157 protein-coding genes and 4 pseudogenes are annotated in these 214,280 nt (G+C 70.8%); 76 read left to right on the forward strand and 85 right to left on the reverse strand.

Going from position 1 to position 214,280, the window contains the following annotated elements:
• Window positions 1-105: 105 nt before the first annotated feature.
• On the forward strand, window positions 106-3,132 hold the full coding sequence (locus ABZS61_RS20075; RefSeq protein ID WP_356422645.1) for a carbohydrate binding domain-containing protein: 3,027 nt from the start codon (window positions 106-108) through the stop codon (window positions 3,130-3,132).
• A gap of 43 nt (window positions 3,133-3,175) precedes the next feature.
• Here ABZS61_RS20075 and ABZS61_RS20080 read toward each other — a convergent pair whose 3' ends face one another.
• The 7 genes from ABZS61_RS20080 to ABZS61_RS20110 all read right to left on the reverse strand — a co-directional run bounded on the left by ABZS61_RS20080 (window position 3,176) and on the right by ABZS61_RS20110 (window position 12,402).
• On the reverse strand, window positions 3,176-5,203 hold the full coding sequence (locus ABZS61_RS20080) for a translation factor GTPase family protein (RefSeq protein WP_356422648.1): 2,028 nt from the start codon (window positions 5,201-5,203) through the stop codon (window positions 3,176-3,178).
• 194 nt (window positions 5,204-5,397) lie between these two features.
• Window positions 5,398-6,462, reverse strand: coding sequence for an aldose epimerase family protein (locus ABZS61_RS20085; RefSeq protein WP_356422652.1), 1,065 nt, complete (start codon window positions 6,460-6,462; stop codon window positions 5,398-5,400).
• Window positions 6,462-7,499: a LacI family DNA-binding transcriptional regulator gene (locus tag ABZS61_RS20090; RefSeq protein WP_356422655.1), complete on the reverse strand. Its 1,038-nt coding sequence runs from the start codon at window positions 7,497-7,499 to the stop codon at window positions 6,462-6,464. The genes ABZS61_RS20085 and ABZS61_RS20090 overlap by 1 nt, the downstream gene beginning before the upstream one ends.
• Window positions 7,500-7,555: 56 nt before the next feature.
• Window positions 7,556-8,614, reverse strand: a complete 1,059-nt coding sequence (locus tag ABZS61_RS20095; RefSeq protein WP_356422658.1) for an ABC transporter permease — start codon at window positions 8,612-8,614, stop codon at window positions 7,556-7,558.
• A complete protein-coding gene (locus ABZS61_RS20100; RefSeq protein ID WP_356422662.1) occupies window positions 8,611-9,612 on the reverse strand; it encodes an ABC transporter permease in 1,002 nt (333 codons plus the stop codon). Before ABZS61_RS20100 ends, ABZS61_RS20095 begins: the two co-directional genes overlap by 4 nt.
• Window positions 9,609-11,216, reverse strand: a complete 1,608-nt coding sequence (locus ABZS61_RS20105) for a sugar ABC transporter ATP-binding protein (RefSeq protein ID WP_356422665.1) — start codon at window positions 11,214-11,216, stop codon at window positions 9,609-9,611. The genes ABZS61_RS20100 and ABZS61_RS20105 overlap by 4 nt, the downstream gene beginning before the upstream one ends.
• Window positions 11,217-11,316: 100 nt before the next feature.
• The gene (locus ABZS61_RS20110) at window positions 11,317-12,402 is read right to left on the reverse strand and encodes an ABC transporter substrate-binding protein (RefSeq protein WP_329214163.1); all 1,086 of its coding nucleotides are present in this window, start codon (window positions 12,400-12,402) and stop codon (window positions 11,317-11,319) included.
• Window positions 12,403-12,892: 490 nt separating this feature from the next.
• Between ABZS61_RS20110 and ABZS61_RS20115 the strand changes: the two genes are divergently transcribed.
• Window positions 12,893-15,337 carry an RICIN domain-containing protein gene (locus tag ABZS61_RS20115; RefSeq protein WP_356422670.1) on the forward strand — a complete coding sequence of 815 codons (2,445 nt, stop codon included), beginning with the start codon at window positions 12,893-12,895 and terminating at the stop codon, window positions 15,335-15,337.
• An 83-nt stretch (window positions 15,338-15,420) separates the two neighbouring features.
• Window positions 15,421-17,772: an AbfB domain-containing protein gene (locus tag ABZS61_RS20120; RefSeq protein WP_356422672.1), complete on the forward strand. Its 2,352-nt coding sequence runs from the start codon at window positions 15,421-15,423 to the stop codon at window positions 17,770-17,772.
• Between the two features lie 56 nt (window positions 17,773-17,828).
• On the opposite strand, the gene ABZS61_RS20125 is transcribed toward ABZS61_RS20120, so the two are convergent.
• A complete protein-coding gene (locus ABZS61_RS20125; protein WP_356422675.1) occupies window positions 17,829-18,656 on the reverse strand; it encodes a phytanoyl-CoA dioxygenase family protein in 828 nt (275 codons plus the stop codon).
• Window positions 18,657-18,874: 218 nt separating this feature from the next.
• Here ABZS61_RS20125 and ABZS61_RS20130 point away from each other — a divergent pair, with 218 nt between their 5' ends.
• The gene (locus ABZS61_RS20130; protein ID WP_356422679.1) at window positions 18,875-19,894 is read left to right on the forward strand and encodes a LacI family DNA-binding transcriptional regulator; all 1,020 of its coding nucleotides are present in this window, start codon (window positions 18,875-18,877) and stop codon (window positions 19,892-19,894) included.
• A 243-nt stretch (window positions 19,895-20,137) separates the two neighbouring features.
• Window positions 20,138-20,299 (forward strand): annotated as a pseudogene (locus ABZS61_RS20135) (D-alanyl-D-alanine carboxypeptidase); the annotation flags it as partial.
• Between the two features lie 84 nt (window positions 20,300-20,383).
• Here ABZS61_RS20135 and ABZS61_RS20140 read toward each other — a convergent pair.
• The 3 genes from ABZS61_RS20140 to ABZS61_RS20150 form a co-directional block, all read right to left on the reverse strand.
• Window positions 20,384-20,983 carry a hypothetical protein gene (locus ABZS61_RS20140; RefSeq protein ID WP_356422682.1) on the reverse strand — a complete coding sequence of 200 codons (600 nt, stop codon included), beginning with the start codon at window positions 20,981-20,983 and terminating at the stop codon, window positions 20,384-20,386.
• 377 nt (window positions 20,984-21,360) lie between these two features.
• Complete coding sequence (locus tag ABZS61_RS20145) at window positions 21,361-24,687, reverse strand: LamG-like jellyroll fold domain-containing protein (protein WP_356422685.1); 3,327 nt, start codon at window positions 24,685-24,687, stop codon at window positions 21,361-21,363.
• 183 nt (window positions 24,688-24,870) lie between these two features.
• Window positions 24,871-27,306, reverse strand: a complete 2,436-nt coding sequence (locus ABZS61_RS20150; protein WP_356422688.1) for a GH92 family glycosyl hydrolase — start codon at window positions 27,304-27,306, stop codon at window positions 24,871-24,873.
• Between the two features lie 215 nt (window positions 27,307-27,521).
• On the opposite strand from ABZS61_RS20150, the gene ABZS61_RS20155 reads away from it, so the two are divergent.
• The 3 genes from ABZS61_RS20155 to ABZS61_RS20165 all read left to right on the forward strand — a co-directional run bounded on the left by ABZS61_RS20155 (window position 27,522) and on the right by ABZS61_RS20165 (window position 29,289).
• Window positions 27,522-28,271, forward strand: coding sequence for a VOC family protein (locus ABZS61_RS20155; protein WP_356422691.1), 750 nt, complete (start codon window positions 27,522-27,524; stop codon window positions 28,269-28,271).
• A 20-nt stretch (window positions 28,272-28,291) separates the two neighbouring features.
• On the forward strand, window positions 28,292-28,474 hold the full coding sequence (locus ABZS61_RS20160) for a hypothetical protein (protein WP_356422694.1): 183 nt from the start codon (window positions 28,292-28,294) through the stop codon (window positions 28,472-28,474).
• A 164-nt stretch (window positions 28,475-28,638) separates the two neighbouring features.
• Window positions 28,639-29,289: a PASTA domain-containing protein gene (locus tag ABZS61_RS20165; protein WP_356422697.1), complete on the forward strand. Its 651-nt coding sequence runs from the start codon at window positions 28,639-28,641 to the stop codon at window positions 29,287-29,289.
• A gap of 494 nt (window positions 29,290-29,783) precedes the next feature.
• Here the strand turns inward: ABZS61_RS20165 and ABZS61_RS20170 are convergent, their stop codons facing one another.
• From ABZS61_RS20170 to ABZS61_RS20185, 4 genes are all read right to left on the reverse strand, one after another.
• A complete protein-coding gene (locus tag ABZS61_RS20170) occupies window positions 29,784-30,551 on the reverse strand; it encodes an RNA ligase family protein (RefSeq protein ID WP_356422701.1) in 768 nt (255 codons plus the stop codon).
• Between the two features lie 658 nt (window positions 30,552-31,209).
• Window positions 31,210-33,114, reverse strand: a complete 1,905-nt coding sequence (locus tag ABZS61_RS20175) for a rhamnogalacturonan lyase (protein WP_356422704.1) — start codon at window positions 33,112-33,114, stop codon at window positions 31,210-31,212.
• A 27-nt stretch (window positions 33,115-33,141) separates the two neighbouring features.
• Entirely contained in the window at window positions 33,142-33,483 is a 342-nt protein-coding gene (locus tag ABZS61_RS20180; RefSeq protein ID WP_356422707.1) for a YkvA family protein, read from the reverse strand.
• Window positions 33,484-33,749: 266 nt separating this feature from the next.
• On the reverse strand, window positions 33,750-34,589 hold the full coding sequence (locus ABZS61_RS20185; protein ID WP_356422710.1) for a helix-turn-helix transcriptional regulator: 840 nt from the start codon (window positions 34,587-34,589) through the stop codon (window positions 33,750-33,752).
• Window positions 34,590-34,751: 162 nt separating this feature from the next.
• Here ABZS61_RS20185 and ABZS61_RS20190 point away from each other — a divergent pair, with 162 nt between their 5' ends.
• Complete coding sequence (locus ABZS61_RS20190; RefSeq protein WP_356423107.1) at window positions 34,752-35,273, forward strand: ATP-binding protein; 522 nt, start codon at window positions 34,752-34,754, stop codon at window positions 35,271-35,273.
• Between the two features lie 5 nt (window positions 35,274-35,278).
• On the opposite strand, the gene ABZS61_RS20195 is transcribed toward ABZS61_RS20190, so the two are convergent.
• From ABZS61_RS20195 to ABZS61_RS20230, 8 genes are all read right to left on the reverse strand, one after another.
• Window positions 35,279-35,968 (reverse strand): ribonuclease H, encoded by a 690-nt coding sequence (locus ABZS61_RS20195; RefSeq protein WP_356422713.1) that lies wholly within the window; start codon window positions 35,966-35,968, stop codon window positions 35,279-35,281.
• Window positions 35,969-35,994: 26 nt separating this feature from the next.
• Entirely contained in the window at window positions 35,995-36,789 is a 795-nt protein-coding gene (locus ABZS61_RS20200) for an SDR family oxidoreductase (RefSeq protein WP_356422716.1), read from the reverse strand.
• Between the two features lie 128 nt (window positions 36,790-36,917).
• Window positions 36,918-37,538, reverse strand: coding sequence for a DUF6629 family protein (locus ABZS61_RS20205; protein ID WP_356422719.1), 621 nt, complete (start codon window positions 37,536-37,538; stop codon window positions 36,918-36,920).
• Window positions 37,539-37,701: 163 nt separating this feature from the next.
• Window positions 37,702-38,199 carry a peptidylprolyl isomerase gene (locus ABZS61_RS20210; protein WP_356422722.1) on the reverse strand — a complete coding sequence of 166 codons (498 nt, stop codon included), beginning with the start codon at window positions 38,197-38,199 and terminating at the stop codon, window positions 37,702-37,704.
• 181 nt (window positions 38,200-38,380) lie between these two features.
• Window positions 38,381-38,932, reverse strand: coding sequence for a lamin tail domain-containing protein (locus tag ABZS61_RS20215; protein ID WP_356422725.1), 552 nt, complete (start codon window positions 38,930-38,932; stop codon window positions 38,381-38,383).
• A 701-nt stretch (window positions 38,933-39,633) separates the two neighbouring features.
• Complete coding sequence (locus ABZS61_RS20220) at window positions 39,634-40,059, reverse strand: DUF6221 family protein (protein ID WP_356422728.1); 426 nt, start codon at window positions 40,057-40,059, stop codon at window positions 39,634-39,636.
• Between the two features lie 161 nt (window positions 40,060-40,220).
• The gene (locus tag ABZS61_RS20225; protein ID WP_356422731.1) at window positions 40,221-41,057 is read right to left on the reverse strand and encodes a protein phosphatase 2C domain-containing protein; all 837 of its coding nucleotides are present in this window, start codon (window positions 41,055-41,057) and stop codon (window positions 40,221-40,223) included.
• Between the two features lie 28 nt (window positions 41,058-41,085).
• Complete coding sequence (locus ABZS61_RS20230) at window positions 41,086-43,533, reverse strand: SpoIIE family protein phosphatase (protein ID WP_356422734.1); 2,448 nt, start codon at window positions 43,531-43,533, stop codon at window positions 41,086-41,088.
• A 427-nt stretch (window positions 43,534-43,960) separates the two neighbouring features.
• Between ABZS61_RS20230 and ABZS61_RS20235 the strand changes: the two genes are divergently transcribed.
• The 3 genes from ABZS61_RS20235 to ABZS61_RS20245 all read left to right on the forward strand — a co-directional run bounded on the left by ABZS61_RS20235 (window position 43,961) and on the right by ABZS61_RS20245 (window position 47,248).
• Window positions 43,961-45,658 carry a lysyl oxidase family protein gene (locus ABZS61_RS20235; protein WP_356422737.1) on the forward strand — a complete coding sequence of 566 codons (1,698 nt, stop codon included), beginning with the start codon at window positions 43,961-43,963 and terminating at the stop codon, window positions 45,656-45,658.
• 148 nt (window positions 45,659-45,806) lie between these two features.
• Window positions 45,807-46,592: an SAM-dependent methyltransferase gene (locus ABZS61_RS20240; protein WP_356422739.1), complete on the forward strand. Its 786-nt coding sequence runs from the start codon at window positions 45,807-45,809 to the stop codon at window positions 46,590-46,592.
• A gap of 23 nt (window positions 46,593-46,615) precedes the next feature.
• On the forward strand, window positions 46,616-47,248 hold the full coding sequence (locus tag ABZS61_RS20245) for a class I SAM-dependent methyltransferase (RefSeq protein ID WP_356422742.1): 633 nt from the start codon (window positions 46,616-46,618) through the stop codon (window positions 47,246-47,248).
• 16 nt (window positions 47,249-47,264) lie between these two features.
• On the opposite strand, the gene ABZS61_RS20250 is transcribed toward ABZS61_RS20245, so the two are convergent.
• The 6 genes from ABZS61_RS20250 to ABZS61_RS20275 form a co-directional block, all read right to left on the reverse strand.
• Window positions 47,265-49,961 (reverse strand): SpoIIE family protein phosphatase, encoded by a 2,697-nt coding sequence (locus tag ABZS61_RS20250; RefSeq protein ID WP_356422745.1) that lies wholly within the window; start codon window positions 49,959-49,961, stop codon window positions 47,265-47,267.
• A gap of 83 nt (window positions 49,962-50,044) precedes the next feature.
• Window positions 50,045-52,195 (reverse strand): MMPL family transporter, encoded by a 2,151-nt coding sequence (locus tag ABZS61_RS20255; protein WP_356422748.1) that lies wholly within the window; start codon window positions 52,193-52,195, stop codon window positions 50,045-50,047.
• A 121-nt stretch (window positions 52,196-52,316) separates the two neighbouring features.
• Window positions 52,317-53,009 (reverse strand): DUF2071 domain-containing protein, encoded by a 693-nt coding sequence (locus ABZS61_RS20260; protein ID WP_356422751.1) that lies wholly within the window; start codon window positions 53,007-53,009, stop codon window positions 52,317-52,319.
• A gap of 133 nt (window positions 53,010-53,142) precedes the next feature.
• A complete protein-coding gene (locus ABZS61_RS20265; RefSeq protein WP_356422754.1) occupies window positions 53,143-54,156 on the reverse strand; it encodes an FAD-dependent monooxygenase in 1,014 nt (337 codons plus the stop codon).
• A complete protein-coding gene (locus tag ABZS61_RS20270) occupies window positions 54,153-54,680 on the reverse strand; it encodes an isoprenylcysteine carboxyl methyltransferase family protein (RefSeq protein ID WP_356422757.1) in 528 nt (175 codons plus the stop codon). The genes ABZS61_RS20265 and ABZS61_RS20270 overlap by 4 nt, the downstream gene beginning before the upstream one ends.
• A 13-nt stretch (window positions 54,681-54,693) precedes the next feature.
• Window positions 54,694-55,752, reverse strand: coding sequence for a 3-oxoacyl-[acyl-carrier-protein] synthase III C-terminal domain-containing protein (locus ABZS61_RS20275; RefSeq protein ID WP_356422761.1), 1,059 nt, complete (start codon window positions 55,750-55,752; stop codon window positions 54,694-54,696).
• Between the two features lie 143 nt (window positions 55,753-55,895).
• Here ABZS61_RS20275 and ABZS61_RS20280 point away from each other — a divergent pair, with 143 nt between their 5' ends.
• Window positions 55,896-56,741, forward strand: coding sequence for a UbiA family prenyltransferase (locus tag ABZS61_RS20280; protein ID WP_356423110.1), 846 nt, complete (start codon window positions 55,896-55,898; stop codon window positions 56,739-56,741).
• Window positions 56,742-56,807: 66 nt separating this feature from the next.
• On the opposite strand, the gene ABZS61_RS20285 is transcribed toward ABZS61_RS20280, so the two are convergent.
• The 3 genes from ABZS61_RS20285 to ABZS61_RS20295 are packed head-to-tail and all read right to left on the reverse strand — an operon-like array spanning window position 56,808 to window position 60,003.
• On the reverse strand, window positions 56,808-57,707 hold the full coding sequence (locus tag ABZS61_RS20285; RefSeq protein ID WP_356422764.1) for a carbohydrate ABC transporter permease: 900 nt from the start codon (window positions 57,705-57,707) through the stop codon (window positions 56,808-56,810).
• Window positions 57,704-58,666: a sugar ABC transporter permease gene (locus ABZS61_RS20290; protein WP_356422767.1), complete on the reverse strand. Its 963-nt coding sequence runs from the start codon at window positions 58,664-58,666 to the stop codon at window positions 57,704-57,706. The genes ABZS61_RS20285 and ABZS61_RS20290 overlap by 4 nt, the downstream gene beginning before the upstream one ends.
• Window positions 58,663-60,003 carry an extracellular solute-binding protein gene (locus ABZS61_RS20295; RefSeq protein ID WP_356422770.1) on the reverse strand — a complete coding sequence of 447 codons (1,341 nt, stop codon included), beginning with the start codon at window positions 60,001-60,003 and terminating at the stop codon, window positions 58,663-58,665. The genes ABZS61_RS20290 and ABZS61_RS20295 overlap by 4 nt, the downstream gene beginning before the upstream one ends.
• 356 nt (window positions 60,004-60,359) lie before the next feature.
• Here ABZS61_RS20295 and ABZS61_RS20300 point away from each other — a divergent pair, with 356 nt between their 5' ends.
• The 4 genes from ABZS61_RS20300 (at window position 60,360) to ABZS61_RS20315 (ending at window position 69,864) form a co-directional block, all read left to right on the forward strand.
• Window positions 60,360-60,833, forward strand: a complete 474-nt coding sequence (locus tag ABZS61_RS20300) for a hypothetical protein (RefSeq protein ID WP_356422773.1) — start codon at window positions 60,360-60,362, stop codon at window positions 60,831-60,833.
• An 86-nt stretch (window positions 60,834-60,919) separates the two neighbouring features.
• Window positions 60,920-63,487 (forward strand): S8 family serine peptidase, encoded by a 2,568-nt coding sequence (locus ABZS61_RS20305; RefSeq protein ID WP_356422775.1) that lies wholly within the window; start codon window positions 60,920-60,922, stop codon window positions 63,485-63,487.
• Complete coding sequence (locus ABZS61_RS20310) at window positions 63,487-66,393, forward strand: hypothetical protein (RefSeq protein WP_356422778.1); 2,907 nt, start codon at window positions 63,487-63,489, stop codon at window positions 66,391-66,393. Before ABZS61_RS20305 ends, ABZS61_RS20310 begins: the two co-directional genes overlap by 1 nt.
• A gap of 99 nt (window positions 66,394-66,492) precedes the next feature.
• A complete protein-coding gene (locus ABZS61_RS20315; protein WP_356422781.1) occupies window positions 66,493-69,864 on the forward strand; it encodes an AAA family ATPase in 3,372 nt (1,123 codons plus the stop codon).
• 166 nt (window positions 69,865-70,030) lie between these two features.
• Here the strand turns inward: ABZS61_RS20315 and ABZS61_RS20320 are convergent, their stop codons facing one another.
• Window positions 70,031-70,351, reverse strand: a complete 321-nt coding sequence (locus tag ABZS61_RS20320) for a DUF6191 domain-containing protein (protein WP_356422784.1) — start codon at window positions 70,349-70,351, stop codon at window positions 70,031-70,033.
• Window positions 70,352-70,604: 253 nt separating this feature from the next.
• Here ABZS61_RS20320 and ABZS61_RS20325 point away from each other — a divergent pair, with 253 nt between their 5' ends.
• The 3 genes from ABZS61_RS20325 to ABZS61_RS20335 all read left to right on the forward strand — a co-directional run bounded on the left by ABZS61_RS20325 (window position 70,605) and on the right by ABZS61_RS20335 (window position 74,978).
• Window positions 70,605-71,528 (forward strand): diiron oxygenase, encoded by a 924-nt coding sequence (locus ABZS61_RS20325; RefSeq protein ID WP_356422787.1) that lies wholly within the window; start codon window positions 70,605-70,607, stop codon window positions 71,526-71,528.
• A 27-nt stretch (window positions 71,529-71,555) separates the two neighbouring features.
• On the forward strand, window positions 71,556-73,205 hold the full coding sequence (locus ABZS61_RS20330) for an FAD-dependent oxidoreductase (protein WP_356422790.1): 1,650 nt from the start codon (window positions 71,556-71,558) through the stop codon (window positions 73,203-73,205).
• 807 nt (window positions 73,206-74,012) lie between these two features.
• Window positions 74,013-74,978, forward strand: a complete 966-nt coding sequence (locus tag ABZS61_RS20335; protein WP_356422794.1) for a TauD/TfdA family dioxygenase — start codon at window positions 74,013-74,015, stop codon at window positions 74,976-74,978.
• A gap of 147 nt (window positions 74,979-75,125) precedes the next feature.
• On the opposite strand, the gene ABZS61_RS20340 is transcribed toward ABZS61_RS20335, so the two are convergent.
• A complete protein-coding gene (locus ABZS61_RS20340) occupies window positions 75,126-77,624 on the reverse strand; it encodes an excinuclease ABC subunit UvrA (protein WP_356422797.1) in 2,499 nt (832 codons plus the stop codon).
• 423 nt (window positions 77,625-78,047) lie between these two features.
• Here ABZS61_RS20340 and ABZS61_RS20345 point away from each other — a divergent pair, with 423 nt between their 5' ends.
• Entirely contained in the window at window positions 78,048-79,493 is a 1,446-nt protein-coding gene (locus ABZS61_RS20345) for a glyceraldehyde-3-phosphate dehydrogenase (protein ID WP_356422800.1), read from the forward strand.
• Window positions 79,494-79,588: 95 nt separating this feature from the next.
• Here ABZS61_RS20345 and ABZS61_RS20350 read toward each other — a convergent pair whose 3' ends face one another.
• The gene (locus ABZS61_RS20350) at window positions 79,589-79,855 is read right to left on the reverse strand and encodes a hypothetical protein (RefSeq protein WP_356422804.1); all 267 of its coding nucleotides are present in this window, start codon (window positions 79,853-79,855) and stop codon (window positions 79,589-79,591) included.
• Between the two features lie 264 nt (window positions 79,856-80,119).
• Entirely contained in the window at window positions 80,120-80,302 is a 183-nt protein-coding gene (locus ABZS61_RS20355; RefSeq protein WP_356422807.1) for a hypothetical protein, read from the reverse strand.
• 104 nt (window positions 80,303-80,406) lie between these two features.
• On the opposite strand from ABZS61_RS20355, the gene ABZS61_RS20360 reads away from it, so the two are divergent.
• The gene (locus ABZS61_RS20360) at window positions 80,407-80,982 is read left to right on the forward strand and encodes an AAA family ATPase (RefSeq protein ID WP_356422810.1); all 576 of its coding nucleotides are present in this window, start codon (window positions 80,407-80,409) and stop codon (window positions 80,980-80,982) included.
• Window positions 80,983-81,043: 61 nt separating this feature from the next.
• Here the strand turns inward: ABZS61_RS20360 and manD are convergent, their stop codons facing one another.
• The 3 genes from manD to ABZS61_RS20375 form a co-directional block, all read right to left on the reverse strand.
• Window positions 81,044-82,258 carry a D-mannonate dehydratase ManD gene (manD, locus tag ABZS61_RS20365; protein ID WP_356423113.1) on the reverse strand — a complete coding sequence of 405 codons (1,215 nt, stop codon included), beginning with the start codon at window positions 82,256-82,258 and terminating at the stop codon, window positions 81,044-81,046.
• Window positions 82,259-82,463: 205 nt separating this feature from the next.
• Window positions 82,464-83,909, reverse strand: a complete 1,446-nt coding sequence (argG, locus tag ABZS61_RS20370) for an argininosuccinate synthase (protein WP_356422813.1) — start codon at window positions 83,907-83,909, stop codon at window positions 82,464-82,466.
• A 159-nt stretch (window positions 83,910-84,068) separates the two neighbouring features.
• Window positions 84,069-85,328 carry an MFS transporter gene (locus ABZS61_RS20375; protein ID WP_356422816.1) on the reverse strand — a complete coding sequence of 420 codons (1,260 nt, stop codon included), beginning with the start codon at window positions 85,326-85,328 and terminating at the stop codon, window positions 84,069-84,071.
• Window positions 85,329-85,913: 585 nt separating this feature from the next.
• On the opposite strand from ABZS61_RS20375, the gene ABZS61_RS20380 reads away from it, so the two are divergent.
• Window positions 85,914-86,846, forward strand: coding sequence for an aminoglycoside phosphotransferase family protein (locus ABZS61_RS20380; RefSeq protein WP_356422819.1), 933 nt, complete (start codon window positions 85,914-85,916; stop codon window positions 86,844-86,846).
• 62 nt (window positions 86,847-86,908) lie between these two features.
• Complete coding sequence (locus ABZS61_RS20385; protein WP_356422823.1) at window positions 86,909-87,277, forward strand: VOC family protein; 369 nt, start codon at window positions 86,909-86,911, stop codon at window positions 87,275-87,277.
• Between the two features lie 30 nt (window positions 87,278-87,307).
• Here ABZS61_RS20385 and ABZS61_RS20390 read toward each other — a convergent pair whose 3' ends face one another.
• Complete coding sequence (locus ABZS61_RS20390) at window positions 87,308-88,033, reverse strand: nucleotidyltransferase domain-containing protein (RefSeq protein ID WP_356422826.1); 726 nt, start codon at window positions 88,031-88,033, stop codon at window positions 87,308-87,310.
• A 148-nt stretch (window positions 88,034-88,181) separates the two neighbouring features.
• On the opposite strand from ABZS61_RS20390, the pseudogene ABZS61_RS20395 reads away from it, so the two are divergent.
• Window positions 88,182-88,544, forward strand: a pseudogene (locus ABZS61_RS20395) (5-methyltetrahydropteroyltriglutamate--homocysteine S-methyltransferase); the annotation flags it as partial.
• Between the two features lie 261 nt (window positions 88,545-88,805).
• Window positions 88,806-89,711 carry an acetylglutamate kinase gene (argB, locus tag ABZS61_RS20400; RefSeq protein ID WP_356422829.1) on the forward strand — a complete coding sequence of 302 codons (906 nt, stop codon included), beginning with the start codon at window positions 88,806-88,808 and terminating at the stop codon, window positions 89,709-89,711.
• Between the two features lie 208 nt (window positions 89,712-89,919).
• Here argB and ABZS61_RS20405 read toward each other — a convergent pair whose 3' ends face one another.
• Window positions 89,920-90,438, reverse strand: a complete 519-nt coding sequence (locus ABZS61_RS20405; RefSeq protein ID WP_356422832.1) for a GNAT family N-acetyltransferase — start codon at window positions 90,436-90,438, stop codon at window positions 89,920-89,922.
• A 168-nt stretch (window positions 90,439-90,606) separates the two neighbouring features.
• Window positions 90,607-90,819 (reverse strand): MbtH family protein, encoded by a 213-nt coding sequence (locus tag ABZS61_RS20410; RefSeq protein WP_356422835.1) that lies wholly within the window; start codon window positions 90,817-90,819, stop codon window positions 90,607-90,609.
• Between the two features lie 203 nt (window positions 90,820-91,022).
• Here ABZS61_RS20410 and ABZS61_RS20415 point away from each other — a divergent pair, with 203 nt between their 5' ends.
• The gene (locus ABZS61_RS20415; protein WP_356422837.1) at window positions 91,023-92,129 is read left to right on the forward strand and encodes an alpha/beta hydrolase-fold protein; all 1,107 of its coding nucleotides are present in this window, start codon (window positions 91,023-91,025) and stop codon (window positions 92,127-92,129) included.
• Between the two features lie 151 nt (window positions 92,130-92,280).
• Here the strand turns inward: ABZS61_RS20415 and ABZS61_RS20420 are convergent, their stop codons facing one another.
• The 9 genes from ABZS61_RS20420 to ABZS61_RS20460 all read right to left on the reverse strand — a co-directional run bounded on the left by ABZS61_RS20420 (window position 92,281) and on the right by ABZS61_RS20460 (window position 113,261).
• A complete protein-coding gene (locus tag ABZS61_RS20420) occupies window positions 92,281-92,943 on the reverse strand; it encodes a lysophospholipid acyltransferase family protein (protein ID WP_356422840.1) in 663 nt (220 codons plus the stop codon).
• Between the two features lie 188 nt (window positions 92,944-93,131).
• Window positions 93,132-94,832: an ABC transporter ATP-binding protein gene (locus ABZS61_RS20425; RefSeq protein WP_356422843.1), complete on the reverse strand. Its 1,701-nt coding sequence runs from the start codon at window positions 94,830-94,832 to the stop codon at window positions 93,132-93,134.
• Window positions 94,819-105,750 (reverse strand): amino acid adenylation domain-containing protein, encoded by a 10,932-nt coding sequence (locus ABZS61_RS20430; RefSeq protein ID WP_356422847.1) that lies wholly within the window; start codon window positions 105,748-105,750, stop codon window positions 94,819-94,821. The genes ABZS61_RS20425 and ABZS61_RS20430 overlap by 14 nt, the downstream gene beginning before the upstream one ends.
• A gap of 58 nt (window positions 105,751-105,808) precedes the next feature.
• A complete protein-coding gene (locus ABZS61_RS20435; protein ID WP_356422850.1) occupies window positions 105,809-107,596 on the reverse strand; it encodes an ABC transporter ATP-binding protein in 1,788 nt (595 codons plus the stop codon).
• Between the two features lie 46 nt (window positions 107,597-107,642).
• Window positions 107,643-108,695 (reverse strand): iron-siderophore ABC transporter substrate-binding protein, encoded by a 1,053-nt coding sequence (locus ABZS61_RS20440; RefSeq protein ID WP_356422853.1) that lies wholly within the window; start codon window positions 108,693-108,695, stop codon window positions 107,643-107,645.
• Between the two features lie 116 nt (window positions 108,696-108,811).
• Window positions 108,812-109,651 carry an ABC transporter ATP-binding protein gene (locus tag ABZS61_RS20445; RefSeq protein WP_356422856.1) on the reverse strand — a complete coding sequence of 280 codons (840 nt, stop codon included), beginning with the start codon at window positions 109,649-109,651 and terminating at the stop codon, window positions 108,812-108,814.
• 50 nt (window positions 109,652-109,701) lie between these two features.
• Window positions 109,702-110,763 carry an iron chelate uptake ABC transporter family permease subunit gene (locus ABZS61_RS20450; RefSeq protein WP_356422859.1) on the reverse strand — a complete coding sequence of 354 codons (1,062 nt, stop codon included), beginning with the start codon at window positions 110,761-110,763 and terminating at the stop codon, window positions 109,702-109,704.
• A complete protein-coding gene (locus ABZS61_RS20455) occupies window positions 110,760-111,818 on the reverse strand; it encodes an iron ABC transporter permease (RefSeq protein ID WP_356422862.1) in 1,059 nt (352 codons plus the stop codon). The genes ABZS61_RS20450 and ABZS61_RS20455 overlap by 4 nt, the downstream gene beginning before the upstream one ends.
• A gap of 87 nt (window positions 111,819-111,905) precedes the next feature.
• Complete coding sequence (locus tag ABZS61_RS20460) at window positions 111,906-113,261, reverse strand: lysine N(6)-hydroxylase/L-ornithine N(5)-oxygenase family protein (RefSeq protein ID WP_356422865.1); 1,356 nt, start codon at window positions 113,259-113,261, stop codon at window positions 111,906-111,908.
• 249 nt (window positions 113,262-113,510) lie between these two features.
• Between ABZS61_RS20460 and ABZS61_RS20465 the strand changes: the two genes are divergently transcribed.
• The 4 genes from ABZS61_RS20465 to ABZS61_RS20480 all read left to right on the forward strand — a co-directional run bounded on the left by ABZS61_RS20465 (window position 113,511) and on the right by ABZS61_RS20480 (window position 117,729).
• Window positions 113,511-114,458 carry a methionyl-tRNA formyltransferase gene (locus ABZS61_RS20465; protein ID WP_356422868.1) on the forward strand — a complete coding sequence of 316 codons (948 nt, stop codon included), beginning with the start codon at window positions 113,511-113,513 and terminating at the stop codon, window positions 114,456-114,458.
• A 585-nt stretch (window positions 114,459-115,043) separates the two neighbouring features.
• On the forward strand, window positions 115,044-116,879 hold the full coding sequence (locus ABZS61_RS20470) for a glycoside hydrolase family 15 protein (protein ID WP_356422871.1): 1,836 nt from the start codon (window positions 115,044-115,046) through the stop codon (window positions 116,877-116,879).
• 88 nt (window positions 116,880-116,967) lie between these two features.
• On the forward strand, window positions 116,968-117,177 hold the full coding sequence (locus tag ABZS61_RS20475) for a hypothetical protein (RefSeq protein WP_356422874.1): 210 nt from the start codon (window positions 116,968-116,970) through the stop codon (window positions 117,175-117,177).
• Between the two features lie 225 nt (window positions 117,178-117,402).
• Window positions 117,403-117,729, forward strand: coding sequence for a plasmid stabilization protein (locus ABZS61_RS20480; protein WP_356422877.1), 327 nt, complete (start codon window positions 117,403-117,405; stop codon window positions 117,727-117,729).
• A gap of 143 nt (window positions 117,730-117,872) precedes the next feature.
• Here the strand turns inward: ABZS61_RS20480 and ABZS61_RS20485 are convergent, their stop codons facing one another.
• From ABZS61_RS20485 to ABZS61_RS20500, 4 genes are all read right to left on the reverse strand, one after another.
• On the reverse strand, window positions 117,873-118,838 hold the full coding sequence (locus tag ABZS61_RS20485; RefSeq protein ID WP_356422880.1) for an LLM class F420-dependent oxidoreductase: 966 nt from the start codon (window positions 118,836-118,838) through the stop codon (window positions 117,873-117,875).
• Window positions 118,839-118,966: 128 nt separating this feature from the next.
• The gene (locus tag ABZS61_RS20490; RefSeq protein ID WP_356422883.1) at window positions 118,967-119,743 is read right to left on the reverse strand and encodes a VOC family protein; all 777 of its coding nucleotides are present in this window, start codon (window positions 119,741-119,743) and stop codon (window positions 118,967-118,969) included.
• 198 nt (window positions 119,744-119,941) lie between these two features.
• On the reverse strand, window positions 119,942-120,616 hold the full coding sequence (locus ABZS61_RS20495) for an HAD family hydrolase (protein WP_356422886.1): 675 nt from the start codon (window positions 120,614-120,616) through the stop codon (window positions 119,942-119,944).
• A gap of 56 nt (window positions 120,617-120,672) precedes the next feature.
• Window positions 120,673-121,209 (reverse strand): isochorismatase family cysteine hydrolase, encoded by a 537-nt coding sequence (locus ABZS61_RS20500; RefSeq protein WP_356422889.1) that lies wholly within the window; start codon window positions 121,207-121,209, stop codon window positions 120,673-120,675.
• 296 nt (window positions 121,210-121,505) lie between these two features.
• On the opposite strand from ABZS61_RS20500, the gene ABZS61_RS20505 reads away from it, so the two are divergent.
• Window positions 121,506-122,597: a glutamate--cysteine ligase gene (locus ABZS61_RS20505; protein ID WP_356423116.1), complete on the forward strand. Its 1,092-nt coding sequence runs from the start codon at window positions 121,506-121,508 to the stop codon at window positions 122,595-122,597.
• Window positions 122,598-122,764: 167 nt separating this feature from the next.
• On the opposite strand, the gene ABZS61_RS20510 is transcribed toward ABZS61_RS20505, so the two are convergent.
• Window positions 122,765-124,102, reverse strand: a complete 1,338-nt coding sequence (locus ABZS61_RS20510; protein ID WP_356422892.1) for a BTAD domain-containing putative transcriptional regulator — start codon at window positions 124,100-124,102, stop codon at window positions 122,765-122,767.
• 119 nt (window positions 124,103-124,221) lie between these two features.
• Here ABZS61_RS20510 and ABZS61_RS20515 point away from each other — a divergent pair, with 119 nt between their 5' ends.
• Window positions 124,222-124,749, forward strand: coding sequence for a hypothetical protein (locus ABZS61_RS20515; protein ID WP_356422895.1), 528 nt, complete (start codon window positions 124,222-124,224; stop codon window positions 124,747-124,749).
• A 72-nt stretch (window positions 124,750-124,821) separates the two neighbouring features.
• Here the strand turns inward: ABZS61_RS20515 and ABZS61_RS20520 are convergent, their stop codons facing one another.
• A complete protein-coding gene (locus ABZS61_RS20520; RefSeq protein ID WP_356422898.1) occupies window positions 124,822-125,064 on the reverse strand; it encodes a DUF6411 family protein in 243 nt (80 codons plus the stop codon).
• Window positions 125,065-125,515: 451 nt separating this feature from the next.
• On the opposite strand from ABZS61_RS20520, the gene ABZS61_RS20525 reads away from it, so the two are divergent.
• From ABZS61_RS20525 to ABZS61_RS20535, 3 genes are all read left to right on the forward strand, one after another.
• Entirely contained in the window at window positions 125,516-127,063 is a 1,548-nt protein-coding gene (locus ABZS61_RS20525) for a DUF4331 domain-containing protein (RefSeq protein WP_356422901.1), read from the forward strand.
• Window positions 127,064-127,271: 208 nt separating this feature from the next.
• Window positions 127,272-128,582, forward strand: a complete 1,311-nt coding sequence (locus tag ABZS61_RS20530; RefSeq protein WP_356422904.1) for a tetratricopeptide repeat protein — start codon at window positions 127,272-127,274, stop codon at window positions 128,580-128,582.
• Window positions 128,579-130,252: a nickel transporter gene (locus ABZS61_RS20535; RefSeq protein WP_356422907.1), complete on the forward strand. Its 1,674-nt coding sequence runs from the start codon at window positions 128,579-128,581 to the stop codon at window positions 130,250-130,252. The genes ABZS61_RS20530 and ABZS61_RS20535 overlap by 4 nt, the downstream gene beginning before the upstream one ends.
• 90 nt (window positions 130,253-130,342) lie before the next feature.
• On the opposite strand, the gene ABZS61_RS20540 is transcribed toward ABZS61_RS20535, so the two are convergent.
• A complete protein-coding gene (locus ABZS61_RS20540; protein ID WP_356422910.1) occupies window positions 130,343-131,683 on the reverse strand; it encodes a S1 family peptidase in 1,341 nt (446 codons plus the stop codon).
• Between the two features lie 622 nt (window positions 131,684-132,305).
• Here ABZS61_RS20540 and ABZS61_RS20545 point away from each other — a divergent pair.
• The 9 genes from ABZS61_RS20545 to ABZS61_RS20585 all read left to right on the forward strand — a co-directional run bounded on the left by ABZS61_RS20545 (window position 132,306) and on the right by ABZS61_RS20585 (window position 150,905).
• On the forward strand, window positions 132,306-135,569 hold the full coding sequence (locus tag ABZS61_RS20545) for an amino acid adenylation domain-containing protein (RefSeq protein ID WP_356422913.1): 3,264 nt from the start codon (window positions 132,306-132,308) through the stop codon (window positions 135,567-135,569).
• Window positions 135,566-141,136: an amino acid adenylation domain-containing protein gene (locus ABZS61_RS20550; protein ID WP_356422916.1), complete on the forward strand. Its 5,571-nt coding sequence runs from the start codon at window positions 135,566-135,568 to the stop codon at window positions 141,134-141,136. The genes ABZS61_RS20545 and ABZS61_RS20550 overlap by 4 nt, the downstream gene beginning before the upstream one ends.
• Window positions 141,133-142,632, forward strand: a complete 1,500-nt coding sequence (locus tag ABZS61_RS20555) for a class I adenylate-forming enzyme family protein (protein ID WP_356422919.1) — start codon at window positions 141,133-141,135, stop codon at window positions 142,630-142,632. Before ABZS61_RS20550 ends, ABZS61_RS20555 begins: the two co-directional genes overlap by 4 nt.
• Entirely contained in the window at window positions 142,629-145,643 is a 3,015-nt protein-coding gene (locus ABZS61_RS20560; RefSeq protein ID WP_356422922.1) for an amino acid adenylation domain-containing protein, read from the forward strand. Before ABZS61_RS20555 ends, ABZS61_RS20560 begins: the two co-directional genes overlap by 4 nt.
• Before the next feature lie 5 nt (window positions 145,644-145,648).
• Complete coding sequence (locus ABZS61_RS20565) at window positions 145,649-145,873, forward strand: MbtH family NRPS accessory protein (RefSeq protein WP_329213894.1); 225 nt, start codon at window positions 145,649-145,651, stop codon at window positions 145,871-145,873.
• Window positions 145,870-146,136 (forward strand): acyl carrier protein, encoded by a 267-nt coding sequence (locus tag ABZS61_RS20570; protein WP_356422927.1) that lies wholly within the window; start codon window positions 145,870-145,872, stop codon window positions 146,134-146,136. Before ABZS61_RS20565 ends, ABZS61_RS20570 begins: the two co-directional genes overlap by 4 nt.
• Window positions 146,137-146,198: 62 nt before the next feature.
• Window positions 146,199-147,644, forward strand: a complete 1,446-nt coding sequence (locus ABZS61_RS20575) for a condensation domain-containing protein (protein ID WP_356423119.1) — start codon at window positions 146,199-146,201, stop codon at window positions 147,642-147,644.
• 65 nt (window positions 147,645-147,709) lie between these two features.
• Window positions 147,710-149,539, forward strand: coding sequence for a N,N-dimethylformamidase beta subunit family domain-containing protein (locus tag ABZS61_RS20580; RefSeq protein WP_356423121.1), 1,830 nt, complete (start codon window positions 147,710-147,712; stop codon window positions 149,537-149,539).
• A 202-nt stretch (window positions 149,540-149,741) separates the two neighbouring features.
• Window positions 149,742-150,905 (forward strand): TetR/AcrR family transcriptional regulator, encoded by a 1,164-nt coding sequence (locus ABZS61_RS20585; protein WP_356423124.1) that lies wholly within the window; start codon window positions 149,742-149,744, stop codon window positions 150,903-150,905.
• Between the two features lie 129 nt (window positions 150,906-151,034).
• On the opposite strand, the gene ABZS61_RS20590 is transcribed toward ABZS61_RS20585, so the two are convergent.
• Window positions 151,035-152,237 (reverse strand): oxygenase MpaB family protein, encoded by a 1,203-nt coding sequence (locus ABZS61_RS20590; protein WP_356422930.1) that lies wholly within the window; start codon window positions 152,235-152,237, stop codon window positions 151,035-151,037.
• A 393-nt stretch (window positions 152,238-152,630) separates the two neighbouring features.
• Here ABZS61_RS20590 and ABZS61_RS20595 point away from each other — a divergent pair, with 393 nt between their 5' ends.
• Together ABZS61_RS20595 and ABZS61_RS20600 are read left to right on the forward strand one after the other, a co-directional pair.
• Window positions 152,631-153,176 carry a pyridoxamine 5'-phosphate oxidase family protein gene (locus ABZS61_RS20595; RefSeq protein WP_356422933.1) on the forward strand — a complete coding sequence of 182 codons (546 nt, stop codon included), beginning with the start codon at window positions 152,631-152,633 and terminating at the stop codon, window positions 153,174-153,176.
• A 731-nt stretch (window positions 153,177-153,907) separates the two neighbouring features.
• Window positions 153,908-155,470: a PQQ-dependent sugar dehydrogenase gene (locus ABZS61_RS20600; protein ID WP_356422936.1), complete on the forward strand. Its 1,563-nt coding sequence runs from the start codon at window positions 153,908-153,910 to the stop codon at window positions 155,468-155,470.
• Window positions 155,471-155,633: 163 nt separating this feature from the next.
• Here ABZS61_RS20600 and ABZS61_RS20605 read toward each other — a convergent pair whose 3' ends face one another.
• On the reverse strand, window positions 155,634-156,077 hold the full coding sequence (locus tag ABZS61_RS20605; protein ID WP_356422939.1) for an SRPBCC family protein: 444 nt from the start codon (window positions 156,075-156,077) through the stop codon (window positions 155,634-155,636).
• 169 nt (window positions 156,078-156,246) lie between these two features.
• Between ABZS61_RS20605 and ABZS61_RS20610 the strand changes: the two genes are divergently transcribed.
• Entirely contained in the window at window positions 156,247-156,687 is a 441-nt protein-coding gene (locus ABZS61_RS20610; RefSeq protein ID WP_356422942.1) for an ATP-binding protein, read from the forward strand.
• 120 nt (window positions 156,688-156,807) lie between these two features.
• On the opposite strand, the gene ABZS61_RS20615 is transcribed toward ABZS61_RS20610, so the two are convergent.
• Window positions 156,808-157,527, reverse strand: coding sequence for a type 1 glutamine amidotransferase (locus ABZS61_RS20615; protein ID WP_356422946.1), 720 nt, complete (start codon window positions 157,525-157,527; stop codon window positions 156,808-156,810).
• A 502-nt stretch (window positions 157,528-158,029) separates the two neighbouring features.
• Between ABZS61_RS20615 and ABZS61_RS20620 the strand changes: the two genes are divergently transcribed.
• From ABZS61_RS20620 to ABZS61_RS20630, 3 genes are all read left to right on the forward strand, one after another.
• A complete protein-coding gene (locus ABZS61_RS20620) occupies window positions 158,030-160,123 on the forward strand; it encodes a SpoIIE family protein phosphatase (RefSeq protein WP_356422949.1) in 2,094 nt (697 codons plus the stop codon).
• Between the two features lie 334 nt (window positions 160,124-160,457).
• Window positions 160,458-160,985, forward strand: a complete 528-nt coding sequence (locus ABZS61_RS20625) for a hypothetical protein (RefSeq protein WP_356422952.1) — start codon at window positions 160,458-160,460, stop codon at window positions 160,983-160,985.
• A 170-nt stretch (window positions 160,986-161,155) separates the two neighbouring features.
• On the forward strand, window positions 161,156-162,652 hold the full coding sequence (locus tag ABZS61_RS20630) for a PepSY domain-containing protein (protein WP_356422955.1): 1,497 nt from the start codon (window positions 161,156-161,158) through the stop codon (window positions 162,650-162,652).
• A gap of 64 nt (window positions 162,653-162,716) precedes the next feature.
• On the opposite strand, the gene ABZS61_RS20635 is transcribed toward ABZS61_RS20630, so the two are convergent.
• On the reverse strand, window positions 162,717-164,519 hold the full coding sequence (locus tag ABZS61_RS20635) for a cholesterol oxidase substrate-binding domain-containing protein (RefSeq protein ID WP_356422958.1): 1,803 nt from the start codon (window positions 164,517-164,519) through the stop codon (window positions 162,717-162,719).
• A gap of 219 nt (window positions 164,520-164,738) precedes the next feature.
• On the reverse strand, window positions 164,739-165,104 hold the full coding sequence (locus tag ABZS61_RS20640) for a nuclear transport factor 2 family protein (RefSeq protein WP_356422961.1): 366 nt from the start codon (window positions 165,102-165,104) through the stop codon (window positions 164,739-164,741).
• 96 nt (window positions 165,105-165,200) lie between these two features.
• On the opposite strand from ABZS61_RS20640, the gene ABZS61_RS20645 reads away from it, so the two are divergent.
• Window positions 165,201-166,097, forward strand: coding sequence for a LysR substrate-binding domain-containing protein (locus ABZS61_RS20645; protein ID WP_356422963.1), 897 nt, complete (start codon window positions 165,201-165,203; stop codon window positions 166,095-166,097).
• Window positions 166,098-166,756: 659 nt separating this feature from the next.
• Window positions 166,757-167,860 (forward strand): lytic polysaccharide monooxygenase, encoded by a 1,104-nt coding sequence (locus tag ABZS61_RS20650; RefSeq protein ID WP_356422965.1) that lies wholly within the window; start codon window positions 166,757-166,759, stop codon window positions 167,858-167,860.
• A 251-nt stretch (window positions 167,861-168,111) separates the two neighbouring features.
• Here ABZS61_RS20650 and ABZS61_RS20655 read toward each other — a convergent pair whose 3' ends face one another.
• On the reverse strand, window positions 168,112-169,725 hold the full coding sequence (locus ABZS61_RS20655) for an FAD-binding oxidoreductase (RefSeq protein WP_356422968.1): 1,614 nt from the start codon (window positions 169,723-169,725) through the stop codon (window positions 168,112-168,114).
• Window positions 169,726-169,790: 65 nt separating this feature from the next.
• Here ABZS61_RS20655 and ABZS61_RS20660 point away from each other — a divergent pair, with 65 nt between their 5' ends.
• The 3 genes from ABZS61_RS20660 to ABZS61_RS20670 all read left to right on the forward strand — a co-directional run bounded on the left by ABZS61_RS20660 (window position 169,791) and on the right by ABZS61_RS20670 (window position 173,681).
• Complete coding sequence (locus ABZS61_RS20660; RefSeq protein WP_356422971.1) at window positions 169,791-170,450, forward strand: TetR/AcrR family transcriptional regulator; 660 nt, start codon at window positions 169,791-169,793, stop codon at window positions 170,448-170,450.
• Window positions 170,451-170,773: 323 nt separating this feature from the next.
• Window positions 170,774-172,018, forward strand: a complete 1,245-nt coding sequence (locus ABZS61_RS20665) for a SpoIIE family protein phosphatase (RefSeq protein ID WP_356422974.1) — start codon at window positions 170,774-170,776, stop codon at window positions 172,016-172,018.
• Between the two features lie 268 nt (window positions 172,019-172,286).
• Window positions 172,287-173,681, forward strand: a complete 1,395-nt coding sequence (locus tag ABZS61_RS20670) for an MFS transporter (RefSeq protein WP_356422977.1) — start codon at window positions 172,287-172,289, stop codon at window positions 173,679-173,681.
• A gap of 67 nt (window positions 173,682-173,748) precedes the next feature.
• Here ABZS61_RS20670 and ABZS61_RS20675 read toward each other — a convergent pair whose 3' ends face one another.
• The 4 genes from ABZS61_RS20675 to ABZS61_RS20690 are packed head-to-tail and all read right to left on the reverse strand — an operon-like array spanning window position 173,749 to window position 177,326.
• Window positions 173,749-174,234, reverse strand: a complete 486-nt coding sequence (locus tag ABZS61_RS20675) for an NUDIX domain-containing protein (protein WP_356422980.1) — start codon at window positions 174,232-174,234, stop codon at window positions 173,749-173,751.
• A gap of 9 nt (window positions 174,235-174,243) precedes the next feature.
• A complete protein-coding gene (gene lnt / locus ABZS61_RS20680; RefSeq protein ID WP_356422983.1) occupies window positions 174,244-175,866 on the reverse strand; it encodes an apolipoprotein N-acyltransferase in 1,623 nt (540 codons plus the stop codon).
• A 51-nt stretch (window positions 175,867-175,917) separates the two neighbouring features.
• Window positions 175,918-176,481 carry a hypothetical protein gene (locus ABZS61_RS20685; protein WP_356422986.1) on the reverse strand — a complete coding sequence of 188 codons (564 nt, stop codon included), beginning with the start codon at window positions 176,479-176,481 and terminating at the stop codon, window positions 175,918-175,920.
• 59 nt (window positions 176,482-176,540) lie between these two features.
• Entirely contained in the window at window positions 176,541-177,326 is a 786-nt protein-coding gene (locus tag ABZS61_RS20690) for an aspartate/glutamate racemase family protein (protein ID WP_356422989.1), read from the reverse strand.
• Window positions 177,327-177,384: 58 nt separating this feature from the next.
• Between ABZS61_RS20690 and ABZS61_RS20695 the strand changes: the two genes are divergently transcribed.
• Window positions 177,385-178,566, forward strand: coding sequence for a glycosyltransferase (locus ABZS61_RS20695; protein WP_356422992.1), 1,182 nt, complete (start codon window positions 177,385-177,387; stop codon window positions 178,564-178,566).
• A gap of 36 nt (window positions 178,567-178,602) precedes the next feature.
• On the opposite strand, the gene ABZS61_RS20700 is transcribed toward ABZS61_RS20695, so the two are convergent.
• Window positions 178,603-179,922 carry a TerD family protein gene (locus ABZS61_RS20700; protein ID WP_356422995.1) on the reverse strand — a complete coding sequence of 440 codons (1,320 nt, stop codon included), beginning with the start codon at window positions 179,920-179,922 and terminating at the stop codon, window positions 178,603-178,605.
• Between the two features lie 176 nt (window positions 179,923-180,098).
• Window positions 180,099-180,398 (reverse strand): hypothetical protein, encoded by a 300-nt coding sequence (locus tag ABZS61_RS20705; RefSeq protein WP_356422998.1) that lies wholly within the window; start codon window positions 180,396-180,398, stop codon window positions 180,099-180,101.
• Between ABZS61_RS20705 and ABZS61_RS20710 the strand changes: the two genes are divergently transcribed.
• The 6 genes from ABZS61_RS20710 to ABZS61_RS20735 all read left to right on the forward strand — a co-directional run bounded on the left by ABZS61_RS20710 (window position 180,384) and on the right by ABZS61_RS20735 (window position 190,133).
• Window positions 180,384-181,193 (forward strand): family 20 glycosylhydrolase, encoded by an 810-nt coding sequence (locus ABZS61_RS20710; RefSeq protein ID WP_356423001.1) that lies wholly within the window; start codon window positions 180,384-180,386, stop codon window positions 181,191-181,193. The genes ABZS61_RS20705 and ABZS61_RS20710 overlap by 15 nt on opposite strands.
• Before the next feature lie 460 nt (window positions 181,194-181,653).
• Complete coding sequence (locus tag ABZS61_RS20715; RefSeq protein WP_356423004.1) at window positions 181,654-183,777, forward strand: SpoIIE family protein phosphatase; 2,124 nt, start codon at window positions 181,654-181,656, stop codon at window positions 183,775-183,777.
• A 1,592-nt stretch (window positions 183,778-185,369) separates the two neighbouring features.
• A complete protein-coding gene (locus tag ABZS61_RS20720; protein WP_356423007.1) occupies window positions 185,370-185,840 on the forward strand; it encodes a DUF6643 family protein in 471 nt (156 codons plus the stop codon).
• Between the two features lie 46 nt (window positions 185,841-185,886).
• On the forward strand, window positions 185,887-186,711 hold the full coding sequence (locus tag ABZS61_RS20725; protein WP_356423010.1) for an MOSC N-terminal beta barrel domain-containing protein: 825 nt from the start codon (window positions 185,887-185,889) through the stop codon (window positions 186,709-186,711).
• Window positions 186,712-186,847: 136 nt separating this feature from the next.
• A complete protein-coding gene (locus ABZS61_RS20730; protein WP_356423014.1) occupies window positions 186,848-187,465 on the forward strand; it encodes a hypothetical protein in 618 nt (205 codons plus the stop codon).
• A 232-nt stretch (window positions 187,466-187,697) separates the two neighbouring features.
• Complete coding sequence (locus ABZS61_RS20735; protein ID WP_356423017.1) at window positions 187,698-190,133, forward strand: right-handed parallel beta-helix repeat-containing protein; 2,436 nt, start codon at window positions 187,698-187,700, stop codon at window positions 190,131-190,133.
• Here ABZS61_RS20735 and ABZS61_RS20740 read toward each other — a convergent pair.
• Window positions 190,103-192,505: a hypothetical protein gene (locus ABZS61_RS20740; RefSeq protein ID WP_356423020.1), complete on the reverse strand. Its 2,403-nt coding sequence runs from the start codon at window positions 192,503-192,505 to the stop codon at window positions 190,103-190,105. The genes ABZS61_RS20735 and ABZS61_RS20740 overlap by 31 nt on opposite strands.
• A gap of 237 nt (window positions 192,506-192,742) precedes the next feature.
• Here ABZS61_RS20740 and ABZS61_RS20745 point away from each other — a divergent pair, with 237 nt between their 5' ends.
• Both ABZS61_RS20745 and ABZS61_RS20750 read left to right on the forward strand, forming a co-directional pair.
• Entirely contained in the window at window positions 192,743-193,573 is an 831-nt protein-coding gene (locus ABZS61_RS20745) for a DeoR/GlpR family DNA-binding transcription regulator (RefSeq protein WP_356423023.1), read from the forward strand.
• Window positions 193,574-193,640: 67 nt separating this feature from the next.
• Entirely contained in the window at window positions 193,641-194,078 is a 438-nt protein-coding gene (locus ABZS61_RS20750; protein ID WP_356423027.1) for an SRPBCC family protein, read from the forward strand.
• 2 nt (window positions 194,079-194,080) lie between these two features.
• Here ABZS61_RS20750 and ABZS61_RS20755 read toward each other — a convergent pair whose 3' ends face one another.
• Complete coding sequence (locus ABZS61_RS20755) at window positions 194,081-195,214, reverse strand: PLP-dependent cysteine synthase family protein (RefSeq protein WP_356423030.1); 1,134 nt, start codon at window positions 195,212-195,214, stop codon at window positions 194,081-194,083.
• A gap of 238 nt (window positions 195,215-195,452) precedes the next feature.
• On the opposite strand from ABZS61_RS20755, the gene ABZS61_RS20760 reads away from it, so the two are divergent.
• Together ABZS61_RS20760 and ABZS61_RS20765 are read left to right on the forward strand one after the other, a co-directional pair.
• A complete protein-coding gene (locus tag ABZS61_RS20760) occupies window positions 195,453-195,770 on the forward strand; it encodes a hypothetical protein (RefSeq protein WP_356423032.1) in 318 nt (105 codons plus the stop codon).
• 217 nt (window positions 195,771-195,987) lie between these two features.
• Entirely contained in the window at window positions 195,988-196,509 is a 522-nt protein-coding gene (locus ABZS61_RS20765; RefSeq protein WP_356423035.1) for an ATP-binding protein, read from the forward strand.
• Window positions 196,510-196,558: 49 nt separating this feature from the next.
• Here ABZS61_RS20765 and ABZS61_RS20770 read toward each other — a convergent pair.
• The 3 genes and pseudogenes from ABZS61_RS20770 to ABZS61_RS20780 form a co-directional block, all read right to left on the reverse strand.
• Window positions 196,559-196,908: pseudogene (locus ABZS61_RS20770) on the reverse strand (FtsX-like permease family protein); the annotation flags it as partial.
• Complete coding sequence (locus tag ABZS61_RS20775) at window positions 196,851-197,021, reverse strand: hypothetical protein (RefSeq protein ID WP_356423038.1); 171 nt, start codon at window positions 197,019-197,021, stop codon at window positions 196,851-196,853. The pseudogene ABZS61_RS20770 and the gene ABZS61_RS20775, both read right to left, overlap by 58 nt.
• Window positions 197,018-197,311, reverse strand: a complete 294-nt coding sequence (locus ABZS61_RS20780; RefSeq protein ID WP_356423040.1) for an SHOCT domain-containing protein — start codon at window positions 197,309-197,311, stop codon at window positions 197,018-197,020. The genes ABZS61_RS20775 and ABZS61_RS20780 overlap by 4 nt, the downstream gene beginning before the upstream one ends.
• A gap of 168 nt (window positions 197,312-197,479) precedes the next feature.
• Here ABZS61_RS20780 and ABZS61_RS20785 point away from each other — a divergent pair.
• Window positions 197,480-197,619 (forward strand): annotated as a pseudogene (locus tag ABZS61_RS20785) (DUF4865 family protein); the annotation flags it as partial.
• A gap of 139 nt (window positions 197,620-197,758) precedes the next feature.
• On the opposite strand, the gene ABZS61_RS20790 reads toward ABZS61_RS20785, so the two are convergent.
• Window positions 197,759-198,973: an ROK family protein gene (locus tag ABZS61_RS20790; RefSeq protein WP_356423043.1), complete on the reverse strand. Its 1,215-nt coding sequence runs from the start codon at window positions 198,971-198,973 to the stop codon at window positions 197,759-197,761.
• A 121-nt stretch (window positions 198,974-199,094) separates the two neighbouring features.
• On the opposite strand from ABZS61_RS20790, the gene ABZS61_RS20795 reads away from it, so the two are divergent.
• From ABZS61_RS20795 to ABZS61_RS20805, 3 genes are all read left to right on the forward strand, one after another.
• Complete coding sequence (locus ABZS61_RS20795) at window positions 199,095-200,324, forward strand: MFS transporter (protein ID WP_356423046.1); 1,230 nt, start codon at window positions 199,095-199,097, stop codon at window positions 200,322-200,324.
• 78 nt (window positions 200,325-200,402) lie between these two features.
• Window positions 200,403-200,771, forward strand: coding sequence for a hypothetical protein (locus ABZS61_RS20800; RefSeq protein WP_356423049.1), 369 nt, complete (start codon window positions 200,403-200,405; stop codon window positions 200,769-200,771).
• Between the two features lie 22 nt (window positions 200,772-200,793).
• Window positions 200,794-201,555 carry a maleylpyruvate isomerase family mycothiol-dependent enzyme gene (locus ABZS61_RS20805; protein ID WP_356423053.1) on the forward strand — a complete coding sequence of 254 codons (762 nt, stop codon included), beginning with the start codon at window positions 200,794-200,796 and terminating at the stop codon, window positions 201,553-201,555.
• A gap of 68 nt (window positions 201,556-201,623) precedes the next feature.
• Here ABZS61_RS20805 and ABZS61_RS20810 read toward each other — a convergent pair whose 3' ends face one another.
• Window positions 201,624-202,025: a MarR family transcriptional regulator gene (locus tag ABZS61_RS20810; protein ID WP_356423056.1), complete on the reverse strand. Its 402-nt coding sequence runs from the start codon at window positions 202,023-202,025 to the stop codon at window positions 201,624-201,626.
• 126 nt (window positions 202,026-202,151) lie between these two features.
• On the opposite strand from ABZS61_RS20810, the gene ABZS61_RS20815 reads away from it, so the two are divergent.
• Window positions 202,152-202,448 (forward strand): DUF6332 family protein, encoded by a 297-nt coding sequence (locus tag ABZS61_RS20815; RefSeq protein ID WP_356423059.1) that lies wholly within the window; start codon window positions 202,152-202,154, stop codon window positions 202,446-202,448.
• On the opposite strand, the gene ABZS61_RS20820 is transcribed toward ABZS61_RS20815, so the two are convergent.
• From ABZS61_RS20820 to ABZS61_RS20830, 3 genes are all read right to left on the reverse strand, one after another.
• Complete coding sequence (locus ABZS61_RS20820; RefSeq protein WP_356423062.1) at window positions 202,409-203,074, reverse strand: response regulator transcription factor; 666 nt, start codon at window positions 203,072-203,074, stop codon at window positions 202,409-202,411. The genes ABZS61_RS20815 and ABZS61_RS20820 overlap by 40 nt on opposite strands.
• Complete coding sequence (locus tag ABZS61_RS20825; protein WP_356423065.1) at window positions 203,071-204,339, reverse strand: sensor histidine kinase; 1,269 nt, start codon at window positions 204,337-204,339, stop codon at window positions 203,071-203,073. Before ABZS61_RS20825 ends, ABZS61_RS20820 begins: the two co-directional genes overlap by 4 nt.
• 158 nt (window positions 204,340-204,497) lie before the next feature.
• Window positions 204,498-205,235, reverse strand: coding sequence for a TetR/AcrR family transcriptional regulator (locus ABZS61_RS20830; protein ID WP_356423069.1), 738 nt, complete (start codon window positions 205,233-205,235; stop codon window positions 204,498-204,500).
• Between the two features lie 125 nt (window positions 205,236-205,360).
• On the opposite strand from ABZS61_RS20830, the gene ABZS61_RS20835 reads away from it, so the two are divergent.
• Window positions 205,361-205,810: a nitroreductase family deazaflavin-dependent oxidoreductase gene (locus tag ABZS61_RS20835; protein ID WP_356423071.1), complete on the forward strand. Its 450-nt coding sequence runs from the start codon at window positions 205,361-205,363 to the stop codon at window positions 205,808-205,810.
• 132 nt (window positions 205,811-205,942) lie between these two features.
• Here the strand turns inward: ABZS61_RS20835 and ABZS61_RS20840 are convergent, their stop codons facing one another.
• On the reverse strand, window positions 205,943-207,211 hold the full coding sequence (locus ABZS61_RS20840) for a geranylgeranyl reductase family protein (RefSeq protein ID WP_356423074.1): 1,269 nt from the start codon (window positions 207,209-207,211) through the stop codon (window positions 205,943-205,945).
• Between the two features lie 195 nt (window positions 207,212-207,406).
• Between ABZS61_RS20840 and ABZS61_RS20845 the strand changes: the two genes are divergently transcribed.
• Window positions 207,407-208,771, forward strand: coding sequence for a dipeptidase (locus ABZS61_RS20845; protein WP_356423077.1), 1,365 nt, complete (start codon window positions 207,407-207,409; stop codon window positions 208,769-208,771).
• A 99-nt stretch (window positions 208,772-208,870) separates the two neighbouring features.
• On the opposite strand, the gene ABZS61_RS20850 is transcribed toward ABZS61_RS20845, so the two are convergent.
• The gene (locus tag ABZS61_RS20850; RefSeq protein WP_356423080.1) at window positions 208,871-209,908 is read right to left on the reverse strand and encodes an NUDIX hydrolase; all 1,038 of its coding nucleotides are present in this window, start codon (window positions 209,906-209,908) and stop codon (window positions 208,871-208,873) included.
• 206 nt (window positions 209,909-210,114) lie between these two features.
• On the opposite strand from ABZS61_RS20850, the gene ABZS61_RS20855 reads away from it, so the two are divergent.
• Window positions 210,115-210,291 carry a hypothetical protein gene (locus ABZS61_RS20855; protein WP_356423083.1) on the forward strand — a complete coding sequence of 59 codons (177 nt, stop codon included), beginning with the start codon at window positions 210,115-210,117 and terminating at the stop codon, window positions 210,289-210,291.
• 32 nt (window positions 210,292-210,323) lie between these two features.
• Here the strand turns inward: ABZS61_RS20855 and ABZS61_RS20860 are convergent, their stop codons facing one another.
• Window positions 210,324-211,292, reverse strand: coding sequence for an ROK family protein (locus tag ABZS61_RS20860; protein ID WP_356423086.1), 969 nt, complete (start codon window positions 211,290-211,292; stop codon window positions 210,324-210,326).
• 197 nt (window positions 211,293-211,489) lie between these two features.
• Here ABZS61_RS20860 and ABZS61_RS20865 point away from each other — a divergent pair, with 197 nt between their 5' ends.
• Window positions 211,490-212,518 (forward strand): LacI family DNA-binding transcriptional regulator, encoded by a 1,029-nt coding sequence (locus tag ABZS61_RS20865; protein WP_351181925.1) that lies wholly within the window; start codon window positions 211,490-211,492, stop codon window positions 212,516-212,518.
• Between the two features lie 22 nt (window positions 212,519-212,540).
• Here the strand turns inward: ABZS61_RS20865 and ABZS61_RS20870 are convergent, their stop codons facing one another.
• Together ABZS61_RS20870 and ABZS61_RS20875 are read right to left on the reverse strand one after the other, a co-directional pair.
• On the reverse strand, window positions 212,541-213,839 hold the full coding sequence (locus tag ABZS61_RS20870) for an aldolase (RefSeq protein ID WP_356423090.1): 1,299 nt from the start codon (window positions 213,837-213,839) through the stop codon (window positions 212,541-212,543).
• A gap of 171 nt (window positions 213,840-214,010) precedes the next feature.
• Window positions 214,011-214,280, reverse strand: a 270-nt coding sequence (locus ABZS61_RS20875; RefSeq protein ID WP_356423093.1) for an electron transfer flavoprotein subunit alpha/FixB family protein, incomplete at its 5' end; no start/stop codon positions are given.

The raw sequence follows: 214,280 nt of genomic DNA on the forward strand, positions 1-214,280 counted from the left end.
GCGCGTCCGGGTTCTCCGGCGGGATCCTCGCAGCCGCTCGCGGAGCGGTTGTGCTGTTGGCAGCCATGGTCCACCCGCCCGTGGCACTCCCCTGGAGACACACGAATGAAACGCACCCCCACCCGACTGCTCGGACGCCCTTTGGGAGCGGCCGTCGCAGCCACCGTGATGCTGGGGCTCCTGACCGCGGTGCCGAAGGCCGCAGGCCCCGATTCGGCCGTACCCGCGGCTGTTTCGGAGTCCACCGCGACCGTCTTCTACTACACGAAGACCAAGAACTGGTCCGCCTACAAACTCCACTACGCCCCCGACGGCGGCTCCTGGACCACCCCGCCGGGCGTGGCCATGGAAGCCGCGTGCACGGACTGGGTGAAGCAGACCGTCAGCCTGGGCAGCGCTTCCGGTCTGGCCGCGACGTTCAACAACGGTTCGGGCGTCTGGGACAACAACGGCGGGAAGAACTACGCCCTGGGCACCGGCAGCATCACCGTCAAGGACGGCGTGGTGGCCCACAGCGACCCATGCGCGGACACCGGTACGGACCCGACTCCGACCTCCGGCCCCGAAGAGGCACACACCGCGGCGGTCTACTACTCGACCGCCACGGTCGGCTGGACCACCACCAATCTGCACTACCAGCCGGCGGGCGGCACCTGGACCACCGTGCCCGGCGTGGGCATGGAGGCCGCCTGTACCGGCTGGGTGAAGAAGTCCGTCGACCTCGGCACAGCGACCACGATGCTCGCCACGTTCAACAACGGCAACGGGGTGTGGGACAACAACAACGGCGCCAACTACACGGTCCCGGCCGGGCTCACGACGGTGAAGGACAAGAAGGTCACCGCCGACGCGAAGGACCCCTGCGCCGCGGAGGTCCCGGACACCCAGGCACCGACCCTGCCCACGAAGGTGACCGCCGACGCCGACGGTGTCTCCGTCGTGCTGACCTGGGACCCGTCCACCGATGACCGCGGTGTGACGAAGTACCAGGTCACCCGGACCGGGGGCACGAAGGGCACGATGGTCACCGATGTCGGATCCACGGTGTACTCCGACACCGGGCTGGAGGAGAAGACGGCCTACAGCTACACGGTCAAGGCCGTCGACGCCGCCGGGAACGTGTCGGCCGCCTCGGCAGCCGCCACCGCGACCACCGGCGAGAAGCCCGCAGCACCCACGTCCGGGGAACCGCTGGGCACCGATCCCCGCAAGGACCCCATCTACTTCGTGCTCACCGCCCGCTTCAACGACGGTGACACCTCCAACAACCGGGGTGGGAGCCAGCACACGAAGTCGGGGAACGCGGCCAACAACGACCCCATGTTCCGGGGCGACTTCAAGGGACTGGTCGAGAAGCTCGACTACATCAAGGGCCTCGGTATGTCCGCCGTGTGGATCACCCCGGTGGTGCTGAACCGGTCCGACTACGACTACCACGGCTACCACGGCTACGACTTCTACGAGGTCGACGCCCGGCTGGAGTCCGCCGGTGCGTCCTACCAGGACCTCATCAACGCGGCCCACGCCAAGGGCATGAAGATCTACCAGGACGTCGTCTACAACCACTCCTCGCGCTGGGGCGCCAAGGGCCTGTTCACCCCGAAGGCGTACGGGGTCCGCGACACCCAGTGGAGCTGGTTCTACGACGAGAAGAACGACGGGTTCGAGTACGACGGCCTGACCGTCGAGCCCAAGTCCGGGAAGTCTTACTACAACGGCGATCTGTGGTCCACCGCAGAGCCTTCGGGCAACACCTGCGTCAACTGGGGAACGCCCACCCAGTACACCTCACCCGAGGGGTACCGGATCTACAACTGCCAGTGGCCCAACCCCACTTCGGGCATGTTCCCGAAGGCGTACTACCACAACTGCTGGATCGGGAACTGGGAGGGCGAGGACTCCCGCAGCTGCTGGCTGCACGACGACCTCGCCGACTTCAACACCGAGAGCGCACCGGTGCAGAACTACCTGATCGGCGCCTACAACAAGTACATCGACATGGGGGTCGACGGATTCCGGGTCGACACCGCCGTGCACATCCCCCGCACCACGTGGAACCGCCGCTTCCTCCCGGCCATCCAGGAGCGTGTGACCCAGCAGTTCGGTGCCGAGGCCGCGAAGAACTTCTTCGTGTTCGGTGAGGTCGCGGCGTTCGTCAACGACAAGTGGAACCGCGGCTCGGTCAATCACTCCGCGCAGTTCTACACCTGGAAGGAACGCAAGGAGTACAACGCGGACGACGAGAAGGCCGCGCTGGAGATGTACGACTACGAACAGCAGCAGGGCACCGGCTCCCAGCCGACCTCCACCAACGCCTTCCTGAACGGCAACGCGTACCACGCACCGGACCACAGCAGGTTCTCCGGCATGAACGTCATCGACATGCGCATGCATATGAACTTCGGTGACGCCAACAACGCGTACAACAACGGCAAGGACTCCGACGACAGCTACAACGACGCCACCTACAACGTCGTGTACGTCGACAGCCACGACTACGGGCCCAACAAGAGCAACGAACGGTACGCGGGCGGCACCGACGCCTGGGCCGAGAACATGTCCCTGATGTGGACCTTCCGGGGCATCCCCACGCTCTACTACGGCTCCGAGGTCGAGTTCCAGGCCGGCAAGAAGATCGACTGCGGGCCCACCTGCCCGCTGGCGACGACCGGTCGCGCCTACTTCGGCGGTCAACTCGCGGGCGACGTCAAGGCGTCCGACTTCAGCAAGGTCTCCTCGGCGACCGGTGCCGTCGCCGACACCCTCTCGAAGCCGCTGGTCAAGCACGTGCAGCGGCTCAACCAGATCCGACGGGCCGTGCCGGCCCTGCAGATGGGCCAGTACTCCACCGAGGGCATCACCGGGTCGATGGCGTACAAGCGCCGCTACACCGACGCGGCGAGCGGCACGGACAGCTTCGCGCTGGTGACGGTCACCGGCAGTGCCACGTACACGGGCATCCCCAACGGCACCTACAAGGACGCCGTCACCGGGGACACCCGCGTGGTGACGGGCGGCACGCTCGCCGTCCCGGCGCCGGGCAAGGGCAACCTGCGGGTGTACGTCCTCGACCTCGGCGGGAAGAACGCGGCCCCGGGCATGATCGGGACGGCGGGCTCCTACCTGAAGTGACCTGAGGTGAACCCGGGCGTGACGGGCGCGCGATGCGCGTCCGTCACGCCCGGCCGCCTCGGCCTCCGGCCACCCGCCGCAGGGTGCGCAGCAGGTACTCCTTGCGGTGGAGCGGGTCGTGGTCGGTACGGGGCCGCTGCGGAACGGGTCCCTCGACCGGCCGGTAGTGCGCGAAGCCGGACTCCAGCACCCCCTCGCCGCGCGTCATCTCCGGCAGCAGCTGCTGCAGTTCGTGGATGCGGGCGGCGGGGACCTCACCTTCCAGGGTGCACACGCGGCCCCGCGTCCGCGGAGTCCGGGGAACGGCGCGCAGCCGTGCGAGGACCGGGACGAGCGGGCCGAACGTATCGGCCGGGAGCTCGATGCGGAAGCGGTGCATCGGCTCGTACACCGTCGTCCCGGCCTGTTTCAGCGCGTCCATGAGCACCAGCGGTGTCAGGTTGCGGAAGTCTCCCGCCGTGCTCGACATGCTCTTGTCGAACACGGCATGCGAATGGCTCTGCCGGGGCCAGTATCCGGTATGCGTCAGGGTGACGGTGCAGTCGGTGACCTCCCATCCGTGAATTCCCTGGCCGAGTGTCTCCAGCACGGTGTCCTCCACCGCCCTCATGAGCGAGAAGGGCATGGAGCCGAGTTCCACCTCCCGCCGGAATTCCACCCCGCTGCCGGCCGGTGCGGGATCGACGCGGAGTCCGACCGTGGCGAGGAACGGATTGGGTTCCCGGTCGATGACCTCGACGGCCGCGCCGGTCCCGGCGGGCCGTTCCAGGCAGATGGTCGTCGTTTCCCGGAAGGTGACCTCGATGCCGTACTCGTCCGCCAGGGTCGCCTGGATGACCTCCTTCTGCACCTCGCCGTAGAGCGAGAGCGAGACCTCCTGGCGGATGTCGTCGCGCCGAACGCCGATGAGCGGGTCCTGCTCCGCGAGGTGGCCGAGCGCGGTGTGCAGGGCGCCCCGGTCCTCCCGGTGGCGAGGGGTCACCACCGTCTCCAGCGTCGGCGGTGCGAAGTGGGCCTGTGCCTGTGGCTTCGCGGGCGTCTCACCGATCCTGTCCCCGATCCGTACGGCGCCGAGCCCTCGCAGCCTGCCGATCCGGCCCGCGGTCAGTGCGCAAGCGCTGTCGTCCGTACCGCGGTCGAAGACGGTGATGCCGGAGATCTTTCCCTCGCGCTCGTCGTCCTCGCCGTCCCCCCGGAAGCGGACGCGCTCACGCGTGCGCACCGTTCCGGAGAACATCCGGACGTAGGCGATCTTCTCCCCGGCAGGACCGCGCTCGACCTTGAACACCGTGCCCGAAGCCGGTCCTTCGCCATCCTGGCCGGTGACGGGCAGCAGCTCGGTGATTCCCGCGATCAGGTCTGCCACGCCCGCCCCGGTGGCCGCGGAGCCGAAGTACACCGGGTGCACCAGCGCCTGCCGGGTCTGCGCCGCCAGGCCGGCGCGCAGCCGGTCGTACGGGATGCCCGTCGCGTCGTCGACGCAGGCGGCCAGCAGGTCGTCGTCGTGACCGGTCAGCAGATCGGTCAGCGCGGTGGTGAATCCCCGGTCCGCGGCGGTGAACGGTGCGGTGCGGGCATCGCGGGTCCCCAGGGCTTCGGCCGAACCCATCGCGACGATGTCGCGGGACAGCCGCCCGGCGATGTCCGCGAGGACACCCTCGTACCGGGCGCCGCCGCGGTCGGTCTTGTTCACGAAGACGAGTGTGGGGATCCGCAGCCGCCGCAACGTCCGCATCAGGACGCGGGTCTGTGCCTGAACGCCTTCGACGGCGGACACGACGAGCACCGCGCCGTCGAGCACGCCGAGGACCCGTTCCACCTCGGCGATGAAGTCCGGGTGGCCGGGGGTGTCGATGAGGTTGACCGCGACGTGGTCGATGACGAAGGAGACGACCGCGGACTTGATGGTGATGCCGCGTTGCCGTTCCAGTGCCAGCGAGTCGGTCTGTGTGCTGCCGTCGTCGACGCTGCCGACGGTGTCGATGACTCCGGCGGCGTGGAGAAGCCGCTCGGTCAGGCTTGTCTTACCGGCGTCGACGTGCGCCAGAATTCCCAGGTTCAATGTGTGCACTGAGCTTCATGCCCTCGAGATAGGTGTCAATTCCTGTCTGGGTGGACACAGAAGCTCGGCGCATGAATTTCTCCCGGGTTGTTCGGCTGGTGCCGGAATTACAACAGGCAGCCGCTTCGCGGGGCAATCGAATTAGGGTCTGGGTCGGGATCGGGCCGGACCCCGCGAGCCCGGCATGATCCGGACGGGAGGCCCTACGCCCCCAGGTGCGGGAAGCGCAGTTCGGTACGGCTCCGCGCGGTCTCTCCGGGGCGCAGGACGGTGCTGGGCTGGCCGGGCCGGTTGGGTGAGTCGGGCAGGTGCTGGGTCTCCAGGCAGACCGCGCCGTGGCGTTCGTGGCGGCGGCCGGAGGCGTCGGTGAACGAGCCGTCGAGCTGGTTGGCGGTGTAGACCTGGATGCCCGGCTCGGTGGTCCACACCTCCAGGACGCGGACCGAGTCGGGGGCGGTGAGGCGGGCGGCACGCCGCAGGCCGGCACCGGTCCCGCGCAGCACCCAGCAGTGGTCGTACCCGCCCGCCAGGCGCAGCTGTTCGTCCTCCAGCCCGATGGACTCCCCCAGTACGCGTGGTGCGGTGAGGTCGAACGGTGTGCCTTGTACCCCGGCCGGCGCTCTCAGCGGGATGCCGTCGCCGTCCACCGGCAGATAGGTGTCGGCGTCGACCTCCAGCCGGTGGCCGAGGATGTCGCCACGCCCGGCCAGGTCGAAGTAGGCGTGGTTGGTGAGGTTGACGACCGTGGCGCGGTCGGTGACCGAGGCGTAGTCGATGGCCAGGGTGCCCGCCGTGTCGAGGGTGTACGTGACCGTCGCGTCGAGCGCGCCGGGGAACCCCATGTCACCGTCGGGGCTGTGCAGGGTGAGGCGCAGGGACACGCTGTCGTCGGTGCCGTCCGCGGTGGCGTCCCACACCTTCGTGTGGAAGCCCTCGGGTCCCCCGTGCAGTGCGTGGCCGCGGTCGTTGGCGGGGATGTGGTGCGTGTCCCCGTCCAGGGTGAAGCGGCCGTTCGCGATGCGGTTCGCGTAGCGGCCGACGACGGCGCCGAAGTACGGGTGTTTGCCCGTGTAGTCGTCGACGGTGGCGAGCGAGCGTACGACGGAGGCGGTCGCACCCTCGGTGTCGGGCACGGTGAGGCTGTGCAGGGAGGCGCCGTAGGTGAGTACCTGGGCGACGACTCCCGTACCGGAGTCGAGGGTCCACAGGCCGGTCTCCGTCCCGTGGGCGGAGCCGAACGGTGTGCGGTGCACGGTGGGGCGCGGCATCAGAGGTCCTTGGGAAGAGCGGGGGCACGCCCGGGTGCGGTGGATTCGCGGACGATGAGGCGGTAGCCGGGTCGGGGCCGGCGTGGTTCGGAGACCGGTTCGCCCGAGAGGCGTTCGACGAGGCTGTCGACGGCCAGCCGGGCGATGGCCTCCTTGTCCGGGGCGATGGTGGTGAGCGTGGTGGTGCCGTACCGGCTCTCCTCGATGTCGTCGAAGCCGACGACGGCGATGTCGTCCGGGATGCTCAGCCCGCGTTCGGTGATGGTCCGCATCGCTCCGATGGCGATGAGGTCGTTGTACGCGAACACGGCGTCCGGCCGCTCTCCCCGGTCCAGGAGCGAGGCCATGGCTGTGGCGCCGTCCTCGCGCCCGTATCCGTCGGTGACCACGACGAGGGACTCGTCCGGCTCGAGGCCGGCGGCGGCCAGTTCCTCGCGCCAGCCGCGCAGCCGCAGATGCGCGGGCTGGCGTTCGCGGCCGGTACGTGAACCGAGGAACGCGATCCTGCGGTGGCCGTTGTCGATGAGGTGGCGCACGGCCTCGCGGGACGCGGCGACGTTGTCGATGGCGATGTGGTCGTACGGGGCCTCGTACTCGCGCTCACCGAGCAGCACCAGCGGCGCCGTCTCGGTGCGCGCCATGAGGTCCTCGGTCTCCAGGTGGATGGGGCTGAGGATCAGTCCGTCGATCACATGGGACCGGAATCCCTGGCTGACCAGGAGTTCCTTCTCCCGTAGGCCGGCGGTGTGGTCGACCAGGACGGTGTAGTCGTGCCGGGCGGCCGCGTCGACGACCGCCCCGGCGAGTTCGGCGAAGTACGGGTTGCCGAACTCGGGTACGGCGAGGGCGATGATCCCGGTGCGGCCCTTGCGCAGGTGGCGGGCGGTGAGGTTCGGCCGGTAGCCGAGTTCGTCGATCGCCTTCTGCACCTTGGCGCGCATCGCCGGTGTGACGTGCTGATAGTTGTTCACCACGTTCGACACGGTCTTGATGGACACGCCCGCCCGATGCGCAACGTCCTTGAGGCTGACGCCCACGACACTCCTTGGCTCGACTTGGCTCAGTGGTTCGGCTCGGTACAGCTGGTTCGTCGTCAGGTGCTTCTGCGACTGCGCGCCAGATAGCGCTGGGCCACCACGACAACGATAAGGAAACCGCCGCTGACCACCGACTGGTACGAGGAGTTGAGCGAGCCGATCTGGTTGATCAGGTTCTGGATGACGGCCAGCAGCAGGACGCCCCAGAGGGTTCCGCTGATCGAGCCGGCACCGCCGATGAGCAGCGTGCCGCCGATGACGACTGCGGAGATCGCGTCCAGTTCCATTCCCACGCCGACGATGGTGACGCCGGAGGACAGCCGGGCCGCGTTGAGCGCACCGGCAAGTCCGGCCAGCAGCCCGCTGAGGGTGTAGACCAGGATCTTGGTGCGGGCGACGGGGAGGCCCATCAGGGTGGCGGCGTCGCTGCTGCCGCCGACGGCGAAGAGGGTCTGCCCGAACGAGGTGCGCTGCAGGACCAGTCCGCCCGCCCCGAACAGCACGAGGGCGATCAGGATCGGGTAGCCGAAGCCCCAGACGCTGCCCTGGCCGAGCTCCCCGAAGGCGGAGTCCTTGGGCACCAGGTAGGTGGTGGCGCCCTCGTCGGTGAGGGCGAGCAGCAGACCGCGGGCGGCCAGCAGGGTGGCGAGGGTGACGATGAAGGGCGCCATGTTGCCCCGGGCGATCAGGAGCCCGTTGAGCAGCCCGATCGCACCGCACACCACGAGGGGTACGAGCAGGGCGGCGAGGAAGCCGTACTGCGAGGCCCACGCGGCGAGTACTCCGCCGAGGGCGAATACGGACCCGACGGACAGGTCGATGCCGCCGGTGATGATGACCATGGTCATGCCGAGGGCGACCACGGCGAGGAAGGACGCCTGGATCGTCACGCCGCGCGCGTTGTCCAGGGAGGCGAAGGTCGGGTAGATGAACGAGGCGGCGATCACGACGGTCAGCAGGACCGCGAGGACGCCCTGGCGCTGGAGGAGTTCGGCGACGCGCTGCTTGGTGTCCGGTTCGGGGGCGGCGGGGCGGGGGGCCTTGCCGCCCGCGGGTGCGGCCGGCTTCCGCACGGCCGGGGCCTGGACTGCGGGGGCGGGTGTGGTTTCGTTCATCGGGACCGACGCTCCCGGGCGACGTAGACGGCGGCGATGATGATGGCCGCCTGGGCGATCTGTGCGGTGGAGTCGGGCAGGTCGTGCTTGACGAGCGTGGCGCGCAGGAGCTGCATCAGCAGGGCTCCGGCCACGGTGCCGAGCACCCGGATGGAGCCGCCGTTGAGGGGCGTACCGCCGACGACGACCGCCGTGATGGCGGAGAGTTCCATGAGGGTGCCGAGCGAGGACGGGTCGCTCGCGGTGAGCCTCGCGGTGGCAAGGACGCCGGCGAGGGCCGCGAGCACGCCGCAGAGCACGTACACACCGATGAGGACGCGCTTCACGGGGAGTCCCGCGAGTGCGGCGGCGGACCGGTTGCCGCCGACGGCGACGATCTGCCGCCCGAAGGTGGTGCGCTGCACGAGGAAGGCCACGGCGACGGCGAGGACTCCGGCGATCAGGACGACCAGCGGAATGCCGAGGAAGGACCCGGTTCCCAGCGACAGCAGGTCGGGGTTGACGATCTGCTTGAGCTGGCCGTCGGCCATGACCAGGGCCAGTCCCCGGCCGCCGACGAAGAGGGCGAGCGTGGCCACGATGGGCTGCAGCCCGATGAGGGAGACCAGCGTGCCGTTGACCGCTCCGACGACCGCGCCCGCGAGGAGCGAGACGACGAGCGCGGGCACGAGCCCGTACCCGAGGTAGAGCGGCAGGAACGCGGCGGCGAGCGCCATGGTCGAGCCGACGGAGAGGTCGACGCCCTCGGTCCCGATGACCAGGGCCATGCCCAGGGCGACGATGACGATGGGGGCGACCTGGACGAGCTGGGTGCGGAAGTTGTCCGCGGTCATGAAGTGGTCGGTGAACAGGGCGTTGAAGAGCAGCACCACGGCCACGGCGACGTACACGCCGTATTCCTGGTACCAGGCGGGGTCACGCAGCCGTGCCAGGGGTGTCACACGCTTGACGGGCTGCTTCGCGGGCTCTACGGGTGGGGAGACGGCGGCCTGGGTCATCGGGGGTCCTCCTGAGCGGCCGGGGCCTTGTCTCCCGGCGCCGGTGCATGGTCGGCGAGTACTTCGAGCAGCCGACTCTCGGCCACCTCGTCGCCCGCCAGTTCGCCTGCGACGGCTCCGCCGCGCAGGACGACGATCCGGTCGGCGCCCTCGATGAGCTCCTCGATGTCGGAGGAGATGAGCAGGACGGCCAGGCCCTCGAGGGCGAGGTCGTCGATGAGGCTCTGGACCTCGGCCTTGGCGCCGACGTCGATGCCGCGGGTGGGTTCGTCGAGCAGCAGGACCTTGGGTTCCAGGCAGAGCCAGCGGGCCAGCAGGACCTTCTGCTGGTTGCCGCCGGAGAGTTCGCCGACCTTCTGCTCGGGGCTGGACGCCTTGATCCGCAGGCGCTTCATGAAGATGTCGACGATCCGGTCCTGCTTGGCGCGGGAGACGACACCGGCCCGGGAGAGGCGCGGCATGGCGGCCAGCACGATGTTCTCGCGGACGGAGAGGCCGGGGACGATTCCCTCGGCCTTGCGGTCCTCGGGCAGCAGGCTGATCCCGGCCCTGATGGCGGCGGCCGGGGTGAGGCGGTTCAGCGCGGTGCCGTCGACGGTGAGCTCGCCCGCGTCCAGGGGCAGGGCACCGGACAGGGCCTTCGCCGTCTCGCTGCGGCCCGAGCCGAGGAGGCCGCCGAGGCCGAGCACTTCGCCCGCGTACAGCGACAGGGATATGTCGTGGAGCTGGTGGCGGCTGGTCAGGCCGGTCGCGGTGAGCACCGGGGTGCGGGCCGCTTCGTGTCCCTCGGCGGCGAAGTTGGTGACGCCGGAGCGTCGGACCTCGGCCATGTCGCGGCCGAGCATCATCGAGACGAGCTGCATCCGGTCGAGGTCGGCGAGGTCGCCGGTGTGGATGTGGCGGCCGTCGCGCAGGACGGTCACGCGGTCGCAGATCCGGTAGAGCTCGTCCATGCGGTGGCTGACGTAGAGCACGGCGATGCCTTGGGCGCGCAGGGTCTCGATGACCCGGAAGAGGGTCTCCACCTCACGCGGTTCGAGCGAGGAGGTGGGTTCGTCCATGATGACGACCTGGGCGTTGACCGAGACGGCCCGTGCCAGGGCGACCATCTGCTGGGTGCCGATCCCGAGGGTGTGCAGGGGACGGCGCGGGTCGACGCGTACGCCGAAGCCGTCGAGCAGTTCGGCCGTCTCCCGGTGCATGCGGGCGAAGTCGATGAGGCCGAGGCGGTTCTTGGGTTCGCGGCCGAGGAAGATGTTGCGCGCCACGCTCATCAGCGGGACGAGGTTCACCTCCTGGTAGATCGTGGAGATGCCGGCCTGCTGGGACTCGAACGGCCGGGCGAACCTCACCGGCTGACCGGCCATCCGCAGGTCTCCCCCGTCCGGCCGGTACACGCCGGTCAGGACCTTGATGAGGGTGGACTTGCCCGCGCCGTTCTCGCCGACGAGCGCGTGCGTCTCCCCTGCGCGCAGGGAGAAGGAGACGTCGTCCAGGGCGACGACGCCGGGGAACCGTTTGCTCACCGAGCGGGCTTCGAGCACCGCGGCGGCCGTGGTCACGGCCGCGTCCGGTGCCTGAGGTACTGCTTCGGGTGGTGCCATGGGTGGTCTTGGCCTTCCGCTGTTCCAAGGGTGTGGGCCCGGGAGCCGCCGTGGCCCTCGTCAGAGGGCCACGGCGGCCGGGCCGTCGGGACCGGAGCGGTCAGTAGGCTCCGCCGAGCGATTCCTTGGCGTTCGTGTCGTCGTACTCGCGGTCGCTGATGATGACGTTCTCGGGGATCTCCTCGCCGCCGTAGAACTTCTGGGCGGTCGCGAAGGCCAGCGGGCCGAAGCGCGGGTTGGACTCGATGACGGCGTTGTACTCGCCGTTGACCAGGGCCTGCACGGCGTTGCGGGTGCCGTCGACCGAGACGATCTTGACGTCCTTGCCGGGCTTCTTGCCCGCGGCCTTCAGCGCGGTGACGGCGCCGAGACCCATTTCGTCGTTCTCCGCGTAGACGGCGGTGATGTCGGGCTTGGACTGGATGAGCTGCTCCATGACCTGCTGGCCCTTGTCGCGGGCGAACTCGCCGGTCTGCTGGGCGACGATCTCGATGCCGGGCGCCTTGGCCTTGATCTGGTCGACGAAGCCCTTGGTGCGGTCGGTGGTCACGTTGTTGCCGGAGGCGCCGAGGAGGATGGCGACCTTGGCCTTGCCGCCGGTCGCCTTGATCATCGCGTCGGCGGCGCGCTTGCCCTGCTCGACGAAGTCGGAGCCGAGGAAGGCCACGTAGTCCTTGCAGGCCGTGGAGTTGACCTTGCGGTCGATGGTGAGGACCGGGACCTTCTTCGCCGCGGCGGCCTTGAGCGCCGGCTCGAGGCCGTCGGAGTTGAGCGGGGCGACGATCAGGAACTGGGCGCCCTGGGAGAGCATGTCCTGGATGTCGCTGATCTGCTTGGAGAGCTGCGACTGCGCGTTGGTGACGAGCAGCTTCTTGACGCCGATCTTCGCGGCCTCGTCCTTGATGGACTGGGTCTCGGCGATACGGAAGGGGTTGGCCTCCTTCTCCGACTGGGAGAAGCCGACCACGGCGTTCTTCAGGTCCAGCTCGGGCGCGCCGTAGGTCTTCAGCGAGCAGCCGGCACCGGAACTGGCCTCGGGGGTCTTGGCCGCCTGGGCTCCCTGGCTGCTGTCACCGCCCGCGTTGTCCGAGGTCTCCGACTTCGAGCAGCCGGAAACGGCCAGCGTGGCGGTGGCGGCGAGCAGGCAGGCCGCGGCGAGGGTACGGGATCGACGCTGGGTCATCATGCGCGGGACGCTCCTTGGCGGGATGACGGCACGCCGTTCGGCGTGCGGTCGGGCATGGCGGGACGGTGGATCGGCCGCTCGGCGGCAGATGCCGCCGCATTCCTCACGACCTGCTGCTGAAGAGGGCTCCAGCTGCGCAAACTGTGGTCGTGAGAGCCTGTGCGGCCTCTCGGCGGCTCGGGTTTACAACGTTATATAGGCGGGGCGGCGCAGGCGGCAAGAGAGTTGTCGATGCGTTTCCAAAATGTGTCGCCCCGGGTCGCGACCTCCGGCCCGCTGCCGGCAGGGCGGGACGGCACCAGGTGTTGCGCCACCTATGGACACCGGCTTGACGGCGTGCTGTCATACCGCCGACATCAATTTTCCAACGTTGCAAGTAAGGTGGCGCGCCCGGAACCCCGTACGCGGCAGCCGACTTCGCCATGCGCCGGAGCGGTCCGGGCCGGTCGCACACCTCCCTGTCCTGCAGAGCAGAAGCGGAGCCCCACCGATGCCCCTGAACCGCAGACAACTCATGACCGGCGCGCTGGTCACCGCTGCCGCGACCACCGCAGGCGGCCGCTGGGCCACCACCGCGACCGCCGCCGGCGGCAAGGCACCGGCCGCACGCGGCGGCCACTACTCCCCCAATGCCGCTCCGCTGCATCCGACGGCCTTTCTGAAGCTGCCGCCGGGCCGGGTCACCGCACGCGGCTGGCTCGCCGGCCAGCTCCGGCTCCAGCTGGACGGACTCTGCGGCCGCTACGAGGAGTTCTCCCACTTCCTCGCCTTCAACGCGTCCGGCTGGGTCCGCCCCGACCGGGGAGGCTGGGAGGAGGTCCCGTACTGGCTGCGCGGATACGCCGACCTGGCGATCGTGACCGGTGACGCGGCGGCGCTCGCGGCCACCCGCCGCTGGATCGACGCAATCCTCACGACGCAGCAGTCCGACGGATTCTTCGGCCCGAAGTCCCTGCGGACCTCGCTCAACGGGGGCCCGGACTTCTGGCCCTTCCTGCCGCTGATCCAGGCCCTGCGCTCCTGGCAGGAGTACAGCGACGACAACCGGATCATCCCGTTCCTCAGCAGGTTCTTCCGCTACATGAACGCCCAGGGGCCCGGCGCCTTCAACACCAGCTGGATAGCGCTGCGCTGGGGCGACGGCCTCGACAGCGTCTTCTGGCTCTTCAACCGCACCGGCGACACCTTCCTGCTCGATCTCGCCGACAAGATCCACCGGTACGGTGCCGACTGGGGCGACAACCTGGTCAACCTGCACAACGTCAACATCGCCCAGGGGTTCCGGGAACCCGCCCAGTACGCCCTGCGCAGCGGCTCCCCGCAGGACACCCAGGACACGTACGGGACCTACGGCAAGGCCATGGACCGGTACGGGCAGTTCCCGGGCGGTGGCTTCGCCGGGGACGAGAACGCCCGTCCCGGGCACGGAGACCCCCGGCAGGGATTCGAGACCTGCGGAATCGTCGAGTTCATGGCGAGCCACCAGCTGCTCACCCGGATCACCGGCGACCCGCTGTGGGCTGACCGCTGCGAGGACCTCGCCTTCAATTCGCTGCCCGCCTCGCTGGACCCGTCGGGCAAGGCGGTCCACTACATCACCAGCGCCAACAGCGTCGACCTGGACAACGTCCCCAAGAGCGGCCGGCAGTTCCAGAACGGCTTTGCGATGCAGGCGTACCTGCCGGGCGTCGACCAGTACCGCTGCTGCCCGCACAACTACGGCATGGGCTGGCCGTACTTCGTCGAGGAGCTCTGGCTCGCCACTCCGGACGGCGGGCTGGCCGCGGCGATGTACGCGGCCTGCGAGGTCACCGCGAAGGTCGCGGACGGCACGGAGGTCACCTTCACCGAGGAGACCGACTACCCGTTCACGGACACCGTCTCGCTGTCCCTCACCTCACCGAAGAATCTGCGCTTCCCCTTGGTGCTCCGGGTTCCCGCCTGGTGCACCGAGCCCGACATCAAGGTCAACGGGCGCAGCGTCGCCGCACCGGCGGGGCCCGCCTTCACCCGTATCGACCGCACCTGGCAGAACGGCGACAAGGTCACCCTGCGCTTCCCGCAGCGGACAGCCGTACGCACCTGGGCGGACAACCACGGCTCGGTGAGCGTCGACCACGGGCCCCTGACCTACTCCCTGCGCATCGGGGAGTCGTACGAGCGCATCGGCGGCACCCAGCAGTTCCCGGAGTACGCCGTCCACGCCACCACCCCGTGGAACTACGGCCTCGTCCTGGACAGCGCACGGCCCACGGCCTCGCTGCACCGCCGTTCCACCGGCCGCGCCCCCGGTGACAACCCCTTCACCCTGGAGAACACCCCACTCGTCATGACCGCCCGCGCCCGGCGGATCCCCGAGTGGAGCGCCGACGACGAGCATGTGGTGGCGCCGCTCCGGACGAGCCCCGCGCGCAGCACCGAGCCGGTCGAGGACGTGACGCTCGTCCCGATGGGCGCGGCGCGGCTGCGGATCACGTCGTTCCCGACGGCGAGCCCGGATGCGGCGCCCTGGCTCGCGGACCGCTGGTACCGGATCGCCAACCGCAACTCCGGCAAGGTGCTGGGCGTGGACCTGATGTCCACCGCGAACAGCGCGCACGTCGTCCAGTACGACGACACGGGCACGGCCGACCACCTCTGGCGGCTGGTGGCCAACGGCGACGGCTGGTACCGCATCCGCAACCAGCACTCCGGCAAGGTGCTGGGCGTGGACCTGATGTCCACCGCGAACAGCGCGCATGTCGTCCAGTACGACGACAACGACACGGCGGACCACCTCTGGCAGCTCGTGCCCGACGGCAACGGCTGGTACCGCATCCGCAACCGCAACTCGGACAAGGTCCTGGGCGTGGACCTCATGTCCACCGCCGACAGCGCCCACGTCGTCCAGTACGACGACAACGGCACCGCGGACCACCTCTGGCAGCTGCTCTGAGCAGGGGATCCTGCCCGCCCGCGAACCGCTCCCCGCGCCCGTCCGGCGCGGGGAGTCCGTCCCTCCAGCAAGGAGACCCTGGAATGAAGTCCGCACCCGCATCGCGCCGTCGCACCTGGTGGAGACCCTTAACCACCGGAACCGGCCTGCTGGCACTGCTCGCCACCGCACTCGTCGGGGCCGGCACCGCCCCGGCAGCCGCCGCACCCGCCGCCTGGACTCCGAAGCCGGCCCCCATGACCACGCCCTGGACGAACCAGGTACCCGTCGACAACCCGCTCCCCGAATACCCGCGCCCGCAGCTCACCCGCCCCGACTGGGCCAACCTCAACGGCATCTGGGACTTCGCGGTGACCGGCCGGGACGCCGGCCAGCCCGCGTCCTTCTCCGAACAGATCAGGGTGCCGTTCGTCGCGGAGTCCTCGCTCTCCGGCATCAAGCGGAAGATCACCGAGAACGACAAGCTCTGGTACAAGCGCACCTTCACCGTGCCGTCGAACTGGAACGGCCGCCGGACCGTGCTCAATTTCGGCGCCTCCGACTGGCAGAGCACCGTCTGGGTCAACGGCACCCAGGTCGGGGCCCACAAGGGCGGTTTCGACTCGTTCTCGTACGACATCACGCCGCAGCTCAACGGCGGTACGAACACCGTCGTGGTCTCCGTGTACGACCCGACGCAGACCGGCGGCCAGGCCGTCGGAAAGCAGCGGATCAACGACGTGAACCCCCACCCGGGCGGCGGGATCTTCTACACCGCCGCCTCCGGCATCTGGCAGACCGTCTGGCTGGAGCCCGTCGCCACCTCGCACATCACCCGGCTGGACATGACGCCGAACCTCGGCAACAGCACCCTGCGGGTGAAGGCACAGGCGGCCTCCGCGGGCGGGCGCAGCGCGCGGATCACGGTCTCCAGCGGGGGCACCGTGGTGGGCAGCGCGACCGGAGCCCCCGGCTCGGAGATCTCCGTTCCGGTGCCGAACCCCAGGTTGTGGAGCCCGGACGACCCGTACCTGTACGACGTGCGCGCCGAACTGCTCGACGGCACGACCGTGGTGGACACGGTGGGCAGCTATGCGGGCATGAGGTCGATCGCGGTCGCGAAGGTCGACAACATCCTGCGGCCCGTCCTGAACGGTAAGTTCGTCTTCCAGACCGGCACGCTCGACCAGGGCTACTGGCCCGACGGCATCTACACGGCGCCGACCGACGCCGCCCTCAGGTCGGATCTGCAGGCGCACAAGGACCTCGGGTTCAACATGGTCCGCAAGCACATCAAGGTCGAACCGCAGCGCTGGTTCTACTGGGCCGACAAGCTGGGGCTCCTCGTCTGGCAGGACATGCCGGCGATGGACACCGGCAAGACACCCGACGGCGCCGCCCGCACCCAGTGGGAGGCCGAGTACCACGCGATCATCGACCAGCACCGCAGCTCGCCCTCCGTCGTCATGTGGGTCAACCAGAACGAGGGCTGGGGGCAGTACGACCAGGCCAGGATCGCCAATGAGGTCAAGGCATACGACCCGTCCCGGCTGGTCAACAACATGAGCGGGGTCAACTGCTGCGGTTCCGTGGACGGCGGCAACGGTGACGTGGTCGACAACCACATCTACGTCGGCCCGGGCAACACCTCACCGACCGCCACCAGAGCCGCCGTCCTCGGCGAGTTCGGCGGGCTGGGATGGAAGGTCCCCGGCCACGAGTGGTATCCGGGCGGCGGCTTCAGCTACGAGGACCAGGCCAGTGTCTCCGCCCTGAACAACCGCTTCGTGGGACTGCTCGACGCCATCCGCGTCGGACAGCTGCCGGCCGGGCTCTCTGCCTCCGTATACACCGAGATCACGGATGTCGAGAACGAGGCGAACGGGCTGCTCACCTACGACCGCCAGGTGGTCAAGGTCGACACCGCACGGGTGAAGGCCGCCAACCAGGCCCTCATCCAGGCGTCGAAGACCCCTGCCCCGCCGGTCACCCTGCCCACCGGGCAGTACAAGTCGCTCCGGGTCACCACTCCCGGTCATACGAACAAGTACCTGCGGCACTCCGAAGCGCTCGCCTACACCGCGGTCGTCGACGGCGCGAGCAGCGCGCTGCTGAAGGGCGACGCCACCTGGAAGGTCGTCACCGGTCTGGCGAACAGCAACTGCTACTCGTTGGAGTCCCGCAACTATCCCGGCGAGTACCTGCGTCACCGGGACTTCCGGGTCCGGCGTGACGCGAACGACGGCTCCGCCCTGTTCAAGGCCGACGCCACCTGGTGCGCGCTCGCGGGCAACGGCGGGGTGCGGTTCTCCAGCGCGAACCTGCCCGGCAGCTACATCAGGCACATCGGCTCCGAGGTCTGGCTGGCCACCCCCGGCGGCGGTCACGCGTGGGACAACGCGGCGACCTTCACCGAGGACACCACCTGGGCGGTGGACGGGCCCTGGGCTCCCTGAGGTGAGCGCCCGGGCCCGGCGGCCGTCCCTTCGGACCGGCGCCGGGCCCGGGTGCGTCACGCGTCCCCCATCACCAGGCCCTCGATGGTGTGCTTCTGGACGATGGGAGTCAGCTCCTCCACCACCGGGCAGTGCAGATGGGCCCGGACGCTCCCGGGCAGGGAGGCCCAGTACGCACGGGTCACCGCCATGTCGTGCTGCGCGTCGTTGCCCGCGCCCGGAGCGTCGACACCCAGCACCAGGACCGGCCGGGAGTCGGGCGAGTGGTTGGCCGTGCCCCGGTGGATCGTCAGGGCGGAGCGGGCCGAGATGTCCCCGCGCCGCGGGTACTTGCGCTCGGCGAGCCCGGCGTAGCGCGGATAGGTGTCGCGGGGCGGGAACATCGCGTGGCCGAAGCGGGCGTCGTCGTCCCACTGGGTGCCCGGCGCGATCTCGAACGGACCCATGTCGTCGCGTGTGTCCACGGCCGTGAGGTTGAAGGCGAGAGACGTCAGCCGGCGTCGGTGCCGGGTCGCGTCCGGCATGGGGAAGTCCCGGTGCCAGGGCTGGTTCACGGCCCCGGCGAGCGGGACGTCGAAGCCCAGCTCGACTATGCGGTAGTCGACCCCCAGGACGGCCTCGCACACGCCTCGAACCCAGGGATGGTCCACGAGCTCCACGAAGCCCCGCATCTGCTCGGGGTGGATCTCCACGTAGTACCGGTGGGGCCCCCGCCCCACCGCCCCGCCCTCCCGGCCGCGTGCCTCGGCGAACGCCGTCTCGATGTCCTCGCGCATGACGTCGGCCCACTGCGGGGTGAAGGCGCCCCGGTGAGCGGTGACACCGGCCGCGTAGAGGTCCTGAACGGCCGCGTCGAGGTGCGGGGCATGGGCGGATTCGGGCATGGCGGTGGTCCCTTCATGGACGGAGTCGGGGGCAACAGGCGGGCGAGGGCGGAGTGTTCCTCCCCTTCTGGCCTGCCTGCCCGCCCATATTGCAACGTTGCAAGCAACGTGGCAAGAGGCGGCACGCACCGTCGTACGACAAGGCTGTTACGGTGCACAGCGCAAGGGCAGGGGCCGCCGACCGCCCCCGCGTATCGAGGGACAGGAGCTCACCGACCGTGGCAGCGAGACTCAAGGACGTCGCCGCGCTCGCCGGCGTGTCCGTCCGGACGGTCTCCAATGTCGTGAGCAACGCCGCGGCGGTCGCACCGGTGACACGCGCCCGGGTCATGGCGGCGGTCCAGGAACTGGGCTACCGCCCCAACCTCGCCGCGCGCAACCTCCGGCAGGGGCGCACCGGCCTCATCGGGGTGGTCGTACCCGAGATCCACTCCCCCTACTTCGGTGCGCTGACGGGTCTCCTCATCGACGCGGCGCAGGAGCGCGGATGGACGGTGCTCCTGGAGCGGACCGGGGGGCGGGCGGATCTGGAGCGGCGCCTCCTGGACGGCTCGGAGGGGCACCAGGTCGACGGGATGATCGTCAGCCCGTGGTCGACGTCCCCGTCCGAGCTGGCGTCGCTCGCGGGTGGTCTGCCTCTCGTCGTCCTGGGTGAGCTGGAGCCGGACGGGTCCATCGACCATGTCGCCCTGGACAACGTGGGGGCCGCGCGGGACGCCGCTCGCCATCTGGTCGCGAGGGGCCGCCGGCGCGTCGCAGCGATCGGCCTGCAGTCCGGTCTGGGCCACGGCACGGCGGAACTGCGCGCCGAGGGCTTCCGGCAGGGGCTGCGGGAAGCGGGACTGAGTCCGGTGGCCGAGGTGGAGGTGGCCGATCTGCACCGGACGGAGGGTGCGCGGGCTCTTCGTGAACTGCTGCGGCTGCCCGGTCCTCCCGACGCCGTCTTCTGCTTCAGCGACGAACTCGCCCTCGGAGCACTGCGCGTGGCTGCCGAACAGGGCATCCGGGTGCCGGAGGACCTGGCGTTGATGGGCTTCGACGACATCGAGGACGGCCGGTTCGCAGCCCCGTCCCTGACCACGATCGCCCCGGACCGCGAACAGATCGCCGAACGTGCCGTGCAGTGCCTGACCGAGCGCGTCCTGGGCCGGTTCGAGACCCTGGCCGGCCGCCGGATCGTAGTCCCGCACCGCGTACTGACCCGGGAGAGCACCGGAGCCGCGGTCTCCCCGGTGTGACGACCGGAGTGCTGCCGTCACGCTCGACGGAAACCCAGGACGCAGCCGCGAAGGGGCCGTTAGAGGCTCTGGTACCAGCTGCCCTGCCCGACCTCGCCCAGGCCGGTCGGTCGGTGGCCTCCAGGGTGTCGGAACAGCCTCACGCCGTCACCGAATCTGCGCGGCGAGCGGCTGGGGCCGCCGCCGCTTCGGACGACGTGACTTGCCGAGATCCTCGACACCTGACCACCGTCCCCCGGCAGAGGCACTCTGACGGGGGACACCGCCCTGAGCGGTCTCACCCAGGGCAAGGTCGGCCGCTGGAAGATCTTCTCCTTCATCGAGAACGATTCCACCGCGGACGGCAGTGCGATCGAGGACTCCTTGAACGGCCTCGACGCTACGGTGAACGGCTGTTGGGCCTGACCCCGTCGGGATGTCCTGCCGGCTTCCCCTGAGGACTGCTTCCGGACGGGCTGTCCGGGCTCTGCGCGTCACGGGGAACAGAGCTCACCGGTCGGGGTCGGACCACGTCGCCACAAGGGCTCGCCGATCCGGAAAACGGGGACCGGAGACCATATCGTGAGTGGTCTCTCCGTTGAGCCAGCACACCTGCTCGGGGCCGCCGTCCCCGGTGTCGAACAGGCAGCACACGCCGCCGCTGGCGGCGGTGAGATCGGTGAACACCTTCCTGATGTTGGCCGACCGCGCGAACAAGCGGCTCATCCCCGACGTCGCCGCCCAGCACTCCACCGACGCGTAACCAGGGTGCAGAAAGGACTCGAACCGGATCGTCGCGTAGACGTACCCGATGTGGATGCGCCCGTCCGCCTCGAGTTCGGGGCCGTCCGTCTCCGCGTGCTCGCGCAGTACATCATCGGCGTCGAACATGATGGACGTGTCGAGCTCGAGCGTGCTGCTCGTGGAGCAGTCCACCGGCTCGCTCTTGAAATGGGAGGTGAACGGGAGGACGAGCTGGTCACCGCCGGGCAGTGTGAGCTCGAGCGGCGGGTTGCCATGGGCCGGTGGCGCCAGCTCGGCCAGATTGGCCAGGGCTCTGGCGACGTTCCTGGGACGCAAGTAGATGTCGTAGCCGTATACCAGTCCCATATCTTTCCCCTCCGCTGGGCCGGACCGCACCTTCTCATGACCCGCTTGTGCGACGCCTGCCGATTTCGGAGGGCGCGCCGAGCCGGCCCGCAGCCCCGCGAAGCGTCAGCTGTATCGGCGAATGAGGCGCGCAGGCGGCGCAGCTCCGAGGCCATCCGCCACGCAGCCGTTCGGCGGCGTCCACAGGACGGCCCTCGCCCACCTGCTCCTCGACCCACCTGCGTAAAAGGGACCAGCCCCCGGTCGTCGACGCCGGGCTCCGCGAAGGCGAAGCGCACCACCGCCTGATCACGGCGGCGGCGAGGCCCCGGGACAGCGCGGAGCTCCCGGCAGTGCGTCGCGTGCGCGCACTGCCGGGAGCGGTCCTGCGGGGTGCCCTACGGCTGCTCGCCGTCGTGGAGCGCGGTCACCTCCTGGTCGGTGAGCGCCTTGTCGTACACCTTCACCTGGTCGACGGAGCCGTTCCAGAAGTCGGTGTCGGCACCCGACCACTTGGCGCGGCCCACGGACAGTGCGCCGGTGCTGACATCGGCGGTGCCGGCCGCCGCGGTCGCGGCGAGCTTGCCGTCGACGTACAGCTTGATCTCGTCGCCGCTGCGGACGCCGACCACGTGGTACCACTGGCCGAGCTCGGGCTTCATCTCCAGCCGGGCGCGGTGGGCGCCCGGGGTGGAGAAGGCGAAGCCGCCCTGTCCGTACTGGAGGTAGAACGGGTTCTCCTGGCGCCGGCCGTCCTGGCTGACGAGGGTGGCGTAGTTGCCCGGGAGGGCGTCGAGCGACGCCCAGGCCGACACGGTGTAGTCACCGGTGGTGTCGACGACCGGACCGCTGGTCTCCGCGTACTGGCCCTCGCCGTTGAACTTCAGCGCCGAGCCCTGCACTCCGGGCGCCCAGGACGTGCCCTCGGACAGGGTGAGGTCCTTGTGGTTCGGGCCGCTGTCGGCGGCCTTGGTGCCCTGGTTCTCGTCGAGGGACCAGACGCCACCGCCCTTGACCTCGTCACGCTCACCTGCGGCGGCGCCGGCCGCGATGACCTCCTGGTTGATCTTCCGCACCTTGGCGGGGTCGACCTTGATCTCGCGGCGGTCGTACGTCCACAGCCCGTTGAGCTCGTTCTCGAGGTCGGTCACCTGGGTGTAGATGGAGCCGGAGAGTTCAGCTCCGGCTGCCGCCAGGTAGTGGGTGCGGGTGTTCTCGACGTACTTGGCGGTCAGGGCGTCCTTGTCCGCGACACCGCTGTAGATCGCGGTGGGGGCACCGGGCCACATGTGTCCGGGCATCCGGAGGGTGAAGCCGCCGTGCTCACCGTCCATCGCGGCGCGGGTGTCGTCCGGGAAGGCCGGGTCGGTGTTGTTGTAGTCGTGGTGGTCGATGATGTCGCCCTTGCCGGAGTCACCCTTGGAGTTGCAGCAGTTGACACCGCTGTGGGCGTTCACGACGCGGGAGGGGTCCGCGGCCTGGACCTTCTCGGTGATCTTGCCGGTCTCGGTGCGGTCCCACTCGCCCCAGCCCTCGTTGAAGACGATCCAGGCGCCGATCGAGGGGTAGTTGTGCAGCTGCTGCATCATCTCGGCACCCTGGTCGAGGAAGGCCTTCTGGCCCTTCTCGTTGGTGATGTTGCCGGAGACGAAGTCCTGCCACACCAGGAGACCCATCTGGTCGGCGTGGTAGTACCAGCGGGCGGGCTCGACCTTGATGTGCTTGCGGACGGAGTTGAAGCCGAGGTCCTTCTGCGTCTTCAGGTCGAAGACCAGCGCGGAGTCGGTGGGTGCGGTGTTGAGGCCGTCGGGGTAGAAGCCCTGGTCGAGCTGGGCGAGGGAGAAGAACGGCTTCCCGTTGAGCACCAGCTTCTGGTAGCCGCCGACCTTGGCGACGCCGAAGGAGCGCATACCGAAGTAGCTGTCGACGGTGTCCTTGGAGCGGCCGTCCTTGAGGGTGACCTCCAGGTCGTACAGGTACGGGTCGTCCGGCGTCCACAGGTGCTGCTTGGCGACCGGGAGACTCAGCACGCTGTTGGCCGGGCCGGTGACGGTCCCGACGACCTTGCCCTTCTTGTCACGGGCGACAGCGGTGACACTGGCGGACTTCGAGGCGTCCTCGGAGTTGACCGTCAGGGCGAGGCGGCCCTTGTCGATGTCGGGCGTGGTCGTCAGGGAGTCGACGGCGGCCGGAGCGACGGGCTCCATCCAGACGGTCTGCCAGATACCGGAGGAGGCGGTGTAGAAGATGCCGCTGGGGTTCGCGGACTGCTTGCCCGTGGGCTGGTCGGCACCGGTCGTGTCGGTCACCGCGACCACGATCTCCTGGGGGCCGTTGCCCTTGAGCGCGTCGGTGATGTCGGCGCTGAAGGCGGTGTAGCCACCGGTGTGCTCGGCGACCTGCTTGCCGTTGACCCAGACCTGCGCGTGGTAGTCGACGGCACCGAAGTTGAGCTTCAGGCGGTCGTCGCTGCTCCGCTTGCCGACCGACCAGCTCTTGGGCACCGTGACGAGCTTGCGGTAGAACATGTGGTCTTCGTGGCGCTCGAGTCCGGAGAGCTGGGACTCGACGGGGTAGGGCACGGTGATGCGCTCGTCGAGCGACGTGCCGAAGACCGGCTTCTCACCGGCGGCGGCTCCCGCGAACTCCCACGGTCCGTTGAGGTTCTTCCAGTCGTCGCGCACCTGCTGCGGGCGGGGGTACTCCGGCAGCGGGTTCTTGCGGTCGACCTTCGCGGCAAACGGCGTGGTCAGCCGGTGCGTGGAGAGGTTCTTCGCCCTGCGGCTGATCTCCGGGACGGTCTCGTCGCCGGCCTTCAGGCCGCCCTCACCGTCGTACGCGAACCTGACCTGCTGGTTCTTCTGGACGGCTGCGCCCAGCGTGACGATGAGCGCCTTGGAGCTGCCCTTCGCCCTGGTCACCGACTTCACGGGCATCGGCGTCGTGTCGGCCTCGACGGTGAGGTGGTCCTTGACGCCCTCGATGTCGCTGACAGCGTTGTCGAACGTCGCCTGAAGCTTCTGGCCGTCCTCGGCGACGCTCAGCGCGACGGGGTAGACCTCGAAGTCCGCGGGCGGGGTGAACGCGGACTCGGGCACGATCTGCTTGGCCAGCTTCGCGCTCGACCAGCGCAGGAACATGTTGGCCCCGCCGATGTCCTGGAACATCTCCAGGCGGAAGGTGTGCGGCTCGCCCGCCTTCAGTGAGACCGGAGAGCTGGTCTGCTCCTTGTCCCAGTCCGGCACCCAGTGGTCGATGACGGGCTTGTCGTCGATGAAGAGCCTGAACCCGTTGTCGCCGATGGCGGAGAAGGTGTAGTCACCGGTCTCGGGGGCTTCGATCTGCCCGGTCCAGCGAGCGGTGGTGTGCTCGGTCTTTCCGGTGGCCGACTCGAACGCGCCGGTGAGCCCGGGGAAGTTGATCTCCGGGTCGAGCGCCGTGGCGCCGAGTTCGGCGAAGTCACGTGCGCCCGGGGCGGACATGGAGAAGTACTCGCCCTTGAGGCCGTGGACCTCGGTGGACGGCTCGTCGGCCGTGAACGCGGAGGCGGCGGCTGCGCCTGCGCTGGGTGCCGCGGCGGCGGCGGGGACCAGGACGGCCCCTACGGGGAGCAGCAACGCGGCCGTACAGGCCAGCGTTCTGAAGAGCGTGCGTGGGCGGGCTAGTTGTTGTATCAAGGCGTCGTCCTCGTCGAAGAAGCCGGAGTGCCTCGAACGGCGAGGCACTGCACATAGTCGAACATTGAGCCACAGCCTCAAACACTTAACAACGGTCGCGCACACACAATTTTCAACGATAGAAAATTTGGGTCACCGACCGGCCGCCGCGCGCCCGGCCGTCCGACCCGTCGGTCGGCACACCCCGGGCGCACCCCGATCGTGGTGGATCGGGGTGTGCCCGGGCTGCGGTTACTGCGGCAGACCCGCAGGTCCGGTGGCCCAGCCGGTGTTCGGACGGTCGGCGAGCCGGTAGTTCAGCGAACCGCCCCGGGTGACCAGTCGCGCATCGGTCCACGACCGGTCGCTCGGGCGTCCGTCGACCTCGACGGCGTCGATGTACGGATGTGTCGCATCGGCGGCCGGCGCACTGATGGTGATGTCCTGGCCCTGCGGCCGGCCGATCACCGCAGCCGGGAAGAGCGGGGCACCCAGGAGCATGGTGGCGCTGCCCGGCGTCTGCGGGTAGAGGCCCAGGGCCGAGAAGACGTACCAGGCGGACATGGTGCCCAGATCGTCATTGCCCGGCAGACCGCGCGGACCGGTCCCGTACACCGTGTTCACGATCTCCCGCACGGTCTCCTGGGTCTTCCACGGCTTCCCCAGGGCGTTGTAGAGCCAAGGGGCGTGGATGCCGGGTTCGTTGGTCGGGTCGTAGCGCAGCGCGTCGCCGCCCTTCACCGACCAGGAGCCGTCCGCCTTGTGGAAGAAGGAGTCCAGCCTCGCGGCCGCGGCGTCCCGGCCACCCATCGCCTCGGCCAGCCCCTGCACGTCCTGCGGGACCATCCAGGTGTACGTGGCACTGGTGCCCTGGGCGAAGCCGCGGTCGCTGCCGGGGCTGAACGGGGTCACCCAGGAACCGTCGAGGTTGCGTGCCTGGATGTAGCCGGTCGTCCCCGCGCCGTCGCCGGCCTCGGGGTTGAACACGTTGCGCCACCAACGGCCGCGTGCGTCGAAGGCGTCGGCCTCCTCCTCACGCCCCAGCAGCCGGGCCCAGCGGCCCAGTGCGGCGTCGGCGACCGCGTCCTCCAGCGTCTCGGCGGCGCCGCCCCAGCAGTGGCAGACGTCCTGAGGTGCGTAGTGGGACTCCAGGTACTGGGCGAGGTTGGGCCGCTGGCCGGTGCACTGGCCGGGGCATCCGGCGTCCGAGAGGCCGTCGGGGTGGGGCACGGTGGCCTGTCGGGCCAGGGACTCGAAGGCGCCCTCGTAGTCGAAGTTGCTGACGCCCATCGCGTAGAACGTGGCGAGGGTGGCCGCCGTGGGATCGCCCGTCATCACGTGCGTGGCACCGTTGACGTGCACCCAGCGGTCCCAGACCCCGCCGTTCTGCTGGGCGAAGTTGTACAGGGACTGGGCGAAGTCGCCCGCGATCCTCGGCTTGAGGAGCGCGAGGAGCTGGATCTGGGCGCGGTACTGGTCCCAGCCGGAGAAGTTGCTGTACTGAGCCCCTTGTCCGCGCGTCACACGGTGCGGCTTCCCGTCCATGCCCGGGTAGCGGCCGTCGGTGTCGCTGATCAGGTTGGGCTGCATCAGCGAGTGGTACAGCGCGGTGTAGAACGTGGTGCGCTGCGCGTCGCTCCCGCCGCCCGTGCGTACGGAGCTCAGCTCCTGGTCCCAGGCACGGGATCCTGCCCGGGCGACGTCGTCCACGCCTGCCTTCGGCGCCATCTCCTTGCGGAGGTTGGCCTCCGCTCCGGCCTGGCTGACGTAGGAGATCCCGATCCGCATGCGGACGTCCGTATCGGCGCTGGTGTCGAAGCCGACCCATCCGCCGGAGCCGCGTCCGGCCCGGTCGGCGCCGGTCGCGTACCCCTCGCCGCCGCTCGCGGTGGTCGCGCCGGGTGCGAGGGTGCCGTCCTTCCAGGTGCCTGTGGAGGCGAAGTCCCGGTCGAAGGAGGCGCTGAAGTAGAGCCGGTAGTAGCTCTTGCGGTTGTTGGTGCCACCGTTGGCGCGCCGCCCGCAGAACGCCCCGGTCAGCACCGAGCCGGTCACCTTGCGGTGCGCGGTGTCGATCTCGACCTCGGCGTCCTCGCTGCCGTTGAGGGAGTTGGACACCCGGAAGAGCAGGTTGGCGGGCTTGCCTGCCGGGAAGCTGAAGTCGGCCACGCCCGCGCGCTTGCTCACCGCGAGGTCGGCGGAGGCGCCGGAGTCCAGGCCGAGGGTGTAACGGCCGGGCACGGCGCGCTCGTTGTCGTGGGAGAAGTTCGCCGCGTAGACGGCGTCCTTGGTGTCGGCCGACGGCGATGAGGTGACGTCGCCGACGAACGGCATGATCGGCACATCGCCTGCGGCGCCAGGATTGCACCCGGCACCGTTGACATGGGTGAGGCTCAGTCCGCGCAGGCGGGTGGCCCCGTACTCGTAGCCGTTCGCCGCCCCGGTGCTGGTCTGGTCGCCGGTCGTACTGGTCGGGGACCAGGCGATCATGCCGTACGGGAGGGTGGCGCCGGGGAAGGTGTTGCCGCCGTTCGCACTGCCGATCAGCGGGTCCACGTAAGCGGTGGGGCGGGTGACGAGCGCGTCGGCCTCGGCGGCCGGCGGCATGACGGCAGCGGCCAGCGCGCCGGTGATGACGATCGCGGCGGCTCGCGCACCGAAGCGCCGGGCCGCGGGAGGTCTGGGGGACATGTCGTACCTTCCGCAGGTTGGACAACGTTGTCGGACGTCGCTTTCCGGCGCCTCCCACGTTGATCGTTGCGCCGCCGAGCGTAGATCCCCACTGCGCCGGGGGGAATGCCCCGGGCGGATCCCACCGGTGAACGGGTGGTGAACGAACCAGCGGGACGGGCGCCCCTGGCACGATGGCGGTGCCGGCCATGAACCCGACCCAGCAAAGGAGCGTCGTGATTCGCTGGACGTACGCCCTCATCGACCGCCCGACAGCCGTCGTCGGCCCCGCACGGAAGTTCTGGACCGCGGTCACGGGAACGCACGAGTCCGCCCGGTCCGGCGACCGGGGCGAGTTCACCACGCTGCTCGCCGACGGTGCCGACGCCTGCCTGGCGGTTCAGGCCGTCGGCCGGGCCGGCGGAGCCCATCCGGATCTGGCGGTGGAGGACATCCCGGCGTTCACCGCGCATGCCACCCGGCTGGGCGCCGTGGTGGAGGCACAAGGGCCGGAGCTGAGCGTGCTGCGCTCCCCCGGCGGTCAGCGGTTCTGTGCCGTGCCCTGGCGCGGCCAGAAGGTCCGCCCGCCGGTCTTCGCCGGACCCGGAGGCCCCGGAAGCCCCGAAGGCCCCGAGAGCCGTCTGGACCAGCTCTGTCTCGATGTCGCACCGGCCGCGTTCGACGCGGAGGTCTCCTTCTGGACGGCACTGACCGGCTGGGAGTCGACTCCCGGTGATCACAAGGAGTTCCATGTGCTGCGCCCTCACCTGGACCTGCCGGTGCACCTGCTCCTCCAACGGCTGGACGAGGCTCGTCCCGCCTCGGCGCATCTGGACATCGCGTGCCCCGACCTCGGTGCCGGGCAGGTCTGGCACGAGCGGTGCGGTGCCACGCTCATCCGCAAGGGCCCCGCATGGACGGTGCTGCGGGACCCTGCGGGCGGCGTCTACTGCCTCACGCGGCGCGACCCGGTGACGGGCGACTGACCGCGCGCCGCTGAAGGCGGGTGGGCAAGCTGGACGCCGGCATCGCTCCGGTCATGGTGCCGGCGACCGCGCTGTGCTGGATCCTTCTGATGGTCGGCACGATGGTCACCCACGGCCGCCTCGGCCGGTTCAAGCTCGTGACGGTGAACTCGGTCCATCTCCTGCTCGCAGCCTCCATCGCGTGGGGACACCTCACCGCCTGAGTGATGCCGACGACCTGGAACAACGGTGGTCTGACGACCGGTTGACGGGACATCACCCCCCCACCACTCGGTCACAACTCTGTCACTACCGGAACATCCTGCGCCCCTTGTCGCATACCGCACCGCTACGGTCATGCCTCCATGAACCACCCTTGGGGGACAACGTGAACACCCGCACACTCGCCGCTGTCCTCGCGTGTCTTGCCGCCGCGCCGTTGGTCGGCTGCGACCCGGCCGCCACGGATCCGAAGCCCGCGGCGCCTGCCGTCTCCGAGACCTCCACCGCTGCCCCCGCCCGTACCGCACCGCCGTCCGAGAAGGCCGACGAGCCGGCCGCGTCCGAAGCCGTCCCGAACTTCGTCGGCATGGGCCTGCAGTCGGCGCAGGACACAGCCCAGGCAGAGGGCTTCTCCCTGCTGACGTCCCATGACAGCGCCGGCCGCGACAGGCTGCAGGCACTCGACCGGAACTGGAAGGTCTGCTCCCAGAGCGTCAAGGCGGGGAAGTCGGTTCCTACCGACACCGAGTTGGACTTCGGTGCGGTGAAGCTCGATGAGGCCTGCCCCGCCGCAGACGCCAAGGCTCCTGAGGTGGCGGGCGGAAAGATGCCGAACCTGGTCGGGAAGTCCGTCAAGGCAGCCCGTGGCGCCCTGGACCCGGGTACGTCGATCACAACGACGGACGCGGCGCAGGACCGCATGGTCCTGCTGGAGAGCAACTGGCAGGTGTGCACCCAGTCGCCGGCCCCGGGAGCTGCCCTGAACGGTCAGCCCGTCGAGTTCACCGCGGTGAAGTACGAGGAGAGCTGCCCGTAAGCACTGTCTTCGGCGACCGGCTGACCCCCGGGCCGCGTCGGCGGCGGACACGCGGAGGGGAATCGCAGCGTGGGGTGCCCGAGATCAAATCGGCTGGGGAACAAGGTGCTCTACCACTGAGCTACGGAAGCCCTGAGCCTCCGACGGGATTCGAACCCGCGACCGCCCCATTATGAGTGGAAGTATCCCCTGCCTGCGCACCGGGCACCCCCGACGCTGTGCCTCCCGAGATCAGGACGGCTGCGGGTCTGCGGGGTTCGATCCCCGCCCACCGAAGTGGTTCTACCCAAAGAAGTAACCGCGGCCTGCGCACCGGGAGGTGCTTGAAGTCGTGGCCTCACTCTAGCCGGTAAGGGCGGGACCAGCGCTTCGATTATTCGGCACCGGCATGGATTCGGCGACTGTGAGCAGCACCTTTGCAGCCGCCGCCCCATGAGCGGAGAAGGTACGTTTCTGGGTGATGCAGGTCGGCCACTCGGGTGCGGGCAGAACGGTCAGCGAGTGCGGGCCGTCTGGGTACGGCGTTTGAGGGTCCGCGCGTAATCCTCGAACCGCGCCTTCGCAATCACCGAACGGTCGGCGGTGCGGAGCACCACACCTTCCGCACGGCCCGTCGCCCGGCCGTCCAGCGCTACCTGGGTCTGCAGCCAACTGGCGTTGAGCCAGGCGCTCATCCCGTCGACACTCGTCGGCAGACTTCCCGCCGCGATGACATCGAGGCGGGGGGTGAGCGGGATGCCTTCCAGCTTGGCGGCGACGGTCAGGGCCTCCTCGGTGAGGAACGATTGCCCACCCCCCTCGCGCCATGCGGATATGCGCTCGACCGGCCAGCCCAGAACCTCCAGCGGCACCGTCGCCACGTCGAACAGCCGGTACCCGACCTGCCCGGTCCCGGTGTACTGCTTCGCCGCAGCACCCACCTTCGCCCCGTACACCTCCAAGTAGAGGACGTTGATGCTGTCCCTCGCGGCGAGGCCGTCGGCGACGGTGCGCAGCGCCCCGACGATCCCCAGCGCCGGGTTGGTCACCCGGTCGCCACGGGCGGTAAGGAGCTCCTCGCGGCTTCCGATGAACCAGTCCGCGCCCGGAAGTTGGATGATGCGGGCGTTCGTTCCGTCGACCTTTTCCGTGACGACCACATCGCCGGCGAACGGGGTGGCGTCTTCGGTGAGAGCGCCACGCTCACCGAGCACGTGATAGGTCGGGATGGACGGGTACTTGGTTGCCGAGTTCAAGGCGGCAAGATCGATACTGTCGCTCATGTGGGACTCCTTGGGGGCGGTCGAGTCTGCTTGATCCGGGCGCTGCGCCGGGCAAGGTGCGGGCTTTGATCTGCTCTTCTCCGCGTGCTCCCCTGTGTGCCGGCCGACGGACATCTTCCACTGCCGGGCGTGGGACTGCTCGTCATTTTCGGGCGACGGTGATCTTGACGGGGCGGGCACGCAGGTGGTGCGGCTCATACGTCGTCTGCGACATGGCCGAGCAGATGCGCGACGCCCTCGCCTCCGCCTCGCTCCTCGGCCGGACCGGGGACCGCCACTACGAGGTCGCGGCGACCCACGCGGCAGCACCTCCCTGTACGAGGTGGCCGACATCCTCCGGGAACGAGCCGAGGCCTACGCGGCCAACGGCCGGCATGAGGCTGCCCGCGCTCTCCTTGATGAAGCGGACAGGCTTGCGGAACGTGTGAATTCCGCGACCGCCGCGCGGCCGGCCGAACCCGGTCCCTGCCCAGCGCTGTTGCGTGGTGAAGGTTCCCGGCCGGGGCGAGTAGGGCCCAGACGACAGTGCCGCCAGAATTCTCAACTCCCTCTGGACGTAACCAGATTCTCCCCAGAGGCGTCCAGGCAGTGAAAAGGCGACTGCAAGTGCGTCACTCGCAGTCGCCTCTTCGTGAGGGGCACACCCAGGTTTCCGCAGTTACGGCGTGGTGATCTGCGGCCGCGGTGCGGTGGCCATTCCGCTGCCGATGGCGAAGCTGGGGTGCGGCGGCTGGTTGTACGCGGTGTTCTGCCAGGCCAGCGCGGTGCGGTACATGGTGTCGTGGAGCAGTGTGGTGATCTTGGTGCCGGTCTCGTACGGCGTCGAGTAGATCCGCAGCGCCGTGTTGTTGGTCGTCGGCCAGACGACTTCCTCGCGCCAGTCGCCGAAGATGTCGCCGGAGATCGCCGGCGTGGCCTTGGTGCCGTTGTTGCTGTGGACCGAGGCACCGGTCAGCTGGCGCGTGTCCGCCGAGGTGCCGTACTTGTCGATGTGGGTGCCGTCGAGGAGTTCACGGGTCGTGTCGCCGTCCCACCAGGACAGGAAGTTCGAGCTGGACGGCTTCCGGCTGGTGACCACGGTGCCCTGCGGGTTGCGCACCCCGGAGACGGCGGAGGACCAGGACTCGGCGCCGGCGCTGCCGGACCAGATGTCTGCGGACACCCCGCGGCCGTTGTCGCCGCTGGCAGGGGTGGACCAGAGGATCTTGCCCGTCTTCGCCTCCGCCATCCACGAGGACGGCTTCGAGCTGTCCTCGTCGACCTTGAACTCCTCCAGTCCCGCCCGGGAGGGGTCGAGGTCCCCGACGTGCATGGCGTCGCCGTGGCCGTTCTTCGTCGTCCACAGTCCGCTGCCGTTGTCGTCCACGGCCATGGCCCCGTACACGATTTCGTCCTTGCCGTCGGCGTCGACGTCGGCGACCGACAGCTGGTGGTTGCCCTGACCGTCGTACCCCTTGCCGGAGTTGGTCGAGCTGTTGGTGTCGAAGGTCCAGCGCCGGGTGAAGGCACCGCCCCGCCAGTCCCATGCGGCGATGACGCTGCGCGTGTAGTAGCCGCGCGCCATGATCAGGGAGGGTCTGGCCCCGTCCAGGTAGGCGGTGCCGGCGAGGAATCGGTCGACCCGGTTGCCGTACGAGTCACCCCAGGAGGACACCGTGCCGCGTGCGGGTACGTAGTCGACGGTGCCCATGGCAGCGCCGGTCCGGCCGTTGAACATCGTGAGGAACTCGGGTCCGGACAGGACGTATCCGGAGGAGTTGCGGTAGTCGGCGGAGGAGCTGCCGATCACCTTGCCGGTTCCGTCGACGCTGCCGTCGGCCGTCTTCGTCGCCACTTCGGCCTGGCCGTCGCCGTCGTAGTCGTACACCTGGAACTGGGTGTAGTGAGCGCCGGAGCGGATGTTGCGTCCGAGGTCGACCCGCCAGAGCCGGGTGCCGTCGAGCCGGATCCCGTCGATGATCGTGTTGCCCGTATAGCCGGACTGGGAGTTGTCCTTGGCGTTGGTGGGCTGCCATTTCAGTACGAAGTCGAGGGCTCCGTCGCCGTCCAGGTCACCTACGGACGCGTCGTTGGCCTCGTACGTGTAGGCGACCCCGTCGGGGGTCGTGCCGCCCGCGGGAGGGCTGATGGGAACGTCCTTGTAGCCGGCGCGGAACTGGATGGCGTTGACCGAGTCGCCCTGCTCCGTGCCGTTGACGACTGCCCGCACCGTGTAGTCGGCGGTGGCGGGTGCGCCCGAGTGGAAGTAGTTCGTCGAGGCGGTGACGGGCGAGGCGTTGACCTTCGTGCCGGCCCGGTAGACGTTGAAGGACACGCCGTCGGGGTCGGTGCCCAGCCAGCGCCAGCTGATGAGGTTGCCGCTGTCGGTGTGCACGCTGACGACGCCGCGGTCGAGTGCCTCGGCCTGCCGGGCGGTGGCGGCGTGCGAGGTGGGGCCGAGGGCGACCAGTCCGGCTGCGGCGAGCAGGCCTGCCGTCAGCGAACCGAGCAGTGCCCGGTTACGGGTGATCCGGCGTCGCCTGCGGTGGGAGCGGGGATCGGGGTGGGGGAGCAGAGGGTCCACGGTACGCACCTTCCGGCCGGGGATGGCTTACGTCACGTCAGTTGCTCCCGGACGCCGAAAGGTTGCCGCTTCACGGGCCTGTTTTCCGCTCCGCGTCCCCAGTCCGGCGGCGTTCGCGGCGCTGTGCAGTGAGCGCAGGGCCAGCAGCAGGAAGCCGATGTCGTCGAGGTACACGGGATCCGGCAACAGGTCGACGGGCGACACCGTGTAGATCACCGCGGCCCACATCAGCGCCTTGTTGCGCAGCGGGATTCCCGCATCGAGGAGCAGCTTCCTGGCCCGGAAGACCCGTACCAGGAGTACGGCGGCGACGCCCGCCGCGAGCAGGGCGACGAGCCCGCCGATGACGAGCCAGACGGAGGTGTCCATGGCCTATCGTCCACCCGTCCGAACGCCGGAGCTCCCGGATCCCACGTCCCCGCTCCCGGCCTGAGGGCGCGTGCGGGGGCGGGTGCGTCGTTTCGGGGCGCACTGCTTGCCTGCCCCGTTCATGGGCCATGTGTCCATGAGTCCTTCTCCTCCGTTACGTATCGTCCGAAGAGGTCGTGCCGGACCGCGGCCGGTCCGCACAGCGCGGGTGACCGGCATCGGGCGTCCGAAACCACAGGGGACCCCGCACGTCGGCCCGGCCGCCCTCATCGGGCCGCCGGCAGAGGGGTTCCCGGGTGCGGAGCGGCCGCGCAGGCGGCGTCCAGCCTGATGCGGAGGTCCATCACCGCGCCCGGCTCGTCGACGATGTCGACCCGGCCCCCCGGGGCCTCGAGAATCACCCGGTCGCCGATCTCGGGAGCGGACACCCGCAGGAGGTGCAGCGGTGGGACGGCGGTCATGGGGTGCGGCGGGGAGTCGAGGGGCATCACCTGCACGGTGAGGTGCGGCTGGTGTGCGGCCTCGGCGAGCACCGCCCACTGCTCGGTCATCACCTCGGGACCGCCCACCCGGGTATACAGCGCCGCAGCCGGGAACAGGGCCCACAGGGCCGCGCCGCGGTCCTCCAGACGCCGCTGGCGCTCCTGCAGCAGCTCGAGGCGCCGGGTGAGCTGCGCCTCGGTGTCCGTGGGGCACAGGGTCCGGTCCAGGGCAGCCGCGTAGGCCGGAGTGCGCAGCAGTTCGGGGACGAGCGCGGGATGCCAGGTCCGTACGAGCGAGGCCGAGGACTCGAGGCCGATGACCTCCTGCCGCCACGGCTCCATCGCGTCCCGCCAGCGGTGCCACCATCCGGGCAGGTTCGCGGCCCCCAGGCCGGTGATGATCGGTTCCGCCTCCGCCTCGGGAACCTCGTAGCGGTCCAGCAGGACCCGGACCTGGCGGGCGTCCAGCCCGGTCTCGGCGCGTTCGATGCGGCGCACTGTGGCCGGGTGCGCGTCGAGGGCCCGTGCGGCCGCCTGCAGGCTGACACCCGCGCGTTCCCGCAGAATCCGCAGACGTGCCGCGAGGACACGGTGCTCGACCGTGGGGCCGGATCGGGGCCTCATGCGCCCGCCTTCCTCATGAGAGCTCCGAAACAGAGCAACCCGGACATTCTGTCACTTGCAAAGTATGCACTTTGCGCCGAGAGTACATACATGCCGGAAATAGACACCCGCTCGCGCCTCGCTCCGGAGGACCCGAGCGGGAGGAGCGCACAGAGCTGGTGGATCCCCCGTCTTCCCGAGGGGGTGCCGGAAGCGCGCCACCGTGTCCAGGAGGCGATGCGGGACTGGGGAGAGCCTGACGACCGGGTCGAAACAGCCGCCCTGGTCGTGACCGAGCTGGTCACGAACGCGGTGCAGCACACCTCGGGTCGTAGGGTCCGCTGCAGGCTCCTGCGTTCCTCCGAAGGGGTGCGGATCTGCGTGTGGAACCGCGGCCGGGCCCGTGTTCCGGCTCCGACGCGGCCCATGGACGCGAAGTCGGCCTCGCACGGTTCCCACGGCCCGACGCCGCGCCGCCCCGAGCTGTCGCACTCGCCCGGGGACGGACCTCACGGCCAGGGCGGCCGGGCCGGCGCGAACCACCGGGACCTTGCCGGGGCCGTCGACGGCACCGACTGCCCCGACATCACGGATATCGACTCACTCGCCGAGGACGGCCGGGGGCTGATGCTCGTGGACGCGCTGGCGACGCGATGGGGAACGCGCACCAGCCTCTCCAGTCGGCTGGTGTGGGCCGACATCTGAACCGCTCAGGCGACAGCCGTCCGGCACTCCGGGTGGCCCCAGCCCATCGGGTTCTTCGCGATCATGTCCTTCGCCGCGTACGGCTTTCCGCAGTGGCACCGGCCCGAGAACTTCGCCCGGATCGTCGCGGTGGAGCGTGAGGCGGCTCCGTCGGTGCCCGCACTCGACGCACTCGAGGTCCGGCCCTTCGTCGAGCGGGCGGGAGCCGGCACCGGCAGTCCGGGGGAACCGTGCGCGCTTCCTGCGGCCTGTTGCGAAACGGCCGCCTCGCTCGCGGCCTGATCGGCGATCGCGTTGAGCGGATCACCGTTCACCTGATGCGCGGGCACGTAGCGGAAGCTCACACTCCGGCCGCCGAGCAGCTCATCGATGCCGACCACCAGCTCGCGGTTGGCGACCGGCTTGCCCCCCGAGGTCTTCCAGCCGTTGCGCTTCCAGCCCTGGAGCCACTTGGTCACCGCGTTCATCGCGTACTGGGAGTCCATGCGCACCTCGACCGGCACGGCCGGATCCGTGGACTTCAGCAGCTCCTGCAGTGCGGTGAGTTCCGCGACGTTGTTGGTGGCGGTGCCGAGCGGACCGGCCTCCCACCTCTGCGGGCGGCCCTCGGCATCCGCCACGACCCATGCCCAGGCGGCAGGTCCCGGATTTCCTTTGGATGCCCCGTCACACGCGGCGATGATGCTCTCGTTCATGCCCTTGATCATGCCAGCACAGGGGCTCAGGGCACGATCGAGTCGATGTAGCCGCCGTCCACTCGCACCGCGGCACCCGTGGTGGCCGATGCCTGCGGGGAGCTGAGGTAGACGACCATGTGCGCGATCTCCTCCGGCTCGATCAGCCGCTGCAGCAGGGACTGCGGGCGGTGCAGCCGCATGAACTCGCGCTGCGCCTCGTCCCACGGCAGGTCCCTGTCCACCAGTTCGTAGACGAAGTCCTCGACGCCACCGGTGTGGGTCGGGCCTGCGATCACCGAGTTCACGGTCACCCCGGTACCGGCGGCCTCCTTGGCGAAGCCTCGGGAGACGGCCAGCAGCGCGGTCTTCGTCATGCCGTAATGCATCATCTCGGCGGGGATCACGATGGCGGAATCGCTTGCGATGTTCTGCACCCGCCCCCAGCCCCGCTCGGTCATTCCGGGCAGATAGCTGCGGATCAGCCGTACGGCGCTGAGGACATTGGTGTCGAAGTAGGTGCGCCACTCCTCGTCGGTGATCTCCAGGGGCGGCCTCGCACCGAAGATGCCGAGGTTGTTGACGAGGATGTCGGCAGCCGGCACGGCCTCGTACAGCTCGGCCGCTCCTTGCTCGGTGGTCAGGTCGCAGGCAAGCGTGAGGACGGTCGCGTCCGGCACGGTCCCGCGCAGCACGTCCGCCGCCGTCTCCAGACGGTTCAGGCCACGACCGGTGAGGACGACGCGCGCCCCGGCGTCGGCGAGCCCGGTGGCGATGGCGAGGCCGATGCCCTGCGAGGAGCCGGTGACGACCGCGGTCCTGCCGGCAAGATCGATGCGCACCTTACGCTCCTTCCGTCGCCCGTCCACGGTGTACGGGGGCCGTCTCCACCCTGGCACCCCTCGCACCGGGACGCCTTTCGGGCACGGCGGAGCCGTGTTCAGCCCCCGGCGGCCGGGCGGAGCCGGGTTCAGCCCCCGGCGGCCGGGCGCCGCCGTGCCCAGCCGAGAAGCACGACCGAGCACACCGCCGCGAGGGCGCACCAGGTGGAGATGAATTCCGTGCGCCACAGTGCGACGCAGACGGCCGCGCCCACGGCGACCAGGAGGCCCAGCACCACGAGCCACCGGTCACCCGAGAGCAGCAGGGCCCCGACGGTGGCGAGCAGGTATCCCGCCACGACCGGTTCCGGGAGGGCCAGGTCGAGGACGTAGCCGAGTGTGTGGCCGCGGATGTCGGCCCTTACGGGGCGCGTGGCCAGGCTGTACGACAGAGCCGCGGCGGTCGCGATGCCGGCCGCGAGGGGAACCGCCAGGCGGCGACGGGCCGTGGGCGGCGCCGCGCACAGCACTCCGAGCGGCATCCAGAGTGCCAGCAGGGGGAGCGCGATGACGGCCCAGATGAGGGTGGCGGTCCCGCTGCCGCCTCCGGAGCGCCAGATGACCGCTTCGACGATCTGGTGCGCCCCGAGCAGCAGCGGCAGCGAGGCGAGGGGCAGGTCGCGGGGCCGTGGCGGTCGCGCGACGCAGGCCACCCCGATCGCGATGACTCCCGCGCCCGCGACGAGATCGGCGGTCGCACTCCAGCACATGGCGCCACTCCGGTCCGGAACCGCATGCGTCAGCGGTTGCCCGCGCCACGCTACGGTTCCGCGTGCCCGCGCTCGGGCCGACACGGCGGCCGCACCGTCTTCAACGGGCTGCGTGCGGGGCCCCGGCCTGCGGGAAGCGCGGCCGGGAGCCCCGTTGCGAGTGTCAGAGGACCCCGGACGCGGAGACCGCGATCTGGGACTTGGTCCGGCCGGTCGACGAGCCGTAGGACTCGATCTTGCGGACCAGCTCCATGCTGGGCTCGTCGGCGACCTCACCGAACACGACGTGCTTGCCGTCGAGCCACGGGGTGAGGACGGTGGTGATGAAGAACTGCGAACCGTTGCTGTTCGGGCCCGCGTTGGCCATCGAGAGCAGACCCGGCTTGTTGTGCTTCAGGGTGAAGTTCTCGTCGGCGAACTTCTCGCCGTAGATGCTCTTGCCACCGGTGCCGTCACCCCGGGTGAAGTCGCCACCCTGCAGCATGAAGTCGGGGATGACACGGTGGAACGGCGAACCGGCGTAGCCGTAGCCGTTCTCGCCCGTGGCCAGTGCGCGGAAGTTCTCCGCGGTCTTGGGCGCCACGTCGTCGAAAAGGTTGAACACGATCCGCCCGGCGGGCTCGTTGTCGATGGTGATGTCGAAATACGCCTTGATGGTCATGAGGCCATCCTGACATCACCGGCGACTTCCCGATGCACAGCCCCCGCCCGGCGCGGCTCGCCACCCGCCGGATGCGGGCCGCTCCCCCGTCCGACGCCGCTCGCACCGTGGCTTTCTCAGGCGAACGCACTGCGGCGTACCACGGCCCCGAAGCCGTGGTACGCCGCATCAAGCCGTCGGATCAGCGGTTGCCGCCACCACCGTTGTGGTGGCCTCCGCCGTTGTTGTGACCGCCACCGTTGTGGTTACCGCCGCCGTTGTTGCCGCCGCCGTTGTGACGACCCCAGGACTTGGAGTCGACCTTGTGGCCACGGTTGTCGCGCAGGGTCGCGGTGTCCCTGGCGTCCCACACGTAGTTGCGGCGGTCCTGGTACACGTCGTGCCTCGTGTCCCGGCCCACGCCGGTGTGGACCCGGACGGAGGAGCGGCCGGGCAGGCGGAGGTCGAAGCGGTAGGAGCGGTGGCTCTCGTCCGTGAGCGTCCAGCCACGGAGGTTGACGGCACGGCGTCCGGTATTGGTCACGGTGACCCACTCCGCGTTCAGGCTGCGGTTGGACGCGTTGTCCCGGCCGGGACTGTCGTGCTGGATCTTGCCCAGGACGACAGCCGAGCGCTGGGCCGGCCTGTTGTTGCCGTGGTCCCGGCCATCGGCGCTGGCAGGGAGTGCCGCTGCGGCGAGCAGTGCGCCCGAGGCGAGAACGGTAGCGGTGATCCGTCGTGCGGAACGGGACATGGAAACCCCTCATCATGCAGGCCCGGAACGAAGTGCCGGGCGTTGTTCGGCCCCGGCGTACTGCCGGGAACGCAAACTTTGTCCCGCTTTCGCTGTGGCCGGAAGATGCCCTGGTTCGTGTGACAAAGTACGGACATTTCTGTCACACACGACTGCAATCGACACCGATCCCATCGGTCGTATACCTGTCAACCGTTGATCATTGCACCGACCCTTTCAGTGGGCCGTTTCCCTGGTCGCAGCGCCCCCGCCGCGCCTCGCTCCGCTCCCCGCGCACCCCCGCCCGGCCCGCACACATCGTGTAACGAAAGCGACAGCGCTTTCCTGGACAAAAGTTCCATTACGTCGGGAAAGAAGCTCACGCGTTCGAGCGTTCAGCGCCCAGCCCGCCGGCCCGATGCGGGCACGCTGCCCACCGCTGGTGACCATCGCATTGACGGAGGTCATCGGATCGAGCGCCATCGTCCTGGCCAGCAGCACGCCGGCAGCCAACGGGAGCAGGGTCACGGCCAGGGCCGTACCGGCACTCGTCAGGTTCTGGATGCGGGGGCGCCGCGGCGCGTCGGGGAGCATGGTTCCCATTCGATCAGCGGCGGCCCGCCGCGAGATCGGGCGACGTACTCAGGCCGGCCGCTCCCCCGTACTCATTCGCCGCCGCCCCGAACCGATTCGTCAGTCCCGACCGGTCGCGCCCGGCCCGGTCACGCCCCGGGCGCAGCGGGCGGGCCCCAATGCGAGTACCTGGGCAGCCACTTCACCCGGTAGTCGGGGTGCCCGGCGTGCTCCGCGGCCATCTGTCTGACGACGAACCCGAGCCCCACGGCACGGCCGGAGACGAAGTCCTGGCCCGGACGGTCCGTGTCCATGGACGCGATCTCCTCGTACTCGTCCAGCAGGACCCTGTGCGTCTCGATGCGGCGCAGTGTGCGCGCGGGGTCCTGCAGGGCGATGTGCCGGTCGTAACCACGGTTCCGCACGACGAAGGCGATACCGCTGGTGCGGTCGTGTACCTCACCGGGTGCCTCCGCAGGGCACCGCCAGCCCTCGCCGCCGGCTTCCTGGGCGGTGCGCTCCTCCTCGGAAAGGCGCGCCCGCACGAAGGCCAACAGGTCCGAGTTCTCTGCCATCTTGTTCCAAATCCCTCGCCGTCACAGGCACGTGCCGGCTGCGCACCGGACGTGCGCCCGCCGCTCCGGGCCCGTTCTACCCAACCAGCAGAGGATGCCTCACGAGCACATCCCCGGCGCAGTCCGCCCCGGGCCGCGTCCGTATGAGGGACACGGGCGCGTCAGGTGCCGACGGGAATCAGCAGTGCGGTGACGTTGTCGTGCCCTCCCGCGTCGAGGGCGAAGTCCACCAGGCACCGCGCGTCCTCGATCAGGCCGTCGCCCCGGGCCGACGCCCCCCGCCGCCGGTGGGGCAGCGCCGACCGCAGCGCCTCGGCGTCGGGCAGGTACCGCCACAGCCCGTCGGTGCACAGCAGGAGGCGGCCGGACACCGACGGCCGGTAGCTCCGCACCTGCGGCGCCGGTTCCCCCGCATCCGCTCCCAGCCAGGCCGACAGCGCCTCGTGCTCGCCGGTGTCGTCCTCGGTCAGCGGCATTCCCGGTCCCTCGTCCGGAAGCCAGTACGCGCGGCTGTCGCCGATCCAGGAACTCCAGATGCCCTGCGGACCTGCGATGCCCGCGACATAGGTGCAGGCCGGGGCGGCGTCCTTCGATGCGGCCAGCGCCGCGACCGCGTGCGCCGCGCGGACGGCCGCCTCGTCGAGGGCGGTCTCCGGCAGGACTCCGGCGCTCAGACGCGTCGTCAGCCACCTCGCGCCGACGTCGGCCGCGACCTTCGCGGCACGCTCGGCACGCGGTGACATCGACACACCGTCGCAGACCACGCCGATCGTCCACCGGCCGACCGCGGTCAGCACCATGGCGTCCGCGTTGATCGCGCGGCGTCTGCCGCGGTCGCTGACCGCCGCCGCACCGGTGTCCGCCGCGATCTCCACATGCGAACGGAACGCCGGCTGCGCCGCGCCGCAGTCCCAGCAGTGCCCGTCGGGGGCGACCGTGCCGCCGCACTCGGCACATCCCGGGGGCGTCGCACCCCGCACGGTTCCTGCGCGCTCCATACCCACCGGGCGAACCTACCCGGCCCGGTCAGCCGGGCGACACCCCGCAGGCGGCCAGCAGGAGCGCGATGTCGTCGGGCCGGTGCTCGTCCTGGATCGCCTGCCCGATGACCCGGTCCGCCATCTCGGCGAGGGGCGCGTGGCCCACCTCTCCGAGGGTTCTGCGCAGACGCTCGATCCCTATGTCGATGTCCTCTCCCGACTTCTCCACGAGGCCGTCGGTGAACAGGGCGAGCACGGCGCCCGGGGAGAGCTGCAGTTCGGTCACCGGATACGACGCCTCGGGGTCGACGCCGAGCACGACGCCGCCCGGGAGGTCCAGGACCTCGGTCCGGCCGTCGGGGTGCCGCAGTACGGGCTGGGGGTGCCCGGCCCGTACGGCCTGGGTGAACCCGGTGCCGGGGTCGAGCACGACGTAGCAGCAGCTGGCGAACTGTCCCGGATCGAGGTCGATGAGCAGCCGGTTGGTGGCGCTCATGATCTCCTGGGGGTCGTGCCCGCTGAGGGCGAACGCCCTTACCGCACTGCGCAGTTGTCCCATCGTCGCGGCTGCTGCGACACCGTGCCCCTGCACGTCCCCGATGACCAGGGCCAACCCGCTGCCGGTCTCGATGACGTCGTACCAGTCTCCGCCCACTTCTATGCCCTGGGTGCCGGAGAGGTAGCGCCCGACGGTGTCGACGCCTTCGACCATGGGCAGCCGGTGCGGCAGCAGAGCGTCCTGCAGCCCACGCGCGAGGGCGGCCTCGGTGTCGTAGCGCTGGGCCCGTTGGAGCGCCTGGGCGATGAGTCCGGCCAGGGCGGTGAGCACGGTGCGCTCCTCGGGGCTGAAGCCCCGAGGCTGGTCGAAGCCGAGGATGCACGAGCCGACCGGCCGCCCGGAGGCGATGAGCGGCAGGAAGGCGCGGGCGCCGACGCTCGTGTCCATGGGGATGCCGGGGTAGGAGGCCGCCAGCTTCTCCATGGACTCGAAGAACAGCGGGCGGCCGGTCGTGAGCGTGTCCACTCCGGGGATGTGGGCGTCGAGGCCGACGCCGTCGAAGCGGTCCAGGAAGCCTTTCGGGAATCCCGTCTCCCATGCCAGGTAGAGGCGCCCCTCGTTCTGCAGGTAGATGGCCAGCTGCCTGCCGCCGAACGCGGGCAGCAGTTCCTCCGTGACCACGGCGGACACCTGCCGGGCCGTGACGGCCTCCGTCAGCGCGATGGCCAGGGCGACCGGGCGGTACAGGACGGTCGCGCGGTCGGCGGCGGAACCGAGGCCGACACCCGGTGTGCCGGAATGCGGCGCGTAGTCGGGCTGCGGCGCGGGCGAGACCGTGACCGTGACCCCGTCACGGCCCGGGAACATGGCCACGGACAGCCATTCGGTCGGGGTGCGACCGGCGCGGAAGTGCACGGGGGCGTCGGAGAAGAGGGCCGCCCGGTGGTGGTCCTCGTAGGCGGGCTTCGCGAGCCAGGGCAACGCGTCCCACAGGAGCCGTCCCACCAGCTCCGCCCGTCTGCGCCCCAGGATCTCCTCGCCGAGCCTGTTGACGTAGGTGATCCGTCCGAGCCGGTCGTGGGAGAGCACACCACGCGGGAGCCGGTCGGCGGCCTCCGGGACGACGGGCTCGACACCCGGGTCGAGCAGCACACCGGTCAGATGGTGTGCGGGCCCGGCACCGGGCCCGTGGCCCGAGAGCTCGAGCAGGAGCGACCGGCCGTCGGGGCCGCGCAGCCGCATCCGGCGTACGTGCGGCTGTGCCGACCGTGCGGCCCGGCTGCCCAGGGTCCACAGTCCGCACACGTCCTCCGGCAGCAGCCGGGCGGTCAGAGCGTCCACGGTGTGCGGCGGGAGGTCCGCGGGCTCGGCGCCGAGGATCAGGCACGCCTCGTCGTCCGCGGTGACCGCGCCGGTACGGAGGTCCCAGTCGAAGTGGCCGATCCGCATCGGCTGCGACGTTTCCGCCGGCAGCCGGACGCTCATGGGGTCGCCTTCCCACTCGGCGGGCGGCCCGCTCCTCTCCAGTTCCGCGATGTCGGCGCCGAGATGTTCCGCGATGGCCTGCAGCCTTACGCGGTCCGCCCCGCCGACCGGCTCCCCGCGGGTGGCATAGCGCAGCACGACGAGCACACCGACGATGGTGCGCCCGCTCCTGACAGGTACGTACAGCGAACCGAAGGGGAACGGCAGACCTGCCATGAGCTGCGGAAAGCGCCGCATGGCGTCCTCGGCGTCGCCGAGGTACACGGGCCTGCCCGAGCGGTACGCCTCGGCCACCGGGAAGGGGCGGTTCACGTGCATGCGCCACCAGGGGCGCATGAGGGGGGCGGGAAGACCGGCGAGAACCGCCATCAGCAGCAGCCCTGGTGTGCGGGAGCGCAGGTAGATGCCGCCGGCGTACCCGTCGGCGGCCTCGATCGCACTGACGACAGCCTGGGCGAGCACCAGAGAGGGGCCGCCCGGTGCCCGGCCGCCGTCGGGTCTCCAGGTCACATGACCAGCATGCGCCACCGCCCTGTCACCGGCACCTCAATGCCCCGCGCGGTGGCGGAGTGCCGAGCCCGGTCCGGTATGCGGTCCGCCCGGACGTCGGGGCCGGCCACGAGGAGGGCGTGTGCCCGGCCGCGGCGAGCGCGGTCGCCGTCGCTGCACGAGGCGCACGAGGCGCTCCGTGCCGGCGGGTGTACCCGCATCGTGCCCGACGACCGGCACGAAGATCCCGGGGCCCGGCTCCGCGTAACACACGCCCTGGGCGTTCGGGGCGGAAACGGCAGGACAACGTCTCATTCCACACCGTACGACCGGCTTTCGGCCAACGATCCGTGACTCCTGAGCCGCCGGACAACCTCGGGGGCCCTTCCTCGGCTCTCTGAGGAAAAGATCGTCCACTGCCCACCGGGCACTCGGAAATCGAGGAACGATGACCACCAGAACCCCCCGCAGCCGGCTGTGGCGGCCGGCCGTCGCCGCAGCCGCGGCGATCACCGTAATAGCCGGCGTCGTCGCCGCGGCACCGGACGCCAAGAAGGCACAGCCCGTGCCGGAGCTCGGCCTGATCGCCGCTTCGGCATCGGTGACGCTCGACTCGTGGAAGGAGGAGCCCGGTGTCTACCTGGATCTGGGCACGTACCTCACCGCCACGAAGGCCCCGCTGGAACTGAAGGTGACGCGCGCGTCCTACAAGGACCCGGTCGTCGCCACGCAGATCATCCGCGAGGGGAAGAAGAAGACCCGCACCAAGGTCCTGCCCAAGGGGCTCGTGAAGGACTTCACGGGGCTGTCGGACTTCGTCCGGGTCACCGTCACGAACGCGGCGGGCAAGACCGTGCTCGACAAGACGGAGTCGTTCTGCCCGAACAACGCCTCGGGACGGGTCCGCCCCGACGCTCCGGCCACGTCGAAGTATCCCGAGAGCTGTCCCGTGAATCCCTTCACGCTCGGCTCGGTCTGGGGTGTCGAGAACGGCTGGGCGGCCAACACGTACGCGGGTTACTCCTCGACGCCGGTCGCCCTGCCCGCCGGGAAGTACACCGCGAAGGTGTCGGTGACCAAGACCTATCGCGATCTCTTCGGCATCGCCGACAAGCCGCAGACGGTCAAGGTGACCGTGCGCGAGCGCAGTTGGGAGGAGAACGCGGGCGCCCGGTCCGCCGGCGGCCACGCCTCCCACGCGGCCGGGCACTCGGGCCACGCGGCCGTGCGCACGTCGGCGCCCGCGGCAGCCACCAGCGGCGCGGGCCCCTCGTACAACGTGGGCCACGGTCCTTACGCGCCCGCGCCGGCGGCGCTGCCCTGGGCGGTCAAGCGGGCGGGTTTCCGGTCCGCGCAGGCAGGTGACGGGCCGGGGCGGACGGACGGTTCCCGGCAGGCACCCGCCGCCCGCCCCAACGCGAAGCGGCCGACCGGCCGGGCCGCTGTCCCGAACGTGCCCAAGCCCGACCTCCGTTCGCTGCCCGCCTACGGCATCACCATCGCCGAGGGCGACGCGGACGCCCCGGGCAAGGACTACCTGGCGTTCAGCGCCAATGTGTGGAACGCGGGCCCCGCACAGCTGGTCGTCGACGGTTTCCGGGCTCCCGGCAAGGCGCTGATGGACGCCTACCAGTACTTCTACGACGCCTCGGGCAAGCAGGTCGGCTACACACCGACCGGCACCATGGAATGGGACCCGCGTCCGGGTCATGAACACTGGCACTTCACGGACTTCGCGAGCTACCGGCTGCTCAAGGCCGACAAGAAGGAGACCGTCCGCAGCGGCAAGGAAGCCTTCTGCCTGGCCAACACGGACGCCGTCGACTACACGGTGAAGAACGCCAACTGGCACCCGGACAACACCGATCTGTCCACCGCGTGCGGCCAGGAGAACTCGATCTCCGTACGGGAGGTCCTCGACGTCGGCTCCGGTGACACCTACACGCAGGACCTTCCCGGCCAGTCCTTCGACATCACCGGACTGCCCAACGGCACCTACTACATCCAGGTGCTGGCCAACCCCGAGAAGCGGCTCAAGGAGACGAACCTCGGCAACAACAGCGCACTGCGCAAGGTCGTCCTGGGCGGCCGTGCCGGCGCCCGTACGGTGACCGTGCCGGCGCACGGTCTGGTGAACGCCGGCTGACGGCGGCCATGTGCGAGCCGGCCCCCGGGAGCGCCTCCCGGGGGCCGGTACCCACTCCGGACAGCGTCAACAACTGCTGATCGCGGTGGAGTTGCTGTGGCAGACTTCGCAGGCGGAGCGGTTCACCCCATCTGCAACGGAGCTCGTCATGACGCCTGGGACGCCTCAGCCCCCGATCGACACCAGCAGGCCCCATTCGGCGCGTGTCTACGACGCGCTCCTCGGCGGCAAGGACAACTACCCCGTGGACCAGGCGGTGGCCGAGCACCTGCCGACCGAGGCGAAGACCGGCGCCTTCCAGAACCGCGCGTTCATGAACCGCGCGACGGCCTGGCTGGCCGGCGAGGGTGTCGACCAGTTCCTCGACATCGGTACGGGGATCCCCACGGCGCCGAACCTGCACCAGACAGCCCAGGAGATCAACCCGGCCTCGCGGGTCGTCTACTGCGACAACGACCCGATCGTCCTGAGGCATGCGGAAGCCCTGCTGATCAGCCGCCCGGAGGGGGCGACGGACTACGTGCACGCCGATGTGCGCGCGGCGGGCACGATCATCGAGGCCGCCCGCAAGGTCCTGGACTTCGACCGCCCCGTCGCGCTCTCGCTCCTGGGCCTCCTCCATTTCCTTCCCGACGACGAGGACCCGTACGCCATCGTTCGCACCCTGACGACCTCCTTGGCGCCGGGCAGCTTCGTGGTGCTGTCCCAGGGTGCGTCGGACGTGAACCCGGAGCGCGGCGAGCAGGGTACGCAGGAGTACGGGAAGGGCGGCATCCGGCTCGCACTGCGGACGCGCGCGGAGTTCGGGCGCTTCTTCGAGGGCCTCGACGTGGTCGAGCCCGGCGTGGTGACGGCACCCGAGTGGTATCGGGGGACGCCCGCTCCCCAGCCGGAGGAGAGCGGCCTGTACGTGGCCGTGGCCCTCGTCCCGTAGAACCGGAACGGAAGGGATACGTCGTGAATGGCAGTCACCAACATCCTGCGGCAGAGGTGTTCGATGCCATCGGGGCCGACTACGAGCGTGCGTTCGCCGGTTCGGCCGCGCACCACGACTCGCTGACACGACTCCTCGGACAGCTCGCACCGCACAGCTCCGTCCTGGACGTCGGCAGCGGGACGGGGCTGCCGACCGCCCGGACCCTGGCCGACGCCGGACACCAGGTACTGGGGGTCGATGTGTCGCCGGTCATGGTCGATCTGGCGTCCCGCCAGGTGCCCGAGGCGTCCTTCCGATGCGCCGACATCCGTGAACTGCCTCTGGAGGAGGAGGGTTTCGACGCGATCTGCGTCTACTTCTCGCTCCTGCAGATGTCACGCGAGGAACAGACCGCCCTCGTGCACCGGCTGGCGGGGGCACTGCGGCGCGGCGGCCGCATGGTGCTGGCCACGGTTCCTCTGGACGTGCAGGAGGTGAGCACGGTCTTCATGGGTCAGCAGGTGCGGGTGAGCAGCTTCTCCCCCGAGGCCTTCGCCGCTCTGGCGGCCGGTGCGGGGCTCTCGGCGGAGTGGGAGGACCACACGGTGTTCACGCCGGCCGGCGGCGGGGCGGTACCCGAACCTCATATGTTCCTGCACTGCGTGCGGAGCTGACGTACGCACGGTCCGGTCAGCGTTCCGGCGGCGCGGTGGGCGGCAGCAGCTGCTCCGTCCAGATGACCTTGCCGCCGTCGTCGGTGTAGCGCGTGCCCCAGCGCTCCGCGAGCTGCGCGACGAGGAAGAGCCCGCGTCCGCCCTCGTCCATGGTGGCCGCCTGCCGCAGATGGGGCGAGGTGCTGCTGCGGTCGGAGACCTCGCAGATCAGGGTGCGGTCACGGACCAGCCGGACGCGGATGGGGCCGGTGGCGTAGCGGATGGAGTTGGTGACCAGTTCGCTGAGGATCAGCTCGGTCGTGAACGCCTCCTCAACCAGGTCCCACTCCGCCAGCTTGCGGGACACCTCGGCTCGTACGCGGGACACCGCCGCAGGGTCGGAGGGCACCTCCCAGTCGGCCACGTCCTGCGCGGCGAGGCGGCGTGCGCGGCCGACGAGCAACGCGATGTCGTCACCGGCGCGGGCGGGAACCATGACGCGCAGGACCGCCTCGCAGGTCTCCTCGGGTGTCCGGCCGGCGTAGTCGGCGAGGGTGCCGCGCAGGAGTTCCAGTCCTTCGTCGATGTCCCTGGTCCGGTCCTCGACGAGCCCGTCGGTGTAGAGCACCAGTCGGCTGTTCTCCGGCAGCTGTACGTCCAGTGTCTCGAAGGGAAGGCCGCCGAGGCCCAGCGGCGGACCGCCGGGCACCTCGGCGAACTCGGCGGCGCCGTCCGGGTGGACGATCACCGGCTGGAGGTGGCCGGCCCGTGCCATGGTGCAGCGCCCGGACACCGGATCGTAGATGGCGTAGAGGCAGGTGGCCCCGGTGACTCCCCCGGCGGAGTCGTCGGCCGTCTCGTCCTGGTCGATCCGTGCCACCAGCTCGTCCAGGTGCCAGAGCAGTTCGTCGGGGGGCAGGTCCAGCGTGGAGAAGTTGTGGACCGCGGTGCGCAGCCGTCCCATGGTGGCGGCCGCGTGGAGCCCGTGGCCGACGACGTCGCCGACGACGAGTGCGACCCGGGCGCCGGGCAGCGGAATGATGTCGAACCAGTCCCCGCCCACCCCGCCGAGCCCGCCGACCCCGGCCTGCGCGGGCAGGTACCGGTAGGCCGCGTCGATGGCGGTCTGGTCGGGGAGGCCGCGTGGCAGCAGGCTGCGCTGCAGGGTGACCGCCACGGTGTGCTCACGTGAGTAGCGGCGGGCGTTGTCGATGCTCACGGCGGCGCGGGCGACGAGTTCCTCGGCGACGGACAGGTCCTCGTCCTCGAACCGTTCGGGCCTCTGCGCCCGCCAGAACATGGCCACGCCCAGGATGACGCCCCGGGCCCTCAGCGGAACGGCGATCATCGAGTGGAAACCGCACTCGACGAGGCGTTCGGCCCGTGCGGGATGCTGCTCCTGCCATCCCGACAGGGCCGGCAGGTCCGTATCGATGACCGCCTCACCCCTGAGCAGGCCGGCGCCGATGGCCGTGCTCGGCATGAAGCGGATGACCGACCCGAGCGGGTAGAGGCCCGTGTCGTGCCGGGTGCCGCTGAGCGCCGTGCGCCGCATGTCGGCGACCGTACGTGCCGCCGTCGGCTCCTCGCCACGCAGCACGGTCTCCGCCACGTCGACGGTCGCGTAGTCGGCGAATCTGGCGGTGGCGAAGTCGGCGAGTTCCTCGCACGTCCGCACGACATCGAGGGCTGTGCCGATCTCCGTACCGGCGTCGTACAGCAGTTTCAGCCTTCCCCGCGCCACGTCGGCCTTGCCCGTGAGTGCCTGCAGTTCCGTGGTGTCGCGCAGGGTGGTCACGCTGCCCGGCGGCCCGCCGTCCTGATCCGTGGAGCGCTGACTGACCGCGAGAATCCGGTTGCCCACCGAGAGCACCTCGTCCGTGGCGACGCGCCCCGAGACCAGCAGATCGGTGGTGAGGGGGTCGAGACCCAGATCGGTGACCTCGCGGCCCTCCACCTGCGCCGGCAGGCCGAGCAGCCGCCGTGCCTCGTCGTTGGCCAGCAGGAGCCGGCCGTCCCCACCGACGATGAGCACGCCCTCCCGCACGGCGTGCAGGACGGCGTCGTGGTGTTCGTACATCCGGGTCATCTCGGTCGGGCCGAGGCCATGGGTCTGGCGCCGGAGCCGTCTGCTGACGAGCGCCGTTCCGCCCATAGTGAGGAGCAGGATCCCCGCGGCGGAGCCGAAGAGGAGGGGGAACTGGTTCTCGACGACGCCGCTCACCCGCTCGATGGTGATTCCCGCGGACACCATGCCGATGACTTTGCCGTTCGCGCCGAAGACGGGCACCACGGCCTGCACGAGAGGGCCGATCGTCCCGTTGACCCTCTCGGTGACGATGCGGCCCTCGAGTGCGGGCTTCACGTCGCCCACGAACTTCTTGCCGATCCGGTCGGGCAACGGGTGGGTGTACCGGATCGAGTCGAGGTTAAGGACGACGATGAAATCGACTCCCGAGCCCTTCCGGGCCGCCTCGGCCTTCGGCTGGAGCACCGCGCTGGGGTCCGGGCTCTCCAGGGCCGCTTCCATGCCCGGGGCGTTCGCGAAGGTCTCGGCGACGGCGACGGAGCGGTTGCGGGCTTCCCGTGCGCTGTCGGCGCGGGACTGCAGCACGAGCGCGGCCACGGCGGCAGCGACGAGCAACACCACGATCGCCAACTGCAGGAGAAAGACCTGACCTGCGACGGTCCTCATTCTGAGAAACGAACGCGGGCGGCCGTAGCGTCCGGCCATGGTCCCCTTTTTACACCCTCGGCACGGACCGGGCGAGCCGTGAGCCGCGACGCATCGCGACCGGAAACGCCCCTGGCTGCACCCTACGACTGCGCGGCCGGTGCCTCCGGCTTCCTCGCTGCGCCCCCGTCCTCATGGGCGAGCCGGTGGGGCCACCAGACCCGGGGGCCGATGTCCAGGAAGAGGGAGGTGACCAGCACGGACCGTACGACGAAGGTGTCCAGGAGCACGCCCAGGGCGACCGCGAAGCCGATCTCCGCGAAGGCCACGACCGGCAGGGTCCCGAGGGCGGCGAAGGTGCCCGCCAGGACCAGCCCCGCCGAGGTGATCACGGCTCCGGTGGCGGCGAGGCCCGTCAGCACACCGGCTCTGGTGCCCTGGTGCAGGGCCTCCTCGCGGATCCTTGTGGTCAGGAAGATGTTGTAGTCGATGCCGAGTGCCACCAGGAACACGAACACGAAGAGCGGGAAGTCCGTCGTCTCGCCCGCGTAGTCGAACACGTACCGGAAGACGAGCGCGCTGATACCGAGGGCGGCTGCGAAGGAGAGCACCACGGTCGCGATCAGCAGCAGGGGCGCCACCAGGGCGCGCAGCACCAGCATCAGGACGATCAGCACCACCAGCAGGACAAGGGGAATGATGAGCAGGTTGTCGTGCCTGGTGGCGGCGTCCATGTCGAGCAGCGCCGCTGTGTCCCCACCGACCAGGGCATCCGCGTCCGGCACCTGATGGACCGCGTCACGGACCCGTTCCACGGTCTGCTCGGCCTGCTCGCTGTCGCCGGGGTCGGTCATCGTCGCCTCGAAGATCACCCGGCCCTCGTGCACCGGTCTGGCACCGGGCGGCACGACGAGGGAGCCGGGCACCACACCGGGGGTCGTCTCCACCGCGTTTCGCACCTGGGCGCCCTTGCCGAGCGCCGCGATGACGACCAGCGGGCTGCCGCTGCCTGCCGGGAAGTACTGGTACTGGATCTCCTGGCCCACGATGGAGTCGGGCTTGTCGGGGAAGGAGTCGGCGTTGCTGAGACCGGCGGCGCGCAGCTGGATCAGGCCCAGGGACAGGGCGGCGAGCACGAGGGCGGTGGCCACCCAGACCCTGCGCGGGCGTACGGCGAGCCGCTCCCCCATCCGTGCCCAGAATCCGTGCTCGGTCGGCTCGTCGGTGCCGAAGTGCGGGATGACCGGCCAGAACACCCACCGGCCGAAGATCACCAGCAGGGCGGGCAGGAGCGTGAGCATCGCGATGAGCGCGACGGCCACTCCGATCGCGGCGACCGGACCGAGGCCCCGGGTGGAGTTCATCTCGGCGACCAGCAGGACGAGCATGCTCAGCACCACGGTGCCGCTGCTCGCGAGCACCGCGGGCCCGGCGCGGTGCAGCGCACGTGCCATCGCCTCGTGCCGGTCCTCGTGCCGGCGCAGTTCCTCCCGGTAGCGGGCGACGAGGAGCAGGGCGTAGTCCGTGCCCGCGCCGAAGACGAGGACGGTCAGGATGCCGGCGCTCTGTCCGTTGACCGTGAGGCCGGCATGCGCCGCGAGCAGGTAGATGAGGGCCTGTGCCGTGAGCAGTGCGGCGACGACCGCGAGGACGGGCAGCACGAGCAGGGTCGGGCTGCGGTAGGTGATCAGCAGCATGATGATCACCACGCCCAGCGCGGCGAACAGCAGGGTCGAGTCGATGCCCGAGAAGGCGTCGGCGGAGTCCGCGGCCACGCCGCCGGGTCCGGTGATGTGGACCGCGAGACCTCCCTCGCTGCCGCCCACGACGTCCCGTACGGAATCGACCGCCGGACCGATGCGCTCCCATCCGTCCTCGTCCATGGTGATGGGGACGAAGATCTGGGCGGCCGCGGGTGCGTTCTGGCTGTCGTAGAGCGGTCCGCGTGTCTCCGCACCCCGCACACCGTGCGCGCGCAGCGTCGTGAGCTGCTGTTTGTCCTCGGCGATCCGGGTGCGGTCGGCCCCGGTCAGGCCGGAATCACGGGCGTACACGACGATCGCCGTGATGATCTCGGGCCGGAATCCCTTGGATTCCTCCCAGACCTGGGTGGACTCGGCGCTGCTGGGCAGCCAGGACGTGGCGTCGTTGTCCTGGGCGTCGGTGAGTTTCCCGGCGAGTGGCGCCGCGACGACAAGGACGATCAGCCAGAACGCCACGATCAGCCACTTGGTGCGCCGTCCGCAGACCAGCCGGGCCACTCCCTGCCGTCGACGCTGCTGTACGTCCGGCATGCCACTCCCACCGCGTCGTCCTGTCCGTGGCGGCGACAGTAGAGCGGTGTCCTGCGTGGCGGGCGGGCGACATGCCGTACGGGCGCGGCATGAGCCTCGGTCGGACCACCGCCGAGCGGGTTTACGGGGTGGGGATGCCGCCGGGCCGGGACGGACGGCCGAAGCGCACGGGGACGCCGGGCGAGTACAGGACGCTCGCCGGCTCGCCTGCCGGTGCGGCCAGGCCCGCCGCTGTCACCAGGTTCTCGTCGCACTCGATGAGCCGCGCGTGGTGCAGGGGCCAGCGGGGATGGGTGTTGCGGAGATACGTCTGCCGTCCGAAGAAGGTGTAGTGCATTCCCCAGCGCGCGGTGAGGAAGTGCTCCAGTTCGCTGGGCTCCCCCACCTGGTCCCCGACGCGCAGGACTATCCGGCTGTGCGCGCCCCGCGGGCCCGGCCGGCGCCTGCTGGTGTACGTGAGGGTGTCCGCGTCGCGCCGGATCCTCATCCGCGACCACCTGTACGGGAGTCGGAACGCCGTCCGTGCGACGGCCACCGGGATCAGCCGGGAGGCGTCGAGCGAGCGGAAGACCACGCCCCGCCGTCCCTGGGAGTCCAGGGAGTACAGGCGGACATTGGTCTCCGGGAACGTCCCGAGGTAGGGCACGCCGGGGAGACGGAACCAGCCGACGCGGTGCATCCGGAAGGCGACGAGCCCGATGTAGGTGACACCGTCCAGGGTGTCGGGAACCGTTCCGACCGGCAGGAGCGGCGCCACGTCCAGGGGGTCTGCCGGCCAGTGCACGAAGGCCAGATCCAGCCAGGACTGTGTCATCAGCGGGTTGATGCCCGGGTGGGGCGAGTCTGCCGTGATGGCTTGCGGGGCTCGGGACGAGGGCGTCACCGGGCCAGCATCGCAGAGCGGGGCCTCGGTCCGGAACGGCGGGCGGGGTGGAACCTGGTCGCGCCTACTGGAGTGCGCGCACCACAGCCGAGAACACCCGGGGCATGCGGTGAGCGGCAGGGACGATGAGCCGGGCGATGCGAGGGTTCCCCGCTGCACTCAACAGGCCCTGTGTGAGCATGCGGTGACGCCGTGTCAGCCTTCCCCATCGTGCGGGGTAGTCCTCCGGCCGGTCCGCGACGAGGCAGGCGACCGCCGCCGTTGCGGTCGCCATGGCCAGGGCGATTCCTTCACCCGTAAGTGCGTCGACGTATCCCGCCGCGTCACCGACCAGCAGGACACGTCCGGCCCTCGGACTGCGCGCGTCCTGGCGCAGGGGTCCCGCCCCGCGCACGGGACCCGCCTCCAGGCCCCGGAGCGCGCCGGCCAGGGCGGGGAAAGACGACAGGTGCTGTTCGTAGGACCGCCGGTCGCGGCTGAGTACGGCGACACCGACCAGCCGGTCGCCGAGGGGTGTCACATAGGCTTCGCCCAGGCGGGACCAGTGGACCTCGACGAAGTCCGTCCACGGGGCGACCCGGTAGTGCCGGCGCAGGCCGTAACGGCGCGGGGCGGACCCCGGGCGGTCGAGGCCGAGTTCGCGGCGCAGCGGGGAGTGCAGTCCGTCGGCGGCGATCAGCCAGCGCGCCGTCAGCCCCGCTGTGCTGACGCTGCCGTCGTCCTGCCGGATCGCCCCGGCTTTTCCGGGGACGATGCGTACGCCGAGGTCCACGGCCCGCCGGTGCAGGGCGGCGTGCAGTTCGGTGCGCCGTACGCCGAGCCCCGTGTCGCCGCGGAAAGCCGCCTCCGCGCTGCGGTGACCCTCGACGTACCGGATTCCGCGCAGGTCGTGTCCGGCCACGCCGACGCCCAGCGCCCGCAGGGCCGCCACGCCGCTGGGCATGATTCCCTCGCCGCAGGCCTTGTCCACGGGAGCGGCGCGGGGTTCGACCACGACGACTTCCCGGCCGGCTCCGGCAGCCCGGATCGCCGCCGCCAGACCGGCCGGGCCGCCCCCGGCCACCAGGACGTCGATCACGGGCGCGCGGCCGACGGCCGTACCGAGGCCAGTGCCCGGTCCTCGCACCGGACGCGCACGCCCATGAGCACGGCGTTGAGTGCGGTGAAGAGCACGGCGGTCACCCAGGCGCCGTGGACCAGTGGCAGCGCCAGCCCTTCGGCGGCGACCGCCGCGTAGTTGGGGTGGCGCAGCCACCTGTAGGGCCCGCCGGTCACCAGGGGCAGGTCCGGGACCACGATGACGCGGGTGTTCCACCGAGGTCCGAGGGTGCGGATGCACCACCAGCGCAGCCCCTGCGCCGCGGCCACCACCGCCAGCATGGTCCAGCCGAACCACGGGAGGAACGGGCGCCCGGCCAGCCAGGTCTCGGCGAGGCATCCCGCCAGCAGAGCGGTGTGCAGGGCCACCATCGCCGGGTAGTGTCCGCGCCCGGCTTCGGTGCCGCCGCGGGCCAGGCTCCAGCGCGTGTTGCGCAGTGCCACGACGAGCTCGCCGAGCCGTTCGCCCGCGACGGCCAGCACCAGGGCCGTGTACCAGATCACGCGTTCCTCCCGATTACCAACGCAGCAGCACCAGTTCGCAGCAGAATCCGGGGCCCATGGCCATCAGCAGACCGGGGGTGCCGGGCTCGGGCCGCCTCTGCTGCATCGTGTCCCGCAGGACGTGCAGCACGGAGGCGGACGACAGGTTGCCCACCTCGGCCAGCGAACGCCAGGTGACGTCGAGTGCGCCCTCGGGCAGTTCGAGTACGTCGGAGACGGCTTCCAGGACCTTGGGGCCGCCGGGGTGGCACACCCAGTGGGCGATGTCCTTCGGTTTCAGCCCGTGTTCCTCCAGGAACCCGCGGACGTCGTCGGCGAGATACCGGCGCACGACGTCGGGGACCGCCGGATCGAGGACCACCTTGAAGCCGGAGCTCCGGATGTCCCAGCCCATGACGTGTTCGGTGTCGGGGTACAGCCGGCTGCGGGTGTCGATCACCTCGGGGCCGTCCGCCGGGGCGGGGTGTTCACCGCCGACTGCGACGACGGCCGCCGCGCCGTCGCCGAAGAGCGCGGTGGCCACGAGGTTGGCGGGCGTCGGGTCCGCCCGCTGGAAGGTGAGGGAACAGAGCTCGACCGACAGCAGCACGGCCACCTGGCCGGGCCTGCCGAGCAGGTAGTCGTGCAACCGGGCCACCCCTGCGGCGCCGGCGACGCAGCCCAGGCCGAAGACGGGGAGCCGTTTCACGTCGGGCCGCAGACCGAGGCGGCCGACGAGCCGGGCGTCGACGGAGGGAGCCGCCACTCCTGTGACGGAGGTGAACATCAGCAGGTCCACGTCGGCGGGCCGCAGCCCCGCCGTACGCAGCGCCCCGCGCACCGCCTGGGCACCGAGGTCGACTGCGGCGCCGATGAACACGTCGTTGGCCGCCCCGAAACCGTCCAGTTCGCCGTAGCGCTCCAGAGGCAGAACCATGTTCCGGGTGCGGACGCGGGCGTTCTCGTGGATCCGGTCGAGGACGCGGCGGTCGGCCCCCGCGGGCAGGCAGGTGCGCGCCACCATGTCGGTGACCGCCCGCTGGGTGTGGCGGTGCGGTGGCAGGACCCCGTGAACCGCTGCGATTCGGGTCATCCTGGCCCCTGCTTCGGCGAGGTCATGACTCTCATCCTGCCTACATAACAGGGTGAAACCCTGCAAATCGGACGCGCGGCTGGCGTGTTCGTGAGATCCGGAGTCCTTACGATCCCCTTGTGGACACCACTGACCGGCCGCAGGTGCACGAGTCCGTGACGCGACCGCCCCGCCCCGCGGTGGGGCTGGCGCTCTCCTGCCATCCGGGCCCCGTGGCGGCGGTGACCGTCCTCGTCGTCGCACTGTCCGTCAGCTCCGGGCTCGGGGTCGCCCGCTGCGTCCTGGTCGGCGGGGCCGTCCTGACGGGCCAGCTCTCGGTGGGCTGGTGCAACGACGCCTTCGACTCCAGCCGCGACGCGGCCGCCGGGCGCCGCGGCAAACCGGTGGCCGACGGCGTGGTGTCACGGAGCACCGCATGGCAGGCGGCTTCCACCGCGTTGCTGCTGTGCGTGGCTCTTTCGCTGGCGTGCGGTGCTGCCGCCGGCGCGGTGCACCTCGCCGGGGTCCTGGCGGCGTGGACGTACAACCTGAAGCTCAAGGAGACGGTGCTGTCCTGGCTTCCGTACGTGATCGGATTCGGCGGACTGCCCGCCTTGGTCGCCCTGAACATGCCCGGTCATCCCTGGCCCGCGTGGTGGGCCGTGACAGCCGGGGCCCTGCTGGGTGTCGGGGCCCATCTGGGCGATGCGCTCCCCGATATCGACGGGGATCTGGCGGACGGCAGTCGCGGCCTGCCCCAGCGGCTGGGCGCCGCCCGTACCCGGATACTGCTCCCCGTACCGCTGGTGGCGGCGTCGGCTGTCCTCGTGCTGGGGCCTGCGGGGCCTCCCGGCTGGTGGGGAGCGCTCACGCTGGCGGTGGTGGTGCCGACGGCGTTCGCCGGGTTCGTGCCCCGGCGGACCTGGCGCAAGGCGGCGCTCGCGGGGGCCGTGGCCGCGGCGTCGGCAGACGTGGCGCTGCTGCTGATGCGGGGTACGTCCCTCGCCTGACCGTCCGCCGCACCCGCGGGGCGTACGGCCTCGCGGCCGCCCGGCCGTTCCGCCCCGCGCGGCCGCCTACTGGCCGGCCAGACCGGTGTGCGCGATGCCGCGCACGATCTGCCGCTGGAAGAGCGCGAAGACGATCAGGAGCGGCAGCCCGGCGATCACGAGCGCGGCCATGATCTGTGCGTACCGCACACCGAACGACGACTGGACGTTGACGAGGCCGACGGGCAGGGTCATGCCGTTCGGGTCGGTGGTGACGAGGAACGGCCAGAGGAAGTTGTTCCAGGTGGAGATGAAGGTGAAGATCGCCACGGCGGCCAGCACCGGCCGGGACAGCGGGATCACGATCGTCCAGAACACCCGCCAGCGTCCGGCGCCGTCGACGAAGGCCGCCTCCTCCAGCTCTCTCGGTACGCCTTCGAAGAACTTCACCAGGATGAACACCATGGCGGGCACCGCGACCTGGGGCAGGATCACGCCCCAGTAGGTGTCGACGAGGCCGAGTTGCACCATCTCCTGGAACAGCGGCGCGATGAGTACCTGCGGCGGCACCATGATGCCGGCGAGCACCAGCCCGTAGAGCAGCCTGCGTCCGCGGAATTCGGTGCGGGTGAAGCCGTACGCGGCCATCGCGCAGGTCAGGACGGTCAGCACGGTCGTCATGAGCGAGATGTACGCCGAGTTCATGAGCCAGCGCATCAGTTCGCCGGATTCCCAGACCTTGGAGTACGCGTCGAACGTGATGCGCGAACCGATCCACTCCAGCGGCGTCCCGGTCGTCTCCGCCTCCGGCTTCAGGGAGGTGGCGACGGCCCAGGCGAGCGGGACGAGCCAGGCCACGGCGAGGATCAGGGCCAGGACGAGCAGGGCGAGCCTGCCGGGCGTCCAGCGCCGGCGCCGGCCCTCGGATCCGCCCGGCTGCCGGCTCCGGAGTACGCGGCGGGTTCTGACGGTGACGGAACCGCTCACTGTGCGGCCTCCTCAGCTCGGCGCCGGGACAGCAGCGGCTGCACCAGGGAGACGGTCAGGATCAGGGCGAAGAAGATGTACGAGACGGCCGAGGCGTAGCCGATGCGGTAACCGGTGAAGCCCTGTTGGTAGACGTACTGCAGGATCGGCCGGGTGGATTCGTCGGGGCCGCCGCCGGTCATGAGGTAGATCTGGTCGAAGATCTTCAGCGAGGCGAGTACCTGGAGGACGACGAGAAGTCCGGTGGTCCGGCGGAGCATCGGCATGGTGATGTGCCACAGCTGGTGCCGTCCGCCCGCTCCGTCCAGCTCGGCGGCCTCGTACAGATGGGCCGGGATGGCCTGCAGGGCGGCGAGATACAGCAGGAAGTTGAAGCCGACGGTCCACCAGAGGGTGGTGGCCACGACGGAGAGCATCGCGTAGCGCTCGTCGCTCAGCCATCCGATGCCCGGCTCCAGGCCGACGGAGGCGAGCATCTGGTCGGCGAGGCCGAAGCCGGAGGGAAAGATCATCTGCCCGAAGAGCAGGCAGACGACTCCGGACGGCAGGAGGAACGGGGCGAACCAGCTCAGCCGCCACAGCCACTGAACCACGCGCAGCTGATGGGCGAGCAGCGCGAGCCCCAGCCCCACCAGGACGAGCGGGACGGTGGACAGGACCGTGAACCAGACGGTGTTCCAGAGCGAGGACCACACGTCGGGGTCGCCCAGGGCCTCCGCGTAGTTGTCGAGACCGACGAACTCACCTCCGGAGCCCGTGATGTTGTCACTGGTCAGGCTCATGCCAACACCTGATATCAGCGGCCAGACCAGGAACATGGCGTACACGAGCAGGAACGGGGCGATGAACACCAGGCCGTGCTCGGTCCATTTCCTGTGCACGGAACGGGCCGCGGGGCGGCGGACGGCCTCCGCCGGCTTCGTCACGGGTGGCGGTGCCGCCGCGGTGGTGGAGGTCATGACGCGGCTCCCGGAAGGGGGTTGCGGGTGTCGAGGAGAGTTCTCAGGCGTGCCTTGCACTCGGTGAGCGCACCGCGCGGGGTGCGGGATCCGGTGAGCACCCCGGAGAGCACGGCGCCGAGTTCGATCCACATGCGGGAGGCGGAGCCGGCGAACCAGGCGGGCTCGTCCAGCGCCACCTCGTCGATCACGTCCCGGTACTCGGACTGGGGTTTCAGCTTCAGGTACGCCGGATCGTCGAGCACCGGCAGATAGGCGGGCACATGTCCGCCCTCGGCCCACGCGACGGAATTCTTCAGCATCCAGGCGACGAGGGCGTGGGCCGCCTCGTTGGCCGGTCCGCCGCGATCCCTCTGGTGCGGCAGGACGAACGAGTGGCAGTCGGCCTGCGCGGCGGCACTGCCGAAGAGCGCGGGCACCCGGGTCATGGAGAAGGGGATCCCGGCCGTCCGGAAGGTGGTGATCTCCCATTCGCCGTTGAGGTGGAAGGCGGTCCTCCCGCCGTTGAAGATACCCACGGAGGCGCCGTAGTCGCACCGGCGCACCATCAGCCCCTCCTCGGAGAGGGCCGCCATGTACTCCAGTACGCCCAGGGCCTTGGCGTCGTCCAGCGCAAGGCGTTTGCCGTCCTGCGACAGGACCTTGCCACCGGTCTGCGCATAGAAGGTGGAGAAGAGGCGCCAGGGCGTGATGCAGTCGGGTCCGAGCGTCTCCGTCACCAGGCCCGGCTGTCCGGTCACCTTCTTCGCAGCGCGCAGCGCGTCGGCGAACTCCTCGGCACCGCTGATCGGCTTGAGCCGGCCGCCCGCCATGAGCCCCGCCTTCTCGCACACCTCGGTCTGGTAGTAGAGGACGAAGGGGTGGGTGTCGAACGGCACGGCGTACTGCCGGCCACCGGCTCGGCCGCGGCTCCAGATCTCCGGCGGGAAGTCCTTTTCCCGCACCCCGTGTTCGGCCAGCAGATCGAGGTCGAAGGGGTCCACGAGCTTGCCGGGGGCGAAGCCGGCGAGCCGCGCGAGGTGCAGTACGGCCAGTTCGGGCGCCCTGCCTCCGGCGCCGGCCATGCCGAGCTTCGTGTAGTAAGGCGCACCCCACTGCAGGGTCGCGGCCTCCAGGGCTATGTCGGGGTGTCCGGTGCGGAAGTCGTGCAGCATTCCCGCCATGTTGACGCCGTCGCCACCGCCGAAGAGGTGCCAGAACCGCAGCCGGGTCTGACCCGGCCCGGCGGCGGTGGCGGGCGCGGCGCAGCCGGACAGGGAGCCCAGGGCTCCGGCGGCCGCGAGGGCGCCGATTCCGCCTGCGAGGGCTCGGCGCCGACTGGGGTGGTGTGGGTGCATGGCGGCTCGTCTCTGAGGGGTACGGGTCTGAGGGGTACGGATCGTTCGCCACGGGCGTGCGTTCGATATGTCGAATGCCGCCCGTCACTTCGGACGGGACCGTAGGCGTGGGGCAACCCGGCGTCAATGACCCGCGCTGGAATTGCGAACGATGTTCGACACCCCGGACGACCCGTCCTGATGCCGGACCGAAGACCCCGCACATCGGTCTTCCGCGGCGTCGGAGACCGTGCGGGGCAGCGTCGGTACGGAGGCACGACCGGCCGAACCAGGCGCCTCTCCACTGCGTCCACCCGGTACATGGCGAGCGCGTCGTCAGCGGACGGAAGGCACAACCAGGACGGAAGGGGGAGCAGTTGACGGGGACGGCCGACAGCGCGGCGGAACGGAACACGGCCGGGGCGGCCCGGCGCGAGATTCCGTCCGGCCGGGGCGGCCGTGATCACTGCGGCCGGAAAGCGGCAGTCGTCGGGCCGCCGGGCATGATCGTTTCGTACGGCGATGCTTCCTTCGTCCGCGCCGGCACCGCAGGGACAGGTCGGCTGTTCGGTGCGGAGTTCTGGCTCACCGCCGTGATTTTTGCCGGGCTGCGCCTCCAGAGGTGGACACAGGACGACGGCCGCCGGGTCGCCCTGTTCGTCCAGGGCGCCCTCCTCGTCGGGGCTGTCGCCGGCCCGGTCCTCCTCTTCCACGGTGCGCTTGCCGTTGCGGTGGCCATGGCGGTGCTGGGGTGTCGGCGGCAGTCCTCGCCAGGCCGTTCGGCTTCGACATCGGTGGCCGGGGCACCTGAATTCACGGCCGGTAATGCTCCAGTAACGGCCCCCTCCTAGCTTCCCGGGACAAGCCCTTCCCCGGGCACTCCCCCACGTACGGGGCCGGGGAGGGTCACCCGTACCAGCCCTGGAGGAGCACGCCCATGCACCTGCCCCGAGCCCCCCGGCGCAGAGCCGCCGCGTGGGCCGCCGCCGCCGCGATCACGGCGGCGGCAGTCCTCGCCGGTTCCGCTCCGGCCTTCGCCCAGCCGGACGCCGCTGCCACTGCCGGGTCCGGCAAGAAGACCGCACGGATCGACCCAGCCGTTCTCGACACTGTCGGGAGGGGCATGGAGTCGACCTTCTTCGTCGTGCTGAAGAACCGGGCAGACCTCTCCGCCGCCCGCGGGAAGCGCACCCACGAGGACAAGGCGAAGTCCGCCTTCACCTCGCTCCGCAAGGAGGCGGACCGCAGCCAGACCTCGATCCGGTCCGCTCTGGACAGGGCCAAGGTCGGCTACGAGCCGTACTGGATCGCCAACGCCCTCAAAGTGACCGGTGACGAGGAGCTGGTGAGCCGGCTGGCCGCACGCGATGACGTGGTGAGCATCCGGCAGGAACGCACCTACCACCTGGACAAGCTGGAGGAGACCGCCGTCGCCGGGCCGGCCGTCGAGTCCGCGAGCGACCCCGAGTGGGGGGTCAAGGACATCGGGGCGGACCAGGTCTGGTCGCAGTTCGACGACCGCGGCGAGGGCATCGTGATCGCCAATGTCGACTCGGGCGTGCAGTACGACCACCCGGCGTTGAAGGGCAACTACCGGGGCAACCTGGGCGACGGCACGTTCAGCCACGACTACAACTGGTACGACCCGACGGGCCAGTGCGGCACCTCCGGAACCCCCTGTGACAACAACGGCCACGGCACCCACACCATGGGGACCATGGTCGGCGCCGACGGTGTCGGTGTCGCGCCCGGTGCGAAGTGGATAGCCGCCAAGGGCTGCGAGTCCAGCAGCTGTTCGGACTCCGCGCTGCTGGCGTCCGGTCAGTGGATCCTCGCGCCGACCGACCACGACGGGCTGAACCCGAAGCCCGAACTGGCCCCGGACATCGTCAACAACTCCTGGGGCGGCGGTGACACGACCTTCTATCAGGACATCGTCGAAGCGTGGAACGCGGCCGGGATCTTCGAGGCGTTCGCCGCCGGCAACGACGGTGACGGCACGACCTGTTCGACCACGCACGCCCCGGGCTCGCAGGCCCCCGCGTACGGAGTCGGCGCCTACGACGTGAACGGGAAGATCGCTGACTTCTCCGGCTTCGGCCCGTCCCTGGTCGACGGATCGGCCAAGCCGAACATCTCCGCACCGGGTGTCAGCATCCGCTCGACCTGGCCGGGCAGCACGTACAGGGCCATCAGCGGTACGTCGATGGCGACGCCCCATGTCGCGGGTGCCGCGGCCCTGCTGTGGTCCGCCGCCCCCTCGCTGATCGGCCGGATCGACGAGACCCGGGCCGTCCTGAACGACGGCGCGACCGACGTCGACGACACGCACTGCGGCGGCTCGTCGGACATGAACAACGTCTGGGGCGAGGGCAAGCTCGACATCCTCGCCTCGGTCGACGCGGCCCCGCGCAGCGCGGCCACCGTGACCGGTTCGGTCACCGACGAGGCGACCGGCAAGCCCTTGGCCGGCGCGACGGTGACGGCGCAGACGGGCACGGCCCGGCGTACCGTGACCACCGCGGCCGACGGTGCGTACAAGCTGAACCTGAACGCGGGCACCTACACCCTGGCGGTCAGCGGCTACGGATACGCGGCCGCCGGTGCGGACGGCTTCACGGTCGGCACCGGTGAACAGGTCACCAAGGACTTCGCGCTGGACGCGGTGACGACGCACGCCGTCTCCGGCACAGTGCTCGATGTCACCGGCAAGCCTCTGAAGGGGGCCACCGTCCGCTTCTCGGACGCGCCGCTCGACGCCGTCACCAGCGACTCGGACGGGGCCTTCCGCTTCCCGTCGGTCGCCGAGGGCTCGTTCACCCTGACCGCGACGCCCGCGGCCCCGGTCCTGTGCAACGGCGTCCTGACGACCGCGGTCACCGTGGACGGCGACAAGACGGTGAAGGCCGCGCTGCCGAACCGTACGGACGCGGCCGGCAACAGCTGCGCCCCGGCGGCGTACGCCTGGATCGGCGGCCGGACCACGGTCGCGCTCTCCGGTGACGAGAACGCGAAGACCGTCGCGCTGCCCTTCCCGGTGAAGCTGTACGGCATCCCGTACTCCCAGGCGAGCGTCACCACCAACGGCATGGTGAACTTCCTCCAGCCGCGCCTCGGCGACTACGCCAACACCGCGCTGCCCACCGCCACCCAGCCCAACGGCACCGTCGCCGCCTTCTGGGACGACCTGACGCTGGACAAGAAGTCGAGCGTCCAGACCGCCACCACGGGCGCGACCGGCGCACGGACGTTCGCGATCGTCTGGAACAACGCCGCGTTCGCCGACAACACCTCCGTCCGGGTCACCTTCGAGGCCCTCTTCGACGAGGCCACCGGCGCCATCACCCTGCAGTACAAGGGCATCGGTGCCCACCCCCTTCAGCAGGGCTCCTCGGCGACCATCGGCATGGAGAACCAGGCCGGCACGGACGCCCTTTCGTACTCCTTCAACGAGACCGTCCTCAAGGACGCCTCCGCGATCCGCTTCTCCCCGAAGGCCGCGTGATGAGAACACTCCACCGCCGAGGCCTGCGCCTCGCTTCCGCCCTGGTGGCGGCCGGACTGGCGCTGAGCGCCGCACCGTCCGCAGCCCTCGCCGACGACGACAGCGGTCTGCTGGTCCTCACCGACAGCCAGGCCGAGGAACTCTCGGAGCGCGCGCAGCTCGATCCTTACGGCGACGGCGCGGCCGTCGACCCGCAGCACGCCCAGGACCGTCAGGACACCGTCCCGACGCCCGCCGCCGGCGGCGGGTCGTCGCTCGACGAATCCGGCACCTCCGCGAGCGGCTGGAAGCTCACGACCCGGTCCGCCGTGGAGAGTTACCAGGGCATGGCCGTCACCGCCCCCGTCACGGGCGCCGGCAAGGACTACTTCGCGCTCCACGCCCTCGGCTCGGTGCAGCGCCGCACCACCGACGGCACGCAGGTGTGGTCGCGCAACACCGAGTCCCTGTACGCCGACTGGCAGGTCAGCCCGCTCCGGCCGTACCAGGTGGAGCCCTACCCTGCGCGCATCGTGATGGGCTTCAACGCGGTGAGCCCGTTCACCATGGCCAGCGACAACGGCTACACCACCGGTGACCTGACCGGGGACGGTGTGGACGACGTGGTGTTCACGGCGACCGTCGGCGTCAGCCCGTACCGGCCGTTCAGCTCACCCGGATCGAGCCTGCCGAACGGCACGTTCGTCACCGTGCTGGACGGGAAGACCGGCAGGACGCTGTGGCACAAGCTGTACGCGGGAGCCTTCAACGTCAAGCTGGTCGGGAAGACCCTCGTGGTCGCCGACTCCCCGTACTACAACCTCAACTCGCCCAAGGACTCCAGAGCCACGCTCAACGGCATCCGCTTCTCCTACGCCAAGGGCGCCCTGACACCGGCGAGCACCTGGAGCTACGACGCGGGCAGCTACACCGGAGTCGCCTGGGGAAGCCTGGAGCCGCTGGGCAACGGGCTCGTGGCCGCGTCGTGGAACCAGCGCAAGCTCAGCGCGGACGCCGCGCCCAGCGGCCACACACTGGTCCTGGACACCGCGGACGGCAGCGTCACCTGGTCGCGGACCGACCGGCTGTACTCGCGTCAGCTGCACCTGGACGCCTCGCGCGGCCGTCTGGTCGCCCTGGAACAGTCCGACCCGAACGAGGGCATCCAGTACGAGATCGCTTCCTACGCCCTCGGCGACGGGACACGCACGCCCCTGGACACCCGCGTGAACGCGCTGCCGCTGACGATGGAGGTCGGCGACATCCGGGGAAGCTCCAAGCCCGAGTACACGGTCAGCGAGTCGACCCTCGACAGCAACCTGTTCATCAACGCCAACACCGTCCGGGCCCTCGACGGCACCGACGGCGGCGAACTGTGGTCGCGAACCGTCAAGCGCGACCCCGCCAACGGGCACGACGGCGGCGGCGCCTGGGGCCTGAAGGCCCTGGACGGCACCGTGGTCGCCTCGTACAAGGACGACGCCGGTTACGACACCGCACAGAACCGAGGTGCCTCGCGAGCCGCACGGCTCGCCGTACTGTCCGGCAAGGACGGCACGGTGCGTTGGGAGAAGCGAGGCATCACCGCCTCCCAGATGTGGACCCAGCCCTTCACCGAGCGCGGCTCCACCCGCCTGCGGACCGTCGACACCAACCAGAACGTCCGCGCGTACACCCTGCGCGACGGCAAGCAGGAGGACCTCCTCCCGCTGCCCGGTCCGGTCTGGTCCGCGGTGTCCACGGACGTGAACAAGGACAGGAAGCAGGACCTGATCGTCGGCGGCCAGTCCAATGCCGTCTTCGCCTACGACGGCCCGTCGCTGGTCTCGGGTGCGCCGAAGCGGCTGTGGAGCGCGACGGTGCCCGGCCAGGTCCACGCGATCGTGAAGGCCGACACCGACGGCGACGGGCGGGACGAGCTGGTCGTGGCCGCCGACTCCGCGGCCGTGGTGCTCGACTCCCGTACCGGCAGGGTACTCACGACGATCGACGGCAAGGGCCGGTTCGTGCGCACGGTCACGGCCTCGGACGTCGACGGGGACCGCCGCGCGGAGGTCATCGTCGCCACCGACACGGTGCGCGTGCACCGCGGCAACGGCAAGCTGCTGTGGGAGTACACCGCCCCGGCGAGCGCGGGTGACGTCGTGTTCTCGGACGTGTCGGCCGGCGACGGACGGGTCTACGCCCAGTACGCCACCGCCGGTTCGCTCGGCAGGTCGGAGGTCACGGCCGCCGGCGTCGCGCTGCGCGGCAAGGACGGCAGGACCGCCTGGTCGTTCGCCCCGAAGCCGGGCGAAGGTACGGACGGCTCGGTGCTCGGTGCCCCGCTGCGCGGCGGTACGTTCGCTGCGCCCGGCATCCCTTACGCCGACGGGCACGCGGTCGTGTACACCTTCTTCACGAAGGGGACCGCGCTCTCCAACATCACCACCGCGGTCCAGATCCGCGACGGCCGCACCGGCGAGCTGCTGCACGAGGGACCGGCCGGCGGTCCGTGGACGCTCGGCAACTGGTTCACCGGGCCGAACGGCCTGACACTGGCCGGCACCGCGAGCCTGCGCACCTACGGCCCGGACGGCAAGGACTCCCGGATGTTCACCCTGCCCCAGATGGAGTCGGGCGGCATCGCGACCGGACCGGGCGGGCAGAAGGTCGTGCTGAGCGCCTCGGCGAGCGGCGTCGACACCTACGACCCGGCGCAGCTGGTCGCCGACGACAACTACCCCGACCCGGTCGCCTCGCTGAACGCGGGGGGCTCCCGGGAGGTGTTCGCCGGCGACCTGAACGGTGACGGCGTCGACGAGGTCGTCGCGCTCAACTTCGACGAGCACGGCACCGACCGGACCGCCGAGCTGGCAGGCGGCGGCTACTCGGGCCCGTACACGGCGATGCGCCGGATCGTCACGGCGACGATCGACGCACCGTGACGTACCGTCCCTGACCCACCCGGTCACCGCAGGCCCCCGGACGCTTCGTCCGGGGGCCTGCGGGCGTCCGGGACGTGTGCGATTACAGTGGCTGCCGCTATGACCTGGGCACGCGCCGACGACGAGACCTCCACCGGAACACCCCCTTTGCTTCGTCTGCACCTTTTCGGCGGCTTCCGGGTGGATCGTGACGGCGGCCCGCCCCTCGCCGAGCGATGGCCCCGCCCCAGTGCCCGCGCCCTGGTGAAACTGCTCGCGGTCACACCCGGTCACAGCCTCCACCGCGAGCAGGCCACGGAGCTCTGCTGGCCCGACGCCGACCCGCAGGCCGCCCTCGGCAGCCTCCGGGTGGCCCTGCACGCCGCGCGCCGGGCCGTCGAACCCGAACTGGCCCCCCGCACCGCCTCGTCGTATCTCACCGGCGAGGGCGCCCTGCTGCGGCTCGAACCGGACACCGTGTGGATCGACGCCGACCATGCCGAATCCCTCTCCGAAAGGGCCCTGGAAAGCGGCCTGGCCGGGGATCTTGGCGTGGCGCTCGCCGCATTCACCGGCGAACTGCTACCCGAGGACCGCTACGCCCCCTGGGCCGAGGCCCGGCGCGGGCAGCTGTCCGCTCTCTGCGACCGCGTACGCCTCGCGCTGGCCGAGGCCCACCTCGCGGACGGCGAGACCGAGCTTGCCACCGAGGTGGCACTGCGCGCCCTGGCCGCCGCGCCCGCCGAGGAGCGTGCCCACCGCATTCTGATCGACGCCTATCTGCGCCAGGGGCTGCGGAGACAGGCGGTACGCCAGTACCACCTGTGCCGGGAAGCGCTCGACGCCGAGCTCGGCGTACGCCCTGGGCCCGCCACCGAGCAGCTGCACCTGCTCGCGCTCGACGCCGCCACGGCGGTGCTGCCCGCCGTCTCCGCACCCGTCCTCCCTGCCGCGATCCGCACCGCGCCCGGCCCGCCCCTGCGGGGCAGGGCCGAAGAGCTGGACGTGCTGCTGGCAGCCGGGGGTCCACCGGTGCGACTGGTCGGTGGTGAGGCCGGAGTGGGCAAGACCCGGCTGACCGCGGAGGCTGCCCGGCGAGCGGCCGAGGCCGGGACGACCGTCCTGTGGGGCGCGGGCCACGACGCCGAGGGGCACACCCCGTACGGCGCTTTCGTCGAGGCACTGGATGCCTGGCTCGCCGACCGGCCGTCCGCCGAGCGGGCCAGGATCGGCAGCGAGTACCCCGAACTCGCCTCGCTGCTGCCCTCGTTGGGGCAGATCGGGGCCGGGTCGGAGCGCAGCCCGGAGGAGGAGCGCGACCGGTTGTTCCGGGCTGCGGCGGGGCTGTTGGGCGATCTCGCGGTGACTGCTCCCGTCCTGCTCGTCCTGGATGATCTGCACGCCGCCGACACGGGGTCGTACCAGCTGCTGAGCCACCTGGCCCGGCGTGCGGCGACCACACGGACCGACTGGCGATTCGTGGTGACCTACCGCGCGGAGGAGATCGAGAGCACGGATCCGCGACGCACGTCGCTGGACTCCATGGTGCGCCAGGGGCTGGCCCGTTCCCTGGAATTGGACAGGCTCGGGCGCGCGGAGTGTCTGGCGGTCGCCGAGGACGCGGGCGCCCGGAACGGGCTCGACCGGGTCTGGGAACTGTCGCTCGGCAATCCCCTGTTCGCCCTCGAACTGGCCCGCACCGCCGACGGGGCGACGGAGCCGACCGAGCTCAGCGCCCCCGAAGGCGTACGGCAGTTGGTGGCCGCGCGGCTGTCCCGGCTCGGGCCTGCGGCACGGCGGGTCGTCGAGGCGATTTCGGTGGCGGGCCGGGGCGCCGCACTGTCCGAGGTGATGGATGTCGCCGGGCACGGGCTGCATCCGCGGCTCTCGCCCGCCGAGGCGACAGATGCCGTGGACGAGGCTGTCCAGGCTTCGGTCGTGGAGGAACGGCCGGTGGTGGCCGGCGGGCGACCGCTGCCCGGACTCGCCTTCCGGCATCCACTGGTGCGGCTGACCTGTTACGACGGATTGTCCGCCGCCCGCCGCAGGCAGCTGCACTCCGCGTACGCGGAGGCGGTACTGCGGCGCAGGCCGGACGCGGTCGACACCCTGGCCACACATCTGACGCGCGCCGACGACCCGCGCGCCACGCAGTATCTGCGGCAGGCTGCGGAGCGCGCCGCCGCGCTGTGCGCGAATGACACGGCGGACCGGTACTACATCGAGCTCACCGCCCGTCTCGACGCGTTGGCCGCCGACGCTGCCCAGGCCAGGATCGACAGGGGCGCCGTACTGCGCCGGATGGCCCGGTACCGGGAGGCGGCCGCAGTGCTCCGGGAGGCACTGGACGACATGGTGCGGCGCGGCGACGTGCATGGCCAGGTGCTGGCCGCGGCCCGGCTCACCGAGGTGCTGGCGAAGTACCGCTCCACGGACGAGGGCGAGGAACTGCTCCGCAGGTTCCCGCCCGGCCCCGGCACGTCGGCGCTCACTGCGGCGACCCACCATCTGGCGGCAGCGGTCCTGAATTTCGTCACCGGTCGGTACGAGGAGGCGCATCTGTCCGCCTGTACCGCACAGCGGGCCGCCGACGCGGTGCCGGGCAGCGGTCGGCGCGGGCTGCTGGCCCGGGCGCTGGGCATGCAGGCCACCTCTCTCGGGCTCGCGGGCCGGCTGGCCGAGGCGCGCCCGGCGGCCGATCTGGCGTTGCCGCACGCCGAGGCGTACGGCGATCAGGAGCTCCTGGTCACGGTTCTCTCGGTACAGCGGGAGCACGCCCGCCGCTCCGGTCAGCTCGCCGAGGCCGTCTCCACCGGGCAGCGCGCGCTGCGACTCGCCGAGCGCACGGGGGATCCGACGGCAGTCGCATTCGAGCGCGCCAACCTCGCCGAACTACATCTGCTTCTCAGGCAGTTCGGCGAGGCCGCCGACCATGCCCGGAGCGCGGTGCAGGAGACGGGCGAGCGGTCCGAGTGGTGCACCCCGTACGCCCTGGCAGCCCTGGCCAGGGTCCTGATCAGGACGGGTGAGCCAGGTGCGGCGGATCTGTTGGCCCGCGCCGGTGAGGTGGCCGAGGCGCAGGGAGACCAGCAGGCCGTGCACGAGGTGCGGACCGCGGAGGCCGAGATGCTGGTACGTGACGGCCGCCCTGCCGAGGCGCTCGCACTGTTGGCGCACGGCAGCATCCCGGGAGCAGCCCATCTGCTGGCGTGGGCCGAGCTCGTGTCGGGCCGGCCCGATCACGCGGCCCGGCTCGCGGCCGAGGAGGCGGTGCGCGCGGAGCAGGCGGGCGAACGCCTGTCGGAGACCGATGCCCGTACGGTGCACGCTGCCGCACTCATGTCACTGGGCCTGGAGGGGGAAGCCGAGGAGGAGTTCGACAGGGCGGCGGTGCTGTCCACGGAACTCCCCTACCCCGAAGGAGCGTTCAGGGTGGAGCGATTCCGCGGCGCGAGGACCGGCCGTCCGGGGGAACAGATCACCTCCCCGTGAGGCGCGTGTCTGCGCCCGTCGGGGCCAGAGCCTCTCGTGGTGATCCTGCCGGGCTCTGCGGTCTTGATCATAAGCAGCCGGGACGCCCGGCGCGGTCGCCGCGCGCTCGGTCGGCCGGGCGCGCGATCCGACCGGGCCTGGGGCCTGCCTGCTCCCCGCGCCGCCCCTACCGGCCGGCCTGCGGCATCCGCACGACTGCGATGCCGCCGTCGAGGTCCACCATGGTCCGGTTCGGCGGCGCCCCGTCCTCCTCGTCGTCCCGCATCAGCAGTGCCGACTGCCGCTCCTTCAGTTCGCTCTGCTTCCCCGGTGAGAAGCTCGCGTGCAACTGCTCGAACCCGGTTGCCGATATCTGGCCCTGCCGGGCTCCGTTGCGCCAGGGCAGGACCCCGGCCCGCCCGGCGCGCAGCAGCAGCTGATCGACGAAGGCCAGGACGGTCAGCACGACGACCAGCCCGGGCAGGGTCATGAAGACGGCGAATTCCATCGCCCGAGTATCCCGCACGCAGCCCTCCCCCGGCAGGCACGGTGCGGCGTCTCCATGAAGAGCTCGTGCCGATTTCCTACTCAGGGGTAGGCCTGCCCACCCCTGTTGTTATACCTTCCGTCCAACAGCTTGCTAGACGTCACGTCTAATAAGCGCGTACGGCGCTCGCACCCACCGGCCCCGTCGAACGGGCACGGGACGGGACACGGCCGGGGCGGCGCCGAGTCGATCTCTCGATTCTAGGAGCGGCAGCATGGCAAGCAGCACCGTTCGGCCGGATGACAGGAACGCCCAGGGCCGCCTCGCCGAGCAGGAAGTCGCCCGGCGGCTGCTCGACTCGGCCGCGAAGCTCTCGTACGACCCGGCCACCGAGGTGGACTGGGAGACACCCCTCAACACGGACGACCACGGCGCGAGCCCCGAGTGGAGCACCCTCTTCGGCACCGCGTACTGGCAGGAGCTGACCGATGCGCAGCGCAAGGCACTGACGCGTCAGGAAGCCGCGTCCGTCGCCAGCACCGGGATCTGGTTCGAAATGATCCTGCAGCAGATGGTGTTGCGCGACATGTACGCCAAGGACCCGACCGATCCACGGTTCCAGTGGGCGCTCACCGAGGTCGCCGACGAGTGCCGCCACTCCATCATGTTCGCCCGCGGTGCCGCGAAGCTGGGCGCACCGGCCTACCGCCCCCACCGCATGGTGGTCGAGCTCGGCCGGGCCTTCAAGACGCTCGCCTTCGGCGAGGCCGCCTACGCGGCGATCCTCGTCGCCGAAGAGGTGCTCGACGTGATGCAGCGCGACTGGATGCGGGACGAGCGGGTGGCCCCCTTCGTCCGGACGATCAACAACATCCATGTGGTGGAGGAGTCACGGCACATGAAGTTCGCCCGTGACGAGACCCGCAAGCGGCTGCGCGGCGCGGGCCCGCTGCGGCGGCAGCTCAACTCGCTCGTGGTCGCCATCGCCTCCTACTACATCGTCACCAGCATGGTGAACCGGAAGGTCTACGCGAACGCGGGCCTGGACACCGGGCGGGCCCTGGTCGAGGCCAAGGCCAATGAGCACCACAAGTCGCTCATGCGCTCCAGCTGCTCGGGACTGATGGAGTTCCTGGCCTCGGCCCGCCTCCTGACGAAACCCGCCCTGTTCTTCTACAAGCGCGCCCACCTGATCTGACCCGAGCCGACGACCTGAGCTGACGAGATGACCTACGCCATCACCCAGACCTGCTGCAGCGACGCCACCTGCGTCGCTGTGTGCCCCGTCAACTGCATCCACCCGACCCCCGAGGAACGGGAGTTCGGCAGCACGGAGATGCTCCACGTCGACCCGGCGACCTGTATCGACTGCGGTGCCTGCGCCGATGCCTGCCCGGTCGACGCGATCTTCCCGGTGGACAGCCTCTTCGGGGCGCAGAAGGAGTACGCGGCGGTCAACGCGGCCTACTTCGCGGACAGGCCGGCCGCCCCGGCCCCGGCGGGGCCGAACTTCCACGCCTGGGGCGAGCCCTCGTTCACGCGCGGCGTGCCGTCCGACTTCGCGCCGATCCGGGTGGCGGTGGTCGGCACCGGCCCGGCCGGCATGTACGCCGCCGAGGACCTCCTGCTGCACACCAACGCCGAGGTGACACTGATCGACCGGCTGCCGGTGGCGGGCGGCCTCGTCCGGTACGGTGTCGCGCCCGACCACCCCGCGACCAAAGGGGTGGGCAAGACCTTCGCGCGCCTCCACTCCCATCCCCGCGTCCGCATGCAGCTGGGACTCCAGGTCGGCAAGGACATCACCGCCGGTGAACTGGCGGCGCACCACGACGCGGTGATCTACGCGGTCGGCGCCTCCACCGGCCGCCGGCTCGGCATCCCGGGCGAGGACCTGCCGGGCAGCATCCCGGCCACCTCGTTCGTGTCCTGGTACAACGCCCACCCGGAGGTCGAGCCGGAGGCCGTGCGCCTGTCCACCGAGCGGGTGGTCGTCGCCGGCAACGGAAACGTGGCTCTCGACGTCGCGCGCATCCTCATGGCGGATCCCGCCGCGCTGGCCCGTACCGACATCGCCGACCACGCGCTGGCCGTCCTGCGCGACTCGAAGGTGCGCGAGGTCGTCGTGCTCGGACGGCGCGGTCCCGAGGACATGGCCTGTACGGCCTCCGAGTTGCTCGCCCTCAAGCATCTGCCGGGCGTGGAGCTGATCGTCGACGACCACGATCCGAGGACCGGTGCGCGGATCGACGGTGCGGCGCCCGGCGAGAAGGCCGCTCTGCTGCGCGACGTCGCCCGGGAGAGGACCGACTGGTCGCGCCCCCCGGCCGCGGGCCGGCGCATCGTCTTCCGCTTCCACTCCGCCCCCGTGGAAGTGCTCGGCGAGGGCGGCGTCGCCGCCGTGCGTGTGACGGCTGCGGCGGGCGAGCAGGACATACCGGCCGGTCTGCTCCTGCGGGCGGTCGGCTACCGCGGCGTTCCGGTGCCGGGCCTGCCCTTCGACGACACGACCGGCACCGTGCCGCACGAGGACGGCCGGGTGACGGGCATGCCCGGGACGTACGTGGTCGGCTGGATCAAGCGCGGGCCCTCAGGAGGCATCGGAGCCAACCGCACCTGCGCGGCCGAAACCGTCGGCGCTCTTCTGGCCGACGCCGTCGCGGGCCGGCTCCCCTCGCCCGCGCAGCCGCCCAAGGCCTTCCGCCGCCTCGCCCGGCAGCGCTCCCGCCATGTCGTCGACGCACGAGGGCTGGCCGCCATCGACCGTGCCGAACTGGCACGCGGTCGCGCCCTCGGCCGCCCGCGGGTCAAGTTCGGCACGGTGCCCGCGCTGATCGCGGCGGCGAAGGGCGGACGTGGGCGATCGTCCTCCTGACTCCGTCAGGTGGGCGGCGGGAGGAGGCGGGCCAGTTCGTCGGCGAGCGTCGAGAGCTGTGCCCGCCCTGGGTGTCCGGCGACGCCCGCGATCCGGAGCAGGGTGCCTCCGCCCCGGACGGTCAGCAGCTCGGTGTCGAGGAGACCGCGAACGATCCGGCGGATCGCATCGGTCGCGGCGGGCTCGGCCGGCCGGCAGCTGTCCCGGCACTGGTGCGGAGGTTCAGCGCGCTCCTTCGACGCACTCGCCGGCGCAAGGGCAGGTTCGAGTGACGGGCGGCTGCCACGAAGGGCTTCCTCCGGCCCTGCGACTCGGGACGGTCGCAGCGTTACGGCGGCGTGAAATCGCGGCGGGGACGTTGCCCGGCGCCCCACCAGGGCGCGGGGCGCATGCAGAACGCCAGAGGGAAGGCCTGGTCAGGGACTGTTTGACGATGCTTCGCCGGACAGGCCACCGGCCACGCGCAGGCCCCGTTTCAACCACTGCCACGCCTCGTCCGGGGCGTGGCAGTGTGCTTGACGTACGCCGCGGGCCACTGGAAGTCTCCGAGGCATGTTCGCGACGGCCGTTCCCGCCGCGCGGCCCGCCCACGCCGGTCGCGCCACAGTGCCCCAGGCGTGTCCGGGTCGCTGTACCGCCGTCTGAATCTGCCGATCCGGCCCCACCTCCGGCGGCCACGCCCGGCTCCCCCGCCTTCCGGCACCCGTACCGCATCGCGCGCCCGCCGCAGGGCGCCTCGCTCGGCCCAATTGTTCCCTTTCCAAGATCAATCAATGGATGATCTCGGTCTCCGAAAGGAATCCCGCCATGTCCTCGACAACCACCGCCCCCGCCTCCACCGTCACCGTCCGGAAGATCGGCGGTCGTCTCGGCGCCGTCATCTCCGGGGTGCGCCTCGGCGGCGACCTCGACCCCGCGACCGTCACAGCGGTCCGGGCCGCCCTGCTGGCGAACAAGGTCGTCTTCTTCCGCGGCCAGGACCACCTGGACGAGGACAGCCACGAGGCGTTCGGACAGCTGCTCGGCACCCCGGTCGCCCACCCCACCGTCCCCTCCGCCGACGGCCGCTACTCGCTCGGCATCGACTCCGACCACGGCGGCCGGGCCAACCAGTGGCACACCGACGTCACGTTCGTGCCCGCCTACCCGGCGTTCTCGATCCTGCGCGCCGTCGTCATCCCTCCCTACGGCGGCAACACCCTGTGGTCCAACACCGCTGCGGCCTACGCCGAGTTGCCCGAGCCCCTCCGCGTACTCGCCGACAGCCTGCGCGCGGTCCACTCCAACGACTACGACTACGCTGCCCTGCGTCCCAACGCGCTGCCCGAGGCCCTCGCCCAGTACCGCGAGGTGTTCACGTCCACCAAGTTCCTCACCGAGCACCCGGTGGTGCGCGTCCACCCCGAGACCGGCGAGCGCGTCCTGCTCCTCGGCAACTTCGTCCAGCGCATCAGCGGGCTGACCGGCCGGGACTCCCGGGCGCTGCTCGACCTGTTCCAGTCGCACATCGAACGCCCGGAGAACACCGTGCGCTGGCAGTGGCAGACCGGCGACGTCGCCATCTGGGACAACCGTGCCACCCAGCACTACGGCGTGGACGACTCCGACACCCACGAGCGCAAGCTCCGCCGCGTCACCGTCGACGGCGACATCCCGGTCGGCGTCGACGGCCGCTCGTCCGCGCTGATCAGCCCCGAAGAGGTGCCCGACCCCGCCTTCGGCATCGCCTCAGGAGCCTCGGAGTCCCAGGCGGCGCGGAAGGCCGGCGCGTGACTGTGTCAGGCCCGCACGGCGACGTGCCCACCGGAGCAGACCGTGCCCCGGCCCGTTCGTCCCTGCGGACCGGCCGCTTCCCGGACTCCACGGGCGGGCGGCCCCGCCGGTCAGGGGCCGCCCGGCCGGAGCGGGCCTTGCGCCTGCTCAGTCGCCGAAGCGGCGTGCCAGGTACTCCGCCGTCCGGCTCCCGCCCGCCCGGGCCACGTCCGCCGGCCGTCCGGAGGCGACCACCCGGCCTCCCTCGTCGCCGCCTCCGGGCCCCAGGTCCACGATCCAGTCGGCTCCGGCGACCACTCCCATCTCGTGCTCGACCACGAACACCGAGTGGCCCGCGTCGACGAGCCCGTGCAGCTGCCGCATCAGCAGTGCGACATCGGCCGGATGCAGTCCCGTCGTCGGCTCGTCGAGTACATACACGGTGTGTCCGACACGGCTCCGCTGAAGCTCCGATGCGAGCTTGATGCGCTGTGCCTCACCGCCCGAGAGCTCGGTGGCGGGCTGCCCGAGCCGCAAATATCCCAGGCCCACCTCGCGCAGGGTGCGCAGGCTCCGCGCCGCCTGCGGGACGTCGGCGAAGAACTCCGCGGCCGCGTCCACGGTCATGCCCAGCACGTCCGCGACGTTGCGGCCCCGGTAACGGACCTGCAGGGTCTCCTCGTTGTAGCGGGCGCCGCGGCATCGCGGGCACGGCGCGTAGGTACCGGGCAGGAAGAGCAGCTCGACGGCCACCATTCCCTCGCCCTGGCAGGTCTCGCACCGGCCGCCGGCGACGTTGAACGAGAAGCGGCCCGCGTTGTAGCCGCGCTGCCTCGCGTCGTCGGTGGCCGCGAAGAGCTTGCGCACCGAGTCGAACAGGCCGGTGTAGGTCGCCAGGTTGGAGCGCGGCGTACGGCCGATGGGCTTCTGGTCCACCTGCACCAGACGGTCCACCGCCTCCATCCCCTTGGCCACGAAGTCCGCGCCGGCCCCGGTCCCCCTCTCTCCCGCGTCGCGTTCGTCGCTCACGTCGCCGGGCTTGTCCGGTGGGGCTTCCAGGCCCAGATGCTCGGTGAGGGCTCCGGCGAGTACCTGCGTGATCAGGGTCGACTTCCCCGACCCCGATACGCCGGTGACGGCCGCGAACACCCCCAGAGGCAGGACCACATCGAGGTCGCGCAGGTTGTGCCGGCTGATGCCCCGCAGGTGGAGCCAGTGAGACGGCTCCCGCGGGGTGCGTCCTGCCGCGGGGTCGGGGCCCGAGGCGAACAGGAACCGGCGGGTTGCCGACTCGGCGACGGATGCCAGCCCGGCCACCGGGCCGCTGTGCAGGACCCGGCCGCCGAGCTCGCCCGCGTGCGGCCCGACGTCGACGATCCAGTCCGCCCTGCGGGCCACGTCCATGTCGTGTTCGACGACGTACACCGAGTTGCCGGCCTCTTTCAGGCGCACGAGCACCGTCAGCAGAGCCTCGGTGTCCGCCGGGTGCAGCCCCGCGGACGGCTCGTCCAGGACGTACACCACGCCGAACAGGCCCGATCTCAACTGCGTTGCCAGGCGCAGCCGTTGCAGCTCCCCGGGCGAGAGCGACGGCGTCGTGCGGTCCAGACTCAGATAGCCGAGGCCCAGTTCGGTGATCACCGCGATGCGGCCTACGAGGTCCGTACAGAGCGTTTCGGCGACCTGCCGCCGGGCGCCGTCGGGGAATTCACCCCCCTCGCCCCGGGCGACGGGCCCCAGCACTTCGGCGAGAGCGGCGAGCGGCATCGCGTTGAGCCGGGCGATCGTCCACCCGGCGAAGGTGACGGCCAAGGACTCCGGGCGAAGCCTGCTGCCGGCGCAGGCCGGACAGGCCGAGCTCACCAGATACCGTTCGGCACGGGCGCGCAGCGCCTGGCTCTTGGAGTCGGCGAACGTGTGCATCACATAGCGCCGGGCGCTCTGGAAGGTGCCCTGGTACGAACGCTGGATTCGGCCCGCCTCCCGCACCGGGTCCACGGTCACGACCGGCTGCTCGTCCGTGAACAGGATCCACTCCCGGTCCTCGCGCGGCAGCTCCCGCCAGGGCCGGTCGACGTCGTGTCCGAGCGTCCGAGTGACGTCCCGCAGGTTCTTTCCGTGCCAGGCCCCGGGCCACGCGGCGACAGCACCCTCCGCGATGCTCAGCGACGGGTCGGGGACCAGGAGCTCCTCGGTGGTGCGGTGCACCTTGCCCAGACCGTGGCACTCCGGGCACGCGCCGGCCGCCGTGTTCGGGGAGAAGGCGTCGGAGTCCACCGGCTCGGCGCCCGGAGGATAGGTGCCCGCGCGTGAGAAGAGCATCCGCAGCGTGTTCGACAGCGTCGTCACGGTGCCGACGGAGGAGCGGGACGAAGCCGAACCCCGTCGCTGTTCCAGTGCGACGGCCGGTGGCAGCCCGATGATGTCGTCGACCGCGGGCACTCCCACCTGATGGATCAGCCGACGGGCGTACGGGGCGACGGACTCGAAGTAGCGTCGCTGCGCCTCCGCGTAGATCGTGCCGAACGCCAGCGACGACTTGCCCGACCCCGAGACTCCCGTGAACACGGCCAGGACGTCCCGCGGGATGTCCACGTCGACGTTCCTCAGGTTGTGTTCGCGCGCGCCGCGCACCCGCACGAAGGGGTCATCGGCCGGGCTGGTCATATCTCTCCGGACGGCATCGGGGACGGGCGGGCACGCCGCCGCCCGACGCGTCTCCTTCATCAGTGTGCCCTCGCCGTTACTCATCCGCAGTCCGCGCCCCGCGTCCCCACGCCGTTGTCGGCGCCTCGTTGCGGTCGTACGGCACCTCACCCGGATGGATCGACACGGCAACCGGGCCCGCATCGTACGGCGGGCGCCTCAGCGGAACGCCGCGGTCGCAGCCCCGTCGCCGGGCCTCGGAACGGTTCGGCGGGCGGTGCTGGCCGCGCCCGTGACCCGGTTCCCCGCCAGGACCGGATCACCGACTCCGGCGCACCCGATCACGCCGCCGCAAGCCGTCACCAGGCCTCCGAGGCACCCCCTTCATGATCAAAAGAACGTCGGGTTAGCATATGAGCGCCTCCTAGCTCGAAAGATAAACCTGTGACTGTCAATGACGACTCGTTCACCAACTGGAAGATCCGCGAGGAGATCGCGGAATCGATGATCCCCATCATCGGGAAGCTGCACCGGGAGGGGGACGTCACCGTTCTCCTCCACAGCCGCTCCTTGGTGAACAAGTCGGTGGTCAGCCTCCTCAAGACCCACCGCTTCGCGCGCCAGATCGCCGGTGAGGAGCTCTCGGTCACCGAGACGCTGCCGTTCCTGCGGGCTCTCACCACGCTGGACCTCGGCCCTTCCCAGGTCGACATCGGCATGCTCGCCGCGACGTACAAGGCCGACGACCGCGGCCTCTCGGTGGAGGAGTTCACCGCCGAGGCCGTCTCCGGCGCCACCGGTGCCAACAAGATCGAGCGCCGCGAGCCGCGCGACGTCGTCCTCTACGGGTTCGGCCGCATCGGCCGCCTCGTCGCCCGCCTGCTCATCGAGAAGGCCGGCTCCGGCAACGGCCTGCGGCTGCGCGCCATCGTCGTCCGCCAGGGCGGCGAGCAGGACATCGTCAAGCGCGCCTCGCTGCTGCGTCGCGACTCCATCCACGGCCAGTTCCAGGGCACGATCACGGTCGACGAGGCGAACAGCACCATCGTCGCCAACGGCAACGAGATCAAGGTGATCTACGCCGGCGACCCGTCGGAGGTCGACTACACGGCCTTCGGCATCAACAACGCCATCCTCATCGACAACACCGGCAAGTGGCGCGACCGCGAGGGCCTGTCGAAGCACCTGCGACCCGGCATCGACAAGGTGGTCCTGACCGCGCCGGGCAAGGGCGACGTGCCCAACATCGTGCATGGCGTCAACCACGACACGATCAAGCCCGACGAGCAGATCCTGTCCTGCGCGTCCTGCACCACCAACGCGATCGTCCCGCCGCTGAAGGCGATGGCGGACGAGTACGGCGTGCTGCGCGGCCACGTGGAGACCGTCCACTCGTTCACCAACGACCAGAACCTGCTGGACAACTACCACCCGTCGGACCGCCGCGGCCGCTCGGCGCCGCTCAACATGGTCATCACCGAGACGGGCGCCGCGTCCGCCGTCGCCAAGGCGCTGCCCGACCTCGACGCGCCGATCACCGGCAGCTCCATCCGCGTTCCGGTGCCGGACGTCTCGATCGCGATCCTCAGCCTGAGGCTCGGACGCGAGACCACGCGCGAGGAGGTCCTCGACTACCTCCGCAACGTGTCGTTGACGTCCCCGCTCAAGCGCCAGATCGACTTCACCACCGCCCCCGACGCGGTCTCGAGCGACTTCATCGGCTCGCGGCACGCCTCGATCGTCGACGCCGGTGCCACGAAGGTCGACGGCGACAACGCGATCCTCTACCTCTGGTACGACAACGAGTTCGGCTACTCCTGCCAGGTCATCCGCGTGGTTCAGCACGTGTCCGGGGTGGAGTACCCGACCTACCCGGCCCCGGCGGTCTGATCGCGGCGGACCGCCAGGTCCGCTCCGGTCCGCCGTCCGGCGGAGGGCACTGTGGGAGAGCGACCGATCCGGTTGCTCTCCCACAGCCGTACCCGCTAGGGACTGTCTCCGTGCCAGTGGAACCGGCGCGACTCCGCTGCCCGCGGGGCGTAGAGGGCACGGCCGCCCGGACCGTGGGCGCCGATCTCCGTGGGCAGGGCGACACTTTCGTGGCGTGCCGGGTCGGGCCAGTCGGTGACATCCAGGAGAAGCCCGTCCAGCGGTCCGCCGACCAGCTCCACATACGCGCGGCCCGGAAGCGGTCCGGCATCCTCGTGGTCCGCCCCGTAGACCCTGCCGCGCATGAACTCCAGCTCATCCATGAGGGCAGCATCGCAGTCGGCACTGACACCGGCTGCTCCTGTTCCACCGGTCACGAGGCGGACGTCGGCGGAGTAGTCACCGCGTGTGCCGGTTCGTCGGAACGGGCTGCGGTCTGTTCGCGACGACGCGGGACGTCGAGCTGGTGAGCATGTCGATCACGGGCTGACCGGATGCCCGGCCTTCCGGCCGGAACCCGGCGCACTCCCGGGTCCACAGCTGCCGGTCCTGCCCGGCATCCGGCTGCAGCCGAACCGACGTGACTGTCACCGGTTCGGCGAGAAGCTCTCCTGCTCGCACGGTAGGACGTGCGCCCCCGCGTGCCCAGCCTCCACCCGGTCGCCGACACCGGCTGCGGCGAAGGCGAACGCCGCCTCCTCCGCGCCGATCCCCTCCGCCGCCATGGCCTGGGGAGCCGTGGTGCTCGCTTCCCGGCCGAGGCCGAGCACGAGAGGGATGCTGCTCGACGCGAAAGCCTCCGCTCCTCCCCTTCCTCCAGGAAGAATCTATTCAGGAGGATCCGAGCGCTGCGATGCGGGAGGCAAGGGCGGAAATGACCGGAGCGCGAAATTCCCGGACACCGGGAGCGGACGGAACGCGAGCACCGGTCGTACTGATCACGGGTGTCATGGCGGCGGGGAAGTCCACGGTCGCCCAACTGCTCGCCGAGCGGCTGCCGAAGGCCGCTCATGTACGCGGCGACTTCTTCCGCAGGATGATGGTGTCCGGCCGTGAGGAGCTGATGCCGGAAGAGACCCCCGAAGCTCTTGCGCAGTTGTGGCTGCGCTACCGGCTGTCGGCCGCCACCGCCGACGCGTACGCGGCGCAGGGCTGGACCGCGGTGGTCCAGGACGTCATCCTCGGCAAGGACCTGGCGGACTACGCCGCCCTGGTCAGGACCGAACCGCTCCACATCGTCGTCCTGTCCCCCGAGCCGGACGTCGTCGCGGCACGGGAGGGAAGCCGCACCAAGACCGGTTACGGCGCCTGGACCATTGAGGCTCTCGACGCGTCGCTGCGCGAGGACACTCCCCGCCTGGGCCTGTGGATCGACAATTCCCGCCAGACACCGGAAGACACCGTCCAGACCATTCTCGACCACCTGGACGGCCTCGCGGCAGACCGGTGACGCGGGCCGGGCGCTGACGACTCGACGGCGGCTTCCTGGCTTTCCTGACCGTGACCGATGTTCACCAGTCGTGGACGGTGCCGTCCTGGAGACGGTTGACCGGCAGGTAGGCCGCCTCGTACGGGTGGCCGGCCGCCGCCTGTTCGTCCAGTTCGACGCCGATGCCGGGGGCCTCGCCCGGGTGCAGGTGTCCGTCGGTGAACGTGTAGGCGTGCGGGAAGACCTCCTCGGTGAGCGGTGTATGGCCCGAGTACTCCTGGATGCCGAAGTTGTGGACGGCGAGGTCGAGGTGCACGGCTGCCGCCATGCCGACCGGGGAGATGTCCTGCGGTCCGTGCACGGCGGTCTTGATCTGGTACAGCGCGGCGAAGTCGAAAAGCTTCCGCAGCGGTGTGACACCACCGAAGTGGGTGACGGCGGACCGCACGTAGTCGATCAACTGCTCGGTGATCAGGGTCTGGTAGTCGTGAACGGTGTTGAAGACCTCGCCGACGGCCAGCGGTGTGGTGGTGTGCCGGCGCACCAGGCGAAGGGCCTCCTGGTTCTCCGCGGGAGTGCAGTCCTCCAGCCAGAAGGGCCGGTACGGCTCCAGGTCCTTGCCGAGTCGCGCTGCCTGGACCGGTGTGAGGCGGTGGTGCACGTCGTGGAGCAGAGGCAGTTCACCGCCGAACTCGGCGCGTACGGCGTCGAAGACCGCGGGCACGTGGCGGAGGTAGGCGTCGCTGTCCCAGTCCTCCACCAGTGGCCGGGCCTGCTGGTGAAGGACCGGCGAGCCGTCGTCGGCCGTGCTGTGCACCCCGTACACGGCCTTCAGGCCGGGGATGCCCGACTGGATGCGGACCGCCTGGTAGCCCTCGTCGAGACGGGCCCTTACCGAGTCGAGGAGTTCGGGGATGTCGCCGCCGTTGGCGTGCCCGTAGGTGCGGATGCGCTCTCGGCTCGCGCCTCCGAGGAGCTGGTACAGCGGCAGACCGGCGGCCTTGGCCTTGATGTCCCACAGAGCGACGTCGACGGCGGCGAGTGCGGCCATCGTCACCGGTCCGCGCCGCCAGTACGCACCCCGGTACAGGAACTGCCACGTGTCCTCGATCCGGTGCGGGTCCACACCGATGAGGAGGGGAGCGATGTGGTCGGTGAGGTAGCTGACAACGGCCAGTTCCCTGCCGTTGAGCGTGGCGTCGCCCAGGCCGGTGAGGCCCTCGTCGGTCGTCAGCTTCAGCGTGACGAAGTTCCGGCCGGGGCTGGTGACGACCACGGTCGCGTCGACGATCTTCATGCTGATGCTCATCTCCGGTGTGGTGCGTGTGGCGAACGGGCACGGCCTTCGGCCCACCCGGCGCCAACCCTGCACCACCCGGGGCTGCGCCGGGACGGCGGGGCCGAACGGCGCAGGCCGGCTCTACGCCGTGGGGCGCCGAGCCGGCCTGTCCGGTGGTGCAAACCCCCGTGGGGGTGCCGAGCCTTCGGCTCGACGGAGCCGGTCAGTCCGTGCCGAACTCCATCGCGGCGCGGTCCAGCATCTCGTCGTCGTCGGACACCTCGCCGCGGGAGGCGATGGCCTCGGCGCCGCCCTCCGGCAGGGTGCCGATCAGGCCGGTCGCGGCCGCCTGGGCGGCACCGATGGCCGGGTTGGCGGTGCCGATCAGGCCGAGTCCGGCGTACTGCTCCAGCTTGGCGCGCGAGTCGGCGATGTCGAGGTTGCGCATCGTGAGCTGGCCGATCCGGTCGACCGGGCCGAACGCCGAGTCCTCGGTGCGCTCCATGGACAGCTTGTCCGGGTGGTAGCTGAACGCCGGGCCCGTGGTGTCGAGGAGCGAGTAGTCCTCGCCACGCCGCAGCCGCAGTGTCACCTCGCCGGTGACGGCCGTGCCGACCCAGCGCTGGAGCGACTCGCGCACCATGAGCGCCTGCGGGTCCAGCCAGCGGCCCTCGTACATCAGCCGGCCGAGGCGCCGTCCCTCGTTGTGGTACTGGGCGAGGGTGTCCTCGTTGTGGATGGCGTTGACCAGGCGCTCGTACGCGGCGTGCAGCAGGGCCATGCCCGGTGCCTCGTAGATGCCGCGGCTCTTGGCCTCGATGATCCGGTTCTCGATCTGGTCCGACATGCCCATGCCGTGCCGACCGCCGATGGCGTTCGCCTTCATCACCAGGTCGACGGGGGAGGCGAACTTCTCACCGTTGATCGTCACCGGGCGACCCTGGTCGAAGCCGATCGTCACGTCCTCGGTGGCGATCTCCACGGAAGGGTCCCAGAACCGGACGCCCATGATGGGGTCGACGGTCTCCACACCGGTGTTCAGGTGCTCCAGGGTCTTCGCCTCGTGGGTGGCGCCCCAGATGTTGGCGTCCGTGGAGTAGGCCTTCTCGGTGCTGTCGCGGTAGGGGAGGTCGTGGGCGAGGAGCCACTCCGACATCTCCTTGCGGCCGCCGAGCTCGGTGACGAAGTCCGCGTCGAGCCAGGGCTTGTAGATCCGCAGGTGCGGGTTGGCGAGCAGGCCGTAGCGGTAGAACCGCTCGATGTCGTTGCCCTTGAAGGTCGAGCCGTCGCCCCAGATCTGGACGTCGTCCTCGAGCATCGCGCGGACCAGCAGGGTGCCGGTGACGGCACGGCCCAGGGGCGTCGTGTTGAAGTAGGCGCGCCCGCCCGAGCGGATGTGGAACGCGCCGCACGTGAGTGCGGCCAGGCCCTCCTCGACCAGCGCCGCACGGCAGTCGACCAGGCGCGCGATCTCGGCACCGTAAGCCTTCGCACGGCCGGGCACGGAGCCGATGTCGGGCTCGTCGTACTGGCCGATGTCGGCGGTGTAGGTGCACGGGACGGCGCCCTTGTCGCGCATCCACGCGACCGCGACCGAGGTATCGAGACCGCCCGAGAAGGCGATGCCGACACGCTCGCCGGCGGGAAGGGAGGTGAGGACCTTAGACATAGGAAGATTATGCATCATCTCGTATGTCCATGCAAAATCCCGGATCGCACGCCTCGCTCGGGCAAGCACGGACATCGGGGCCCCGCAGCATGAAGCGCCGGCACGGAGCGGCTGCGAACGCCGAGGAATCCTCGCACTCCGAGTAAACGTACGGCGCACTCAGCTGCCGGTGCCGGAGGCCGGTCCGGAGCGGTCGGCATCGTGGTACGGCTTCTCCTCGACGGGTGCCGGAGCAGCAGGCCCCGGGGGACGCAGGGCGGACGCGCCGAGCACCACGAACAGGATCAGGAGCGCGGGAATGCCCAGGGCCACCGGGAGTCCCGTGACGGTACTGACCCCGCCGATCACCAGTGGACCGATGAGGAAGCCGACGTACCCGAGGCTGACGACGAGGGACAGTGCCGCTCCGGCGCGTGCCGGATCACGTTGCCCCGCGGCCGAGTAGACCTGTGGAGCGATGCAGGACATCCCTGCTCCCAGGCACGCGAACCCGATGACGCCGGCCACCGGGTGGCCGATCAGCAGGGCCGCGGTCATGCCCACCGAGGCCAGGACCCCGCAGCCGCGTACGAGCCGTACGGGCCCGAACCGCTCGGCCAGCCGGTCGCCGCGCAGTCGCCCGATCGTCATGGTGACCGAGAACGCGGCGAACGCGGCCGTGGCGAAGGCCGGCGTGCTGCCGAGGCTCTCGTGCAGGTAGACGGCACTCCAGTCCGCCGCGGTGCCCTCCCCCACCAGCGTGCACATGGCCAGCGCGCCGAGGAAGAGAAGGTAGTACGAGCGCGGGACACCCCCGCCCCCGCCACCGACCCCTGCCGCAGGCACGGGCGGTGCCGACGGGACATCCTGCGGCAGGGCCCACACCGCGGCCCACACCGCGATCAGTACCACGCCGGCACCCACGGCGACGAAGGTGACCTCAGGGCTCACGTCCTGATGGGCGAAGAGCCCGCCGATCGCGGCGCCCAGGAAGCCGCCGATGCTGTAGACGGCGTGGAACGACGACACGATCGGACGGCCCCAGGCCCGCTGGACCTCGATCCCGTTCGCGTTCATCGCGATGTTCAGGGTGCCGTGGACCAGGCCGAAGAGTAAGAGCGCCGCCATGAGGGTGACCGGCGTCGGCATGAATGCCGGAGGCATCAGCAACAGCCCTTCGAGGAGGGCCGTCGGCACCATGACGCGCACGCTTCCCCATCGGTCGACGAGTCTTCCCAGGCCCATCATTCCGGCGATGGCACCCACGGCGAAGGCCAGCAGGGCGAGGCCGAGCAGTCCGTCGCCCAGTCCGAGGTCGCTCTTGATCGCGGGGATGCGACTGGTCCAGCAGCCGAGAGCCGTACCGAACAGCAGGAACAGCAGGGACGTGGCAACGCGCGCGCGCACCAGTGAGCGACGCGCTTCGGGCTTCGGGTTCACGCGAGGCATCTCCATCCGTTGACGCGCCTGTTCTGCTGCTGTCCCGCTTCGGGCATCCGTCGGTGCGTCGTCCTCGCACGGGGATCTACGCAGACGCTCCCCGGGGGTCCAAGGGGTGCACGGGAGTGGCTCGCCAGTCGGCTCGCGTGCGGCATGCGGCCGCACCCCAGGAGCAGGACCGGATCCACAACAGCGGGAGAGAGCGCTCTCCGGCCGCGGCCCCAACCTTAGAAAGTTCAGCCAGGAGTGTCAACGGGGCTCAGATATCGGCGAGTTGAAGCCGATCTGGGCATGGGACCCGATGTATCGCATGGCCGACCACCCCTCCACGTCCCGTGCCGTCCCGTCCCGGCTCGGATCCGGATACAGCTGCAGCACGAGGGCCGGCTCCACGACGCCATGGCGGGCCCCACCCGACGTGAAGCCGGGTTCGGACGGGCGCGCGAGGCGTTCATGTCCGATGTCCCGTGGAATATGGTGCACTGCTGCTGTCCGGAGGCAGAGGCAACGGGCCGTTGCGGCCTGAGTGAAGTGGCTTCCGGATACGCCCATACGCGGTTTCTGCCGGAAGGATCGCACGTGCGCATGCCGAACAGTCCTGTCGCCGCGGTCCTGCGGAAGTTCGGGGTGGTGGCCGAGGAGTCCGATGAGCGACTCGAGTCCCGGTCGGGCGCGGGCATCCACGCGGTGCGCACTGCCGACGGGCAGTCTGCCTACCTCAAATTCACCCCGGCCGCACAAGGGCCGGACGCCTTGGCCGCAGCGCGGCGGGAGTTGCTCTTCTACCGGTGTCTCGCGCCGATCGCCCCGGTGCGCTCGCCGGAGCTTCTCATGTCCGCGGACACCGACGACGGCGTGGCCATGCTCCTCGGGGCGTCCGGTAAGCCGTTACCCGTCACGGCCTGGACGCCTGACATGTGGGCCACTCTGGGCCGCGGACTGGCTTCCCTGCACAACATGCACGTTCCGGCGGAGGCGAACTGGGGCCGGCCCGATGCGCTGCGGCAGGCCATGGCCGAACCCGATCTGCCGACGATCGAGGCCTTCTGGGCACCGTCCCTCCCGCTGTTTGCCGAGATCGTCTCCCGGCGCGCCGAACTGGAGCGGTGGACGGAGGCACTCCCCCGGGTGTTCATCCACGGCGACTGCCACACCGACAACGTCACGCACTCCGGGGAGTCATTGATCCTTCTCGACTGGCAGGAATCCGGCGCCGGCCGCCCCGGGTCCGACCTGGCCTTCCTCAACGTCCGCGCCGTGCCGGCCGGGGTGACCACCCCGCCGGTGCTGCTCGACGCGTACCTCCGCTGCCGTCCCCACGATCGCCGGACGCTGGAGCTCGCTCTCCTGGCCGAAGAGCTCGCCGTCTTCGTCTTCCAGTGGCCGCCGTTCGCCGCGTTCAACAGTCCGACGGGAATCGATCGCGTCCGGCAGAGGACACGTGACCTCTCCGAGCGGTGGGTTCGGCTCTCGGAACGAGGCGCGAGGAACCAATCGACTCGCGCAGCGGGGAACTGACCAATACCGTGTGACACCCCACTGGTTCGGGTCCTCGTCGTCCTGGACGTGACGGAGTTGCCATGCCCCTGGAGATGAAGCTGACGGCGATCACCCTCGACTGCGCCGATCCCGAGGCGATGGCCGCGTTCTATCGGGAGGCCACCGGATGGGAGCTTCACCCCGGATCCGACGCCGCCTTCGCCGGCGTCACCCGCGCGGACGGCCTCTCGATCGGCTTCCAGCGCGTCGATGGCTACCGGGCTCCGCGATGGCCCGGGCAAACCGTTCCGCAGCAGAGCCACTTCGACTTCACGGTCGAGGACCTCGACGAGGCGGAGGCCCTGCTGCTGGAGCTGGGCGCGTCCAAGCCGGAGCACCAGCCGGGCGGAGACAGGTGGCGGGTCTTCACCGACCCGGCCGGGCATCCCTTCTGCCTGACCGGCGCCTGACGCCGGACAACGAACCCCGCGGCTGCTGGATCACATCGGCCAGCGGTGTGCGTAGCCCTCCCTCAGCGGTCCGCCGACCAGGTCGAGAACCTGCTCCACCGCAGCCGCCAACGGCGCGGGGCCGCCGTGTTCGGCGACAGCCTGGTGGCCGTCCAGCAGCGCCTTGCCCCGTACGGGATCCGCGCTCAGCAGTCTGCGGGGCAACCACTTTCCGGTACCGGCCCAAGCGTTGTGGTGGGCAGTGAGCAGATGGGCCGCCTCGCGCAGGGTGAAGTCGGCGAGCGAAAGCTGTTCGTACCGGCAGGCGGGCGGGGCGTCGACCAGGTCGTCCATCAAGCAGGTGAGTCCGTAGCGGCCTTGCTCCCATTCCGCCGGGGTGAGCGGCGGCGGACCGGCCGCGAGTGCCGCGCGGGCCTCTGCGCGTGTACGCGACAGATCTCCGTGCGGGTCCAGCAGGGGCAGGCCCTGGTCGTAGATGAACAGCACCGTGCCGCGGCGCCGGGCTCTGTCCCACGCGAAGAACTTCGGTACGTCCGCGAGGGCGTTCACGAACAGCTCAACCGGACGGCCCTCGTGCCGGATCACCTCACGGCGGCTGGTGTCCGGATCGGGCAGGAGTACGGCCACATCCAGATCACTGGCCGAAGTGGCGCAGCCCTGGGCGGCCGAGCCTCCCAGCACGGCACCCAGGGCGTGCGGGAAGCGGCTGGAGACCAGACGCCGAGCTTGCGCGAACGCGGACTCCTGATCAGTCATGGGCTCTCATCATGCCGGCCCTGCGGAGCTCCTTCCAGGGCCTGCCCTGCGCGGCCCCGTGACGCGGAGGCCGGGACCGGATGCCCGGGGTGCGGCAGCGAGGACGGCGGGCTCGTTCGGGTTCGGCGGCAACGCCGCTGACCGCTCCGACACCCAGATCCACACCCACATGTGCTACGCGGAGTTCGGCGACATCGTCCAGGCCATCGATGACCTCGACGCCGACGTCATCAGCCTGGAGGCCGCCCGCTCCCACATGCAGGTCGCCCGCGAGCTGGCGGCCCACGGCTACCCGCGCGAGGCCGGGCCGGGCATCTACGACATCCACTCCCCTCGGGTGCCGAGTGCCGAGGAGGCAGCCTCACTCCTGCGCACGGCGCTCGAAGCCATCCCGGCGGAGCGGCTGTGGGTCAACCCCGACTGCGGCCTGAAGACCCGCGGCTGGCCCGAGACGCGTGCGTCGCTGAAGAACATGGTCGCGGCCGCCCGCACGGTCCGGGCCGAACTGCCGCGGTCCTGGGGTGAGTCGAGGGCCGGGAGGCGAGGTGCGGAGACACCTGTCTCCCGGCCCTCATGGCCGGATGATCCGGATCAGCCCACTTGCAAGTTAGGTTAGGCTAATCTAAGAAATCGTGGAGTCGCACCCAGTCGTGCACGCGTCATCAGGCAGGGGAACAGCCCATGGGCCCGGCCTTCTGCTGCGTGGCCCCCTCCCGCACCAGGGGCCGAAGAACGCGTGACCACTCGTGAGTTCAAGAAAGCAGGGGCAGCGATGAGACCGGTCGTCACGGAGCGCGCGGACGCGGACCAGTCCGGTGGGCTGCTCCTCCGGCCGGAACGAAAGGGCTCCGCGGTCGTCATCAAGTTCGGCGGCAACGCCATGGTGGACGCGAGTCTGCAGCGGACGTTCGCCCAGGACGTCGTGGAGTTGTGGCGTGCGGGCCTGCGACCGGTCGTCGTGCACGGGGGCGGCCCGCAGATCAGCGCGATGCTCGATCGCCTGGGCCTGGAGACCCGCTTCGAGGCGGGCCTGCGGGTGACCACGCCGGAGACGATGGAGGTGGTCCGCATGGTGCTGACCGGCCGGGTCCAGCGGGAGCTCGTCGGCCACATCAACGACCATGGGCCGTTCGCGGTGGGGATGACCGGCGAGGACGCGCACACGATGACAGCCGTGCGCCGGCCCGCCTGGGTGGACGGCCGGCCGGTGGACATCGGTCTCGTCGGCGACATCGTCGACGTGAACCCGGGCATGGTGCGCACACTCCTCGACCAGGGGCACATCCCGGTGATCTCCCCCGTGGCCCGCGGCGAGGACGGACAGGTCTACAACGTCAACGCCGATCTCGCGGCGTCGGCCCTGGCCGTGGCCCTCGAAGCCGAACGCCTGGTGGTCCTCACCGATGTGGAGGGGCTGTACGCGAACTGGCCCTACAGCACCGAGGTGATCGAGCGCCTGACAGCCGACGCGCTGGACAGGATGCTGCCGGGGCTGGCGAGCGGAATGCTGCCGAAGATGGAGGGCTGCCTGCAAGCCGTGCGCGGCGGGGTGCGGACGGCCCATGTACTCGACGGCCGCGTTCCGCACGCGGTGCTGCGTGGCGTACTCGGCGAGACCGGCCCCGGCACCACCGTGGTCCCTGACGGCAGCCCGGACCACGACGAACAGGCCGGATGACCGCAGCGGGCGACGCACCGCCCCGGCGACGCGGGAGCGGGAGCCGGGCGTCCGCGGCACCTTGGTCCCGGCCCCGAGCCTCGACCCCGGGCGGGATCGGCGCCACCTGAACCGAATCCCTGCGTACGCAGACGGACTTCACCGGCGCGAGCGCACCGGTGAAGTCCGTCGTGGGGGAACCGCCGCGCGCGTGCAGGCCGGCCGATGGTCACAGGACCCTGGCGAGGATCCTTGCGTTGCGCCGGGGGTCCAGCGAGTCCGCCCAAGGCCGGGGTGCCCGGCGCGCGGTCGAGGGCGCGAAGCCGTAGCGGAGGAACAGGGCCCCATCGCCGGTCGTGGCCGTGAACAGGGCACCGAGCGACTGGGCGCGCGCCATGGCCAGCACCGCACGCAGGAGCGCGGCACCCACCCCGTGTCCCTGACTGTGCGCTGCCACGCAGAAGTTGTACAGAACGCCCGCGGATCCGCGGCACTCACCCGGGTCGGCCGGGTGCACGCGCAGGCCCGCGCAGCCGTCGAGGCGACCTCCGGCGTCCATCACGAGGAAGTCGGCCGCGTGGGTGGCGTAGAGCGAGGCGGGCCGCTCCCGCAGCGCCCCCGTGCGCATGAAGGGCCGGGACAGTGAGGCGAGTGCGGCAGCGTCCCCCTCACGGGCGCAACGCACGGAGGGCGTCGGCGCGAGGAGCGCAGGCGGCAGCGGGGCGGGGCGCGGCGTGGCCGTGATCAAGGCTTTCCCTTCCTCGGTTCCGTTTCGAAGAACGGCTCGTCGCCGTGCAGCTCCGACGAAACAAGCAAGGTTAGGTTAGCCTTACCTAAGTCCCGAGTCCAATTCCGCGCCGCACGGCCGTCCGGTCACCGCGGACGGACGGCCCTGCAGCCATTTACCACGAAGCGGTCAGGCATCCATGGACGCCGCGAGGGACTTGGGTCGCAGATCCGTCCAGCGGTCCTCGATGAACTCCAGGCACGCGTCACGACTGTTCTCCTCGAAGGCGATCCCCCACCCTCCCGGTACCTCGGCGAAGGACGGCCAGAGCGAGTGCTGACCCTCATCGTTCACCAGGACCAGGAAGCGGCCTTCGGGGTCGTCAAAGGGGTTGGTGCTCATGTGTCGTTGCCTCCTCGGGGCCGACGGGCCGGTGACAGCCGCGTCGAGAGTGTGAACCAGGTCCGGGCGTGGTGCTCCCGCAACGCGATCACCAGCCGGTTCAGGAGGTGGATCGGGAATGGAAGGGGAGGTCACTATTAGGTTAGGCTCACCTAATCGAGTCGAGCTTAGCCTTTCAATATCCCTCTCACAAGGAGACGTTCATGCGCCCGGTGATCGAACGGGTCCCCGCCGAGGACGCCTTCGCCGCGTACGGACTGCCCGGCCGGCCCGGCAGCGACGAGTTCTGGGCGGCGGCGCGAACACCCGCGTCGGTACCCGCCGGCGACGGCGGTTGGGTGACCTTGTTCCTCCGGCGCGGGTCCGGGGCGAGCATCGGCTTCGAGAGCTGGTCGGACTCGTCACCCCTGAGCCGATGGGGCGACACGGACTGCTGGTACGCCGAGGTCCGCATGCCGGCACGGCTGCGGGTGACCTACCAGTTCCTCGCCGACGATGCGGCGTACGCAGATCCGCTCAACCCGATCGGTGCCGGCGGCGACCGCTCCATCGCCGCGACGCCGGACGCCCCGGCCCAGCCTCACTGGCCCCTGATCGGCGCTGACGACGTCCTGCCCGTTCCCCGCACCCGGCTCCGCTGGGCGAGCGAGCGGCTCGGCGGACGTCGCACGGTGCGGGTCCACCCGGTGGGCGGCGGCGGACCGGTGGTCCTGCTCCTCGACGGCGACGACTGGCTGTATCTGCACCCGGCCATGACCGCGTTCGAAGCGGCCGTCGCCAGTGGTGAGATGCCACCCGTCACACTCGTCTTCCTGCCGGCCAAGGACCGGAGGGCCGAGTTCGGGTGCAGGCCCGAACTGTGGGAGGCGGTCCGGGACGAACTGCTGCCGCTGGTGGCGAAGTCCGGAGTGCCCGCCGACCCCGACCGGCTGGTGGTCGCCGGGCAGAGCCTCGGCGGACTGAGCGCGATGTACGCGGCGCTGGAGTTCCCGGACCTGGTGTCCCGCGTCGCCTGCCAGTCCGGGTCGTTCTGGTGGACACCCGATGCCTTGGACCGGCCGGACCCGTTCGGTGGCCCGGAGGGCGGTGCCATCGCGGCGCGCCTGCGGGAGCGCCCCGACCTGTCCGGCCTGCGGGTCGCGTTCGACGTGGGGGAACACGAGACGCGGATGCTGCCCCACTGCGGGCTCGCCGAGAGCCTGGCCGAACAGGCCGGTGCGACCGTGCGAATCTCCCGGTCGCCGTCGGACCACGACCGGGCGGGCTGGCGGCACGCCCTGCTCAGAGACGTCGCCTGGGCGCTCGCCTAGCGGGACCGCAGGAGCTCGCTGGACCCGACGGCTGCCGGGCGCCACTCCTGGGCCCGTACTGCGCCCCCGGTCGCCCGGGTGCGCACGCGCCGAAGCGCCCACTCGAAGCGGTGGAACGCGCCGGCTCACGTACGGCGTGCTGCCTCGCTGCTCACGCGGCCAGGACGGCCGGTTCGCCGAGGCGTCCGGCGGCCTCCCGCCACGCGTCGGTCACCGCCGCACGGGCATGTTCGGTGCGGTTCGGCAGGTCGCCCGTCAGCATGACCGGCGCCCCGATGTGGACGTGAAGACCCGGCCTGCGCAGCGGAGAGGTGCACAGGCCCGCGAGCTGCTTGAGCGGGCTTCCTGACACGATGCGGCGGGCCCCGGCCTGTCCCAGGGGGATCACGGGGGCTCCCGTTCGGTGGACGAGCCGGGCCAGCCCGCTGCGGAAGGCCTCCGGGGCTGCTTCTCCCGCGTCCGTGCGGTGCGGGATACCGCCCTCGGCATAGATCAGGACGAGGCGTCCCCGGGCAAGGGCTTCGGCGGCGCCGTCGAGGGCGTCGCCGGCGCGGGCGTCGTGCCGGTGGACGGGGATGTACCCCTCGTGGGCGAGCGCACGGCCGAGCGGGGGGATGCGCCAGAGTCCCGCGGCCGCGAGGAAGACGGGCTCGACGCCGAGACGGCGCAGCGCGGCGAGGACCACCGCCGGGTCGGCCAGGGAGCTGTGGTTGGCGGCGATGATGCTGCCCGGGGCGAAGCGGGCGTCGCTGTCGGTGGTGACCGTCAGTCTGCCGACGGCGGGCACCAGGGCGCCGGCGAGGCGACTGAGCATGGGCGGGTCCTCCCGGACTCGGACGATGGTGATCTCCATCGTGGTCCGGAAGCGTGCCGCGGGCCTGAGTACCGGTGCTCAGCCGGCAGGCCGCCGGGTACCCAGTCCCTCAGCGGCGGGGTCCCCCGCCGAACGACGCACAGGCCCCGGCGGCCAGGGTCTCCCGTCCGTACGGGAGGCCCTGGCGGTCAACGCGCCACGGCCAGGCAGTAGTCCTCGTCCGTGGCGAGCAGGTTGCGATGGGTGTCCTCGGCGGTGATGACCCCGTCGTCCAGGACGAGGACACGGTCGGCGGCGTCCAGGAGCGCCGGGCTGCTGGTGAACACGACGGTGGTGCGGCCGCGGCGCATCTTCGCGATGTTGCGTGCGATGAGTTGTTCGGTGACCGCGTCGACGGCTGTCGTCGGATCGTGCAGAACCAGGATGTCGGAGTCGGCGGCCAGGGCGCGGGCCAGGGACAGCCGTTGGCGCTGCCCACCGGAGAGGTTCGCGCCGCGGTCGCGGACGCCGTGGTCGAGTCCTTCGCGGTGGAGGGCGACCACATCGGTCAGCATGGACGCCTCGACCGCCTCGGGGACCATCGGGCTGGTGCCCGACGGGTCGATGTTCGTGCGGAGGGTGCCTGCGAAGATCTCCCCGTCGTACGGGTTCACCAGCATGTGCTCACGGACCGCCTCGACCGACAGGTCCGTGATCTCGTGCCCGCTGACCCGTACCACTCCCTCGTACGCGTGGGGCGGGACGTTCACCGCGAGGATCGACGCGAAGTCGGCCGCCGCGCGCGGCTGGTAGGCGGCGATCGCCACGAACTCGCCCGCGGACACCTGGAATTTCAGCTTGCGCAGCGATCCGTACCGGACGCAGTCGATCTCGAGGTCTCCCCCCGCGGCCGGACGCTCCGGTCCCGGGGTCGCCACCGGCGGGGCGGCCAGTACCAGAGCCATCCGCTCGGCCGAGGCGCGCGCCATCATCACGTACTTCGGCATCTCCGAGAACATCTTGAGCGGTTCCATGATGAACTGCGCCAGCCCCACGGCCATGACGAGTTCACCGATGCTGATCCGGCCTTCGAACGCCAGCCACCCCGACGTCAGGGTCACGGCGGCGGCGAGGACCGCGTTGAGGGCCAGCGCTGTACCGGCGTACGCACCGTTCACCTTGGCGACGGTGATCGCCTGGTGCTTCGCCTCCGTGCTGACCTTCCGGTAGGAGAGGAACGCCGCGTGGTTGCCGCCGAAGCCGTGCAGCGGGCGCAGGCCGGTGATGAGGTCGGCGACCTTCGCCCCCGCCCGCGCGACCCTGGCCTGCTGTTCCTGGGTGCTTGCGCCGATTCGCTTGGACATCACGCTCAGGATCGACAGGATCGCGACGGTTCCCACGATCACGAGCAGGCCGAGCCGTATGTCGGCCAGGCCGAGCGCGAACGCGGCGACCACCACCGCGACCAGCGAGCTGATCAGCAGCGGCACCACCTCGATGATGTCGGCGGTCTGGTCGGCGTCCTCGGTGGCGATGGTGAGTACCTCGCCGGACTTCAGGTCGACGTCCCTGGCCACCGGCTGGAGTCCGCAGGCCGCGACCTGCACCCGCCAGCGGTGCGCCTCCGTCGTGTTGGCCTCCTGCAGGACGCGCATCCCGAACCGCCACGACAGCGACACGGTCGTGATGATCACGGCCAGCGCGGCGATGGACAGGCCGAGCGAGCCGAGGCTCCGTTCCTGCAAGGAGTGTTCGACGATCAGACCGAGCGCGATGGGGAACGCGGTCTCGCCGGCCTGGTACATGCCCATGAGGACGGTGCCCCGGGTCATGGCGCCGACGTTGCGCCGCAGGGCGGTCCGAAGGATGTCGGCCCCCTGCCGGGGCCGCTGTGTGTCAGGAGTTGTCATCAAGGTGGCTGGCAATCGCTTCCGGGGTTCGCAGTTCGAGCAGGTCACGGATCGTGATCACGGGACCGTACTCCCGGCGGAGCAGCCCGATCAGCCGCACCGCCAGCATGGAGTGTCCCCCGAGGGAGACGAAGTCGCTCACCGCGCTCACCTCGTCGTCGTCCAGGTCCAGTGCCTCGGCGAAGAATTCACAGACCACGGTCTCGGTCTCGGTCTCCGGGCCGCGCTCCCCCGCCGTGGTCAGCACGCCCAGGGGCTTGGCCTCCGGCAGTGCCTTGGTGTCGGCCTTCCCGTTCACCGTCAGAGGGATGCTGTCGACCTGGGCGTAGTGCGTCGGGCGAAGGAAGTCCGGCAGTGCGGCGCCCACTTGGGCCGCGACCGTGGCCAGGTCCGATTCGCCGAGCACGAGGTAGGCGGCCAGCCGGTACGCTCCGTCGACCTCCGGGGCGGGCTGGGCGACGGCCGCGGCGAAACGCACCGCAGGGTGCGCCGCGAAAGCGGCCTCGACCTCGCCCAGTTCGACCCGGTGTCCCCGGATCTTGACCTGCTGGTCGGTGCGGCCCAGGTACATAAGGTTCCCGTCGGGCCGCCGGACCACGAGGTCCCCGGTGCGGTACATGCGCTCGCCGGGTTCACCGAACGGGCAGGCGACGAACCGGTGCGCGGTCTGGGCGGGCTGTCCGAGGTAGCCGCGCGCGATGCCGATGCCCGACACGTACAGCTCACCGGGAACTCCGTCCGGCAGGGGCCGCAGCCACGGGTCGAGGACGTACACCTCGGTGTTGTCGATCGCGACGCCGACCACCGGGTCCTGGCATTCGAAGGTGCCGACGCCGAGGGTGTTGATGGTGTACTCGGTGGGACCGTACAGGTTGTAGCCGGCGGTCCCCTCGGTCTCGGCGAGCTTCTGCCACAGCCTCGGCGTGACGGCCTCGCCGCCCAGCAGCACCAGCGCGGGCCGCCTTTCGGGGTTGTCGAGCAGTCCTTCGGCCACCAGCTGCTGTGCGTAGGTCGGGGTCACGTTGATGACGTCGATCCCGTGCTCGAGGCAGTACTCGACCAGACGGGGCGCGTCGCGGCGCAGTTCCTCGTCGCAGATGTGCACCTCGTGTCCGTCGGCGAGCCAGAGCAGTTCCTCCCACGACATGTCGAAGGCGAACGACACGGTGTGGGCGATCCGGAAGACCCTGTTCCCGTGCTCCGCCAGCACCGGTTCGAAGATCCGGCGCTGATGGTTGATCAGCATGTTGGTGAGCCCGGCGTACTCGGTCACGACGCCCTTGGGCTTCCCGGTCGATCCGGAGGTGAAGATCGTGTACGCGGGGTGCCGCAGGCGGTTCGGAGCGTCCGGCGCGAACGTCACGAACGGTTCGGCCTCGGGCAGGGGACGGTCGAGCTCGATCAGGTCGCCGGTCAGCCTGGGCGACACGGCGCTCACGGTGAGGATCACCTTCGGGCCGGCTTCCGCGACGATCGCGGCGATCCGCTCGTCCGGGTGGTCGAGCTCCAGGGGCACGTACGCGGCACCGACGCGCAGTACCGCGAACAGTGCCACGATCGAGTCGAGGGAGCGCGGGACCGCGAGGCCCACGGCCGTCTCCGGGCCGATGCCGCGCCGGGCGAGTACCCCCGCCACTGCACGGCTGCGGTCCTGGAGCTGGGCGAAGGTCATGGTCGAGCCGTGCGAGACGAGGGCGACCCGCTGCGGGTCACGGTCGGCCGCCCGGTCGAACCGGTCGACGACGGTGTCCGTACCGACGTCCGTGCGCTCGGCGGACTCGGGCTCGGGCCCCGGACCGGGCAGTGCGCCGACCGGGCCGGTGGAGCGGGCCAGGTCCTGGAGCATGCGCAGGTAGTCGTCGAGGAGACGACGGGCGTTGTCGGTGTCTCCGTCGCGGTGCTCCAGCTTGACGGTGAGCCGGTCGCCCGGTGTGACGACCCAGGTGAACGGGTAGTGCGTCGAGTCGTCGGCCTGCACCGAGGTGATGCCGTGCCTGGCGTTCATCTCGGCGAACGCGTCCATGTCCAGGAAGTTCTGAAGCACGAACAGGTTGTCGAACAGAGTGTCGTGGCCGCTGGCCCGCTGGATCTCGCCGAGTCCCAGGTGTTCGTGCTCCATCGCCGCGACCCTGGCCGCCTGGACGGCCGACAGATATGCACCGACCGTGTCGTCCGGCCGTGCCCGCGTCCACATGGGCACGGTGTTGAGCAGTACGCCGACGATGTCGGACAGTCCCTCGCCCTCACGGCCGGAGACGGTCACACCGAACGCTGCGTCGCTCCGGCCCGTGTGCGCGGCCAGCAGCAGGCCGAACGCACCGGTCAGCACCGAGTTCAGCGTGACGCCGTGCACCCTGGCCGCCTCACGGAGCAGTTCCGACTGCTCGGCGGACATCGTGTGCACGAGCGCACGCGGCAGGTCGTCCGTGAGGGACGGGTTCGGTCCGGCGAGGAGTGTCGGGCCGGTGAGGCCGGCCAGATGCTCCGCCCAGAAGCGTTCGGATACGGCGGGGTCCCTGGCGTCGAGCGCCCGGGCGTAGTCCTCGAAGCCCGGCGTGACCGGTGTCGCGTCCAGCGGCTCGCCGGAGACGACGGCCTGATAGGCGTCGAACAGGTCCCGCAGCAGGATCTCGCGGGACCAGCCGTCCCACAGCAGCAGGTGGTAGCTGAGCAGCAGGCCGTCCCGGTCGTCGGGCAGCCGGACCACCGTCAGCCGGACCATCGGCGGCTCGTCCGGGTCGAATCCGGTGTCACGGTCGCGGATGCGCAGTGCTTCCACGTCCGCGTCCGTCTCGGGACGGACCGTGCGGACATCGACCCGTCGGCCCGCCTTGAGGACCTGGACCGGGTTTCCGTCGTCGTCGGTGGTGAAGCCGGCGCCCACGACCGGGTGCCGTGCGATCACGTACGCCATCGCCTCGGCCAGCGCTTCGGTGTCCAGGCGCCGGTCGAAGGTGAAGTAGCTCTGCGCGACGTAGTGTCCGGCCTCGCCCGCCATCTGGGCCTGGAAGAACAGGCCCCTCTGGAGCGGGGTGACCGGGGCTGTGCGCTCGGCCGTCGCGGAGGCTTCGGCGATGCGCTGCAGTGCGCCCAGCCAGTGCACGCCGATCTCGTCGGGGATGCCGTCGGCGAGGGTGAACGCCGCGTGCAGGCTGCCGGTGGCGTCGTCGGTCCACGCGTTGACCTCGACGGCGTACGGGCTGCCCTGGTCTCCGCCGGTGATGTGCAGCGCCTGGGACTCGCTGCCCCGCCCGAGGTAGTTGAACAGCACCTGCGGGCGGGCGTTCAGCAGGGGGGCCGTCTGGGGGTTGAGGTACCTGAGCCGGCCGTAGGCGACGTGGCCGTGCTCGTCCGGCTGACGTTCGGCGAGTTCGCGCGCCGCCGCGACGGGGTCGGTGTGCGCCGTGAGGAGTACCGGTGCGATGGAGGTGAACCAGCCGACCGTACGGGTGTAGTCGTGGTGCTCCCGCGCCGGGACCCGGCCGTGCCGCTCCAGTTCGATCGCGAGATCGGTGGGCGAGGGCTGGACGTGTGTCAGCGCGGTCCGAAGCGCGCCGCACAGCAACTCGGTGAGACCGATGCCCAGTACTGAGGGGGCGGTACGCGTCACGCGGTCGCTCACGTCTGGGGCGAGCACGACGGTGGTCTCGTGCAGACCCTGGACGGCGGGCAGCAGCGGCGGGGCCTGGAGCGTGGTGATCCAGTGCCCGAGGTCGTCCGTCGCGTGGGACGACCCGGAGCTCAGCGCTTCGGCGTACTCGGCGTAGGACGTGGTCGGCGGTGCGAGCGGGGCACCGCCCATGGCGGTGGCGAGATCGTCCAGCAGGACGAGCCAGGACACCGAGTCGACGGCCAGGTGGTGCACGGTGATCACCAGGGTCCGGCTCGCCTCGAGCCAGGAGAAGGCGATCACCTCCCCGGCCTCGAGGTCGAGGCGCCCGGCCGCTTCGTTCGCCGCGGCCGTCGCGTCCGTGTCTGTCCGGACCACGGTGACCTCACGGGCGGGTTCGGTGCGCAGTGCCCACACCCCGTGCTCGACGCGCAGCCGCAACCGGAGGGCAGGGTGCGCGGCCACGACCGCGTGCGCGGCCCGCTCGGCGTCGGCGAACCCGGTGCCCTCTGCCGCCACCAGCGCCCTGGCCTGGGCGAACCGGGCCAGTGAGGCGCCCAGTTCCCGCTGGCGCAGGATGATCGGCGTCGGCTGCAGCGGGCCGTCCTCGCGGCGGACGGGCTCGGCGACCGGGGTCTGCGGCGTGCGCGTCCGCAGGTGCTCGGCGAGCGCCCGCGGTGTCTTGAGGAGGAACACGTCGCGCGGCGCGATGGCTAGTCCGAGCGCTCTGGCCCGGTTGATCACGGTGATGGCGACGATGCTGTCGCCTCCGGCCATGAAGAAGTCGGTGTCACCGTCCACGTCCGCGGAACTGGGCAGCGCCTCGGCGAAGATGCCGACCAGTGCGGAGAGGGCGGAATCGCCCATGGCCACCCGGGGGTCGTCCCGCGTGGCGCGTACGGAATCTCCCGCCGCCGCCAGGGTGTCGTCCTGTGCGGCACGCTCGGTCAGGGCCTTGCGGTCCAGCTTGCCGTTGACCGTCAGCGGCAGGACGTCCACCGACAGCACCCGGCCCGGCACCATGTGCACGGGCAGCTTCGCCGAGAGCAGGCCGGTGAGGTCGCCGGGCAACCGGCCCACGACGTGCGCGACGAGGTGGTCGCCGCCGTCCGCCACGGTGACAGCCACGTCGACCACACCGTCGAGTTCCCGGATCGCGGCCTCCACTTCGCCGAGCTCGATGCGGAAACCCTTGAGCTGCACCTGGTCGTCGGCACGGCCGGCGAACTCCAGCTCGCCGTCGAGCGTGCGGAGTGCGAGGTCGCCCGTGTGGTACATGCGGGAGCCGTCACCCGCGAAGGGGTTCGCGACGAACCGGCCCGCGGTGAGTCCGGGCCTGCCCAGGTAACCGAGGGACACCTGGTCGCCGGCGACGTAGATCGCGCCCACCCGGCCCGGCGGCACCGGCCGGAGCCGGTCGTCGAGCAGGTAGATGACCAGGCCGGGAATCGGACCGCCGATCGGGCTGACGTCCTCGCCGAAGTCCTCGTCGGTGAGCACCCGGTGGGTGACGTGGACGGTGGTCTCGGTGATGCCGTACATGTTGACCAGCTCGGGCGAACGGGCGCCGTGCCGGTCGACCCAGCCGCGCAGCCGCACGGGATCCAGCGCTTCGCCGCCGAAGATGATCCGGCGCAGTGCGGTGGCCGGTCCTCCGGCGTGCCGGTCGGCCTCGACGAACCGGTAGAACGCCGACGGGGTCTGGTTGAGCACGGTCACTCCGCGCTCCTGGACCAGCCGGTGGAAGTCGACCGGGGAGCGGGTCAGCGCGTACTCGGGCACCAGCAGCTCCCCGCCGTGCACCAGCGCGCCCCACAGCTCCCATACCGCGAAGTCGAAGGAGTACGAGTGGAACTGGACCCACACGTCGCGGGGGCCGAAGTCCATGTCGGGCCGGGTGTTCGCGAGCAGCGACACCACGCTGGAGTGCGGGACGACGACGCCCTTGGGCCTGCCGGTCGATCCGGACGTGTAGATCACGTACGCCGGGTCGTACCAGCCGGCCGCGGCGGTGTCCCGGGGCGGCTCGTCCGCCTGCTGCGGCTCCTCCCCCTGGACGATCACGCGGGCCGACAGGCCCTCACGGGTCAGGAGTTCGGTGAAGCGGTCCCGCTGCTCACGGTCGACGAGAACGACCTGCGGAGCGGCGTCGGAGAGGATGTACTCCAGCCGCTCGTCCGGGTACGCCAGGTCCAGCGGCACGTACGCGCCGCCCGCGGAGACGATCGCGACGAGGGCGACGACCTGCTCCAGGGAACGCGGGACGGCGACGGCCACGCGCTTGCCCGGGCCGACGCCGGCCGCTCGAAGCGCCGAGGCCAGCTCGTTCTTCGCCGCCTCCAGTTCGCCGTACGTCAGTGACCTGGTGCTGCCGTCGAGAGCGCACTGGGTGACGGCGGTGGCGGCCGGGTCGCGGTTCGCAGCGGCGTCGAAAAGTGCGCCCAGCGTCGTCGGGGTGATGCGTGCGGGGCGTCGGGAGTCGTCGGCTGCCAGGGCGTCGACCGGGGCGTCCGGCCGGGTGAGGAGGCCGGTGAGGGTCCGGGTGAAGGTGCTCAGGACGGCCTGGGCGCTCGTTTCCCGCAGCAGCTCACCGTCGTAGATCAGGTTGAAGCGCGGACGGCCGCCGAGTGCGCGCTCCACCACCAGCGTCAACGGGTAGTGCGGAGCACCCTCGTTCACGATGTCGGCGATGACCAGCTCGTCGTCGGGTCCCCGCAGGGCGTCCACATCGGTCGCGACGTCGAACACCACCAGGGTGTCGAACCGGGCACCGGCGCCGGCCTGCCGGCCGATCCTCGCCAGCGAGACGTGCTGGTGCGCCAGCACCGCGCTCTGGTGTTCCCGTACGGAGGCGAGCAGGTCGCCCGCCGTGGTGGTGCCTTCCCACCGGGCGCGTACGGGGATCGTGTTGATGAACAGGCCGACCATGTCCCCGATGCCGGGCACATCGGCGTCGCGCCCGGACACCGTGGAACCGAACACCACGTCCCTGCCCTGCAGGATGCCGCCCAGCGTCACCGCCCACGCGCTGTGCACGGCCACGCTGAGCGGCACGCCGGCCGCCCGGGCGGCCGCGTCGATGTCGTCCGTCGGCTCCACGGCGATGTCGGTGAACCGGTCGGAGGGGGTGTGCCCTTCGGCGACCAGTGAAGGGCCGGGCAGATCCGCGAGCTGGTCGTGCCACACGCGGTCGCTCTCGTCGTCGTCGCGTCCGGCGAGCCAGTGCACGTAGTCGGGGAAGCCGCCGATCCGGTACGCGGTCCCCGGCCGGTGGTACTCGGCCAGCAGCGTGCGGAGCATCGGGGGCACCGACCAGCCGTCGGCGATGATGTGGTGCACGGTCTGCACCAGCACGTTCCTGCCGGAGCCCGCACGGACGAGTGTGTACCGCATCAGCGGGCCGGTGGCCAGGTCGAAGCCGGCGCGGCGGTCCCGCTCTGCGAACTCGCGGATCTCGGCGTCGGTGATGCCGGGGCGGTCGAGCGTGGTGAACGGCGCCTGGGCACCGCTCTCCAGCACGGAGACCACACGGCCGTCGGCGAGGGCCACGAACCGGGCGGCCAGGTTCGGGTACAGGGTGAGCAGCCGGGTGGCCGCCGCCGCGAGCCGGTCGGCGTCCACCTCGCCCTCCAGTGTCAGCAACTGCTGCTCGACGTAGCTGCCCGCCGAGTCGTCGTCGAAGACCGAGTGGAAGTACAGGCCCTCCTGCAGCGGGGTCAGCGGCAGGATGTCCCGCAGTTCCGGGCCGTCCAGGGCGTCGACGTCGGGCTGCGTGAGCGGCACCAGAGCGAAGTCACTGGGAGAGTGGCCGCCCTGGTCGAGTGCGGCCAGTCCGGCGAGGGCCACCCGCAGGTACTCGCCGACGGTCGCGATGTCCTCGTCGGTGAACATTCCCTCGGGCCAGGAGATGGTGGTGACCAGCTCGTACTCGCCGCTCGCAGCGGGTTCGGCGATCGCGTTGAACTCCAGGGGGCGCGGCAGACGCATCCTCGGGTCGCGCTTCTCGCCCAACTGCCCGGTGGTGCCCGCGGGCTGCCAGTCGCCCGGCGCACCCGAGTCGAAGCGTCCCAGATAGTTGAACAGCACCTGGGGCGCGGGCGCGTCGAACCTGGCGTCGGCGAGGTAGCGCAGGGCACCGTAGGAAACGCCGTTGCTGGGCACCCTGGCGAGGTCGTCCTTGACCGCTTTGAGTGCTGCGGCCAGGTACTCGGGTGCCGTGGGGTCGGTTGCCGCGCCAGGGTCGACGGTCACCGGGAAAAGGGTGGTGAACCAGCCCACGGTTCGCGACAGTTCGGGCTCGAAGCCGGCGGCGCCCGCAACGAACCGTCCTTCGCGGCCGTGGCCCTCGAGTTCGATGTGCGCGAACGTCTGGTCCTGTCCGAGATCGCGGCGCCACCGGGCGAGGGAGACGGCGAGCGCGGTCAGCAGGACGTCGTTGACGCCCGCGTGGAACTTCGCGGGAATCTCGCCCAGCAGCGCGGCCGTGACCTCGGGGCCGACGGAGACGGTCCGGGTCCGCTCCTGGAGGACGGTGTCGGCCTCGGACAGCGCACGCCTGCCCACGGGAGCGTCCACTCCCGGCAGGGGGCGTTCGAAGCAGGAACGGTCCGCGTCGAATTCCGCGCTCCCGAGCAGTTCGGTCCAGCGCCGGAACGACGTGCCCACCGGTGGCAGTTCGACCGTTTCGCCCGCGGAGACCTGGCGCCACGCCGTGGCCAGGTCCTCCATGAGGACCCGCCAGGACACGCCGTCGATCACCAGGTGGTGGACGACGAGGGCCAGCTGGCGTGACTCCCGGCGCCAGACGGCTCGCAGCATCACGCCGTTGTCCGGGTCGAGCCCGTCGGTGGCGAGTTCCACGCACGCGTCGAGCGGACGGGCGCTCTCCTGCCACACCGCGGCGGCCGGGGCCGCCTCCGGGATGTCGAAGCTCCAGCGTTCACCGCGCACCAGCCTGGCGCGCAGCATGTCGTGGCGTCCGACCACGGCGGTGAGGATCTCGTCCAGGGCGTCGGCGGTCAGGTCCGCCGGTGTGTTCAGGACCATCGACTGCACGAAGCCGTCGATGGCGTCCGTGGTCTCACCGAGCCACTGGACGATGGGCGATCCGACGACGGAGCCGGTCGCCACATCGCCGTGCTGCACCGTGGACACGTCCTCGCGGCTCGCCACCGCCGCCAGCGCGCCCACGACACTGTTGGTGAAGATCTGACGTGCCGTGACGTACAGGCCCGCCTCGCGCAGCGCGCTCAGGAGGGAGATAGCCAGGATGCTGTCTCCGCCGAGCCGGAAGAAGTCCTGGTCGACGCCGACCTCGTCCAGCCGTAGCACCGCCGCGACCGTCGCGCACAGCACGCGCTCGTTCTCGGTGGCGGGCGGGACGATCGCGCCGGTACCGATCACGGGCTCGGGCAGGGCCTTGCGGTCGAGCTTGCCGTTCGCGGTGAGCGGGAACTCCTTCATCACGACGGTGTGGGCGGGCACCATGTACTCCACCATGTGCTCGACGGCCCACGCCCTGACTTCTTCGGCGCGCAGGTCCTCGCTGCCGGACGCCGGGATCACGTACCCCACGAGGTAGGTGCCGCCCGCCGTGTTCTTCTTGGCGACGACGCAGGTGTGCCGTACCCCGGGGTGCTCCGCGAGACCGGCCTCGACGTCCTCGATCTCCAGACGCATACCGCGGATCTTGATCTGGTTGTCGGCCCGGCCGAGGAAGTCCAGCGACCCGTCGGGGGCGTAGCGCGCGAGGTCACCGGTCCGGTACAGCCGGGATCCGTCCCCCGCGAAGGGGTTCGCCACGAACCGGGACGCCGTCAGGCCGGCCGCGTTGACGTAGCCGCGCCCCAGGAGGAATCCACCCACGTACAGTTCACCGCCGACACCGACGGGGACGGGACGCAGTTCGTCGTCGAGGACGTACAGCTGGGTGTTGGGGTTGGCCTTGCCGATCGATGTCGACAGGCGTTCCGCCTCTCCCCGGTAGATGACGTGGCTGACGCCGATCGTCGTCTCGGCCGGGCCGTAGCCGTGGTACATGGGGATGTCGAGCCGGGTGCGGAAGCGCTCGTACAGCTCCGGGGTGAGAACCTCGCCGCCGCACCACACGTGCCGCAGGCTGTCCAGCCGCCCGGAGTCGCCCGCGATCTCCAGCAGTACGTCCAGCATGGACGACACCAGGTACGTGAAGGTGACGCGGTGTTCGGCGATCACGCTGAGAAGGTGGTGCGGGTCGCGTTCGCCGCCGGGCCGCAGGACCACGAGCCTGCCGCCGGACACCAGCGGCAGGAAGATCTCGTTGATGGAGATGTCGAAGGACAGCGGGGCCTTGAAGAGTGACGCGTCGTCATGGCCGAAGCGCAGGATCTCGTCGACCTGCCACAGCAGGCGCTCGCTGATCGCTTCGTGCCGGATCATCGCGCCCTTGGGCCGCCCGGTGGAACCGGACGTGAAGATCACGTACGCCAGGGCGTCGCCGGGGACGGTGACCTCGGGTCCCTCGACGGGGCAGGAAGCGAACTTCCAGTCGCCGAGGTTGACGGACACGGCTTCGGGTTCACCCGGGTTCTGCTCGCCCGAGGCGTTGAGCTGCAGCACGACCCGGGCGTCCTCGACGACGACGGCCCGGCGTGCGGCGGGCCACTGCGGATCCAGCGGAACGAACGCACAGCCAGCCTGGAGCACGCCGAGCAGCCCGATCACCATGTCCGCGGAGCGGCCGAGGGATATGCCGACGACCTGTTCGGCGGTGAGTCCGCGTGCGATCAGATGGTGGGCCAGCTGCCCGGACAGTTCCGCCACCTGGCGATACGTCAGCGACCTGTCCTCGTCGATGACGGCGACGGCGTCGGGCCTGGCCCGCGCCTGCTCGCGGAACATCTCCACCATGGTCGGGCGGACCCGCCCGGCCTCGGTGTCGTTCCACTCGGCCAGGGCTTCGATCCGCGCCGCCGGGCCGGACGGGCCGATGCTGCCGATGGGCCGGTCCGGGAAGTCGGCGAGGTCGTCCAGAGCGAGCTGCGCGTCGGTCCGCAGGACGCCTTCGGGGACGGCGATGCTCCGGCCGTCCGCGCCGACCTCCCAGCCGGCGGGCACGGAACCGCCGTTGTCGACCCACCCGAGAACATCCGCGAACAGGGTCCCCGGGGTGAAATCGATGCCGTCGGGCCCCGATCCGGTCGCCCAGTAGGAGAGACCGATGGCGCACGCTTCGGCGATGGTCCTGTCGGAGCGGTTACCGGTCCGCCGGCGCACGTCGGCCAGGCTCGCGGGAGAAAGCAGTACGAGTCGAGCGTTCGGATCCATCATCGAAGACTCAGTGTCCCTTCCAAGGTATGGAAGTTAGGCTACCCTAAGTCAGGCTTGCCTAACTACCGTCGCGCCATGCCTGCCACAGGCGGGCATAGCGGCCGCCGAGAGCCACCAACTCCTCGTGCGTTCCCTGCTCCACCACGCGCCCGGCGTCCAGGACAGCTATCCGGTCCGCCGCCATCGCCTGGGTCAGCCGGTGCGCCACGAACAGCGTCGTCCGGCCCGAGCACGCGGCCAGCACGGCCCGCTCCAGCTCCGCCGCGCCCTCGCTGCCCGCCTCCGCGGTCGACTCGTCGAGCACCACCACGGGGGCCCGGCCCAACACCAGCCGGGCCAGGGCCACCTGGGCGACCTTGGTCACGTCCAGGCGCTCGCCGCCCTCGCCGACCATGCTGTGCAGGCCCTCGGGCAACGCGTCGACCCATCCGACGGCGCCGACCGTGCGCAATGCGCCCCTCAGTTCCGCATCGGTCGCCTCCGGCGCGGCCAGCCGCAGATCGTCGGCGAGCGAACCGGAGAACACGTGCGTCTCCTGCGTCAGAATGCTCACCAGGGCACGTGCCCCCGCCTCGTCCGTACCGGCCAGGTCGTTCGACCCGATGCGCACCGATCCGGCCTGCGGGGTCCCGATGCCCGCGATCAGCGCGGCCAGGGTCGACTTGCCCGCACCGGTCGCCCCCACCAGGGCGAGCGAACCACCGGCCGGGATCGTCAGACTGACGTCCCGTAGGACGGGATCCTCGGTATCGGGATAGGTGAACGTCAGCCCCTCCACGGCCACCGGATACGGCGCGACCTCCGCCGGTGCGACGGTGGCGTCACCCACCAGCCGTTCCTCCGCGGCCTCCCCCAGCACCCCGACCAGACGGGTCAGGCTGGCGCCCGACTTCTGCGCCTCGTCGAAGGTGAACATGATGGCGCCCAGCGGCGTGAACAGCCGGTGGAACATCAGCGGAGCCGCCGACACCTCTCCCAGGCTGGCCATATCGGCCTCCAGCAGGGCGTACCCGACCACGAGGATGAGGACCAGACCGATGAACTCGGCGCGGTTCTCCCGGCCGACGAACCGGCCGAAGAACCGGAACACCTCGATACCGAGATCGCGCACCCGCCAGGACTCACTGGTGACCTTCTCGCGGAAGGCGCCCTCGAGGCGGTACGCCCGGACGGTGTCGATCCCGTTCAGACCGCTGATCAACGCCTGCGCACGGTCCGCCTGGGCGGCCCGTTGCTTGCGGTACAGCGGGGCGGAGCGAGGGAGGTACCAGCGCAGGGCCAGCGCGTACGCGGGCAGTGCGCCGGCGCCCGCGAGGCCGAGCCGCCAGTCCAGTCCGAACATGCCGACCGTGGCGATGGCGACCAGTACTCCGGCCGAGAACACCGTGGGGATGGCCGTCCGGATGCCCCTGGACAGCACGGCCACATCGTCACCGACCCGGGAGAGCACATCTCCCCGGCCGACCTGTTCGATGCGCGCGCTCGGCATCCCGAGCACGGCCCGGACGGCACCTTCCCGCAGCCGCGCGAGCAGATCCGCGCCCAGCCGCCCGATCAGGTACGTCGACGCCGCGGTGGCCGCCGCGCCGAACACCGCGGCGGCCACCATCAACGCCCCGATCGTGACCAGGACCGAGCGGGACTCACCTGCGACCACCCCGTCGACCACTTGGCCGAGCAGCAGCACCGGGAGCACCTGGAGCGCCGCCCCCGCCACCGTGGTGAACACGGTGGCGGCAGTCAGCCATGGCAACTCGCGGCAGTGCGCCGCTACCCATCGGGTGCCCTCGCGTCCGGTCGCCGTGCGCAGGGTCGCCGGTGCGACGCGTGTATCGGTGACACTCACGCGCGGACCGATTCGGGCCGGGGGCTGGACAGGTTGACCACCATCTCTACTCGACCGACTTGACGAGCTCGTCGACCCCGTACGGCATGGACAGCAGGGTGCCCTGCGACAGCGCCGCTCCGACCGCCGGACCCTCACTGTCCAGCAGGTACGAGACCTTGCCGGCCTTGACCGCGGACAGGTTGTTGAACAGCTCGAACTTCTTCAGCGCTTCCGTGTCCGCCTTGTCGTTGATGACGACGATGCGGTCGACGTCGATCAGGTCGACGCGCTCCGGGGAGAGCGCGGTGGAGAACTCTCCGCCGGCGATCTTGTCGATCTCCGTCGCACCCTTGTAGCCGATGCCCGTCAGCAGGCGGCCGCGCACGTCGGTGGTGGTGAAGGCAGAGATCGAGTCCTTGTACCAGGACACCGCGACAGCGGTCTCCTTGCCGAACTGCGGGTGCGCCTCACGAGCCGTGTCGAGCTGGCCCTGGATGTCCTTGACCATCGCGGTGCCCTCGGCCTCCTTGCCGAGCGCCTTGGCGATGTGGACCGCGTTGTCCTGCCACGGTGCGCTGAAGAGATCCTTCTCGCCCTTGGTGCGGCCCACCGTGGGAGCGATCTTGGACAGCTTGTCGTAGGCGGCCTGGTCGACCTCGGAGTAGACCGCGAGGATCAGGTCCGGCCGGAGGGAGGCGATCTTCTCGAAGTTGGGGCCCGCGTCGCCGTTCTTCATGATGACCTCGGGGCGGGCGTCGCCCCACTTGTCCTTCACCCAGGGCCACTGGGTGTTGATGTCGGGGGACTGGCCCGCCGGGTTCGGGTACTGGTCGACCATGCCGACCGGCTTGATGCCGAACGCCAGGACGGTCTGATCGTCCGTGTAGCCGACGGTGACGACCCGCTTGGGGGCCTTGTCGATCTTCGTGGACCCGAACGCGTGCTCCACGGTGACCGGGAACGCGCCGGAGGCGGCAGCCGGAGCCTTGTCGGTCGTCTTGTCCGCCGTGTCGGAACCACACCCGGCGAGGAGGCCGACGCCGAGTGTCGCGGCGGAAACAACGGCAGCCAGCCGCCGCCAGGACTTCGTGACCGTCGTCGTTCTATGGAGGAGCATCCGGGAATCCCTTGCTTTCGCGCTGTCCGCGTGCCCCCGTCTAAGGGCAGCCAAACCTTATCCTGCGCTGGTGAGGTTAGCCTAGCCTAACTGGTGCTATTTCCCTTACTCGGCCCTCAGTTGAACTGAACGTGCGTCCGGCCCACCGGAACGATGAGCGGCCGGTCCCCCACCGGGTCGTCGATCACCTTGGCGCGCAGCCCGAACGCCTCGTGCAGCAGTTCGACGGTGATCACGTCACGCGGGTGCCCCTGGGCGAGGATCGACCCCTCCTTCATCACGATGAGGTTGTCGCTGTAACGCGTCGCCAGATTGAGGTCGTGCAGCACCATGACCACCGTGCATCCCGACTCGTGCAGATCGTCCACCAGGTCGAGCACGTCGATCGCATGCGCCAGGTCCAGATAGGTGGTCGGCTCGTCCAGCAGCAGCAGGTCGGTGCCCTGGGCCAGCGTCATCGATATCCACACGCGCTGACGCTGCCCGCCGGACAGCGAGTCGACGGGACGGTCCGCCAGTTCGGACACCCCGGTCATGGCCAGCGCCCGCTCCACGACATCGGCGTCGTCCGACGACCACTGCCGCAGCCAACTCTGGTGCGGATGACGCCCCCTGGCGACCAGATCGGCCACGGTCAGCCCCTCGGGCGCGACCGGCGCCTGCGGCAGCAGACCGAGCTTCTTCGCCACGTCCCTGGACCTGAGTCCGGCGATGTCCTCGCCATCCAGCACGACGGTCCCGCCGGCCGGTTTGAGCAGCCGGGTCAGGGTGCGCAACAGGGTCGACTTCCCGCAGCCGTTGGGGCCGATGATCGTGGTGATCACCCCTGTCGGAATCGTCACGTCGAGCCCGTCGATGACGGTCCGGCTGCCGTACCCGACCGTGACGCCCCTGGCTGCCAGCCGTGCGACGTCATCGACGCCGGACTCGATCTCGGTGATGTACTGAGCGGCCACAAGTCCCCCTGTAGTCAAGTTTGCCTGGATTGCCGAAGCCTTCGCGTGCGCTATCTGAGGTTCGCGCGCACCAGCAGGTACACGAGGAAGGGGCCGCCTATCGCGGCGGTGACCACGCCGACGGGGAGAGTGATCGGCAGCGCCGTACGTGCGAAGAGGTCGGCACCGATCAGCAGCAACGCCCCGACCATGCCGGAGGCGACCATCGGCGGGGTCGGGCACCTCGCCAGACGCATCGCCACCTGCGGCGCCACCAGCGCGACGAACGGAACGGGGCCGGCCGCGCTCACCGCCACAGCGGCCAGCAGCACCGCGCACAGCAGGAGGACCGCGCGCACCCACGAGTACCGGACGCCGAGACCCGCGGCGATCTCGTCGCCGAGGTGCATCGGCTTGAACTGGAACGCGACGCATGCCACGGCCGCCATGAGGACGAGCGTGCCCCAGAGCGCGACTTCGACCTCGCCCCAGGACCGGTTGTCCAGCGAGCCGACCAGCCACGTCTGGGCCCGTGCCACGTCCCTGATGTCGGCCGAGACCAGCAGCCAGGTCGTGATCGCCTCCATCGCGGCGCTCACCGAGATGCCGATGAGGATGAGCCGGAAGCCGTCGATCCCGCGCCGCCACGCCAGGAAGTACACCAGCAGACCCGTACCGAGGCCGCCTGCGAGCGCGGCGGCGGACAGGCCGATGGAGTTGACGACAGCCGCGGCGGTCCCGCCCGACACCGTCACCAGGAACACCGCGACCGCGCTGGCACCCCCGGTGATTCCCAGGATGTCCGGGCTGGCCAGCGGATTGCGCGCGATGGACTGGGTGATCGCCCCGGACACTCCCAGCGCGATGCCCACGACGAGCCCGGCCAGGGCCCGCGGCATCCGCAGATCCATGATGATGAACTCGTCGAACTGCTCGCCCCCGCCGAGGATCGTGGCGATCACCCGGGACAGGCCGATGGGGAAGTCCCCGATGCTGACGGACAGGCAGAACACCAGGAAGGTCGCCGTCATCAGCAGCAGGGTGACGCACAGGAGCCAGGGCCGCCAGACGAACGACACATGGCCCAGGCGTACGCCCGGCGCCATCGACGGCTTCACATCTGTCACGTTCATGCGTTCCTGAACTTTCCTCGCCACACCAGAGCCGCGAAGAACGGGGCGCCGAGGAGGGCGACGACGACTCCCGCGTCCAGCTCACCCGGCCGCACCACCAAGCGGCCCACGATGTCACAGACCAGCAGGACGACGGCTCCGAGCAGACCCGCGTACGGCACCAGCCAGCGATAGTCCGGGCCGGTCAGGTACCGGGCCACGTGGGCCACCATGAGTCCGAGGAACGCGATGGGTCCGCACGCCGCCGTCGCCGCGCCCGCCAGCAGGGTGATCGCGACGATGCCGACGGTCCGGCTCAACGCGATGTTCACTCCGAGCCCCCGCGCCACGTCGTCGCCCAGGTTGAGCAGGTTGAGGGTGGGCAACTGGGTCAGGGCCAGCACCAGCCCGACCGCGATGAACACGGTCACCGGCCGGATGACGTCGAATCCGACACCGTCCACGGAGCCGGCGTTCCAGAACCGCAGCGCGTTCAGCGACTCCTTGTCCGACAGCGCGACCGCCGTGGTCATCGCCGCGAGGAACACCGTGACCCCCTGCCCGGCCAGTGCGAGCGTCAGCGGGTTGCCCGCCCCCCGGCCGATGCTCGACAGCCCGAAGACGACGACGCCGGCGACCGCGGCCCCCAGGAAGGCGAACCAGACGTACTGGAACGGACTGGAGAGCCCGAACAGGGCGATCACCGTCACCACGGCGAACGAGGCTCCGGAGTTCACCCCCAGCAGGCCTGTGTCGGCGATGGGGTTGCGCGTGTACCCCTGGATCAACGCCCCGCCGACCCCGAGGGCGACACCCGCCACGATGGCGAGCGCCGTCCGGGGTATCCGCACGGTCTCCACGATGAGCCTGATCTCGGTGAGCCGCCGGTCGGTGTCCGGCGCGGCGAACAGCCCGTGCCACACCTCGCCAGGGCTCAGCGCTCGCGCCCCGACGGCCAACGACATCACCCCCACGATCAGGAGGATCACCACAAGCGTGGCCAAACCCACAACCCGGCGCCGGCGGGCTTGCGTTGCTCCCCCGGTCGCGGGGCGCTCAACTGCAGTCGTGCTCATGTCGACGTACGTTATCCCTTTGATCCACTGGGGAGGCGCGGCGGTCTGTCACCCCGCGCCTCGGCCCCGACCCCCCGCGACTGCGGGCTAGCGGACTGTGCTCGCGGCTCCGTCGGCGACCGGCCTGGCCTCGTCGGAAGCGGACTTGACGCCCCGGTCGAGCAGCGAGTCCAGGATCTCGCCGACCCGGATCGCGGTGTTGGAGAGCAGGGACGACGTGATGCCGTGCGTGTGCTCCGTGCCGCCCTGCAGGTAGATGCCGCAACGCAGGTCGGAGTCCGTCGCTATGCGGTAGTCGCGCTCGACGCGGACACGGCCCTCGTCGTCGCGGAGGCAGCGGTCCGCGACATCGCCGAGGAGGCCGACGGGGTCGACGGGGCTGTAGCCGGTGGCGAACACCACGATGTCGGCGTCCAGCTCGCTCTCCTCCCCCGTGACGAGGGACTTCACGGTGGACCGGACCTTCTCCGGCGTCTCCTCGACGCCGGTGAGCCGGGACACGTTGATGAAGCGCAGCCGCTCGGTGCCGAGGACCTTCTCCTGGTACGCCTGGCGGTACAGGTCGTCGATGAGGTCGATGTCCACCACGGCGTAGTTGGTGTTGCCGTGGTAGTCCATCAGCTTGCGCTTGATGTCGTCGGGCGCCGTGAAGTACTGGTCGACCGCCTCGGGGTCGAAGATCCGGTTGGCGAAGCTGCTGTCGTCGGCGGGGCTGTAGCCGTAGCGCGAGAAGACCGCGCAGATCTCGGCCTCGGGGAAGACGCGGTGCAGGTACGCGACGTTCTCGGCAGCGCTCTGCCCGGCGCCCACGACGACGAACCTGGAGGGCGATGTGCCCTCCAGCCCCTCGACCTTCGCCAGTAGATCGGAGTTGTGCCAGACGCGGTCGCCGCGCTCGACGCCCTCCGGCATGAGGGGACGCAGCCCGGTGCCGATGACGAGGTTGCGGGCTCGGTGGACCTCGAGACCCTCCCCGGACCGGACCGTCACGTCCATGTACTCCACGACTCCGTCACGGACGACGGGGGTGACCCCGACGACCTCGTTGCCGTAGGAGACCATGTCTTCGACCTGGGCCGCGGCCCACTCGAAGTAGTCATGGAACTCGACCCGCAGCGGGAAGAGGTTCTTGTGGTTGATGAAGTCGACCAGCCGGCCCTTGCTCTTCAGATAGCAGAGGAAGCTGAACTCACTGGTCGGGTTCCGGAGCGTCACCAGGTCCTTGAGGAAGGACACCTGCATGGTCGCGTCGTCGATCAGCATGCCTCGGTGCCAGCCGAAGCGTGGCTGCTGCTCGAAGAAGTGAGCGCTGACCGCCTCCTGCGAGCCGGTGCGTGCGTTGTGCTCGCTGATCGCGATCGCCATGGCCACATTGGACGGACCGAAGCCGATGCCAATGAGGTCGTGGACCGGTGTTACGTCGCCAGGAAGAACCTGTGACATGTCACTCCCATCGTGCGGGGAAGCCGCCTGTGAGGCGTGGGGGAAGGTGCGGGATGTGAGCACGCCGACGAAGCGGCCCGCTGGAATTTAGGTAAGCCTAAGCTAATCATGTGGAGCTGTCGATAGGGCAGGCCGGAGGCGCGATCGCAGGAGCTCCCGCCAACTACGGCTTCAGGCCATCGCGTTGCATACTAAGGTAAGGCTTGCTTTACTGACCAACGACCATTACCCACCCTGAGGAGGAACCCCATGCGGGTTGTCATGTTCGGTTACCAGACCTGGGGGCACCGCACCCTGCAAGCCCTCCTGGACTCCGAGCACGACGTGGTGCTGGTCGTGACACACCCCAAGAGCGAGCACGCGTACGAGAAGATCTGGAGCGACTCGGTCGCGGACCTCGCCGAGGAACACGGCGTCCCGGTCCTGATCCGCAACCGCCCCGACGACGAGGAACTGTTCGAGCGCCTCAAGGAGGCCGACCCGGACATCATCGTGGCCAACAACTGGCGCACCTGGATCCCGCCGCGCATCTTCGGCCTCCCCCGGCACGGCACGCTGAACGTCCACGACTCGCTGCTGCCGAAGTACGCCGGCTTCTCCCCGCTGATCTGGGCGCTCATCAACGGCGAGCCCGAAGTGGGCGTCACCGCGCACATGATGGACGACGAACTGGACGCCGGGGACATCGTCCGCCAGGAGGCGGTTCCCGTCGGGCCGACGGACACGGCCACCGACCTCTTCCACAAGACGGTCGACCTCATCGCCCCGGTCACCACCGGCGCACTCGCGCTCATCGCGTCCGGGCAGACGGAGTTCACCAAGCAGGACCGCTCCCTGGCGACCTTCTTCCACAAGCGCTCCGCCGAGGACATCCGCATCGACTGGAACTGGCCGGCAGAGGACCTCGAACGCCTGGTCCGCGCCCAGTCCGAGCCGTACCCCAGCGCCTACGCCTTCCACAAGGGCAAGCGGCTCGAGGTCCTCGCCGCAGTGGTGTCGGAGGGCCGCTACGGCGGTACTCCCGGACGGATCTTCTACCGTGAGGGCGACGGCGTGGTGATCGTCGCCGGAGCCGACGCCCGCACGGGCCGCAACCACGGTCTGGCCGTCACACGCGTACGGACCGAGGACGGCCGGGAGCTGCCCGCGACGGAGTACTTCACCTCCATGGGCGGCTACCTGACCAGCCGTCCCTGACGCGCCGGCTGGTCCAGGTCGCGAGCGGTGTCGGCGGTCGGCACATGGCTCAGGAGCTCGGGGCCCTTCTGCTGACAGCGCCCCGGACCAGACCCTGGTAAGCGGCGATGAACTCCGTCCGCTCCTTCTCTCCCACCGGGAAGCCCGCCACCTTGCTCGCGTTCCAGTCGGCGGCTTTCTGGGGGCTCGCGAAGCAGTTCACCGCGGTGCTGCTGCCGATTCCGCGGGGATCCCCGCTGACGATGTCGAACCGCTCCCGCACCTCACGGGGAAGAACTCGTGGTTCTGCGGCATCTGAACCGTCCCGGGGCCGCCGGGGTTGAAGAACAGGGTGCCGATGCGCCGTCCGGGTCGGGGTGCCTTCCGCTTCTCGGTACGCATCCGGGTCATCGCCACAGCGGGCCCGCCTCGCGCGCGAGGCGGGCCCGCTGTGGCGATCTCCTGCCGCCGATCAGGCGCGGCCGCCCGAGCCGTCCGCCGAGCCCTGTCCGCACGGCTCCGTCGCACCCCGCATCGAGTAGCGGTCTAGCATGAATAGTGAGGTTTCGTCCCCCAGGCCCGGGCCACAGCGGCAGGGAGGCCGGTATGGCGTTCGACACGACTGGTTCCGAGCAGACGGGCGGCCGCGGTTACCTACCGATCTCCGACCACGGCCTGATCGGCGATCTCCGTACGACCGCCTTGGTCGGCACGAACGGCACCATCGACTGGTACTGCTGCCCGCGCTTCGATGCGCCCAGCGTGTTCGGGTCCATCCTCGACGCCGAGCGGGGCGGGTCGTTCGAGTTGGCCGCCGAGGTCCCGACCCGCACCAGGCAGTTCTACTTCCCCGACACGAACGTGCTGATCACACGGTTCTTCGCCGCGGACGGGGTGGCGGAGATCCAGGACTTCATGCCCGTGGCCGAGGAGGCGCGCGAGGTGGCCCGGCACCGGCTGATCCGGCGGGTGATCTGCGTCCGCGGAACCCTCCCGTTCAGGGCGCGGATCGCCCCCCGTTTCGGCTACGGCACCGAAGCGCACACCACACACCTCGAAGGCCGCACGACGGTGTTCCGTTCCCCGTCACTGACACTCGCGCTGACCGCCACCACACCCCTGGAGAGCGACGGCCTGGACGTGTGGTCGCACTTCAAACTCCTCGAGGGTGAGTCCAACGTGTTCGCCCTCGACCAGATCGACGACGACGTCCCGGCCCGGTCGTGCCCGCGCGCCGAGGCGCAGGAGCAGGCCGAGGCGACCGTTCGGTTCTGGCGCCGCTGGCTGGGTGCTTCGCGCTACCACGGGCGGTGGCGGGAGACGGTGAACCGCTCCGCGCTGGTGCTGAAGCTCCTCACCTACGCGCCGACCGGTGCGATCGTCGCCGCACCGACCACCAGCCTGCCCGAGCAGATCGGTGGCCAGCGCAACTGGGACTACCGCTATGTCTGGGTCCGCGACGCCGCCTTCTGCGTCTACGCGATGCTGCGCCTGGGGTTCACCTCGGAGGCCGAGGCGTTCATGGGGTTCATCTCGGAGCGGGGCATCCTGCGGGGCAGGGGCGAGAGCGGTCCGCTGCAGATCATGTACGGCATCGACGGGCGCACCGAGCTGCCCGAGTACGAGCTTCCGCACCTCGCGGGCTACCTCGGTTCTGCACCGGTCCGCGTGGGCAACGCCGCCACCGGCCAGCTCCAGCTGGACATCTACGGTGCGCTGATCGACTCGATCTACCTTTACGACAAGTGGGGGCAGCCGATCAGCAGCGACCGCTGGGACGAGGTCGGTGCTGTGGTGGACTGGTTGTGCGAGCACTGGGACCAGCCCGATGAGGGGGTGTGGGAGACCAGGGCGGGCCGGCGGAACTTCGTGTACTCGCGGCTGATGTGCTGGGTGGCGCTGGAACGCGCGATACGCATGGCGAACCGCCGCGGTCTGCCGGCGGACCTGCCCCGCTGGCGGGAGTCCCGGGACGCGATCTACCGGCAGATCATGCGGCGCGGCTGGTCGGCCGAGCGAGGGGCGTTCGTCCAGGGGCTGGACGACCACGTGCTGGACGCCTCGCTGCTGATGATGCCGATGGCCAAGTTCGTCTCGCCCACCGACCCCAAGTGGCTCTCCACCCTGGACGCCCTCACCACGGACCTGGTCTCGGATTCGCTGGTGTACCGCTACGACCCGATCGCCAGCCCGGACGGTCTGCAAGGCCCTGAGGGCACCTTCTCGATCTGCTCCTTCTGGTACGTGGAGGCGCTGGCCCGCGCAGGCCGGCTGGAGGAGGCCCGGCTCGCCTTCGAGAAGATGCTCACGTACGCCAACCACCTCGGTCTGTTCGCAGAGGAGATCGGCCCGACCGGAGAGCAGCTGGGCAACTTCCCCCAGGCCTTCACTCACCTCTCGCTGATCAGCGCCGCCTTCAACCTCGACCGCGCACTGGGCTGACGCGGCGGCACCACCGTGACGGCGGTGCCCTCCCGGTGACTTCGAGGCGTTGCGGCGCCGTGCTTCGGCCAGTCAGAGTGCCGGGCGCGTGCTTTCCGTAACCACCAGCTCGAACCCTGCGGTGAGTCGCGAGTGCGGCGCCATCGCGCCCGCGTCGATCCTGCGCTTCCAGGAGGAGAACGGCCTCTACGACTTCGACCGGAAGCCGAAGTTCGACATCGCCCGGATCCGCACGGTCCAGACCGCCGAGGCAGCCTACGAACGGCCGGAGGGGAATCGGGGGACGGCCCTCGGGTGACGAGCGGGACGCCCATCCGCACGTTCCGGTCGCCGAGCACGGCGGCTCGGCACCCGGAGCGTCACCCGAGCGGCGCGGCCCGGCAGGCGCAAGCCTCTCGTGGGTGCCATGTTTCCGACGTGCACCAGCGGTAACGGGGAAAGTGGGGCAGCACCGCGTCCCCGTGAGATCGGACCCGTACACGTACGGGCCCAGCCCTCGAAGAATACGAGGAGGAGAAGCACCATGCCGGCAGGATCCAGCCCCAAGCGTGAGCGCCAGTACGAGCACGTCAAGGAGAGTGCCGAGAAGCGCGGCACGTCCGAGAAGCGTGCGAAGGAGATCGCCGCCCGCACCGTCAACAAGGAGCGTGCCCGCTCGGGAGAGGCGAAGACGGCGAGCAGGACGTCGACACGCGACCCGAAGTCGGCTTCGCAGCGTGGCGGTGAGCGCTCGCACAAGGGTGCGCAGGGCCGCACCAAGGACCAGCTGTACCAAGAGGCCAAGAAGAAGAACATCGAGGGCCGCTCGACGATGAACAAGGAAGAGCTCCTCAAGGCCGTCAGCCGCTGAGCCGGGCAGGGCGCTCCCGTGCGGCCCCCGCCGCCCGCAGGACGGTTCCCTTCCTGCGGGCGGACCGGCCTGCCTTCCTGCGCGTCGGGCACGTGCGAGGCGATCCCGGCTCCGAGAGTTCGGCGACCGGGCCGCAGGACCTCTCAGAGCGCGCGCAGGGCGGGCAGGAGCTTGTCCTGCGCCCAGCGGATGAAGGACTCCTGATGGGATCCGCCGATCTGGACAAGCGCGACTTCGGTGAACCCTGCCTCGGTATAAGCGCGCACCGCTTCGACGAACTCCCGGACGTCGTCGCCGCACGGGACGGACTGCGCGACATCCTCCGGCCTGACGTACTGGGTGGCCTGGTCGAAGGCGGCCGGGCCCGGTAGTTCGGAGTTCACCTTCCACCCGCCGACCGACCAGCGGAACTGATCGTGCGCCCGCTCGACCGCCGCGTCCCGGTCGGGGTCGTAGCAGACCGGAACCTGACCAACCCGCGCCCTTCCGGCACCGCCGTGCCGGTCGAAGCCGGCCAGCAGTTCCGGCTTGGGCTCCGTGGCGATGACGAGGTCCGCATGGCGCCCGGCGATCGCGCACGACCGCTCACCCGACACCGCGATACCGATGGGGACGCGCATCTCGGGCAGGTCCCACAGCCTGGCGTTGTCCACGTCGAAGTGCGTGCCGTGATGGTTCACGTACCCTCCGTCGAATAGCTCCCCGATGATCTGCACGGCTTCCTCGAGCATCTCCAGCCGCACGTGCGGGGCCGGCCACCCCGCGCCGACCACGTGCTCGTTGAGGTTCTCGCCCGAACCCAGTCCGAGCCGGAACCTCCCCTCGGAGAGCAACTGCATCGTCGTCGCCTTCTGCGCCACCACCGCGGGATGGTAGCGAGTGGTCGGGCAGGTGACGTACGTCATCAGCCGGATGCTCGACGTGGCCTGCGCAGCCGCGCCGAGCACGCTCCACGCGTAGGGAGCGTGGCCCTGTGATTCCAGCCAGGGGAAGTAGTGGTCCGAGGTCACTGAGAAGTCGAAACCGGCCTGTTCCGCTGCCACCACGTCGTTGACGAGCGCTCGGGGTCCCGCCTGTTCGGTCATCATCGTGTATCCGATTTGCACCATAGAAGACGAGTTTCCGATCGTGTGCCACCCAAACGCACGTTCAGATCAATGGCGCAGCGATCAGATACCCGGTCCGTCTGCGGAAACAGACGATCCCCGGGTGGACCACACCGGACCGAGCCTCCGTGTCATCGGTCGGAGACGGAGAAGAGAGCACCTTCGGCGTCGGAAATCACGAACGCCCTCTCCGAGGAGCCACCGGGCGAGGGTACGGATGTCGCTTCACCGCCGTGGTCGACGGCGGCGGCCGCCGTCTGCTCGCTGTCCGGCACGAAGAAGTCGACGATCCACCGTGTCCGGGCTCTCGGGTCCGGAGCGGCATCGGTGGCTCCGCCCCGCAGAGTGGCCACGGTGCGCCCCCCGACCTGGATGAGCACGTGGTCCTGTGCGTAGTCGACCGTGCAGCTGCCGGACGGCCCGGCGGCCCAGTCGAAGACCTCGGCATAGAAGATGGCCGCCTCGAAGGCGTGGCGCGTCTGCAGGTCCAGCCGAGCCGGCGCCCCCTCCCCCGCTGACCAGACCGGAGTCGACCCCTCCCAGAAGCCGAACGTGGCCCCTTCCCGGTCGGCAGCGACGCCGGCGCGCCCGTCGCCCAACGGGATCGGGCCCACCGCGAGCGTGGCTCCGCGTTCCCTGACCCTGTCCGCCGTCCCGTCCGCGCTACTCACTGCGAAGTAAGGAATCCAGACGGCAGAGGGCCCGTCACCGCCCGGGCAACGCCCGATTCCCGCGACCGGTCTGCCGTCCGCGAGTGCGACCGAGAAGTCGCTGCCGAGACTGCTGCCGTGAAACTCCCAGTGCATGACAGCCCCGTAGAAGGACTGAGCCGCACGCAGATCGCCTGCCGCCAGATTCACCCAACAGGGCGCGCCGCATTCCGGCGAGATCCTTTCGAGGGTCGACATCCGACGCTCCTTCGCCCGGACCGCACAACGGCAGGGCGGGCAGTTCGACCCGCGGGGCCCGCAATCCTCACTGCCCGATGGGCGCGGGACCGCGCGCGGGGTGGCCTGCCCCGCACCCCACGATGCCCCCGTCCCGGCTGTCCCGCACCTCGGCACGACGGCGCTCGCGGCTGATCCCCCGCTCTCGGCGGATCCGGCTCAGCCGGCTGCGCCGATGCGGGCGATGACGCTGGATTCCAGGCGGGAGAGAAGATCTGCGGGATTGCGGTAGATCTCCACCGCCCCCGCGTCCTCGAGCTCGACCCTGGGCACTCCGCCCGACAGGAGGCCCACAGCAGCCACCGACGCCCGGGTCGCCGCTTTCATGTCCCACACGGAGTCACCGACGTAGACCGTCTCGTCGCTGCGTGCGCCGGCGAGTTCCATCGCGTGCCGGATCGGTTCCGGATCGGGTTTCCCCTCGTCGACGTCGTCGGCACTCGCCGTGTCGGCGATGGCGTCGTCGGCGTCGAGGGCCCGCCTCATGGCCTTGAGCTCACCACCGGATGCGGACGTGGCCAGCACTACGGTCCAGCCCCGTGCGGAGAGGGCGCGCAGAAGATCCGCCGCGCCCTCCAGGGGCGGTAGGCGTTCGAAGTAGGTGGCGTACAGAGCCGAGTGCACGGCGCTGATCCGTTCATCCTGCTCGCGGTCCCGCCCCGGCCCGAGAAGGTGCTCGACGAGATCGGCGGATCCAAGTCCGATGGCCCGGTGCACCGCGGTCATCGCGACGGTGTGGCCTGCCTGTCGAAAAGCCTCCCACCACGAGATCACGTGCAGGTAATTGGTGTCCACGAGCGTTCCGTCCACGTCGAACAGAGCAGCACGAGCCATGGCCTTTCCTCCATCGGCAGCTGTACACAGAGGATGCGCGCCGTCGTGGTCGGACGTCAGAATTCGACTTCCTCGGCGGCACATACGCGGGCGCCCATGTTCCGTTCCATCATGCGGAGTGCGGCCTGAGCGAGGTCCGCATGAATATGGGCCACCCCCTCCTCAGGAATCGTAAGACCCAGGTGGCGGATATGCGCATCCAGTGCCGAGTAGAGAACGCATTGCTCCGTCACCTGACCGCAGAGAACGAGATGGCCGACGCCCACTTGGTCGAGCAGGTACGAAAGGGGTGTCTCGTAGAAGATCGAGTGCCTGGCCTTCACCACGAAGAGTGATTGCTCGTCCGGTCGCAGCGGTTCGACCAGATCGGGTCGGGCGCCGGCAAGTGCCGATGCCACGATCTCCCCGTGATGCGAACGCCATTCCCCGAAGTTGTCGTTGGCGTAGATAACCGGTGTGCCGTTCGCGCGGGCCGCCCGCAGCAGCCCCACGATGACAGGAACTGCACGTTCTGCCGAAGGAAGGAGGTGCTCGGCATCCTGATGGTCATAACCATTGATCATGTCAATGACGATCAGCGCCTTGCGTAGCATGAATCCCATGGTGACATTCACTCCCGTCCGCTGCGAATTCTCTGGGGCTCGACGTCGGCAACGGGGGAACCTGGGCCCTTTCCGTGTGCGCGGTTCCGAATCCCGTCTCCTGTGTCGTGCAACCCTCCGTGTTCCCGCCGCGCCCACCCGGCCGTCGTCGGCAGCGAACGTGGACCGGGAGCCGGCGCCTGGTGGCGCCCTTCTCGAGTGAAGCCGGGAACACGGGGCAGTCGGTGAGTGGCAGGAACAGCGTGCCCGGCCGTGGTGGCGGGCAGGACGGGGCTCGGGAGGCCACGATGGTGCGGACGGTGGGTGTCGAGGAGGAGCTCCTGCTCGTCGACGAACAGAACGGTGAGCCTCGCGCGCTGTCGACAGCAGTGCTGGCCCTCGCGGAACGCCGTGCGGAGGGCGAGTCGGTCTTCGAACCGGAACTCCATGACCAGCAGCTGGAGTTCGCCACCCAACCACGCACCGACATGCGCGAACTCGCGGACGAGATCCTTCGCTCGCGGGCCGAGGCGGCGAAGAGTGCCGCGCAGGCCGGGGCTGCCGTGGCGGCGCTCGCGACGTCACCTCTGCCGGTCAGCCCCTCGATCGGCGAGGGCGAGAGGTACCGGTGGCTCGCCGAGAAGTTCGGGCTGACCACACAGGAGCAACTGACCTGCGGATGCCACGTGCACGTCTCGGTGGAGTCGGACGAGGAGGGCGTCGGTGTGCTGGACCGGGTACGCCCCTGGCTTTCGGTGCTCCTTGCGCTGAGTTCCAACTCACCCTTCTGGCAGGGTATCGACAGCGCGTACGCCAGTTACCGGAGCAGGGTCTGGGGGCGCTGGCCGTCGGCCGGACCGGTCGAGATCTTCGGTTCCGCCGAGCGCTACCACGAACAGGTCGCGGCACTCGTCGACACGGGAGTCCTGCGCGACAAGGGAATGATCTACTTCGACGCACGGCTCTCGCACCGGTACCCGACGGTCGAGGTCCGGGTGGCGGATGTGTGCCTCGATCCGGCCGACGCCGCGCTGCTCGCCACGCTCGTGCGCGGGCTGGTCGACACAGCGGCACGCAGCTGGTCCGAAGGGGAGCCGCCCGACCCGGTCGGGGTGGGTGTCCTGCGTATGGCCGCCTGGCAGGCCGGACGGGCCGGGCTGGAGGGGCAGCTGCTCCACCCCCTGACCATGCTGCCCGAGCCCGCGTCCGACGTGGTGGGAGCCCTGCTCGCGCATGTCCGCGATGCTCTGGAGGAGAGCGGCGACCTCGCATGGGCCGAGTCCGCGCTCAAGAACGTACTGGAGCGTGGGACCGGGGCACGGATCCAGCGGGAGGCACTCGATCGCACGGGCAGTCTCCGTGACGTGGTGGCCGCGTGCGTGTCCAGGACGCACGGCTGACCCTGGTGCCTCCCGGGCCTTCGGGCAGCTGACGACTCGGAGGTTTTCACGCACGCCCTCCGTGGCGTCGCCATCCCCGGCGCCCCCGCGCAACAGCTGATCCACGGTTCGTCTACTTGCCCCCATTCAGGTTCCCGGCGCCCAGCACGTACCACGCGGACGCCCGCCTAGACCGTCGACACCTCCGTGCCGCAGGTGCGGAGGCTGCACCATCTGCGCCGACCGCTCTCGTCGGGAAACACCCAGCCGCAGCGCTCCCCCGGACAGACGCGGATCATGAACCTGGCCGGATCGGCCAGCAGTTCGGCCGCGCTGCGGGCCACACCGAGAAGGGGCAGACGCAGTCCGGCGGACGGCGACAGTCGCCACCGGCCCAGTCCGTCCTCGCCGAAGACGAACGCGGAGGTTCTTGCCGCGTCCTCCGCCACCCCGGCTACCGCTTTGAAGGCCCGCACATCATCGGGGGCGGTCAGAACGGCGTAGAGCTGCGTACGGAACGCCTGGGCCTCCTGCAGGACGGCCGCGGCATGGTCCGGTTGCTGTGCTGCCTGCTTGAGCAGCCCCGACACGACCCAGTCCTCCGCGAGATCCATATGGCCTGCCCAGACGGCCAGGGTGGAGTACGAACGCAGCCACTCGGATCCGGGCGAGGGCTCCCCGCGCCAGCCGGCGTAGGTGTTGCAGAACTCGAGCGCGGGGTGACCGCTCGTGGACCAGGGCAGCCACTCCTCCCCCACACGTACCGCGTACACGGGCCCGGGCGGCCGGTCCAGCCGGGGATCACCCCGCAGCATGCGCTCGTACAGGGTCTGCAGTCCGGCGGCCGGCTCGACGCCGAGACGGCTCACGAGCGCCCGCCGGGTGAGTCGGTAGAGGTCGAGGGCCTCGGCCTGCCGGCCGCTTCGGCGCAGCCCGGTCATCTGTGCCGCGACCAGCCTCTCCCTTTCGGGGTGCACGGGGGCGAGCGGGGAGAGATCAGCGACCACCTTGTCGTGGTCGCCGAGTTCCAGCTGCGCCTCCGCTCTCTGTTCCAGTGCGGACATCCTCAGTTCGTCGAGGTGGCTGCCGAGCCGCTTCCGCAGCGCGTCCTCGGCCACGTCGGCAAGCAGCGGCCCGTGCCAGAGGGCGAGTGCCTGGTCGTAGTGGCGCACACGCTGCACGGCGTCTGCGGTCGCCCGTGCGCGGCCGCACAGGGCGATGAAGTCTCCGGCATCGATGGTGTGGCCATCCGGGTCGAGGACGTATCCACCGTGCCGGGTGTCGATGTGCAGCCCGTGCGGCCGCAGTCGGGCGCGGATGCGGCCTATGTAGGTGTGGATGATGCGGCGGGCGGACGCGGGGGCGTCAGCGTCCCACAGCAGGTCGGCGAGGCGGTCGGTGGCGACCACCCGCCCTGCCTCGAGGAGCAGGATCGAAAGGAGGCAGCGCTCCTGACGGCGGTCGGCGACTGGGACCGGTGCACCTTCGTGTCGGGCCTCGAAGGGACCCAGCAGTTGGAACTCCATGACCTTGGTGAGCGTATCCGGCCGACGGTGGAGCGGACAGGCGTGGTCAGCAAGTGGTGAGAAGGCGGGGTCACGCTGTGGCCAGGTCAACAGCCGAACCTCATTGACGGGAAGTCACCATGCGACGAACAGCTCTGGCCATCGGATCAATCGTGACAGCCGTGCTCCTGGGCGCGACGCCGGCCCAGGCCACCGACGCCGACCGTTCCGGCCCGCAGCAGGGTCTCGGCTGGGAGCCCGCACCATCCGCGCCCTGGGATGTGGCCGCAGGCCTGCGATGCGACTTCGCCATCCATGGCGAACCTGTCGTGGACGGGGTGGTGCGGCGTGTTCTGGCCCGACACGCGGACGGGACGCCGAAGCGTGTGGCGTACAAGGGGGACCTCGTCATCCGGGTCACCAACAAGGTCTCGGACGTCTTCTACGACGCGGACGCGAGCGGCTCCGCAATCGTCGAGTACCGCACCGACGGATCGCAGTTCTGGTCGGTGGTGGGTCCCGTCCTGGTCGGCGTGGGTGAGGGCAACCTCGACCGGGGCATGTATGTCGTCGACGGCGTGTACACCCTGGCCATCAGCGCGTCCGGCCACAAGACCGTGACCATGGCTCATGGCTCGACGACAGACATCTGCGAGCGGATCGCCTGAACCGCACCCCCTGACGGGACCACTTCCTGGAGTTCGTCGCGCCCGTGGAGCGCAGGAATGCCGCAGAAGCCGTCAGAACGGCATGCGCCAGCGGGCGCGACGACCGGCCGAACCACTGCGCCCGACAGCCTTCGAGCTGCTGCGGAAGGGCTTGCTGAAGGCGCGGCCCAGGACACCGGGCGCCTTGCCGCCCGCACGGGAACCCAGGCCCAGCGTGCGCTGGGTTCCGCGTTCGGGATGGCGGGAGAGCCTCGGGACGAAGAATGCCAGTACGGCCAGGACGACACAGACGGCGACTATTCCGACGATGATCATCAAATCTCCTTCTGTAGCGGTGTAAGCCTCGCCTGCCCGCCGGGGGCACCTCCAATCCGGCTGACCGCTCCGAGACTGCCTGCCGCCACCTGCCGACGTCCCGGGCAGGCGGCACCTGAGAGCGGGCGGGCGGGAAGGGCGGGCACACCGCCTGGCACTGCAAAGCCGCACAACGATTCGTGACCCGCACGGTGGAAGCGGGGGCTTCGGCCGGCACATGGTCCGCCGCCTCACCGACTCGCGTTTCGGCTCATCCGCCATGGCATCCCTTCCCGGCTCGAACGGCCACCGCCGCGCTCACCCGCACTCGCACTCCCCGGTGTTCGGCCCCTCCTCCCGTCGGCAGCGCGGCCGAACTCGTTCGGTCAGGGCCGAACAAGACCGGCGCGGCGCACGTACTGGAGCTACGAGCAAGCCGGAACGGACCGATGCCGGATGAAGGATGGACGAGATGACCGCAACGACGAGAAGCGGCCGGACCTGGCGGGGGCGCGGGAGCATTGCTCTGGTCGCCTGTGGTGCGCTGGCCGCCGGAGGGCTTACAGCTGCCGGCGTGGGCATGCTGGCGCCGCGGACGGCGACGGCCTCGAGCCACCGGGAGGCGCCCCTGATCTCCGGACAGCCCCAGTTCGACACCACGGACGTGTACGCGTTCGTCAGCCCCGACCATCCCGACACGACGACGCTGGTGGCCAACTGGCTGCCGTTCCAGGAGCCGGCCGGCGGCCCCAACTTCTACACGTTCGCCGGCGACGCCCGCTACGACATCCACGTCGACAGCGACGGTGACGCCCAGGACGACCTGCTGTACCGGTTCACCTTCAAGGACCACCGGAAGAACGAGAACACCTTCCTCTACAACACGGGCGCCGTGGAGAGCCTGGCCGACCCTGACCTCAACTTCACTCAGACCTACGACCTGGAGCTGCTGCGGTTGCAGCACGGGAAGACTGTCTCGCGCCACCCGCTGGCGAAAGGTCTGCCGGTCGCGCCGTCGAACGTCGGCAAGGCGTCGATGCCCGACTACCAGGCGCTGCGCGATGAGTCGGTGCAGAAGGTCGCCGGCGGGCTCAAGGCCTTCGCCGGTCAGGCCGATGACCCGTTCTTCCTCGACCTGCGGGTCTTCGACCTCCTGTACGGCGGTGATCTGTCGGAGGTCGGCGACGACACCCTGAAGGGCTACAACGTCAACACGATCGCCCTTCAGGTGCCGAACTCGTACATCAGGGAGTCCGCCGAGCAACCGGTGGTCGGCATCTACGCGACGACGGAGCGGAAGAACGCCTACGGCGACTGGACGCGGGTGTCGCGGCTCGGCATGCCGCTGGTCAACGAGGTCGTCAACCCGGTCAAGGACAAGGACAGGTTCAACGCGTCGTCTCCCGAGAACGACGGCGACTTCCTGAAGAACGTCACCGAACCCGAACTGCCGAAACTCATCGAGGGAATCTACAAGATCAAGGCTCCGGCGGAGCCGCGCGACGATCTCGTCTCGGTGTTCCTGACCGGGGTGAAGGACCTCAACCAGCCTCCGGCGGTCAAGGCATCGGAGATGCTGCGCCTCAACACGTCCATCAAACCGGTCGCGGAGCCGAAACGCCTGGGGGTGCTGGACGGCGACAACGCGGGGTTTCCCAACGGGCGGCGCCTGTCGGACGACGTGCTGGACATCGCGCTCCAGGTCGTCGAGGGCGAACTCGTCGGTTCGAAGAACGACCTGGGCGACGCCGTCGACGCGAACGACAAGAAGTTCGGCACCACCTTTCCGTACGTCGCCCTGCCCACCGCCGGTTCCGACGTCAGGGCGGCTGAGGCTGCCACGAAGGCGAACACCACAGGACTGACAGGCGGAATGTCCTCGATCACCGCTTCGTGGGACGACGACACGGTGATGCTCGCCTCCGCGGGAGCGGGAGCCGCGACGGTGCTGCTGGTCGGCTTCGGCACGGCGTGGTTGCGGTCCCGCCGTCGAACCGAACACCGCTCCTGGCTCGGCTGACCACCGCCGTCGGGGGCTGTCGGGAGCTACAGCGGCCCGGCCTCTCCTGACGACGGCCCGCCTGCGTACGCGCTCCCCCACGACGCTGCCGAACCACCCACCGAGAACAAGGAGGGCAAGACCGATGCCCGTACGCAAGCCACGGTTCGCGCAATGGTGTCAGCGAGCGCATGGGCCGGGGCGTCGGCGCGTCTGCGCAGTCGTGGCGGTGGCTCTCGTGCTCACGGTCACCTCGGTGGCGTCCGGGGCCGGCAGCGATGCGGGGCGGCCCGAGAGCGCCGGGCGAGCGCTCACGGCGGGTGTGCCCGTCGAGCAGTTGGCCGTCGGGGAGCTCGCACAGGGCATCACCACCCTGCAGCGGCACCTGACGGCGCAGCCACGGGACGCCACCGGGTGGGCGACACTGGGCGCCGCATATGTCGAACAGGCTCGGACCAGCGGCGATCCGACACGGTATCCGCAGGCCGAGGCGGCGTTCGAGCGCTCACTGGAGCTGCGTGCCGCGGACGAGAACGACGCGGCACTCGCCGGGCAGGCGGCGCTGGCCGCCGCGCGCCACGACTTCGAAGCGGCGCTGATTCTGGTGGACCGGGCACTGAGGGTGAACCCGTACAGCGAGCGGGCCCTGTGCAGCCGGGTCGATGCCCTCGTCGAACTCGGCCGCTACGACGAGGCGCTGGAGGCGGTGGAGCTCGCCGACCGGCGGCGTCCCGGCCTACCCGTGTTCACGCGGTTCGCGTATGTCCTGGAGTTGCACGGCGACGTGAAGGGGGCGCGTCGGGTGCTGCTGCGGGCACTGGCCTCGGCGTTCAGTACCGCCGATGTGGCCTATGCCGCCACATCACTCGGCCAGCTCTCCTGGTCCCAGGGTGAGTTCCGCCAGGCGCTGGACCATTTCACGACCGCTCTGCGCGCCGAACCGGAGTACCTGCCGGCGCTGGAAGGACGAGGTCGTGCCCATGCCGCGCTGGGCGATCGAAAGCGTGCGGTGAGCGATCTCGAAGGGGTCGTACGGCGTTACCCGCTGCCTGGGCAGCTCGCCGCCCTCGCCGAACTGTACGAGACGGGCGGACGGCGCCGACAGGCCGAGGAGCAGTACGCGCTCATCCGTATCTGGACCCGCCTGGCCCGCGCCAATGGCGTCGCCACCGATCTGGAGTCCTCCCTCCTCGATGCCGACCACGGCAACGCCGCCGAGGCGTTGAAGTCGGCGCGCGCCGAATGGACCCGCCGCGAGAGCGTACATACGGCGGACGCCCTGGCCTGGGCGCTGCACGCGAACGGCAGGAACCAGGAGGCGCTGACGTATGCGAAGAAGGCGACCGCCGGGTCGCCCGGCTATCGGAACGCCTCTTTCCTCTTTCACCGGGGCATGATCGAGCGCGCTCTCGACGACCGCGGAGCTGCCCGCCGCCATCTGCGCGCCGCGCTCGCTCTGAATCCGGGCTTCTCACCCACGGGAGCCCGCGACGCCTCATCCGCCCTGTCGGCGCTGACCAGGCCCCGGGGTGACTCATGATCCGCCGTACTGCCGTCTGCGCTCTCGCCACGCTGGCAACGGGCACCGTCCTGGCTCTGCTCCCGGCGCAGGCGGCGCAAGCACACCCCTTGGGCAGCTTCACGGTGAACCAGTACGACGGTCTCGTCGTCGGTCCGGGAACACTCAGCGTGGACCATGTGGAGGACCTGGCTGAGATCCCGGCCTCGCAGGAGCGGAACCGTATCGACACCGACCGGGACGACCGGCTGGCGCCGGACGAACTGTCGGCATGGGCCCGGGTGCGGTGCGATGCGGCCGCCGAGGGCGCTCGGTTCACGGCCGGGGGCAAAGGCGCGGGCGGAACAGGGCTCTCCGTCTCGGTGGCGAGCACGAAGGCGCAGGTGCGTGCGGGGCAGGCGGGATTGCAGACCCTTCGCGTGACCTGCGAGATGACGGCGCCGCTGCCGGATGACGCGCGGTTGCGCCTCTCATACCGCCCGGCGGACGTGACCACCGGCATCGGGTGGCGGGAGATCACCGCCCGGGGCGACCGGATGATGGTCTCGGGGGCGGGCGTGCCCGGCACCTCCCGGTCCCGACGGCTGACCGCGTACCCCGACGATCTGCTCTCCTCACCGCCCGACTCGCGTTCGGCCACCTTCACGGTCCGCCCCGGCGGGCCGGCGCTGCAGGCGGGGACGGGGGACGAGGCGACGGGTTCCCCGGCGATGGGCGTGCTGCCGCGCGGCACGGATCGTTGGACGCAGGCGCTGACCGGACTGGTCGCCCGGCACGAACTGACTGTGGGCTTCGCCGCGCTGGCGCTCGTGGCTTCCCTGCTGCTGGGTGCCATGCACGCGCTGGCCCCGGGCCACGGCAAGACCATGATGGCCGCCGCCGCAGCGGCGGGCGGCCGTGGTTCCCTGCGCGACATGCTGGCCCTCGGAGCTTCGGTCACCCTCACCCATACGCTGGGCGTCTTCGCCCTGGGTGCTCTGATCACCGCCGGTTCGGCGGCGGCGCCGACCGTGGTGTCCTGGCTGGGGATCGCGAGCGGCACCCTGGTCGCAGTCGCAGGGGCGCTCCTGTTGCGCAGGGGGTGGCGTCTGCGCCATCGCCCTCATCACGGCCACGGTCCTCACGAAAGCCGTGCACACGGGCATGAGCACCCCCACGTACACGAGCACGGTGAAGATGCGGGAACCCGGCATGGTGAGGAGCGGGTCCCCGCCCTCACGGCTGTGCGCCACAACGAACACGGCGGCGAAACCGCGGCCCGCTCCCACACGCGGACGGATCCCGGCGCGGTGCACGGCGGCGATCACGGCCATGCGCATGACCACAGCCACTCCCACAGCCACACGCCGCCCGCCCCCGGGCTGCGCGGCGTGATACTCCTCGGCCTGGCCGGCGGGTTGGTCCCGAGTCCCTCCGCAGTCGTCGTGCTCGTCGGCGCGGCCGCTCTCGGCCAGGCATGGTTCGGCTTCCTGCTGGTCCTGTCGTACGGAGGCGGGCTGGCGCTCACGCTCGCGGGAGCCGGGTTCATGGTGGTGCGGCTACGGGAGACCACAGCGCGGAGGCTGGTGCAGCGGCCGCGAGGCCGGGTGCTGGCCCGTGCCCACCGGATGGCACCGCTCGCCACGGCCTCCGTCGTCCTGGTGCTCGGGTGCGGACTGGTGTTCAGGGGCCTGGCAACTGCTCTGAGCTGAGAGGGTACGGACAGGTCGGGCATGACGTCGCACCGGGAGCTGGGCGATCGCACCGCCGGGCCCGGAAGGACGCAGCCGCCGGTCGAACGGTCAGTTCCAGCTTCGGGCGTACCGGCGGCGGTAGCTGTTTCGCCGCTGAGCCGATCGGATCAAGCCGGTTGCCGCGAGCCCGAGAAGGCTCACAGCGATGACCAGCAGCCCAGGTGTGAGGGTCCGGAAGCTGAGGGAACCGCCGAACATCGGAAGCTGCCATGATCCTGGGGCAACGGCTCCTGGGGCAACGGCTCCTGGGGCGACGGCTCCTGCGGCAGTCGGGGGTGGGACCGGGCCGGTACCGTTCCCTTCAGCGGTCAGTCTCACACCGAGGGCTGCCATCGCCGTGGTTGCCGGCTGGAAGTACGTGGTGCCGCCGATCGTGCAGTCGCCGTTGCCCCCGGACGTCAGGCCGAGGGCGAGCCCGTCGGCGAACAGCGGTCCCCCGCTGTCGCCGGGCTCGGCGCAGAGCGTCGTCTCGATCAGGCCGGTCACCGTGCCCTCGGGGTAGTTCACCGTCGCGTTCAGCGCGGTCACCCGGCCGGAGCGCACCCCCGTGGTACTGCCACTGCGGAAGGCCCGTTGGCCGACGACGGCGTCGGCGACCGCCGTGATCCTCACCGCCCGGTCTCCGCCGACACCTACGACACTTCTCGTACCGGAGACGTCGCCGTTCGCGTACTCGACGAGCGAGAAGTCGCTGCCGGGAAAGCTGCCGACCGTTGTGGTGCCGAGTTCCCTGGTTCCCGTCGCGTCCTGGAACCAGGTGGTTCCGCGTGGACCGCAGTGACCGGCCGTCAGGACGAAATCCTGTCGGCCGTCGGTCACGTTGAATCCTGCGGAGCAGCGTCCGTTGGGGGCGAAGATCGGGTCGGCGCCGTTGAGCCGGGTGGAGAAGGTTCCTCCGCTCCGCTGCATGTGTACGAAGCTGCCGATCTCCTCGGCGAGGCCCGACATCCGTGACCAGTCCGTGGCGGACACGGTGCTGTCGGCATGCACGACGATCCGGTTGGACGAGTAGTCCACCGCCCACGCCGTGCCGGGCACCCGGGGGGCTCCGCCCAGCGCGTCGGTGGCCGACCGGAGGCGGACCATGCTGTGGCGGACGACTTCGGCGCGTGCCCCCGCCCGTCGGACCTCCGCCGCGGCCTCCTCATCCGTCACCGCGACGACCGGGCGGCCGTCGGAGCCGATCCACGTGCCGGCCGTACGCGATGTGCCGAGCTGCGAGACCAGGCCCGCGCCGAGTTCGGGGGGCGAAGCGGTGCCGCCTCCGCCGTCTGCCGGGGCCGAGGATTCGCTCGCCACGGCGCTGGTCACCATCAGCCCGCCGCAGAGCAGTCCGCCGACGGCCGCCAGCCGCGCGATCCGTTGCAGGCTGCGTCGTGCGTGCCTCATCCGTTGTCCCCCTCGAAGCCGTGCGGACACGACGTCACCGACGCCGGGGAGCGCGGGATTCAGTGCCCTCTCCCCATACGTGTCACCTCGCCGTCCTGTTCACCCGGCCGTGGCCGCCGCTCGGACGGACAGCCCCGAACCAGTACGGGAGTGAGTACCGCCCTCGCGAGATGTCCAGAACGTGCAACTTCGAGACCCTTCACCGACCGCACCCCGGGGCGGGTTTCAGCCGATTGCCCCGTGGCCCGGCGCCGCGGCGCTTCCGGAGCGGAAACTCCCGAACAGCCGACGCACGCCGACGCGCCACCGGTTCCACCCCCGCCCCGCCGGCCCGGTCGCGAGAGGCGCGGGGGCCACTCACCATGCGCGCCGAACCGCCACTCGCCCGGTCGACCATCGCGTTCTTCCTGGACCGACGCACGTTCGGCATCCTCTCGGCGCCAACAATTTGGTCCAGACCATTGACCCGCGGTTCGGTCTCTCTCTAGCATCTGCGGCATCACGACAGCCCATCAGGGCAGGTGTCCTCCTCCCCCGCGCGTCACCCTTCGCATACGGAAAACACGTATGCGGTTCAAGCCAGTTCGGGCCGACCGCCCACGGCCCGGCCTCCAGGAGCGTCATGCCCGTACCCGACCAGCAGCCTCACTCCGCGCCGGAGAGCGGGACAGGGCCGGCGGGGGTTCACACCGCAGCCGCCCTCTCCGTAGGGCAGGAGCGTCTGTGGTTCCTGGACCAGTTCGAACCGGGGGACGCGGCCTACAACATTCCGCTGGTGCTCCGGTTCACGGGACCGCTCTCGCCGTCGGCCCTGGGCGTCGCCCTGGACACGGCGGCCGGTCGGCACGAGGCGCTGCGCAGCCGGTTCCCCGCCGTCGACGGACGTCCGTACGTCGTCGTCGATCCCCCGTCCCCCGTGCCGCTCGACACCCGCGATCTGCGGGGCCGTTCCGAAACGGACATCGCCTCGATCATCGGCGAGTTCACCAATCGGCCCTTCGACCTGGCCGAAGGGCCGTTGCTGCGGGCCGCGCTGCTCCGCACCGGGGAGAGCGCGTACACGTTCTGCCTCGTGGTGCACCACGTCGTCGCCGACGGCTGGTCCCTCGGCCTCCTGCGTTCCGAACTCGCCGCCCACTACTCCGCCCACCGCCTGGGCGGTACGGCGGAGCTGGCGGAACCGCCGTCCTACCTGGCCCACGCGGCCGCGGAGCGCGCGTGGCTGGACGGGCCCGAAGCCACCTCGGCCCTCCACCACTGGCGTGAACTGCTGCGTGGGGCCTCACCGTTGGCGCTCCCCCTCGAGCACGCCCGCCCCGAGGTCCCGGGCAGCGGCGGCGCCTACCACACCCGGGTGCTGGGCGGACTGGGCGCCGTGGTGGAGTCCTTCGCCCGTTCACGGCGCCTCACCCCGTTCATGGTGACAGCCGCCGCCTACCAGGCTCTTCTCCACCGCTGCACCGGCCAGGACGACTTCTGCGTGGGGGTGCCCACCGCGGCACGGACCACGGTCGACAGCGAGCGGACCGTCGGCTACTTCTCCTCCACCCTGGTCCTGCGCGCGGACTTCGCCGGCGATCCGTCCTTCGACGCCGTCCTGCGGCGGATCCGCGGCGACTGGCTCCGTGCCCTGACGCACGGCCGCGTACCGTTCGAACGGCTCACCGAGGAGTTGCGGCAGGACCGTGACACCGGCCGTACGCCTGTCTTCCAGACGCTCCTCACCGTGCACACGCAGAGCGGCGGCGCTCTCGGCGAGCACCCGTTCGCGGACCTCGTGTGCACCGAGGGCGACGGCGGCCACACCGCCGCCAAGTTCGAACTGAGCCTGGACGTCCGCCCGGACGGCGACGATCTGCACGCCGTCTTCGGCTACCGCACCGATCTCCTCGACGCGGCGCAGACCGCCCGGATCGCCGCCCGCTTCGAGGTCCTGCTGCGCGCCGCCCTGGGAGCGCCGGACACGCCCGTGCGGCTGTTGCCCGTGCTCGACGAGCACGAACTGGCGGTGGAGCGGGTCGAGACCTCGGGGCCCGTCCTCCCGACACACCCCCCGACGGTCCTCGCCGCGATCGACCGGGCGGCGCTCGTCCCCGGCGCAGCGGCCGTCATCGGTCCCGACGAAAGCCTCACGCGCGGTGAACTCGCCGACGCCTCCCGCACCCTGGCCGCCCGGCTCCTGGCCCGCGGCGTCCGCCGGGGAGACCTCGTCGCCCTCTGTCTGCCCCGGGGTCCGCAGGCGGTCGTGGCGATGCTCGCCGCGTGGCGCATCGGTGCCGGATACCTCCCGCTGGACCCGCAATACCCCTCCGCGCGGCTCGACTTCATGCTCCGGGACAGCGGGGCCGCCCTCCTGCTGACGGCAGACGGCAGCCCCGTCGCGGGCCTCACCGTCGGCCTCCCCGTCCTGTCCGTCACCCCGCCACCCGGCTCCGCTGACACCACCGGGCCTCCCCCCGGACCCGACAGCGAGGCGGGCCCGGACGACCCCGCGTACCTCATCTACACCTCGGGCTCCACCGGCACGCCCAAGGGCGTCCTCGTACCGCACCGCGCACTCGCGGCACGTGTCGCATGGATGCGCGAGGGCTACGGCCTCGGTGAGGACGACCGCGTCCTGCACAGCGCCTCACTCTCCTTCGACACCAGCGCCGAGGAGATCTTCCCCGCACTGGCGTCGGGCTCGGTCCTCGTCACGGCCCGGCCCGGAGCCGCCCTCTCCGACCAGCTGGCCGAACCGTACGCGGCCGGTGTCACCGTCCTGGACCTTCCGACCCCCTACTGGCACCACCTCGTCGCCGACCTGGACGAGACCCCGTGGCCCGACTCGCTGCGCCTGCTGATCCTGGGCGCCGACCAGGCGCGCGCCGAGGCGGTCGCCGTCTGGCGGGGCCGTTTCGGCGACACCGTACGACTGGTGAACTCCTACGGCCCGACGGAGACCACCGTCATCGCCACCACGGCGGACCTGGGCGCGGCCGACGAGGTGCGCAGGCCACCCATCGGCCGGCCCATCGGCGGGACGACCGTCGCCGTACTGGACCGCCACGGCACGCCCGTGCCGCCCGGCACGCCCGGTGAGCTGGTGATCGGCGGCGCAGGCGTCGGCGACGGGTACCTGGGGCGCCCCGGCGCCACCGCCCGTTCCTTCGTGCCCGACCCGAACGGGCCCCCCGGGGCCCGCCGCTACCGCACGGGCGACCGGGTACGCCGTCGCGGCGACGGGCAACTGGAGTTCCTCGGCCGCCTGGACGGCCAGGTGAAGGTGCGCGGATTCCGGATCGAGCCCGGCGAGGTCGAGTCCGCGCTCGGCGCCCTGCCCGGTGTCGCCGAGGCCGTGGTGTCCGCCCGCGAGGACCGGCTGATCGCCCACGTCGTAGCGGTGCCGGGAGCTCCCGCTCCGGATCCTGCGCGCCTGCGCGCGGAGCTGTCGACGGTGCTGCCGCCTCATCTGGTCCCCAACGCCTGGGTCGTGCTCGACCGGCTGCCCCTCACCCCGAACGGCAAGGTGGACCGGGCGGCCCTGCCGGATCCCGGGGCCGCCTCGCCCGTCCGCGCCGTGCACGTACCGCCCCGGACCGAGGCGGAGGAACTCGTGGCCGACATCTGGCGGGAGGTGCTCGGCACCGGCCCCGTCGGCGCCGACGACGACTTCTTCGACATGGGGGGCCATTCGCTCCTGGCCACCCGGGTCGTCGCCCGCGTCCGCGCCGCCGTCGACCTCGCCGTCCCCCTGCGCACCCTGTTCACCCACCGCACGGTCGCGGCCTTCGCCGAGGCCGTGGAAGCTGCCCTGACAGCCGAGATCGACGCCCTGTCGGACACGGCGGCCGAAGAACTCCTCGCCGCGCAGGACGCACTGGAAGGAAGCCGGCCCGTCTCATGAGCGCCGACACCACCAACCCGGCAGAACCCGCCGCGGCCCGTCTCTCGGCCGCCAAGAAGGAGCTGCTGCGCCGCCGGCTGGCTTCGCGGGCCGCCGCCCGCGCGACCGTGCCCCGCAGGGATCCCGGCACGGCCGTCCCGTTGTCGTTCGCCCAGGAACGGCTCTGGTTCATGGAGCAGTTCGCTCCGGGGACCGCCGCGTACAACATCCCGGTGGTCCGCCGGCTCCGCGGCCCGCTGGACACCGGCGCTCTCCGCGCCGCCCTTGACGCGAGCGTGGCCCGGCACGAGACGCTGCGCTCGCGGTACCCCGCCACCGACGACGGGCGCCCGCTGCTGGTCATCGACCCGCCCGGGCCCGCCGATCTCACCCACGCCGAAGCCGCCTGCCTGTCCGAGGCCGAACGCCTCGTCGACGAGGCGTCGGCAGTGCCCTTCGACCTGGAGGAGGGGCCGCTGCTGCGCGCGCTCCTCATCCGGCTCGCCGACGACGACCACGTTCTGCTCCTGGTGGTCCATCACAGCGTCAGTGACGGCTGGTCCAGCGAGGTCCTGCTGGGTGAGGTGCTGCGCGGCCACGCCGCGCACGTCGCGGGGGATCCGGATCCGCTTCCCGAACTCGTCGTCCAGTACGGCGACTTCGCCCTGTGGCAGCGCGAGCAGCTCAGCGGCGAGCGGCTCGCTGCCGAGGTCGCCCACTGGACCCGTGAACTCGCCGGGATCGAGCCGCTGGAGCTCGCGTTCTCGCGCCCCCGCCCGCCCCGGCAGACCTTCGAGGGCGCCGGGCACGCGTTCTCCGTCGACCGTGCCCTCCTGGACCGGCTCACGCTGCTCGGGCGCCGGCACGACGCGACCGTTCACATGGTCCTCCTGGCCGCCTTCCAGATCCTCCTGGCCCGCTACAGCGGTCAGACGGACTTCGCGGTCGGCTCCCCCGTCGCCGGACGCCCCGAACCCGAACTCGAGCCGCTGGTCGGCATGTTCGTGAACGTCATTGCCCTTCCGGCCCGTATGGAGGGCGACCCCTCGTTCGCCGAATTCCTGCGCCGCACCCGCGAGACCTGCCTCGACGCCTACGCCCACCAGGACCTGCCGTTCGCACAGCTGGTCAGCGAGCTCAGGGTCGCCCGGGACGTGTCGCGGCCACCCGTCTTCCAGGCCGTCCTGGCCGTACAGAACTACGCCACCCAGCGCGACGCCGGATCGGACGGCCCGCTGACGGCCGAACCGTTCGGGGTGCGGGCCAGTGGTACCCGTTTCGATCTCGAACTCTTCCTCCAGGAGTGGCCCGACGGGCTGCACGGCTCCTTCAACTTCAACACCGACCTCTTCGAGGTCGCCGACATCGCGCGCCTCTCCGGCCACCTCGGCAGGCTCCTGCAGGCCGTCGCGGCCGCCCCGGAGACCCCGCTGTCCGGGCTCGCCGGACGCACCCCGGACGAACACGACTTCGAGACGCGCCGGTTCAACGACACCGCGCTGGACCGGGCGCCCACCACCCTCACCGCCCTCGTCGCCGAGCAGATCGCCCGGACTCCCGACGCGGTCGCCGTGGCCGTCGAAGGCAGGGCTGCCCTCACCTACCGGCAGCTCGACGCGCAGGCCGACCGGATCGCCGCCCGGCTGGCCGCCGAGGGGGTCGGCCCGGGGAGCCTCGTGGCCATCTGCTCCGAACGCTCGCCCGAACTCGTCGCCGGTCTGCTGGGCATCCTGCGCACCGGTGCGGGCTACACCCCGCTGGAGCCCGGTTACCCCGCCGAACGCCTCGCCTTCCTCCTCGCCGACAGCGACGCGCCCGTCCTGCTCACCCAGCGCGGACTGCTCACACCGCACGGCTGCACCGCGCAGGTCATGCTGCTGGACGACCCCGCCGAGCCGCCCAGGTCGCGCCGCGGACCGGCGGGACCGGGCCCCGACGACACCGCGTACCTCATCTACACCTCCGGCTCCACCGGCCGTCCGAAGGGCGTTCCGAACACCCACCGGGCGATCGCCAACCGCATCCAGTGGATGCAGGACGCCTACCGCCTCGGGCCGGACGACGCCGTCCTGCAGAAGACCCCCGTCGGCTTCGACGTATCGGTCTGGGAGTTCTTCTGGCCCCTGGCCACCGGTGCGCGCATCGTTCTCGCCAAGCCCGGCGGCCAGAAGGACAGCGGCTATCTGCGCGACCTCATGGTCTCCGCCGGCGTCACCGTCGCCCACTTCGTCCCCGCCATGCTGACGGTCTTCCTCGCCGAGGAGGGCATCGAGCGGTGCACGGCGCTGCGCCGCGTGATCAGCAGCGGAGAGGCCCTGCCGCCAGACGCCGCCCGCGAGCTGACCGGACGGCTGCCGCACTGCTCCGTCTCCAACCTGTACGGGCCCACGGAGGCGGCCGTCGACGTCTCCTCGTGGGAGTGCGCAGGCCCTCTGGAGACGGTGCCGATCGGGCTCCCGATCGACAACACCAGGCTGTACGTACTGGACGCCGCTCTGCGCCCCGTACCGCCCGGCGCCCCCGGCGAACTGCACATCGGCGGCACCGCCGTCGCCCTCGGCTACCACCGCCGGCCGGGCCTGACCGCAGCCCGGTTCGTGCCCGACCCGTACGGCCCGCCGGGCTCCCGCCTCTACCGCACCGGGGACCTTGCCCGCCGCCGGCCGGACGGCGCTCTCCAGCACCTCGGCCGCGTCGACCAGCAGATCAAGCTGCGCGGGCTGCGGATCGAGCCCGGCGAGACCGAGGCCGCCCTGCGCGCCCAGCCCGGTGTCGCGGACGCCGCCGTCGTCCTGCGCGAGGACCGGCCCGGCGACAAGCGTCTCGTCGGGTACGTGGTGGCCGCGACCGGCTCCGAAGAGCCCGACCCCGCACGGCTCCGCACCGCACTCAAGAGGCTGCTGCCCGACCATCAGGTCCCCGCCGTGGTGGCGGTCGTCCCCTCCCTGCCGCTCACCCCCAACGGGAAGCTCGACCGGCGCGCCCTGCCCGCTCCCCAGCTGCGGCGCGCGACCGGCGCCACCCGGCCGGCCACCGCGACCGAGCTCCTGCTCGCCGAGATCTGGAGCGAGGTGCTCGGCCTGACGGAAGTCGGCACGGACGAGGACTTCTTCGACCTCGGCGGCCACTCCCTCCTCGCCACCCAGGTCGTCGCCAGGGCCCGCGGCCGGCTCGCCGAGGCGGGCGCACAGCCCGTCAGCGTCATGGACCTCTTCACCCACCGCACCATCCGCGACCTGGCTGCCGTTGCCGCCAGGGACGAGCACGACGACACCCCGCGGCCGCTGCTGCACCGGCTCACCCCTCCCGTGTCCGCCGCCCGTCGTACCCGCACCTTCGTCTGCGTCCCCTACGGCGGCGGCAGCCCCGTCGTCTACCAGCCCGTCGCCGACGCGCTGCCCTCCGACGTCGAACTGTGGGCCGTCGCCGTGCCGGGCCACGACGTGGGTGTCACCGAGGAGTCCGTGCCGTTCGACGAACTCGCCGAACGCATCGCGGGCGAGGTGCGGGAACGGACGGAGGGACCCGTCGTCGTCTACGGCCACTGCGCCGTAGGTACGGCGCTGGCGGTCGCCGTGTCCCGGCTGCTGGAGGCGACCGGCCATCCGCTGGAGGCCGTCTACGCCGGAGCCCAGTTCCCGTTCGCCCGGCCGCGCAGCCGGGTCCTCAGCGCACTCAGCCGCCTCGCCTCCCTCGAACCCCTCCTCGGCGACCGGGTGTACGCGAACTGGCTCATCGGGCTCGGCGTGAACACCTCCGACCTCGACAAGGAGCAGGCCGCCTTCATCATCGGCAACATGCGCCGTGACACACAGGCCGCCGAGGACTACTTCACCCGCGCCATCGCCGACGTCGCCGCCGGCGCCCCGCGGCTGCGCGCCCCGCTCGTCTGCCTGATCGGCGACCAGGACCCGGCCGCCGACTTCTACCAGGAGCGCTACCGCGAGTGGCTGCTGCTGGCCGAACGCTCCGCCGTCGCCGTCCTCGACCAGGGCGGTCACTTCTTCCTCAAGTACCGGGCCGTCGAGGTCGCCGACGCGGTCACCACGGTGCACCTCGCGGTCCGCGACGGGCTGACCGACGAACTCCCCGCCTGCGATCCGCTCCACTCGTGGTGGTTCCACGGGGACACCGGCCCCGTCACGGCGGCCGCCGACGCACCCGCGGACGGGGCGACCGACGCAGAGCAACCCGCCGCCCCACCCCACGAGGGCACGGAGTCCACGGCCGGTCCCGAACCCAGCATGCGCCGGTTCCTCCTGGTCGCGGTCGGGCAGCTCTTCTCGATCACCGGCTCGGCCCTGACCGAGTTCGCCCTCCCCATCTGGATCCTCCTGAACACCGGCTCCCTCACCCGGTACGCGCTGTACGCGGTCGTCGCCATGGTGCCGGGCATCCTCGTCGGCCCGCTCGCGGGAGCCCTCGTCGACCGGATGAACCGGCGCACGGTACTCCTCGCCGGCGACATCGCCGCCTGCGCCACCCAGGCCGGTCTCCTCGCTCTGCTCGTGACCGGAAACCTTCATTCCTGGGAGGTCTACGTCCTGCTCGGCGTACTCTCCGTCGCCCTGACGTTCCAACGGCTCGCCTACGCGTCCGCGGTCCCGCAGCTCGTGCCCAAGCAGTATCTCGGCCACGCCAACGGCATCGTTCAACTCGCATTCGGTACAGCCCAGTTCGTGGTTCCGCTGGTTGCTGTGGCGCTCATGGCGGCGATCGGTCTCGGCGGCATCCTGGTCATCGACGTGGTCAGTTACGTGCTGGCCATCGGCGTCCTGCTCGTGGTGAAGTTCCCCCGGACGCTGCCGTGGACGCGGCGCGAGTCCCTCATGTCCGAGATCCGGCACGGCTTCACGCATTCATGGCGCAACCGGGGCTTCCGGGCCATGCTCCTGTGGTTCGCGGGCCTCAACATCTTCCTCTCGCCCCTCTTCCTGCTCATCACTCCGCTGGTCCTCGCCTTCGACGACCTCCAGGGCGCGGCGCGGGTCGCCGTCGCGGGCGGCGCCGGAGCGATCCTGGGAGGGATCGTCATGGGCTTCTGGGGCGGCCCGCGCCGGCACCGGCTGCGGGGCATGCTCGGCATCGCTGCGCTCCTGGCCCTGGCGGGAGCCGTCACCGGGCTGCACGCCAGTCTCTGGGTGATCGCCGCAGGGGCGTTCGGCATGTCCTTCGCCCTGTCCCTCGTCAACGGTGTCTACTCCACGATCGTCCAGGTCAAGGTGCCCCAACGCTTCCACGGCCGCGTCTTCGCCCTGAACACCCTGGTCGCCTGGTCCACCCTGCCGTTGGGCCACGGAGTCATCGCACCGCTGGGCTCCTCGCTGCTGGGACCGCTGATGGAGCCCGGAGGGGCGCTCGCCCCCGTCTTCGGCCCCCTGATCGGCACCGGCCCCGGGCGCGGTATCGCCCTGATGTACGTCCTGTTCGGGTGCGCCATGCTCGGCATGGTCGCGCTCGGCCTGCGCCTTCCCGTGCTGGCCCGCTTCGACCGGGACGTCCCCGAGGCCGAGCCCGACGACCTGGTCGGCCTGCGCGAGCGTGCCCGCCTCGCCGCCGCCCGCCGCGTGAAGGAGAGCCGGACGTGACAGACACAGTCGCCACCCTGCCCGCCCTGCTCGCCCGTCGTGCCGCCGCGCACGGCGACCGCACGGCCCTGGTCACCGGCCGCGAACGGCTCGACTTCGCATCCTGGCAGGCCCGTTCGGGGGCGTACGCCTGCGCGCTGCGCTCCGCCGGACTGCGGCCCGGGGACCGTGTCGTCCTGCATCACGGCACGAGCCGGTGGACGGAGTTCGCCGTCGCGTTCCTCGCGGTGCTGCGCGCCGGCGGGGTGGCGGTCCCCCTGTCCGACCGGTCCGCGCCCGCCGCCACGGAGTACGTTCTCGCCGATGCGGAGGCCCGCTTCCTGCTGCACAGCGGGCCGGACCTCCCGGCCGGGATCCCGCCCGGGACCACCGTGCTGACCGAATCCGACGCCGACGGCCACCCCGCGGTGCCTGACCTGCCCGACCCCGCACCCGGTGACCTCGCTCAGATCCTCTACACCTCCGGCACCACCGGAACCCCCAAAGCCGTCGGCGCCCGTCACGCCAACCTTGCTCACGGCTGCACGCCGGACGAGCGCCGTCGGCCGCTGCGCCACTCCTCCGCCTTCCTGCACGCCTTCCCGGTCGGCACGAACGCCGGACAGACCATGCTGGTCAACGCCCTCAACGCGCACGCGACATGTGTCACCGCTCCGCAGTTCACCCCGGCCCGCTTCCTCCGGCTCCTGTCCGAACACGACGTCGGGAGCGTCTTCCTCGTCCCCGCCATGGCGATCGAACTGCTGGCGTCACCGGCCCTCGCGGACGCCACCGCCTCGGGCACACTCGACCGTGTGCGCCTGGTCGGCTCCACGGCCGCCGCCCTTCCCCAGCCGGTCGCGCTCGGGCTCGGGCGGGCCTTCCCGAAGGCCCAGATCGTCAACTACTACACCTCCACCGAGGCCGCGCCCGCGCAGATCACCCTGCTGTTCGATCCGGCCCGTCCCACCTCCCCCGGCCGGCCCGCCTCCCTGGCCGATCTGCGTGTGACCACCCCCGAAGGCCTCCCGGTCCCGGCGGGCGACTCGGGCGAGCTGTGGCTGCGTTCTCCCGCGGCTCCGCGGGCGTACATGGGTGAGACGGACGGCGAGGTCTTCCGGGGACGCTGGGTACGCATGGGCGACCTCGGCCGCATCGACGAGGACGGCTTCCTGCACCTGCTCGACCGGGAGCGCGACGTCGTCAAGTCGGGCGCCCACAAGGTCTCCACCCTCCAGATCGAGAACGCCCTGCACTCCCATCCGCAGGTGCGCGACGCCGCCGCCGTCGGAGTTCCGCATCCCGTTCTCGGAAGTGTCGTCGCCGCCGTGGTCGTGTCCGAAGCCGGTCTGACGGCGGCCGCCCTGCGGATCTTCCTGCTCAATCACCTGGCCGTACACGAACTGCCCGCCACCGTACTGTTCCGCGACGCGCTCCCCCGTAACGAGGCCGGCAAGGTCCTCAAACGCGATCTGCGCCGGATCCTCGCCCGAGACCACCCCGAGGCCACCCTGTGAACGCGATCCTCAGCCCCGCCCAGCACGGCGTCTGGCTCACCGAGCGCACCCTGGACACCGCTGCCGCCTATCACCTGGCCGTGACCGTGGACCTCGACGGGCCCGTCGACACCGGCGGCATGGTCCGGGCCTGCTCCGCTGTCGCCGCCCATCACCCCGCCCTCGCCACGGTGTTCGGCGCCGACGGTACGCCTCGAGCCGGCACGGAACCGTCCCGTCCGCGGGTTGCCGACTGCGCCGCCGGTGAACTCGACGTACTCCTCGCCCGGGAACGGGCCCTTCCTTTCGACCTCGTCCGCGGACCGCTGCACCGCTTCGTCCTCTTCCGGCTGTCCCCGGTACGGCACGTCCTGCTCCTGACCGCCCATCACCTCGTCTTCGACGGCGAGTCCAAGGACCGGCTGATCAGCGACCTGGCCGACGCCTACCGGAGAGGTCCGCTCGCGCCGGTCGCCCCGCGGCCGGCGGCCGAGCCCTCCTCCGATGCCCTCGCAGGCGCGGAGGCGTACTGGGCCGCTCGTTGGCGTGAGCCGGCCGCGCCCGCGCTGCCCGGCCTCGTACCCTCCCGCATTCCCGGCACCGCTCCCGCGCAGGGCGCCGAGGTCTCGCTGAGCCTCGGCCCCGGGCGGACCGCCCTCGTGGATACGACGGCGCGCCGGCTCGGTCTGACCCGCTTCGAACTCCTCACCGCGTCCTGGCACGCGCTGCTCGCCCGTTACGGCGACACCGCCCCGGTCACGGCCGTCGAACTGTCGCTTCGCCCGCGGGGCGAGGCGGTCGGTGTGGGGCTGGCCGTCAATGAGCTGCCCCTCTTCAGCAGCGTGGCACCCGAAGCGCCGTTCGCGACCTGGTCCCAGACCGTCCGCGCCGAACTGCGCTCCCTGTACAGGCACCGGGCCGTCCCGCTGGGCCGCTCCGTGCGCGGTCTGACGCCACGGACCGCGCTCACCCCCCTCTCTCTCAGCTACCGGCGCCGCCCCGCCGGGGAGCTGCCTGCCTTCGGCGACGGGGTGCGCGCCGAGGTCCGCTGGACCGGCTTCTGCGGCACCGCGCGCAACCTGCTCCACCTCCAGCTCGTCGACTCCGGATCCGAGATCGACGCGAGCCTGCAGTACCGGGCCGACGCCTTCACCGCCGAATCGGCACGAAGCATCGCCGGACACTGGACGACGCTCCTCGACGGTGTACTGGCCGACCCCGGCACACCCGTCGGCGACCTGCCGCTGCTGACGCCCCGGCAACGGTCGGACCAGCTCGCCGCACCGGCTCCCCGGCCGGAACTCGCTCTGTGCACCGTGCCCGCGCTGTTCGCCCGGGCGGTGACGGCCCACCCCGACGCGGTCGCCGTCGTCGGCGGGAAGGAAGCCCTGACCTACCGCGAGCTCTCCCGTCTCGTCGCACACGCGGCCACCGCGCTGCGCCGCCACGGCGCGGGCCCGGGCACCCTCATCGGCATCGGACTGCCCCGCGGGCGCGACCAACTGGTCGCCGTCCTCGCCACCCTGGCCTGCGGAGCCGCCTATCTCCCCCTCGACCCCGATTACCCGGCCGAGCGGCTGGCCTTCATACGGTCCGACGCCCGTCTCGCGCTCCGGATCACCGCGCACCCGGACAGCCCCGGCGACCTCGTGCCGGCCGATCTCGCACCCGAGGGCACGGACACCCCGGCTCTGCCCACGGGCCCGACGCCGTCCCATCCCGCCTACGTGCTCTACACCTCCGGGTCCACCGGGCGTCCCAAGGGCGTGGAGGTGCCCCACTCCGCGCTCGCCAACGTCCTGGGCGCGCTGCGCGACCATCTGGGCTCCGGCCCCGAGGACCGCTGGCTCGGCCTCACCTCGCTGTCCTTCGACATCTCCGCCGTCGAACTGCTTCTGCCCCTCATCACGGGAGGACGCGTCGTCCTCGTACCCGAAGGCGGGCACCGCGACGGCCCCGCGCTCCTCGGCCTCATCCGCGGCGAGGGAATCACCCACGTCCAGGCCACTCCCAGCGGATGGCGGCTGCTCCTCGACGCGGGCCTCACCGACACGGCGGCCGGGCTCACGGCGCTCACGGGCGGTGAGGCGCTGCCCCCGTCCCTCGCGACGGACCTGGCCGCGGCGAGCAAGCGGCTCGTGAACGTCTACGGCCCGACCGAGACGACCATCTGGTCCTCCCTCGCGGAACCCGCCATGACCGACGACGGACACGTCCTCATCGGCGGACCGCTCGCCAACACCCGCGCCTACGTCCTCGACGAGCGGCTGCGTCCCGTGCCGTCCGGGCTGCCGGGTGAGCTCTGCCTCGGCGGCGCGGGCGTGGCCCACGGCTACCGGCACCGCCCGGGCCTGACGGCCGCGCGTTTCCTCCCGGACCCGTACGGCCCGCCGGGATCGCGCATCTACCGCACCGGTGACGTCGTCCGGCGCCTGCCCGGCGGCGCTCTCGTCTACCTCGGCCGCTCCGACACCCAGGTCAAACTGCGCGGCCACCGGATCGAGCTGGGCGAGATCGAGGCCCGGCTGGCCTCGCATCCCTCGGTGGCCCAGGCCGCGGCCGCGGTGCACGGCACGGACGGCGACCGCCGACTGAGCGCGTACGTCGTCGCCGCCGGCCCGGCACCCACCGCCGAGGAGCTGCACGCCCACCTGTCCGCCACGCTCCCCGCCGCCGCGGTGCCCGGCACGTACACCGTGCTGGACACCTTCCCGCTGACACCCAACGGCAAGCTGGACCGGGCCTCGCTCCCGGAGCCGGTCCCGGACCGGAGCAAGTCCGCGGCCGGCACGGTCGGTGAAATCGACCCCACCACCGGCGCGGTGCTCGCCATCTGGCGCGAGGTACTGGCCCTGGACGACCTGGGGCCCGACGAGGACCTCTTCGACCTCGGCGGCCATTCACTGACCATCACCGCCATCGCCGCCCGCATCCACCAGAACCTCGGCGTGGACGTCCCTCTCGACGTCTTCTTCGACACCCCTACCGTGCACGGCGTCTCCGCCGCCGTCACCGCACTGTGCAAGGAGTAGCCCTCATGAGCGATCCGACCCGCTACCTCGTGGCCGTCAACGACGAGGAGCAGCACGCCCTCTGGCAGGACGGCACTCCGCTGCCCGCAGGCTGGCGGGCCGAGGGCTTCAGCGGCACCGAGGAGGAGTGCGTCGCGCACGTCGACCAGGTGTGGCCGGACATCCGGCCGCTCAGCCTGCGCCGCCGTCTGGCGGACGAGGCCGCCCGGCAGGCGGGCGGCGCCCGGTGAACGCCCACGCCCCGACCCGCGACCGCCTCGCCCAGCTCGTGGAACGGGCCACGGACGGCCAGGTGGCCGCCGCCGAGATCGTCGACTCCGCCGAACCGCTCGCCGCGCTCGGCGTCAGTTCGCTCTCCCTGCTGCGGCTGGCCGACAGCCTGGAAACCGAGTACGGCGTCCTCATCGACCTCAGCGACCGGGCGCTGTACACCGAGGGACTCGCCGGCCTCACCGCCCGTGTCCGGGCTCTGGCCGCGGAAGGCACCGCGTGACGACGACGGCCCCGGACACGTCGGCCCCCGGCACGGTGACCTCGGACGCCGGCGCGGCCGCGGTGACGGTACCGGATCCCGGCGGGTACCCGGCGGACGCGACGACGACGGTCCCGTTCACGGGCGGCCGGTCCGGTGACGCCCCGCTCACCTGGGGCCAGCGCGCGATCTGGCACGCGATCGGCCGCACCGCTCCCAACGACCACTACTTCAACCTCGGCCGTGTCCTGCCCCTCGCCGACCGGGGCACGCCCGTCGACCTGCCCCGGCTGGCAGGCGCACTCGCCGCGCTCCTCGTCCGCCACGAGGCGCTGCGCACCCGCATCGTGGCCGATGGCGACGGAGAACCCCGCCAACGCCTTTGTGCCGAGGGGCTGGTGGAGGTCCGCGTCCACGACGAGCCCGACCCGGCCGGCTGCGGGGCCGCCGCCGAGAACCTGTTGTCGTCCCTGTCCTCGCACCGTTTCGACTACGCGCGGGAGTGGCCCGTACGGTTCGGCGCCGTCCGCCACGAGGGCCGGATCACACACGTCGTGCTGGCGCTGTGCCATCTGGCCACCGACGGGCACGGCGCCGAGGTCCTCGTCCGCGATCTGCGGCTGCTGGCCCGCCGCGGGTCGGCCGGTCCCGCCTGCACCGAGACCCCGCTGGACCTCGCGCGGCATCAGACCTCCCCGGCCGGCCGCCGCTCCGGCGGGGCTGCGCTCGCCCACTGGGAGAACGGCCTGCGGCACGCCCCGCCGACGATGTTCCCCACCCCGGTCGCGACGCCGTGCACCCCCCGCTTCTGGACGGGCCGTCTGGTCTCCGCCGCGCTCCCCCGGGCCGTCGAGGCGCTGGCCGCCGCCCATCGGGTCAGCGGCTCGACCGTGCTCCTCACCGCTTCGGCCGCTCTGGTCGCCGCCGATCAGGGGCACGCCGTGGCGGCGGTCATGCCGATCGCGGGCAATCGCGCGGCGCAGGGCCTCCGCACCCTGGTCAGCACGCTGTCGCAGGACGCCCTGTTCGTCCTGCGCATGGATGACGTCCCGGGTCCTGACGCCGATTTCACCGACCTGCTGGCGGGTGCCTGGCCGGCCGCGCTCGCCGGGTACCGTGCGGCCGCCTACGATCCCGCCGACTGGGACGCGCTGCTGGACCGGGCGTCCCATGAGCGGGGCGCCGAGGTGCACCCGTACTGCTGCTTCAACGACATGCGGCTGGCGGAGCGGCCCGCTTCGCCCCGTTCGGCGCCGGACGCCGACGAACTCACCGCACTCCGCCGCCGGAGTGTGCTCGACTTCCCCGCGACGCAGGACCGCGTCGCCTGCCGGTACTGCCTGCACGTGAGCGGGGACGACAGTGCGCTCACCGTCACCCTCACCGCCGACACGGCCTATCTGCCCCCCGCCGCCATCCACGCCCACCTTCGCGCCATCGAGGAGGTCGTCGTGTCCTCGTCGGCCGGCGACCCGCCCCGCTTGGCGGCGCTGGCCGGGTTCCTCACGGCGGAAGGTTCCGGCCGATGAGCGCGGGCCTCGTCGCGCGGCCGCTGGCCCGTGCGGAGAAGACGTCCTGCGTCCAGGGCGGGAGCATGCGTTTCGGCGTGACCGCCGGCGACGGCGGTCCGCTGACCGGTCACGTCGTCGTCACCGACGTCGTCACCGAGCGCGCGATGGCGCGCGTACCCGTCCACGGGACCGGGTGGACTCTCGACGTCCCGCCCGACTGGCCCAGCTCCCTGTACGTGGCCCGTTTCCACGACGACCGCCCCGAGACACCGGCACCCGAGCGCGACGCCGAACACGAGGTGTGGTTCGTCGTCCGCGCGGCACGGCCCGCGGCGACCTCGTCCGTACTCGTCTCCGTTCCCTTCGCCACCTGGCGCGCGTACCACCGTGCGGGACAACCGGGCCGCAGCATCTACTACGCGGAGGAGCCGGGCCGCGCCGCACGCGTGTCCCTCACGGAGCCCGGCGGCGGGCCGCCGCCCGAGCGCTGGGAGGAACCACTGCTGCGCTGGCTCCCAAGTGCCGGGTACCCGGTCGAGTTCTGTTCCGGTCTCGATCTGCACGACGGCGACGAACTCCTTTCCTCCTACCGGCTGCTGGTCATCAACGGCCACGACGAGTACTGGTCGGCCGGTATGCGCGACAGCGTCGAGGCCTTCGTCCGCAAGGGCGGCAATCTGGCGGTCTTCGCGGGGAACACCGCCTGGTGGCAGATGCGCCTGGAGGACGAGGGCCGCACGATGGTCTGTCACCGCGATGCCGCAGCCGACCCCGTCACCGCCGTCGACCCCCGCCTCGCCACCGTCGAGTGGTCCAGTTCGCCCGTCGACCGGCCCGAGAACTCCATGACCGGGGTCAGCTTCCGCAACGGCGCCGGGGCGTGGGGCGAGGGCATGGCCGTGATAGACCGCGATTCCTATACGGTCCGGTTCGCCGGTCACTGGGTCTTCGAGGGCACCGGACTCGCCGACGGCGACGCGTTCGCCCGGGGCGCACTCGGGTACGAGACGGACGCCGCCGAACTCGACTGGTCGGCAGGCGTGCCCCGGGCCACCGGACGGGACGGCACCCCTCGTTCCTTCGCCGTCCTCGCCACCGCGGACCTGCGGCACTGGCGTGCGTACGGGCAGGGCGGCTGGGCCACCATGGGTGTCTTCCGCATGGGCGCCGGCACGGTCTTCAACACGGCCACCATCAACTGGGGCCGTGCACTGTCCGATCCGGTCGTGGACCGGATCACCCGCAACGTCCTCGACCGTCTCGGCGGCACCTCCCCCCGTCCCTCCTGGCACACCGTCGGGCCGGCGCCGCGTCTGCGGGCGCTCGCCGCCTGCGAGGGCCTGCTCTTCGCCGTGGCCGAGGACGGCAGGACCCTGCTCCACCGTGAGCCGTCCGACCAGAACCTGCCGTGGGTCACCTGTCCGCCCGCGCCGGGGCCCACGCCGGAGATCCGGTGTCTGACGGCCCCGCGCGAGGCGTGCCGGCCCGTGCCCCTGGCCCTGCTCGCCGTCGGCACGGACGACCGGCTGCTCGTGCGCGCACCGGTGCCCGGGCCGGCTCCCTGGACCCCGGCGGGCAGGGTCCCCGCCGGGACGGCCGCTCTGGCGATGTGCGACAACACGCTCTTCGCGGTGACCCCGCACGACGACACCCTGCACCATCGGCCTGCCCTGCACCCCGAGGCGCCGTGGACAGCGCTGGGACCGGCGGGCAAGGCAACCTCCCTGACCGTGCTCAACGCCCGTCTGTACGCCGTCGGTCCGGACGGAATGCTCTCGCGCCCTCCGGTCACCACCGACGTTCCCTTCTCCCTCGGCAGCCCCTTCCCGGCGGTCAGGGCTCTCACCTCGTACGCGGGGAGGCTGCTCGCGGCGACCCATGACGATCTCCTCGTCAGCCATCCGCCGGTGTGAACGGGGCCGCCGGTGGACAGTCGCACCTGCGGCCGGGACGGGTGGGGTGACCAGGACGGCCGGGCAGCGGCGGGCCCGGTCACCTGGGAAGTGAGCCGGAGTTTTGGTGAGGCACGGTCCGCGCGGAGGGAGCCTGAGCCCTTCGGGCACCGTGTGGTTGACTGATCCGCATGGCCCCGTCTCCGCACCCGCCCGTTCGGCCATGAGCGCCGATCCGGCCGCGGCCACCCGGCCCCGCAACCGCAGGCAACTTATCGTCGAGGCGGCCGGCCGAGTCTTCAGCGAGCGTGGCTACCACGCGGCGTCCATGGAGCAGATCGCCGCCGGCGTGGGTATCAGCGCGGCGGCCCTGTACCGGCATTTCCCGAACAAGTACGCGCTGTTCGCGGAGTGCGCCGACCTCATGGCGGAACGACTGGTCGTCTCGCTCGCAGAGGTGCCGTCCGGGGCGGGCCTCGCGGAAGTGCTCAGCGCCGTCACCCGGGTCACCGTCGCGCATCGCGCGTCGGGCGGCGTGTACCGGTGGGAGGCCCGGTACCTCAACGGCGAGGATCGCCGGCATCTCAGGACGAAGTTCGGGCACGTCGTGGGGCGGGTCGACGAGGCGGTGCAGCGCGAGTACCCATTGCCCGACGAGCGCCTGCGGGCTGCGGCGGCCCTCGGTGCGATCGGTTCCATCGCGATGCACCACACCTCGATCGCTCAACGTCGGGCAGATGAACTGCTGCTGGCGTCGGCGCTGCGAGTGGCCGCGACCGATCCCGCGGCGAGCCGGAGCGACGCCCGTACCGTCGAGCTGCCCGACCGGCCGGTGCCGCGCACACGGCGCGCGGAGATCCTCGCGGCCGCCGTCCCGCTGTTCGCGCGGGACGGGTTCGCCAGTGTCACGAACGGCCAGATCGCCGAGGCGGTGGGGCTGGCCCCGTCGGCGATCTACCGCCACTACCCCGGCAAGGTCGACATCCTGGCGGCGGCGTGTCTTCAGGCGGCGGGGCTGCTGTCCCAGGGGGTGGACCGGGGTCTGCGCGAGGTGTTCGGCCCGCGGGACGCCGTCGTCGCGCTGGCGGCGACGTACGTGGCCTACAGCTTCGAGTACACCGCGCTCAACAGCGTCGCCGAAGCGGAGGTCGCCGGCCTGCCGGCCGATCTGCGCCGGCCCGTGGTCCTCGCGCAACGTGAACACATCGCCGTCTGGGAGGAGCAGCTGCGGCTGGCCCGTCCGGGGCTGGACCCGCGCCAGGCCCGGGTGTTGGTGCACGCGGGGTTCGGCGTGGCGGTCGAGGCCGGCCGCGCACTGCGGTGGCAGGACAGCCATGACCACCGCGACGCCGTGACCGCTCTGGTCGTGGGTGCCCTGGGCCTCTGAACGCCCATCGGAACCGGACACGCGACGGGAAGCCCGCGCCGCCGGGCGGCTCGGGTGGGAGTCGCCCGGGTGCCCGCCCCGCGGCGGGACCGCCGGGAGGCGGGCACCCTGTGGGGCCGGGCCGACGGCTCAGCCGGCCGGCCTGTTCCCCGTCGGAATCGTGATCGCGGTGGTGGTCGAGGAGCTGCCCTTGTTGAGGAACAGCATGGCTACGCCCCGCAGGAACTGGTCGAACATGTAGAAGGCGCCGGGCGCGACGGGCGACAGCCCCTCGCGGAAGAGGATGAAGGCCGGCCATACCGTGCGGACCAGGGCCGCTGCCGCGTAGTCACGCGGCAGCCTCAGCCAATCGCCGACCTCGTTGCTGAGGGCGTAGCGCACGAACTCGTTCAGGAACCCACGCGTGACTCCGAGATCGATCTCCGCGGTCAGACCCAGCAGCACCTCGGCCAGGTCGAGGCCCTCGGGCGTCGGGGCGAGGATCGGGGTGAGCACCTGGGCCGACTGGGCCTCCGCGGCCGCCCAGGTCTTCGGGATGAACTCGTCCGGCACGCCGAGCAGGTGGATGGCGACCTGCCACGAGTGCAGGAACGCTTCCTGGTCCGCCGCCGACATCGGGATCCTCCAGTCGAGCATCTTCCTGTGCACGAAGGTTCCCAGGCTGTGGAACGTGACCAGGATGTCGGCGGCGCTGATCGGGACGGCCTGGTCGGCGCCCGCCTTCCAGTGCGGCGACTGCGGCAGCAGGTGACGTACCGCGCCGTGCACGAGTCGCGTCTTGTTGGCGGTGACGACGAACTGCCCCGTCGGCTTGAAGGCGTCCAGCTGGGACAGGTCGTAGCCGAACGTGAACGTCTTGGCCGCCCGGTCCTTCATGTCGGCGCCGCCCACGGACCAGTACACGCTTCTGGCCTCCCTCGGGATCACGGTGCTCATGATCCCGCTGCCGAGGCCGTACAGCATGAACAGGTAGGTGTCCTTGCGCCGGTTGAAGTCGGCGGCACGGGCAAGCTTGACGGGGTCGGCCCAGGACGGCAGCGCGTTGGCCTTCTGAAGATGTGCCCTGAGCTCGGCCGGCAGGCCGCTGGGCAGCGCGTCCCCGTTGTCCACCCACTCGGCCATCGCTGCGTTGACCGACGGAACCTGGCCGTTCTCGAGCAGCGAAACCATCAGAGGATCCACCGCACTGTCCCAGACGTATTCCGGATCGGCGCCCGTGCCGGTTCCGGCCACCGAGTCCGCCGACGCCCATGCCTTGGCGGGGGCAGCCACGCCCACGAGACCGAGTGCGACACCGAGGGACAGGAATCGTCGCCTGTCGGGATTGTGCATTAACTTACCCGCTTCCCTGCTCGACGAGATGACGCTGGATGTCCTTTCGCCATTGCCAGTTGCTTCATGACCATGCATTTCATGACCATGCATCGGATCATGCTGAGCAATGTGATTATTGATTAACATAGCGAGGCGTGCCGCGGTCGGCAATGGCCATGACCGAGGCTACGCAGGGCCCGAGAAGCGGCCAAGGTCCGGAATCTCGGCCAGGCCGACCAGACGAGCCAACGCCCCAGCCGGCCGAGACAGCACGAACGGCCACGAGCTTGACGGAGAGTCACATTCGCAGCCCTACGCGCCCCGTGCCCGACAATTGAACAGCTAGGGGATGTTCCGTACCTTGAGGTCACAAAACGGTAGCCCTTGTCGCAAGAAGGAAGGGAGTTTCGCATGACGCCGAAGCAGCCCAGGACCGAGCTCGACGCCCGCTACAGCTCCGCACTCAACCCGCGCCCGGGTGCGGAGAACGTCACCGCCACCGACTGGGCCGAGGCACAGCGACGGCTGCGGACCGCCGAGGTCTTCTGGATCACCACGGTCCGGCCGGACGGCCGACTGCACGTCACGCCACTGATCGCCGCCTGGCACGACGGGGCACTTCACTTCAGTACCGGGGCGGGCGAGCAGAAGGCGAAGAACCTGGCCGGCAATGCCCATTGCGCCCTCACCACCGGGCACAACTCACTCTCCGAAGGCCTCGACATCGTGATCGAGGGCACGGCGGAGCGGGTGACCGTACCGGCGCGGCAGGACGAGGTCATCGCCGCGTTCGAGGCGCAGTACGGGGACCACATCACCTCGCCGGAAGGTACCTTCTACGGCTTCGGCAACGGCATCCGCAGCGGCAGCGAGCTGCTGTTCGCCGTGGCACCCGGCACGGCGTACGGCTTCGGGCACGACGGCCAGGTATTCAGCCACACCCGCTACAGCTTCTAGGGCACGTACGGCCCGACACCGCGAATCCCGTTGCCGAAGATGTCGCCGATCGCGACAGGAGGACGCCACGGACGCTCCCGCAGCCGGCGACCGCAGCCGTTCCCGCCTGTCAGTGGCAGGTGTCGAGGAAGGTGGTCGGGACCATCGGCAGGTGATCGACGAGATCTTGCACCCGGGCGTAACCGGCGCGCGAGGGCAAGGGCTGCGCAGATCTTCGGGGGCAGGCGCCGCGCGATTCCTACTGCGGGGCCCTTTTCGGCGATCGCATCGTTTGCGCCATGCGGCAGGGAAGTGGCGCAAACACACATTGCCCGCTTCGCTTCCCGACGCGCAGTCTAGAAGCGCGGGAGCGCTCCCATGGATCGAACAACCTCACCGATCCCGGCACCCACCGGAGAGAAGAAGATCATGTCTTGTCATGCGCATGCCAAGCATCTGTGCTTTATGGGGCTGCGGGCAGCGCCGGGGCAGCGACTTCTGGACGGTCGTCCCGGACGGGCGACCGAGCAGCGGTCGGATCGGGAGCGGTCACCACGACTAGCTGGATACCGCGGGCGCGTGGAAGTCCACGGACTTCTCCGACGCGCCGGAGTGACCTCGAACCGGTCGCCCTGACCGGCCCCGGTGACGCCCTCGCTGCGACATCGCGTCCGCAGGGGTGCGCCGGCGGGTGCGAACCACTGGTGTGCGCGTACCACCGCCGTGCAAGCGTCCTCGACTCTGGAGCCGACATGTTGTTACGACGCCGCTGGACCGGGCAGCTCCTGCTGGCCCTCCTGCTGACCGCCCTTGCTCACTCACCCGCCACCGCGCCCCAGTCCTTCGCGGCGGCCCCGCCCGCGACGGCGGACACAAGGCCGGCCGGCGCGGAGGCGGACCCCTCGTCCGTCCCCCTGCCTTCGCTCCGTGCGACCACCGCCCAGGTCGCCTCCGGGCTGAGACGGCCCACCGCCCTTGTCGCCCCCGACGACGGGACGGACCGGTTGTTCATCACCGAGAAGTCCGGCACCGTACGCGCGTACCACCCCGATACCGGCCTGGCCCCGGCGCCGCTCATCGACATCAAGTCGGCCGTGGACGAATCGGGCAACGAGCGCGGCCTGCTCGGCATCGCCGTCCCGCCCGACTTCGCCGACAGCCACCACCTGTACCTGGCGTACACCGCACTGCCCGACGGTGCGGTCACTCTCGCCCGCTACCGCCTCGACGAGTCCCGCCTGGAGGTCCTGCTCTCCCAGCCGCACGCCGAGTACAGCAACCACAACGGCGGCCAGCTCGCCTTCGGCCCCGACGACAACCTGTACTGGAGCATCGGTGACGGCGGCGGCTCCGCGGACCCCTTCCGCTCCGGGCAGCGCCTGGACACCCTGCTGGGCAAGGTCATGCGCATCGACGTGAGCCGCGGCTGCGACCCGCTCCCCTACTGCGTTCCCGGCGACAACCCCTTCGTGGGCACCCCCGGCGCACGCGAGGAGATCTGGCTGTACGGTCTGCGCAACCCGTGGCGGTTCTCGTTCGACCGCGCCGACGGCTCGATGTGGATCGGCGACGTCGGCCAGGGCCGTTGGGAGGAGGTCGACCACCTCCCGCCCGGCGACGGAGGGCTGAACCTCGGCTGGTCCTGCTACGAGGGCCTGGAGAGGTTCGCAGGCGGCGACTGCGTGCCCGGCGAAAAGTACACCGAGCCGGTTTTCACCTACTCCCCGTACACCGGCGGCTGCTCGGTCATCGGCGGTCACGTCTACCGGGGCCAGAAGTACGCCGACCTCGTCGGCGGCACGTACATCGCCACCGACTACTGCTCGTCCACGGTCTGGGCACTGCGCCCCGACGGCGAAGGCGGCTACGAGCAGGCCGAGATCGGCGAGATGCCCACCCAGGTGACGTCCATCGGCACGACCGTCGACGGCGAGTTCTACGTGGTCAACGATCTGCCCGGAGGGCTGCACCGGGTGTCCTTCGCCCGGGAGGAACCCGCCTGCCGTGTGAACCTCACCGTGCAGTCCTGGGGCACCGGCACGACGGTCGACCTCACCGTCACCAACACCGGCAGCACCCCGGTGAACGGCTGGACGCTCGAGTTCCCGCTCGCCCTCGGGCAGACCGTCACCTCCGACTGGAACACGGACCTCACCCAGGGAAGCAACACGATCACGGCCACCGACGCCTCGCACAACGCCATGATCGCTCCCGGCGCGAGCATCACTCTCGGCTACCTCGCCCAGCACAGCGGTGACCCGTCGTCGCCGCCACGGTTCACGCTGAACGGGGACGCCTGCGCCGTCGGCCGCTGAGCCGTCTGCACCGACGCTCTCCACGTCACTGCGCAGGTGAGTGCGGTCCGGAGCTCCTTACGACGCCTGCGCCGTTCAACGGAGAACCGCCCGTGCGCACGTCGGGAGTGCGCACGGGCGGTCGTGTCCGCGGGGCACTTCGCACCCCGCGAGCGTGTCGTGGTCACAGGCCCCGAGGGCCGTCACCCGCCGCTGTGGACTCGGCCAGCTTCTGGAACTCGCCCAGGTCGTAGTTGGTCAGTGCCGAATCGAGGTTGGTCAGGGCACCCAGGTGCTCCACGAACCCGCTGGGGTCGTACTCGATCTGCAGGGCAACCCGGCTGGAGGTGTCGTCGAGCCGGTGGAAGGTGACCACGCCTGCGTGATGCACACCCTCGATCGTCTTCCAGGCGATCCGGTCCTGCGGGACGACCTCGGTGAGCTCCGCGACGAAGCTCTTGTCGGCACCCGGCAGGGACAACTGCCAGGAGAACCGGCGCTCGTCCATCGGATCGACCCGCCGCACATGGCTCAGGAACTTCGGCCACTGCGACACATCGCTCCACAGAGCCCAGGTGACGCTGACGGGCGCCTTGATGTCGACGGTCTCGACGAGGGAGGAGGACATGAGCAACAACCTTTCTTTCGCTCGGTTACGCCTTGCGCTGCCGACTACCCGATACGCGGCAGCGCACGCATGCCCCGCCGCCATCCGGCCGCCTGCCGCTGCGACCGGGTGGCGGTGGGCCTCGAATGAGGGGGTAGGAGAAAGGGGAGAGCCGAGCGAGGAGGGGTCGATGACGAAGGACATGTCGCTGCGTGCGGTGGGATGGGCTCAGTCGTTTCCCGTATCGCACGGGGTAAGGGCCGGCCGCCGCTGGACCCGGGACCACCTGGCATCCCTGGGGTGGACAAGAGACGCTCCCGAAACCGTGGACGCGATACTGCTCACGGTCTCCGAACTGATCACCAACGCGCACGTGCACGCACACAGCGACGCCCAGCTGATCCTCACCTGGGACAGCCGCTGCCTGCACGTGAGCGTCCACGACTCCGATCCTGTGCCCCCCGCCCAGAAGCCCGAAGACCTCACGGGGACCGGTGGGCGTGGACTCGCCATCGTCGACGCGCTCGCCGACGGATGGGCCACGCACCCCCAGGCGTCGGGCAAGACCATCACCGCCTGCTTCGTTCCTCCCGGCGCCCCGAAGCCCCCGCACGGCGAGGCCATCGACTGATCCCCGGAAGTGAGCCTTGCGGGCCGAGCGGCGACGTGTCCGGAGCAGCACGGCCCGTGTCAGTGGGACGGCGACGCCGAGCCACCGTACCCGCGCCCGCCCCACTGCCGGTCACCGCGGCTACGCGCACACCTGGGCGAACCTCCGTGTGAACACCGACCAGGCCGAGACCGCCGCGCCCTCGTCGGCCAGGGCCTCGGTGTGCAGCAGGTCCCTGTCGAATCCCTGACGGGCGAGTCGCTCCCGGTCCCAGCCGCCGATGCGCCGGGCCTCCGCCTCCGGGTGGAACTGCACACCCCAGGCCCGCGCCCCGACCCGGAATGCCTGGTGGGGACAGGTCGCACTGGACGCCAACCAGGATGCACCCGGCGGGAGTTCGGTGATCGCGTCGACGTGCCGCTCGATCGCGGGAACGGTCGCGCCGAGCCCGTACAGCAGCGGGTCGTCGGCGGCTTCGGGGCGCAGCAGGATCTGCGTGCTGCCGAACTCGGGCTGCCCGTGACGCCCCCGTACGCTGCCGTCGGCCACCTGTGCGAGCAACTGGCCACCGAGGCAGATGCCGAGGAAGGGCGTGCCGTCATCCAGCGCCTGGGCGACGAGGCGGCGGGTGGCCGGGAGCCAGGGAGCGCGCTCGTCGTCGTCCGGCAGGAAGTCGCCGCCGAGCACGAGGAGCGGCCTGCCGCCGAGCGCCCGGGGCAGGGCCTCACCCTCGTAGGGACGCAGCACTTCGAGGCCGATCCCCGCCTCGCGCAGCCAGGCACCGACCCGGCCGGGACCGCCGTTCGTGGTGTTCTGTACGACCACGGCGGTCGGTGGGTCCGGTACGTGCGAGGGCGTCATCGCCTCGGCTCCCCTGCTCGGCATCTGCGTGCGCTGCGGTGATCTCCTGCTGCTCCCCGTACGTCCCGCGTTCCACATTCTCACCTGTTCGCCGCCGAAAGCGGTGCGTGTTCGCCAAGGCCGAAGCTCGGGGATCAGGGGGCCGGCCGGGGACGCGACAAGGGCACGCCCTGGACCGGGGCCCGGAACCGGCACGTCTCCGCGGGAGCGGCTTCTGCTGTGGTCGACGGACCGGCAGCTCCGGCAGCCTGGCTTCCGTCGTCGCATCACCTGGACCAGCGATACCGACGCATCTGTTGTAGCGTCGACGAAACCGGCATCGAGCTGCACGAAGAGCCGTCGGCTCGCCTCGCACCACCCCTCCCGTCCGAGCGATTCGGCCGTCGTTCAGTTGGACGGCCGTGACGTCCGAACGGCGCGGGGCGGGCAGAATTGCCTTGACCCCGTCCACCAGCGACTGGGTGCACACGGTCGTCCCGTGCGCGCCTGAAGAGGGGGCCCGGTGTCATCCGACCCGCCGGGGGAAGAACATGCTCCTGGTCCGCTGTGGTCGGAGCCGGGCACCCTGCTGGAGCACGTTGCCGTGGCCGTCCTGGGCATCGACGACCGCAATGAGATCTGCTACTGGGGGCCGGGCGCCCAGCGACTCTTCGGCTACGCGGCCACGGACGTTCTGTCCAGGCCCGCCGCGGCCCTCTTTCCCGTAGCCCCGCGGGACGCCACGAGCGCGGCCGAGCGGCTCACGGAGCGCGGCCGGACCCTGGGCTACTGGCGGACGAGGATGTCGGCCCTGCACCGGGACGGAACCCTGTTCGACTGCGGCTTCCGGGTCTTCCCCGTGACGGGCGAGCACGGCCGTTCCGTCATCGTGGGCCTGGCCAGCAGGAGCGACGAACTCGACCGGGTGAAGACCAACCTCGCCTTCCTCGACGCACTCTTCGAGACGTGCCCCATCGGCCTCGTCATGCTCGACGAGGACCTGCGTTACGTCCACCTCAACCAGGCCCTCGCCGACATGGACGGCATCCCGATCCAGGACCACATCGGGGTGCCCATGACCGACATCATGATCACCTCGGACGGCGGTGAGTACCGGCGACTGCTGCGCGCCGTCGCGGACGAGGGCCGGCCCGTCGTGAGCGCACTGGTCGGTTTCCGCACACCCGGACACCCCGACCGTGACCAGGTACGTTCCGTGAGCTTCTTCCCGCTGAGCCAGGCCGTGGGCACGCGGCCGGGGCTGGGCGGCCTGCTCGTGGATGTCACCGACCGCGAGCGGGCGATCGTGGAAGCGACCGCCGCGCGGCAACGCCTGGCTCTCCTCGACCGGGCCTCCACCCGGATCGGCACCACCCTGGACGTGAACGTGACCGCCCGCGAGCTGGTCGAGGCGGTCGTTCCGGACTTCTCCGACGCGTCGGTCGTCGAGGTGGTGGAGTGGGCGGACGAGCGTGAGGTGTTCGACCCGGCTGCTCCTCTGATCACCCGCCGGATCGCCTCCGGAACCAGCCTGCCACCTCCCGCCACCGAGCTCGTGAGCGGACTGGCGAGGGTCACCTACCCGCCGGGCTCCACGATCCACGAGATGATCCGCACCGGCGGCCCCGTGTGCGTACCGGTCAACGACGAGTTCATGACGCGCACCGTCATCCACCGGGCCCGCGTCCGACTGCTTCTCGACAGCGGCCTGACCAGCCTGCTCCTCGCTCCTCTCATCGCGCGGGGAACGGTGCAGGGCATCGCCATGTTCGGACGTTCCGCCGCCCGCCCCGACTTCACCGAGCAGGACCTCAGCCTGGCCGGCGAGCTCGCCTCCCGCGCCGCGCTCTGTCTGGACAACGCCCGCCTCTACAGCCGCGTCCAGGACATCGCGCTCACCCTCCAACGGGCCTTGCTCCCCAGCGCCCTCATGGCCGGCCCGTATGTGCGGACCGCACACAGGTATCTGCCCGGCAGCCACATCAGCGAGGTCGGCGGCGACTGGTACGACGCGATCGAGCTGCCGGGCGGCCAGGTGGCGCTCGTCGTGGGTGACGTGGTGGGACACGGCGTCCCGGCGGCTGCGGCGATGGGCAGGCTGCGCATCACCGCCAAGACCCTGGCCCGCCAGAACCTGGAACCGAACGCCGTGCTCGAGGAACTCGACGTGTGCGCGCAGGAAGCCGGGATCGAGCTGGCGACCTGCCTCTACATCCTCTACGACCCCGCGACCGGCGAAGCCCGCATCGCGAACGCGGGCCACCCCCCGCCTCTGGTCCGGCGGCCCGACGGCACGGTCGATGTCATCGACGAGGTCCTCGGGGTTCCCCTCGGCGTCGGCGGCTTCCCGTTCCGCACGGCCGAGATCGAACTCCAGGAGGGTGCCACCCTGGCCCTGTACACCGACGGTCTCGTCGAAGCGGGCGGTGACATCGGCGAGGGCATCGAGGCCCTCCGTTCCCAACTCGCCCGTGCCGCAGGGGGACTGGAGGCGACGGCGGACGACATCCTTACGCGCATGCTGCCGTCCGCGCCCACCGACGACACGGTGATCGTCCTCGCACAGGTGAGCCGGACATCGCCTCGACAGGCCGGGGCAGGCCCGCGTGACGGTTAGCGAGCCGGCGGTCGGTCGCGGGCCGGGGCGAGCTCAAGTGCTCAACGCGCAGCGGCCTGCGCGTAGTCCGGACGGTGCTCGGCGCACGCGACTGCGATCGCGCCGAACGCCGCGGTATGAAGCAGCCGTTCGCGCCTGATCCAGCCTCACCATTGAGGCTGCGGGCCCGACCGCACCGGCCGCGCCGTCGCCACCCGGTGACTCGTGCACCGTACAGACACACACCCACCGCCGTGTACATGCTCGATAGGTTGTACCCGTGCGCGAGCCGGGAGGATGGACCGGGCGGACCGGAAGAGGTCTGCTCTGCGCTTCGGCATGCCTGATTCTGGGCATGGCGAGCCACGCCTCGGCCGGCGGACGGCTGCCGGGCACAGGTCCGCTGGCGCTGATCCTCGTCACGCTGACGGTGCTCGGCTCGGTGTTCCTCGGTGACCGCCGACGCCGCTTCGATGTCACGGTGCTGGCGCTGGCCGGAACACAGTTCGCCCTCCACCTCGGTTTCCACCATCTCTCGATGCCCGAAGCCGGCCATGCGGCACATCAGATGACGGGCCGACACATGGTCATGGGCCCGGCAGACATGGCCGAGCGCGGCATGGGGCTCTCCCTGTCCTCCGCCATGACCTCGGCCCACGCGGTCGCCACGGTCGGGACCGCGCTGTGCGTCATCTACGGAGAGCGCGTCCTGCGAGGGCTGGCCGCCCTGGTCCTCCCGGCCTTCTCCTTTCGCGATCCCCCGGTCCTCCCTGTCACCCCACGGCTCCAGCCCGTACCCGTGTCGTCGGCGCATCCCCGATTCGGGGTGCTGCTCGCTCGTTCCCGGACCCGGCGGGGTCCTCCCTCGGCAGCCCCGGCCTGACGCTCCCCCTTCCGCGTTCCATCGCACCGGCTGTTCACCGGTGCGACGCATGCGCACGGGCGGAGCCGGGCCGGGGCGATCGCGCTGCACCGTCACCCCGACGGAAACACCTCACCGACTTCGCGGCGTCCCCGGCTCGTCCGGCGGACGCGCCCACCTGAGGGATTCGCATGCCTTTCGAAACCGAAGAACCACCACAGAACGACCGCCGTCGTGTCGACGCCCCGCCTCCCGCGGCGGCAACGGTCGCCGTCGCCGAGCCCGCCCCCACCCCTGCGGACGAGCCCGGGCGCGACCGCTCCTGGCAGGGCGTGAGGGCCCTGCTCGTCCGGCTGCACTTCTATGCCGGCATATTCGTCGCACCCTTCCTGATGGTGGCCGCCCTGACCGGCCTGGCCTACACCTTCACGCCGCAGCTCGACCAACTCGTCTACGGCGACCAGCTGCACGTCGAGCAGGCCGGCGAGGCGCCCCGTCCGCTGGCGGAGCAGATAGCCGCCGCCAGGGCCGCACACCCGGAGGGCAGCCTGGCCTCCGTCGTCACCCCTCCCGGACCGGAGGACACCACGCGGGTGGTGCTGTCCCTTCCGGAGCTCGGTGACAAGCAGCGCACCGTGTTCGTCAACCCGTACACCGCCGAGGTGCAGGGTGACCTGACCACGTGGTTCGGATCGACTCCGCTCACCACGTGGCTCGACGACCTCCACCGCAACCTGCACCTGGGCGAGACCGGCCGCCTCTACTCGGAGGTCGCCGCGAGCTGGCTCGGGGTGATCGTCGCCGGCGGTCTCGTCCTCTGGCTCGGACGCAGCCGTGGACAGCGGGCCGGATCCGCACGGGGCGTTCTGCTCCCCGACCGTTCGGCCCGGGGCGTGCGCCGCACCCGCAGCCTGCACGCGGCCACGGGCGTGTGGCTGGCGCTCGGTCTGCTCTTCCTGAGTGCCACCGGCCTGACGTGGTCGCACTATGCGGGCGAGCGGTTCGGGCAGCTGCTGGACGCGGCCAGGGGCCACGCTCCCGAGTTGGACACCGCGCTTCCCGGCGCTCAGCCGCCCGCGGAGGACAAGGGCGGGGAACACGCCGGGCACGGCACCGCGGAGGAGTCCGCCGCGGCGGATCCGGCCGACTTCGACGCGGCCCTGGCCGTGGCCCGGGACGCCGGCTTGGGCGGCACTGTGGAGGTGACGCCTCCCGCCGACAGTTCGGGCGCGTGGGTCGTGGCCCAGGGCGACAACGTCTGGCCGGTGCACTACGACCAGGTCGCTGTCGACACCGCGAAGGGCGAGGTGACCTCCCACAGCCGGTGGGCGGACTATCCGCTCCTCGCCAAGCTCAGCAAGCTCGGGGTGCAGGGGCACATGGGCGTGCTGTTCGGCATCGTCAACCAGATCGTGCTGGCCGCGATCGCGCTCGGCCTCACCGCCGTGACCATCTGGGGCTACCGCATGTGGTGGCAGCGCCGCCCGACCCGCGACGACCGCAAGGCGGTACTCGGCACGGCGCCCGCCCGCGGAGCCTGGCGCCGGTTGCCGCTGCCCGTGCTCATCCTGGGCATACCCGCCGTCGCCGCTCTCTGCTGGGCGATGCCGGTCCTGGGCGTGACCCTGGCCGCCTTCCTCGTCCTGGACGTGGTGACGGGACTGGTCCGGCACGTGCGTGCCGCGTAGGAGGCAGAGGGCCCGGAGGGTGGGGCAGCCCCCTGCCCTCCGGGCCCGGCGTCAGTCGGTTCCGCTAGCGCACCAACTGGTCCGTGAAGCCGTTGCCGAAGACCCGGTGAGGGTCGAGCCGGTCCAGGATGGAGACGGCTTCGGACCACTGCCCGGCGCCGTACGAACCGGGCACCGCGGACTCGATGATCTGCTCGTCGGCCCAGGCCGCCCTATCCGTATAGCCCCAGCCCTTGGACCACTCGACACGCGCGAGCGCGTATTCGCCGTCGAAGGTGCTCATCAGGAAGCGTTCCAGTTCCCGGTAGAACGCGTGGGCTCCGGGTGAGGTCGGCTGTGTCAGCACGTCCACCCACACCACACAGTCATACTCCGGGTGGTCCGGGTGCGGACGGATGACGGAGAGCAGCGGCGGGCGTGCGCCCGGCGCGGCGGAGTCAGCGGGCTGGTCGAGGCCGCTGACCCTGATTTCCACCTGCCCGTTGATCGGGAACCTGCCCGCCGCGGCCCAGGCCGCCAGCCGTTGCTTGTAGTAGCCGGCGAACTCGGAGACGACGCGCTGGACGTCGGCGCGGCGGGTGAGGATCCCGTACCCGTTCGCGGTCTCACGAAGCGTTGTGGGGCGCAGGTAGAACTGGAGGGCGTGCGAGGGGCCCCACAGGTCCTTCGCAAGGGTGGCGGTCAGTCCGGTCGCCGCCACCGTGTACTGCGCGGCGCCGAGCAGCGGCGCGAGATGCCAGGAGCCTCCGACGACAAGTCCGGCCAGCCGGGCGACCGCGGTCGGCACTACGTCGCTGAACGGGTAGTTGTACGGGCTGTGCACCGGCCTGGAAGTGACCGGGCGCTCAGGGCTGAGGCTCCATACCTTGAGCCATGGCCGGTCGGTGAAGGCGAACCAGATCGTCTCCACCCGCCCCGACTCGGCCATGAAGTCCGCGAAGGTGTTCCCCTGGGCGGCGAGGGCGCTGCCCGGGGCGGCGAACAGTTCGTCGGCTGTGAGGTCGACGCGGCTCCGGCAGCGCAGCGGTATGTCCTCGCCCGCCTGGATCTCGGCCTCCACGACGAGGCCGCGCCCGAGGTGGGTGGCCAGCGCCTCGCACTCCTCGTCGGTACCTCGGCGGAAGGTCTTCACGACGTACGCGTCCTGGTCCGGGTCCCAGACAACGGCGGTGAGGGACAGGACGAGGTTGCTGAGGCTGCCGTAGGTGTGGCCGGGGCGGGCGGACTCGCCGTCCGCGGGGACACTGGTGCCGTGGGCGTCGATGGCCAGCGTGCCACCCAGGGTCAACACCCCAGGTGCGGGGGTGTTGGTGACGCCCAGTCCGTGGTCGGCGAGGAAGGCCATCAGCGTTTCGAGGGTCACGCCGGCCTGCGCACGCACCGCACCGGGGGCGCCGACGGGCGGGGTCGTGAGTTCCATGTGCGTGAGATGCACGGTGGTGTCCAGCAGGAGGACCTGCGCGTCGCGCTCGGTGGACGGGGTGATGGTCAGGGGCGACCAGTTGTGCGCCTTACCCCGGGCACGCAGCCGCCAGCCATTGGCACGGGCCCAGTTGGCGAGGTCGGCGAGGTCCTGCCCGGTGCGGGGCGCGCACGCCCACAGCCCGCCGTGGGTGATCTCGCCGGCCCAGTTGATGTAGGGGGAGAGGTAGGGCACGAGCGCAGCGGGAAGTTCAGGTGCGGCCGTCGGGACGATGACCGGCGCCGCCGCGGCCGGGGAGGCTCCGGCGATGGCGGCACCGAGCGGGATGCCTAACGCTCCGGCAGCTGCCGCGGCTCGCAGAACACCACGGCGGGAGAGGCCGGTGGGCTCGGAGGAACGGGAGGAGGCGACAGGGCGCGAGGGGAACTCCGAGTGATCAGACATGAACTGAATGTATGGGGCTCCGGCACGTCACCGACGCTCCATGGCAAAACTACCGAGTACCTGCACCGGAAAGTCGGACAACGGCAAGTCGAAGTCGTCCGCTACCAGTTCGTGGCTGCTCGGTCCGCCCGTAGGCCTACGCTGCCCCGTCTCCCGTGTGTGCGACATTGCACCCCCCGACGGCATCTTCCCCTTTCGAACTTTTGGAAGGCGACGGGGTCAGCGGGCGGGTGGGACGAACTCGGGCTGGTCGAGCAGGCGCAGCCAACTTCCGTCGGGCTGGCGCCTGACCACCTGCGCCCGCGCGCCGGCACCGTCCTTCGGCAGGGTCGAGGTGAGGGCGATGTCGCCGCTGATCAACGTCGGCAGAGGCTGTTCCTGCTCGAAGCGGGGACCATTGGCCAGCACCTTCTCCCACAGGGCGCGGATCGCATCCCGCCCCACCGTCAGCTCACCGGGCGGGTAAGCCATCACTGCATCCACTTCGTAGAGCGCGGCAGCCCCGGCCGCGTCACCGGCGTTGGATCGCTCGACGAACAAGCGGGTGATGTCCTCGGGCCGCATGGCCTTCTCGTACTCCGGCATGGGTTCCTCCTGACGTAGGGCTTCGGCTTCTCAGCCTGGTCGCCCACTCACCAGAAGTCCAACAGATGGATCTTCTACGAACTAGAATCTGCAGTCATGGAGCTGAGGCAACTGGCATACCTCGTCGCTGTCGCCGAGGAGCAGAACTTCACCCGCGCGGCCGAGCGTGTGCACATCAGTCAGTCCGGCATCAGCGCCCAGATCCGCCGGCTCGAACGGGAGGTCGGTGCCGAGCTGTTCGACCGTTCGGCCCGAACCGTCACCCTCACCGTCGCGGGGGAGGCCGCGCTCGGACACGCCCGGACCGCACTCGCCGCAGCCGGGGCAGTCGGCCAGGCCGTGGGCGAGGTGACCGAGCTGATCCGGGGTCGGCTCACCGTCGGAATGGTCATCGGCTGCACCATCACCCCGCTGTTCGACGCTCTCGCCACATTCCACAAGGCACATCCCGGAGTGGAGATCTCGCTGCTGGAGGACAGCTCCGACCGGCTCGCCGACGGGGTGCGTACCGGAGCCGTCGACGTGGCACTCATCGGGGCCGCAACAGCCACCCCTGACGGGCTGGAGGCGCTGACGATCCTCAGCGAACGGCTCATCGCGGCAGTCCCGGCCGGGCACCCCTTGGCGGAACAGCGGCGGGTCACCCTGCGCGACCTGACCGCCTACCCGATCGTATGCATGCCACCCGGCACCGGCCTACGCACGGTATTCGACCAGGCTTGCGCCGCACAGGACATCCAACCCTCGATCGCGCTGCAAGCCAGTGCCGCGGATGCCATTGCCGACCTCGCCGCCCGCCGGCTCGGCGTCGCCATCCTCAGCGACTCGATGGCCGCGCGCTATCGAGACCGGCTCACCGCCCGCACCATCGATGACATCGAAACACCAGCATTGCTCGCCCTGATCTGGAAAAGCACACACAACCCCTCGGTACGCGAGCTGCTCGTGCACAGCCGGCAAGCATTCACGGACCTACTGGAGCTGGACCGGTAGAGGTGTCCAGCGGCTCCGCCACCAACTCACGGGCGCGCCGCCAGGAGGCAACAGACCTTTGGGTTCCCTCTGAACGGCCTTCAGCTTTCACGAACTCACGGAGCTCGACGGGCGTGAGTGGTCGGCACAGAAGGCAGCGACGAGATTGATCACGGCCTTCAGAGCGGCCCGGACGCTTCTCGTGTTTCAGTCAGTGCCCGTCAGATACTGGACGGCTCGGGTCCAGCGGCTCCTGCGCCCGGCGGGGTTGATCAGGCCGAGGTAGGTCTGCTTTCGGGAGCGCTCCCAGGCAGCCCCTTGCCGCAAGAGCGCGCCGCATCCTCCCGCCTTCCCTGACCTGCCACTTCGGAATTCGCGGAACGCATTTCGTTCCGATGGGTTGTCAGGGACACGCAGCACTCTTACAGTCCCCTACAAACCAACGCATGGGAGCGCTCCCATTTCAGTCCATCGTGCGCTCCGACTCCCTGATCGCCCATCCGGCCGTTCCTACCGACACCGACGCCCCGGCGCCGTCCCCACCCACCTAGCCGCCGAGCTCGCCCGGGCACCCCGTCCGCCCGATCCACGCCCACCTCCCCGAGGGTTCCGCCACCGGACGGTGACCGCACGGGGCAAGCCCGACCGAAGACAATCCCCACACAGGCACAGGAGACACCATGACTCGACGCAGGAAACAACTTGCCTCCCTGGCAACGGTGCTCGCGACGTTACTCAGCGGGTTGGCCCTGACGCTGCTCGGCCAGGGCAACGCGCAGGCGCACGGCGTGACGATGACGCCGGGGTCGCGTACGTACCTCTGCATGCTGGACGCCAAGACCAGCACCGGCGCTCTGGACCCGACCAACCCGGCGTGCAGGGCAGCGCTCAACGAGAGCGGTGCGACCGCGCTGTACAACTGGTTCGCCGTGCTCGACTCCAACGCGGGCGGGCGAGGGGCCGGTTACGTCCCGGACGGAAAGCTGTGCAGCGCCGGCGACCGGTCGCCGTACAACTTCACCGGATACAACGCCCCCCGCGGCGACTGGCCTCGGACGCACCTGACCTCCGGGAACACGATCCAGGTCAAGCACAGCAACTGGGCGGCGCACCCGGGTTCGTTCCGGGTGTACATGTCCAAGCCCGGCTACTCGCCCACGACCGAACTGGGCTGGGACGACCTGGAGCTGATAGAGACCGTCACCAACCCGCCGCAGACCGGCTCGCCGGGTGCGGACGGCGGCCACTACTACTGGGATCTGAACCTGCCCTCGGGCCGCTCGGGCGACGCGGTGATGTTCATCCAGTGGGTTCGCTCCGACAGCCAGGAGAACTTCTTCTCCTGCTCCGACATCGTCTTCGACGGCGGCAACGGCGAAGTCACCGGCATTCGCGGCTCAGGCACCATCCCGACCCCGACCCCGACGCCGGACCCCACCACCCCGACTCCGGACCCCACACCCACCGACCCGCACTCCGGGTGCATGGCCGTCTACAGCGTGACCAACTCCTGGAGCGGCGGCTTCCAGGGTTCTGTCGAGGTCATGAACCACGGCACGACAGCGCGTGACGGCTGGGCGGTGAAGTGGACGCCAGGCACGGGCGCCAAGGTCAGCAGTGTGTGGAACGGTGCGTTGACCACTGGGTCCGACGGCACCCTCACGGTCAAGAATCTGGACTACAACCGGACCATCCCACCGGACGGCAGTGTCACCTTCGGATTCACGGCGACATCGACCGGCAACAACTTCCCGATCGGCTCGATCGGCTGCGTCAACCCGTAGCCGCTGAGTGAAGCAGTGCCGGTCCCGCACGGTGCGGGACCGGCACCGCTGTGCCTCCGGCCTCGGTACGGCATGCGCTCCGGCGCCTGGGTCGGCCTGCGGTTCGGCCGATGACGCCGGCGGCAACTCGGTCGACCAGACCCTGCTCCGCACATTCCAGGTGTCCTGACCCGGCTTGCCTTCGGAGGTGCGCAAACCGCCCGGCCCCATGGGTCGGGCGGTTTGCGCACTGCCACGGTGCACGACGATGGTCAGCGGGTGCGCAGGGGGTCGATGACCGCGCCGGGGTTGAGGATCCCGGCAGGGTCGAGGACCTTCTTGCCTGCCTGGAGTGCTGCGGCGAACAGGTCGGGGCGCTGGCGGTCGTACCACGGGCGGTGGTCGCGGCCCACCGCGTGGTGGTGGGTGATGGTGGCACCGCCGGTGATCAGCGCTTCGGAGACAGCCTGCTTGATCTCGTCCCACTGCTCGACGGTCCTGCCCCACGTCCCGGCTGCGTAGATCCCGAAGTACGGTGCCGGGCCGTCCGGGTAGACGTGCGTGAACCGGCAGGTCACCACACCGGCCGCGCCGACCTGCCGCATGGCGTCCTGGGCTGCGGCGTCGACCGCCGCGCGCAGGGTGTCGAACCGGTCCCACGTGCAGGCCGTCTCGAACGTCTCCACGATCATGCCCTGCGAGGCAAGCGCGTCCCGCTGGTAAGGCATCCGGACGAAGGAGTTGCGCCAGGTGTCTGCGGTTCCCGTCCGTGCGGCCCGGTCGCTGGAGTCGGTGAAGCGCGGTTCCTCGGTCAGGGTGCCTCCGTGGTCCCGGCACAGCTCCAGCGCGCGATCCATGGAGGCGTTGACGGGGTGGTCGGCGGATTCGAAGCCGAGCACCAGGACGGCCGTCGGCGCGCCGGCGTTGATGAACGCCTCCATGGGGTCCAGGAGGCGGCAGTTGGCGGGGTTCAGTCCGGACTGGGACAGGGCGCGTACGGCGCGGACGCCTGCGGCGTGGTCGGCGAAGCCCACCGAGGCGCCGGCGCGCCACCGGGGCCGGTCCTGGAGACGGACCCAGGCTTGGGTGATGACGCCGAGCGAGCCCTCCGAGCCGAGGAACATCCGGTCGGGGGACGGCCCGGCGCCTGAACCCGGGAGCCGGCGGGATTCGATGACACCGCTGGGAGCGATGACCCGCATCGACTCGGTGAGGTCGTCGATGTGGGTGAGGCTCGTTGCGAAATGGCCTCCCGCCCTGGTGGCCAGCCAGCCGCCGAGGGTGGAGAACTCGAAGGACTGGGGGAAGAAGCGAAGCGTGTACCCCTCGGGCCGCAGCTGTTTCTCCAGGTGGGGGCCGAAGACTCCGGCCTGGACGAGCGCGGCCCGGCTGGTGCGGTCGATCTCCTGGACCTGGTCCATCGCGCCCAGATCCAGGCTGACCACCCCGGCGTAGTCGTCCCCCACCCTCGGTTCGACCCCTCCTACCACCGATGAACCGCCGCCGAAGGGGACGACCGCGATGTCGGCGCCACTGCACCAGTCCAGCACGTGGACGACCTGGGCCTCCGAGGCCGGGCGCACGACGAGGTCGGGCACGTCGGGCAGTTGCCCCAGCAACGCCCGTACGACATCGCGGAACGCCTGCCCGTGACTGTGCGCGAGCCGGTCACGCACCTCGGCGGAGGCGATCGACGCCAGCCCCGGCGGGGCCTGGACCTTGCTCGGTCCCACCCCGAACGCCTCCACCGGGGGCGCCTCGTGCACCGTCAGGTCGGCGCCCGGCAGCATGGCCGCAGTACGCCGGGTGATCTCCGCACGCTCCGCACCCGTCACGGCGTCTTCGACGTTTCCCCATCCCCACCACGAACGCGTCTTGCCACTCACTGCCGCACCGCCGATCTGAACACTCGGTAAGTTACCTGATCGTCACTTTGGCATAGGGTGCAGCCATGGACAAGCAGGAGAAGGCCACCCGCGCGGTCGGAACCAAGGGAATGCCCCGCGCGGACAGGGAGAGGCTGATCCTCGACGCGGCGGCACGGGAGTTCGGCACCAAGGGCTACGCCCGCGGGTCGACCGCGGTCGTAGCGGCACTGGCAGGGATCAGCAAGCCCATGATCTACGAGTACTTCGGTTCCAAGGACGGCCTCTACCTGACCTGCCTGGAGCACGCCGGTTCCCGTCTCGTCGAGGCCGTCGCCGCGGCACAGAAGGGCCCGTCCGACATCACGCGCGCCGCGCGCACCATGGAAGCCATCTTCCGGGCGCTGGAAGCACGCGTGCACGACTGGGCACTTGTCTACGACGTGACCCTGCCGGACGACGGTCCTCTCCATACGGCGGCCGCCGTCCACCGGCAGGAACTCAACCGTCTCGGAGCCGTCGGCGTGGCCGAGTTCTTCGACTCGTCCGAGGCCGTCGAACCGCTCGACGCCGACCTCGCCACCCACCTCTGGTACGGGAATGTGAGCGCGGCGGTCGCCTGGTGGCGCCATCATCCCGACCAGAGCGCCGACGAGATGACCGCACGCTTCGAGCGCATCTTCGCGGTGCTCCACCCGTATAGGTCCGCCGCACCGGCCGCTGACCGGAGGGAAGATGACGGGTGAGCCCTACCAGCGGTAGGGGACGGCGGCTCCGCGATCGCCGCAGCCACGCTGATCCCGATGATGCGCGGCATGACCGGCGAGATGCCGTAAACAAAACCCCCGCTGATCTGCGGATCCCACGCAGCCGCTGCTCACCCGCACCGGACGCGCCTCCCGGCCGTACACGGTGCTGGTCGGTCCTCGCTGTCACGCGGCCTCGGCCGGCGGGCGAGCTCAGGATGCTCGGCGCCGAGGAAGCCGTACGGCCGTGCTGAGGCGCGGTCGGTCTGAATGCTGCGTACGCTGGTTCGGGGGCTGTGCTCGGGATGAGGATCGGATGGTCCGTGAGGCCGGAGATCGATCACAGTGCGTTGTTCGCCGCGACGCCGAGCCCGTATCTGGTGCTGGCGCCGGATCTGGTGATCGTGGATGTCAACGAGGCGTACCTGCGGGCGACCGGCCGTACCCGGGCGGATCTGATCGGACAGCAGATGTTCGACGCGTTCCCCGACAATCCCGCGGACCCGGGCGCGGACGGGGTGAAGAACCTCGGGGCATCGCTGGGGCGGGTGCTGGCCACCGGTGAGGCGGACACCATGGCGGTGCAGAAGTACGACATCCCCGTGGTCGCGCAACCCGGTGTGTTCGAAGAACGCTGGTGGTCCCCGGTGAACACCCCGGTCAGGAGCGCGGACGGGCGGGTCGCGTGGATCATCCACCGAGTGGAGGACGTGACCGCGTTCATGCGGTCCCGCCGGTTCCGCGGCCGAGGCGAGGGTCAGCGGATGACCGAGCGCGAGGAGGGGATGGAGGCCGAGCTGTATGCCCGCGCGCGGGAGCTGCAGCGGCTGAACGAGGAACTGCGGGCGGCGCACGCCCGGGAGCGGGAGGTCGCCGTCACCCTGCAGGAGGCGATGCTGCACTCCCCGGACCTGGCCCGGCACGACAACGTGGCGGTGCGCTATCTGCCGGCGATCGGTTCGCTGAACGTGTGCGGCGACTGGTACGACACCGTCGACCTGGCCGAGGGACGGTTCGCCGTCGCCGTGGGCGACGTAGTCGGGCACGGGCTGGAAGCGGCCACCGTCATGGGCATGCTCCGCAGCGCTCTGTCCGCGGCCTGTCGGGCGGTGGCCGGGCCGGCCGGGGCACTGGAAGTGCTGGGGATGTACGCCCGCTCCGTCGACGGCGCGCTCGCCACGACCGCGGTCACCGTGCTCGTGGACACGCGCTCCAAGCTGCTCGTCTACTCCAGCGCCGGGCACCCGCCGCCGGTGCTGCTGCACACGGACGGCACGTGCGAGCTGTTGGACCAGGCCACCGACCCGCCGCTGGGAGCCAGGATCGAGCACGTTCCTCGACCGCAGGCCGGCACCGCCTACCGCCCGGGCGACACCCTCGTCCTCTACACCGACGGCCTGATCGAACGCCGCGACGAGGACATCGACGCCGGCCTGGACCGGCTCACCACCGCCCTGGGCGACCTCGCCGGCCTCGGCCCGGAGCGTCTGGCCGACGCGCTGCTCGCGCGGCTCGGGGTCGCCGGCGGAGCCGGCGACGACATCGCCCTCGTCATCGTCCGCGTCTGACCCGTGTAATACGCGGGCCCCAGGCACCGTACGACGACCGTTCCGTTCGCGCCCACGGCGCACGGACGGTCGCGATCGTGCGAGTCCCGAACCTCCGCCGTCGTGGATTCTCCGGGCCCTTCGGGACGTTCACGGGTGACCCTCATGGTGGCCGAGGGCACGTGACCCTCCCGAACTATGGTGTCCCGCCACATACGCCCCTGACCTGCCCCTTCCTACGGTATGGCGACACGGAAACGTCCCCGCCAACCGTCCGGAAGTGGTATCCATGGCCGCCCCAGCAACCGCTCCCCCACCCCCCTCGAACCTCCGCCGCATCGTCGCCGCGAGCCTCGTCGGGACCACCGTGGAGTGGTACGACTTCTTCCTCTACGGATCGGCTGCCGCGCTGGTCTTCAACAAGCTGTTCTTCCCCGGATCCGAACCTCTCGTCGGAACCCTGCTCGCCTTCCTCACCTACGCCGTCGGCTTCGCCGCCCGGCCGCTCGGGGCCCTGGTGTTCGGGCATTACGGTGACCGGCTCGGCCGCAAGAAGCTGCTGGTGCTGAGCCTCTTGCTGATGGGTGGCGCGACCTTCGCCATCGGGCTCCTGCCGACACACGCCACCATCGGGCTGGCCGCCCCCGTCCTGCTCACCGTTCTGCGGCTGGTGCAGGGCTTCGCCCTCGGCGGCGAATGGGGCGGGGCCGTGCTGCTCGTCTCGGAGCACGGTGATGCCGAGAGGCGCGGGTTCTGGGCGTCATGGCCCCAGACCGGAGCTCCCGCCGGGCAGTTGCTGGCGACCGGGGTGCTCTCCGCGCTCACCGCGCTGATGTCCGACTCCGCCTTCGAGGCGTGGGGCTGGCGCATCCCCTTCCTGCTCTCCGGACTGCTCGTGATTCTCGGCTTGTGGATTCGTCTCTCTGTCGATGAATCACCCGTGTTCAAGGCCGCCCTGGCCCAGGCCGAGCAGCGCAGGACCGCGACTGCGACGGCCGAGAAGATGCCGCTCGTCGCCGTGCTGCGTGATCACTGGCGGGATGTGCTGATCGCCATGGGTGCCCGGATGGCGGAGAACATCAGCTACTACGTGATCACCGCGTTCATCCTCGTGTACGCGACCACGTCCGCGGACCTGAGCAAGCAGACGGCACTCAACGCCGTGCTCATCGCGTCCGCCGTGCACTTCGCCGTGATCCCGGCCTGGGGCGCGCTGTCCGACCGCATCGGACGCAGGCCGGTCTATCTGGTCGGTGCGATAGGCGTGGGGTTGTGGATGTTCCCGTTCTTCGCACTGATCGACAGCCGGAGCTTCGGGAGCCTGCTGCTCGCCGTCACCGTGGGACTGGTCTTCCACGGCGCGATGTACGCACCCCAGGCGGCATTCTTCTCGGAGATGTTCTCGACGCGCATGCGCTACTCGGGTGCGTCGATCGGAGCCCAGTTCTCGTCGGTCGCCGCGGGTGCCCCGGCACCGCTCATCGCCACGGCTCTGCTCGCGGACTTCGGCACGTCGACGCCCATCTCCCTGTATGTCATCGCCGCCGCGCTGATCACGGTGCTGGCGATCGTCTGCGCCAAGGAGACGCGGAACAGGGACCTCAGCGACATCGACGCGGATGCCGGAGAGGGTGCCTTCCCGGGTGCCCGGAGCGCACTGCCCGCCGACTCCCGCACTTCCTGAGCCGTTCACGCCGAGGCGCCGGCCACCACCTGTCGGGTGATGGCCGGCCCCTCGGCGTCGTGCCGCGTCAGACGCCGATCTCGGGCGTGGGTTCGAACCAGGTGGGGCCGTCGGTGAGGGCCTGCTTGATGCGGAACAGGGAGAACTCGTTCAGCGGCGGCAGGGAGTCGACGGAGAACCACGCCACCTCCAGCGACTCGTCGTCATTCACCCGCGCCTCGCCGCCGGTGGCCCGGCAGCGGAAGGTGATGTCGAGGTACTGGCACCGGTCGCCGTTGTCGTACTGCACGGGCTGCAGTGCCTGGGTGAGCACCACCCGCTCCGCGACGCAGTGCACGGCGGTCTCCTCGTACACCTCCCGTTCCGCGGTTGCCGCGGGCTCCTCACCGGGCTCGGAGATGCCACCGATGACGGCCCACTGGCCGGTGTCGGAGCGTCGGCCGAGCAGGACTCGGCCCTCGTCGTCGAAGACGATCGCCGTGATGCCCGGTAGCAGAAGCAACTGGTGTCCGGCGGAGGCCCGGATCTCGCGGATGAAGTCGGGAGTAGCCATGGGGCGAGCCTACGTGGCCGCGGGGGAAGTCCCCGGGCGTGCACTCCGGTCGGTCCTGGCACGCGCGGACCGGATCGTCACCCAGCCGAGGCCTGCCACCGCGAGCAGCGCGAGGATGCCTTCGGGCAGGGGACCCATCCGCGTGGCGGGCGTGAGCGAGGACCGCAGCGGCACCTCGTCGACCAGGGCGTCCGCGGTGAACATCCCGGTCTTCTGCACGATCGTGCCGTCCGGCCGGATCACCGCGCTGACCCCGCTGGTGACGGGTACGACGACCGCCCGGCCGTGTTCGACCGCACGTACCTGGGACATCGCCAGCTGCTGGTAGGTCATCTCGCTGCGCCCGAAGGTCGCGTTGTTGCTCGGGACGGCGATCAGCTGGCCACCGTTCTTGACGGTGTCGCGCACGGCGTCGTCGAAGGCCGCCTCGTAGCAGGTGACAAGCCCCACCTTGGTGCCCGCCAGATCGAATACGCCGACCTTGCTGCCGGATCCGAAGTCGCGCTGCACCCGGTCGACGTCCTTGCTGAAGATCCGCACGAAGGACCGCATGGGCATGTACTCGCCGAACGGCTGGATGTGCCGCTTGTCGTACGTGTCCACGGGGCCGCTCTCCGGGTCCCACTCGATCAGGGTGTTGCGGAGGTTCCCCGTGTCGGGCGCAAGCACGGCACCGATGACGGTGGGGACGCCGATGGCCTTCACCGCCTTGTCGATAACGTCGCCGGCGTCGGCGTTGCGGTACGGGTCGAGGTCGGAGGAGTTCTCCGGCCACAGGACGAAGTCCGGCTGGGCCACCTTCCCCGCCTTCACGTCCCGGGCCAACTGCTCCGTGCGCTTCGCGTGGTTGTCCAGGACCTGGCGGCGCTGGGAGTTGAAGTCGAGCCCCAGGCGCGGCACGTTGCCCTGGACGGCGGCGACCGTCGCGGTGCCGTCCTCGGCGGAGTCGTCCACGAGCGGCAGGGCCGCGAGGGCGGCGACGACCGGGACCGCGACGGCTGCTGCCGCTGCCGCGACGGCGATGCGGGGCACCGCGCCGGTGGCGCGGTAGGCGCGGATCTGTCGGAGGGCTTCGAAGAGTCCGAAGCCGCACAGCACCACGGCGAAGGAGAGCAACGGGGTTCCGCCCAGGGCGGCGAGCGGAAGGAACACGCTGTCCGCCTGGCCGAAGGCGATCCTGCCCCAGGGGAAGCCGCCGAACGGCACACGGGCGCGGACCGCTTCGTCGAGTGCCCAGACCGCGGCAGCCCAGAAGGGCCAGTACGCGAGCCGGGAGACCGCGGCGATGCCGACACAGCCCACGGCGATGAACACCGCTTCGGCGAGCGCCAGGGCGAGCCACGGGACGGGGCCGACCTCTTCGCCCGTCCAGTGCAGCAGCGGGAGCATGAAGCCGAGACCGGCCAGGAGGCCGAGGCCCAGGGCGGCGCGCAGTCTGCGCGCGAACAGGACCCATCCCAGCAGCCCGAACCCGGGCAGGACCAGCCACCACAGGGGCCGGGGCGGGAAGCTCGCGTAGAGCAGCGCACCGGACAGGACGGCTGCGGCCGGCCGGACGAGCCGCGGCCACAGCTTCCTGCTGCGGGGCGCGGGGGCGGACGGCGGTTCGACTGTGGTGATGGTGGCGCTCACCTGGCGGAGTCTACGGTGGGCGGCTGTGGGAGCGGCATCCCGCTCCCGCCGTCACGACTCCGCGGACTTCCCGGTGGCGCTCAGGTGCAGCCGGTCGCGGATGAACCGTACCGCCGCTTCGGCGTTGTCCACCGTGACGGTGAAGGTCCTGCCGTCGCCGAGTCTCAGCACCAGTCCCTCGCCCCGGCGCACCACCACGGCGGTTCCCTGCTCGGGGCGCCAGCGGTAGCCCCAGCCACCCCACTGGCGCGGGGTGACCTGGGGGGCGAAGTCCGCCCCGACCACATGGGTGAGCAGGATCCGGCGCCTGGGCAGTCCGATGTGGCCGCAGCGCACCTCGAGGGCGTCGCCGTCGACCTTGACGGCCACGTGGACGAACGCGAGGGTCCCGAACAGGATCAGCAGTCCGGCGGCGAGACAGCCGATGACCGACATGAGCAGGGGGGCGATTCCGGCACTCCAGGCCGAGTCGACGGCGAGTTCGACGCCGAGCGCCAGGCATCCCGCTCCGGCGGCCGCGAGCAGCCACTGGAAGCGGTTGCGGGCCCGGCCCGTCCAGATCGTGGCCGGGGCCTGGCTCGAACCGTGCCTCGCACTGCCGGGGTGGTCCGTCATGCCAAGCAGCGTACCCACGTTCCGCGTCCCGGGGCGGGGGCCGCAGGCCGGGCGGACGGTCAGAGCGCGGGGCTGACGGCCTTGAGGAGCAGGCCCTCCGCGTAGGCCAGAGCGGTTTCGGGCAGGTCGGCGGCGTGTCCGCCGAGGAGGACCGCGAGGGTGCCGACCGGTTCGGCCGACGGAGCGGGTTCGGAACCGATACGGCGCAGCGCCTGTGTGGCGACCGCCTCGGCGGAGCCGTGCAGGACGACCTGCGGCAGGCCGGGCTGCTGCACGGCGGCGCGGATGCGCTCGGCCACCAGCTCGTAGTGGGTACAGCCCAGGACCACGTCCGTCACGCCGGGCGGGGTGAGGGCGGCGGCAGCGGCCACCGCACGGTCGATCCCCGCCTCGTCCGCGTGCTGTACGGCGTCGGCGAGCCCGGGGCAGGGGACTTCGGTCACGTCCACCGATCGGGCGAAGTCACGGATCAGCCCGCGCTGGTAGGGGCTTCCGGTGGTGGCCGGGGTGGCCCAGATGGCGACGGGGCCGCCGCCTGCCGCGGCGGGCTTGATGGCGGGGACCGTGCCGATGACCGGCAGTCCTGGTTCCAGTTCGGCGCGCAGGGCCGGCAGGGCGTGGACGGACGCGGTGTTGCAGGCGACGATCAGGGCGTCCGGCCGGTGGGCTGCGGCCGCGCGCGCCACGGCGAGCGCATGATCGGTCACGTCCTCGGGGGTACGGGGCCCCCAGGGCATCGAGCCGGGGTCCGAGGACAGCACCAGATCCGCGTCGGGCCGGATCCGGCGTACCGCGGCAGCGGCGGCGAGCAGGCCGATGCCCGAGTCCATCAGTGCGATCTTCACCCGGTCACCATAGTCGACAGCCCTTGCGGCCCCGCCGATGTGGGGCAGACTTCGGCGGATGAGCGCCGTTGCCTGGATCGCCGTGGGTTCGCTGGTCGTGTGGGTGTGGCTGCTGCTGGGGCAGGGGTTCTTCTGGCGGACCGACCAGCGGCTTCCCAGGCGTGCCGATCCGATGCGCTGGCCCTCGGTCGCCGTGGTCGTGCCCGCGAGGGACGAGGCCGAGATGCTGCCCGTCAGCCTCCCGTCGCTGCTCGCCCAGGACTATCCAGGGGACGCGGAGATCTTCCTGGTGGACGACTGCAGTGAGGACGGCACCGGTGGGCTCGCGCGTGCGCTGTCGGTGAAGCACGGAGGGCTGCCGCTGACGGTGGTGTCGCCGGGTGAGCCCGAGTCCGGCTGGACGGGCAAGCTCTGGGCCCTGCGGCACGGCATCGCGCTGGCCAGGCAGCGGAAGCCGGAGTTCCTTCTGCTGACCGACGCGGACATCGCACATGAACCGGACAGCTTGAGGGAGCTGGTCTCCGCGGCCGGGGAGGAGGGGGCGGGCGGATTCGACCTGGTCTCGCAGATGGCCCGGCTACGGGTGACGAGCGCCTGGGAACGGCTTGTCGTACCGGCCTTCGTCTACTTCTTCGGGCAGCTCTACCCCTTCCGCCGGGTCAACCGGGCGGGTACGCGGACGGCGGCCGCGGCGGGCGGCTGCGTGCTGCTGCGCACCGGGGCCGCCGAACGGGCACGTATCCCGGAGTCCATCCGGCAGGCGGTGATCGACGACGTGTCGCTGGCGCGGGCGGTGCAGCGCAGCGGCGGCCGGATCTGGCTGGGGCTCGCGGAGCGGGTGGACAGTGCGCGGCCCTATCCGCGGCTCGCGGACCTGTGGCAGATGGTCTCGCGCAGTGCGTACGCGCAGTTGCGGCACAGTCCGCTGCTGCTGGCCGGGACCGTTCTCGGGCTGGGTCTCGTCTATGTCGCTCCGCCGGCGACGCTCGCTGCCGGGCTGCTGGCGGGCGATGCGGTGGCCGGATGGGCGGGGGCGGCGGCGTGGGCCGTGATGGCGGGGACGTACATGCCGATGCTCGGGTACTACCGTCAGTCGCTGTGGCTGGCGCCGCTCCTGCCGTTCACCGCCGTGCTCTACCTCCTGATGACGGTGGACTCGGCGGTGCAGCACTACCGCGGACGCGGTGCGGCCTGGAAGGGGCGTACGTACGCCCGCCCCGAGGCCGCACCGGAGCCCTGAGCCCGGCCGTGGGAGGCCGGACCCGATGAGCCGGGGTCACTTGCGGCCGGGGGTCCAGTTCATTCCCCAGCCGTAGGCGGCGTCGATGGTCCGCTGAGGGCTCACCCCGCGCTGCGGGACGAGATAGCGTGCCTCCCGCTGAACCGTGAGGTCTCCCCCGTTGTTCGTGATCAGCGCGAGAGCGCACACGGTGGAGGGCACGGTGCATTCATCGAGAGAGAAGTCGATCGCCGCTCCGTTCTGTGGCTGCAGCGTGACGGTGGCATGCAGATCGGCGAAACTCCGGGCGCCTTCGTAGATGGTCACGAAGATCAGAAGGCGGCGCAGCCGGTCCTTGTGGTCGAGGTTGACCGTGAGGTTCTCGCCGGTGGAGAGCGCGCCGGTGCGGTCGTCACCGTCGAGGTGGATGTAGGGGGGCCGGCGGAGATCACCGAAGGCGTTTCCGAGCGCCTGCACAACTCCCTTGCTTCCATCGGTGAGTTCGTACAGTGCGCAGAGATCGAGATCGAGGTCGGCGTGCATGGCGACGGCCCTGCCGAGTTTCGCGCCCCAGCTCTTGAACTGCTTGCGCACTTCCCAGTTGAGATTGACGCGCAGGGCCCCGGAGGTGCCGCCCTGTTTCGACAGGGAGACGGACGGCGCCTCCTTCGTCAGGGTGACCTTGGTCAGCCTCACCGGCTGCGAGACGGGGGGTGCGGCGGGAGGGGCGACGGGGGGCGCGACCTGCGGGGCGGGACCGCCCTGAGGTGCGCGGTGGGGCGCCGGGGGCGCCTGCGCCGGCTGCGGGCGGGGGGCCTGCTGAGGTGGTGCCGACTGCTGCGGTTCGTCGACGGAGATACCGAAGTCCGTCGCCAGACCGCCGAGTCCGGTGTCGTACCCCTGTCCGACGGCCCGGAACTTCCACGCGCCCTGCCGCAGGTACAGCTCACCGAGGATGAACGCGGTCTCGACCGTCGCGTCCGCGCTCTCGAAGCGCGCGATCTCGGAGCCGCTCGCGGAGTCCACGATCCGTACGTAGAGGCCTGTCACCCGGCCGAAGGTGCCGCCGTCCGCCGAGGCCACGACGACCACGCGGTCGATCGCGGGCTCCATCGCCGCGAAGTCGACCACGAGGCTGTCCGTGACGGCGTCACCGGCCGTCCGCTTGCCCTCGTGGCGCACCGCGCCGGATCCGTGTGCCGGCTGGTTGTAGAAGACGAAGTCCGCGTCGCTGCGTACCTTTCCCGACACGAGAAGGAGCGCCGAGGCATCCACGTCCGGCGCCCCCGGGGAGGTTCGCCAGCCCAATTCGACCTGTACGACCTGAGCCGGCACAGGAACATTGGTTCCCTTTTGCATGGTCATGCTCGCCCCCATCACGAGTCCGGCTGCCCGGAGAGTTTCACGACAACCTAATCCCCGGCCCGCCGGGGAGCCCACAGTACGGCGGAGACTGCTCCTGGCGGTCCGCCGGGAGCCCTCCGTGAACTCGCTCTTTACATGATCACAGCGCGACCGGGTGCCCCTTTCGCCTAGTTCGCTCGCCTCGCTGACTACTTCAGGGCGTAGGCCCGTGTGACGGTCTGCACGGTGCGGTTGCCCTCCGAGTCCCAGGCCTCCGCCCTGAGGGTCACAAAGCCGTTGGTGTCCGCCGGCTCGGGGTGCCGGAGCTCGACCCGGAAGGAGTTGCTGTCCTCCCGCCGGACCTTGGCCGACGTCCAGGTGACCCCGTCGTCGTAGGAGACCGAGACCTTGGCGCGGCCGGCATTCACGGTGAAGGAGTACGCCTTCTTGGCCGAGACCTGGTTGAGGGCGTTCAGCGGCATGTCGTAGTCGAGTTGCACCGTCGGCATCGCCTCGCAGACGGTGGGTACGGGAGAGAGCTCGTCGCAGTTCTCGACGAGGTCTGCCGGCTCACCGACGGCCCCTTCGTGCACATCGGCGGCGACGAGGCCGTCGGCATGACCGCGGACAGCTTCGTCAACGCGGTCCGCGAACTGCGCTCGCTCGTACGGTCATCGCGAAAACGACCCCTCGCCTGGCAGGAGTCCTCACGCGCCGGGATCACCCCGGACGACATCGCCCAGTACTGGGTGGACGTACCGATGATGGACCTTCCCGATACCGAGGAGGAACTCGCGGACCGGCCCGAGCTGCTCGCCGCCGGCCACACACTCGAGTTCACCAAGGCCCTCAAGGCATTCTTCGCGCCGTCGGACCACGATCTTGCCCGCATCATCGAGGGCGGCGGACGTGTCCTGCTGTCCCCGCAGTCCCACCTCTACCTCGACCGGCCCTACGCACCTGCCGTCATCCCCGGCCACCAGAACGAGACCCTCACCCGCCTCGGCTTCCGCGCCTACCGCCCGGGCGACGTCAGGCGTACAGCGGCATGGAACCCGGCAGCGCACCACATACCCGACGGGCACATAGCCGGGGTCGAAGCCACGTTGTTCGGCGAGTCGATCGAAAGCTTCGCCGACCTCACCGTCCTGCTGCTTCCCCGATTGGCCTCCGTGGCCCACAGCGCGTGGAGCGGCAACCAGCTCGACTGGGAAGAGCACCGCACCCGCCTCGCCCACCACGCGCGGCTCTGGCAGAGTCTTGGACTGAGCTACATGGCCTCGTCCGAGATCCCCTGGGAATAACACGTGACCGGCCCTGGTCTCGTCAATGACGTACAGCAAAAGGCATGCGCCTCGTCCGCGGCTGGGCTGTCCGGCTTCCTGCGCGGCCTGCCCGGCCCGATCTCCGTAACGCGGATCTTCTCCAGCACTGGCTTGAACCAGGTGCAGTTCGCCCGCTGACCTGGTGTGCCGATCAGGAACAGCGGGCTGCAACGACCGCCACCGCGATCGAAGCGGAACGCGCGCCCGCCGTCGCAGTGCGCACCACGCGATCAGCCTCGCGTACCCCGCCCTCTGCAGTCATCCGGTTCGTCACACCGCGTCGGGCGGCCCGCGCGATGGGCAGGGACGGACAGAGCGCGACGGCGGCAACGGCAAGGGCTCGGGCACGGACACCGGTGGCGGTAGACGGCAATGCGGTGTTTTGCTCGTATCTGTCGGGACGGATCCAACGATCTGCGAGGGAGGGCAGGCGTACGTCGTGAGTACTCCGGAGCACTCGTCAGACCCAGCGGGGCCGCGACTGGACGAAACCCTGCTGGCGGCGCTGTTCTCGCAGTCGCCGGTCGGTCTGCACATCTTGGACCCCCAGCTACGACTGGTGCGGGCGAATTCCGCCGCACGGTCGATCCGGGAGTTCCCGGTCGACCGGATGCTCGGCCTGCCGCTGCTCGACGCGCTGCGCGCCCTCGACGTCGAGGATCCCGAGCACATCGAGAACCTGGCCCGCAATGTGCTGGAAACCGGGCAGCCCCTGCTCGACGTGCGGTACCGGGTACGCAGCCCCCTCGACCCGTCGATCGAGCACGTGGTCTCGGCGGACTGCTTCCGTCTCCAGAACACCGAGGGAACCGTGCTCGGCCTGGCCAACGCCGTCACCGACATCACCGAGCGGACCAGGGCCGAAGCACGGCTTCAGTTGCTCAACCGGGCCGGCGCCTCGGTCGGGACAAGTCTCGACGTGTTCCGCACGGCGGCGGAACTGTGCGAGGTGACCGTGCCGGAGCTGGCCGACACCGTGGCCGTGGACGTGCTGGACTCCATGCTGCGCGGCCAGGCCCCGACCCCCGCAACGGTGCCCGGGAACCTCACGCTGCGACGCGCTGGATTCCGCTCCAGCGCCGACGGAGTCCGGCACGGAGTCCCCGAGGTCGGAGAAGTGAGCTCCTACCCCTCCGGCAGTCCGTACTCGGACGCCATGTCCAGTCTGGAGGCGCACCTGGTCCACCACCTGGAGCCGGACGCCTCGTGGCTGGATCCCGAGCGTGACCGCGACGCACGGCTGCTCGCGGCACAGGCCCACTCGATGATGGTGGTGCCGATGTGCGCCCGCGGGCTGGTGCTCGGGCTCGCCTGCTTCTACCGGTGGCGCAATCCGACCCCGTTCGACGAGCACGACCTGTCGCTCGCACAACAACTGGCGGCAAGCACCGCACTGAGCCTGGACAACGCCCGTCTCTACGGCCGTGAACGCTCGGTGGCGGGATTCCTTCAGCTGGGTCAGCGGCCGTCCGAGCCCCAGGCGTGGACCGCTGTGGAGACCGCGCAGAACCTCCTTCCGGCCGGGGCAGGCATCAGTTGGGCCGACGTGATCCCGCTGTCCGGATCCCGGGTCGCACTCGCCGTGGGCGAAACCGCCGACCACAGCATCGAGGCCGTCGCAGCCATGGCAGAGCTCCGTGCCGTGATCACGGCACTGTCCGACCTGGACCTGCCTCCCGACGAGCTCCTGGAACGACTGCACGACCTGGTGAGCAGGCCGACGCGCACAGCCCGGGACCGGTCCCGCCCGTTTCCGCACGCCCCGGCACGCCCCTTCACCTGCCTGTACGTGATCTACGATCCGGCGACCCGCCAGTGCACGATGGCCCGGGCAGGGTATCCGCCTCCGGCGGTCCTCCACCCCGACGGCGACGTGGAGGTCGCCGACATCCCCGAAGGCCCGCCACTGGGCGAGGGGCTCGCTGGATACACCGTCGCGGAACGCACCTTGCCGGAAGGCAGCACCCTGGTACTTCACAACGAGGCCCTGCTCCCGGCAGCCGAGGACGCCGGCCCACGGCTACTCCTCGAACGGATCCGCCAGGCCACCACGGCGTCTCGGCAGTCGCTCCAGGAGACCTGCGACGCGATCTTCGACGCGGTGGCCGCCGGACACCCCCAGCAGGACGCCTTCCTGCTGCTGGCCCGAACCCGTGTGCTCGAATCGGACCACACTGCCTCCTGGTCGTTGCCCAACGCTCCCGAAGTCGTCTCCACCGCACGGAAACTGACCACCGACCAGCTCAGTCGGTGGGGCCTGGCGGAACTGGAGGACTCCACCGTACTGATCGTCAGCGAACTGGTCACCAACGCCGTCCGGTACGCCACCGGCCCCATCGAACTGAGACTCATCCGCGACCAGGCGCTGACCTGCGAGGTCACGGACGACAGCAGCACAGCCCCGCACCTGCGCCGCGCCCTGGACAGCGACGAGGGAGGACGCGGCCTGTACATCACCGCCCAGCTCACCGACCGCTGGGGCTCCCGCAGGCGCCGCCGCGGCAAGACCATCTGGGCCGAACAGGACCTCCCCGGCACAGCGACGGAACGCACGGGCGCCTGACATTACTTCGCGCACCGCTCCCGGGCGGTGCCCGCCTCCGGCCGCCGACGAGACGCGCTCGCACTGCCTGCTGAAGTGGGAGCCCGCACGGGCCGCACGGCGGACTCGGAGTGGTCAACAGGCCGCACAGCCCGGAAACGGCTTCACAGCCCCGTGAAGGCCCGGCTCGGTCGTGCCGGAACCGAGGCCCCAGGGTCGGGCCATGGTGGAGAAGCGGGACCGGGACCGGGACCGGGACCGGGGCGGGGCACGGGGCCCGGACGCCCGCGCGAGGAGCGAGTCACTCGCGCGGTGCTCGACGCGGTCGTCGCGGTGATCGCGGAACGGGATGAGCGCGGTCACGATGGACCACGTCGCCGCCCGGACGGAGTCGGCGGATGGCTGCCCACCACGCTGCGTCTGCTCGCCCGGGTGAACTGGCGCTCGGCCGGCTCGACGCCGAGCACGCACACGCACCGGAAGCACTGAGGCCGGCCGATGGCTACGACCTGGGCCACCGAGCTTCCCACCTGCGCGCCCTGCCGGCGATCCTCGCCGCCGTTCGGGGAGGGGAGGGGATGGCACCTCGGGCGAGCCCAGGCCGCGCTGGAACACCTGGCCGCGGCCCGGCAGGCGGCGGGTCACCCCCTCCTGGCGCGCCCCTTGCTGCCAGATCTGGTCGAGGCCCGTTCGCGCCGGCCACCAGGAGGGTGCGCAGGAGCCCGCACACCAGCTCACGACGTGGGCGGCCGATATTTAGCAAACGCACTTCGCGGCGCAAGCCCGCCGATGCGCGGCCCCGACAGGGCGGACACACAGGCCGAGCAGCAATAATTTTCCGTGAGTTGCCCCGGACGCCAGCTCAAGTCGGCGAGCGCACAAACGAATTCATGGGACCACTCCACCCAGCGTCCCGCCGAATGCAGAGCCGAATCGTCCACGGCCACCGCCCGGTTCGGCAGGACGACGGTGCAGAGCATCGCGGTACTCACCGAGTCCGTTGGCCTCCCGCGGCGTCCGGCCTCCTCAAAGCACCTCGGCCGGTTGATCCCGAACAGCTCGCTTCTTCACCTCTCCACGGCCGTCTGCCGACGAGCCTTGCTCCACCCCTGTAGGACCCTCGCTTTCCCTTCGCTGAGTGCCCTCAAGCGCTCGTGCCTCGATGTCCCCGAGGATTACGCCCAGCGCATTCCCGAACACGGGCCCCTACAATCGCGCCGAAGGCCCGGCCGACCGGACCACCCACGACTCGGGCAAACTCTTCGGTGCCCAGGTTGGGGACGAGGTGGAGACGGACCTGGGCCAGTGGTGGCGGTGGATGTCCTCCCGAAACCGGTGGGCGGCCACGCTGTCGAGCCAGTCGCCCAGGTAGTCGCCCACTGTGCTTGCGCTCGTGGTCCAAGCCCTCCATCCCGGCGGACGCCGCGCTAGTTGTCGCCCTTTGTAGCCCATCCGCCACTTTTTGTTAGCAGCGCCCTCCAACGGAAAAGCCCCGCTGTTAACGGAGGCTTTAACGATGCCCCGCCAGGTCAGGCCGACAAAAGCAGCGTAAATCGGATTACCCCAAGATTGGGGCTCCCCAACCAGCACATCGTGGGCTTAACTTATGTGTCATGACCTCCCCCCGCTCCACCTACGGCGGCGGCTACTACGCCGCGCCGTCGTTCCCCGACACCCCGATCTACGACTCCCTGGTCGCCGAGCGGGGTACTCCTCAGATCGCACCGATCCGAGTCCCCGCCGCGTACGACACGGGCAACAGCTACCTGCCGGCCCTGCCGTCGTCGCTTCCCGCCCTGCCCGCGGGCCCGTCCAACGGGTCGTACGGCTACCCGCAACAGGCGCCGCAGCCGCAGTACCAGAACGCGGGCATGCAGCACGCGCCGATGCAGCCCGCACATCTGCAGCACGCACCCGCCCCGTACATCCCGCAGCAGCCCTCGGCGCCCCGCGGCTACCAGCAGCAGCCGCAGCGCCCCGGCACGGGTTACGAGTCGATGCGCCCGGCCGCACCCCGGCCCGCCCCGACTCCGTCCCCGTACGAGGACCCGTACAACCGTCCGTATCAGGGCCGGGGGTACTGAGCAGGCGCTCCTGCCCGCTGACGGCTACGACTGGCAAAATGGACGCATGGTCTCTCCCGTACTCAGGGCTGTCCACGTCCACCCGGTCAAATCGCTGGCAGCGTGCGCGGCCGAGCAGGCCGTCGTCGAGCCATGGGGACTCGACGGCGACCGTCGCTGGATGCTGATCGACAGCAGGGGCAAGGTGGTCACCCAGCGTCAGCAGCCCGGCATGGCCCAGCTGTCCGCGACGCCCTTGCCCGGTGGCGGGGTGATCGTCTCGGCGCCGGGGAGTGCCCCGCTGACCGTGGACGTGCCGGAGCCGGTCTGCACCGTAGGCGCGGAGCTCTTCAGGGACAAGGTCGAGGTGGTGGAGGCGGCCGGGGCCGCGCACGCCTGGTTCAGCGCACGCCTCGGTGCGGAGGTCCGGCTCGTCCATCTCGACGCGCCGTCGCACCGCAGGCCTGTCGATCCGGCGTTCGGCCGCCCGGGCGAGACCGTTTCGTTCGCCGACGGCTACCCCCTGCTTCTCACGTCGAGCGCCTCGCTGGAAGCGCTCAACGCACTCGTGGCCCGGGGCGACCACCCGGAAGAGGGCCCGCTGCCGATGAACCGCTTCCGGCCGAACGTGGTCGTGGACGGGACGGCCCCGTGGGCCGAGGACGACTGGGGCCGGATCGCGATCGGGGAGGTCGCCTTCCGCGTGGCGAAGCCCTGCGGCCGCTGCATCGTGACCACGACCGACCAGCGGACGTCGAAGCGCGGCAAGGAACCCCTGCGTACGCTGGCCCGCCATCGTCTCGTCGGAAGGGATCTCCTGTTCGGCCAGAATCTGATCCCTGAGGGCACCGGGGTGATCCGGGTCGGGGACACGGTGCGGATCCTCGGATGAGTATCGGGCACCCTCGCACCGGCCGGGAACTCAACGGAATGTCCCGGGCGTTGGACGGCGTGAGGTTGCTCTCTCTTCGCTTCCCCAGCAGGTGATCAGTGCCGTACCGGGCTATGACGGATACGGGAGGGGGTGGATGACTGTGCGAGCGGTCCTGGGGATCCGGCGGTGGCGGCGCAATCCCCTGTGCAGGCCCACCGACCGCCACGAGGCATGGGGGACACTCGCAGCGCTGCTGCTGATGCTGATCGCCGCCCCGGTGCTCGGCTGGCTGTGCGGTTCACTCACCGACGAAGCCCTCCAGCAGGCAGTGCGCGCGCAGCACGCGCAGCGGCACCTCACCAGCGCCGTCGTCGTGCGCGGGCCCTCCGGTGTCTCGCGCTTCGCCCAGGACCCCGAGGCGGCCGTTGCGGAAGGCACCGCGCAGTCCTCCGCGGTGGCCCGGTGGAAGGCCCCGGACGGGACGACCCGCACCGGCAGAGTGTCCACGGCGTCCGCAGACACCACCCCCGGGGAGCGGATACGGATCTGGACGGACGACAGGGGCCGCCCGGTGATACGCCCCATGGACACGTCGACGGCGCGCACCCATGCGGTCCTGGACGGAATCGGTGCGACCCTGGTCGCGGTGGGTCTGGTGGAAACTGCACGCCGACTGGCCGTATGGCGCATGATGCAACAGCGGTACGGTCGGCTCGACCGGGCCTGGGCCGAAACCGGTCCCGACTGGGGCCGGACCGGGACGGGCAGCTGAACCCACTGGTGCGCGATGTCGAGGGCTGGGCCGCTCCATCTGTTTCACAGACCCTCATGAGCGGCCGACGCGTCAACTCGCGTCCGCCGCGCGCGCTACGGTGGACCGGCCCGCCCGACTCCTCGGCCGGCGGGCCCGGAGCTGCCGTGAGGCCGGTGGCACCGGCGTCGCGCGGGCATGCGGACAGGCACGAGGCAGCGCACACGGCACGAGGTGGGGGCACAGCAGCACCATGGCACAGGGCACGGTCCAGGTGACGCACACCGGCACATCACGATGGCGCCGCCGCACGGGCGAATACGCTTCCCTCACCGCAGCCCTCGAGGCCGCAGCGGACGGTGACGTCCTCACCATCGCCCCGGGTACCTACCGGGAGAATCTCGTCGTCGACCGCGCGGTGACCCTGCGCGGCCCCGAGGGATCCGTCGGTTCCGTGCGGATCGCGCCGGTCGACGGCGTACCCCTGACGGTGCGCGCCTCGGCGGTGATCCAGGACCTTCATGTGGAGGGCCAGGATTCCGCCGCCCCGGCGCTGCTCGTCGAGGAGGGCGCTCCCGAACTTTCGGATCTGCGTGTCGTGACCCGGTCGGCCGCCGGGATGGAGGTGCGGGGCGCAGCCCGGCCCACCGTGCGCCGCTGCACCGTCGACAACCCGGCCGGCGTCGGCATCGCCGTACTCGACGGTGCCGGGGGCGTGTTCGAGGAGTGCGAGATCGTGTCGGCCGGGCAGTCCGGCGTCTCGGTCCGCGACGGGGCGCATCCGAGGCTCGAGCGGTGCCGTGTCCACCACGCCTCCGGGGCCGGGCTGAGCGTGACCGGCGAGGGCAGCGGTCTGGAGGCCGTCGGCTGCGAGGTGTACGAGATCAAGGGCAGCGGGGTGCAGGTCACTGCCCGCGGTGCCGCGCATCTCACCGACTGCACCGTGCACCGCACGTCCGCGGACGGGGTCACGCTGGACACCGACGCGGTCCTCACGCTCGCCGACTGCGACATTCACGATATCCCGGAGAACGCGGTCGACCTTCGGTCCCGCTCCGTTCTCACGCTGACCCGCTCGACCGTGCGCCGGTTCGGCCGCAACGGCCTGTCGGTCTGGGACCCCGGCACACGTGTCGATGCCAACCAGTGCGAGATCCACGACAGCACGGGTGACTACCCGGCGGTGTGGGTCAGCGACGGCGCCACCGTGATACTCGATTCGTGCCGCGTCCACGACGTACCCGATGCCCTCTTCGTCCTGGACCGGGGTTCGCGTGCCGACGTGGTGGACAGCGATCTGTCCCAGATCCGCAACACGGCGGTGTCGGTGAGCGACGGCGCCACCGCCCAGCTCGACGACTGCCGGATCCGCGAAGCGTCCACCGGCGCGTGGTTCCGCGACCACGGCAGCGGCGGAACCCTGAACAACTGCACCATCGACGCCGCCCAGACCGGCGTCATCGTGACCAAGGGCGCCGACCCGACGATCGAGCGCTGCACGGTCACCTCGCCCGCGGAGGCCGGCTTCTACGTCTCCGCCGAGGGCCGCGGCACCTTCGACACGTGCCGTGTCACCGGGAGCGAGGGCTACGGCTTCCATGTCATGGACGGCTGCCGCTCCACGCTCACCCGCTGCCGCACCGAGCGGTGTGCCCGCGGGGGGTACGAGTTCGCGGAGGGCTCCGGCTTCCCGGGCGACGGGATCGGCGGCGGTCCGGTGGTGAAGGACTGCACCAGCGACGAGAGCGGACTGCGCGGGGCCACTCCCCCGGCCCCGCCGGTCCTGACGGCGACCCAGTCGACGCCCGGACTGCTCGGTGATGTGCCGGGACAACGCGCCGCGGAGCCCGCCGTCCCGCCCGCTCCGGCCGAGCCGGTGCGGGATTCGGGCGCCGTCCTCGGGGAGTTGGACTCGCTGGTCGGTCTGGACAGCGTCAAGCGCGAGGTGCGTGCCCTGACCGACATGATCGAGGTCGGCCGGCGCCGCAGGCTCGCGGGCCTCAAGGCGGCGTCGGTGCGCAGGCACCTCGTGTTCACCGGCTCCCCCGGTACGGGCAAGACGACGGTGGCCCGCCTGTACGGCGAGATCCTGGCCTCGCTCGGTGTGCTGGAGCACGGTCATCTCGTGGAGGTGTCCCGCGTCGACCTGGTCGGCGAGCACATCGGGTCGACGGCGATCCGTACGCAGGAGGCGTTCGAACGGGCGCGTGGCGGGGTCCTGTTCGTCGATGAGGCGTACGCGCTGTCGCCCGAGGACTCCGGCCGGGACTTCGGGCGGGAGGCCATCGACACGCTGGTGAAGCTCATGGAGGACCACCGGGACGCCGTGGTCGTGATCGTGGCCGGGTACACGCACGAGATGGAGCGCTTCCTCACCGTCAACCCGGGTGTCGCGTCCCGTTTCTCCCGGACCATCACCTTCAGCGACTACGTTCCCGAGGAGCTGCTGCGGATCGTCGAGCAGCAGACCGAGGAGCACGAGTACAGCCTCGCGGACGGCGCCGGGGAAGCGCTGCTCAAGTACTTCACAGCGCTTCCCAAGGGCCCCGCCTTCGGTAACGGCCGCACGGCCCGTCAGACCTTCGAGTCGATGGTCGAGCGGCACGCGGGCCGGGTCGCCCAACTCGCGGAGCCGAGTACGGACGACCTCACGCTGCTCTATCCGGAGGATCTTCCCGAACTGCCCTGAGTCTCCCCGCCGGCCTGGTGGGGCACGACCGGTCCGAGCCGTTCCAGGAGTGCGGCCCGCTCCACGGCGAAGACCGGGTCGGCCTGGTAGTCCGAGTGCCCCAGGATCGGTTCGGGCAGCGGGTGTTCGGGGGTGCGGCCGTAGACCAGCGGGTCCTTCAGCGGTCCCCGGTCCACCTCGGGCCCCTTGCTCTCTTCGATGCGTACGGGACCGCCGATCGGGTCCGTCGCACGCCAGAGGTTGCGCCAGCAGTGCACGGACCGGTGCAGCCCGTCCAGGGGTACCGGTCCGAAGTAGGCGGGGAACCAGCGCCCGTAGAGCCGCTCGATCGGTGAGCCGTAGGTGAGCAGTGCGACCCGGCGCCGCGTCGCGTCGGGTAGCTGCCAGACGGCGGCCGCCGCCAGGACGCTGCCCTGGGAGTGTCCCGAGATGACGAGCCTGCCCCGGGTGCGGGCCGTCCATGCGGACATCCGGGACGACAGGTCGGGCACGGCACGCTCCGCGTAGCAGGGCGGCGCGAAGGGGTGGGCGGCGCGCGGCCAGAACGTACCGACGTCCCAGAGGATGCCGATCGTGCGCCGGGCGGACACGTCGCGGTAGGCACGGCGGCCCCAGGTGACGAACAGGACGAATCCGAAGCCGATCATCCAGGAGCCGGTCGACTGGGCCGCCTCGGCGAGCGACTCGACGAGGGGAACCGTACCGTCCATCGCCCGGCCGGGCACCTCGCCGGTGAGCCAGGACCCGGCGACCGCTCCGGCGCCGAGGAGCAGTGTGGCGCCGGAGACCAGCGCGACGAGCCAGGGTGCGGAGTCGGTGAGGGCCGCCGTGGCCCTGGTTCCCGCGATCCGCCGGGTGCGGGCGCGGTCGGGCCGCGCCTGTGCGTACTCCGCCTCGACCTCGGGGCCCAGCCGGCGGGCGCGCAGCACGGTGCGGACGGCCAGCCAGGTGAGGGGGGCGAGCAGGAGCAGCAGCAGGACAGGGATGACGGAAGCCTGCCAGCTGAGGAGCACGGGCGGCCCCTCTATGGTCGAGCCGGCGCCCATGCCGGGTGTACCGGAGCCGTCGAGCCAGTCGGCGACACGCTGGGCGACCCCGCCGGTCATCACACCGCCGAGAGCGCAGGCGAGCATCGCCACGGCGGGCCCTCCCAGGCCGTGGAGGGTCGTGCGCGGCTCGGGGATGCGCCGGTACAGGCTGAACGCCACCACGGCGAGCAGCACGACGAGAGCGCCCTGCCCGACGACGAGGACGCGGAAGGCGGTCTCTCCCGGGAGGGTGCCCGAGGACGCCCAGGCGGGTCGGGCCCAGGCGGCGTACACCGTGCCGACGAACAGCAGGGCGAGCGCCGTCCCCGGCAGGAGGGTGATGACGGCACGGTCGAGGGCGTTGTCGAGGCGCCGCTCGCTGCGGCCCCGGCGGCAGACCACCGCGACGACCACGAGAGCGCACACGGCGAGGGCCGCCTCGAACAGACCGCCGATCACAGCGGGCACGGGACCGTCGGTGGACCGGTCGTGCCGGGCGGCGGCTCCCCCCACCGCGGCTGCGACGGTGAGGAATCCGGCGGCGGTGTGGGCGGCTCGCAGCCGGGCGACCAGTCGGCGGCCGTACCAGAACCCGGGCCGGCCGAGGGCGGGACGGACCGGTGGTGCGGTGGACGGGGCGGTCTCCGGCGTGGGTGCCGAGTCCTCCTCGTGTTCGTCCGGCGTGTGTGCCCGGTCCACCTCGGATTCGTCCCAACTCAGAGGTCGCTGCGATTCGTACGCGCTCCAGGTGCGGTTGGACAGGTACCAGAGCAGGCCGACCAGGGCCGTGGGCACGAGTGCGGCGACCGCGAGCCGGCGTCCCGGCTGGGACCACCAGCCGCCCTGCTCCGTCGACAGGAAGCCGAGCCAGGACCGTTGGCCGGAGCACTCGGGTGCACCCGCGCACTGCCAGGCCACCAGGTCGAGGGCGACCTCGCAGACCGCGGCGGTCAGCAGCACGGTCAGGCTGAGCGCGATGAGCCGCACCACCATGCCGTACAGCCGCACCGACGCGGTGCGGCTCCGCGCCGTCGGCCGCATCCAGTGGGCGAGGTTGACCACCATGAAGGGGAGCAGCAGCAGCCACAGGGCACGGGAGCCGTTGCCCGAGGTGAGGTTGGACCAGCAGTAGGCCTCGGCGACGGGGCCGTCCCGATGACGTTCGGGGTGCTGCTCGGCCTCGACGTCCTCGGTGCGCCGGTAGATGGCGGCCGTCGCGTCACCGGTGATCCTGGTCGTTCGGGGATCGCCGAGCATCTCCTGGGGAGTGGCTCCGCCGACGCCGTGGACGAGCAGTTCCAGCGCTGCCCCGGTGCTCTGCGGGGCCTGGGTGGCAGGGGGCAAGGTCGTCTGCTCGCTCTCTGGTCCTGCCGGCCTGTCGGACGGCGGGGAAGGGACGGGGGCACGGCGCGGAGTGCCGGGCTGACGCGCAGTCACCACCATCTCCGACGGAGGGTGCCTGCCGCATCGCTCTCACCGAATCTCCCCAGTGACGCGGCCGGCAGGGCTGCGTGGCAGGATGAGGGCGTCCCGCAGGCCGGTGTCGGACCTGCGGCCAGAGGGAAGGGACCGGACCCGGCGTTGAGCGAGAACCAGAACCTGCTGGCGGAACAGCGGCGCGCGCTCATCCTCGACGAGGTGCGCAAGCGCGGCGGGGTCCGGGTCAACGAGCTGACCCGCAGGCTGAATGTCTCCGACATGACCATCCGCCGGGACCTGGACGCACTGGCCCGCCAGGGCGTCATCGAGAAGGTGCACGGCGGGGCTGTGCCGCTGGTCGAGGCCAGTACGCACGAGCCCGGGTTCGAGGCCAAGTCGACGCTGGAGCTGAGCGCCAAGGAGGACATCGCGCGGGCGGCGGCGGCCATGGCCGTCCCGGGCAGCGCGATCGCCCTGTCCGGCGGCACGACCACGTTCGCGCTGGCCCGGCACCTCCTGGACGTTCCGGCCCTGACCGTGGTGACGAACTCGGTGCGGGTCGCGGACGTGTTCCACGACGCCCAGCGGCCGACGGCGGGAGGCGGGCCCCGGACCGGAGCGGCCACCGTGGTGCTGACCGGCGGGGTGCGCACGCCTTCGGACTCGCTCGTCGGGCCGGTCGCGGACCGCGCGATCGGCTCGCTCCACTTCGATGTGCTGTTCCTCGGGGTGCACGGGATCTCCGTGGAGGCCGGCCTCTCGACCCCGAACCTCGCGGAGGCCGAGACGAACCGCCGCTTCGTGCGCACCGCGCGACGGGTCGTGGTGGTGGCCGACCACACCAAGTGGGGCACGGTCGGCCTGAGTTCGTTCGCGACGCTGGACGAGGTGGACTCCTTCGTCACGGACTCGGGGCTGCCGGACGGCGCCCGGCAGGAGATCGAGGAGCATCTGCCGGGGCTGATCGTGGCGGGCGGTTCAGCACCCCAGTAGCCCCTCTCGGAAGGCGCGCGGGTTCCGCTCCGCATCTGACGGGCCGCGGACGTCCTAGGATCGTGCCGTGGCCGTCTTCCGGATCGAGCGTTTCACCCCCCTTCCCGCCGCCGAGGCCTGGCGTCGGGTGACCGACTGGGAGGCGCACGCCGGGCCTGTGCCGATGACGTCGGTCACCGTTCCGACCGGTCCGCCGACGCGGGTGGGGACGGTCTTCGTGGCTCGTACGGGTCTCGGGCCGTTCGGGTTCGACGATCCGATGGAAGTGGTGCGGTGGACGCCGCCGGTTGCCGGCCGTGCCGGGATCTGCCGCCTGGAGAAGCGCGGCCGGATCGTGTGGGGCAGGGCGTCGATCGATGTCCGGCCGACCGTCGCGGGGTCGCACGTGGTGTGGGTCGAGGAGCTGCGTGTGAGGCTGCTGCCCGGGTGGGGTGATCCGCTGCTCTCGACTGCGGGCCGCCGGGTCTTCGGGCGGGTGCTCGACACTCTGCTCGAAGGATCCTGATCTCAGGCGGGCCAGGTGCCGGTGGCCAGGAAGTGGTCGATGGTCCGCGTGTACGGGTCGATGTCCAGGCCCTGCTCCGTCAGCCAGCTGTCGGAGTAGTACTTGTCGAGATAGCGCTCGCCCGGGTCGCAGAACAGTGTGACGATGCTCCCGGTGCTGCCCCGGGCGACCATCTCCGCGACGAGCTTGAACGCGCTCCACAGTCCGGTGCCGGTGGAACCGCCGGCCTTGCGGCCGATGGCCCGTTCCAGTGCGCGCACGGCCGCGATGCTCGCCGCGTCCGGCACCTTCATCATTCGATCGATGGCACCGGGAACGAAGCTCGGCTCCATGCGGGGCCTGCCGATGCCCTCGATGCGTGAACCGCACTCGCTGGTCGCCAGGGGGTCGTGCCGGGTCCACCCGTCGAAGAAGCAGGAGTTCTCCGGGTCGGGTACGCAGATCTTCGTGTCGTGCTGCATGTAGCGGACGTAGCGCCCGATGGTCGCCGAAGTACCGCCGGTTCCGGCCGTGGCGACGATCCAGGCGGGCTCCGGGTACCGCTCCAGCCTGAGCTGCTGGTAGATGGATTCCGCGATGTTGTTGTTGCCGCGCCAGTCGGTGGCCCGCTCGGCGTAGGTGAACTGGTCCATGTAGTGGCCGCCGGTGCGGGCGGCGAGGGCTGCGGACTCCTCGTACAACGTCCGCGCGTCGTCGACGAAGTGGCACTGTCCGCCGTGGAATTCGATCAGCCGGCACTTCTCGGGACTGGTCGTGCGGGGCATCACCGCGATGAACGGGACACCGATCAGCTTCGCGAAGTACGCCTCCGAGACGGCTGTCGAGCCGCTGGACGCCTCGATGACCGGCTTGCCGCGGCGGATCCAGCCGTTGCAGAGCCCGTACAGGAAGAGCGAACGTGCCAGCCGGTGCTTGAGGCTGCCCGTGGGATGCGTCGACTCGTCCTTGAGGTAGAGGTCGATGCCCCACGGCTCGGGCAGGGGGAAGCGCAGGAGGTGGGTGTCGGCGGAACGGTTGGCGTCCGCCTGGACCTTGCGCACGGCTTCCTTGAGCCAGGCCCGGTAGTCGGGATCGCTGCGGTCGATGTCCGTGGTTGTCGCGATCTCACCGTCACGCCTGTGCTCACTGGTGTCCATCAGCGATCTCCTCCTCGTGCCACCGGTACCCGACACCACCACGATATTCCCCCCACCTGCGCAAACGATCGCTTTGATACCCCATAGCCCTCCCTTGGCCCTGCCGTGGCCGCGGGAGTCCGGGGTGCCTGAGATCCACTCCCGAAACGCGCGGTTCCGGCCTGATGCCACCTGGTGCAAAGGCCCCGATGCGGGCAGACTTCCCAGCAGAAGCCGGTACAAGGGGGGCGAAGTAGCCATGTCCGAGGCAGAGTTCAGTGCGAGCGGAGTCAGGATCGAGCGGTGGCCCCGTTCCCTGACCCTGGCCGGTCAGGTCGTCGTCAAGGACGGTCGGCTGGCCCTGCTGACCAGTACCGGCCGGGAGATCGACAGTGCCCCGGTGAGCACGGTGAGCGCGGGCAAGCGGTGGTTCCTGGCGGCGGACTCCGCGGTCGCGCGGGTCAACGGAGTGCGCTACCGGCTGACCATGGGGCAGCGCAACCGCAGGCCCGGCGGGGCCGCTCCGTTGCGCAGGTTCCTGGAGGTGCTGCGCCGCGCGGGCGGGCGGCGGACCTGACGCAACGGTTCCGTACGGACACCGCGAGTTGCGGACCCCAACCCCCTGAGTCACGCTGTTCACACGTCACTGATGGTGTACCGGCGGTGACCGCGCAAGCCGCTCCGCCGGATGCCTCAGGGCGGACCACGCACGACCAGACCAGAAACAGCAGCGAGCCACACTGCTGGATCCGTTCCTTCGTCTTCTTCCGGACCTATTTCGGGGAGTCGCAGCCGTGATCAGCGAGCCAAGCAGGCACTGCGCGGTGGAGCTCCAGGCCCTGCCGTCGCGGATCGGTCAGGTCCGCAGAATCATTTCGGCGCAACTGCGCTACTGGCATCTCGATCCTCTGATCGACCAGGCAGCGCTCGGCGTCACCGAACTGCTGACCAATGTCCACCGGCATGCACAGCCGGACAAATCATGCACCGTCGAGATCGAGCTGCTGCTCGACCGTCTCACGGTCTCCGTCCACGACCACGACCCACGGCTGCCGACCGTGTGCGACGCCGATTCGTCCGCCACTTCGGGGCGCGGACTGGCGATGATCGCCGCAGTCAGCGAGAGCTGGGGAGTACGACCGACCGACGACACGGGCAAGGTCGTCTGGTTCACCCTTCCGGCCCCGTCCTTCGCCACCGCGCTGGCCCCTCTTCCGGTGTACGGGTCGACGACCGACGGTCCTTTCGGCTCCGGACGGGACACCCTCGTGGAGCCCACCGCACAGACCCGGGCCCGGTCGGCCGTCGTCGGCTGACCGGGCAGGGGGCGAGTGCGCCACGCCCTCGGTGCGACGGTGCGCGCCACTCCGTGACGATCGCGCGGAGCACGTCGAGTCGTGCGGCGCGCCGTGCCGGGCGCCGGCCGGCCTGTGCCCCCGCGGCGAGCCCGACCAGGGCCACGACCAGCAGCTTCAGCGGCGGCAGGGCGTAGACGAACGCCGTGTCGCCGGTGCCCTCCGACGCCTTGACGAGTACCCGGCCGAGGAGAGCACCGAGCAGCAGGCCGCCTGCGGTGCCGAACGCGGAGGCCGGCACCGACTCCCGGCGCACGCGCACCATGCTCCGAAGCCGGCTTTCTGGGTCTGTCCGAACGCCCTCAACAGGCCCAGTTCATCTGTGCGTTCAAGGACGGCCAGGGTGAGGGTGTTGGCGATGCGCTCACTCCGGCAGAGGCCCTGACCTGGGTGTCGCCGGCGCCGTGGACCTTCACGGCGTCGGCGAGCCGGGCGGCTGCGGTGCTACCGGTGGTGGTGTCGGCGGCGGTCATGCCGGTCCGTCCTTGTCGAAGCGTCCGAAGGGTTCGTCCAGGACGGAGAGGCGGCGCCAGTACTCGTCCTCGTCGATCTCACCTGCGGCGAACCGCCTGCCGAGGAGGTCGATCGGCGAGTGCTCGCCGGTGCTGCCCCGACGGACGCCGTGGGACTGCCACGGGCCGCGGCGACCGCGCCAGACCGTGCGGCGCAGCAGGGTGACGACGCCGATGACGACGGCCGCCCAGATGATCGGGAAGAGGAGGATCCAGGGTCCGGGTCCGCCGGAGTGGGCCAGGGTGTTCATCTCCGTCAGCTCCCTCGGTCAGAGGTTCGTTCGCGTTCTTCTGTCGCTTACGAGCCTGTGTCCAGGAGGGGGTCCGGGGCGTCGTACGGCCGACGGCAGTACGCGTACACCCGTGGGAGTACGTGGCGCGCACACGTCTGCTCCGGGCGTCGGCCACGGCCCCGTAGCGGGGTTGTCGCCACGGCACCCGCCGTGGATCCGCGCCGCTGGGAGCTGCTCCACCTCACCCTCTGGGAGCAGGAGCCGGCCGCGGCCCCGGTGACCGCTTCGAGGTGCTGCACGTGTCGGCGCCGGAACGCGACCGGCTGAGTCGGTGCGGGCACGGGTGCCCCGGTCCGCACCCGGGTGGAACAGGCCCTCGGAAAGGACCTGTTCCACTCCGTCCTTGTCACCGCCCCGCCGTGCGCCTTCGCGTTCGCCGCCCCGCGGGAGGGCACCCGTCCCTGATCAGGTGAGGGCGGCCAGCGGGTCGTCGAGCACGGGCTGCCAGGCCAGCTCGGCGGCGCCCACCAGGCTGTTGTGGGCCAGCGTGCAGGACAGGATCGGCACGCTGCCGCTGCGTCCCCACAGGCTGCGGTCGGCGACGACCGCCCGGAGCCGTTCGGGGTCGGCTTCGAGGAGGTCGCGGTGCAGTCCGCCGAGGATGATGCGGTCGGGGTTGAGGATGTTGACGAGCCCGGCCAGGCCCAGGCCGAGACGGTCGATCAGTTCCTCGGCCGCGGTCCGTACGCGGGGGTCGGCGTACTCCGTGCGCAGCAGGTCGCCGGCCTGCTTGAGGAGCGACTCCTCGGGACCGGGTTCCCGGCGCGCCGCGGTGAGGAAGGCGAGGGGGTCCGTCTCGACGTCCAGGCAGCCGCGTCCGCCGCAGTGGCAGGGCCGTCCCTCGGGGTTCACCGTGAGATGTCCCACTTCCAGGGCGAGTCCCGAACTCCCGCTGTGCAGGCGCCCGTCCAGGACGAGCGCACCGCCCACGCCGCGGTGTCCGGTGGCCACGCAGAGCAGGTGCTGGGCACCACGTCCTGCGCCGTGCCGGTGCTCGGCGAGGGCGGTGAGGTTGACGTCGTTGCCGGTGAACGCCGGTCCGGTGATACCGGCCGCGCGCACGCAGGCGGTGAAGATCTCCCGGACGGGGGCACCCGGGGGCCAGGCGATGTGCAGCGGGTTGAGGGCGGTGCCCTCGGGTTCGGCGACGGCGGAGGGTACGGCGAGCCCGGCTCCGACGCAGCGCAGTCCGCTGTCCCGCAGCAGCCGGGCGCCGGCTTCGACGACCTCGCCGAGTACCTGGGCGGGATCGGCCATGACCGCCACGCAGCCGGGTGCGGTGGCGACGATCCTGCCGCCGAGCCCGACGAGCGCGGCCCGGAAGCCGTCGGAGTGGACCTGCGCGGCGAGTGCGACCGGCCCGCTGTCCCTGACGGCCAGCCGGTGCGAGGGGCGGCCCTGCGAACCGGCGGCGGAGCCGGGGCTGGAGTCGACCCGGATGAGCCCGAGCGCCTCCAGTTCCGCGGCCACCGCTCCCGCGGTGGCCCGGGTGACACCGAGTTCGGACGTCAGCACGGCACGCGTGGGCGCGCGGCCTGTGTGGACCAGCTCCAGCGCGGGTCCCAGGGCGCTGCGGCCTCTCTCCAACTTCTGCCGGGTGGTGGTCGACTTCCCGTTCATGGGGGCGAGTCTCCCATGATCCGGAGCCGCCGCCGACGCCCGTATGCCGCACATCGTTCACCGGGCCGTCACGGGGTTCGCCATGTTGCGCACGGGGTCCGCCCGGCCCTATGCTGAGTTTGTGCCGCAACTAAACAAACTGCGGACGGCCCTACCGGGGGGACTTGGCGGAGACACCGCCCCACCCCCGTCGGCCCGCCTCCGTACCGCGCTGACCGTGTTCTTCGCCCTCGACGGGTTCCTCTTCGCCGGCTGGGTGGTCCGTATCCCGGCCATCAAGCACCAGACCGGAGCCTCCCCCTCCACCCTCGGACTCGCCCTGCTGGGCGTCTCCGCGGGTGCGGTGATCACCATGATGCTCACCGGCAGGCTCTGCCGGCGCTACGGAAGCCATGCCGTCACCGTGGTCTGCGGAGTACTGCTCTCCCTGAGCATCGCCCTTCCCGCGCAGACGCATTCGGTCCTCGCTCTCGGGCTGGTCCTGTTGCTGTTCGGAGCCGCTTACGGCGGCATGAACGTGGCGGCGAACAGCGCGGCCGTCGATCTGGTCACCGCCATGCGCCGCCCGGTGATGCCGAGCTTCCACGCCGCCTTCAGCCTCGGCGGCATGGCCGGCGCCGGGCTCGGCGGACTGGTCGCGGGTGGCCTGTCGCCCTCGACGCACCTGTTCGCCCTCACCGGAATCGGGCTGCTCGTCACTGCCGTCACCGGCCCGGTCCTGCTGCGCCACCGGCCGGCCACCGGCGTCACCACCCCGAAGCAGGGGGCTGCCCGCGTACAGGGGCGCCCGCAGCGCATGGACCGCCGCGCCCGCCGGATCGTCATCCTTTTCGGCGTCATCGCGCTCTGCACGGCGTACGGCGAGGGTGCGCTGGCCGAGTGGGGCGCGCTGCACCTGACCCAGGACCTGCACGCCGACCCGGGGCCCGCCGCAGCCGGATACTCCCTGTTCGCCCTGACCATGGCCATCGGCCGGCTCACCGGCACCACGCTCCTCGAACGGTACGGACAGACCCGCACGCTGGTGGTCGGCGGAACGACGGCCGCGGCAGGAATGCTGCTCGGAGCCCTCGCCCCCACCCTCTGGCTCGCCCTGCTCGGATTCGCCGTGACCGGCCTCGGCCTGGCCAACATCTTCCCCGTCGCGGTCGGCCGGGCGGGCGCGCTGGCCGGTCCCAGCGGAGTGGCTGCCGCGTCGACGCTCGGCTACGGCGGGATGCTGCTGGGGCCGCCGGTGATCGGCTTCCTGGCCGACTGGTTCTCCCTGCCCGTGGCGCTCACGACGGTGACGCTGCTCGCCGCGACCGCGGCGCTGCTGGGGTTCGGCGCACGCCGCGTAACGCACACATGAGCGATTGAGTAGCCGTACTCAGGCACGGACGGCTCCCCCGGCGCACGATGGAGACATCAACCGACGACGGGAGCGGACATGAGTCACCAGCTGATAACCAAGCGGCAGCTTCGCGCACTGGCACGTCTGACCTTCGGCAACGCGGCGTCGCTGATCTACCTCGGCCTCGTCCTCGCGACCACGGTCTTCGTGGCGGTGGACACTCTGTTCGTGGCTCACGAGGATGCGTCGTTCGCCGGGGTCTGGGTGTTCTTCCTCGCAGCTCCGACCGTCTTCGTCTTCCTCCTCGGCAGCTCCGTCGTCGGCGCCGACACGGGCGGTCCGGCCTGGTTCGTCTACCTTGCCCTCGTCGTGTCCGTCCTCGTGCAGGCCTGCGCCCTCGGCTGGTTCGCACGGCTGGTTCGCCGTGGCGGCCGGAGCCGCTCCGTCCACCCCCAGGGCGCCTGACCCACCTGGCACAATCTCAGCCGTGGAGACAACCGAGCACATAGCGTCCCTCGCCCGGGAAGGCCGTCTGCTGGCCGGGGCCGCCGGCGAGGCAGGCCCGGACGCACCGGTTCCGACCTGCCCGGGCTGGCAGGTGCGCGATCTGCTGAGGCACACCGGCATGGTGCACCGCTGGGCGACCGCGTTCGTGACCGAGGGCCACCGGACGTACGTCCCGGACGGTGGCGAGCCCGACCTGGACGGCGACGAGCTGCTCGACTGGTTCACGGAAGGGCACGCGCTGCTGGTGGAAGCACTGCGCACCGCGCCCGCCGACCTCGACTGCTGGGCCTTCCTGCCCGCGCCGTCCCCGCTGGCCTTCTGGGCGCGCAGGCAGGCGCACGAGACGAGGATCCACCGCGTGGACGCCGAATCGGCGCGCGGCGGAGCACTGACACCGGTGGCTGCGCCCTACGCCGTCGACGGCATCGACGAACTACTGACCGGCTTCCACGCCCGCCCCAGGAGCCGGGTGCGTACCGGCACACCCCTCACCATGCGGCTGCGTGCGCTGGACGCGGACGTGGTGTGGACGGTGCGGCTGTCCGCCGAACCGCCGCTGACGGTGCGTGGCGTCGCCGGGGAAGCGGAGCAGGCGGAGCAGGCGGACTGCGAGGTGAGCGGAACCGCCTCGGAGCTTTGCCTGGCCCTGTGGAACCGTCTGCCGCTCTCGTCCCTCGTGGCGAGCGGGGACAAGGAGGTCGCTGCGCTGTGGACCGGGAACTCCGGAGTCAACTGGTCGTGAACGGTCCGGCCGCCCCGGGACCAGAGGGGTCGTGAACGGTCCGGCAGCCCCGGGCCGGGCGGTACCGCTCAGCCCTGGGGCTCGCCCAGCATCCGGGAGAGCACCGCGCGCTGCAGCGGTCTGACCTCCGCGTGGCGGGTCCGGCCTTTCTCCGTCAGCTCGACCCGTACGCCGCGACGGTCCTCGCTGCACATCCCGCGGCGGACCAGCCCGTCCCGCTCCAGCCGGGCGACCAGGCGGGACAGCGCACTCTGGCTGAGATGGACCTGGGAGGCGAGCTCCTGTACGCGGTAAGCAGCACCGCCGTCGTAGGCCGCGCTCTCCGCGAGGACGTCCAGCACCTCGAAGTCGCTGGCCCCCAGGCCGTGCTGATGAAGTGCGCGATCGAGCTCGGAGAGGGTCCTCGCGTGCAGCGCCAGCAGAGCCCGCCACTCGTCGACGAGCACCCGGTCCGACGTGTTCGCTGCCATGTCCGCACGCTAGCAGAGCGCAAGGAGGTCGTTGCATCAGAAACTATATGCACGCGCATGGAATGGCGGAGCCGTAGCCGCCGAGGGCTCCTTGCCGTCGGCCACCACTCCTGTGACACTTCGGACATGGGGCGACGCACTCAGGCGGACCGGGACGCGATGACGGTCGAGATCGGCTTCGCGCTGGTGAGCGGAGCCCTGGTGGCCGCTGCCACCTTCGGCGGGATCTTCCTCCCTACTCTTTTCCTCGACCTGACACCCACGGGTGAGCGCGTCCTGTTCCGCATCGGCGCCCTGCTCGGGGCCTTGACGTTCGTCGTCCGCGTGGTGCACGTGCTGTGGCGCTTTCCGCGGGCGTCGCATGAGCAGCGTGTGCCGTCCGCTCAGCCGAGCCAGCCGGGCCGCACGAGCCCCGACTCGTAGGCGAGCACGACGAGCTGGGCCCGGTCCCGGGCACCCAGTTTCACCATCGCGCGGCTCACATGCGTCTTGGCGGTCAGCGGACTGACGACGAGCCTGCGGGCGATCTCCTCGTTGGAGAGCCCGATTCCGACGAGGGCCATCACCTCCCGTTCCCGCTCGGTCAGTTCGTCCAGGGCCGTCGCCGCCGCGGGCTCCTTGGACCGGGCGGCGAACTCGGCGATCAGCCGGCGCGTCACTCCGGGCGAGAGCAGGGCGTCTCCGCCCACCACCGCCCGTACCGCCCGCAGTAGTTCCTCGGGTTCGGTGTCCTTGACCAGAAAGCCGGAGGCCCCGGAGCGGATCGCCTCGAACACGTACTCGTCCAGCTCGAAGGTGGTGAGCATGACCACCTTCACCTCGTTCAGCGCGGGGTCGCCGGTGATGGCTCGCGTCGCCGCGAGGCCGTCCAGGTGCGGCATGCGGATGTCCATGAGCACCGTGTCGGGCCGCAGTTCGCGTACCAGGCGTACCGCTTCCGCACCGTCGGCCGCCTCTCCCGCCACCTCGATGTCGGGCTGGGCGTCCAACAGGGCCCGGAAGCCCGCCCGGACGAGCAACTGGTCGTCGGCGAGCAGTACGCGGATCACGATGTCTCCTCCGTGGGCCGGGCCGGATCCTGTGAGTCGGACGGTAGGGGGAGCTGGGCCCGCACGCGGAAGCCGCCGCCGGACCGTGGCCCCGCGTCGATCGTGCCACCCAGCGCGGCGGCCCGCTCCCGCATGCCGATGAGACCGTTGCCGCTGCCCCCGGCGTCGCCGCCGGTCGCGGGTCCCTCGTCATCGATACGGAGCCGAATGCCCTCGCTCCCGTAGGCGATCCGGACCTCGGCACTGCGCGACCCGGAGTGCCGCACCACGTTCGTGAGCGCCTCCTGCACGATGCGGAAGGCCGCGAGATCGGTGCCGGGCGGGACCTTGCCCGCCGGACCATCCGTCTCGACCGTGACGGTGAGGCCCGCAGCGGCTGCCTGCTCGACGAGTTCGGGGAGCCGGTCCAGTCCCGGGGCAGGGGTGCGCGGGGCGTCGCCCGGGGTGCGCAGGTTGTCGAGGACCTGACGTACCTCGCCCAGTGCTTCCTTGCTCGCCGACTTGATGGTGGTGAGCGCGGCGCGGGCCTGTTCCGGATCCGAGTCGAGCAGCGCGAGTCCGACACCGGCTTGGACGTTGATGACGGAAATGCTGTGGGCGAGGACGTCGTGGAGTTCACGGGCCATGCGGAGCCTCTCCTCGTCGGCCCGCCGCTTCTCGGCCGCCGCGCGCTGCGCCCTGGCAGCGGCCCACTGCTCGCGACGTACCCGCAACAGCTCTGCGGCGGCGACGATCGCCACCACCCAGGCGGTGACGAAGGCCTCCTGCCCCCAGGGGGCGGAGTCGTCCCCGTCCGGTGGCAGCCACCGGTACAGCCAGTGCGCCATCAGCACATGGCCTGCCCACAGCGCGCCGAGGGACCACCAGGCGGCCTTGCGGTGCCCCGAGACGATCGCGCTGAAACAGCCCACGGCAACGGTGAGGAAGACCGGGCCGTAGGGATACCCCAGTCCGAGGTAGACGAGTGTCGCCGCCGACGTCCCGGCGACGGCCACCACCGGGTGCCGGTGCCGTACGAGCAGTACGGCGACGGCGGCGAACAGCAGCAGCCGTGCGAGGAGGTCGACCGGTTGACGGTCCTGGCCCTGCGCCGCGAAGTTGGTGCCCGCCATCACGAACACGCCGAGCGCCACGGTCGACGGCCACGGCAGCCGTGCGGCGTACCGTGCCCGGACTCCGGACAGCCATCGCGGCGGCCCCTCGTCCCAGGGACCGCCCGGTCCCCGGTGGGGGGCCGCGCTTCTGTGCGCTCGCTGCTCGTCCATACCGGCAACGCTAGACGGACGGCCCCCTGCCGGGCGTCAGCCGGGCGTGGTGACCACATGTACTCCCTGTGGAGTACCCGGACGGGCGGGCCGGCGCCTGCGGGTCCCGCCCTGCGATCGCGGGGGCCTGCACGTCCCGCCCTGCGTCGGCGGGTGCCTCAGGACCCCGCGCTGCCCGCCCGCCCGGCGGCGGTGGCCGGGCCGTCCAGGAGGCCCACCGCGCGGGCGAGGTCGTGGGCGCCACGGCGGAACAGCAGGTCCGGCGCTTCGACGACCCGGTTGAACTGGCCGAAGACCTCGAAGGAGATCAGGCCGAAGAGCTGGGCCCACGCCGGGACGAGCGCGGCGACGACACCGGGCGGGAGGTCGGGGGCGAGGTCGGCAGCCATGCGTTCGGCCTCGGGGCGCAGCTCGCCTGCCAGCGGCGGGACGGCCAGACCGTCATCGAGGAAGGCTTCACGGACGAGCCCGATGAGGACGAGGCCCATACGCGACGCGGGGCCGACCGTGTCCTGCGGGGCGGTGTAGCCGGGGACGGGCGATCCGTAGATCAGTGCGTACTCATGGGGATGGGCGAGGGCCCACTCCCGTACCGCACGGGCGACGGTCGTCCAGCGGGCGGTGTGAGGTCCGGTGGAGCCGCCGGGCGTCGCGCGAGCCGCCTCGGCGGTCTCGCCGACCGCGCCGTACGCGTCGATGATGAGCGCGGTGAGGAGATCGTCGCGGCTGGGGAAGTAGCGGTAGAGCGCGGAGGAGACCATGCCCAGCTCGCGTGCGACGGCGCGAAGGGAGAGCTTCGCCGCGCCGTCCGCGGCAAGCTGTCTCCTCGCCTCGTCCTTGATGGCGGCGGTGACCTCGATGCGAGCTCGTTCCCTGGCTCCTCGGATGGTGCTCATGGCCTCATTCTGACATGGAACGGATCACTGACCAATAACGAGAGCAATGCTCTTGCTTTGGAGCACCCATTGCGTGCACACTGATCTCAAGAGAGAGCAGCGCTCACGCTTGCGAAGGGGATCTCATGTCCGCACACGTTCGGAAGCCCGGCTGGTTCACCGTCAACATCCTCAACCGGACGGTCACCTGGATCACCCGGCGCGGCATCAGCGTCTGGGGATCCCGCGTCCTGGCGGTCCGCGGCCGCAAGAGCGGCGAGTGGCGCCGCACCCCGGTCAACCTCCTGACCGTGGACGGGCAGCAGTACCTGGTGGCGCCCCGCGGCCACGTGCAGTGGACGCACAACATGCGGGCAGCGGGCGGCGGCGAGCTCCACCTGGGGAAGAAGAGCACGGCCTTCACCGCCACCGAGGTTCCTGACGACGAGAAGCCCGACCTGCTGCGCGCCTACCTCAAGCGCTGGAAGGCGGAAGTCGGGGTGTTCTTCAACGGCGTCGGCCCGGACTCGTCCACCGAAGAACTGCGCCGCATCGCCCCCGACCACCCGGTCTTCCGGATCACGGTCGAAGGCTGAGCGGTCGAGGGCTGAGCGGTCGAGGGCTGAGCAGTCGAGGGCTGAGCAGCTGAAGCACCCTCAGCGAGCCGTAGCTCCCCTGCGAAGGGAAGCGCCTCAGGGAGCCGAGGCACCCCCCGTGAACCGGATACCTCAGCGAACCGCGGAATCCTCGGAGACGGACGCCGCCTGCTCCCGGAGCTCCCTGCGGTCCATCGCCGACAGCGCCCGCTGTGCCATCGGGTGCGAGCGCACCAGCTCGGCCAGTGACGTCGACCCCCGGGCGACGCCGGCGAACGCGGTCCAGGCCGGGCGGAATCCCGTCAGCACCGCGTGGAGAACTCCCGGGCGCCGCTCGAACAGTTTGAGCATGCGCCGGCCGACGCCCATCTCGACGCCCAGCCCTGCCTTGATCGCGAACGCGTAGTTGAGGGCCTGGCGCCTGGCATCGACCGCGTCGTGCGCCTCAGCGATCCGTACCGCCCACTCACCGGCGAGCCGTCCGGAGCGCAGGGCGAACGAGATGCCTTCCCTGGTCCACGGTTCGAGCAGCCCGGCCGCGTCTCCGCAGACCACCACCCTCCCGCGGGAGAGGGGCGAATCGTCGCTGCGGCAGCGGGTCAGGTGACCTGAGGAGATCTTCGGCTCGAACCCGGCAAGCCCCAGCCGCCCGATGAAGTCCTCCAGGTACCGCTTGGTGCCCGCGCCGTCGCCGCGTGCCGAGATCACCCCGACGGTCAGCGTGTCCCCCTTCGGGAAGACCCAGCCGTAACTTCCTGGCATCGGTCCCCAGTCGATGAGCACCCGCCCCGCCCAGTCCTCCGCGACCGTCTCCGGAACCGGGATCTCCGCCTCGAGGCCGAGGTCCACCTGGTCGAGCTTCACCCCGACGTGCGCCCCTATGCGGCCCGCGCTGCCGTCCGCGCCGACGACCGCCCGCGCGAGAACCGTCTCCCCGTCGGACAGCACGACGGCGACCGTGCGCCGGTCGGGCACCGCGGAGCCGTGCTGCTCCACGCGGGTCACCGCCGTACCGGTGCGAAGCTCGGCGCCCGCCTTCTGCGCCTCCTCCACCAGTCCGGCATCGAACTCCGGACGGTTGATCAGCCCGAAGAGCATGCGCTTGGACCTGCGGGTGCGCGACAGCTTCCCGTTGAGCGAGAAGGTGACCGCGTACACACGGTCCCTGAGGGGCAGTTCGAACCCCGGGGGCAGGGAATCCCGCGAGAATCCGATGATTCCGCCGCCGCACGTCTTGTAGCGGGGAATCTCCGCCTTCTCCAGCAACAGCACCCGACGGCCTGCGACGGCTGCCGCATACGCCGCGGAAGCCCCGGCCGGACCCGCACCGACCACGACGACGTCCCATACCGACGACGACTCTTCCGGCTCACGTCCGGCGTCTGCGTTCTCGCTGCTCACGATGTGGTTCTGCTCCCGATCCCGACCAGTGGCCCCAGCTGCTCACGGCATCCTACGGCGCGTTGCGGCCGAGCCCCGCTGTGGGAGGATCAGCCATGATTTCGTCGTACACGCAACGTCGCACCCACGGCGTCGCCCACCGTGGCGCACACACCGCGCCATAGACCTAACGTCGTACCCACCAGGAGCGTGCCCATGACCGCCCGTCCGATTTCCGAGACCGTTGCCTCGCTGATGTCCCGCGCGAAGGCGGAGCTGACCGAGCTGGTGGCTTTCCGGTCGGTGGCGGATCCCGCACAGTTCCCGAAGAGTGAGTGCGACGCGGCGGCCGACTGGGTCGCCGAGGCGCTGCGGGCCGAGGACTTCCAGGACGTCGCCCTGCTCGACACCCCGGACGGAACCCGCTCCGTGTACGGCTTCCTGCCCGGACCGGCCGACGCGCCGACCGTGCTGCTGTACGCGCACTACGACGTCCAGCCGCCGCTGGACGAGTCCGCCTGGATCTCGCCTCCGTTCGAGCTGACCGAACGGGACGGCCGCTGGTTCGGCCGGGGCGCCGCGGACTGCAAGGGCGGCTTCATCATGCATCTGCTCGCGCTCCGCGCCCTCAAGGCGAACGGGGGCGTGCCCGTCTCCGTCAAGGTGATCGCGGAGGGCTCGGAGGAGCAGGGGACGGGAGGCCTCGAACAGTACGCCGAGGCACACCCGGAACTGCTCGCCGCCGACACGATCGTCATCGGTGACACCGGGAACTTCCGGGTCGGTCTGCCTACCGTCACCTCGACGCTGCGCGGTATGACCATGCTGCGGGTGCAGGTGGACACCCTCGAAGGGAACCTGCACTCCGGGCAGTTCGGCGGTGCGGCCCCGGACGCGCTGGCCGCGTTGATCCAGCTGCTGGCCTCGCTGCGCGCCGAGGACGGCACGACGACGGTCGACGGGCTGGCGTCGGACGCCGAGTGGGACGGACTGCAGTACCCGGAGGGCGAGTTCCGCAAAGACGCCAAGGTGCTCGACGGCGTGGAACTGATCGGTACGGGTTCGGTCGCCGACCGGATCTGGGCGCGGCCCGCGGTGACCGTCATCGGCATCGACTGCCCGCCGGTGGTGGGTGCCACACCGTCGCTGCAGGCGAGCGCCCGGGCTCAGGTCAGCCTGCGGGTGCCCCCGGGCCAGGACGCCGCGGAGGCGACGAAGCTGCTGACCGCCCATCTCGAGTCGCACGCCCCCTGGGGTGCGCGGGTCTCGGTCGAACTGGTCGGCCAGGGCCAGGCGTTCCGCGCCGACACCACCAGCCCGGCGTACACCTCCATGGCGGAGGCCATGCGGGCCGCCTACCCGGGCGAGGAGATGCAGTCGTCCGGCATGGGCGGCTCGATCCCGCTCTGCAACACCCTGGCCGGGCTGTACCCCGAGGCAGAGATCCTCTTGATCGGGCTGAGCGAACCCGAGGCCCAGATCCATGCGGTGAACGAGAGCGTGTCCCCTCAGGAGCTCGAGCGCCTCTCCGTCGCCGAGGCGCTGTTCCTGCGCAACTACGCGGAGTCGAAGAAGGCCTGAGGGAGCGGGCCGTGAGCACCCGTCGCCCGGACCGATTTCCCGGGCGACGATCCCCTCGACCGGTGCCGGTACCGGTGGGCCGAGGGTCGGACCGGCCTCTCAGCCCACCGGCACACCGGCCTCCAGGTTGAGCACGGTGGACCGTTCGCGGGCCCTCAGCGCCCAGCGCAGCCGCTCGAAGCGGGTGGGCGGGAGCATGACGGCCGCTTCCTCCTCGGTGACGAAGCGCCAGCCGCGCAGCTCCGAACCGGGCAGCAGGAGCTGTGCGGCGTCCTCGCCGCTCAGGCGCCCGCCGTCGAACAGGAAGCGCAGCCCTCCGTATCCGGGGGGTCTGGGCGCCTCCCAGTCGACCAACAGGAGTTTCGGTACGGTGCCGAGGCGGAGCCCGAGCTCCTCGGCGACTTCCCGTATCCCGGCTTCCGCCGGAGCCTCGCCCGGCTCCACCACCCCGCCGGGGAACTCCCAGCCCGGCTTGTAGGTCGGGTCGACGAGCAGGAAGCGGTCCTGTTCGTCGAAGAGCAGGACCCCGGAGGCGACGGTTTCCGCACGCGGCTCGGGGGTCTGCACGATCTCGCACTCGCGGGCGTCCCCGGTGCGTACGGCTTCGGCTATCCGCTCGGCCGTCTCGTACGGGGTGAGGGCGCTGGTGTCGATCGTGTGGGCGTCCGCGGTGATCCACTCGAGCGCCGCCCGGTAGGGCTCGATGTGTTCGTAGGCCCACTGCCGGATCCGCTCGCTGTGCTCGGGGTCGTCGGCGAACTCCTCCCGGTCGGCGATCCGTCTCCGCAGGATCGTTTCCTCAGGTGAGAGCAGTACATGACGCACCGGAATGCGCCGGGCGGCAAGTCCGCCGAAGATCTCGTCGCGGTACTCCTGCCTCAGCAGCGTCATGGGCACCACGAGCACCCCGGACAGCTCGGCGAGCAGAGCGGCGGCCGTGTCGACCACCAGTCGGCGCCAGATCGCCAGGTCCTGGAAATCGGTCACTTCGGCGAGCGTCTTCTGGGGCAGCAGGTGGCGCAGTCCCCCGCCGATCAGTTCGGGGTCGTAGAAGGTGCTGTTCGGGATCAGATCGATCAGTTCGCACGCGGCACTCGTTTTACCCGCACTGAACGCACCGTTGATCCAGACGATCACGGGTCCCCCTCTTCCGTAGCCCCCTGTGGCTTGCCCGCAACACCCCGCTGCGGAAACCCGCCCGGGCGACGCTGTTGCACGGAGTCGGCAACCGGCGCGTGCCGGAGGGCGCCCCACTGAACGAGCCCGGCCGCCGTCGCGACCGTAACGGCGGGCGGCCGGACGTCGTTGGAGCGATCAGCACGGCAATGACGAGGGGGTGTGCGGTGCGCCGTACGGTACTCGAGCAGTTTCCCGCGGGGGGACCGCGGGGCAGCCGGCCCGCCGAGGAGTTCGCTGCCGCCCGACGCTGCGAGGGCATGGCCGCCGAGGTCGTGATGGACCTGGAGCGGGACGCGTTCCTGGTGGTCGTACCGCAGCAGGCGACGGACCGGGGCTGTTGAGCCGGACGCGGGGCGCCCGGCTCAACAGGCCGCTACTGGGCGGCGACGGCCCGTACCCCGTTCACCCCTCCGGGACGGACCGTCGATGCGGCGGCTGCCGCGCCCACGAGTCCTGCGTCGGTGCCCATCACCGCGGGGGCGACCGTCAGCTGCTGGACGAAGGACAGGGTGGCGTAGTCGCGCAGGTACCTGCGCAGCGGCGCGAAGAGCACCTCACCTGCACCGGCCACTCCCCCGCCGATGACCGCGATGTCGATCTCGGCCAGCGTGGCGGTGGCGGCGATTCCGGCGGCCAGCGCCTGGGCGGCCCGCTCGTACGAGGCGACGGCGACCGGGTCGCCGGCCCGCGCGGCGGCGGCCACCGCGGCTGCCGTGGCATCGCCGTCCGGGCCGGGGAGCCAGCCGTTCTCCAGGGCGCGCCGCGCGATGTTCGGCCCGCTGGCAAGGCGTTCGACACAGCCGCGCGCACCGCACGGGCAGAGATCGCCGTCCAGGTCGACGCTGATGTGACCGATGTGTCCGGCGTTGCCCGAGGGCCCCGGGTGCAGCTTCCCGCCGAGCACGAGACCGCCGCCGACGCCCGTGGAGACGACCATGCAGAGCGCGTTGTCGTAGCCGCGGGCCGCGCCCAGCCAGTGCTCGGCCGCCGTCATCGCGACGCCGTCGCCGACCAGCGCGACGGCGAGTCCGCCCGTTGCCGCACCGACCCGCTCCACCAGCGGGAAGCCACGCCAGGCCGGGACGTTGACGGGGCTGACCGTGCCGGCCGAGGCGTCGACCGGCCCTGCGCTGCCGATGCCGACCGCGCTCACCCTGTTCCAGAGCGTGGAGGCCCTGAGCTCGGACAGGACCTCGCTCACCGCGCCCATGACCGTCTCGGCGTCCTCACGTGCGGGTGTCGGCCGCTGCGCCCGCAGGAGGAGGGTTCCGCCGCCGTCCACCAACGCGCCGGCGATCTTGGTGCCGCCGATGTCGAGCGCTACGACGAGGTCGGTATGCATCGGTGTGGTCTCTCCGGATGGGTGAGGAGCGGACGAAGGTGCGGACCTGCGACTTCCGTACGTGGTCTGCATAGTCTCCATTCTGTTGACAACGTTGTCCAGGGCCTATGCTCGACGCCACAGGCTCCGAGCCCTCCCCAGCACCGCCCGTGGGGCGCCGCCGGAACCTCCCGCACCCGACGACAGGACAGCGCACCGTGGCCGAGACCACCCGTCATTCCGAGTCCCGCTACGGCAATCGGCCCACGATGAAGGACGTGGCGGCCCGTGCCGGAGTGGGCCTCAAGACGGTATCCCGGGTGGTGAACAGCGAACCCGGCGTCACTCCCGACACGGAGCGCCGCGTCCAGGAGGCGATCGAGGCCCTCGGCTTCCGCCGCAACGACAGTGCGCGTGTGCTGCGCAAGGGCCGCACGGCATCCATCGGCCTCGTCCTGGAGGATCTCGCCGACCCGTTCTACGGCCCCCTGAGCCGCGCGGTGGAGGAAGTGGCACGTGCCCATGGTGCGCTGCTGATCAACGGTTCCAGCGCCGAGGACCCGGAGCGCGAGCAGGAGCTCGTGCTCGCCCTCTGCGCCCGTCGCGTCGACGGCCTCATCGTGATTCCCGCCGGTGACGACCACCGGTACCTGGAGCCCGAGATACAGGCGGGTATCGCCACCGTGTTCGTGGACCGCCCGGCGGGCCGGGTCGATGCCGACATGGTCCTCTCGGACAGCTTCGGCGGCGCGCGCGAAGGCGTCGGCCACCTGCTCGCGCACGGCCACCGCAGGATCGGCTTCATCGGCGACCAGCCGCGCATCCACACGGCGACGGAACGACTGCGCGGTTACCACGCGGCCATGACCGACGCAGGGATCACGGTCGAGGACTCCTGGGTCTCCCTCGGCTCCACCGATCCGGAGCGGGTCGGGGCTGCCGCACGGACCATGCTCTCGGGTCCCGAGCCGGTCACCGCCCTGTTCGCGGGCAACAACCGTGTGACGGTCACCGCCGTGCGCGTCCTCGCGGAGTACGAACGCCGGATCGCCCTGGTCGGCTTCGACGACATCGAGCTGGCCGACCTGCTCGGCATCACGGTGATCTCCCAGGACGCCGCGGCGGTGGGCCGCACCGCCGCGGAGCACCTCTTCCGCCGCCTCGACGGAGCCGATCACCCCCCGGTGCGGGTGGAGCTCCCGACGAGGCTCATCCCTCGCGGCTCGGGCGAACTGCCGCCCGCCTGAAGCAGCCGGGCGGGGCCCCCGGCTACGGCGTCGTGACCGTCAGTCCGCCGCGCCGGGGCGAGGCGAAGGCGTCCAGGTCCGCGCGGGTGAGGCCGGTGAGCCGGGCCACCTCCGCGGTGTCCAGGGCTCCGCAGTCGATGCCGCGCAGCAGGTAGCCGCTGAGCGCCTTCGCGGTGGCCGGCTCGTCCATGACGTCGCCGCCCGCCTTGGCGACGTACGCGGCGAGGCGGGACGCGGCCTGCTCGAGACCCTCCCGGTAGAACGCGTAGACGGCCGCGTAGCGGGTCGGCAGGTGGCCCGGGTGCATGTCCCAGCCCTGGTAGTAGGCGCGGGCGAGAGCACGCCGGGTGAGGCCGTAGTGGAGGCGCCAGGCCTCGTGGACCTGGTGCGTGGGGCCGACGGGGAGCACGTTGGTGGAGCCGTCGCACACGCGCACGCCGGTACCCGCGGCGGCCACCTGCATGACGGCCTTGGCGTGATCGGCGGCCGGGTGGTCGCTCGCCTGGTAGGCGGGGCTGACCCCGACGCACGCGCTGTAGTCGAAGGTGCCGTAGTGCAGGCCCGTCGCGCGCCCCCGCGCGGCGTCGATCATGCGGGCCACGGCTGCGGTGCCGTCCGCGGCGAGGATGGACTGGCTCGTCTCGATCTGGATCTCGAAACCGAGACGGCCCGCGGGCAGCCCGTGAGCCTGCTCGAAGGCTTCGAGCAGGCGGACGAAGGCGGTGACCTGTTCGGGGTACGTCACCTTCGGCAGCGTCAGTACGAGCCCGTCGGGGAGGCCGCCTGCCCGCATCAGTCCGGTGAGGAAGATGTCCGTGGTGCGGATCCCGCGGTCGCGCACCCCGGCTTCCATGCACTTCATGCGGATGCCCATGTACGGGGCGGCGGTCCCGTCCCTGTACGCCTCGGACACCAGCCGGGCCACGCGGGCGGCGGCCTCGTCCTCCTCCGCGTCCGGGCGGGGCCCGTAGCCGTCCTCGAAGTCGATGCGCAGGTCCTCCACGGGCTCGCGCTCCAGCTTGGCGCGTACGCGGTCGTGGACGGGCCCCGCGAGCTCCTGCGGGATGCCCAGGACCCCGGCGAGTGCGGCGGCGTCGGCGGCGTGTTCGTCGAGGGCCTCGAGCGCCTGATCGCCCCAGGACCGGATGGTGCCGGCGGTGAAGGTGTCGGCGGGGACGTACACGGTGTGGACCGGCTGGCGCGTGCCCGGGTCTCCCGGGTAGCGGCGGGCGAGTTCGGCGTCCACCGCTGCGAGGGAGGCGCTGATCTCCTCACCCACCGCGTCGGCGAGGCTCGTTGCCACCTTCTCCTGCTGGCCCATGACCGTACCCTCCACACTCTCGCAGTTTCCGCTTCCCGGAAACACTCATCCGCATAGTGAAGTTATAAGCCTGCCTGCCTTGCGTCAATGGTGATCGCAAACGGTCCGGGGCCGCGCGGTGAAGAACTCCGCGCGGCCCCGGACCGTCGAACAGGTACTGCTTCTCGCGGGTCAGCCCTTGCGGGACTTGACCTCGTCGGTGAGCTGGGGGACGACGGCGAAGAGGTCGCCGACGACGCCGTAGTCGACGAGGTCGAAGATCGGGGCTTCGGAGTCCTTGTTGATCGCGACGATCGTCTTCGAGGTCTGCATGCCGGCGCGGTGCTGGATCGCGCCGGAGATGCCCGAGGCGATGTACAGCTGCGGGGAGACGGACTTGCCGGTCTGGCCGACCTGGTTGGTGTGCGGGTACCAGCCGGCGTCGACGGCGGCGCGGGAGGC

Origin of the sequence: Streptomyces sp. NPDC005566, assembly GCF_040605575.1 — a bacterium.
Taxonomy (GTDB): Bacteria; Actinomycetota; Actinomycetes; order Streptomycetales; family Streptomycetaceae; genus Streptomyces.

Bases quoted from the DNA above. Each gene is read 5' to 3' on its own strand.
- ABZS61_RS20640 (WP_356422961.1), bottom strand. From the start codon at position 165,104: ATGCCGGAGTACGAGAAGGCCATGCGGCCCGAGGACATCACCCGCTTG.
- ABZS61_RS20110 (WP_329214163.1), bottom strand. From the start codon at position 12,402: ATGATGACCCAGCGTCGATCCCGTACCCTCGCCGCGGCCTGCCTGCTC.
- ABZS61_RS20425 (WP_356422843.1), bottom strand. From the start codon at position 94,832: ATGACAACTCCTGACACACAGCGGCCCCGGCAGGGGGCCGACATCCTT.
- ABZS61_RS20470 (WP_356422871.1), top strand. From the start codon at position 115,044: ATGGCGTTCGACACGACTGGTTCCGAGCAGACGGGCGGCCGCGGTTAC.
- ABZS61_RS20685 (WP_356422986.1), bottom strand. From the start codon at position 176,481: ATGACGGACCACCCCGGCAGTGCGAGGCACGGTTCGAGCCAGGCCCCG.
- ABZS61_RS20220 (WP_356422728.1), bottom strand. From the start codon at position 40,059: ATGGCAGAGAACTCGGACCTGTTGGCCTTCGTGCGGGCGCGCCTTTCC.
- ABZS61_RS20550 (WP_356422916.1), top strand. From the start codon at position 135,566: ATGAGCGCCGACACCACCAACCCGGCAGAACCCGCCGCGGCCCGTCTC.
- ABZS61_RS20100 (WP_356422662.1), bottom strand. From the start codon at position 9,612: ATGACCCAGGCCGCCGTCTCCCCACCCGTAGAGCCCGCGAAGCAGCCC.
- ABZS61_RS20670 (WP_356422977.1), top strand. From the start codon at position 172,287: ATGGCCGCCCCAGCAACCGCTCCCCCACCCCCCTCGAACCTCCGCCGC.
- manD (WP_356423113.1), bottom strand. From the start codon at position 82,258: ATGAAGATCGTCGACGCGACCGTGGTCGTCACCAGCCCCGGCCGGAAC.
- ABZS61_RS20595 (WP_356422933.1), top strand. From the start codon at position 152,631: ATGACGCCGAAGCAGCCCAGGACCGAGCTCGACGCCCGCTACAGCTCC.
- ABZS61_RS20585 (WP_356423124.1), top strand. From the start codon at position 149,742: ATGAGCGCCGATCCGGCCGCGGCCACCCGGCCCCGCAACCGCAGGCAA.
- ABZS61_RS20780 (WP_356423040.1), bottom strand. From the start codon at position 197,311: ATGAACACCCTGGCCCACTCCGGCGGACCCGGACCCTGGATCCTCCTC.
- ABZS61_RS20540 (WP_356422910.1), bottom strand. From the start codon at position 131,683: ATGAGGCACGCACGACGCAGCCTGCAACGGATCGCGCGGCTGGCGGCC.
- ABZS61_RS20460 (WP_356422865.1), bottom strand. From the start codon at position 113,261: ATGTCACAGGTTCTTCCTGGCGACGTAACACCGGTCCACGACCTCATT.
- ABZS61_RS20415 (WP_356422837.1), top strand. From the start codon at position 91,023: ATGCGCCCGGTGATCGAACGGGTCCCCGCCGAGGACGCCTTCGCCGCG.
- ABZS61_RS20525 (WP_356422901.1), top strand. From the start codon at position 125,516: ATGACCGCAACGACGAGAAGCGGCCGGACCTGGCGGGGGCGCGGGAGC.
- ABZS61_RS20580 (WP_356423121.1), top strand. From the start codon at position 147,710: ATGCGTTTCGGCGTGACCGCCGGCGACGGCGGTCCGCTGACCGGTCAC.
- ABZS61_RS20320 (WP_356422784.1), bottom strand. From the start codon at position 70,351: ATGGAATTCGCCGTCTTCATGACCCTGCCCGGGCTGGTCGTCGTGCTG.
- ABZS61_RS20340 (WP_356422797.1), bottom strand. From the start codon at position 77,624: ATGACCAGCCCGGCCGATGACCCCTTCGTGCGGGTGCGCGGCGCGCGC.
- ABZS61_RS20150 (WP_356422688.1), bottom strand. From the start codon at position 27,306: ATGTCCCCCAGACCTCCCGCGGCCCGGCGCTTCGGTGCGCGAGCCGCC.
- ABZS61_RS20180 (WP_356422707.1), bottom strand. From the start codon at position 33,483: ATGGACACCTCCGTCTGGCTCGTCATCGGCGGGCTCGTCGCCCTGCTC.
- ABZS61_RS20075 (WP_356422645.1), top strand. From the start codon at position 106: ATGAAACGCACCCCCACCCGACTGCTCGGACGCCCTTTGGGAGCGGCC.
- ABZS61_RS20545 (WP_356422913.1), top strand. From the start codon at position 132,306: ATGCCCGTACCCGACCAGCAGCCTCACTCCGCGCCGGAGAGCGGGACA.
- ABZS61_RS20420 (WP_356422840.1), bottom strand. From the start codon at position 92,943: ATGCTCAGTCGCCTCGCCGGCGCCCTGGTGCCCGCCGTCGGCAGACTG.
- ABZS61_RS20465 (WP_356422868.1), top strand. From the start codon at position 113,511: ATGCGGGTTGTCATGTTCGGTTACCAGACCTGGGGGCACCGCACCCTG.
- ABZS61_RS20720 (WP_356423007.1), top strand. From the start codon at position 185,370: ATGACCTCCCCCCGCTCCACCTACGGCGGCGGCTACTACGCCGCGCCG.
- ABZS61_RS20115 (WP_356422670.1), top strand. From the start codon at position 12,893: ATGCCCCTGAACCGCAGACAACTCATGACCGGCGCGCTGGTCACCGCT.
- ABZS61_RS20385 (WP_356422823.1), top strand. From the start codon at position 86,909: ATGCCCCTGGAGATGAAGCTGACGGCGATCACCCTCGACTGCGCCGAT.
- ABZS61_RS20830 (WP_356423069.1), bottom strand. From the start codon at position 205,235: ATGAGCACCATCCGAGGAGCCAGGGAACGAGCTCGCATCGAGGTCACC.
- ABZS61_RS20485 (WP_356422880.1), bottom strand. From the start codon at position 118,838: ATGGTGCAAATCGGATACACGATGATGACCGAACAGGCGGGACCCCGA.
- ABZS61_RS20870 (WP_356423090.1), bottom strand. From the start codon at position 213,839: ATGGGCCAGCAGGAGAAGGTGGCAACGAGCCTCGCCGACGCGGTGGGT.
- ABZS61_RS20810 (WP_356423056.1), bottom strand. From the start codon at position 202,025: ATGGCAGCGAACACGTCGGACCGGGTGCTCGTCGACGAGTGGCGGGCT.
- ABZS61_RS20660 (WP_356422971.1), top strand. From the start codon at position 169,791: ATGGACAAGCAGGAGAAGGCCACCCGCGCGGTCGGAACCAAGGGAATG.
- ABZS61_RS20755 (WP_356423030.1), bottom strand. From the start codon at position 195,214: ATGGACACCAGTGAGCACAGGCGTGACGGTGAGATCGCGACAACCACG.
- ABZS61_RS20305 (WP_356422775.1), top strand. From the start codon at position 60,920: ATGCACCTGCCCCGAGCCCCCCGGCGCAGAGCCGCCGCGTGGGCCGCC.
- ABZS61_RS20185 (WP_356422710.1), bottom strand. From the start codon at position 34,589: ATGAGGCCCCGATCCGGCCCCACGGTCGAGCACCGTGTCCTCGCGGCA.
- ABZS61_RS20255 (WP_356422748.1), bottom strand. From the start codon at position 52,195: ATGCCGGACGTACAGCAGCGTCGACGGCAGGGAGTGGCCCGGCTGGTC.
- ABZS61_RS20410 (WP_356422835.1), bottom strand. From the start codon at position 90,819: ATGAGCACCAACCCCTTTGACGACCCCGAAGGCCGCTTCCTGGTCCTG.
- ABZS61_RS20430 (WP_356422847.1), bottom strand. From the start codon at position 105,750: ATGATGGATCCGAACGCTCGACTCGTACTGCTTTCTCCCGCGAGCCTG.
- ABZS61_RS20195 (WP_356422713.1), bottom strand. From the start codon at position 35,968: ATGAACGAGAGCATCATCGCCGCGTGTGACGGGGCATCCAAAGGAAAT.
- ABZS61_RS20350 (WP_356422804.1), bottom strand. From the start codon at position 79,855: ATGGATGAGCTGGAGTTCATGCGCGGCAGGGTCTACGGGGCGGACCAC.
- ABZS61_RS20380 (WP_356422819.1), top strand. From the start codon at position 85,914: ATGCCGAACAGTCCTGTCGCCGCGGTCCTGCGGAAGTTCGGGGTGGTG.
- ABZS61_RS20705 (WP_356422998.1), bottom strand. From the start codon at position 180,398: ATGCCGACGGTGCAACTCGACTACGACATGCCGCTGAACGCCCTCAAC.
- ABZS61_RS20330 (WP_356422790.1), top strand. From the start codon at position 71,556: ATGACCTACGCCATCACCCAGACCTGCTGCAGCGACGCCACCTGCGTC.
- ABZS61_RS20775 (WP_356423038.1), bottom strand. From the start codon at position 197,021: ATGACCGCCGCCGACACCACCACCGGTAGCACCGCAGCCGCCCGGCTC.
- ABZS61_RS20800 (WP_356423049.1), top strand. From the start codon at position 200,403: ATGAGTCACCAGCTGATAACCAAGCGGCAGCTTCGCGCACTGGCACGT.
- ABZS61_RS20325 (WP_356422787.1), top strand. From the start codon at position 70,605: ATGGCAAGCAGCACCGTTCGGCCGGATGACAGGAACGCCCAGGGCCGC.
- ABZS61_RS20490 (WP_356422883.1), bottom strand. From the start codon at position 119,743: ATGTCGACCCTCGAAAGGATCTCGCCGGAATGCGGCGCGCCCTGTTGG.
- ABZS61_RS20505 (WP_356423116.1), top strand. From the start codon at position 121,506: ATGGTGCGGACGGTGGGTGTCGAGGAGGAGCTCCTGCTCGTCGACGAA.
- ABZS61_RS20235 (WP_356422737.1), top strand. From the start codon at position 43,961: ATGACCACCAGAACCCCCCGCAGCCGGCTGTGGCGGCCGGCCGTCGCC.
- ABZS61_RS20730 (WP_356423014.1), top strand. From the start codon at position 186,848: ATGACTGTGCGAGCGGTCCTGGGGATCCGGCGGTGGCGGCGCAATCCC.
- ABZS61_RS20645 (WP_356422963.1), top strand. From the start codon at position 165,201: ATGGAGCTGAGGCAACTGGCATACCTCGTCGCTGTCGCCGAGGAGCAG.
- ABZS61_RS20240 (WP_356422739.1), top strand. From the start codon at position 45,807: ATGACGCCTGGGACGCCTCAGCCCCCGATCGACACCAGCAGGCCCCAT.
- ABZS61_RS20360 (WP_356422810.1), top strand. From the start codon at position 80,407: ATGACCGGAGCGCGAAATTCCCGGACACCGGGAGCGGACGGAACGCGA.
- ABZS61_RS20450 (WP_356422859.1), bottom strand. From the start codon at position 110,763: ATGAACGTGACAGATGTGAAGCCGTCGATGGCGCCGGGCGTACGCCTG.
- ABZS61_RS20170 (WP_356422701.1), bottom strand. From the start codon at position 30,551: ATGAGCGACAGTATCGATCTTGCCGCCTTGAACTCGGCAACCAAGTAC.
- ABZS61_RS20140 (WP_356422682.1), bottom strand. From the start codon at position 20,983: ATGGGACTGGTATACGGCTACGACATCTACTTGCGTCCCAGGAACGTC.
- argB (WP_356422829.1), top strand. From the start codon at position 88,806: ATGAGACCGGTCGTCACGGAGCGCGCGGACGCGGACCAGTCCGGTGGG.
- ABZS61_RS20205 (WP_356422719.1), bottom strand. From the start codon at position 37,538: ATGTGCTGGAGTGCGACCGCCGATCTCGTCGCGGGCGCGGGAGTCATC.
- ABZS61_RS20440 (WP_356422853.1), bottom strand. From the start codon at position 108,695: ATGCTCCTCCATAGAACGACGACGGTCACGAAGTCCTGGCGGCGGCTG.
- ABZS61_RS20535 (WP_356422907.1), top strand. From the start codon at position 128,579: ATGATCCGCCGTACTGCCGTCTGCGCTCTCGCCACGCTGGCAACGGGC.
- ABZS61_RS20860 (WP_356423086.1), bottom strand. From the start codon at position 211,292: ATGCATACCGACCTCGTCGTAGCGCTCGACATCGGCGGCACCAAGATC.
- ABZS61_RS20675 (WP_356422980.1), bottom strand. From the start codon at position 174,234: ATGGCTACTCCCGACTTCATCCGCGAGATCCGGGCCTCCGCCGGACAC.
- ABZS61_RS20480 (WP_356422877.1), top strand. From the start codon at position 117,403: ATGCCGGCAGGATCCAGCCCCAAGCGTGAGCGCCAGTACGAGCACGTC.
- ABZS61_RS20590 (WP_356422930.1), bottom strand. From the start codon at position 152,237: ATGCACAATCCCGACAGGCGACGATTCCTGTCCCTCGGTGTCGCACTC.
- ABZS61_RS20615 (WP_356422946.1), bottom strand. From the start codon at position 157,527: ATGACGCCCTCGCACGTACCGGACCCACCGACCGCCGTGGTCGTACAG.
- ABZS61_RS20825 (WP_356423065.1), bottom strand. From the start codon at position 204,339: ATGGACGAGCAGCGAGCGCACAGAAGCGCGGCCCCCCACCGGGGACCG.
- ABZS61_RS20315 (WP_356422781.1), top strand. From the start codon at position 66,493: ATGACCTGGGCACGCGCCGACGACGAGACCTCCACCGGAACACCCCCT.
- ABZS61_RS20210 (WP_356422722.1), bottom strand. From the start codon at position 38,199: ATGACCATCAAGGCGTATTTCGACATCACCATCGACAACGAGCCCGCC.
- ABZS61_RS20520 (WP_356422898.1), bottom strand. From the start codon at position 125,064: ATGATCATCGTCGGAATAGTCGCCGTCTGTGTCGTCCTGGCCGTACTG.
- ABZS61_RS20635 (WP_356422958.1), bottom strand. From the start codon at position 164,519: ATGTCTGATCACTCGGAGTTCCCCTCGCGCCCTGTCGCCTCCTCCCGT.
- ABZS61_RS20735 (WP_356423017.1), top strand. From the start codon at position 187,698: ATGGCACAGGGCACGGTCCAGGTGACGCACACCGGCACATCACGATGG.
- ABZS61_RS20695 (WP_356422992.1), top strand. From the start codon at position 177,385: ATGAGCGCCGTTGCCTGGATCGCCGTGGGTTCGCTGGTCGTGTGGGTG.
- ABZS61_RS20625 (WP_356422952.1), top strand. From the start codon at position 160,458: ATGGCGAGCCACGCCTCGGCCGGCGGACGGCTGCCGGGCACAGGTCCG.
- argG (WP_356422813.1), bottom strand. From the start codon at position 83,909: ATGTCTAAGGTCCTCACCTCCCTTCCCGCCGGCGAGCGTGTCGGCATC.
- ABZS61_RS20605 (WP_356422939.1), bottom strand. From the start codon at position 156,077: ATGTCCTCCTCCCTCGTCGAGACCGTCGACATCAAGGCGCCCGTCAGC.
- ABZS61_RS20250 (WP_356422745.1), bottom strand. From the start codon at position 49,961: ATGGCCGGACGCTACGGCCGCCCGCGTTCGTTTCTCAGAATGAGGACC.
- ABZS61_RS20260 (WP_356422751.1), bottom strand. From the start codon at position 53,009: ATGACACAGTCCTGGCTGGATCTGGCCTTCGTGCACTGGCCGGCAGAC.
- ABZS61_RS20515 (WP_356422895.1), top strand. From the start codon at position 124,222: ATGCGACGAACAGCTCTGGCCATCGGATCAATCGTGACAGCCGTGCTC.
- ABZS61_RS20565 (WP_329213894.1), top strand. From the start codon at position 145,649: ATGAGCGATCCGACCCGCTACCTCGTGGCCGTCAACGACGAGGAGCAG.
- ABZS61_RS20095 (WP_356422658.1), bottom strand. From the start codon at position 8,614: ATGAACGAAACCACACCCGCCCCCGCAGTCCAGGCCCCGGCCGTGCGG.
- ABZS61_RS20335 (WP_356422794.1), top strand. From the start codon at position 74,013: ATGTCCTCGACAACCACCGCCCCCGCCTCCACCGTCACCGTCCGGAAG.
- ABZS61_RS20700 (WP_356422995.1), bottom strand. From the start codon at position 179,922: ATGGGGGCGAGCATGACCATGCAAAAGGGAACCAATGTTCCTGTGCCG.
- ABZS61_RS20510 (WP_356422892.1), bottom strand. From the start codon at position 124,102: ATGGAGTTCCAACTGCTGGGTCCCTTCGAGGCCCGACACGAAGGTGCA.
- ABZS61_RS20295 (WP_356422770.1), bottom strand. From the start codon at position 60,003: ATGCACCCACACCACCCCAGTCGGCGCCGAGCCCTCGCAGGCGGAATC.
- ABZS61_RS20650 (WP_356422965.1), top strand. From the start codon at position 166,757: ATGACTCGACGCAGGAAACAACTTGCCTCCCTGGCAACGGTGCTCGCG.
- ABZS61_RS20500 (WP_356422889.1), bottom strand. From the start codon at position 121,209: ATGCTACGCAAGGCGCTGATCGTCATTGACATGATCAATGGTTATGAC.
- ABZS61_RS20455 (WP_356422862.1), bottom strand. From the start codon at position 111,818: ATGAGCACGACTGCAGTTGAGCGCCCCGCGACCGGGGGAGCAACGCAA.
- ABZS61_RS20835 (WP_356423071.1), top strand. From the start codon at position 205,361: ATGTCCGCACACGTTCGGAAGCCCGGCTGGTTCACCGTCAACATCCTC.
- ABZS61_RS20845 (WP_356423077.1), top strand. From the start codon at position 207,407: ATGACCGCCCGTCCGATTTCCGAGACCGTTGCCTCGCTGATGTCCCGC.
- ABZS61_RS20760 (WP_356423032.1), top strand. From the start codon at position 195,453: ATGTCCGAGGCAGAGTTCAGTGCGAGCGGAGTCAGGATCGAGCGGTGG.
- ABZS61_RS20390 (WP_356422826.1), bottom strand. From the start codon at position 88,033: ATGACTGATCAGGAGTCCGCGTTCGCGCAAGCTCGGCGTCTGGTCTCC.
- ABZS61_RS20725 (WP_356423010.1), top strand. From the start codon at position 185,887: ATGGTCTCTCCCGTACTCAGGGCTGTCCACGTCCACCCGGTCAAATCG.
- ABZS61_RS20630 (WP_356422955.1), top strand. From the start codon at position 161,156: ATGCCTTTCGAAACCGAAGAACCACCACAGAACGACCGCCGTCGTGTC.
- ABZS61_RS20600 (WP_356422936.1), top strand. From the start codon at position 153,908: ATGTTGTTACGACGCCGCTGGACCGGGCAGCTCCTGCTGGCCCTCCTG.
- ABZS61_RS20225 (WP_356422731.1), bottom strand. From the start codon at position 41,057: ATGGAGCGCGCAGGAACCGTGCGGGGTGCGACGCCCCCGGGATGTGCC.
- ABZS61_RS20085 (WP_356422652.1), bottom strand. From the start codon at position 6,462: ATGCCGCGCCCCACCGTGCACCGCACACCGTTCGGCTCCGCCCACGGG.
- ABZS61_RS20290 (WP_356422767.1), bottom strand. From the start codon at position 58,666: ATGACCTCCACCACCGCGGCGGCACCGCCACCCGTGACGAAGCCGGCG.
- ABZS61_RS20275 (WP_356422761.1), bottom strand. From the start codon at position 55,752: ATGACCCGAATCGCAGCGGTTCACGGGGTCCTGCCACCGCACCGCCAC.
- ABZS61_RS20215 (WP_356422725.1), bottom strand. From the start codon at position 38,932: ATGTCCCGTTCCGCACGACGGATCACCGCTACCGTTCTCGCCTCGGGC.
- ABZS61_RS20610 (WP_356422942.1), top strand. From the start codon at position 156,247: ATGACGAAGGACATGTCGCTGCGTGCGGTGGGATGGGCTCAGTCGTTT.
- ABZS61_RS20790 (WP_356423043.1), bottom strand. From the start codon at position 198,973: ATGAACGGGAAGTCGACCACCACCCGGCAGAAGTTGGAGAGAGGCCGC.
- ABZS61_RS20495 (WP_356422886.1), bottom strand. From the start codon at position 120,616: ATGGCTCGTGCTGCTCTGTTCGACGTGGACGGAACGCTCGTGGACACC.
- ABZS61_RS20125 (WP_356422675.1), bottom strand. From the start codon at position 18,656: ATGCCCGAATCCGCCCATGCCCCGCACCTCGACGCGGCCGTTCAGGAC.
- ABZS61_RS20120 (WP_356422672.1), top strand. From the start codon at position 15,421: ATGAAGTCCGCACCCGCATCGCGCCGTCGCACCTGGTGGAGACCCTTA.
- ABZS61_RS20105 (WP_356422665.1), bottom strand. From the start codon at position 11,216: ATGGCACCACCCGAAGCAGTACCTCAGGCACCGGACGCGGCCGTGACC.
- ABZS61_RS20815 (WP_356423059.1), top strand. From the start codon at position 202,152: ATGGGGCGACGCACTCAGGCGGACCGGGACGCGATGACGGTCGAGATC.
- ABZS61_RS20310 (WP_356422778.1), top strand. From the start codon at position 63,487: ATGAGAACACTCCACCGCCGAGGCCTGCGCCTCGCTTCCGCCCTGGTG.